This is a genomic window from Shewanella sp. MTB7, assembly GCF_027571385.1.
GTDB lineage: Bacteria > Pseudomonadota > Gammaproteobacteria > Enterobacterales > Shewanellaceae > Shewanella.
The window spans coordinates 6,055,001-6,285,686 of record NZ_CP085636.1; the positions used below are offsets into that span (position 1 = coordinate 6,055,001).

General features: G+C 43.3%; 226 protein-coding genes, 2 tRNA genes, 4 rRNA genes, 1 pseudogene and 2 riboswitches (1 of these 235 only partly in view). Of the genes and pseudogenes, 79 read left to right on the forward strand and 154 right to left on the reverse strand.

From position 1 onward, the window contains the following. Together HWQ47_RS26400 and HWQ47_RS26405 are read right to left on the reverse strand one after the other, a co-directional pair. Positions 1-58, reverse strand: a tRNA-Ile gene (locus tag HWQ47_RS26400); it reaches 19 nt to the left of the window's first position. Positions 59-250: 192 nt separating this feature from the next. Further along, positions 251-1,805: ribosomal RNA gene (locus tag HWQ47_RS26405) — 16S ribosomal RNA — on the reverse strand. Positions 1,806-2,567: 762 nt separating this feature from the next. Here HWQ47_RS26405 and HWQ47_RS26410 point away from each other — a divergent pair. Continuing rightward, entirely contained in the window at positions 2,568-3,038 is a 471-nt protein-coding gene (locus tag HWQ47_RS26410) for an RNA recognition motif domain-containing protein (RefSeq protein ID WP_269968899.1), read from the forward strand. Between the two features lie 27 nt (positions 3,039-3,065). Here the strand turns inward: HWQ47_RS26410 and murI are convergent, their stop codons facing one another. Beyond that, a complete protein-coding gene (gene murI, locus HWQ47_RS26415; RefSeq protein ID WP_269968900.1) occupies positions 3,066-3,854 on the reverse strand; it encodes a glutamate racemase in 789 nt (262 codons plus the stop codon). 227 nt (positions 3,855-4,081) lie between these two features. Between murI and trmA the strand changes: the two genes are divergently transcribed. Next, positions 4,082-5,179, forward strand: coding sequence for a tRNA (uridine(54)-C5)-methyltransferase TrmA (trmA, locus tag HWQ47_RS26420; RefSeq protein WP_269968901.1), 1,098 nt, complete (start codon positions 4,082-4,084; stop codon positions 5,177-5,179). Between the two features lie 113 nt (positions 5,180-5,292). Here the strand turns inward: trmA and fabR are convergent, their stop codons facing one another. Next, a complete protein-coding gene (gene fabR, locus HWQ47_RS26425) occupies positions 5,293-5,907 on the reverse strand; it encodes an HTH-type transcriptional repressor FabR (protein WP_269971867.1) in 615 nt (204 codons plus the stop codon). Between the two features lie 154 nt (positions 5,908-6,061). Between fabR and HWQ47_RS26430 the strand changes: the two genes are divergently transcribed. The 3 genes from HWQ47_RS26430 to mnmH all read left to right on the forward strand — a co-directional run bounded on the left by HWQ47_RS26430 (position 6,062) and on the right by mnmH (position 9,475). Continuing rightward, the gene (locus HWQ47_RS26430) at positions 6,062-7,168 is read left to right on the forward strand and encodes a fatty acid desaturase (protein ID WP_269968902.1); all 1,107 of its coding nucleotides are present in this window, start codon (positions 6,062-6,064) and stop codon (positions 7,166-7,168) included. A 163-nt stretch (positions 7,169-7,331) separates the two neighbouring features. Next, positions 7,332-8,372, forward strand: coding sequence for a selenide, water dikinase SelD (gene selD / locus HWQ47_RS26435; protein WP_269968903.1), 1,041 nt, complete (start codon positions 7,332-7,334; stop codon positions 8,370-8,372). Next, positions 8,372-9,475, forward strand: coding sequence for a tRNA 2-selenouridine(34) synthase MnmH (gene mnmH / locus HWQ47_RS26440; protein WP_269968904.1), 1,104 nt, complete (start codon positions 8,372-8,374; stop codon positions 9,473-9,475). Before selD ends, mnmH begins: the two co-directional genes overlap by 1 nt. 128 nt (positions 9,476-9,603) lie before the next feature. Here the strand turns inward: mnmH and HWQ47_RS26445 are convergent, their stop codons facing one another. Next, positions 9,604-10,572 (reverse strand): phage integrase, encoded by a 969-nt coding sequence (locus tag HWQ47_RS26445; RefSeq protein ID WP_269968905.1) that lies wholly within the window; start codon positions 10,570-10,572, stop codon positions 9,604-9,606. A gap of 42 nt (positions 10,573-10,614) precedes the next feature. After that, on the reverse strand, positions 10,615-10,911 hold the full coding sequence (locus tag HWQ47_RS26450) for a helix-turn-helix domain-containing protein (protein WP_269968906.1): 297 nt from the start codon (positions 10,909-10,911) through the stop codon (positions 10,615-10,617). Positions 10,912-11,009: 98 nt separating this feature from the next. Between HWQ47_RS26450 and HWQ47_RS26455 the strand changes: the two genes are divergently transcribed. The 17 genes from HWQ47_RS26455 to HWQ47_RS26535 all read left to right on the forward strand — a co-directional run bounded on the left by HWQ47_RS26455 (position 11,010) and on the right by HWQ47_RS26535 (position 18,279). Then, a complete protein-coding gene (locus HWQ47_RS26455) occupies positions 11,010-11,264 on the forward strand; it encodes a hypothetical protein (protein ID WP_269968907.1) in 255 nt (84 codons plus the stop codon). Continuing rightward, positions 11,261-11,578, forward strand: coding sequence for a hypothetical protein (locus HWQ47_RS26460; protein ID WP_269968908.1), 318 nt, complete (start codon positions 11,261-11,263; stop codon positions 11,576-11,578). Before HWQ47_RS26455 ends, HWQ47_RS26460 begins: the two co-directional genes overlap by 4 nt. 61 nt (positions 11,579-11,639) lie before the next feature. Beyond that, positions 11,640-11,951 carry a hypothetical protein gene (locus tag HWQ47_RS26465; RefSeq protein ID WP_269968909.1) on the forward strand — a complete coding sequence of 104 codons (312 nt, stop codon included), beginning with the start codon at positions 11,640-11,642 and terminating at the stop codon, positions 11,949-11,951. A 3-nt stretch (positions 11,952-11,954) separates the two neighbouring features. Then, positions 11,955-12,191: a hypothetical protein gene (locus HWQ47_RS26470; RefSeq protein WP_269968910.1), complete on the forward strand. Its 237-nt coding sequence runs from the start codon at positions 11,955-11,957 to the stop codon at positions 12,189-12,191. Then, on the forward strand, positions 12,188-12,361 hold the full coding sequence (locus tag HWQ47_RS26475) for a hypothetical protein (protein WP_269968911.1): 174 nt from the start codon (positions 12,188-12,190) through the stop codon (positions 12,359-12,361). Before HWQ47_RS26470 ends, HWQ47_RS26475 begins: the two co-directional genes overlap by 4 nt. Continuing rightward, positions 12,358-12,585 carry a hypothetical protein gene (locus HWQ47_RS26480; RefSeq protein ID WP_269968912.1) on the forward strand — a complete coding sequence of 76 codons (228 nt, stop codon included), beginning with the start codon at positions 12,358-12,360 and terminating at the stop codon, positions 12,583-12,585. The genes HWQ47_RS26475 and HWQ47_RS26480 overlap by 4 nt, the downstream gene beginning before the upstream one ends. Then, positions 12,582-12,833, forward strand: coding sequence for a hypothetical protein (locus HWQ47_RS26485; RefSeq protein WP_269968913.1), 252 nt, complete (start codon positions 12,582-12,584; stop codon positions 12,831-12,833). Before HWQ47_RS26480 ends, HWQ47_RS26485 begins: the two co-directional genes overlap by 4 nt. Next, positions 12,830-13,327, forward strand: a complete 498-nt coding sequence (locus HWQ47_RS26490; RefSeq protein ID WP_269968914.1) for a hypothetical protein — start codon at positions 12,830-12,832, stop codon at positions 13,325-13,327. The genes HWQ47_RS26485 and HWQ47_RS26490 overlap by 4 nt, the downstream gene beginning before the upstream one ends. Further along, the gene (locus HWQ47_RS26495) at positions 13,324-13,965 is read left to right on the forward strand and encodes a 3'-5' exonuclease (RefSeq protein WP_269968915.1); all 642 of its coding nucleotides are present in this window, start codon (positions 13,324-13,326) and stop codon (positions 13,963-13,965) included. Before HWQ47_RS26490 ends, HWQ47_RS26495 begins: the two co-directional genes overlap by 4 nt. Further along, on the forward strand, positions 13,965-14,225 hold the full coding sequence (locus HWQ47_RS26500) for a hypothetical protein (RefSeq protein ID WP_269968916.1): 261 nt from the start codon (positions 13,965-13,967) through the stop codon (positions 14,223-14,225). The genes HWQ47_RS26495 and HWQ47_RS26500 overlap by 1 nt, the downstream gene beginning before the upstream one ends. Beyond that, positions 14,222-14,473, forward strand: coding sequence for a hypothetical protein (locus tag HWQ47_RS26505; protein ID WP_269968917.1), 252 nt, complete (start codon positions 14,222-14,224; stop codon positions 14,471-14,473). The genes HWQ47_RS26500 and HWQ47_RS26505 overlap by 4 nt, the downstream gene beginning before the upstream one ends. Next, positions 14,470-14,715 (forward strand): hypothetical protein, encoded by a 246-nt coding sequence (locus tag HWQ47_RS26510; RefSeq protein ID WP_269968918.1) that lies wholly within the window; start codon positions 14,470-14,472, stop codon positions 14,713-14,715. The genes HWQ47_RS26505 and HWQ47_RS26510 overlap by 4 nt, the downstream gene beginning before the upstream one ends. Then, the gene (locus HWQ47_RS26515; RefSeq protein WP_269968919.1) at positions 14,715-15,029 is read left to right on the forward strand and encodes a hypothetical protein; all 315 of its coding nucleotides are present in this window, start codon (positions 14,715-14,717) and stop codon (positions 15,027-15,029) included. The genes HWQ47_RS26510 and HWQ47_RS26515 overlap by 1 nt, the downstream gene beginning before the upstream one ends. 296 nt (positions 15,030-15,325) lie before the next feature. After that, a complete protein-coding gene (locus HWQ47_RS26520) occupies positions 15,326-17,167 on the forward strand; it encodes a replication endonuclease (protein ID WP_269968920.1) in 1,842 nt (613 codons plus the stop codon). A gap of 18 nt (positions 17,168-17,185) precedes the next feature. Further along, on the forward strand, positions 17,186-17,473 hold the full coding sequence (locus tag HWQ47_RS26525) for a hypothetical protein (RefSeq protein ID WP_269968921.1): 288 nt from the start codon (positions 17,186-17,188) through the stop codon (positions 17,471-17,473). Between the two features lie 14 nt (positions 17,474-17,487). Next, positions 17,488-17,781, forward strand: coding sequence for a hypothetical protein (locus HWQ47_RS26530; protein WP_269968922.1), 294 nt, complete (start codon positions 17,488-17,490; stop codon positions 17,779-17,781). Between the two features lie 69 nt (positions 17,782-17,850). Beyond that, a complete protein-coding gene (locus HWQ47_RS26535; RefSeq protein ID WP_269968923.1) occupies positions 17,851-18,279 on the forward strand; it encodes a DUF7415 domain-containing protein in 429 nt (142 codons plus the stop codon). 622 nt (positions 18,280-18,901) lie between these two features. Here the strand turns inward: HWQ47_RS26535 and HWQ47_RS26540 are convergent. From HWQ47_RS26540 to HWQ47_RS26650, 23 genes are all read right to left on the reverse strand, one after another. Continuing rightward, positions 18,902-19,900, reverse strand: a complete 999-nt coding sequence (locus HWQ47_RS26540; RefSeq protein ID WP_269968924.1) for a hypothetical protein — start codon at positions 19,898-19,900, stop codon at positions 18,902-18,904. After that, positions 19,885-20,565, reverse strand: coding sequence for a hypothetical protein (locus tag HWQ47_RS26545; protein WP_269968925.1), 681 nt, complete (start codon positions 20,563-20,565; stop codon positions 19,885-19,887). Before HWQ47_RS26545 ends, HWQ47_RS26540 begins: the two co-directional genes overlap by 16 nt. Beyond that, complete coding sequence (locus tag HWQ47_RS26550) at positions 20,566-21,138, reverse strand: baseplate complex protein (protein WP_269968926.1); 573 nt, start codon at positions 21,136-21,138, stop codon at positions 20,566-20,568. Then, positions 21,135-21,989: a hypothetical protein gene (locus tag HWQ47_RS26555; protein ID WP_269968927.1), complete on the reverse strand. Its 855-nt coding sequence runs from the start codon at positions 21,987-21,989 to the stop codon at positions 21,135-21,137. The genes HWQ47_RS26550 and HWQ47_RS26555 overlap by 4 nt, the downstream gene beginning before the upstream one ends. A gap of 80 nt (positions 21,990-22,069) precedes the next feature. Next, a complete protein-coding gene (locus tag HWQ47_RS26560) occupies positions 22,070-23,722 on the reverse strand; it encodes a phage tail-collar fiber domain-containing protein (protein WP_269968928.1) in 1,653 nt (550 codons plus the stop codon). Between the two features lie 21 nt (positions 23,723-23,743). Then, a complete protein-coding gene (locus HWQ47_RS26565; protein WP_269968929.1) occupies positions 23,744-24,328 on the reverse strand; it encodes a hypothetical protein in 585 nt (194 codons plus the stop codon). Further along, the gene (locus HWQ47_RS26570) at positions 24,325-25,512 is read right to left on the reverse strand and encodes a baseplate J/gp47 family protein (protein WP_269968930.1); all 1,188 of its coding nucleotides are present in this window, start codon (positions 25,510-25,512) and stop codon (positions 24,325-24,327) included. The genes HWQ47_RS26565 and HWQ47_RS26570 overlap by 4 nt, the downstream gene beginning before the upstream one ends. Continuing rightward, a complete protein-coding gene (locus HWQ47_RS26575) occupies positions 25,503-25,823 on the reverse strand; it encodes a DUF2590 family protein (protein ID WP_269968931.1) in 321 nt (106 codons plus the stop codon). Before HWQ47_RS26575 ends, HWQ47_RS26570 begins: the two co-directional genes overlap by 10 nt. Further along, a complete protein-coding gene (locus HWQ47_RS26580) occupies positions 25,820-27,826 on the reverse strand; it encodes a phage tail tape measure protein (RefSeq protein WP_269968932.1) in 2,007 nt (668 codons plus the stop codon). Before HWQ47_RS26580 ends, HWQ47_RS26575 begins: the two co-directional genes overlap by 4 nt. Before the next feature lie 174 nt (positions 27,827-28,000). Then, a complete protein-coding gene (locus HWQ47_RS26585) occupies positions 28,001-28,177 on the reverse strand; it encodes a DUF6890 family protein (RefSeq protein ID WP_269968933.1) in 177 nt (58 codons plus the stop codon). A gap of 8 nt (positions 28,178-28,185) precedes the next feature. Then, positions 28,186-28,533, reverse strand: coding sequence for a putative phage tail assembly chaperone (locus tag HWQ47_RS26590; protein WP_269968934.1), 348 nt, complete (start codon positions 28,531-28,533; stop codon positions 28,186-28,188). Further along, positions 28,523-28,747, reverse strand: a complete 225-nt coding sequence (locus HWQ47_RS26595) for a hypothetical protein (RefSeq protein ID WP_269968935.1) — start codon at positions 28,745-28,747, stop codon at positions 28,523-28,525. Before HWQ47_RS26595 ends, HWQ47_RS26590 begins: the two co-directional genes overlap by 11 nt. Beyond that, positions 28,722-29,066, reverse strand: a complete 345-nt coding sequence (locus HWQ47_RS26600) for a hypothetical protein (RefSeq protein ID WP_269968936.1) — start codon at positions 29,064-29,066, stop codon at positions 28,722-28,724. The genes HWQ47_RS26595 and HWQ47_RS26600 overlap by 26 nt, the downstream gene beginning before the upstream one ends. After that, complete coding sequence (locus HWQ47_RS26605) at positions 29,063-29,488, reverse strand: M15 family metallopeptidase (protein WP_269968937.1); 426 nt, start codon at positions 29,486-29,488, stop codon at positions 29,063-29,065. Before HWQ47_RS26605 ends, HWQ47_RS26600 begins: the two co-directional genes overlap by 4 nt. 8 nt (positions 29,489-29,496) lie before the next feature. Beyond that, the gene (locus HWQ47_RS26610) at positions 29,497-29,820 is read right to left on the reverse strand and encodes a hypothetical protein (protein ID WP_269968938.1); all 324 of its coding nucleotides are present in this window, start codon (positions 29,818-29,820) and stop codon (positions 29,497-29,499) included. Positions 29,821-29,827: 7 nt separating this feature from the next. After that, positions 29,828-30,292 carry a phage protein gene (locus HWQ47_RS26615; RefSeq protein WP_269968939.1) on the reverse strand — a complete coding sequence of 155 codons (465 nt, stop codon included), beginning with the start codon at positions 30,290-30,292 and terminating at the stop codon, positions 29,828-29,830. A gap of 2 nt (positions 30,293-30,294) precedes the next feature. Beyond that, positions 30,295-31,452 (reverse strand): DUF2586 domain-containing protein, encoded by a 1,158-nt coding sequence (locus HWQ47_RS26620; protein ID WP_269968940.1) that lies wholly within the window; start codon positions 31,450-31,452, stop codon positions 30,295-30,297. A 3-nt stretch (positions 31,453-31,455) separates the two neighbouring features. Further along, positions 31,456-32,109, reverse strand: a complete 654-nt coding sequence (locus HWQ47_RS26625) for a hypothetical protein (RefSeq protein WP_269968941.1) — start codon at positions 32,107-32,109, stop codon at positions 31,456-31,458. Next, positions 32,099-32,599 (reverse strand): phage tail protein, encoded by a 501-nt coding sequence (locus tag HWQ47_RS26630; RefSeq protein WP_269968942.1) that lies wholly within the window; start codon positions 32,597-32,599, stop codon positions 32,099-32,101. Before HWQ47_RS26630 ends, HWQ47_RS26625 begins: the two co-directional genes overlap by 11 nt. Further along, positions 32,596-33,057 carry a head completion/stabilization protein gene (locus HWQ47_RS26635; protein ID WP_269968943.1) on the reverse strand — a complete coding sequence of 154 codons (462 nt, stop codon included), beginning with the start codon at positions 33,055-33,057 and terminating at the stop codon, positions 32,596-32,598. Before HWQ47_RS26635 ends, HWQ47_RS26630 begins: the two co-directional genes overlap by 4 nt. A gap of 90 nt (positions 33,058-33,147) precedes the next feature. Next, complete coding sequence (gene gpM, locus HWQ47_RS26640) at positions 33,148-33,873, reverse strand: phage terminase small subunit (RefSeq protein ID WP_269968944.1); 726 nt, start codon at positions 33,871-33,873, stop codon at positions 33,148-33,150. Between the two features lie 12 nt (positions 33,874-33,885). After that, positions 33,886-35,208, reverse strand: coding sequence for a phage major capsid protein, P2 family (locus HWQ47_RS26645; RefSeq protein WP_269968945.1), 1,323 nt, complete (start codon positions 35,206-35,208; stop codon positions 33,886-33,888). 47 nt (positions 35,209-35,255) lie between these two features. Further along, entirely contained in the window at positions 35,256-36,293 is a 1,038-nt protein-coding gene (locus HWQ47_RS26650; RefSeq protein WP_269968946.1) for a GPO family capsid scaffolding protein, read from the reverse strand. A 135-nt stretch (positions 36,294-36,428) separates the two neighbouring features. On the opposite strand from HWQ47_RS26650, the gene HWQ47_RS26655 reads away from it, so the two are divergent. Genes HWQ47_RS26655 through HWQ47_RS26680 form a run of 6 tightly spaced genes read left to right on the forward strand, consistent with a single transcriptional unit; the run spans position 36,429 to position 41,385 of the window. Continuing rightward, positions 36,429-38,213, forward strand: a complete 1,785-nt coding sequence (locus HWQ47_RS26655; protein WP_269968947.1) for a terminase large subunit domain-containing protein — start codon at positions 36,429-36,431, stop codon at positions 38,211-38,213. Next, a complete protein-coding gene (locus HWQ47_RS26660) occupies positions 38,213-39,235 on the forward strand; it encodes a phage portal protein (RefSeq protein WP_269968948.1) in 1,023 nt (340 codons plus the stop codon). Before HWQ47_RS26655 ends, HWQ47_RS26660 begins: the two co-directional genes overlap by 1 nt. Next, positions 39,235-39,495 (forward strand): hypothetical protein, encoded by a 261-nt coding sequence (locus HWQ47_RS26665; protein ID WP_269968949.1) that lies wholly within the window; start codon positions 39,235-39,237, stop codon positions 39,493-39,495. Before HWQ47_RS26660 ends, HWQ47_RS26665 begins: the two co-directional genes overlap by 1 nt. Further along, positions 39,492-39,935, forward strand: coding sequence for a hypothetical protein (locus HWQ47_RS26670; RefSeq protein ID WP_269968950.1), 444 nt, complete (start codon positions 39,492-39,494; stop codon positions 39,933-39,935). Before HWQ47_RS26665 ends, HWQ47_RS26670 begins: the two co-directional genes overlap by 4 nt. Before the next feature lie 3 nt (positions 39,936-39,938). Further along, positions 39,939-40,967, forward strand: coding sequence for a hypothetical protein (locus tag HWQ47_RS26675; protein ID WP_269968951.1), 1,029 nt, complete (start codon positions 39,939-39,941; stop codon positions 40,965-40,967). A 1-nt stretch (position 40,968) separates the two neighbouring features. Continuing rightward, a complete protein-coding gene (locus HWQ47_RS26680; protein WP_269968952.1) occupies positions 40,969-41,385 on the forward strand; it encodes a hypothetical protein in 417 nt (138 codons plus the stop codon). Here the strand turns inward: HWQ47_RS26680 and HWQ47_RS26685 are convergent. Continuing rightward, positions 41,382-41,612, reverse strand: coding sequence for a hypothetical protein (locus tag HWQ47_RS26685; protein WP_269968953.1), 231 nt, complete (start codon positions 41,610-41,612; stop codon positions 41,382-41,384). The genes HWQ47_RS26680 and HWQ47_RS26685 overlap by 4 nt on opposite strands. A 282-nt stretch (positions 41,613-41,894) precedes the next feature. Here HWQ47_RS26685 and HWQ47_RS26690 point away from each other — a divergent pair, with 282 nt between their 5' ends. Continuing rightward, the gene (locus HWQ47_RS26690) at positions 41,895-42,923 is read left to right on the forward strand and encodes a DNA-methyltransferase (protein ID WP_269968954.1); all 1,029 of its coding nucleotides are present in this window, start codon (positions 41,895-41,897) and stop codon (positions 42,921-42,923) included. A gap of 263 nt (positions 42,924-43,186) precedes the next feature. Here the strand turns inward: HWQ47_RS26690 and HWQ47_RS26695 are convergent, their stop codons facing one another. The 4 genes from HWQ47_RS26695 to nudE form a co-directional block, all read right to left on the reverse strand. Beyond that, positions 43,187-44,470 (reverse strand): MFS transporter, encoded by a 1,284-nt coding sequence (locus HWQ47_RS26695; RefSeq protein WP_269968955.1) that lies wholly within the window; start codon positions 44,468-44,470, stop codon positions 43,187-43,189. Next, a complete protein-coding gene (locus tag HWQ47_RS26700; RefSeq protein ID WP_269968956.1) occupies positions 44,460-44,936 on the reverse strand; it encodes a GNAT family N-acetyltransferase in 477 nt (158 codons plus the stop codon). Before HWQ47_RS26700 ends, HWQ47_RS26695 begins: the two co-directional genes overlap by 11 nt. Then, positions 44,929-45,741, reverse strand: a complete 813-nt coding sequence (gene cysQ, locus HWQ47_RS26705) for a 3'(2'),5'-bisphosphate nucleotidase CysQ (protein WP_269968957.1) — start codon at positions 45,739-45,741, stop codon at positions 44,929-44,931. Before cysQ ends, HWQ47_RS26700 begins: the two co-directional genes overlap by 8 nt. 61 nt (positions 45,742-45,802) lie before the next feature. Beyond that, on the reverse strand, positions 45,803-46,348 hold the full coding sequence (gene nudE / locus HWQ47_RS26710; protein ID WP_269968958.1) for an ADP compounds hydrolase NudE: 546 nt from the start codon (positions 46,346-46,348) through the stop codon (positions 45,803-45,805). A 76-nt stretch (positions 46,349-46,424) separates the two neighbouring features. Between nudE and yrfG the strand changes: the two genes are divergently transcribed. After that, the gene (gene yrfG / locus HWQ47_RS26715; protein WP_269968959.1) at positions 46,425-47,090 is read left to right on the forward strand and encodes a GMP/IMP nucleotidase; all 666 of its coding nucleotides are present in this window, start codon (positions 46,425-46,427) and stop codon (positions 47,088-47,090) included. Between the two features lie 531 nt (positions 47,091-47,621). Here yrfG and HWQ47_RS26720 read toward each other — a convergent pair. The 13 genes from HWQ47_RS26720 to gspC form a co-directional block, all read right to left on the reverse strand. Next, on the reverse strand, positions 47,622-48,341 hold the full coding sequence (locus HWQ47_RS26720) for a hypothetical protein (protein WP_269968960.1): 720 nt from the start codon (positions 48,339-48,341) through the stop codon (positions 47,622-47,624). Positions 48,342-48,649: 308 nt separating this feature from the next. Next, positions 48,650-49,408 (reverse strand): type II secretion system protein N, encoded by a 759-nt coding sequence (locus HWQ47_RS26725; protein ID WP_269968961.1) that lies wholly within the window; start codon positions 49,406-49,408, stop codon positions 48,650-48,652. Between the two features lie 30 nt (positions 49,409-49,438). Next, on the reverse strand, positions 49,439-49,915 hold the full coding sequence (locus HWQ47_RS26730; RefSeq protein WP_269968962.1) for a type II secretion system protein M: 477 nt from the start codon (positions 49,913-49,915) through the stop codon (positions 49,439-49,441). 1 nt (position 49,916) lies between these two features. Beyond that, a complete protein-coding gene (gspL, locus tag HWQ47_RS26735; RefSeq protein ID WP_269968963.1) occupies positions 49,917-51,110 on the reverse strand; it encodes a type II secretion system protein GspL in 1,194 nt (397 codons plus the stop codon). A 79-nt stretch (positions 51,111-51,189) separates the two neighbouring features. Beyond that, entirely contained in the window at positions 51,190-52,191 is a 1,002-nt protein-coding gene (gspK, locus tag HWQ47_RS26740) for a type II secretion system minor pseudopilin GspK (RefSeq protein ID WP_269968964.1), read from the reverse strand. Then, complete coding sequence (gene gspJ, locus HWQ47_RS26745) at positions 52,191-53,012, reverse strand: type II secretion system minor pseudopilin GspJ (protein ID WP_269968965.1); 822 nt, start codon at positions 53,010-53,012, stop codon at positions 52,191-52,193. The genes gspK and gspJ overlap by 1 nt, the downstream gene beginning before the upstream one ends. Next, positions 52,990-53,388 carry a type II secretion system minor pseudopilin GspI gene (gspI, locus tag HWQ47_RS26750; protein WP_269971868.1) on the reverse strand — a complete coding sequence of 133 codons (399 nt, stop codon included), beginning with the start codon at positions 53,386-53,388 and terminating at the stop codon, positions 52,990-52,992. Before gspI ends, gspJ begins: the two co-directional genes overlap by 23 nt. Then, positions 53,378-53,959 carry a type II secretion system minor pseudopilin GspH gene (gene gspH / locus HWQ47_RS26755; protein WP_269968966.1) on the reverse strand — a complete coding sequence of 194 codons (582 nt, stop codon included), beginning with the start codon at positions 53,957-53,959 and terminating at the stop codon, positions 53,378-53,380. The genes gspI and gspH overlap by 11 nt, the downstream gene beginning before the upstream one ends. A 55-nt stretch (positions 53,960-54,014) precedes the next feature. Then, positions 54,015-54,449 (reverse strand): type II secretion system major pseudopilin GspG, encoded by a 435-nt coding sequence (gene gspG, locus HWQ47_RS26760; protein WP_269968967.1) that lies wholly within the window; start codon positions 54,447-54,449, stop codon positions 54,015-54,017. A gap of 83 nt (positions 54,450-54,532) precedes the next feature. After that, entirely contained in the window at positions 54,533-55,756 is a 1,224-nt protein-coding gene (gspF, locus tag HWQ47_RS26765) for a type II secretion system inner membrane protein GspF (RefSeq protein ID WP_269968968.1), read from the reverse strand. 91 nt (positions 55,757-55,847) lie between these two features. Then, positions 55,848-57,416, reverse strand: a complete 1,569-nt coding sequence (gspE, locus tag HWQ47_RS26770) for a type II secretion system ATPase GspE (protein WP_269968969.1) — start codon at positions 57,414-57,416, stop codon at positions 55,848-55,850. Next, entirely contained in the window at positions 57,409-59,556 is a 2,148-nt protein-coding gene (gspD, locus tag HWQ47_RS26775) for a type II secretion system secretin GspD (protein WP_269968970.1), read from the reverse strand. Before gspD ends, gspE begins: the two co-directional genes overlap by 8 nt. A gap of 72 nt (positions 59,557-59,628) precedes the next feature. Beyond that, the gene (gene gspC / locus HWQ47_RS26780; RefSeq protein ID WP_269968971.1) at positions 59,629-60,537 is read right to left on the reverse strand and encodes a type II secretion system protein GspC; all 909 of its coding nucleotides are present in this window, start codon (positions 60,535-60,537) and stop codon (positions 59,629-59,631) included. Positions 60,538-60,794: 257 nt separating this feature from the next. Here gspC and hslR point away from each other — a divergent pair, with 257 nt between their 5' ends. Together hslR and hslO are read left to right on the forward strand one after the other, a co-directional pair. Continuing rightward, positions 60,795-61,193, forward strand: a complete 399-nt coding sequence (gene hslR / locus HWQ47_RS26785; RefSeq protein ID WP_269968972.1) for a ribosome-associated heat shock protein Hsp15 — start codon at positions 60,795-60,797, stop codon at positions 61,191-61,193. 112 nt (positions 61,194-61,305) lie between these two features. Beyond that, on the forward strand, positions 61,306-62,166 hold the full coding sequence (hslO, locus tag HWQ47_RS26790) for an Hsp33 family molecular chaperone HslO (protein ID WP_269968973.1): 861 nt from the start codon (positions 61,306-61,308) through the stop codon (positions 62,164-62,166). 272 nt (positions 62,167-62,438) lie between these two features. Here the strand turns inward: hslO and HWQ47_RS26795 are convergent, their stop codons facing one another. Beyond that, the gene (locus HWQ47_RS26795) at positions 62,439-64,316 is read right to left on the reverse strand and encodes an aspartate:alanine exchanger family transporter (protein ID WP_269968974.1); all 1,878 of its coding nucleotides are present in this window, start codon (positions 64,314-64,316) and stop codon (positions 62,439-62,441) included. A gap of 202 nt (positions 64,317-64,518) precedes the next feature. Then, positions 64,519-65,913 carry a glutamate decarboxylase gene (locus tag HWQ47_RS26800; protein ID WP_269968975.1) on the reverse strand — a complete coding sequence of 465 codons (1,395 nt, stop codon included), beginning with the start codon at positions 65,911-65,913 and terminating at the stop codon, positions 64,519-64,521. Between the two features lie 438 nt (positions 65,914-66,351). On the opposite strand from HWQ47_RS26800, the gene HWQ47_RS26805 reads away from it, so the two are divergent. Continuing rightward, complete coding sequence (locus HWQ47_RS26805; protein ID WP_269968976.1) at positions 66,352-67,893, forward strand: phosphoenolpyruvate carboxykinase; 1,542 nt, start codon at positions 66,352-66,354, stop codon at positions 67,891-67,893. A 692-nt stretch (positions 67,894-68,585) separates the two neighbouring features. Here HWQ47_RS26805 and HWQ47_RS28180 read toward each other — a convergent pair. Genes HWQ47_RS28180 through HWQ47_RS26810 form a run of 3 tightly spaced genes read right to left on the reverse strand, consistent with a single transcriptional unit; the run spans position 68,586 to position 69,306 of the window. Continuing rightward, positions 68,586-68,777: an antibiotic biosynthesis monooxygenase family protein gene (locus HWQ47_RS28180; protein ID WP_442802071.1), complete on the reverse strand. Its 192-nt coding sequence runs from the start codon at positions 68,775-68,777 to the stop codon at positions 68,586-68,588. Further along, the gene (locus tag HWQ47_RS28185) at positions 68,720-68,944 is read right to left on the reverse strand and encodes a DUF4937 domain-containing protein (RefSeq protein ID WP_442802068.1); all 225 of its coding nucleotides are present in this window, start codon (positions 68,942-68,944) and stop codon (positions 68,720-68,722) included. The genes HWQ47_RS28180 and HWQ47_RS28185 overlap by 58 nt, the downstream gene beginning before the upstream one ends. 23 nt (positions 68,945-68,967) lie before the next feature. Continuing rightward, the gene (locus tag HWQ47_RS26810) at positions 68,968-69,306 is read right to left on the reverse strand and encodes a hypothetical protein (RefSeq protein WP_269968977.1); all 339 of its coding nucleotides are present in this window, start codon (positions 69,304-69,306) and stop codon (positions 68,968-68,970) included. A gap of 780 nt (positions 69,307-70,086) precedes the next feature. Between HWQ47_RS26810 and HWQ47_RS26815 the strand changes: the two genes are divergently transcribed. The 5 genes from HWQ47_RS26815 to HWQ47_RS26835 all read left to right on the forward strand — a co-directional run bounded on the left by HWQ47_RS26815 (position 70,087) and on the right by HWQ47_RS26835 (position 79,040). Then, positions 70,087-70,764, forward strand: a complete 678-nt coding sequence (locus HWQ47_RS26815) for a hypothetical protein (RefSeq protein WP_269968978.1) — start codon at positions 70,087-70,089, stop codon at positions 70,762-70,764. Between the two features lie 1,082 nt (positions 70,765-71,846). Continuing rightward, the gene (locus tag HWQ47_RS26820; RefSeq protein WP_269968979.1) at positions 71,847-73,001 is read left to right on the forward strand and encodes a pyridoxal phosphate-dependent aminotransferase; all 1,155 of its coding nucleotides are present in this window, start codon (positions 71,847-71,849) and stop codon (positions 72,999-73,001) included. Between the two features lie 482 nt (positions 73,002-73,483). After that, the gene (locus tag HWQ47_RS26825) at positions 73,484-75,298 is read left to right on the forward strand and encodes a tectonin domain-containing protein (protein WP_269968980.1); all 1,815 of its coding nucleotides are present in this window, start codon (positions 73,484-73,486) and stop codon (positions 75,296-75,298) included. 375 nt (positions 75,299-75,673) lie between these two features. Next, the gene (locus tag HWQ47_RS26830; protein WP_269968981.1) at positions 75,674-76,873 is read left to right on the forward strand and encodes a beta-galactosidase; all 1,200 of its coding nucleotides are present in this window, start codon (positions 75,674-75,676) and stop codon (positions 76,871-76,873) included. Between the two features lie 274 nt (positions 76,874-77,147). Then, on the forward strand, positions 77,148-79,040 hold the full coding sequence (locus tag HWQ47_RS26835; protein WP_442802072.1) for a M14 family metallopeptidase: 1,893 nt from the start codon (positions 77,148-77,150) through the stop codon (positions 79,038-79,040). 34 nt (positions 79,041-79,074) lie between these two features. Here the strand turns inward: HWQ47_RS26835 and HWQ47_RS26840 are convergent, their stop codons facing one another. Both HWQ47_RS26840 and HWQ47_RS26845 read right to left on the reverse strand, forming a co-directional pair. After that, positions 79,075-79,953 carry a transporter substrate-binding domain-containing protein gene (locus tag HWQ47_RS26840; RefSeq protein WP_269968983.1) on the reverse strand — a complete coding sequence of 293 codons (879 nt, stop codon included), beginning with the start codon at positions 79,951-79,953 and terminating at the stop codon, positions 79,075-79,077. A gap of 140 nt (positions 79,954-80,093) precedes the next feature. Next, on the reverse strand, positions 80,094-80,882 hold the full coding sequence (locus tag HWQ47_RS26845; RefSeq protein ID WP_269968984.1) for a class I SAM-dependent methyltransferase: 789 nt from the start codon (positions 80,880-80,882) through the stop codon (positions 80,094-80,096). A gap of 268 nt (positions 80,883-81,150) precedes the next feature. Here HWQ47_RS26845 and HWQ47_RS26850 point away from each other — a divergent pair, with 268 nt between their 5' ends. Then, positions 81,151-81,906: a hypothetical protein gene (locus tag HWQ47_RS26850; RefSeq protein WP_269968985.1), complete on the forward strand. Its 756-nt coding sequence runs from the start codon at positions 81,151-81,153 to the stop codon at positions 81,904-81,906. Between the two features lie 62 nt (positions 81,907-81,968). Here the strand turns inward: HWQ47_RS26850 and HWQ47_RS26855 are convergent, their stop codons facing one another. From HWQ47_RS26855 to HWQ47_RS26875, 5 genes are all read right to left on the reverse strand, one after another. Beyond that, a complete protein-coding gene (locus HWQ47_RS26855) occupies positions 81,969-82,220 on the reverse strand; it encodes a GIY-YIG nuclease family protein (protein WP_269968986.1) in 252 nt (83 codons plus the stop codon). Then, on the reverse strand, positions 82,207-82,335 hold the full coding sequence (locus HWQ47_RS26860) for a hypothetical protein (protein ID WP_269968987.1): 129 nt from the start codon (positions 82,333-82,335) through the stop codon (positions 82,207-82,209). Before HWQ47_RS26860 ends, HWQ47_RS26855 begins: the two co-directional genes overlap by 14 nt. Beyond that, a complete protein-coding gene (locus tag HWQ47_RS26865; RefSeq protein WP_269968987.1) occupies positions 82,322-82,450 on the reverse strand; it encodes a hypothetical protein in 129 nt (42 codons plus the stop codon). Before HWQ47_RS26865 ends, HWQ47_RS26860 begins: the two co-directional genes overlap by 14 nt. Continuing rightward, positions 82,437-82,565 carry a hypothetical protein gene (locus HWQ47_RS26870; RefSeq protein ID WP_269968987.1) on the reverse strand — a complete coding sequence of 43 codons (129 nt, stop codon included), beginning with the start codon at positions 82,563-82,565 and terminating at the stop codon, positions 82,437-82,439. Before HWQ47_RS26870 ends, HWQ47_RS26865 begins: the two co-directional genes overlap by 14 nt. Before the next feature lie 118 nt (positions 82,566-82,683). After that, positions 82,684-84,813: a S9 family peptidase gene (locus HWQ47_RS26875; RefSeq protein WP_442802073.1), complete on the reverse strand. Its 2,130-nt coding sequence runs from the start codon at positions 84,811-84,813 to the stop codon at positions 82,684-82,686. Between the two features lie 179 nt (positions 84,814-84,992). Then, positions 84,993-85,244: riboswitch (FMN riboswitch) on the forward strand. Positions 85,245-85,403: 159 nt separating this feature from the next. Here HWQ47_RS26875 and ribB point away from each other — a divergent pair. Then, on the forward strand, positions 85,404-86,057 hold the full coding sequence (ribB, locus tag HWQ47_RS26880; RefSeq protein ID WP_269968988.1) for a 3,4-dihydroxy-2-butanone-4-phosphate synthase: 654 nt from the start codon (positions 85,404-85,406) through the stop codon (positions 86,055-86,057). 251 nt (positions 86,058-86,308) lie between these two features. Next, entirely contained in the window at positions 86,309-89,530 is a 3,222-nt protein-coding gene (locus tag HWQ47_RS26885) for an EAL domain-containing protein (RefSeq protein ID WP_269968989.1), read from the forward strand. A gap of 55 nt (positions 89,531-89,585) precedes the next feature. Here the strand turns inward: HWQ47_RS26885 and ftnA are convergent, their stop codons facing one another. Beyond that, on the reverse strand, positions 89,586-90,107 hold the full coding sequence (ftnA, locus tag HWQ47_RS26890; RefSeq protein ID WP_269968990.1) for a non-heme ferritin: 522 nt from the start codon (positions 90,105-90,107) through the stop codon (positions 89,586-89,588). Between the two features lie 318 nt (positions 90,108-90,425). On the opposite strand from ftnA, the gene HWQ47_RS26895 reads away from it, so the two are divergent. The 5 genes from HWQ47_RS26895 to HWQ47_RS26915 all read left to right on the forward strand — a co-directional run bounded on the left by HWQ47_RS26895 (position 90,426) and on the right by HWQ47_RS26915 (position 97,659). After that, on the forward strand, positions 90,426-93,539 hold the full coding sequence (locus HWQ47_RS26895) for an efflux RND transporter permease subunit (RefSeq protein WP_269968991.1): 3,114 nt from the start codon (positions 90,426-90,428) through the stop codon (positions 93,537-93,539). Next, positions 93,539-94,636 (forward strand): efflux RND transporter periplasmic adaptor subunit, encoded by a 1,098-nt coding sequence (locus HWQ47_RS26900; protein WP_269968992.1) that lies wholly within the window; start codon positions 93,539-93,541, stop codon positions 94,634-94,636. The genes HWQ47_RS26895 and HWQ47_RS26900 overlap by 1 nt, the downstream gene beginning before the upstream one ends. A 217-nt stretch (positions 94,637-94,853) precedes the next feature. Continuing rightward, positions 94,854-96,098 carry a molybdopterin molybdotransferase MoeA gene (moeA, locus tag HWQ47_RS26905; protein WP_269968993.1) on the forward strand — a complete coding sequence of 415 codons (1,245 nt, stop codon included), beginning with the start codon at positions 94,854-94,856 and terminating at the stop codon, positions 96,096-96,098. 37 nt (positions 96,099-96,135) lie between these two features. Further along, a complete protein-coding gene (gene moeB, locus HWQ47_RS26910) occupies positions 96,136-96,909 on the forward strand; it encodes a molybdopterin-synthase adenylyltransferase MoeB (RefSeq protein WP_269968994.1) in 774 nt (257 codons plus the stop codon). 207 nt (positions 96,910-97,116) lie between these two features. Beyond that, on the forward strand, positions 97,117-97,659 hold the full coding sequence (locus HWQ47_RS26915; RefSeq protein ID WP_269968995.1) for a putative hemolysin: 543 nt from the start codon (positions 97,117-97,119) through the stop codon (positions 97,657-97,659). A 121-nt stretch (positions 97,660-97,780) separates the two neighbouring features. Here HWQ47_RS26915 and HWQ47_RS26920 read toward each other — a convergent pair whose 3' ends face one another. From HWQ47_RS26920 to moaA, 22 genes are all read right to left on the reverse strand, one after another. After that, on the reverse strand, positions 97,781-98,425 hold the full coding sequence (locus tag HWQ47_RS26920) for a hypothetical protein (RefSeq protein WP_269968996.1): 645 nt from the start codon (positions 98,423-98,425) through the stop codon (positions 97,781-97,783). Continuing rightward, entirely contained in the window at positions 98,422-98,907 is a 486-nt protein-coding gene (locus HWQ47_RS26925; RefSeq protein ID WP_269968997.1) for an RNA polymerase sigma factor, read from the reverse strand. Before HWQ47_RS26925 ends, HWQ47_RS26920 begins: the two co-directional genes overlap by 4 nt. After that, positions 98,901-99,668: an HvfC/BufC N-terminal domain-containing protein gene (locus tag HWQ47_RS26930; RefSeq protein ID WP_269968998.1), complete on the reverse strand. Its 768-nt coding sequence runs from the start codon at positions 99,666-99,668 to the stop codon at positions 98,901-98,903. The genes HWQ47_RS26925 and HWQ47_RS26930 overlap by 7 nt, the downstream gene beginning before the upstream one ends. Beyond that, entirely contained in the window at positions 99,655-100,527 is an 873-nt protein-coding gene (locus HWQ47_RS26935; RefSeq protein WP_269968999.1) for a DUF692 domain-containing protein, read from the reverse strand. Before HWQ47_RS26935 ends, HWQ47_RS26930 begins: the two co-directional genes overlap by 14 nt. Then, entirely contained in the window at positions 100,527-100,811 is a 285-nt protein-coding gene (locus HWQ47_RS26940) for a BufA1 family periplasmic bufferin-type metallophore (RefSeq protein WP_269969000.1), read from the reverse strand. Before HWQ47_RS26940 ends, HWQ47_RS26935 begins: the two co-directional genes overlap by 1 nt. Positions 100,812-100,947: 136 nt before the next feature. Then, the gene (gltS, locus tag HWQ47_RS26945) at positions 100,948-102,171 is read right to left on the reverse strand and encodes a sodium/glutamate symporter (protein ID WP_269969001.1); all 1,224 of its coding nucleotides are present in this window, start codon (positions 102,169-102,171) and stop codon (positions 100,948-100,950) included. Between the two features lie 326 nt (positions 102,172-102,497). Next, positions 102,498-103,721, reverse strand: coding sequence for a sodium/glutamate symporter (gltS, locus tag HWQ47_RS26950; RefSeq protein WP_269969002.1), 1,224 nt, complete (start codon positions 103,719-103,721; stop codon positions 102,498-102,500). Positions 103,722-104,050: 329 nt separating this feature from the next. Then, positions 104,051-104,218 (reverse strand): DUF2986 domain-containing protein, encoded by a 168-nt coding sequence (locus HWQ47_RS26955; protein WP_269969003.1) that lies wholly within the window; start codon positions 104,216-104,218, stop codon positions 104,051-104,053. A gap of 504 nt (positions 104,219-104,722) precedes the next feature. Further along, positions 104,723-104,887 carry a YqaE/Pmp3 family membrane protein gene (locus tag HWQ47_RS26960; RefSeq protein WP_269969004.1) on the reverse strand — a complete coding sequence of 55 codons (165 nt, stop codon included), beginning with the start codon at positions 104,885-104,887 and terminating at the stop codon, positions 104,723-104,725. Positions 104,888-104,908: 21 nt separating this feature from the next. Continuing rightward, positions 104,909-105,583 (reverse strand): TIGR01621 family pseudouridine synthase, encoded by a 675-nt coding sequence (locus HWQ47_RS26965; protein ID WP_269969005.1) that lies wholly within the window; start codon positions 105,581-105,583, stop codon positions 104,909-104,911. 39 nt (positions 105,584-105,622) lie between these two features. Continuing rightward, the gene (locus HWQ47_RS26970; protein WP_269971870.1) at positions 105,623-106,846 is read right to left on the reverse strand and encodes a sensor histidine kinase; all 1,224 of its coding nucleotides are present in this window, start codon (positions 106,844-106,846) and stop codon (positions 105,623-105,625) included. Positions 106,847-106,928: 82 nt separating this feature from the next. Further along, a complete protein-coding gene (locus HWQ47_RS26975) occupies positions 106,929-107,606 on the reverse strand; it encodes a response regulator transcription factor (protein ID WP_269969006.1) in 678 nt (225 codons plus the stop codon). A gap of 8 nt (positions 107,607-107,614) precedes the next feature. After that, positions 107,615-108,151 carry a PepSY domain-containing protein gene (locus tag HWQ47_RS26980; RefSeq protein ID WP_269969007.1) on the reverse strand — a complete coding sequence of 179 codons (537 nt, stop codon included), beginning with the start codon at positions 108,149-108,151 and terminating at the stop codon, positions 107,615-107,617. A gap of 82 nt (positions 108,152-108,233) precedes the next feature. Continuing rightward, complete coding sequence (locus HWQ47_RS26985) at positions 108,234-108,584, reverse strand: NirD/YgiW/YdeI family stress tolerance protein (RefSeq protein ID WP_269969008.1); 351 nt, start codon at positions 108,582-108,584, stop codon at positions 108,234-108,236. A gap of 133 nt (positions 108,585-108,717) precedes the next feature. After that, positions 108,718-109,824 carry an ABC transporter ATP-binding protein gene (locus tag HWQ47_RS26990; RefSeq protein ID WP_269969009.1) on the reverse strand — a complete coding sequence of 369 codons (1,107 nt, stop codon included), beginning with the start codon at positions 109,822-109,824 and terminating at the stop codon, positions 108,718-108,720. Further along, the gene (modB, locus tag HWQ47_RS26995) at positions 109,805-110,485 is read right to left on the reverse strand and encodes a molybdate ABC transporter permease subunit (protein ID WP_269969010.1); all 681 of its coding nucleotides are present in this window, start codon (positions 110,483-110,485) and stop codon (positions 109,805-109,807) included. Before modB ends, HWQ47_RS26990 begins: the two co-directional genes overlap by 20 nt. A gap of 3 nt (positions 110,486-110,488) precedes the next feature. Further along, the gene (gene modA, locus HWQ47_RS27000; protein ID WP_269971871.1) at positions 110,489-111,265 is read right to left on the reverse strand and encodes a molybdate ABC transporter substrate-binding protein; all 777 of its coding nucleotides are present in this window, start codon (positions 111,263-111,265) and stop codon (positions 110,489-110,491) included. Between the two features lie 42 nt (positions 111,266-111,307). After that, a complete protein-coding gene (moaE, locus tag HWQ47_RS27005) occupies positions 111,308-111,775 on the reverse strand; it encodes a molybdopterin synthase catalytic subunit MoaE (protein WP_269969011.1) in 468 nt (155 codons plus the stop codon). 2 nt (positions 111,776-111,777) lie between these two features. Next, the gene (locus HWQ47_RS27010; RefSeq protein ID WP_269969012.1) at positions 111,778-111,912 is read right to left on the reverse strand and encodes a hypothetical protein; all 135 of its coding nucleotides are present in this window, start codon (positions 111,910-111,912) and stop codon (positions 111,778-111,780) included. 2 nt (positions 111,913-111,914) lie between these two features. Next, on the reverse strand, positions 111,915-112,166 hold the full coding sequence (moaD, locus tag HWQ47_RS27015) for a molybdopterin synthase sulfur carrier subunit (protein ID WP_269969013.1): 252 nt from the start codon (positions 112,164-112,166) through the stop codon (positions 111,915-111,917). Positions 112,167-112,170: 4 nt separating this feature from the next. After that, the gene (gene moaC / locus HWQ47_RS27020; protein WP_269969014.1) at positions 112,171-112,647 is read right to left on the reverse strand and encodes a cyclic pyranopterin monophosphate synthase MoaC; all 477 of its coding nucleotides are present in this window, start codon (positions 112,645-112,647) and stop codon (positions 112,171-112,173) included. 153 nt (positions 112,648-112,800) lie between these two features. Next, the gene (moaA, locus tag HWQ47_RS27025; RefSeq protein ID WP_269969015.1) at positions 112,801-113,781 is read right to left on the reverse strand and encodes a GTP 3',8-cyclase MoaA; all 981 of its coding nucleotides are present in this window, start codon (positions 113,779-113,781) and stop codon (positions 112,801-112,803) included. Then, positions 113,769-113,903, reverse strand: a riboswitch (molybdenum cofactor riboswitch). It overlaps the preceding gene by 13 nt. A 223-nt stretch (positions 113,904-114,126) precedes the next feature. Between moaA and HWQ47_RS27030 the strand changes: the two genes are divergently transcribed. Both HWQ47_RS27030 and HWQ47_RS27035 read left to right on the forward strand, forming a co-directional pair. Then, complete coding sequence (locus HWQ47_RS27030; protein ID WP_269969016.1) at positions 114,127-115,776, forward strand: electron transfer flavoprotein-ubiquinone oxidoreductase; 1,650 nt, start codon at positions 114,127-114,129, stop codon at positions 115,774-115,776. Between the two features lie 265 nt (positions 115,777-116,041). Next, positions 116,042-117,958, forward strand: a complete 1,917-nt coding sequence (locus HWQ47_RS27035; protein WP_269969017.1) for a methyl-accepting chemotaxis protein — start codon at positions 116,042-116,044, stop codon at positions 117,956-117,958. Positions 117,959-118,258: 300 nt separating this feature from the next. On the opposite strand, the gene HWQ47_RS27040 is transcribed toward HWQ47_RS27035, so the two are convergent. The 7 genes and pseudogenes from HWQ47_RS27040 to HWQ47_RS27070 all read right to left on the reverse strand — a co-directional run bounded on the left by HWQ47_RS27040 (position 118,259) and on the right by HWQ47_RS27070 (position 122,909). Beyond that, positions 118,259-118,585: a DUF4870 domain-containing protein gene (locus HWQ47_RS27040; RefSeq protein ID WP_269971872.1), complete on the reverse strand. Its 327-nt coding sequence runs from the start codon at positions 118,583-118,585 to the stop codon at positions 118,259-118,261. A 121-nt stretch (positions 118,586-118,706) separates the two neighbouring features. Then, the gene (locus tag HWQ47_RS27045) at positions 118,707-119,405 is read right to left on the reverse strand and encodes an MOSC domain-containing protein (RefSeq protein ID WP_269969018.1); all 699 of its coding nucleotides are present in this window, start codon (positions 119,403-119,405) and stop codon (positions 118,707-118,709) included. 112 nt (positions 119,406-119,517) lie between these two features. After that, positions 119,518-120,977: pseudogene (locus HWQ47_RS27050) on the reverse strand (sensor domain-containing diguanylate cyclase). Between the two features lie 58 nt (positions 120,978-121,035). Next, complete coding sequence (locus HWQ47_RS27055; RefSeq protein ID WP_269969019.1) at positions 121,036-121,878, reverse strand: PfkB family carbohydrate kinase; 843 nt, start codon at positions 121,876-121,878, stop codon at positions 121,036-121,038. A gap of 87 nt (positions 121,879-121,965) precedes the next feature. Then, positions 121,966-122,100, reverse strand: coding sequence for a hypothetical protein (locus tag HWQ47_RS27060; RefSeq protein ID WP_269969020.1), 135 nt, complete (start codon positions 122,098-122,100; stop codon positions 121,966-121,968). After that, positions 122,100-122,234: a hypothetical protein gene (locus HWQ47_RS27065; RefSeq protein ID WP_269969021.1), complete on the reverse strand. Its 135-nt coding sequence runs from the start codon at positions 122,232-122,234 to the stop codon at positions 122,100-122,102. Before HWQ47_RS27065 ends, HWQ47_RS27060 begins: the two co-directional genes overlap by 1 nt. Before the next feature lie 123 nt (positions 122,235-122,357). Continuing rightward, positions 122,358-122,909: a GNAT family N-acetyltransferase gene (locus tag HWQ47_RS27070; protein WP_269969022.1), complete on the reverse strand. Its 552-nt coding sequence runs from the start codon at positions 122,907-122,909 to the stop codon at positions 122,358-122,360. Positions 122,910-123,326: 417 nt separating this feature from the next. On the opposite strand from HWQ47_RS27070, the gene HWQ47_RS27075 reads away from it, so the two are divergent. Further along, positions 123,327-123,533, forward strand: coding sequence for a hypothetical protein (locus tag HWQ47_RS27075; RefSeq protein ID WP_269969023.1), 207 nt, complete (start codon positions 123,327-123,329; stop codon positions 123,531-123,533). Positions 123,534-123,596: 63 nt separating this feature from the next. Here the strand turns inward: HWQ47_RS27075 and HWQ47_RS27080 are convergent, their stop codons facing one another. Continuing rightward, positions 123,597-124,934, reverse strand: a complete 1,338-nt coding sequence (locus HWQ47_RS27080; protein WP_269969024.1) for a coproporphyrinogen III oxidase family protein — start codon at positions 124,932-124,934, stop codon at positions 123,597-123,599. A 434-nt stretch (positions 124,935-125,368) separates the two neighbouring features. Next, a complete protein-coding gene (locus HWQ47_RS28190) occupies positions 125,369-125,575 on the reverse strand; it encodes a diguanylate cyclase domain-containing protein (RefSeq protein WP_442802069.1) in 207 nt (68 codons plus the stop codon). A 416-nt stretch (positions 125,576-125,991) separates the two neighbouring features. Between HWQ47_RS28190 and HWQ47_RS27085 the strand changes: the two genes are divergently transcribed. The 3 genes from HWQ47_RS27085 (at position 125,992) to HWQ47_RS27095 (ending at position 129,571) form a co-directional block, all read left to right on the forward strand. Then, positions 125,992-127,638: a methyl-accepting chemotaxis protein gene (locus HWQ47_RS27085; RefSeq protein WP_269969025.1), complete on the forward strand. Its 1,647-nt coding sequence runs from the start codon at positions 125,992-125,994 to the stop codon at positions 127,636-127,638. Between the two features lie 89 nt (positions 127,639-127,727). Continuing rightward, the gene (locus tag HWQ47_RS27090; protein WP_269969026.1) at positions 127,728-128,939 is read left to right on the forward strand and encodes a phosphoadenosine phosphosulfate reductase; all 1,212 of its coding nucleotides are present in this window, start codon (positions 127,728-127,730) and stop codon (positions 128,937-128,939) included. Between the two features lie 2 nt (positions 128,940-128,941). After that, the gene (locus HWQ47_RS27095; protein WP_269969027.1) at positions 128,942-129,571 is read left to right on the forward strand and encodes an IbrB-like domain-containing protein; all 630 of its coding nucleotides are present in this window, start codon (positions 128,942-128,944) and stop codon (positions 129,569-129,571) included. Positions 129,572-129,707: 136 nt separating this feature from the next. On the opposite strand, the gene HWQ47_RS27100 is transcribed toward HWQ47_RS27095, so the two are convergent. The 12 genes from HWQ47_RS27100 to HWQ47_RS27155 form a co-directional block, all read right to left on the reverse strand. Next, a complete protein-coding gene (locus HWQ47_RS27100) occupies positions 129,708-130,694 on the reverse strand; it encodes a formate dehydrogenase subunit gamma (RefSeq protein ID WP_269969028.1) in 987 nt (328 codons plus the stop codon). A 67-nt stretch (positions 130,695-130,761) separates the two neighbouring features. After that, on the reverse strand, positions 130,762-131,331 hold the full coding sequence (fdh3B, locus tag HWQ47_RS27105) for a formate dehydrogenase FDH3 subunit beta (protein WP_269969029.1): 570 nt from the start codon (positions 131,329-131,331) through the stop codon (positions 130,762-130,764). Between the two features lie 14 nt (positions 131,332-131,345). Next, complete coding sequence (locus HWQ47_RS27110; RefSeq protein ID WP_269969030.1) at positions 131,346-134,201, reverse strand: molybdopterin-dependent oxidoreductase; 2,856 nt, start codon at positions 134,199-134,201, stop codon at positions 131,346-131,348. Positions 134,202-134,219: 18 nt separating this feature from the next. Beyond that, on the reverse strand, positions 134,220-134,417 hold the full coding sequence (locus HWQ47_RS27115) for a formate dehydrogenase (RefSeq protein ID WP_269969031.1): 198 nt from the start codon (positions 134,415-134,417) through the stop codon (positions 134,220-134,222). A gap of 319 nt (positions 134,418-134,736) precedes the next feature. Then, positions 134,737-135,816: a formate dehydrogenase subunit gamma gene (locus tag HWQ47_RS27120; RefSeq protein WP_269969032.1), complete on the reverse strand. Its 1,080-nt coding sequence runs from the start codon at positions 135,814-135,816 to the stop codon at positions 134,737-134,739. Between the two features lie 20 nt (positions 135,817-135,836). Then, on the reverse strand, positions 135,837-136,436 hold the full coding sequence (gene fdh3B, locus HWQ47_RS27125; protein ID WP_269969033.1) for a formate dehydrogenase FDH3 subunit beta: 600 nt from the start codon (positions 136,434-136,436) through the stop codon (positions 135,837-135,839). Between the two features lie 26 nt (positions 136,437-136,462). Next, positions 136,463-139,312 (reverse strand): formate dehydrogenase subunit alpha, encoded by a 2,850-nt coding sequence (locus HWQ47_RS27130; RefSeq protein ID WP_269969034.1) that lies wholly within the window; start codon positions 139,310-139,312, stop codon positions 136,463-136,465. Between the two features lie 88 nt (positions 139,313-139,400). Next, positions 139,401-139,589: a twin-arginine translocation signal domain-containing protein gene (locus HWQ47_RS27135; protein ID WP_269969035.1), complete on the reverse strand. Its 189-nt coding sequence runs from the start codon at positions 139,587-139,589 to the stop codon at positions 139,401-139,403. Positions 139,590-139,725: 136 nt separating this feature from the next. After that, positions 139,726-140,391 carry a TorD/DmsD family molecular chaperone gene (locus HWQ47_RS27140; RefSeq protein WP_269969036.1) on the reverse strand — a complete coding sequence of 222 codons (666 nt, stop codon included), beginning with the start codon at positions 140,389-140,391 and terminating at the stop codon, positions 139,726-139,728. 10 nt (positions 140,392-140,401) lie between these two features. Beyond that, positions 140,402-142,099 (reverse strand): 4Fe-4S binding protein, encoded by a 1,698-nt coding sequence (locus HWQ47_RS27145; RefSeq protein WP_442802070.1) that lies wholly within the window; start codon positions 142,097-142,099, stop codon positions 140,402-140,404. Between the two features lie 122 nt (positions 142,100-142,221). Continuing rightward, positions 142,222-142,812, reverse strand: coding sequence for a DUF3306 domain-containing protein (locus HWQ47_RS27150; RefSeq protein ID WP_269969037.1), 591 nt, complete (start codon positions 142,810-142,812; stop codon positions 142,222-142,224). Continuing rightward, complete coding sequence (locus HWQ47_RS27155) at positions 142,809-143,282, reverse strand: DUF3305 domain-containing protein (protein WP_269969038.1); 474 nt, start codon at positions 143,280-143,282, stop codon at positions 142,809-142,811. Before HWQ47_RS27155 ends, HWQ47_RS27150 begins: the two co-directional genes overlap by 4 nt. A gap of 583 nt (positions 143,283-143,865) precedes the next feature. On the opposite strand from HWQ47_RS27155, the gene HWQ47_RS27160 reads away from it, so the two are divergent. From HWQ47_RS27160 to HWQ47_RS27170, 3 genes are all read left to right on the forward strand, one after another. Next, a complete protein-coding gene (locus tag HWQ47_RS27160) occupies positions 143,866-144,726 on the forward strand; it encodes a formate dehydrogenase accessory sulfurtransferase FdhD (protein ID WP_269969039.1) in 861 nt (286 codons plus the stop codon). 40 nt (positions 144,727-144,766) lie between these two features. Then, positions 144,767-145,672 carry a helix-turn-helix transcriptional regulator gene (locus HWQ47_RS27165; RefSeq protein ID WP_269969040.1) on the forward strand — a complete coding sequence of 302 codons (906 nt, stop codon included), beginning with the start codon at positions 144,767-144,769 and terminating at the stop codon, positions 145,670-145,672. A gap of 368 nt (positions 145,673-146,040) precedes the next feature. Further along, a complete protein-coding gene (locus HWQ47_RS27170) occupies positions 146,041-147,678 on the forward strand; it encodes a KAP family P-loop NTPase fold protein (protein WP_269969041.1) in 1,638 nt (545 codons plus the stop codon). A gap of 511 nt (positions 147,679-148,189) precedes the next feature. On the opposite strand, the gene HWQ47_RS27175 is transcribed toward HWQ47_RS27170, so the two are convergent. From HWQ47_RS27175 to HWQ47_RS27190, 4 genes are all read right to left on the reverse strand, one after another. Further along, positions 148,190-148,873 carry a pirin family protein gene (locus HWQ47_RS27175; protein WP_269969042.1) on the reverse strand — a complete coding sequence of 228 codons (684 nt, stop codon included), beginning with the start codon at positions 148,871-148,873 and terminating at the stop codon, positions 148,190-148,192. Positions 148,874-149,190: 317 nt separating this feature from the next. After that, complete coding sequence (locus tag HWQ47_RS27180; RefSeq protein ID WP_269969043.1) at positions 149,191-149,622, reverse strand: GNAT family N-acetyltransferase; 432 nt, start codon at positions 149,620-149,622, stop codon at positions 149,191-149,193. 191 nt (positions 149,623-149,813) lie between these two features. After that, positions 149,814-150,977: a 23S rRNA (adenine(1618)-N(6))-methyltransferase RlmF gene (gene rlmF / locus HWQ47_RS27185; protein WP_269969044.1), complete on the reverse strand. Its 1,164-nt coding sequence runs from the start codon at positions 150,975-150,977 to the stop codon at positions 149,814-149,816. A gap of 91 nt (positions 150,978-151,068) precedes the next feature. Continuing rightward, complete coding sequence (locus tag HWQ47_RS27190; RefSeq protein WP_269971874.1) at positions 151,069-151,497, reverse strand: flagellar basal body-associated protein FliL; 429 nt, start codon at positions 151,495-151,497, stop codon at positions 151,069-151,071. 173 nt (positions 151,498-151,670) lie between these two features. Between HWQ47_RS27190 and HWQ47_RS27195 the strand changes: the two genes are divergently transcribed. Continuing rightward, positions 151,671-152,234, forward strand: a complete 564-nt coding sequence (locus tag HWQ47_RS27195; protein WP_269969045.1) for a chorismate--pyruvate lyase family protein — start codon at positions 151,671-151,673, stop codon at positions 152,232-152,234. Positions 152,235-152,303: 69 nt separating this feature from the next. Here HWQ47_RS27195 and HWQ47_RS27200 read toward each other — a convergent pair whose 3' ends face one another. From HWQ47_RS27200 to HWQ47_RS27210, 3 genes are all read right to left on the reverse strand, one after another. Further along, complete coding sequence (locus HWQ47_RS27200) at positions 152,304-155,216, reverse strand: immune inhibitor A domain-containing protein (RefSeq protein WP_269969046.1); 2,913 nt, start codon at positions 155,214-155,216, stop codon at positions 152,304-152,306. A gap of 408 nt (positions 155,217-155,624) precedes the next feature. Continuing rightward, positions 155,625-157,778 (reverse strand): MGH1-like glycoside hydrolase domain-containing protein, encoded by a 2,154-nt coding sequence (locus HWQ47_RS27205; RefSeq protein WP_269969047.1) that lies wholly within the window; start codon positions 157,776-157,778, stop codon positions 155,625-155,627. A 127-nt stretch (positions 157,779-157,905) separates the two neighbouring features. Then, entirely contained in the window at positions 157,906-158,511 is a 606-nt protein-coding gene (locus HWQ47_RS27210; RefSeq protein WP_269969048.1) for a YhgN family NAAT transporter, read from the reverse strand. A gap of 280 nt (positions 158,512-158,791) precedes the next feature. Here HWQ47_RS27210 and HWQ47_RS27215 point away from each other — a divergent pair, with 280 nt between their 5' ends. Then, positions 158,792-160,333: a metal transporter gene (locus HWQ47_RS27215; protein WP_269969049.1), complete on the forward strand. Its 1,542-nt coding sequence runs from the start codon at positions 158,792-158,794 to the stop codon at positions 160,331-160,333. A gap of 230 nt (positions 160,334-160,563) precedes the next feature. Continuing rightward, a complete protein-coding gene (locus HWQ47_RS27220; RefSeq protein ID WP_269969050.1) occupies positions 160,564-161,316 on the forward strand; it encodes an NRDE family protein in 753 nt (250 codons plus the stop codon). A gap of 33 nt (positions 161,317-161,349) precedes the next feature. Here HWQ47_RS27220 and HWQ47_RS27225 read toward each other — a convergent pair whose 3' ends face one another. Beyond that, complete coding sequence (locus HWQ47_RS27225; protein ID WP_269969051.1) at positions 161,350-161,772, reverse strand: YybH family protein; 423 nt, start codon at positions 161,770-161,772, stop codon at positions 161,350-161,352. A 113-nt stretch (positions 161,773-161,885) separates the two neighbouring features. Here HWQ47_RS27225 and HWQ47_RS27230 point away from each other — a divergent pair, with 113 nt between their 5' ends. After that, entirely contained in the window at positions 161,886-162,443 is a 558-nt protein-coding gene (locus HWQ47_RS27230; protein ID WP_269969052.1) for a lysophospholipid acyltransferase family protein, read from the forward strand. Positions 162,444-162,520: 77 nt separating this feature from the next. Continuing rightward, the gene (locus HWQ47_RS27235) at positions 162,521-163,147 is read left to right on the forward strand and encodes a LysE family translocator (protein ID WP_269969053.1); all 627 of its coding nucleotides are present in this window, start codon (positions 162,521-162,523) and stop codon (positions 163,145-163,147) included. Positions 163,148-163,303: 156 nt separating this feature from the next. On the opposite strand, the gene HWQ47_RS27240 is transcribed toward HWQ47_RS27235, so the two are convergent. Then, on the reverse strand, positions 163,304-164,563 hold the full coding sequence (locus tag HWQ47_RS27240) for a mechanosensitive ion channel family protein (protein ID WP_269969054.1): 1,260 nt from the start codon (positions 164,561-164,563) through the stop codon (positions 163,304-163,306). A gap of 283 nt (positions 164,564-164,846) precedes the next feature. Here HWQ47_RS27240 and HWQ47_RS27245 point away from each other — a divergent pair, with 283 nt between their 5' ends. Beyond that, positions 164,847-165,473: a DUF3157 family protein gene (locus HWQ47_RS27245; RefSeq protein WP_269971875.1), complete on the forward strand. Its 627-nt coding sequence runs from the start codon at positions 164,847-164,849 to the stop codon at positions 165,471-165,473. A gap of 287 nt (positions 165,474-165,760) precedes the next feature. Here HWQ47_RS27245 and hutH read toward each other — a convergent pair whose 3' ends face one another. The 4 genes from hutH to hutC form a co-directional block, all read right to left on the reverse strand. Next, positions 165,761-167,293, reverse strand: a complete 1,533-nt coding sequence (hutH, locus tag HWQ47_RS27250) for a histidine ammonia-lyase (protein WP_269969055.1) — start codon at positions 167,291-167,293, stop codon at positions 165,761-165,763. Positions 167,294-167,296: 3 nt separating this feature from the next. Then, positions 167,297-168,985 (reverse strand): urocanate hydratase, encoded by a 1,689-nt coding sequence (gene hutU, locus HWQ47_RS27255; RefSeq protein ID WP_269969056.1) that lies wholly within the window; start codon positions 168,983-168,985, stop codon positions 167,297-167,299. Between the two features lie 58 nt (positions 168,986-169,043). Continuing rightward, entirely contained in the window at positions 169,044-169,166 is a 123-nt protein-coding gene (locus HWQ47_RS27260) for a hypothetical protein (protein ID WP_269969057.1), read from the reverse strand. A 71-nt stretch (positions 169,167-169,237) separates the two neighbouring features. Continuing rightward, positions 169,238-169,939 carry a histidine utilization repressor gene (hutC, locus tag HWQ47_RS27265; RefSeq protein WP_269969058.1) on the reverse strand — a complete coding sequence of 234 codons (702 nt, stop codon included), beginning with the start codon at positions 169,937-169,939 and terminating at the stop codon, positions 169,238-169,240. 265 nt (positions 169,940-170,204) lie between these two features. Here hutC and hutI point away from each other — a divergent pair, with 265 nt between their 5' ends. Next, positions 170,205-171,431 carry an imidazolonepropionase gene (hutI, locus tag HWQ47_RS27270; RefSeq protein WP_269969059.1) on the forward strand — a complete coding sequence of 409 codons (1,227 nt, stop codon included), beginning with the start codon at positions 170,205-170,207 and terminating at the stop codon, positions 171,429-171,431. Between the two features lie 1,072 nt (positions 171,432-172,503). On the opposite strand, the gene HWQ47_RS27275 is transcribed toward hutI, so the two are convergent. The 5 genes from HWQ47_RS27275 to HWQ47_RS27300 form a co-directional block, all read right to left on the reverse strand. After that, positions 172,504-172,653, reverse strand: coding sequence for a hypothetical protein (locus HWQ47_RS27275; protein WP_269969060.1), 150 nt, complete (start codon positions 172,651-172,653; stop codon positions 172,504-172,506). 276 nt (positions 172,654-172,929) lie between these two features. Beyond that, positions 172,930-173,430 (reverse strand): hypothetical protein, encoded by a 501-nt coding sequence (locus HWQ47_RS27285; protein ID WP_269969061.1) that lies wholly within the window; start codon positions 173,428-173,430, stop codon positions 172,930-172,932. A gap of 37 nt (positions 173,431-173,467) precedes the next feature. After that, positions 173,468-174,232 carry an EAL domain-containing protein gene (locus HWQ47_RS27290; RefSeq protein ID WP_269969062.1) on the reverse strand — a complete coding sequence of 255 codons (765 nt, stop codon included), beginning with the start codon at positions 174,230-174,232 and terminating at the stop codon, positions 173,468-173,470. 148 nt (positions 174,233-174,380) lie between these two features. Continuing rightward, complete coding sequence (locus HWQ47_RS27295) at positions 174,381-175,226, reverse strand: LysR family transcriptional regulator (RefSeq protein WP_269969063.1); 846 nt, start codon at positions 175,224-175,226, stop codon at positions 174,381-174,383. A gap of 1,048 nt (positions 175,227-176,274) precedes the next feature. After that, positions 176,275-177,159 carry a LysR substrate-binding domain-containing protein gene (locus tag HWQ47_RS27300; protein WP_269969064.1) on the reverse strand — a complete coding sequence of 295 codons (885 nt, stop codon included), beginning with the start codon at positions 177,157-177,159 and terminating at the stop codon, positions 176,275-176,277. A gap of 142 nt (positions 177,160-177,301) precedes the next feature. Between HWQ47_RS27300 and HWQ47_RS27305 the strand changes: the two genes are divergently transcribed. Beyond that, entirely contained in the window at positions 177,302-178,201 is a 900-nt protein-coding gene (locus HWQ47_RS27305) for a DMT family transporter (RefSeq protein ID WP_269969065.1), read from the forward strand. Between the two features lie 86 nt (positions 178,202-178,287). On the opposite strand, the gene HWQ47_RS27310 is transcribed toward HWQ47_RS27305, so the two are convergent. From HWQ47_RS27310 to HWQ47_RS27355, 10 genes are all read right to left on the reverse strand, one after another. Continuing rightward, the gene (locus HWQ47_RS27310; protein ID WP_269969066.1) at positions 178,288-178,632 is read right to left on the reverse strand and encodes a TM2 domain-containing protein; all 345 of its coding nucleotides are present in this window, start codon (positions 178,630-178,632) and stop codon (positions 178,288-178,290) included. A gap of 155 nt (positions 178,633-178,787) precedes the next feature. Continuing rightward, entirely contained in the window at positions 178,788-179,528 is a 741-nt protein-coding gene (locus tag HWQ47_RS27315) for a LytR/AlgR family response regulator transcription factor (protein ID WP_269969067.1), read from the reverse strand. Next, a complete protein-coding gene (locus HWQ47_RS27320; RefSeq protein WP_269969068.1) occupies positions 179,506-180,654 on the reverse strand; it encodes a sensor histidine kinase in 1,149 nt (382 codons plus the stop codon). Before HWQ47_RS27320 ends, HWQ47_RS27315 begins: the two co-directional genes overlap by 23 nt. Continuing rightward, positions 180,635-181,876 (reverse strand): ABC transporter permease, encoded by a 1,242-nt coding sequence (locus HWQ47_RS27325; protein WP_269969069.1) that lies wholly within the window; start codon positions 181,874-181,876, stop codon positions 180,635-180,637. The genes HWQ47_RS27320 and HWQ47_RS27325 overlap by 20 nt, the downstream gene beginning before the upstream one ends. Continuing rightward, positions 181,870-182,589: an ABC transporter ATP-binding protein gene (locus HWQ47_RS27330; RefSeq protein ID WP_269969070.1), complete on the reverse strand. Its 720-nt coding sequence runs from the start codon at positions 182,587-182,589 to the stop codon at positions 181,870-181,872. Before HWQ47_RS27330 ends, HWQ47_RS27325 begins: the two co-directional genes overlap by 7 nt. Beyond that, positions 182,576-183,733, reverse strand: coding sequence for an efflux RND transporter periplasmic adaptor subunit (locus HWQ47_RS27335; protein ID WP_269969071.1), 1,158 nt, complete (start codon positions 183,731-183,733; stop codon positions 182,576-182,578). The genes HWQ47_RS27330 and HWQ47_RS27335 overlap by 14 nt, the downstream gene beginning before the upstream one ends. Positions 183,734-183,764: 31 nt before the next feature. After that, on the reverse strand, positions 183,765-184,472 hold the full coding sequence (locus tag HWQ47_RS27340) for a YIP1 family protein (protein WP_269969072.1): 708 nt from the start codon (positions 184,470-184,472) through the stop codon (positions 183,765-183,767). A gap of 277 nt (positions 184,473-184,749) precedes the next feature. Next, positions 184,750-184,962 carry a superinfection immunity protein gene (locus tag HWQ47_RS27345; protein WP_269969073.1) on the reverse strand — a complete coding sequence of 71 codons (213 nt, stop codon included), beginning with the start codon at positions 184,960-184,962 and terminating at the stop codon, positions 184,750-184,752. A gap of 30 nt (positions 184,963-184,992) precedes the next feature. Then, on the reverse strand, positions 184,993-185,913 hold the full coding sequence (locus HWQ47_RS27350; RefSeq protein ID WP_269969074.1) for a hypothetical protein: 921 nt from the start codon (positions 185,911-185,913) through the stop codon (positions 184,993-184,995). Between the two features lie 169 nt (positions 185,914-186,082). After that, positions 186,083-187,051, reverse strand: a complete 969-nt coding sequence (locus tag HWQ47_RS27355) for a hypothetical protein (protein WP_269969075.1) — start codon at positions 187,049-187,051, stop codon at positions 186,083-186,085. 755 nt (positions 187,052-187,806) lie between these two features. On the opposite strand from HWQ47_RS27355, the gene mtnC reads away from it, so the two are divergent. Then, positions 187,807-188,484, forward strand: coding sequence for an acireductone synthase (gene mtnC, locus HWQ47_RS27360; protein WP_269969076.1), 678 nt, complete (start codon positions 187,807-187,809; stop codon positions 188,482-188,484). Between the two features lie 158 nt (positions 188,485-188,642). Next, entirely contained in the window at positions 188,643-189,074 is a 432-nt protein-coding gene (locus HWQ47_RS27365) for an acyl-CoA thioesterase (protein WP_269969077.1), read from the forward strand. A gap of 63 nt (positions 189,075-189,137) precedes the next feature. Here the strand turns inward: HWQ47_RS27365 and HWQ47_RS27370 are convergent, their stop codons facing one another. The 7 genes from HWQ47_RS27370 to HWQ47_RS27400 form a co-directional block, all read right to left on the reverse strand. Then, the gene (locus tag HWQ47_RS27370) at positions 189,138-192,209 is read right to left on the reverse strand and encodes an efflux RND transporter permease subunit (protein WP_269969078.1); all 3,072 of its coding nucleotides are present in this window, start codon (positions 192,207-192,209) and stop codon (positions 189,138-189,140) included. Continuing rightward, the gene (locus HWQ47_RS27375) at positions 192,209-193,297 is read right to left on the reverse strand and encodes an efflux RND transporter periplasmic adaptor subunit (RefSeq protein WP_269969079.1); all 1,089 of its coding nucleotides are present in this window, start codon (positions 193,295-193,297) and stop codon (positions 192,209-192,211) included. Before HWQ47_RS27375 ends, HWQ47_RS27370 begins: the two co-directional genes overlap by 1 nt. Before the next feature lie 154 nt (positions 193,298-193,451). Then, entirely contained in the window at positions 193,452-193,856 is a 405-nt protein-coding gene (locus HWQ47_RS27380) for an acyl-CoA thioesterase (RefSeq protein ID WP_269969080.1), read from the reverse strand. 133 nt (positions 193,857-193,989) lie between these two features. After that, positions 193,990-195,786: an AMP-dependent synthetase/ligase gene (locus HWQ47_RS27385; protein ID WP_269969081.1), complete on the reverse strand. Its 1,797-nt coding sequence runs from the start codon at positions 195,784-195,786 to the stop codon at positions 193,990-193,992. Between the two features lie 124 nt (positions 195,787-195,910). Then, a complete protein-coding gene (locus tag HWQ47_RS27390) occupies positions 195,911-197,221 on the reverse strand; it encodes a hypothetical protein (RefSeq protein ID WP_269969082.1) in 1,311 nt (436 codons plus the stop codon). Next, complete coding sequence (locus HWQ47_RS27395; RefSeq protein WP_269969083.1) at positions 197,221-198,075, reverse strand: ABC transporter ATP-binding protein; 855 nt, start codon at positions 198,073-198,075, stop codon at positions 197,221-197,223. Before HWQ47_RS27395 ends, HWQ47_RS27390 begins: the two co-directional genes overlap by 1 nt. Positions 198,076-198,125: 50 nt before the next feature. Then, positions 198,126-198,497: a GntR family transcriptional regulator gene (locus HWQ47_RS27400; protein WP_269969084.1), complete on the reverse strand. Its 372-nt coding sequence runs from the start codon at positions 198,495-198,497 to the stop codon at positions 198,126-198,128. A gap of 90 nt (positions 198,498-198,587) precedes the next feature. Between HWQ47_RS27400 and HWQ47_RS27405 the strand changes: the two genes are divergently transcribed. From HWQ47_RS27405 to HWQ47_RS27425, 5 genes are all read left to right on the forward strand, one after another. Next, entirely contained in the window at positions 198,588-200,168 is a 1,581-nt protein-coding gene (locus tag HWQ47_RS27405; protein WP_442802074.1) for an alpha/beta hydrolase, read from the forward strand. Next, positions 200,161-200,895, forward strand: coding sequence for an ABC transporter ATP-binding protein (locus tag HWQ47_RS27410; protein ID WP_269969085.1), 735 nt, complete (start codon positions 200,161-200,163; stop codon positions 200,893-200,895). The genes HWQ47_RS27405 and HWQ47_RS27410 overlap by 8 nt, the downstream gene beginning before the upstream one ends. Beyond that, a complete protein-coding gene (locus HWQ47_RS27415) occupies positions 200,892-202,058 on the forward strand; it encodes an ABC transporter permease (protein ID WP_269969086.1) in 1,167 nt (388 codons plus the stop codon). The genes HWQ47_RS27410 and HWQ47_RS27415 overlap by 4 nt, the downstream gene beginning before the upstream one ends. 66 nt (positions 202,059-202,124) lie before the next feature. Continuing rightward, entirely contained in the window at positions 202,125-202,376 is a 252-nt protein-coding gene (locus HWQ47_RS27420; RefSeq protein WP_269969087.1) for a superinfection immunity protein, read from the forward strand. A 64-nt stretch (positions 202,377-202,440) separates the two neighbouring features. Next, entirely contained in the window at positions 202,441-202,677 is a 237-nt protein-coding gene (locus HWQ47_RS27425) for a hypothetical protein (RefSeq protein WP_269969088.1), read from the forward strand. Between the two features lie 19 nt (positions 202,678-202,696). On the opposite strand, the gene HWQ47_RS27430 is transcribed toward HWQ47_RS27425, so the two are convergent. Next, positions 202,697-203,710: a GlxA family transcriptional regulator gene (locus tag HWQ47_RS27430; RefSeq protein WP_269969089.1), complete on the reverse strand. Its 1,014-nt coding sequence runs from the start codon at positions 203,708-203,710 to the stop codon at positions 202,697-202,699. 144 nt (positions 203,711-203,854) lie between these two features. Here HWQ47_RS27430 and HWQ47_RS27435 point away from each other — a divergent pair, with 144 nt between their 5' ends. Continuing rightward, on the forward strand, positions 203,855-204,040 hold the full coding sequence (locus HWQ47_RS27435) for a hypothetical protein (RefSeq protein ID WP_269969090.1): 186 nt from the start codon (positions 203,855-203,857) through the stop codon (positions 204,038-204,040). Positions 204,041-204,126: 86 nt separating this feature from the next. On the opposite strand, the gene HWQ47_RS27440 is transcribed toward HWQ47_RS27435, so the two are convergent. From HWQ47_RS27440 to HWQ47_RS27450, 3 genes are all read right to left on the reverse strand, one after another. Continuing rightward, on the reverse strand, positions 204,127-205,785 hold the full coding sequence (locus HWQ47_RS27440) for a methyl-accepting chemotaxis protein (protein ID WP_269969091.1): 1,659 nt from the start codon (positions 205,783-205,785) through the stop codon (positions 204,127-204,129). 374 nt (positions 205,786-206,159) lie between these two features. Continuing rightward, positions 206,160-206,693, reverse strand: a complete 534-nt coding sequence (gene mog / locus HWQ47_RS27445) for a molybdopterin adenylyltransferase (protein WP_269969092.1) — start codon at positions 206,691-206,693, stop codon at positions 206,160-206,162. A gap of 173 nt (positions 206,694-206,866) precedes the next feature. Next, the gene (locus HWQ47_RS27450; RefSeq protein ID WP_442802075.1) at positions 206,867-207,304 is read right to left on the reverse strand and encodes a C40 family peptidase; all 438 of its coding nucleotides are present in this window, start codon (positions 207,302-207,304) and stop codon (positions 206,867-206,869) included. Positions 207,305-207,605: 301 nt separating this feature from the next. On the opposite strand from HWQ47_RS27450, the gene HWQ47_RS27455 reads away from it, so the two are divergent. Then, positions 207,606-208,118: a hypothetical protein gene (locus tag HWQ47_RS27455; protein ID WP_269969094.1), complete on the forward strand. Its 513-nt coding sequence runs from the start codon at positions 207,606-207,608 to the stop codon at positions 208,116-208,118. Positions 208,119-208,132: 14 nt separating this feature from the next. On the opposite strand, the gene HWQ47_RS27460 is transcribed toward HWQ47_RS27455, so the two are convergent. Both HWQ47_RS27460 and HWQ47_RS27465 read right to left on the reverse strand, forming a co-directional pair. Then, complete coding sequence (locus tag HWQ47_RS27460) at positions 208,133-210,652, reverse strand: serine/threonine-protein kinase (RefSeq protein ID WP_269969095.1); 2,520 nt, start codon at positions 210,650-210,652, stop codon at positions 208,133-208,135. Beyond that, complete coding sequence (locus tag HWQ47_RS27465) at positions 210,649-212,190, reverse strand: sigma-54-dependent transcriptional regulator (protein WP_269969096.1); 1,542 nt, start codon at positions 212,188-212,190, stop codon at positions 210,649-210,651. The genes HWQ47_RS27460 and HWQ47_RS27465 overlap by 4 nt, the downstream gene beginning before the upstream one ends. Positions 212,191-212,614: 424 nt before the next feature. Between HWQ47_RS27465 and HWQ47_RS27470 the strand changes: the two genes are divergently transcribed. The 3 genes from HWQ47_RS27470 (at position 212,615) to HWQ47_RS27480 (ending at position 214,767) form a co-directional block, all read left to right on the forward strand. After that, positions 212,615-213,541 (forward strand): hypothetical protein, encoded by a 927-nt coding sequence (locus tag HWQ47_RS27470; protein WP_269969097.1) that lies wholly within the window; start codon positions 212,615-212,617, stop codon positions 213,539-213,541. Between the two features lie 12 nt (positions 213,542-213,553). Then, entirely contained in the window at positions 213,554-214,462 is a 909-nt protein-coding gene (locus HWQ47_RS27475; RefSeq protein WP_269969098.1) for a hypothetical protein, read from the forward strand. Positions 214,463-214,551: 89 nt separating this feature from the next. Further along, positions 214,552-214,767 (forward strand): hypothetical protein, encoded by a 216-nt coding sequence (locus tag HWQ47_RS27480; RefSeq protein WP_269969099.1) that lies wholly within the window; start codon positions 214,552-214,554, stop codon positions 214,765-214,767. Between the two features lie 116 nt (positions 214,768-214,883). Here the strand turns inward: HWQ47_RS27480 and HWQ47_RS27485 are convergent, their stop codons facing one another. The 4 genes from HWQ47_RS27485 to HWQ47_RS27500 all read right to left on the reverse strand — a co-directional run bounded on the left by HWQ47_RS27485 (position 214,884) and on the right by HWQ47_RS27500 (position 218,632). Then, positions 214,884-216,068, reverse strand: a complete 1,185-nt coding sequence (locus HWQ47_RS27485) for an NAD(P)/FAD-dependent oxidoreductase (protein ID WP_269969100.1) — start codon at positions 216,066-216,068, stop codon at positions 214,884-214,886. A gap of 285 nt (positions 216,069-216,353) precedes the next feature. Next, positions 216,354-217,370 carry an NAD(P)H-dependent glycerol-3-phosphate dehydrogenase gene (gene gpsA / locus HWQ47_RS27490; RefSeq protein WP_269969101.1) on the reverse strand — a complete coding sequence of 339 codons (1,017 nt, stop codon included), beginning with the start codon at positions 217,368-217,370 and terminating at the stop codon, positions 216,354-216,356. A gap of 108 nt (positions 217,371-217,478) precedes the next feature. Then, positions 217,479-217,973 (reverse strand): protein-export chaperone SecB, encoded by a 495-nt coding sequence (gene secB / locus HWQ47_RS27495; RefSeq protein ID WP_269969102.1) that lies wholly within the window; start codon positions 217,971-217,973, stop codon positions 217,479-217,481. A 224-nt stretch (positions 217,974-218,197) separates the two neighbouring features. Continuing rightward, a complete protein-coding gene (locus HWQ47_RS27500; RefSeq protein WP_269969103.1) occupies positions 218,198-218,632 on the reverse strand; it encodes a rhodanese-like domain-containing protein in 435 nt (144 codons plus the stop codon). Positions 218,633-218,872: 240 nt separating this feature from the next. Between HWQ47_RS27500 and gpmM the strand changes: the two genes are divergently transcribed. Genes gpmM through HWQ47_RS27520 form a run of 4 tightly spaced genes read left to right on the forward strand, consistent with a single transcriptional unit; the run spans position 218,873 to position 223,589 of the window. Continuing rightward, positions 218,873-220,417, forward strand: coding sequence for a 2,3-bisphosphoglycerate-independent phosphoglycerate mutase (gene gpmM / locus HWQ47_RS27505; protein ID WP_269969104.1), 1,545 nt, complete (start codon positions 218,873-218,875; stop codon positions 220,415-220,417). Between the two features lie 58 nt (positions 220,418-220,475). Beyond that, positions 220,476-221,561: a murein hydrolase activator EnvC family protein gene (locus HWQ47_RS27510; RefSeq protein WP_269969105.1), complete on the forward strand. Its 1,086-nt coding sequence runs from the start codon at positions 220,476-220,478 to the stop codon at positions 221,559-221,561. A gap of 33 nt (positions 221,562-221,594) precedes the next feature. Continuing rightward, a complete protein-coding gene (locus HWQ47_RS27515; protein WP_269969106.1) occupies positions 221,595-222,800 on the forward strand; it encodes a S41 family peptidase in 1,206 nt (401 codons plus the stop codon). Positions 222,801-222,833: 33 nt separating this feature from the next. Next, positions 222,834-223,589, forward strand: a complete 756-nt coding sequence (locus tag HWQ47_RS27520; protein WP_269969107.1) for a divergent polysaccharide deacetylase family protein — start codon at positions 222,834-222,836, stop codon at positions 223,587-223,589. 51 nt (positions 223,590-223,640) lie between these two features. On the opposite strand, the gene HWQ47_RS27525 is transcribed toward HWQ47_RS27520, so the two are convergent. The 6 genes from HWQ47_RS27525 to HWQ47_RS27550 form a co-directional block, all read right to left on the reverse strand. After that, on the reverse strand, positions 223,641-224,099 hold the full coding sequence (locus HWQ47_RS27525) for an Rrf2 family transcriptional regulator (protein WP_269969108.1): 459 nt from the start codon (positions 224,097-224,099) through the stop codon (positions 223,641-223,643). Between the two features lie 20 nt (positions 224,100-224,119). Beyond that, on the reverse strand, positions 224,120-224,371 hold the full coding sequence (locus tag HWQ47_RS27530; RefSeq protein ID WP_269969109.1) for a YkgJ family cysteine cluster protein: 252 nt from the start codon (positions 224,369-224,371) through the stop codon (positions 224,120-224,122). Positions 224,372-225,101: 730 nt separating this feature from the next. Further along, a tRNA-Asp gene (locus tag HWQ47_RS27535) sits at positions 225,102-225,178 on the reverse strand. A 102-nt stretch (positions 225,179-225,280) separates the two neighbouring features. Beyond that, a 5S ribosomal RNA gene (gene rrf / locus HWQ47_RS27540) occupies positions 225,281-225,396 on the reverse strand. Between the two features lie 216 nt (positions 225,397-225,612). Then, a 23S ribosomal RNA gene (locus tag HWQ47_RS27545) occupies positions 225,613-228,532 on the reverse strand. A gap of 399 nt (positions 228,533-228,931) precedes the next feature. After that, a 16S ribosomal RNA gene (locus HWQ47_RS27550) occupies positions 228,932-230,486 on the reverse strand. The 16S, 23S and 5S rRNA genes sit together here with 1 tRNA gene alongside, the layout of an rRNA operon. Between the last annotated feature and the right edge of the window lie 200 nt (positions 230,487-230,686).

Here is a 230,686-nt window from a genome sequence, read left to right on the forward strand (position 1 = left end):
TGAACCACCGACCTCACCCTTATCAGGGGTGCGCTCTAACCAGCTGAGCTACAGACCCATTTATACTTGCAGCCTTATTTATCGCTTATCGCTTTAAACAAGAGTACGTCGTCTAAACAGACACGTATATTTCTGCTCTTTCTTTCTATCAAGTAATCTGTGTGAACACTCAAGCACACGGATGTGCTGTGTGCAATAAACGCACGGATGCAGTTTATTGCCAACTCAGGTATTGAGTTAGTCGTATAGGTAAGGAGGTGATCCAGCCCCAGGTTCCCCTAGGGCTACCTTGTTACGACTTCACCCCAGTCATGAACCACACCGTGGTAAACGCCCTCCCCGAAGGGTTAAGCTATCTACTTCTGGTGCAGCCCACTCCCATGGTGTGACGGGCGGTGTGTACAAGGCCCGGGAACGTATTCACCGTAGCATTCTGATCTACGATTACTAGCGATTCCGACTTCACGGAGTCGAGTTGCAGACTCCGATCCGGACTACGACCGGCTTTGTGGGATTAGCTTGACCTCGCGGCGTTGCGACCCTCTGTACCGACCATTGTAGCACGTGTGTAGCCCTACTCGTAAGGGCCATGATGACTTGACGTCGTCCCCACCTTCCTCCGGTTTATCACCGGCAGTCTCCCTAAAGTTCCCGACATAACTCGCTGGCAAATAAGGATAAGGGTTGCGCTCGTTGCGGGACTTAACCCAACATTTCACAACACGAGCTGACGACAGCCATGCAGCACCTGTCTCACAGTTCCCGAAGGCACCAAGCTATCTCTAGCGAGTTCTGTGGATGTCAAGAGTAGGTAAGGTTCTTCGCGTTGCATCGAATTAAACCACATGCTCCACCGCTTGTGCGGGCCCCCGTCAATTCATTTGAGTTTTAACCTTGCGGCCGTACTCCCCAGGCGGTCTACTTAATGCGTTAGCTTGGGAGCCCAGTAACTAAGTTACCAAACTCCGAGTAGACATCGTTTACGGCGTGGACTACCAGGGTATCTAATCCTGTTTGCTCCCCACGCTTTCGTACATGAGCGTCAGTCTTTGTCCAGGGGGCCGCCTTCGCCACCGGTATTCCTTCAGATCTCTACGCATTTCACCGCTACACCTGAAATTCTACCCCCCTCTACAAGACTCTAGTCTGTCAGTTCCAAATGCAATTCCCAGGTTGAGCCCGGGGCTTTCACATCTGGCTTAACAGACCGCCTGCGTACGCTTTACGCCCAGTAATTCCGATTAACGCTTGCACCCCTCGTATTACCGCGGCTGCTGGCACGAAGTTAGCCGGTGCTTCTTCTGCGAGTAACGTCACAGCTATCGTTTATTAAACGACAACCTTTCCTCCTCGCTGAAAGTGCTTTACAACCCGAAGGCCTTCTTCACACACGCGGCATGGCTGCATCAGGCTTTCGCCCATTGTGCAATATTCCCCACTGCTGCCTCCCGTAGGAGTCTGGACCGTGTCTCAGTTCCAGTGTGGCTGATCATCCTCTCAGACCAGCTAGGGATCGTCGCCTAGGTGAGCCATTACCTCACCTACTAGCTAATCCCACCTAGACTCATCTAATCGCGAAAGGCGCTCTCGAAAGTGCGTCCCCTCCTTTCCCCCGTAGGGCGTATGCGGTATTAGCAGTCGTTTCCAACTGTTATCCCCCACGACTAGGCAGATATCTAGGCATTACTCACCCGTCCGCCGCTCGACAGCGAAAGTAGCAAGCTACTCTCCTGTTTCCGCTCGACTTGCATGTGTTAGGCCTGCCGCCAGCGTTCAATCTGAGCCATGATCAAACTCTTCAATTAAAGTTTTTTGTTCTACTCCGTTAGAAGTAAAACGGCTCAACGAATTATACTGTTTTTCACAAACCCGAAGATTCATGAAGTTCACATATTATTGCTCCGTAACCTCATTTTCCCGAAAGAAGTTGAAGTCCGTTGCTATGGTCACTCAGTGGTTCATTGAGTAAATTTTTGATTGCCTCAAAAGAGACAATTTCGAATAACTCAACACCTGTGAGTGCCCACACAGATTACTTGATAAATTGTTAAAGAGCGTTGCACTTACTAGTGCAGCCGTGACGCTAGGTCGTTGGCTTGAGGAGGCGTATTCTACACTCTCCGTGGTTGGCGTCAAGCGCTTATTTTAAGAAGTTTTTCAAGCGATGCATTCTTATACAGAAGAGTTACACTCTCATATGTAAGGCACATCTACGAACCACTTAAATCGCTTTCAACCCGATGAATCATCATTAGATATTTCATCGTACTCTCACATTACATTAGACTATAAGCCTGCTGCGTTGTGTCAGTGGTTGCGCATTATAGGGATGCCAGCTCAGAGCGCAACCCCTTTTTTTACTTTTGCGTTTACTCGCTGAACTTTTATACACCCTTCTCTTATTTTGTCGAAATTACCCTCAGTTTAAGACTGCATCTTGCTATATTTATCCCTTTGATGAAGTATTAAGTTCATTTTTTCGGCAATAGACTAGTGTAATGGTAAATAATTCATTACCATATACCTGCTATTAACAGTTATTTATCAATTCTTCAGAGATCATATATATGCAAAAGCCATTTCTTATCGTTTTGATTATCGCCATAGTAGGCGCATTCGCGTTCACTCAGTTCGCAGACCTTGAGGCTGCAATCGCTTTCTTCACTGGTGCTATTATTGCAAGCGTTGTATTTGCACTTCAGGGCAAATCATCTCCAGCCGCTAACAATGCCGCAAGCGTTGAACAATACTCAGGTCCAACTATGACACTTTATGTTGGCAACTTGCCTTATCGTGTACATGAAGGGGAAGTAAAAGAACTTTTCGGAAAATATGGACCAGTCAACTCTGTACGCCTAGTACGAGATCGCAAGACTGGTCGACGTAAGGGTTTTGGATTTATTGAAATGTCAGAGGCTGGGGCGGAGAAAGCAATGAGCAAGCTCAATGAGTTTGACTTCCAAGAACGTACGCTTAAAGTCAGAGAAGCTAAATCACAAGATGCAGAAAAAAGTGAACGTCAAGAAGCAGATGCTTAATCCTGACTTCATTTAAAGATAAAATCATTAGTCAGTTTGGACTTTCGATATACTTGAAAAACCAAATTCGACTAATGACTTTTTAAGCCCTTCCTCTATATCCTGCGTATACAGTGCATTCATCTCTTTACTATTAATACTAATTTTACTTACACCTCTCCCGACTAAACTAGATACACGTGCCGCAACCGCTTTTCCTGAATCGAGCAGCAATACCTCATACCCTAAATATTCCTGTATCTCAGCTTTAAGAATTGGGAAATGAGTACAACCTAAAACTAACGTATCTAAAGCAGAAGCTTTAATAGGATACAAGAGTTGAGATATCTCCTCTTGCAGAATAGCTTTACCCGCCGCTTTTTTTTCCGCCAGCAAAACCAATTCTGATGAACCAAATAACTCAACCCGACAACTACTGGCAAACTGTTTAATTAAGCTATGTGTGTAACTTCTCTGAATTGTCCCCGGCGTCGCAAGTAGCCCTATATGTTTAGCCTGAGAATACAAAGCCGCGGGCTTTATTGCTGGGACGACACCAACAACAGGGATGGTTAACGTCTCCCTTAATACAGGTAAAACTAAAGTGCTTGCCGTATTACAGGCTATCACTACTAAAGAAGCACTAACTTGTTCGACAATTGCAACAATAAGCGACTTGCAACCATCCACCAACTCCTGTTCTTCGAGTTCACCATAGGGTAAACGAGCATTATCGAACAGATAGCAGTAGTCTTGATCAGGCAGTACTTTCCTAATTTCATCTAAGATAGATAACCCACCGACTCCTGAATCGAAAACAACTATAGGTCCCGACAATGCTTATCTCCGTTATTCGTTAATATTAGAATTTTCACACAAGAATCTGAAAATCGGAAGCGAGAAACTGGACTTCCTTGCCTGCTAGTATAATAATTCGGTCCCAAAATAAACTCGCTATTGAGTGTATGGATACTAAAACAGCGATAAGTAAGCACTAAATAACGCCACACAGTGGCATAAATAGACATGCGTAGCAGATCTATTAAACCAAGGGTGATCAATAAATGAATTTAGCAGCAATGGATCCTACTACCTATGATGCGCAACTCGAAGAAAAACGTATCAGATTGGAAAAGATATTCGCTGACTTTGATACACCGAATCTAGAGGTATTTAGTTCTGAGCCCGCTCATTACCGTATGCGTGCAGAATTCCGTATCTGGCATGAAGGCGAAGACATGTATTACTACATGTTTGATAAAGCACTTGATAGTAAAGTTCGTTGTGATCAATTTCTACCAGCCAGCCAATTGATCAATGACATGATGCCAGCGCTTATCGCAGAATTGAAACATAATACAGTACTTAGACATAGACTGTTTCAGATTGACTTTCTCTCAACTCTCAGCGGTGAGATCTTAGTCTCTTTACTTTATCACAAGCAACTTGATGAACTGTGGCAAACAGAAGCTAAAATCTTAAAAGAGAAACTAGCCAGCAAATTTAACGTCAATATTATTGGTCGAGCACGCAAACAAAAACTTATCTTCGATAAAGATTTTGTTATTGAGTCTCTGCTAGTTAAAGGCGAACAGCTACAGTATCATCAGATTGAAAATAGCTTTACTCAACCAAATGGCAAGGTTTCCGTTAAGATGCTCGAGTGGGCTATCGATGTAACCAAAAACAGTACCGGCGATCTACTGGAACTCTATTGTGGTAACGGTAACTTTTCAATCGCACTTGCGCAGAACTTCGATCGTGTTTTAGCCACTGAACTTGCTAAACCTTCAGTTGAGTCAGCACAATACAATATCAAGATAAATGCCATTGATAATCTGCAGATTATTCGTATGTCAGCTGAGGACTTTACCGATGCGATGGCAAAGAAGCGTAGTTTTAGACGTTTAGAAGGGATTGATTTAGACAGCTACAACTGCAATACCATCTTTGTCGATCCACCACGTGCGGGTATGGACCCAGACACCGTGAAATTAGTACAAGGCTATGAGCGTATTATTTACATCTCATGTAACCCTAATACCCTTATCGACAATTTAGGTGAATTAAGCAAAACTCATAACATTACTCGTTTTGCACTATTCGATCAATTCCCCTATACAGACCATATGGAATCAGGGGTTTTCTTAGAGAGAAAATAATACTGATTGATATAAATTTTACTTAGAAACACAAAAACCAGCGGCGAAAAGTCGCTGTTTTTTTGTGTTATTTATCAGAAGCTATTTATGGTTCAACCCACGACAGGACAGAATTACCGTTTATCCATCTTCAGTTGCAGCGCCTCTGATCCCATGGCTACCATGCGAAGTTGTATCACTAATCTATCAGCCAGAATTTTTCGATCAACACGTTTCATATCCAATGCAGCCGCGCCAGCATTAAAGACGAGTGTAACTAGCGCTTCAGCCTGCGCATGAGCCAGCTCAGGACTACGCTTTGCAGTTGCTTCGGTGTAATGAGCTAATTCAGAGATAAAATGTTCGATTTCACGAGCAACTGCAGCACGAAATGGTGCAGAGGTACCGGATCGTTCATGCAGCAAGATTCTGAAGACATTAGGGTTAGATTCCAACACTTCCATGAAGGTTTCAACCGAGATCCGTATAACACTCCCACCCGCTTCTGCACGCTGACGACCTTTACGCATCAATTGACGTAGCGTTAACCCTCCTTCATCGACCATGGTGAGTCCTAGCTCATTCATATCTTTGAAATGACGATAAAATGAGGTCGGTGCAATTTTAGCTTCGCGTGCAACCTCACGTAAACTCAGGCTAGAGAAGCTCCGCTCAGCATTTAATTGGTTAAACGCTGCATCGACTAATGCCCGACGCGTTTTCTCTTTCTGCTGTGCTCTAATGCCCATCATGGCTTATCCGCAAACTAAGTGTGATCACGAGATAATACATTTTTTGATACCAAAACGCAGCTCTTAGATCACCTTTCTAACTTGACCAATTAAGTTTCAGCAGCTAAATTAGCTTACAGATGTACGCTCAAAGTTTAACTGGATAATAATAATGACAAAACCCCCACTCATTTGGACAAATGTAGCACTTTTCACCATCACCTTTCTTGGCGCAGTAATACTCGTTCCTTGGTATGGATTAACCTATGATTATGGCTTATATGAATGGATTGCATTCATAGGTTTTGCCTTTGCCAGTGGTCTATCAATCACTGCGGGTTACCACAGACTCTGGTCTCACAGGACTTACAAAGCGAAAGCACCTGTTCGCTTTTTGTTTGCTCTAGGCGGTGCTCTCGCACTACAAAACAGTGCACTGCATTGGTCATCAGATCATAGAGTGCACCATAAACACGTCGATAATAATGACAAAGATCCCTATTCGGCGAAGATGGGGTTCTGGTATAGCCACATAGGTTGGATGCTTAGAGAGTACCAATCCCAACGTTATCACGATTATAAAAATGTCCGCGATCTACAAAATGATAAGATAGTGATGTGGCAGCACAAATATTATTTAACCTTAGCACTGCTAATGAATATTGCTCTGCCTGCATTTATCGGTTGGCTCAACGGCGATATTCTAGCCATGCTACTCATGGCTGGTTTATTAAGACTTGTCGTCGTGCATCACTGTACTTTCTTTATAAATTCCTTAGCCCATGTTTGGGGAAACCAGCCTTATACTGACAAGAATACCGCCAAAGATAATGGTTTTATCGCCCTTCTTACCTATGGTGAGGGTTATCATAACTTCCATCATATTTTTGAAAATGATTACCGAAACGGTATTCGTTGGTGGCAATACGATCCAACAAAGTGGTTAATCAACACCTTAAACTGGTGCGGATTGGCTAAAGATCTGCGGGTAACGCCTCAAGAGCGTATAGAGAGTGCTAAGTTACAGATGCAGCTTAAACAAACACAGAATCGCGTCGCCTTACTTCCCGATGGTGATGAGGTGCTGGAGATGCTTGAAACAGAATACGCACTGCTTAAGGCGCATCTTGCTGAATATTATTTAGCGAAAAAAGAGCTGCTTGAAGCTAAACGCAAGCAACTTGCCAACCAGCATCTCATGTTACAAGTTGATGAATTGAAAATGCGTTTCCAAACACAACAGAGAAACTGGCAACTGTTAATGGCCTCCTACGCTTAACCCATTAGAATGAGGGTATCTTTAACCAGATAGCCCTCATTTTTATATCCCGAATGACTTTACCTGCGACAGCTCTTACTCACTGAAACCCTCTCCTGATTGAAGTGGCTTAACGATAGGTCTATCATGGCCGATTAACCGAATCACTATGGACTTTGTGCCAATGTTACAATCAGACATCAAACTTACCGAATACAGTCATGGCGCAGGCTGTGGTTGTAAAATATCTCCACAAGTCCTCAGTACTATACTGGCATCTCAGCTACCTGTTTTTGAAGATCCTAATATTCTCGTTGGTAATCAAACCCGAGATGATGCCGCCGTATATAAGCTCAATGACGAAACAGGGATCATTAGCACTACCGATTTTTTCATGCCGATTGTCGATGACCCTTTTACCTTTGGCCGTATTGCAGCCACTAATGCCATTAGCGATATCTATGCCATGGGCGGCACCCCGATGATGGCCATTGCGATCTTAGGTTGGCCTATCAATATTCTTTCGGCAGAAATCGCACAGCAAGTTGTCGATGGCGGACGTCAAGCCTGTGCTGATGCGGGTATAATGTTAGCTGGCGGCCACAGTATCGACTCTCCAGAGCCCATCTTTGGCCTCGCGGTATCTGGGCAGATCCCACTGAGCGAGCTAAAGCAAAATGATACTGCGAAATCTGGCGATAAACTCTATCTGACTAAACCATTGGGCATTGGCATTTTAACTACCGCGCAAAAGCAGAAGAAGATTGCAGCTGAAGATACTCAAATTGCCGTAGATGCCATGTGTCAACTCAATAAAATTGGAACATTAGTAGCCAAGCTTCCAGGCGTGAACGCGATGACTGATGTCACCGGATTCGGCTTAGCCGGTCATCTAATTGAGATATGTCAGGGAGCGAAACTTAATGCTCAAATTTCAGTCCCTGCATTACCTTTACTTGCTAAAGTTGATAAATATTTAGAGCTAGGCTGTATTCCCGGTGGTACCCATAGAAATTTCGACAGTTATAGCGAGTTCTTACCTCTGCTAACCGACACTGAAAAGGCGATTATCTGTGATCCTCAAACCAGTGGCGGCTTACTTATCGCTGTATCTAGCAAAGCTGAAAGTGAATTAGTTGCGCTACTGGCGCAACATGATATCACCACCAACTGTATTGGCACGCTGACAGACAACGAGCAGTTAACTTTAGTGGAACTGATCTAATGAGCAGCCATATCATCCCTAACACCGCTTATAAAGAGATCATGCTCAGTGATCACCCTATGATCGATGTTAGGGCACCGATTGAGTTCGATAAGGGCGCATTCCCTTCAAGCACCAACCACCCTTTAATGCAAGATAGCGAACGCCAACGAGTGGGGACTTGCTATAAAGCACAAGGTCAAGATGCGGCTATTGCATTAGGACATACCTTGGTTAAAGGAGAAGTAAAGCAGCAAAGGGTAGACGCTTGGTTAACGTTTATTAAGCAAAACCCTAATGCCTACCTATGTTGCTTTCGTGGCGGTTTGAGATCTCAACTGTCACAGCAGTGGATAAAAGAGGCTGGAACCGATATCCCTTACGTCGAGGGAGGATATAAGGCGATGAGACAATACCTTATCGACACCATAGACAATACTCCAGCTAAACAACCGGTTTTGATCCTCAGTGGGATCACTGGTAGCGGCAAAACAGACTTCTTGCTCCAACGTTCTGAAGCGGTCGATCTAGAAGGTTTTGCACATCACAGAGGCTCCAGCTTTGGTCGCTATCATGAAGGGCAACCTTCGCAGATTAACTTTGAAAACCAACTGGCCGTAGCTCTGCTTAAGCATCAAGACAGAGGCGAGAAATGTCTGCTGCTAGAAGATGAAAGCTTTTTGATCGGGCGTTCCGCAATCCCTAAAGCTTTTTATGCCGGTATGCAAAGTGCTAACATTTTAGTGTTAGAGGAGCCTGAAGAAACCAGATTATCCCGTCTGTTAAATGAATACGTACACAAGATGCATTCAGGTTATGTCGAACGATTAGGTGAAGAAGCAGGCTTCAGCGCTTTTAGTGAATACCTGAGCCAAAGTATCACTAGCATAAAGAAGCGACTCGGTGGACAGCTCCATGATGAGTTTCAATCAATCATCTCCCACGCACTAAACGTTCAACTGCAGCAAAATACGACAGAAGCTCACCTAGCGTGGATCTCGCTGCTCTTAACTCGCTATTACGACCCGATGTACCAATATCAACTTGAGAAAAAGCAGGCTAGAGTCATATTCAAGGGCTCACACCAAGCGATGCATGAGTGGCTAGATGCCTATAAAAAATAACCGCTGAAATAATAAAGCCCTCTCTTGAGGACTTTATTGCACATTACAAAACAGTAACTTACTCTAAATATCAATCAGTTAAAGCAATTTGGTGACACTCAGTGTCACTAAATGTCACTGTATTTGGGTCACAATGTGGACAGCGGGTTAAGCTCCATTGCTTCATTTAAATAGTCTGGCGATAAGTGGGCGTAGCTCATCGTCTGTATTATTGTCGCGTGTCCTAATATTTTTTGTAGAGTTAAAATGTTTCCTCCACTCATAATGAAATGACTCGCAAATGTGTGTCTAAGCGCGTGCGCTGCTTGTCCTTTCGGGAGTTCAACGTCAATACCTTTTAAAGTGTGATAAAACTCTCTATAACAAGATTTGAACAGTGGACCGCTTTTCCCTGTATAGATCTCTGCTAATAGTTCGGGCCGAATGGGTACGGCTCGGTTTTTTCCATTTTTAGTGTCAATGAAGATAACTTTACCTGCTACCAAGTTCGCCCCTCTAAGGTTTGCGGCCTCACTCCATCGTGCACCAGTTGCAAGACAGAGTTTAGCGATTTTTAACGGATCACCGCTTAGCGCATCGAGCAGTAGCTTTATTTCATCTTTGCTCAGGAACCCCATTTGATGTGCTGGCTCTTTCAGTTTTGAGAGTCCTTTTAAGGGGTGCTCACAATTCAATTTACCTGCAGTGATCAGCGTAGTAAAAACCCCGCTTAATCTGTTGTGTATACGATTAATGGTTGATGCTTTGATACCACTTGCTAACTTTGTAGACCGATAATCCATAAATAGATTTTTGGTCACTTGATATGCCTTGGGTTGTCCAAGTTCTTTATCCAGCCGTTGCAAGTGTCTTAAGTCATTTGATCCACTTTTGAGTTGTTGTCCGTGATAATGGAACCACGAATCGATCAGCTCAGATAATGGGATTTTTGATTTTGGTTTATCAATCCAATCATGTTGATTTTTTTCAGCTATCAACCAACGTTCAAATTTAAGCGCCTCGCCCTTGGTCTTAAATTTTTTCCTGTATCTTTTTCCATTTCGTCCACTAGGACGGCAATCGACCTCGTAACCGTTAGGGGTTGGTTTAATAGACATTTAACTGCCCTCCCCATCGGTAAAATGTTACAGCTAATTTAGTTATGCCTTTTTCTGTATATTTTCTGTTCCAGAAATTAATCCGCACTTCTCTTGAGTTGAAAAAGCCGGGCTGATTTGTCCGGAGTTTGGTTCAACCTCACCAGAAAGTAGCCACATTGTGTATTTCCTGAATACTTTATGTTTTGTCATTGCCATAAATAATTCACCTGAAGGCTTATTTCGTTCTGCGATATATTCTTCAATTCGACCTCTTGTAACGTTCATTTCTTCCGCAAATTCACCTTGTGTGTATCGTTCTTCTTTAATTACTGACTTCAATCTTTTACCAAAAGACATTTGCTTTCCCCTAAAAAGCATGGAATAATCCATGAAATTCACATGAAAGACACCAAGCATCACTCGGTGTCACTAGGTAACTTTTCAGGATACAACAAATGAGAAAGGAAATAGAGAGTCGGCCTGTAATTAACCTGCAACCAGACATGCTTCCGTTGACAATTGAGGCTTACGCATCAAAGACGTCGCAATCAGTGAGAGCTGTCAGGGGGCAAGTTGCGCGAGGGCACTTACCTGTTATTCGTACAGATAGTTGTGCGAGTGTTTATATCAATCAAGCCCAGATGATTATGGCATCACTGGAATCTGCTGGGTGGGATGTGAAAGTCACAAGCAGGGCATATTCGCTATGACAAACATTCAAAACGACATACCAGAAACACCAAGCCCATTTGATACAGCTAGGGAAATAATAGGCCGGAGCCATGCAGCAAGTTTGTATGCCCGACTTACCGAACAGCAAAAAGCCATGATCTTGTTTGGCGCAAAGCTCAAACCAAGTTTGTATATCTCAAAATCAATAGACGAAATGACCTATGACGAACGCGAAGAAATAAGACTGTCGATCATCGCGCTAGGCGAAATTAATCACATTTTTGGCGGGGGTATGTTGAGTCGTGAACAGTTCAGCCACAAACCCAAGAGAAACACTAAAACACAGGCGTAAAAAAGCCACTTCAGCTGTAACTGAAATGGCGCATCAATTCATAACTTTAGGAACTATAAATATGACAAACGAGATCTTAGCAGTTGAACAACCTGCTTGCAATCATGCATTTGTTCCCGCTATCAAGTGGGAGTTCGACTTAACCAATCAACTGCATCTCGATATGCGTCGGTTAATGGCCGATATCTATCAACGTAACGTTGCATCGTTAAGCAATTGTAATAATCGCTCAAATTATTACGGTGGCATGGCATACGGCCTATCCCGTGTATCCAAGGATGTCCTCAAAGATAATATTTTACGTGTCTTATGCCTTGATTTGATAGAAACAATCAGTTTGCAAGATGCGCTGCATTACGAACTGAGGAGTTAAGCCATGGCTAAATTATTCTTAGTTACCCACGGCATTGTCACAGTATCCAGTCCACGCTGGAATGTTAACTTTCCCGTTAAACAAGTTTGTGTCACGTACACGCCTGATAATTACAACGGCTGGGCCATTGCTCAATATGTCGATTCAAGTGAGATTGGTGAATTCAATCAGGAACGCGCGAATACCTTTGCACTAGACGCCGAATCTAAGCTGCGTATCCCGCTAAGGGATCCAGCATGAATCTTCTGAACTCAGTCAGCAACTATCCTCCACGGCCAAAAGCAAAACTTAGAGATAAGCCAAATGAAGCTATTCGTCATCAATTGGCTTGCCGCCGAAGAATAGCACTCATCAAAGAAGCTAGAAGCCTTGGTATCAGCGTTTCAGAACTAATCGGAGAAAAGTCATGACAGAAAAAACAATTGTTGCCATCAAGTTTAAGACGAAGCGCAGTAAATATTTCATTAAATGGACGGCGCATGGTTGGGGATTCGCACACACATTGGTTGGCGCAAGCTTATATGTAAAAGACTCCATTCTATTTAATAACGTCTTAGTAGAGTTTAAAGAAAAAGGCGTGGAATTTTCAATCGTTGAAATTGGTGAAATAAATACCTCTAGAGAGCAATCATGAGCAATAAAAAGATTTCCTATTTTATTTCCCATCTGACTTGTATTAACACCTCAGTTAACGATTGCAAAGGCATACTTGAGTGTGAATTAAGGCTTGATCCGCAAAGCGCGCTGCTCGCCGCAACAAGTGCCCTCGAAGAGTTAAACAGTAGGGACCAACCAAGCCATACTTCTCGCAAGAAAGCACTGCAAACCATCATAAATAAAGCCAATAAATTACTGGCTGGCCGCAAGGAGCAGCGATCATGAAACTCGTCCCTATCAAAGTAACACAAATTAAAGCGGTCCCTGCTTTTATCATCACATGCTTAATTTGTGGAGGTGAATCTTATGTATTAGAGGTTGGAAATGTTGATCAAGTTATCAATAAAGCCACTGCGGAGGGTTGGTATGGGTTTGAATCGTCAGATGAAACTTGTTCAACAGCCTGCCCGTCATGCGTCAGCTCCAAGCATTTGAAGGCGACAGAAAAAGAACACGCCTTAATAAAGAAATTGAGAGAGTCTGACTGGGCATATTGCGTCATCACGCCGGGAACTAGAGTGGCTATCCAAATGTACGACCTTTACAACGGTTGCTATTTCAATGGTTGGCACCATGAAAAACCAGCTACCTCTATATCCGTAATTAAAACATTCTGTGCGGATGATAGTGATTTATTGATCCAAACCGCGGCCAAACTTAGAGATATGCACGTGTCATTCGCCATTGTTGAAGTTAGCAACTCTGGAGAGCCATCATGACTACCTGTGAAAGTAATATCGAAAGCACCTATGCCGTTGAAATAGCCAAAAAATGGATATCCTCAAACGCCATCATTCTTGATACAGAAACGACAGGTCTTGAATGGGGCTGTGAGGTTGTCGAGGTTGCCGCTATTGAGTTGGCCACTGGCAATATCCTCATGAACACGTTGGTTAGACCTACTCAACAAATTCCTGATGACATTATCGCTATTCATGGCATCACTAATGACATGGTTGAAAACGCACCTGAATTTAATCTTGTATTAATAGATCTTTTAGAGGCCACTCTCGGGCGTGAAATTGTTGCTTGGAATGCTTCATTCGATTTAAAGCTATTGCTATCAACACTGCATATCACCATGCCATTCACCGTTGAATGTCAATTAGTCCCATGCATACGGCAGCATTCAGATAACACGAATCGTTGGCACTGTGCCATGTTGAATTATGCCCAATTCGGGGGAGATTGGAACAACGCCTATGGTGAATACAAATGGCATTCACTCGACAATGCAGCTAAGCAAATGGGGATTGAACTCCCATCTACACGCCATCGTGCGCTTGAGGATTGTCAATTAACACGTGAAGTGATTCTCAAAATGGCCGCGGTCAATAACGGTAGGAGCCCATTCTGATGAGTAACTTAACTCAAGATACAGCTGAGCATATGTTAACAACGGGCAAAAAATACACTGCCGCAACACTTGCTATGGAGCTAGGAATATCAACACGTCAAGCATCTGCGAAACTATATAACATTAGAGAAAGTCGAAAATATACAACAAAGCAATCGTCTCTACCCCGTCGAACGGTAAAAGTAATCTCAATATCAGGTAGAAAGTTACCAGCATCACAGTTGTGGGCTTTAGCCATATTTGGGAAGTCAGCCTCATGAATAAGTCAAAGATAAGACTCGGCAACATGACGCAACTGCAAATGCGTCAATGGTTGGCACTGAATGACGCCATAGGGTTTAGCCATACATTCCTAAAGTTAAGCCTAAGCAAGCGAGGCTTAACTGAAGCTGTCGCGGTCGACCTAGAGGATTTTGGTTGTGCAAGGCAACATAGCAGTTTGGTTATTCACTGTGTGAATCATCATAAATGCACAGGTTGTAACGGTTACATGGGAGATAGCGTGTGATAAACAATCCTGAATTTAGGCACCTTATTAAACACTACCGTCACTATAAAATTCAATTGCGCTACGCAATAAGCATTTATCGAGGTGAACGTACTGTTGACTCTGCACTCGACATGGCAGTGGCACGCGGCGCCCTTGAGTGTCTTTATTCTCAAGCGCTTGGTAAAGGTCTATTAAACCTCGCCAAAGGCATTCAAAGAACCATTAAAGCCGCCACGCGCTATGTTGAGCACGAGTTGTAATGCAAGCAAGATTAGCGCTATCGCCTACTATATCGGGACCTAAATACCCCCCGTTGTTTTCAAACACTGAGCAATACCCACTTGAGGGTAAGGTGTGTCTGTTTAAACCAAACAGCACACCCGCTCACCCCGTCAGCGTGCTGTCAGATAACCAGTATCAAGAAGGACAATATGTCTATGGTTTTGGCACCGCAGACATTTCAGCTAATACCAATGTATACCAAGCACAAGCGGCTGTTATTGGCTCGCTAGATGAGCACGCTTCAAACCATGCGGTATTCAATCGCAATCGTGATTTGCGCTTGCGCGATTAAGGCACCTACCCAATAAAATTCGCATCAGCATTTCAGAAGAATATCAGCGCCGGCTAACCAATAAAGACGGCATTGCAAACATACGCGGCGCCAATATTTACCTTAGAACCACGACCGAGTTTATTAACAAGGTGTGGCTTAAATACCCGTTTCACAATGCAGGTAGCTTCTTTAAAAAAATCACATCAGAGCTTCGTGAAGATGTACCTAAAAATGTTGACTTGGATAAAGACGATTTTATACGAACGACTCACTTAGGCGGCTTTGAGTTAATTCGGTATCGCAAAAGCAAGCAAATGAAACAGGTTGCAAATCGTCTCGCTTTAATCGCGCTTGATGAAGTAAAAGACGCGGCCACTCACAACAATGGTGATATGGCGTTTCTGAAAGCCTACGATGCAGCGGCCGCGATTTGTCAGCAATGGGATATTCCCCCGCCCTATTATGCCGCGGTAAAGATCGACTTCATTATTCCAGCGGCCGAGTGTGCCATATTGCGCATGACGTGCCCTAAGTGGTGGTTAAAGAAACTATCAAACTTGCGCGACAGATGCACTGAACACATGAACATCGCCGCAGGACTTGTCAATGAGGGCAGCCCATACATAAGCCGTGACAGCTTCAATGAATGGTGTGAGCAGCAAAAAAGCGGCCTTGAATGGTTAGAAAGTACGATGATTGAATCTGAATCAGGTGTGATCATCCCTCTGATTGATGCTGCAATGTCAGGTACTGCCAATCCAAAAAACCGCTTTGTTGAAATGGTGGTTAGGGCGCGAGGTCTGGAGGAAGTCGCGGAAGACTTAGGCTACATAGGGTTTATGGCTAACATTACCGCGCCAAGTAAATATCACCGCAACTCGAAGAAATGGAATGCAGAAGATCCTCGCTATGCTCAACAGTTTTTAGTGAAGCAATGGGCGAAGGTCCGTACCGCCCTTACTAACCTCAAAATAAAATTCAAAGGGTTTCGTATTGTGGAGCCTCATAAAGATAGTACCCCTCACTGGCACATGATGATCTTTGTGCATCCAGATACCGCCGAAACAACACAAGAAATTATAACCAAGTACGCGTTTGAAGTGGATGGCGACGAGGACGGTGCAAAAGAGCATAGATTAGTCTTTGAGCCTATAGACAAAATCAAAGGCTCAGCTACGGGTTATCTCATCAAATACATAACCAAAGGTATCAGGGGCGAACATATGCAGGGAGAGCTAGATCTTGAGTCTGGACTCCCTATTGAGGAAGCCGCTAGAAATATCGCATCTTGGGCGAGTCGGCACAAATTACGTCAATTTCAGTTTTTTGGCATGAAGTCTGTCTCCGCCTGGCGAGAGTTTAGGCGGATAAAGGAATGCCCTCAACCTGTTGAGATAGAGCTAGCGAGAGCAGCTGCTGTCAATTCCAACTGGAAAGAGTTTGAGGCCGCGCTAGCCGTTAACCCAATCAAGCTAGATTACGAAAAAACAGAGTGCGGTAATGAATACGGTGAAGAAACCAAGCGAGTCATTGGCCTGTGGTATCCCAACAAAAAGCATGACGGCAAGCAAGACATACGTTCATTGATCACCCGTGGTGATAAATGGACTATTCGCGCCATGGATAGTGATGAAAAAATTAATTACAAGAAGCTAAAACAAGAGCGCTTAAAGGTCTTCAAAGAAAACGCACAACTTAAAGAAGCTTACGACGACACTAGAGAGCAATGTAAAAATAAATTGATTGGGCTAGCTAAAAAGAAAGAGGCTGCAAAAGGAAAAGAAAAGGAATTGTTCCAAGCACAAATAGAGAGCCTTAAAGCCACTGACACCGCCCTCATGAAGCCGACACTAAAGGCACTGCCTAAATGGAAGATGAGCCAAGGCTCTAGCTCTAAGAGCCGCGGCAGCGGTGAAACTAGGACTTGTAGGAATAACTGTACAGACTCCATTTCAAGCCGGCCAAAAATCGAAATGTCAGATACAACTCTGAGGTATTTAGCCTCTCACGGCGTCGAACATCCTCACTCACTGGAGCTATTAGCTAACGGTTTACGAGTTTTCACTGACGAGGGTAAGGTCTGGTGGTTCAGTGATGGCCAACTGCAGTTCGAACGACTGGTAGATGCTGAAAATAGCGAGTTTGAATTTTTTTAATACATAGGAAGCGAACAAATGACTACACCATTTGATAAATGTCCCACTTGTGGTGGTGACGCTATCGATAGATCTAACTTTTGGGAGTCTTCACCTCCTAATGGGCGAGAGCTTGAAGAACAGATGCACCGTGTTCGCAGGGCAATTAGAAAGTATTACCTTGCTTTGGATAATGGTCAACATGGTGGGGTGGCACAAGACAAGGCATTTGAAGAAATACAGGAAGTGTTAAATATGTACTTGGTGCGAGGCGAAGTCACCAGGCTTTTAGACACTCACCCGCAACTAAATCCATTTTATGAATAATAGGAAGCTTTAGTATGAGAATAAAACAGCAATTAAGAAATGCGCTCGCAATAATTGAACAAATGAAAAATAAAGAGTGGAAATTTATCACGATTCATATGAGTGGTGATGAATGGCCAGAATGTTTTGTAGCGAAAAGAGGAAAAGATAGTTTATGGGTGGCAAATGGAATGTTTTTTTGTGCAATCAGCGATAGGCCGTGGGAATTAGGTATTTTTAGGGTGCTGGTTTGGTTCTTCGGGGCTAGGCAAGGACGTCGAAAGGCCATTAAGGAAGGGAGAGGTCAGGTATCCAATCTACGAGAATAGTCATGTTTAGTGGGGTTTATTCTTGAATGTGAGCGATTAGTCATTTTATAAGTAACGGGAAGCCTTAATATGAAAAAAATCAACTGGAATGTCATGTCTGAATTAGGACTAGTTGAAAAAATAAATCGAGAAATTTTACACCCGCTAGGCTTAGCTGTGGCATATTGCCCACACACGGGGTTCTCTGAAAGTATACTTATCGCTGATGATGGTATCTGGGAATATGGAAACATAAAAAGCGTAATTGTAAGCGACGAAGAAATTAGAACATTCTTAGAGGAGATCGTGCATAAGGAGTCAGTTGAAGAGTCTAAGGCCATTGCTATAGAATGGCGGGATCCAGAACCCATTCAAAAAATTCAATTAGCAGCGTTTATTGTTGAGCAGTTGATTGCAAAAATTAGGATCGAAAATCTAATAGTCGATCCTACGCACATTTTAAAAATGGCCGTAATTGCATGTGAAGATGCAGAAACAGGCCTTCCCAGAAAAAACTAAAGCAGGCATTTTGAGTTTTTTTATTTTTCGCAAAAATCCCATATTCTAAAATTATTATCTTCAACATAAAAAATTCCTTAATTGCACTGATGGCAATTAAGGAACAGATAGATTTAGCATCTAACTTATTGATAATAATTAATTTAGTTGGTGCTCGTTGTTTTTATAAAAATCACCTTAAATTTCTCTGCAAATTTTCAGAGAATATTTTTAACATTTAAAATCAATCTGTTATCTTTTTGAAATACGTTAAAACGCACTGTAGTTAGCGCCACTAATTGCCATTTGTGCAATTAGTGGTGAAACCAATTTATCGAGAAAGCCCTTATACGGCGCATTCTGGCGGCCTGTTGGCAATGTTTGCTTAATGGCAAAAACAACGTACAAAGAGCCCCAAAGTGTGGTGGGGATGAGTGCTTTTTTATGAGAATTTATTTTCTCATAAATATTTTCTCAACAAGGGATATGTCGTGGTGAGTGGTAACGACTAAGGCTGCATTGGTAAACTTTTGACAGGAACTGGTCATGTTTGCGTTCATGTTGGTCACGTTGGAAAATTATTTACCAGTCAAAAAAAAGCGAGTCAGCAAATTGCTGGCTCGCTTTTTTTATGAGAATGATTCTAAGAAAGGATGTGTTTTAATTCGCCGGCTAATGCATCGGCCTGTGAGCCTTGACCTGAAATGACGGCCCCGTTAACTGGAAGACTTGTCTGCCCAAGCGGTGAGCTATGGTTGTGACTATGGCTATGAGATGCGACCGCGTTAGCTAACTGGCTCACACACTCAATCAGCTTGTGCAATGTCTCGACCACATCCACTGACTCGTTACCAATACGAACGCTTCCCTTCTTCACTAGAACATCAAAGCCGGACTTGTTTAAGGTTAGGTGCCCCGCCTTGTTAATCACGAACGATAAGAGCTCATCGATAACACTTTGACGTTTACCCGCTATATTCTCGTTTAAGTCTGTGCCAGTGGTTAAGGTGAGGCTTTCTAGTGCTGATAGTTCACCGTGGCCCAGCGTAAGCAGTAGTAAAGCGCCTAATGCTTCTAGGCTATAGGTTCCGCCTACCTCATGCTCTGAATGGGTCTGCGTCTTTGTTTTTCTCGATAGACGCTTAGTTATTGAATGCCCTGTCTTTTGATTATGCGCTCTCGATGACTCATTGATAGCGCTGTCAGTATTGAGGTTGATATTACCTGCATCATCTAGGCGAATACTGACACCTTGGCGGCTTTGCATAATGGCTTCGCCAGGCTTAATACCTGGCAGTGTTAACCCATACGGCATCACTTTATCAATGTACGGCTTATCTGGCATACCAAATGCAAAGCATACCGTCACAATGGCGCCTATCTCGGGCAAATGTAGAAAACCCCCATTCATGGACAAAGAGCCCGCTATCGCAATATTGTGCATCTCAGGAATTTTAGCCTCACGGCCTTGCTTGGTCAGCACCTTAACGCTTGCGCAATAACGTGGTCTAAAAGGATCGGATAAGTCTCCGTCGTTTGGGGACTCATTGATTTTAGTTAAGCGGCACCATATTGGGGTGTGCCAACCATTTGCGATCTCTGGATAATGTTTTTTTATTAGACGGGCTATTTTGTCATCCATGTGACCACCATCGTATCTTTGTTAAGTTGAATGTTTCTAATGCGCTGGCCATTGACTATCGCGCCTGGTCTTAATGCCGGAATAAGAGGGAGTGTAGCCAAATCCATTGAGGCGTTCTCTATCATCGATGTGGGCACCGGAAGGTTCTTATTCGCCCATAGTGAATCGTCCCAGCTACCAACAAAAACAGTGCCATTGCCTTGCTGTTGCCATACGTAGCGGTCAATATCAAAGACTGCGCCTAAACTGTCCATTAACGAATAGCCGTTGCCATGGTTTGTAATACAAGGCGCAGGCGTGACTCGATATGCCTTATCGGGGATAACAAAATCTAACCCTGTCTTTGCATTCAAACCATTCAGCACATCTTCAAGGGTGGCATGCTGTAAAAATACGGGCATATTATGTCGCATCATGGCACTGAGTTCTCTGCAGAAGATGGAATACGTTTGCTCATTGATTGCCCTGTAGGATTCAACATACCCAGTGAACCACCTTGTCAGCTCACCATTAAAACCGCACTCATAAGCCATTATTTGGCCTATTTTTGGCTCTATGTCAGTAATGATGCTTGCCGTACCAGGATTGCGAAAACTTAAGTAACAGGTTGCACTAATGCAGTCGCTTTCTGCATTGCCTATGTATAGGCGTTCATTGTGTTTCATTTATGCGACCACTTCCTCTGATGGGGTATCGATTACCTCACTAGATTTAAGCGCTTCATCAATGTATTTCAATACAGAAGCAAATCCCGTCAATTCAGTATTCGGTGGAATATCGTCACTGTTGACCGCAACAATACTATCGCCACCGCCTTGTTGTTTGGCTGCCTTAATGGGCTCTCTTTGGGCTTTTCGCTCAGGTACTGACAATTGCTCTCTCATGTTAAATGTCACCATCCAGCCTTGGGTGTCATCAAGCTCTGTAACATTGAGTTCCCCGACAAATTTAGCTTGATAGAGCTTTATGGCGCGAGCAGCATCATACCCAATTCGATAAACCTGACGAGTACCAGTCGTGGCGTCGGTGGATTCTGCAAGCGTCGTTATCCTAGTCAACCATTCAGCGTTCGCGAAGGGGACAACTAAGCTCACGGTAAGCTCTTTTGCTTTCGTCCCTGTTTCAGCACTTTCAGTGCCGCTACCTTGACCGCTTAAATCGCTATCGCCAAATGACATTTTGATAGCAACTTTTAGTTCTTCACCAGGTACGAGTTGATTGTTGAGTTGTAGTGTCATAGGCTTAGCATCTCATTTAAAAATACGATGGGATCACGACTCAGTACGACTAATATCGTGCTGTATGGTTGATTATCGGTATCAAAGCGTTGTAATTGTCCAGCCATATCATGCGGTGTTCCAGATAGCCGCTTAGCGTAAACCTCACCTTTAAACAGCTGTTGTAATTCACTTATACACACTTGCATTGCTTCAAGTTGCTTGGATTGCTTTGCTGCTAGGGCGTTAAGACGCTCAATGGGTGACATTGCATTACTGGCAATTGATTCTGCGAGTGATATCCCCTCAAGCAGTGTGTTATTGACGGCATAAAGTGGAGACACTAATCCTCCATTTAAATGGGTCCAATAAGGGCTAGGCTTGATGTTTGGGATTTTCATTTTTTCAACATTCAATATTGCTCTTTTGCTCGCTAGGTTGTGTAGTGCAACCCAATCAGGAAAAGGCAATACATCAACAACGCCTTTCAGCCTTGATGCAAATAGCGATTCATCCAACCCTGTGATAACCATTGCAACGCCGTGATGGTATCCATTAATTTCTAGGGCGTTAGTTAATCTATCCGCTAAAAGCCCTGTTCCCGCTTTAGCGGAAAGCATTCCATTTAGGCCAATTCCATATTGATAAGGGGTTAGGCATAAACTAACCCCTGAATATAGGAGTTCTTCTACGGTATTTCTTTGCTGTCCCAACGGCGCTGCAGTGTCACACAAGGTAGACTGGGTATGGAGAGGGTCTTCAAGGCCGAGCAACTTATTTGAGTTACGCTCTATTTGTGCTGATAGTTCAGTTATGAATGAAGATACCAACTTACCTGTGTTTATCATTGTTTCTGGGGGAGTAATATTCATTTAGATACCAAGTTGTTACTCTAAATAGTCAACGTCAACATGGATTTTATACGCCCATAGCCGTTGATTGAAATGAACCGTCAACCGAAGTCCATCTCAAACCATTTATTTTTATTCCCTTCGACTTTATAAGTCGCGTTTGGTTGTACCAAGAAGTAAATACCAACACTAACTCCTCCAGTGCCATCGTCACGACTATGAGCCACATGTACATCGTTAACGTATGCATTTAAGTAAGGATCACTACTCACTGGCCCACTGAACACAGATACGACTCGAACTCTATTGTCGTTGTTATATGTTACGCCCACATTCCTGGAAGTTGAAACATCATGGTAGCCAGTGGCGGTTATTTCCCCTGCCTTCTTATACGCCGCCACTGCTTTGTCATACGCTTTTTTTACGCCCTTGGTCGTTGCATATGTAGAGGTGCTTGCGTCATCAACCTCGCTCGATGCCCCCCAGTTGTGAACCCACCTGAGCCCTACTTGTGCCGGCGTATGAGCGTCGCTGCTTGCTTTGTGGTTATCGATGTTGTTTTCATTGCCGTCCACTCTCGTCGTCAATTGCGCTAGCTTGGTAAACACGGACTGTACAGCGCTCCCCGTTTGAGTCAGCGCATCAGCCACTTCTTTAATGGTATCGAGTGTGGCAGACGGCACTCCCCCATAAATATCCGCTTTAATTTTATCGGCATAAGCTCTTGCCGCAGCTAAAATACCGGGCTTATTAAGCGTTTTAGGCGTGACGGCTTTGCTGCTATTCATGGCAGCATCAACTTCCGCTTGAGAAGCAATGATAATCCCCCCTAACTCCCCCTCTGTTGCATCGTTAAGGTTGTACTGTGGGTGAGGATCTGAATTTTCGTCACCATGCACTTCTCGCCACGTTGCAGGCCTTAAATCCACAATATCAACCAACGTATTAACTCTTGCTATAGGGTGCGCGTAATACGTCACACCGTTAATCAATTCACTTTCAGGTAATGAATCGGCAAGCTGTAGCGCGGTTTTTACCCTCCATTCGCTATTAAGGCCCCCTTCAAAGCGTGCAACGAGGAAAAGCATTTTAGGGAGGGGCACACCGGCTAAATCGACGACCTGTTCAAGTTCGTTGCAACAACGCAACCCCTTTAGGTACCCAGTTCCAGGTTTAATCGTTAATGTGCCGCTATTGGGCTCGGCTTTCCAGCCGTCACCCATAAATGACGCATCACCATAAACGTCCATATTTTCAAGTCTTGGGCGTTCGTCCATGGCGATTAATCGACGAGTGAAGTCAAGCTGCCACACGTCAGCAGTAACATGAATTTGCGTTAACACTGACGCATTCGTATACGGCGTGATAATGTTGCGCGTTAGCGTGTCACCCTCGATACCATTTGATATGTCTGCGGCGGTTTTAGTTTGCTGATTAACATGTGAAATAGAACCTACAAAGTTCTTTTCACTGTTAACGAGCCCCACCCAGTTAAAATCCCACGTTCCTACATCCGTCCCAAGAATAATGGAATACACCACCGCATTAGGGTTAATCATCCCTTTTTGAGTAACGGGAAAGCGTCCCACGATTTGAGCGTCTGGTGGCAACTCTTCATTTAAATCAATTGGTGCATCTGGATCTTGTCCTGGCACCAGTGCAAAGATAAACTCATCCATGATGATAGGAACGCCGTATGCTTCACATTGCGCTTTATAGGCCGAAAAGGCGTTAGTTAAAATTGTCTGGCTCATAATTAATTCCGGTTTGATAAGTTAGCAGTAAAACCACAGCATGATGTCGTTGGTTGGCAGTGCGATATGTTCAGGGGCCGGTGGCGGTGGTGCGCTCACTAATGTGCTTTGGTTCCAGCGCATTTCCCCAATATGGACATACTGATTTATAGTTGTTCGAACACCATATTCATACCGCCTGCATGTTGCGCCATAGGTATCAATTAATAGGTTTATCAGTGCCTTTTGGTTTGAGAGCATGTCGTCCGTCATTTCGATGGTGACAATATCCCAATCGCGCCCAGGTTGACGTTCGTCAATGCCTAAGATGGGAATACCAAGGCGTTCAAAAATATTAAAAATACCTCGGTTCATCCCTGCATCTTGCGCATTCTCAAAGGCGTAATGCACTCGTTTGCGGTAAATGAGTTCGCCCTCACCATCAAGTCGAGTGATTTTTCGCTCCCACGCCACGCAATCAACAAAAACCAAGTCACATGTTAGTAAGTCAAATTTAGTCAGTGAGATAAGCATCCATTGATGTACTCGTTCCCAAAATGATTGGCTCGCTGCTCTTAGCTTGTCGAGTTCACCTTTTTGCATCCAAAACGGCAACGTGACTTTCATAATGCGGCTCTAACATTGGTGAGGGTCAAAGTTTCAAGCCTGGCAATATTCAGTCCCAACTTAAAATCTCGTTCTGCAAAATACAGCGACTCAATAAGCGGAAAGTGGTTGCGAAGCTCTTGGTTTAGCGTGGACATACTGAAAAGCGTTAAGGGCCATATCAGCATGGCGTTGGGGTATGCTTGGTTTTCTCGAAAGACGCCGCGAATGTACTGTTCGATATCGTGAAATAACTGCGAAAGTTCATCGTCAGTTAAGTTAATCACCGGCAAAACGTCACAAGTGATCGTGACGTTCAGTTCTGGTAGCGCCATTGCTAACATGTCGTCCCCAAGTCCATGGTATCCATCTAAACGTACTGATTTATTAATGGCATCAAGAAAAGGTTGAGTGGGTATGCCGCTATCGAGAAGCAGGTACGCATTGGCGCTGCCAGGACCGCGAGGGGCATTTTTTTCGATATAGATTTGGCTGGTTTTTACGCCGCCAAATAACGACATTAAGCCTTTGTATTTGTCATCTATATACCAGCCGGACACCGAGGCAAACTGTGAACGATATCGCTCCCTTGCGTCATCATTTGATTCGTCATCAGCCCCAGGAGTGGTTAACCACTCCTCAGGGGTATATACGCGAATTAAACCAGGCAATGGCGTTTGTGGGATTTGATAATAGCCACTGGCGAGGTTGTAATGGCTGCCTGGGAATTCAGCGCGGCAATCAACCTTCGTCATGCCGATGTTTGCAGCAAGCCTTGTGTCATTGATAACGATAAGGCGGTACGGAATGCCATTAATGCGATCGGTACTAATCGTAAAACCAGCGGGTAGCAAGAGCTCTGGTGCGCCCCGTTCTCTTTCAAAAATGACGTAGCCTAACGCATGGCTTTGGGTTTTACGTGTCAACTTGACCGATTGAAGATAGAGATCTAAAAAGAAGCCGGTGGCCGTCTTAACAAATGACTGAGGCAGTATCGTTTGAAGAAGAAAATCAATTAACCACAAATACGGTTTTGAGATAATCCCACGCACCAAGCGCCAAAACGGGGAATATTTACCATCGTTATTAATCAAGCCGCCTTGTGCAATAACCTCTTCATCAAATACGGCTCTAATCGCCTCCTCTGTAGTAGGGATATTGGCGTTTTTAAGTACCTTCTTAAAGTCTGGTTTATCTACAGCCATGTGGTCACGTCTCCAAATTCATAGGTTGATGCTGTCAGTAGGCGGCCATTATTTAGCGGGGCAATCGTGCAAGTACCAGGAATAATCCTCAGATCCATTTCTGCTAACATGATAATGCGGTATTCAAGATCCGATATTTCAGTTGTGCTGCGTTCTGCAACCAGCTCAACGGCCAAGCCACTTTCTAAAATTGCATGCTTAATGTCCTGGGCTATGCAGACCGCATCTGTAATGATGATCGGGTTGCGACCTGCATCTAAAACCACATCCCCGTCTTCGATTAACCAGTCGCGATAAATTGAATTCATCATGGCGTTACCAGTGAGAAATAGTTCTGCATTTCTGACGGTGTAGGCGCACGCTGCGTTGATACGTTCACGGCGCCAATACTCATGCTATTGGTTTTGTTGTTTTGGCTGTTTTGAGTGAGCCACGTTGGCACGATGCTGTGTTCATTGCTTCGCTCAATATCTTTACTGATTGGAATGCCGTTATTGACTAATTGGATCTGCTCCTCAATCGATGCGGACAGGGTGCTACCGATTAAAGGTGGTGTGCTGTAATTAGGTTGCGCTGTGGCTAATGTCGGCAACGACTGCATATGCTCTGGCTTCATACCCGCGCCCACATTGTCTGTACTTGATGCCGTTCCTGAGCCAATGGAGAGAAAATCAGACGCTGTTGTCCACAGTCCTTTCATCATTTCCCAGGCACTGCCTAAGTAGTCAATAACCGAACTCAGTGCCCCCGTAATGGCATCTGCCCACGCGGTATTACTGAGTGAAGAGATGAGTTCCCCCCAGCCTGAAAGCCACTGTTTAACGATTTCCCACACCATGGACAAGGTTCCCGATAAGGTGCCGAAAGCCTCGATAATGGCTTGCCCCCATGTTGTATTGCTGAACGATGCAACTAAATCGTCCCAATAATAAATGGCTAAGCCAATAGCAGCACCTACAGCAATAAATGCAAGAGGGATCCAACCTATCGCCACAAGCGCAGTAAGGCCAAACCGTAACATTAACGGAATAATTTTCAGTAACGGGCCAACACCCCATTTCAGTACGGCCCATCCAAACTTAGCGAAAAACACAGCCCCTTTGAGGATTGCGCCCATGGCGATAACCGCAGTAAGAACAAGCATCCACTTTGTGAATGTCGCAACGGCGAAAGTGATATTAGGGAATGCAATCATCCATTCCTGTAGCGTGGTAATAGCGCTTGTCATGTAGGTGATCATCGGCATGAGCGCGCGGTCAAAAGCTTGACCAAAAATAATGCGCACGTTACTGGCTGATTGCCCGAGCTTATCCCATGGATCGCTAATTTTTGCGGCCATGGCAACCGCTTGATCCATGTTGGTAATGTCGCCGAGACTCGCAATGTTTTTGCTTAAATCATCCGTCTTCGTCCATAACCCTTGAATTAACCCAGAGGCCACCGTACCAAATGCTGTGTTTAGTTGGCCGACAACATCAACGGTGAGTTCATTGCCTAACTTTCCTTTCAATTTGTTAATAATGGCTACCATGCCAAGCGCTTTGCCATCGTCACCGGAAAAACTCAATCCCAGATTTTTTTGTGCATTGGGCATCGCATCCATAAAGCCAGCGTAAGCCGTCCCCGCAACACTGCCGTCCATACTGGATTGCATCATACCTAAAACGGCAAATTGCTCCGCTGAACTAATGTTTTGATTAGATGCTCTGGCGCCAACGCTTGCAAACGCCTCGTTCATGGCCGAACCCGTGGTTTTAAACATTTTAACGGCTACAGCTGTTTGCCCTGCTATTTGTTCAACCCACTTAGATTTCCCCATCTTATCTGCGCTACTTTGGAAAATGCCGTACATGGTGCCCATATAGTTGGTAATAGTTGCAGTATCGGCTTTCGTTGCGGTTGCGAGCACAGCGGAGGCATTGGTGAACTTAGCTAGCGTACTGCCTGATAAGCCACTAATGGCGGATTGAATATCATAAGATGCCCTGACAAATTCCGTGGCGGATTTACCATAAGTACTGGCAAAGCGCATCGCTTCTGATTGCACTGCATCCAGTGTTTTAGTGCCATCACCATCAAGCAAGGAGTTAAGTTCACCGCGCGCGGCATTCATTTCACGTGCGGGGCCAACTAAGGCAGAGACGGTTTGACCAGCCGCCCACACACCTAGACCGCCGGCTCCGATCCCTTTCATCGCATTGCTGGTTTCGCGCCCCATTCGTTGCATGCTTCGCATGCGATTGGTGACAGCATTAAAGCCTGATTGCGTTCTATCCCTAAGCCAGACGGAAAAGTTAAGTGAATTACTGCTCATGGTAATAATCCTTTGAGGTCGTCTGGTAAGGTTTGATCAAGAATGGCCTGTGCACAGGGGTCGTTCCATAGCAACGAAAGTGTTTGCGCAAGGCTTGACCGACTGAAGGCGAACTTAATTTAAGTCCGCCATTGCCTTTAATGATGTCAAAAATATCAGTATTCATGCGCTTGCCTATTTAAACAGTAGACCAGCGCCTTTGTTGACTGCCATGGTCATAGCATGGGTAAAGTGTTCATCAAGCCAGATAGCCTTTGCTAAACTGTCCACACAATCGGTTTCATGCGGTAAAAAGTGCGCTCGTAATGCTTGCGCCTGGCTTAATGAATTTTTGCGGTACGTGCCCACCATGGCGTTAACTAGTCCAGTGTTGAAGATACTTCCGGCGCGACCGCTTTAATGACTTTACCCATTGCAAAGTCGAGCATGCCCGGTACCTTGAGCAATTCCTGTAAAAAGTCGCGATCCTTTTTGATTGCAGTGTGCATCAAAAAGTCTTTAGCAGAAGCGGTTGGCGAAATTTTGCCTGTTTGAGAGGCGTTAATGAACTTGTTGTAGTCGGCCAATGACACGTCGAACGTCACCCCGTCATGAACTTTTGTACCATCGATCACCACGGGGACCACTACGCTCTTTGTGCCTTGCAAGCCCTTTAGTAATTCAATCGCTTCGTTTTTGGGTAGTGCTTTTTTTTCTTCATCGTTCATGATTTTTATCCTGGTTAAATTCAGTAATAAGGTTTTGCAGTCCTATCAGTTTTTCACGTAACGTGAAGTAGGCTTTATAGTTCTGCGTGATAATCGGTAACGCTAAATCAATGCGGTTTTGAGCAATAGCTTCATCACTTATCACCGCAAGCTCATTAGCCGGCTTAAGCATCAGTGACGCATCAACATTAATAACTTCTCGCGGTGGCTGCACGATTGTGGAGCTGCATCCACTGAGTATGATCAGGCTGGCAGTCAGGGTTCGTTGCCGGCTTAATAGTTTCCACATATCGGATCACCTCTTTTTCAATAGGCACAAACTGCGTTTGCACCTCGATGACTTTCTCGGCCGTTCTGGCATTGGCGGCGCGAATAGCCTTATTCAGCTCCTCGCGCTCCAAATTCAGTAACCGAGTTTGTTCTGCTTGTTTGAGTGCATGTTCTTGCTCTGTCACGCTGACGCCTCTGTCATATGCAAAGACGCACAAAAGCATGACCAATAATGCCGCGCCCCACACTTTAAGAGGGATCATACTTCCCCTAAGTATTCAAAGTGTGGGCCGTCATAGCTTCCACGTTGATGTTCGTCGCGACTGTCACCGTTCTGGTTCCAGTCACCGCCCCATCGAATACGAATACCAATGGATTTAGCCGCAGCAAACATTGCAGTAGCAACAATAGGGCATGCTTCCCAATCTGCGCCACCACCGACTTTTAACGGCGTTAAATCGACAGCATGGCAATAACCATCTTTTTGAATAATGTGCTTACTGTTTAGCGTCCAAGTCTTTTTGGGCGTACCGTAATACAACGCTTCTTGACGCTCTTTTGTGCGTACTGTTTCGCCCACTGAAAAATCAGACGTCGTGAGCGTGACAGCGATAGAGACACATGCGACAAGCCTTGGGTGAACACGGTGCAACCTTTCTAGGCTACGTTTACCAAGAAAAAACATAAGACTCCTTACTTCTTCCAAATTCGTTTTAGTGATTCTAAAAACTGCTTAGGATCGTTAGTTAGTTGAGTCGCTAACTTGTCGAGCATATCGACGATGTAGCGGTTTAAGTACGCGGCGGCGCCAACAGTCACCACTCGAATGTTCTCGGATACACCATAATCAATTAACAGTAAATTGACGGCATAAGCGACAAAGCCCGCAAGCGCAACGCCGCTGCAAATTGACTTAAACGAGTGTTGACTGTCTTTTAGTAGGCCTGCTGCACAGGCCAAAACAAACATTAAAATAAGCGCGCTACTTTCTTGTAATCGATATGCAAAATGCTCCATAAATCACCTAGCGCTGTGAGAGATGTGCAATCTCTTCACTGTCAAGATATGGCGTGCCGTTGATTTTGATAAAATCTCGGCCCGTGACTTCATAATCCACTTTGTGCATCATGCCATCACCGCCTTCTTTACCATCCACATCAAGTAAATTGGTGATCTTTAACATGCAGCCAAACGCCTCTACCTTGAGCTCAAGATCCGTTTTGGCGTACATCATAAAATCGAAGGGAGGGAGTTTGCGCCACGAACCGGCTTTGCGCGCTTCTTCTGATAAGCGGTTAAAGTTTTCGGTATTGAGTTCTATTGAACCTTTTGCGCCGACACTGCCACGAAGCCAGCCACTAGTAACACCGCGAGATTTAGCCGCCTTACTGTTGTCTTCAATATCTAATGTGATCTTGTCAATCGTGATATCGGTGTTACCAATGGTGACATCGATATTTAAGCCACTTAAGCTTGAACCTATAGACATAATTACTCCTCCTGCTCATCTTTGGATAAATCAATACCTACACCAATCGTAATGTCCTTTTGGCAACCAATTGGGCGAACGGTGACGTAGATTTCAGTTTTGTTCATGGTTATCCAGTTGATTTCAACCGCACTATCATTCGGTGGTTCTATTTCGCCTGGAAACTTCACGTTATTAATTAATACAGGCGCGGCCATGATAAGCAGTGGCTTCATATACAAACGCTTGTTGTTAGCCACGCTGTTTGGTGAGCTGTTAAGGCTTCGGTCGGCAATCGTAGGAATGGCAATTTTGTATACGTTACGACTGGCTTTTAGTGCCACGCGCAAATGCTCAATGACCTTAAAATCACCCGTTTCTAAATCAAATGTATTTCCGTCCGCCCAATACCAGCCCGCTTCACCAGGATAGGTTTGAGGCACAGAAAAACGCGCCTTATCCAGTTCTGCAAAAATAGTGTCTGGCATTGCCTCACCATCTTTACCGACAGAGGGTTGGCCCATGCCAAGAAGCGGCCCTGTTTTGACGCGCATAGGCGAATCGGCAATGGTCACGGCACGAGAGCAAAGGCGACCGGCTAATATGCCTAAGTCATTGCCAAATAATGACGGGGTACACACGACGTGTGAGCCAGCAAAATCGGCTACTAGCGCTTTTGCTGCGGCAATATAATCCGCCCAAGATTGTGCAGGGGTAATGGGGGCGAGTGTGGTTAACGCAAACATCCATCGCGCCATTTTTGATTCCATGGCCGCGATGGTTGCACTCACTTTGTTGAAGTCATCGATTGATGTCATTGGGTCGCAAATAACAATCCCTTCAACGTCGTTAAACTTAATCGCTGACTCAATCACTTTGTCCCACGAGCTATCAGATGCAACGCCTGCGATCACCGCTTGCCAACCTGCACCCGCATTAAGCTGAGCGGCCGCAACTTGAAAGTAAAGCGTGTCTATTGCTGGTGCCGTTTTTGCCTTTGACTTTGCTTCTACTGGCGCTACGTGAAACAAGGTAGCTAAATCCGTTTGCGCATTCACAAACGTTGTGATCCCACACAGTGTTGAATTAGCGGTTTTGCCAATAAAAAGTAATTGACGTTCCACTTCGTTTACTAAATTTTGGTTTTGATTACGGTTTGATACCGTGACTTTGCCTAGCATGCCTTACTCCATAACCCGCAATACTTCGCGAGTGATAATGTGTTCTGATTGCGAGGGGGGAAGCCCTAAGAATGCACGAGGTGCATTATCTATTTCCCATGACGTGCTCGGTTCGTGCCCGGTCAACGCTCGCCAAATAGCAAATAACTGACCTTCTTTAAGGTTGTCTATCACCCATTTTTGCGAGGGTCGTTTCCAGCGTTTACCGTTTGCGCTTTTAATTTTGTAACCGGCTTTCAACAACATTCGAGCTTGCCGCCTTGATGGTGCGCGGTCATAGTTTCGGTAGCGCCCCCTGACTTTCGACATTCGCTCACCATTCCAAGATTCAGATGGTGTGCCGTGTTGCTGAGTGTGAGCGATCCGCCCAGTAAGTGAGTTGCTATACCCGATATTCACATTGTTGGCGTTATTTTTGCTTCTCAGTTTTTTGGCAATATTAGGCAACATTTTCCGCCGCCCCTTACGCTTTTTAAGTCTGGGGGCAAACGCTCGACCATTCACGTCTCGTTGCTCACGTACATTTTTTCGAGCCTGGCGAATAACCGCGTTACCTATTCGTCGTAATGCCGCTTGTTCTTTAGAAAACGTTAACCGTCCACGCTCAAGGGCTTTCATGGCCTTATCAATTTCAGCTTGTGAAAATTCAACTTCCACGGTTAATGACCTTTCCAGACTCCGCAACATGAATAATAAAAGGCGCGATCACCCACTGCTTACCGCGATAGGTGATGTCGCCTTTCTCATCGTCGGTTACTCGCATTGCGATAGGCTCTGAAAATACAATTTTAATGTCCATGTCACTCAATGACGTGCTGTCATCATCGGCGTACGCATCAACGGTAATGTCTGGTGTGTCCAGCTTTTGCCGTTCACGCTCAGTGTCGTTTTCAGCAAGCCAACACATTGTCATCGCCATTAAAATGCGCGGGTCAATTAATGCGGCGGGTAACGATTCGAACGAAAATACGCAGGTATAAACAAATCGCGCCGCGATCACGCCATCACCTAGATCTTTAAATGACGGCAATAATGAACCACCCTCAATAAAGCAATCAAACTTATCTTTACCGGTTGGGCCTAAGTGTTTGGTTAGCGCCGCTTTATAAACGGTAGCCAACGCGGCCATGTAAGTGACATTGCTCATAACAACTTAACCGTGGCGATAGTGCGCCCAAGAATGTTTCTCACAGCCATTTGTGATAGCGACATCAGCGCAGTGTGCGTATCGCGACTTTCTTTCGCTATTGAGGCGGCTTCATCCCTTCGCTCTAATGTAGCGAAGTGAACCAGCAAGGTTGCTTTAGCCCGCTGAAAAACAGCCTGGTAATATGACGCCACATGCACACTCTTACCGTCGATTTTCATGCCGACATCCGAAAGTTGTGTGTAACCATCATTAAAACAGCGCTCCCGAAACGCGTATAACTCAATGCCGATGCCAGCCATTGACGCGATTAACATGTTGCGTTGTTGTTCCATGCTGTATTCAGGTGGAATTCGGCATTCGCGCTGAAAGGCAGAGACTGATACATCAGGCCAGAAACCATCGTTTGTGATCACATCGTCAATCGGTGTATCAGGTACTTTTATATCTTGAAACATGCTCAATCCTTAGAGTGAGCCGGAACAGTATTCGCAACATTTGCCCCTTGGCGATTGTAAATACGTCCGGTCACAGTGGGTTGGGAGTCGTTACTCGGTTTCCGCTTCTAGCGGAAGCCCTAATTTCAATAGGCGCTTATCGATCTCATCAATTCGAACGGACACACCGACCTTGCTATAGCACTTCATCGCTTCTTGAAATAATGTTTTTGCGGCATATAAGCGTTCAGGCTCTGATACATGGATCACTTTTAACTTATGCGCCCCTAAAGCCATTAGCCCCGCCAGCTTTAAGTATTTAGCCGTGATTTGATCAAAGAGGTTCCAATCACCAGTGACACGAGTAAACATGTCCCTAAAGTAAGGCTCGGTGCCTTGGCCTAATCGCCATTGTGCTTCAGCCCAATCAAACAGGGTGTCTGCCATAAAGGTGGGGATATCAGGCTTAAACCCCTCCGGCATAGTGCCGCCATGCGTAATGCAATGAAGCCCTAATGTGATGGCTTTTTGAATGTCACCGCAATCAAACAGCCACACCATTAACGAGGCGGCAATATCAAGCGGCAGCGCTTCTCGTTCAAAAAGGTGCGCGTACTGATGAAGATTTCGTGCTTTGTATTCGTTCTTTTCAGCGATTTGTTTAATGTTTTTAAGGGCCGCGGCATCTTTTTTAATTGATGCGCGCACCACATCCCATTCACTTTTATTGCTTAACGGCGCAGCAACCACGTCAACATCACCACTGGCTGACAGCAAATGTTGAGTTGCATTAATCACAGCGATCCGCTGCCTACGTTTTTGTAGTGGTGACGTCATGGGGTTACTCGCTTATGCCGTGATAATTAACTTGGCTTTGCTGTATGCGTTGCCGTATGGGCCAATACATTCAACAGACACTTCGTATTCACCAGCGGCTAAGCCGGCTTCAATTACGGTGCGGTTTTCATCGGTCACTGCATGAGTTTGACCGTTGATGCGCCAGTGATAAGTTGATGTGTTTGTTGCCACAACAGAGAGCGTGATTTCCGTGTTAACGGCGACGGTTTTCTCAATCAATCCTGTGGTGATTTGCGGCTCGTCTGGTCTATTGGCGTAAGAGCCTATCACCACGATGCTTTCATCGAACGCTGCGTACTTAGTCGGCTCTTCAACCATGTTGCCTTCCATGCGCCATAGGAACGATTCAACACGACCTTTGTCATCGTTGTCTTTTAACTTGCGACGACGTGTGCCTTTTTGAGTGTAGATGGCCAAGTTTTTAAGCGTGGTAACGACCATTCGCTTACCAGGGAAGTACGGCACGACATACGCAACACGACCTGCAATAGACTTATCCAATTGCTGCGCAGCGTTATGCTCTGTCGGTTTATCAGCTTGACTGTAAAGGCGGTATTGCGCCGCAGCAATCAAGTCGCGACCAACTAGCACCACTAAATCGGGGGCATCTCGGAACTCAGGCGCTAAGGTGTTGTTGATTAGGTCTGACGCCATTGCATCTAGTGTATTGTAATCAGATTGCAGCACACCATTGGCATCGCGAGTGGCGTCGGGGTCAAAGTAAACTTCTGCGTCAGCATCATCTAACTGTGCGCCAACGATTTGAGCGGGGGCAACACGTTTAATACGTGCATGCCAACCTTCGTTAACATCTTCCCCGTTAGGGTACTTAATCGGATCGGTAATTTTTGCAGCGTGGAGGCCGTTCCAGGCTACGCGCAACATGTCATTACCAATTTGTTGAGTGAAATAAGCCCATAGCTTCTTCTCGAACTCTTTTTGACTGCCCACGTTTGCCCATTCGGCGAGGCGTGCCCAAGTGATATATACAACGCTATCAACAACGGATAGCTTGTATTCATAGGCATCAAGTTCTGGAGTTGTACCTGCAAAGCGATCTACGCCACGGCCAGTTGATAATTTATCGCTGCCAACAGTGACCGCTTGGCCTGCTATTTGGAGCACATCAACCATGCTGACACGTTTTAAGAAACTGTTCTCTTCCATGATGGCAGAGCGTAATTTCGTTTCTTTTGGTGCATCTACCGAAAAGTAAACACCTTGCTTACTCAAGCTATAAGTCGTTTGAGTGCGAGCAAGAAGTTGCGCGACTTTTTTCTCAGTATCTTGATCTTTAAATAATACGGTAGCCATTGTGGCCTCTTAAATTTGTAAGTGATTAGAAAGTGAAATAACTCGAATTACACGTATTCGTGGTCAGCGCCTCCACCGGTGTTATCACCACCTGCGGTGAAGTTAACGGCGTTGACCTTGGCATCTTTAAATTGTTGCGCAAACACTTCAAATTCGGCGCGAGTCACCACGGCCGCACCACCTTCGGGAACATTGTCACCCGTTGGCGTTTCTTTGCTAAAACTGAAACCCTGCGCTTTTAGTAATTCTTGAGCTGCGAGCAATTCAGCTTCACTGCTTACTTTGCTAACGCTGTAGCCGTTTGACTTAAGCAGTTCTTCGGCGGTTTTCAGTGCATCGGCGTCAGGCGCTTTACTTAGTGAAAAACCTTGCTTTTCAAGTAATGCTTTTGCGGCATCAAGCTCGCTTGGTGGCGGGGTTTTAGGGTTATGTTTTGAAAATAATGCCCCCATTTCTTTCGCTAGATCCGTTTTTAGCGAAGTAAAACGACCGTCCAATTTTGTGTCTAATTCACTTTCTGTCATCTCTAATTCCTGCTCTGTGTTTGGGGTGTGATGTTCACCACTAAATAATCGCTTAACGCGTGAAAGAAACTTGGCATCATCTTCAACGGCGTCCATATCAGCCTCACTAAATTGAAAATCAGTGCGTGAAAAATCACCCGTGATGAGCGTTCCATCTTTTGGTGTGCTTGCAAATTTGAGTTGTTCAGTGCCAACGGCCGCAGGCGTGGGGGTGACAGCTAACGCCTTTAAATAGCATTGCCCTTTGCCACGAAAATCCAAATCCAAACTCATTGAGGTGAATAGAATTTCCTCGCGACTCATGCCTATAAGGCTTTTACTAGGCTCGATATTGGCAAGCAATGTGGCAACGCCTTCTTTATCTTTACCAAGCTTAACTTCAAGCACTTTGCCGTAGGTGCCATACCAGCGCGGATCCCAGTGGTTAAGGTCAAGGACTGCGGTATAGACACTAGCGTCATAACCTTCAGCCGCCTCTTTTAGCCAAGACTCTTTAATTTCTCGACCATCGACAGTTGAACCGGCAGTACCGATGACAATAAAGCCACTTTGTAATGGCATAACTACACTCCTCTATTCTGATGCAATGATGATACGCCAGGATAAGAGCCGCAGGCAGAGTGAGAGGTTGTGACGGTGGGAGTTTACAACTTTAAAAACAAGAGGTTGCGTGTTTGCGCCTATACACTATGGCACATGAAAGAAAACCGTAAAAGTCGATATTCAGAAGACATTAAACAGCAGGCCAAAGACCTGTATTTGGCATGCCTGACCCCCAAGGAAATTGCTGAACATCTTTCAATCAATAGTGTTAGAACAGTATACAACTGGATCAATAGCGAATGCTGGAACACATTGTTATCGGCATTTAGCGTACAAAAACAACTAGAACAGCGTATTACGCAGCTCACCAACCGCGATCTAAAAAAGAAAACAGAACTTGATGAAATCGACCGTCTTGTTGCGAACCTCATTAAGTTGCAAGCTGCTAATGCAAAGCTGCGTGAGCACGATGTATCGCTTCGAGAACGAGAGGCTGCTATTGCGAACGGTGGCTATGGCGCAGCTGCTGGCGAAACGGGCAATAAGAAGAAAAAGAAAAAACGAAAGAATGATATTCCAGATATTGACGATCCACGTTGGCAAGACTGGATTAGTTGCCTCTACAGTTATCAGTTGGTGCATTTTCAGGCTCGCCACCTTAAAGAGCGCTGGACCATTAAGTCACGTCAAATCGGTTTCACGTTTGAGGCCGCAGGCGAAGCACTTCATGTGGCGGTGGAGACGGGCCGCAACCAAACCTTTTTATCTGCGTCAAAGGCGCAAGCTTATGTATTTAGATCTTACATTACCAATCTAGCAGAGAAGTATTTTGGCATAGAGCTTAAGGGCGATCCCATTCGCTTACCCAACGGGGCCGAATTGCGCTTTATTGGCACTAACCGAAATACCGCGCAATCCTATAGTTCAGATTTATACATCGATGAGGCGTGTTGGATAGGTAAATTCGAGGGGATTTACGAAACAGCCGGCGCAATGAGTACCTTAAAAGACCGCCGTATCACTGTTTTTTCAACGCCATCCACTCGTCAGCATGGCGCTTATCGAGTGTGGTCTGGTGCGTACTGGAAGAAAGGCGATGCCACTCGCGCCGATATTCCATTCCCCTCAAAAGACACGCTACGTAAACACCCTCAAGTGTGTCCCGATAAGCGCTGGCGTTACGTTGTTACAGCGCAAGATGCTGTAGATGGCGGCAACCCTAATATTGATATTGAGGACTTGCGGGAGAGATGCAGTAAAGATGCGTTTCAATATCTTTATTGCGGCGAGTTTATTGATGAAGCGGACAGTCTTTTTGCACTGAGTGCGCTCACTAAGTGCATTAGAGATAATGGCTGGTCAGATGTTGACTTATCGTCAACACGGCCGTATGGCGACAACCCTGTCGCTATTGGTTACGACCCCGCAAGAACGGGCGATTTAGCTAGGTGTTATGTACTCAGTATTCCGCAAACCAAAGCGGAGGCGTTCAGGGTACTTGAGTCGTTTGAATACAGGGGCTTTCATTGGTCTTATCAAGCCGAACAGATAAAAAAATTAACGGAACGCTACAACGTCCAACATATCGGTGTGGATTGCAGCGGTATTGGTAGCGGTGTGGCTGAAATGGTGCAAGCCTTTTTCCCAAGGGTGATGAAGATTGCATACACCCAGCAAAGCAAACAAACGTTAGTACTGAAAGTGATGGATTTGATTAGTACTAGCCGGCTTAAATGGCCAGCGACATTTGAAACCATCGCGCCCTCCTTTATGGCGATTAAGCGAAAACAAACAGGCCACGGAACAATGACATTCGCCGCTGACCGAACAGAAGAAACGGGGCATGCGGATGATTTTTTCGCAATTGCACATGCTGTTGCATGCGAGGGGTTAAATGCCAGCATGCAGCGACAATCAACGATACGAGTAAATTTATAATGGCCAAAAAGGGAAAGAAGCATTTCCATGCAAAAGAAACCGAATTACAGCAATCGTCGTCAACTGCATTCGAGTTTGGTGGGATTGAGCGAGTAGATACCACTAATCCTGCTGCATGTGCAGATGTTGAGTTTGATGAGGGTGAGCAGTTTTACACGCCACCGATAGAGCCTGATGCATTATCAAAACTCTTGACGGCGAACTCCTATCACGGGGCGATTGTTGAGGCACGTACTCGTATGCTGTCTAAAGATTATGTCGAAACGCTCGGTTTACCTTTTTTTGACATGATGAATTTGTGTAAAGATTTAGTCACCTTTGGCAATGGTTATCTACAGGTATTTAGAAACGCCTTTGGCACACCGGTTAAGCTTGGCCATGTGCTATCTCAGTACACTAGAAAAGGAAAAGCTGACCGCTTTTGTCGGCTCAATGATGATGACTCTCGCACATGGTATCGCCCTGGTGAGATATATCAAATCAAGCTCTATGACACGCGTCAAAATATTTATGGTTTACCTGATTACTTATCAGGGATTGAATCGGCACTCTTATCGCAAGATGCAACACAGTTTAGGCGCCGGTATTACAAGAACGGCATGCACATGGGCTTCATTTTATATATGACCGACCCATATCTAACGCCCGAAGCAGAAGATGCTTTAGAAGATGCACTCAAGAAATCGCGCGGGGTAGGCAACTTCTCATCGATGTTGATCAACATACCAGGCGGACAGGAAAAAGGGGTGCAGTTAATCCCTGTTGGCAATATTGGAACCAAGGATGAATTTGAAGGCATAAAAAAAATGTCTTCTCAAGAAGTGATTGTGGCGCATCGCTACCCGGCAGGTCTAAGCGGTATTTTACCGCCGGAGGGTTCAAGTCTTGGCAACCCTCTTCAGTATGGTGAAATGTATTTTGAAAATGAAGTGAGGCCGATGCATAAACTCATCGCGGGAATAAACATGCACCTACCATCAACAATGCACATCAAATTTGAACAACCAATAAGGGCGCAATAATGGCGACAAAACCAAAAATGGCACTGGATACTTCATGGCAAATTTGTCCAGGCTCAACGGGCCATCATGGCGCGGTGCAGAATCAATCTGAAAGTGGTGTGATGATTTATCTCTATGTCACTGAGGTGGGTAACACGCCTCCGGAGCAAGACGGCATTTTACTCGATGCGATGGTGCGCACCTTGCCCATTCGGGTGGGTGCCAATGAAGTGATGCATGCCCGCACCGCGGTAGGCGTTGGTTACGTGAGGTTGATATGAGTGGGAATATTGCGAGCTTAAGCAATGAATCGAGCGTGGTGGATTTAACTCATCTATCGGCACAAATCGCTGATTTAAACAATGAGGTGCATGCGCAGCTTAATGGCAAATGCACATTAACAACCAGCACAGGTGAATTAACGACGGTAAGCGATGGCGTAGGCCGTCCACTGTATGAACCCATTAATACAGTTACCTATCAACTGTTGTTCGAAACGGATATAGGTACTCATTATTTCAGTCAAAAATTCACTGTTATTGATTTAGACAGTCCAGCACAGCGCAGTAATTTTATATTTGTCAGAACGGGTAGAAGTTTTCAGGATGCGCTAACCATTGGCTGGTCGCCGCTGATTGGGCTCCCACGAGGTGATGTGTATGTTGACGGGTACGTTCGCGCAACTCATGACTTTGAAATAATTGATTATATAGAGGAATAAAACATGCTTAATCAAGAATTAGCCATTGGTTTTGATACCATGGGTGCCGGTGACAGTATCAACAATCAAATCTACCCGTTTAAAGTGACGTCACCGGATGCAGCGACCATCGTTGCGGGGCGAGGCTCAGGGCAAGCCCTGCAAATGACACCTGGCGCGACGTTGCAGTATTTGCCAGATGATAATCGTGTCGGTCCGTGGGGAGTCTCTGTGGGCTGTGCCATCAAGTATACCCAGCTTGCTCCTGCTGATGAGGCGTTAATTTGTGGCGCGTTCTATACCGATACAGCGATAACATTCACGGAGTTGTTAGCAACCGAGGACTATACCGCCCTTATCATCAAATCCGGCAGCGTGTGGTTATATGAAAAACACCAAGGCGTGCTGAAAACAACGGACATCACCTCATTTTCGCCAGCGAATTGGCTGTATTTCGAGTTTAGAACCACGACCAATGCAACCACATCGACAAGCTATTGGACTCGAGTGTATTTACATGGCGTTCAACTACTGGGTTTCTCCAGTAAAGCGCGCTCCAACATGCCGTTAAGGGTCGTGTATGCGGCCACACAATCGGGCGCTATCATGATTGATGATGTCTACACGCATGTTCAAGTATCAACCGCGAATCATGTGGTATTGGCATCAGCAAAAGTAAAGTGCTTGCCGTTAACGGAAGTGCTAGAAACATCCTGGTCTGTGGAAGGCGCAGAGCCTGAGCATACAGCCCTTAATGACTTAAACGACAGCACTGGCATACAAAGCGCGAATGCAGCCAAGGGCAAATATAGGATAAGCAATGATGTGCAATCGGTTCATCTGGTTAACTACCACATCAGGGCGCGCAGTGATAACAGCAGTGGTGTGATGCAGATTAACGCTGGAAAAGTAGGATCATCAAACGAGTCAGCGTTGACCACTATCGGCGCCACCGCAGAGTTAAGAACCAACATTATTCGCGGGGTCGCTCATCCTCAGTACAGCTGGGAGCGAGATTTGAATGACGGCGCTAGCTTGATTTTACGGACGTAACATGGACATTACGCAAGCAAACGTTGAAGTATTAACGACTGAAAAAGCGCCCATGGATGTGGCGCAAGTCAGTGTCGAGGTATTAACCACGTTCAGCGGCGTTGATATCACTCAAGCGAGTGTTGAAGCGTTAACGACTGAGCAATCGCCAATGGCCGTATCAGTTGCCAGTGTCGAGGTGCTAACCACATACAGCGGGGTTGATATTACTCAAGCAAATGTTGAAGTGTTAACCACAGAGCAATCACATTTCAATGTTTCACAAGTCAGTGTTGAAGTGTTGACCGTGGCCCCGCTGGTGATATCACTGCGAACGCTGGCGATAAAGCTCGGGGTTAAAAAGTCGCTGCGTGCAGTATGTGAGGCGACAAATACTCGTTCACTGCGTGCGGCATGGACTGTGGCTTATAAGGATTAAAGATTAAAGGACAATTGGCCATCATCTAGGGCAAACCCTGCTGCGTGATTGCCCCGCATGGTGTGAATAACGCCTGCAATGGTTGAATCGACTTTGAATCGAGTGAGACAGTTCTCATCTAAACAGTCGCAGTAAAGCACTTGGTAGCCAACGGCGATCCTCTTACTGGTACGAATAGTCGTTTTATTGCCGTCGCAAACAGGGCAGATCGCTTTAAAGACAGGCATCGGCATATTCAGCTTATAGAAGGGGAATTGAGAGCATTGTCGCAGTGAAAGTTAATTGTGGCAAGGGATGCTATTTTAATATAGGTGAGATTCATCATTATAATAAATGATATATACTGTATATTTAAACAGTGTGATGACATTAAATGAAACCAATACTCTGCATCAGATGTGGCAAAAAATTGTGTTATATCGAGCATGGACATATAACAATAAAGTGCCCACGTTGTAAATTTATTACTGAACAGAACACCCCGAGTGTCCACGCTGGAACACGCAGTAATGCAAAAGAAACTAACGCTCCTCAATTGTGATTGTTTAACCTCACTCAAGACGTTACCAGATAACAGTATTGACCTGATTGTCACCGACCCTCCGTATTACAAAGTAAAACGGGATGCTTGGGATAACCAATGGGCCACGCAAGAGGAGTTCTTATCCTGGCTTGATTGTGTCGCTTTGGAGTTATGGCGGGTATTAAAGCCTTCGGGCACGCTGTATTTGTTTTGCAGCTCTCGCCTTAGCGCTGAAACGGAGCTGCTACTTAAGCAGCGCTTTGATGTTCTGAATCATATCGTGTGGACCAAGCCAAGCGGCCCGTGGAATCGAGCATGCAAAGAAACGCTACGCTCATTTTTCCCCGCGACTGAGCGTATCATCATGTGTGGCCACTATGATTCGGAAGGCTTTGCCAAAGGGAGCTCGAATTATCACATCAAGTGCCAGGACTTAAAAGGTAAGGTGTTTGCGCCACTCATCAATTACTTTAAAGATGCTAAAGAACGACTGAATGTACCGGCTAAAGAGATCAACAAAGCCACCAGTACCCAAATGTCATCTCATTGGTTCAGCAGCTCACAATGGAAGTTACCGACCGCGAAACAATACGCACAACTGCAGGAGTTGTTCGCACGGTACGAGCATGATGCGCTTGAAGCTTCACATGAGGATTTAACCGGGCGATTTACTGCCTTAAATCATGACTACCTGATGCTAGTTCGTCAGTACGATGATTTAAAGGCGGAGTATCAATCTCTTAGGCGACCGTTTACGGTGATCAAAGAGGTGCCATTTACGGATGTATGGTCATTTGCATCAGTGCCATATTATCCTGGTAAGCATCCATGCGAAAAGCCGGCGCCACTGCTTGAGCATATTATCGCTGCGAGCAGTCGTGAGGATGAAGTAGTCCTGGACTGTTTTATGGGGAGCGGTTCGACAGGTAAAGCAGCATTGAAGCTAGGGCGACAGTTTATCGGTATAGAGATGGATGCAAAGATTTTTAATCAAACGATAAGCGGTTTTAAGTAGTGGCACGGTAATCAATAAAAACCGCCAATTAAGGCGGTTTTTTCATTCCTAACGGTTAGGTGTGGTCAGTGAATTGCCAGTTCCTTGCTGAGCAAGGCTTTCAAGGCGATATTTAAGCCCCTTGCGGTGCGTTTTTAACTTTCTAACGGTTACATGTGGTCAATATGTGGTAACGCATAAATAAAACTATAATTAAACCAATAGATTAAGCCCATATAGCAGACCTCTCTTGAGGGCTTTATTATTTATTGAGAATTAAAAAGTTAACTCTTTCTGCGTAAGAGATTGATTGCCGAGCGCCAAAAAACAACTTCTTTGACACAAAGAAAAATCAATACCAGCAGGTTACCAACAGCCAGCAAAATAAACAGCTCCGTTATCTGCCACCCTAGTACCTGTAGTACCAACATGGCTAATAGCGCTGATGTGATCATAAATAGGGCATTGAGAATGTTATTTGCCGCAATGACTTGCGCTCTCTCACTTGAGTTAGCCCTAGATTGGATAAAGCTATATAAGGGCACTATATAGATCCCCCCACTGACTCCTATCATAAAGAGATCAAACATAAGACGGAAATGGTTTGTGGTCATCATAAAATCGATCGCGTCATACACAAGCGCCACCGAACTTGGTATCGCAAATACAAAATCGATACCAAATAGAGCCAGTCCACACAAGCCTAGTGGTACAACTCCAAGCTCAACTATCCCTTTAGATAAACGTACCGAGATAAAGGAACCACTGGCGATACCCAATGAAAACAGGGCTAATAGCACTGAAACAACACTAGGATCAGAGAAAAGAAATAACCGGGTAAAGTTCGGAAATTGAGTCAGATAGGTAGCACCAAGAAACCAGAACCAACTAATACCTATGATTGCAGCCCAAATTTCATGATGTTGAGACACCCACTTAAGGATTTTCCAGCTTCCTTTTCGAGGCAGATGTTGTGCGCCATCATCCGCAGGCAAAGCGGGGATATTCCAACTAGCAATCACACCTATCGCCGCCAAAACAACCACCAGTACAGCCGCGATTGCTAAAGCATGCTCACTCGATACCAGTACTCCGGCACCAACAGTACCACACAAGATAGCAAGAAAAGTACTGACCTCAACCCAGGCATTACCACGAACTAACTCTTCAGGTTTTAGCGTTTGAGGTAGAAGTGCATATTTCACTGGTCCAAAATAGGCTGATTGAGTTCCCATTAAAAACAATAAAAATAGCATAGACAGATAGCTTTGGTTCACAATAGCAAACGCTGCACAACTCATAAGCACGAGCTCAACCAACTTAATTCGCCGAATAAGCCAAGCTTTATCTTTAGAATCGGCAAGACAACCAGCGTGGGCTGAAAACAGTAAGAAGGGGAGAATAAACACACCTGCAGCGACATTAACAAACAAGTTTATCGACATAGGTAATTGTTCAACACTGGCATAAGCCACCATCAAGAGCAGCACGTTTTTATACACATTGTCATTTAATGCACCTAGGCATTGAGTGACAAAATAGGGGAAAAAACGGCGACTAAAAAACATGCGACGAGATCTGCTCCGGTTTGAAGTAGCTCATTAATAACCTAGCTTCACCTTCACCAAAATAGTCACTTTCAAACCCCGTTTGTATAAATCCGAGCTTAAGATAGAGCGATTGGGCACCATTATCCGGTGCCACAGTCAGCTGGAGTTGAGTTACACCTGCAGGCAAATGAGCTAACAAATGTGATATCAATTTTCGACCAATCCCCTTACCGCGCTGCTTATCACAAACAGCTAGTGATAAAAGCCAACAAAGATGAGGCTCAGCCCCGGATGTAGCTAATAGATACCCAACAACATTAGCGCTATTATCTTTAGCCACTAAAAAACCAGCAGGCCAACAATCAAGGGCTTGTCTAAAGAAAAAGTCCGGATAACTATGGTCATGGAAACAACGCTGTTCGAGAGCATCTACGCCTTGAAGATCATTCTTTTCAGCAAGGCATACGTGTGTTAAATCACTCATTAATTAGGATCTGATCCCACTCCAATTGAGGTGAACCTACCACAATAAAATTAGGATTTCCTAAACTCTCTCTCTCGTTATAGGTGAGAGGCTGCAGGTTAATATCCATTATTTCCCCGCCTGCTTCTTCAACAATAATCTGAGCTGCACCGGTGTCCCACTCACCCGTTGGACCAATACGAACATAACAATCCGCCTTACCTTCGGCAATTAAGCAACTTTTCAGTGCTGCACCACCTAATACGATCAAATCACAATGCTTGGCATGACTAAACAGTTTAAGGACAGACTTAGGATCTTGACGACGACTCACCGCCAACGTTAAGGCAGGATCTTTGCTCTGGGGGAGCTGACGACTCATAATGCGGCACTCTGACTGATGATCACGCTTATAAGCACCTAAGCCCGCAATTGCATAATAGCAAACCTCGGTCATAGGCACATAGACGACACCCATTATGGGGCGATTGTGTTCAACTAAAGCGATAATGACAGAAAAATCACCACTTCCAGCTATAAATTCCCCCGTGCCATCTAAGGGATCAACTAACCAATATCGCTCCCAATGCTGCCGTATCGCAAAAGGGATATTGGCATCCTCTTCGGATAAAACGGGGATATTTGGTGTTAATACCTGTAATGCTACAGTGATAATATTGTGCGCAGCAATATCAGCTGAAGTCACAGGTGTATTATCTGACTTTGTCTCTTTTTCAAATGTTCCTTTCAGATAGATATCGCGGATCTCCTTACCCGCCACCATGGCAATCTCAATCACCTGTTCAACATAATCTTCTGGCTTCATAACGGCTCCAACAGCCTATAACTTTCTACTTAACAGATTTAAACGAGTACTAATTTTCTTACTATAGTTTTAGGTATTTCTGAGCTAAAAACAAGGCGCTTACACTTCTTGATTCCGAAAAATCTTCTTGTTCCAGTAATGCTTGCCACTGCTTAATCGGCCAAGGAACAAGCTCTATCGGCTCAGGTTCATCCCCTTCAAGCTTACTTTCATAAAGATCTTCGGCAATAAATATCTGCATCCTGCTGGCAAAATAACCCGGAGCTAAACTGAGTTCCATCAAATGAGTCAGTTTTCTAGCACCATAGCCAATCTCTTCCTGCAGTTCACGGTTTGCCGCCTCATGAGCCTCCTCTCCAGGATCGATTAATCCCTTAGGGAAACCTAGCTCGTAACTATGAGTGCCGGCTGCATATTCACGACCTAATAATAAAGTATCCCGATTAAGCACAGGTACTATCATCACAGCCCCACCATTATTACCCTTCATTCTTTCATAATGTCGTTCGACCTGATTCGAGAATTTTAGGTGCACCTGCTCAATTTTAAACAAACGACTCTGGGCAACGATTTCTGCTGCTAAAATCTCTGGCTTCTTGTCATTCATGAAAATCCCTGACTAAAATTGATATTTCAGTATAATCTTACTACATATACCCAAAATACTTCAAAGAACACAAACTATGTTTCCTTGGAATAAAATTGATACTGTATTACTTGATATGGACGGTACCCTACTCGATCTGCATTTCGACAATCATTTTTGGCTGCAAATCGTTCCCTATGAACTCAGTTGTCAGAAGGGAATTAGCACACAAGACGCCATGAAATTAGTTGAGTCGTCCTATGGCAAAGTATTTGGTACTTTGCAATGGTATTGCTTTGATTTTTGGCAGCAGGAGTTGGGATTAGATATTTTAGCTTTGCATAAAATATCGGCAGACAAGATTAAGCTAAGACAGGACAGCATGCCGTTTCTCAACGCACTTGAATCGCAGAATAAATCTCGTATCTTAGCCACCAATGCTCACCCCAAAAGCTTAGCATTAAAGCTTGAGCAAACAGAGTTAGGCCTAGGCTTAGATCAAGTGATTTCAAGTCATGAAACCGGTTACCCCAAGGAACATCCTCTTTTTTGGCGACACCTATTTAAGCAGTTCTCTTTGGAGCCGTCACGGTGCCTGTTTATCGACGACAGCGAAGCGATCTTACACGCATCTAAAAAAGCCGGAGTGGGTTATCAACTTGGCATCACCAACCCTGACAGCCAAAAACCAGACAAGGCTTTTAGCGATTTCCCTGCAATCGGGGATTTCCACATCCTACTGGATGACCTATTAGCAAAATGATTTGTCAGCCGTTCAAATGAACGCTAATGACATTTTCTACGGGTTAGTTGTAGCGTTAGCTAAATCACTACGACCCCTTTGTTCTTTCGCTCTACATTTTAGAGACAAAGATAAAAATCTCTCACCACGGAGCGCTGCACGGAGATCACGGAGAAGAGCTGGAGTTTTTGCTGTTGATTTTCTACGTGGCACTCTGTGTTCCAACAACATCTCTGTTTAATGGCCACTTCGGCTCCAGCCTCTCGCTCGAAGAGTTTCACTTTAAGATTACCGCAATTAGCTACGACCCATCTATTCTCGCTTTATTCTCGACCCCTTTGTTCTCAAGACCTGACCCTGAGCTTCATTTTTTACAGATCAAATTATTCTGATGGTCAAAAATATTACTAGTATTAACAGAATGAGTATCAATTTGTAGGTAGGAAGCTTAGCTAGAATAATCAATAGTTGAACCATAGTAATCACCATAAAGTAGACATGGTGTAAGTGTGAGGTTTTCTTAGTTTATAATCAGGGGTACAAAAAAGAACATCAGTAGCTTAGCCCTACAAATGGTCGCTCAGCTAGTTCCAAATGTAGCACCTCCGACGGGGTAAATTTAAGTTTTAGCGGTTTCTGAAGTCCTCTCTTAGCAAAATGAAAATCAAACAGTTCAGCTAATGAGTAATGCTTTAAGTGCTCTTCATAATAACCATGTATTAGGTGATACACAGGTCTACTTGACCTATGAATAATACGCTTGAGGTTTTCTAACCTTGATTTTGGATCTTGTAATTTAGAACGATCAGATTCATATGCACGAGCACTCCAAGATAGAAGCTCCTCAAAAGACTTGTCAGCACTATTCAAAATGGCATTGTTATATGCCGTGTATGCGTGGTAAGCCTGTAGTCGCTGTTCTAAGCGATGTGTTCCCTTCGATATTGTTTGATCTATTAGCTTCCAAGGCTGTTTGATCAACCATGCATTCTGAATATCTTCTGGCTGTTCTTTAAACATAGATACAAGCTTGCCATCATAGATTCGGCTATAAGCGCTGATCATCGAAGTAAAAAATCTAATTCTGTGTGAGATTTCTTTTGGCTTTTGTGAGGGGTACGCAAGTAAAGCTAAATACTGTGCACAACCAATTGTACCGTCCAGAATTAGGTATGTTTGAGCAAAGTTAGCTTGGTAGGAGATAAATATCTGATCTATTTCGTGATCAATCTCTTTCTTATTATTTTGATAAAACTCGTAAAATTCATCCACTCTTTACTCCTTGGATAAAGGGGGCCGAATCCATTAGCCAAAATCGAAGAGATAAACACTCGGGTGTAGATGCAGCAGTGAGCTTCGATGACATGGATGTCATCGTAGAGACTACAGGGAGCGTACTTGCGGCGTCTCACTGAGGTATCTGCACATAAGCATGCTGCAAGCAATAAACACCAATTCAGCTATGGTATTAGGCCGATAACCTAATACCGATACAGTTCAATGAATTAAACTTAATAAAGATATTTGAAACTTGTTATCAGACAAGTAAGCTAACCTGATTAAGCAACCCCTTTCTTAAGCTAAAGGGGGATTCGTCCTTGGTAACTAATTGGATAATAACCTTGGCTATCTTTTTTACCTAAAAAGCCTAGTGCTTTCTTAAGATCTTCTGGCTGAGAGGAGACTTCTTTAATTTTGGCCGAAACCTGCACCATCTTGTCCGCTTTCACTACAACGGTGCCATCGAGACCCAACTGATTCATCCCTTCATCGGATCTCACTTTAATATTACCATCTTCACAACTCAGTCCTAGCTCGATATCACCCAACGGGTAGTTACCGAATTGATTCGTCACCCGTACAGTATTCAGAAATAGCTTACCATTTAACTGTTCACACCAAGGCTGACCTTGTTGGAGTCTTTCGACAAACAAGCTGATTTCACCATTCACTTCGGTGCGAAAAGGCAGACGAGTATTGCCTAATAGAAAACTGCTCGGTGCTTCAAACCTTATCCCTTCAGCGTCGATACCGGACATAGACAGAGTCACGAGTCCTTTGCCGTTAACCGCAGAACCGCGATTACCGATCACAAGATCTAACTTAGCCTTACCCAAAAACAATCCCCAAGGGCTTAGCTGCCAGCGAACCTGTTCGAGCTGTCGTCGCTGTATTTTTAAGGTTTCAATTTTGCCGGACCAAATAGAGCCAGAAACACCAGCGACACTGATATTGTTTGGCAGCGGCGCCAGTTTAACAGCGACACTTGCCGGAAACAGTACGATCATAAAAACCAAATAAATCGCCACGCCCAAAATAATCTTTTTCGTTAAGTTCACTACAATACCTTAATTAAAACAATCGGCTCTTTACTGTGAAAGCTGGATACGACGAACCTTAACCAAACCAGGTAGATCGGATTCTGCAAGGTCGATACTATCCAGTGATAAGCCTTTGACCTGTACCAACTCATTTAAATAACCCAGTAATGCATCGAAAGGAACGTCATCCATCCAAATTTGAATCTTATTACCCTGGGGCTGCATACGAGTGATTTCGAGACCAAAGGAACCAGCAGTCTGATTCACCGCAGCACTTAAACTACCTTTAAAACTCGTCTCATTGCCTCTCAGTTTTAAACCCGCAATCTTGTTTGCTGTCTGTTTAACAAAATTCAGCGTGTTCTGTTGAGCCTTTAGGCCGCGTTCAGCGTCCGACTCAGCGTTGACCATGGGAGTCCAGATCCCCCAATATAAAATAGCTAATAACAAAAAACCGCCACAAGTTCCAACCAGTTGCTGCTCTCGTAGGATCAGTCCACTCCACCAAGCTTTCAAGTTATCCATCTTATCTACTCCTCAGTGTTAGTGTGCTAGTCACTGAGTCTTCGCCACTGTTCATAGCCCCAGAATCGAGCTGATAGGAAGCTGAGGCGATAGTTTTAAACTGCTCTATTTGAGCATAACTCTTCGCGATGACCTGCATTCTTAACTCACCGCGGGCACTATCAAAACGTAAGGTTACTGGCTTTAATGCTGGCACTTTAATAAAAGCAGGTTCTAGGCCTTGAAGCATGGTGAAAAACTCACTGCCACCGCCACTTCCCTGCATGCTACGCAACTGTTTGTCCATCTGAGATCTCAGATTTACAATTCTGGAACTGCCCGGTACAGCTTGTTTATAGATGGCTTCACTTTCTGCTTTCAATCTCACCTGTTCAGTGTTCATTTGGTGAATATTAAGGCCTTTACTTACTAGACCTAGCACCAAGGCAACCCCAATCACAATGGCTACATTGCGCCACAAAGATAGATTTTTACCATACTCACGTTTAGGGGTATAGACACCAGACAACAGGTTTAATGGCGCAGAAAGAATTCCCTTTGCCAACACTAGCATCGGCAACTCAAGAGCCTGAGGTTTGATATCTGTGCCTGCAAATGCCAACTCACTATGGCCAGCAACGGTAACTAGGGCCTCTTGCCCTTCTGGAAACATTTTTGGCAAGACTAAATCCAACCAATCCGCTGGTAGACTGACACCGGAAGCCTCACCTGTTCTGACTAAATATTCTTGGTTAAACTGAATCGCAGCCCATTGGCATCCATCAAGAGGCAGAGCTAAACAATCAGGCACTAGACTTTTAACCTTTAGTCCCGCTTCACTTAACCAACTCATCCAGTCTTGCATCTGTTGATGTGAAACTACTGCGACACTCAAGGTTCCATCAGTACGCGGACCCGGTACAAAGTGAAGCTTTTCAACATTTTCAGCTAGGGACTCTTCAAGCATAAATGGCAACGCCTGAATAGCTTGACGCTGCCCTTTCTCTGGCAGTTCAACAGAGGTTAACGTGATCGCTGAAGCTGGCACTAATACGTCCACTGGACGATTACCCGCGCGCTCAGTTAAACTTGCTAGTGCTGTCGCATCTTTTAGTTCACCCGAAGCAATAATCTCTTGCTCCTGTTCGGACCACACCAACCAAGAGCAAACTTGCTCTGAACTTGTCCCTAAGCGAATAAATAATCTTTCACTCACATTCATTCTCCACCTATCTCATGGCACTTTGCCGATAAGATGTCATTATTTTTATTCTGCCACTCACGCAACAGTATGGCTACTTCTGCCCACCAAACTGCCGAGTTAATATATCAAAATTCGAACCTTCAGCCTTCATCACACTCTCTAAACGAAAGGTTGCCGTATCCACCTTAGCACCGGCTTCAAGCAAAAAATATTTACTCTCAACCACAAAACTAGAACCTAAAGCCGCATTCGCTGACAACAAGCTGACTACTGATGAGTTATCTTTAAAATCTTCTATTGTTTCAAAACCATCGCCTGGACGTTGATTAATAATACTTTCAGCCTCACTGACTGACATCTTGTCATCAAACATGCCAGCTAACAGTGCAGCCTGCTCGACCTTGACTGTATTTACATTCAATAACTGCTGATCATTGCCTGGGATAGCGCAGATATAGGGTAACAACTTAAGATAAATATCCTGAGAGTATCCCATCACAGCTCTTAGCTCACTTCGATGATTCATCAAAGTATTCGCCGCGCGATAGGGCACATTACGAGACTCGTATTCAGCGTCTTCTGCACCAAATGGACTCGCCGTGGTATCTTCATCGAGATAGTCTTTCAAGGTATGAGTCAGACGCTCCGCAGAAAATTCATCCATACCTAAAGCAACCAGTAACCCCTTGTATTGGATAGCAGCGAGGGGCAACTTAGGCTGGCCGCTGCCATCTAATTCACCTTTAGTATCCACGGACAGAGCATTAAGGTTAAAACAAGCACGCATATCGCTTATTTTACCGCCAATCTCTCCATGTTCTGCAGGGAAGACCACATCAGCTTGAGCCCAATACTGTTGCAGATGGACCCGACCTTCAGAGTCATCTAAATCTTGTTTTAACACCTTTTTAGTCAACTCTTCCGCTGAGAGTGCATACCAATAGGCCTGATCATATTGGGCTAAATTTAAGGTACGGCGCATCGACAGTTGGTTGCGACTGTTGATATTAGTCGCAATAATCGCCACCATTGCCACAATAAGCAGCACCACAATCAGGGCTACACCCTTTTGTTGCTTTGGCAGCTTACCCACTAACCATTCCCCTTATCACGACCATTTTCGTCAGTATCACCGCCGTTGTTATCACCGCCGTTGTTATCACCGCCGTTGTTATCACCGCCGTTGTTATTACCGCCGTTGTTATTACCGCCGTTGTTATTGCCGCCGTTGTTATTGCCGCCGTTGTTATTGCCGCCGTTGTTACTGCCGCCGTTGTTATTACCGCTGCCTGAATCTGGTCTAGCACCGACGGGCAGTAGAAACTTACGCTGAATTTTTCCTAACCCTTCAAGTTCAATCTCCATAGCGATCGCTTTAGGTAAGTCAGTGGCCTCTACTTTTCGCTCCCACTTATCTTCCATAAAGAAGGAATACTCCACAGAGATGACATCTTTCATTACTATGGTTTTAATCGGATCACTACCAAATTCAGGCTCAGGATAAGGGTAATACCAACGCTCTAGATTATTATCTCTTACGACATAAGCAACGGATTGAATACTGCCACGAGGCAGAATGCCATCGGGATTTAGCCAGCCTAATCGGAAAAAGACGATGGCTTCAGATTCAGAATCTAAAATGTCCGAACCCGTTTGAAAAACCGTACTACCACGACCTCCTTCGAGCAAGCGTGGTGTCCGCGCGACCATTTGGCTGAAGTCCCGCTCTAAGGCACCGAAACCTTGTTGTATCGCCTTGAGTTTATTTGAAAACTCTTTGGTGACTTCATCGTTACGCATTACCGTTTGCAATACTGCATTTGAGGCAAGGCCTAACATGGCAAATATCGCGATAGCCACGAGCATCTCAATCAGAGTAAAACCTACGCTGCTATTTTTCTTGATTAAATACATAGCTACTTACCTGAGCGGCAATACGTTCAAAACGCTGATCATCACTCACGCTAACTCGGATCATGCGAAATTTATCATCTGTGGTCTTTACCACTTCCTTACGCCAGTACCAATCTTTACCCGCAAGTTCAGTTTGGTCCTCTTTTTTACCTAGCTCAGGAAACTTGGTCTCTAACCTAGCATCGACCATCACGTTATCAGCCACCCATTGGGCATAAGTACGTTGTTCTAAAATGGGCATATTCGCCATCTGCTCACCTAAGCTTTTGGTGATCGATACCGCTGCAATCGAAAAAACCGCCAGTGCAACGATAACCTCAAGCAAGGTCATCCCCTTGGCTTTACTGCTATTACCGCATTTAACGTTAGCGATCATCGAAGCCATCGTTTCTCCCTAGCGTTAACCGTCCCAATGCATCACCAACCACTAAAGCTTCAACCTCTTTACCTCTTTCATCTTCACTGACAAACATCAGCTCAAATGCACTCATCTCTCCACTTGGAAATAACAAGATTTGCGGTTCAGGAAACTTCTTCTTATCCTCTTCGGACTTTTCAATCAATGGCTCTTCAAACCAAGAGTCCTTCTCTTCATCGTCCTGCACTAAAGGCAGGCCGTCGAGTACGAGGTCAATACGCACTCCAGCTTCCATCTGTCTCTCGCCTAAAATTCTGTCGTTAGTCAGAGGTTTCCATTTACCCTCGTCATAGATGACATATTTATAGCTCTCCTTTTCGACGACGATACCGATGAAATGACCGCTAAGCACAGTTTCATCGAGCACCATCTCTGTCGCTGCCATAAACTGTTGAGCCGTTTTCTCTAGATCACGTTGCTTATCGGCACCACTCATGCTCATGGTCACAGCAGAAGCGGCCATTCCCATTAAGAGAATGACCAATAACACTTCCATTAAGGTAAAGCCCTTTTGATGGGAATATCTCATCAAATATCTGTCCTAAGCGTCATGATTATGTAGGTACTAACTAAAAGCTCAGTGTTTACTGATAATTCTGTAGATTCCAGTTACCGATATCATCTTCTGTGCCCGCTTGGCCATCAGGACCCGCACTGAATATATCAATCTTGCCATTTTCACCAGGGCTTAATAACAGATAATCATTGCGCCATGGATCTTGTGATATACGCTTCACATAACCATCTTCACGGTAGTTACGCGGCTCTGGTGAGCCTGTTGGTTTTTGGGTTAATGCTTCTAAACCTTGCTCTGTGGTTGGATAGATACTGTTATCCAACTTATACATGTCCAAAGAGTTTTCTAATGCCACAATATCTGAGATCGCCTTTTGAATATCCGCTTTATCTTTGTTACCCATAAGATTAGGTACCACCATCGAGGCCAAAATACCTAAAATAACGATCACGACCATCACTTCGAGTAGTGTAAAACCTTGCTGCTTATTTCTCACTTTCATCGATACTTCCTCTTGAAAAACAGTGTGCATCCTTCGCGGATGCACAAAAATAAAATAACTAATCCATCAGTGAATATCCGCAGTTAACCACTTATCATGTTATTCAACTCTAAGATTGGCTGTAGGATCGCCAGCACAATAAACAGTACCACAGCTGCCATACTCACCACTAATAGAGGCTCAAACACACCCAAAGCAATATTCACATTTGACTCGAACTCTCTGTCTTGGTTGTCTGCAGCCCGCTCCAACATCTGCTCTAACTGACCACTCTTTTCACCCGAAGTGATCATATAGAGCATCATAGGAGGAAAAAGTTTCGTATTGGTAAGCGCTGCACCCAAACTCGTGCCTTCACGTACTCGGGCGGTCGCTTCTTCAACCGCTGCGCGTACTTTAACATTAACTAAAACCTCACTGGCAATTCGCATCGCATCCAATAGAGGTACTGCGCTCGCCGTTAAGATACTTAAGGTACGAGCAAATCGCGCAGTATTGAGTCCCTTACTGACTCGCCCTATAACTGGTAAAACAAGCAAGGATTTGTCATACTTCATTCGATAGACAGGTTTAGTTAACATACGATTAAACAGTGCAAACAAACCGATCCCAGCACCTAAGACTAGAATGCCATAATCTCTGATAAAGTCTGATGAGGCGATCAGCAGCAAGGTCGTCCATGGCAGCTCTTGCCCCATGTGTTCAAACTGCCCCACCACTTCAGGAACTACCGCGGCGAGCAAAATAGCGATAACACTGATAGCAACAACGGTGAGCACAACCGGATAGATCATCGCCTGGGTCATCTTGCTTTTTAATTGCTGACGACGCTCGGTGTAGTCAGCCAAACGGTTAAGCACCACTTCCAGATGGCCAGACTTTTCACCCGATGCCACCATCGCGCGATACAGATCATCGAATATATGGGGGAATTCAGCCATAGAATCGGCCAGGCTATAGCCCTCAACTACGCGGGAACGAACAGCCATAATCATACTGGCTAATCTATCTTTCTCACATTGCTGACCAACAGCTTTTAACGCTTCCTCAACGGGAAGACCAGCAGCCACTAGTGTTGCGACTTGACGAGTGATAAGTGCCAATTCGGCAACTGAGATCCCACGTTGAAAAAAGCTCTTACCACTAGACTTAGTCTTGGTTTCTTTCTCGACAACCGGAATGATCTCCAGCGGCATCAAGCGCAGCTCTCTTAACTGACCTCGGGCGTGACGCGCCGTGTCGGCTTCCATCACCCCTTTTTGTTGTTTACCCTTAGTATCTAACGCCTTGTATTCAAATGCTGGCATGGTAGATCTCCGCATTTAGCCATATCAGTAAAACAGAGCAAACTGATTTGTCGCTAGTATCTAAAAGCTCGTATTCAAATGCTGGCATCCTTTACTCCTCACGGGTGACGCGCAACACTTCTTCTAAAGTCGTTTTGCCAGCCAATACTTTGCTCATACCATCATGTCTAATACTCGGCGTTGTTTTACGTATCAGTTTCTCAATAGCAAGTTCGCCTCGTCCAGTGTGGATAAGCTCGCGAACATCGTCATTAACAATCAGTAATTCGTGAATACCTGTACGTCCACGGTAACCGTTGTTACCACAGTTCTTACAACCTTCGGCGCGATAGATAATTCGAGTGTCGTCTGCAGCCATACCTAATAAAACACGTTCACTCTGATCTGGGACATGCTCAGACTTACATGCTGGACACAAGGTACGGATCAATCGTTGGGCTAGCACGCCCAAAAGACTTGATGAGACTAAAAATGGTTCTACACCCATATCCTGTAATCGAGTGATCGAACCTGATGCTGTATTGGTATGCAGTGTCGATAACACCATGTGACCAGTCAATGATGCTTGAACGGCAATTTGCGCCGTTTCTAAATCTCGGATCTCGCCTATCATCACCACATCAGGATCTTGACGTAGAATAGCGCGCAATCCTCGGGCAAAGGTCATATCGACTTTAGTATTGACCTGAGTTTGACCTATCCCTTCAAGTTCATACTCGATAGGATCTTCTACCGTTAGAATGTTGGTATCTCTAGAGTTCAGCTCAGTTAAGCCTGCATATAACGTCGTACTTTTACCAGAACCTGTCGGGCCGGTCACCAAAATAATACCGTGGGGTTTACGAATTAACTCTTCGAACTTAACTTGCACAGCGGGGGTCATGCCCAGTTGTACCAAATCTAAGTTTCCTGCATTTTTATCAAGCAGACGCAACACCACACGTTCACCATGACTCGATGGCATAGTCGACACACGCACGTCCACGGCTCGACCCGCAATACGCAATGAGATACGACCATCTTGCGGCACTCGTTTCTCGGCAATATCGAGACGCGCCATCACCTTAATACGAGAAACAAGCAGAGATGAAAGCTTACGGTTAGGCTTAAGCACCTCTTTAAGAACACCATCGACACGGAAGCGAACGATCAATTGCTTCTCATAGGTTTCGACATGGATATCCGATGCTTCCTCTTTAATCGCTTCCGATAGCAAGGCGTTGATCAACTTAATGATCGGTGCATCATCGTCACCCTCTAACAGATCCTCTGTTTGAGGTAACTCTTCAGCCAAGGTAAACAGATCCATCTCATTACCAATATTTTCCATCATCTGTTGTGCTTCAGAAGAGTTCGCTTGGTAAGTCATTGTCAGTTTAGACTCAAACTCTGAAGCTGCCAGTTCAACTAATGGCAGGTTTCTACCTGAATAACGGCGCGCTTCAAGTAGCGCCGTAATAGAAGATTCATTAGTATGATACAGGGTTAGTAATTCATTTTTCTTATCCAGCACGACCTTGTAACGGTGAGCAAACGCGAAAGGCAAACGCTCCTTACTGTTAGAGTGAAACACCTCATCGGTTTCACTCTCCAAGCCCAAACCAAGTTCATCACTCACCAGAGCCAACTCATCTATCGGGGAAATTTGAGACTCACTCATTGGCATTATCTTCGGTAGACACGACTTCGCTTACAGCTTTAACATTATTACTCTCGGAAATAGTCTTCAAAGCAGGATCCGTTTGACGCATCTTAGTCTCTAAACCTTTCCCCTCTTTATAACGCTCGAGAATCTCATTCACTTCTGGCGGTAGATACTCGGACTGATTCCATTCTTCGAGTACAGGCACATCACTATTTGGCATTAAATTAATCCCACGTTCCTGCTGCTCTAACTGTATCGCTCTGAAATAGTTATATTTACGACCTGCTATACCTTCCATTGTGATGCCATCACGTATAATGGTTGGCTTGATAAATACCATTAAGTTGGTTTTTTTCTTACCACTCGATGAAGACTTGAACAGGTGACCAATAAGTGGAAGATCACCGAGGAAAGGCACTTTCTGCACACTCTCCTGTACTTCTTCTTTGATCAAACCACCTAGAACTATAATTTGCCCCGAATCAGCCATCACTGTGGTAGTAAGGCGACGAGTCGCGAACGTCACATCGACGCCTGTTTTGCCGTTAATGCCTGACACTTCCTGTTCAATCGTCAGCTTAACAGAATTACCTTCGTTAATTTGAGGCACAACTTTAAGCTTAACGCCCACCTCTTTACGTTCAACCGTTTGAAACGGATTACTGTTACCGTTACTTGAGTTTTGGCTACCCGTAAGAATAGGCACTTCATCACCAACGATAAACGACGCTTCTTGGTTATCCAATGTGGTGATAGAAGGTGTTGCTAATACGTTTGATTTGGTATCACTCGACACTGCTTGGATAAGCGCACCGAAATCGCCCATGGCCACACCCCATGCCATGCCATTAACTTTACCGAGTGCCTGAGCAAGTAAGGTAATGTCGCCCGGCGTGTCTGGATTATCTGTACATTCTTTGTTATCACCAGCGCCACTACACGTCTGCGATGCTTTTTGATCCCTTGCGCTCCATACACCAGCACCTATCTCACCGATCGTCGGACCTAAATTATTAAACTGAGTACCACCACCGGCAGTCGTAGCCCACTGTATGCCAAAACCAACATCATCACCTTCGGCCACTTCCACAATAATCGCTTCGACTAAGACTTGTGCTCGGCGAATATCTAATTGATTAATAACACTTTCAATAGTACGCATCTGATCCGGCTCTGCACTGATCACCAATGCATTAGTGTCATTGTGAGCCATGATGTTGATCTCGTTACGGCGTTTCTTCCCTCCTTGAGCCCCACCATCTTTATCGCTCACTAATTGCTCAGCAAAACCGGTGAGCACTTCGACGAGATCTTCAGCGCTTGCATATCGTAAATAGCGAACTTTAGTATTACCTGTACTGGCCTGCTCAGCATCGAGCTTTTTAATCAAAGAGACGACGCGCAGGCGGCTCTTTTCATCACCGCTAACAATCACTGCGTTCATACGTTCATCAGCCACCACTTTCGGTGCTTGCCCCGGCATTTGAGACTTGTTGCCAGTCGAACGATATAGCGCATCGATGATGCGCACTATCTCGCCTGCTGACGCAAACTCAAGTGGCACAACCTGAACTTCGGTATCACCTTGTTTATCGACGCGGCGAACAATCTCAACTAACTTGTTCACTACCGCTGCACGGCCAGAGATCATCAGCACATTCGAGGGATCATAGTTAACAACATTGCCGCCACCGGCATTATCATTAAGTTGACGCAGCAAAGGTGCCAGCTGCTTAGCTTCGGTATTATAGAGGGCAACAATTCGAGTCACCATCTCATCACCTAAGCCTGGCGTCTCATCATCAGCCACACGAATAGCCGCGGTTTTAGCGTCTTTATCCTTGATAACCTTGATGATGTTGTTATCCATCTCGACGACAGCATAACCATAAACCTGAAGCACATTGAGGAAGAATTGATAATACTGCTCATCGTCAAGTAGATCATAACTGCGGACGTTGATTTTGCCGCGGACGGTCGGGTCGACAATGATGGTTCTGCTGAGATTTTTACCAACTATGTTGATAAACTCCTGAATGTCAGTTCCTTTAAAATTAGCCGCATATTGCTCTGACCAAGCCAAAGGAGGTACGAGTAACGACGCTCCCATCACAATCCCTGCGATTAATTTCCTGCGAATATTCTTCTTATTCATTTTAACTTCCCATAAAACCTAAGCTGTGTGGCGAATTCAATTATTATCAGTAATAACTTTCAAGGCGTAGTATTAATTTGGCAAACTAAACATTATCTCAACCAGTTGTCCATCTCGTTCGACCATCAAAGAGATCTCTGTTAATTCTGGCAACTGTGCCATCACCTCTAGCGCCTGAGTCATCTCGGTAAGATCATAACCATTGATCGATTTAGCCAGATCATTGGCCTTCAAACCCGCCTTTTCAAACAAACCTCTATCTTTACCAGCATTTAAACGGTAACCCTGTAACGTCCCCTCTCTCTGCACAGGCGAGATAGCTAAGTAATCGGTCAGTTTACTTGGATCGGCTAAGAGCTCATCTCTAGATGCCAATACTTCTTTAGCAAATTCACTGTTTTTACGCCTATCTACTTTGCGTATTGATTTCGCTTGCTGTAACTGCTTATTTGCAAAACCATTAGTGTCATAATCTAAACCGTCTAACATCAAGGTTTCATAGCGGCCACTATTAGTAATAATGATGCGATCGGCATACACCTCTTTCAATGATGCTGACGTGCCTTTAATTTTATCTCCCAAGCCATAGGTATCTTGACTGCCACTCGACGCAATCACCGCCAAGCCTTTCTGTTGAGAAGTCGAGGCTACAACGCCTGTCAATTGAATTGATAGAGAGGTTTTAGGTGCATCGGTAATTTGTTCTTCAACAGGGGCGATTTTTGGCTTACTTGAAGCCTCATCAGCCCGACCAAAGAGTGATAATGCCTGTAATTGAGAAACACTAACATGCTTACCCTTGCTGATACTCTCAGGGGTAGGATGCCAATTTGAGGCTAGCTCGGAGGTAGGAACTAACTTCCATGTAATTTGAGCTAAAAGGTAAAGGACAATAATCAAACCGACCCAAAAAACACTTGTGCTCAAAGGCTTATGCGGAATATCTGAAGCCTTATTTATAACTTTATCTAATAAATCCATATTAATGTGGACCCTCTACACAGGTCTCTGTTCTGATTAAGATAATTTAGCGAATACTGACCTATGCTAACCTACACTGTTAATGCCAACAAGCCCACAACATTAGCTTTATTGGCGAAAAGAGCCCTGATATACTAACTTTACACGCCGATGAGTGTGTGAAGCTAATCGCTATAATAGGCTATTGCCTTTATGATTAGCTATTTTATTACTCAGCTTGTGAGCTCAGCCATCTTTAATACCACTATGGAGACTCGATGACCAAGCCCCCCAAAGAAATAACCTCAGTTCGCCTAGATAAATGGCTTTGGGCTGCTCGTTTCTATAAGACGCGAGCTATCGCAAAAGAGATGATTAATGGTGGTAAAGTTCATTACAATGGACAACGTGCCAAATCCAGTAAGACCGCAGAACTGGATGCTGTCATAAAGTTAAGACAGGGACATGACGAAAAAGAGATCGTCATAAAAAAACTGTCGGAACAGAGACAAAAAGCAGCTGAGGCCCAAACTTTATACTATGAAACCCCCGAAAGTATAGTGAAACGTGAAACCTATGCCGAAGCAAGACGGTTAAATATACTGAACAATCCAGCGCCTGACCATAAACCGGATAAGAAACAACGTCGTCAGCTAATACGTTTCAAAGAAGGCTAAGGCTTAATACCTATTCAAGCTGAATCGACTGAGATAACTCTACAGACTCAGCTAAACTGATTTGGGCACACCTTGAGCCCCGATAAATACCGAATGTAATTGTGAGACAGATATGAGTAAAGATAATTTACACCGCTACCTATTTGAGAATGCCGACGTCCGTGGTGAGTTGGTGCAACTTGAGAAGAGTTACCAAGAGGTCATTTCGGCCCACGATTACCCACCTCAAATTCAGTGTTTACTGGGCCAATTGCTTGCTGCGACGTCCTTGTTAACCGCAACCCTAAAATTCAGCGGCGACATCAGCGTACAACTGCAAGGCGATGGTCCGGTATCATTAGCTGTGATTAACGGTGATAATCTACAGCAACTTCGTGGGGTAGCCCGTTTCAAAGACGAACTGATCGATGATAGTGATCTGCAGCAACTATTTGGTAAGGGTCATATGGTGATCACCTTAAGTCCGACTAAAGGGGAGCGTTATCAAGGTGTTGTTGCGCTAGACAAACCCACTTTAGCCGCTTGCCTTGAGGAGTACTTCGCTCAATCAGAGCAGCTACCAACCTCGATATACTTATTTGCTAACGGTAAGCAGGCCGCAGGTATGTTACTGCAAGTGTTGCCAAGTGAAGGCGATCATCACGCTCAATTTGAGCACTTGGAACAATTAACTGCCACCGTAAAAGCTGAAGAGTTATTTGAACTTGAAGCCGAAGAGGTGTTACACCGTCTCTATCATCAAGAAGAGGTTCGTCTATTCGATCCAGTAGCTGTAACCTTTTTATGCACCTGTACTCGTGAACGCAGTGCCTCTGCGATACGCACAGTACCTCGAGAAGAGATCGAATCTATCCTAGCTGAAATGGGTAAAATTGATATGGATTGTGAATACTGCAACACCAACTACAGCTTTGACTCAATTGATGTAGCAGCGATTTTCAACAACACACAAACACCTAAGACGAAACATTAATCTCAACATAAAATATTGATAACACAAAAAATTTATCACCTTGACCTACATGGACCTAGGAAATGCTAAATGATGAATGGAACATCATAGGCCCATGGTAAATCTTCATAAGTGTTCCAGACACAACGAAGATTTATGACCGTCCATGGTAAATCTTCATAAGTGTTCCAGACACAACGAAGATTTATGACCGTCCATGGTAAATCTTCATAAGTGTTCCTAACACAAAAAAGCAGCTCAATGAGCTGCTTTTTTGTCCGTTATTTCTATATTCAATAGAGCACCATCGTCAAATAACCTAGAACCAGTACTATCATGGAAGTTAACGCATAGGGCACCGGATAGCCTATAGCTGGCATATCCGTTTGACACACATCCTGAGCCCCTTTTAATGCCGGCGTACTATTACGACCACCGGCACACGCCCCCGCCAAAATAGCAGGGTTCATCTTGCGGAAATACAGACCATAAAGCCAACCAAGTAATGGAGGCACTAAGGCTGCTGTCAGCCCTAGAGCTGCAATTTTGATAACCACAATACCTTGGAATGAAGCTAAAATTTTAGGACCCACCGTTGCCGCTAATACCGCCACAAACAGACTCAAGCCTATATCTTGCAAGAAGCTACGAGCACCTTCACTCATGGGGCCACCAAAAGCCGGATTACGAGTTCGCAAAAATGAGAAAATGATCCCGGTTAACATACACCCCGCAGACGTCCCTAGTGCAAATGGAATGCCGCCTAAAGTGACACTTAAATGACCACAGATATAACCAATCAGTAGTGACAGTGCCAGATAGAAAGTCTCTGTCAACGTGCTCTCTACAATCGGGTTACTGTTGAGTTTCATCGCTGTCTGATTAACGCACCAATCTGAGCCAGCCACACGGAGTACATCCCCTACCTCAATCACAGTCAGAGGCAAAATGGGTAACTGATGACCTTGTCTAAACATTGCTTTAAGGTAGATACCAAAACCAATTTTTTTACTCATCTCTTCGATAGTTTGACCAATATATACCGACTTACCTAGATGAATATCCGCCACCTCAATATCTACATTACGAGCTCTAGGTTCATCAACCTCAACACCAACGATAGATTCACCACCTTGGATCAATACATGATAATCACCACGCACACCGATAATATCACCTAGTTCTAACTGTGGATGATCAGCAGCATCAAACACCTTATCCCCGCGAACCACCTTAAGGATTGCGGCATGGGGATAACGATGAAATAGCGCTTCGACACTCTGACCGACCAACTCTTGATGGTCGACCCTATAGGCTCGAATATCTAAGGGCAACACACCTAAATTAGAGAAACCACTGGTACTGGGTAGCGCCTCTGTATCACCACCACTACCAAATTCAGCCTCAGCATCTTTACCCGCCTTAACCGGATCGATGCCGAACATGGCAGGAAGATACTTGATAAATAAGATGATAAATACGCTCGAGAGAACATAACTAATGGCATAACCCGCAGCGATATTGGCACTAACCTGATCCAGTGTCATCCCCGCTGGCGCTTTAAATGCACCAGAATTAATAGCGGACTGAGCGACCCCCATCACAGCGGTGACCGTATAACTGCCAGAGATGATCCCTGCCGCATAACCAGGTGCTAAACCCAATAACTTTGAACCAAAGAAAACGATAAGAAAATTACTGAACACAACGATGATGCCGATCACAACAAAATCCAATCCACCTCTCGCTAAACCTGAGAAAAACTGCGGTCCCACTTTCATTCCAATAGCATACATAAACATCATCAGAAAAATATCAGAGACCAATCCAGGCGCATCAATTCTTAAGCCGTAAACAGAGAATGCTGTTAACGCGATCGAGACCCCAACTACAAGTGTTCCAGCGGTAGAGCCGAGGTTGATCCCTTTAATGGTGATTTTTCCCAAGGGATAACCAATTGCGATACTCAAGAAAAGAAACACGAAGGGATTGTCAGCAATATAACTAAACAAAAAACTAAATAATCCTGCGGTTTCAGCTATTGCTATCGTTTCAACTGTTTCAGCAGCCAAAAGATGAGGAGAGAATAGAGAGATTAATAATGTGAGTAATAACCTCCATTGTTGGGCCTTGACCCAGAAGGAGATTTTACTCAATTGATAGGTATTCATAATCATTCCCTATGTTGAAAAAGATGACGAAACATCTAACTCCATGACTTAACATGTCGCAAAATCGTTCAAATACTTTCAGCTTTATGGAAGATCATTTTGTAAAAGGGACAGAAAATAATGGATCCATTTTACAAAATGCAATAGCGCCACTCGGTTAAGTGGCGCTAAATCATTGAAACAGACAGGGTCTCACGGGGTATCAACCGTGGTTAAAACCTGAAGATTCCTCTTTATCACTATTGTGTGAAATAGGATGTTTCGCAAAAAACTCCACACAATGCTTCAGATCGCCAACCAATAGATCCGCTTGATCACGGCTAAAACCATGACGTACCAGAATACGCATAATCACTAGATCTTCTCTCTTAGGTGGCATGGCATAAGCTGCGATTTGCCACCCACGAGAGCGAATTCGATCGGAGAGATCATACAAATTGAACCCCGGATCAACGCCCTCTTTCAAAGACCAACTCATTGCAGGAATACCACCACGTCCATCATAGATAATTTCGAACATACCCATTTTTTCTATCTCAGAAGATAGATATACCGCGGTGTCATAACATGCTTGATGGATCTTGCGATACCCCTCTTTGCCTAAGCGCAGGAAGTTGTAATACTGTGCCACGATCTGTCCGCCAGGACGGGAAAAGTTCAATGCGAAAGTCGGCATATTACCGCCCAAATAATTCACATTGAAAATAAGATTTTCATCGAGTGCCGAAGCATCACGCCACACAACCCAACCAACGCCTAATGGACTTAGGCCAAACTTATGCCCGGAAGCATTGATTGATTTAACCCGTGGTAAGCGAAAATCCCATATTAGGTCAGGCTCACAAAATGGCGCTAAGAAACCACCGCTGGCAGCATCAACATGCATAGGAATATCTAATCCAGTATCCTTCTGCAATTGATCCAATGCATCATGCACGGCTTGAACAGGTTCATATTGACAGGTAAACGTGACGCCCAGTGTAGGAACAACACCAATGGTATTCTCATCACAACGCTTAATCACCTCTTCGGCGTTCATGATAAAGCGATCACCTTCCAATGGGATCTCACGTAGCTCGATATCCCAATAGCGAGCAAATTTATGCCAGCACACTTGCACGGGACCACAGATCATATTGGGTTTATCAGTGGGCTTGCCTAATGCCTTCATCTTCTTGCGCCAGGCCCATTTAAGTGCCATACCACCTAACATAGCGGCTTCACTCGAACCCGTTGTAGAACAACCTAAGGTATTCTCAGCATCAGGTGAATTCCACAAATCAGCCAGCATATGTACACAGCGAGCCTCTATCTCCGCCGTCTGAGGATATTCATCCTTATCGATCATGTTCTTATCAATACACTCATCCATCAATTGGTGTACTTCATCTTCTACCCAGGTCTGACAAAATGTAGCCAGATTCTGTCGTGAATTGCCGTCCATCATGAGTTCGTCATGGACAACCTGATAAGCATGGCGTGGAGCATGTTCTTGCTCAGGCATTTTGTACTTTGGCATAGATAGGGCCAGATCAGCTGACGAGTAGATGTCATCGAGAAGGTCGTCTCTAACCGAATCCTTTGAATGAAGAGGCATAAGGTTAACTCCGTTTAAATAACAAAAATATTAGTTTTGAACTAACGTTGAAGATGTCACAAAGGCAGTGCAAAAAACTACCTTACGTGCTAAAGCGATAGTATGCCTGCTAGTTAGTTGCGTCAACACAGTGAATTGTAAAGTTAGATTAATTATAAATAACCAGCTTAAACAAGTGTCTATAACTATTTCAGGCATGTTATATGCAGTGACTACCACTAAAAAACACAAGATTTCATCCTTTAGACTTATGTCATCACATTGGTTAACTGTAACCGCTAATCTTTTTTACCTATTTCACAAACTTCCTCACACATTCATTTGCGCTTACGTTACAATCAGCCCATAGCGCGAAAAGACGCACATTGATTAAAATTAATATAACAAGCTGGCAAAGACTGGCGCCCAATTCCGACCTCAATAATGGAGACCTTACCAATGGCGGATGGAACACCTCGTACTCACCACAACTCCTCGGCAGCACAGCTCATCGAACTCGCACTATTACGCGGAGAAGGTGAATTAACAGCAAATGGCGCACTTGTCGCTAAAACTGGTGAACGCACCGGTCGCTCACCTAACGATCGATTTATCGTTAAAGAACCTAGCTCTGAAGCTGATATAGAATGGGGGGCTGTCAACAAACCTTTCGACCAAGAAGCTTTTACCGCCCTATGGAACCGAGTAGAAGCTTATTTAGGTGACAAAGAGTTGTTTGTTTCTGAACTTGAAGTTGGCGCTGATAAAGACCATTACCAACCCATTCAAGTCACAACAGAAACAGCATGGCATCAACTGTTTGCTCGTAACTTGTTTATCGTTCCTGAAGAGTTTAACGCAGCCAACAAGCCTGTTTGGCAGATCATCAACGCACCGGGATTTGAATGTGTTCCCGAGCGCGATGGCACCCATTCCGATGCCGCTGTGATCCTTAATTTTGCCGAACGAAAAGTACTGCTTGCCGGTCTGAAATATGCTGGTGAAATGAAAAAGTCCATGTTTTCAGTGCAAAACTTCCTACTCCCAGCCAAAGGCGTGCTACCAATGCATTGCTCGGCAAACGTAGGAAAAGATGGTGACACAACATTATTTTTCGGTCTATCTGGTACAGGTAAAACCACCCTTTCAGCCGATCCTAAGCGTTTCTTAATCGGTGACGATGAACACGGTTGGGCGCCAGGCGGTGTCTTCAATATCGAAGGTGGCTGCTACGCTAAATGTATCAACCTTAGCCAAAAAAATGAGCCAGTGATCTGGAACGCAATCCGTTTCGGTACTGTACTTGAAAACGTGGTAATGGATGAAAATCGCATCCCTGATTACACCAACTCCACATTGACCGAAAACAGCCGAGCTGCGTATCCACTTGAACATATCGAGTTACGTATCGAGGAAAACCGTGGCGCTGAGCCGCATGCGGTTGTCTTCTTAACCTGTGATGTTTCTGGTGTATTACCACCAGTCTCTATCCTGACTAAAGAGCAAGCTGCATACCACTTCCTCTCAGGTTACACGGCAAAAGTCGGTTCAACTGAAATGGGATCTAGCTCTGCGATTCAGTCAACGTTCTCAACCTGTTTCGGCGCACCTTTCTTCCCTCGCCCAGCTGGTGTTTATGCCGAGCTACTGATGAAGCGTATCGAATCATTCGACAGCCAAGTTTACCTCGTTAACACAGGTTGGACTGGCGGTCCACACGGTGTCGGTAAGCGTTTCGATATCCCGACGACTCGCGCTATCGTCGATGCCATCGTCAGCGGTGAACTCAAAGGGGTTGAAACTCAGCACCTTGATAAGCTTAATCTGCATATTCCTGTTGCAGTGCCAGGCGTCGACACTCAGCTGCTTAACCCTGTGAACACTTGGGCAGACAAGGCGCAGTATGCCGAATATGCACAGCAGTTAGCAGAGAGCTTTACGGCTAACTTCGACAAATACCAAGTACCAGATTCGATCAAGCATGCCGGACCTAATGCTTAATAAGGTCTTTTTATTGGCTTAGTTTTAGGCTGATAGCTTTTTATTAATCCCAGTTTAACTTAGGTTGTGCTGGGATTTTTTATGTCTGTTGTTTGACTTTATTCATATGCAATATTGAGAATTAATGGTACTTGGTTAAGGTTTTGTAACTCGTCACTTCATGTTATTTATCGCTTCCCAGCGGGGTATGTGCAGGTACCTCTAAGGGACGCTGTGAAGCCATCCTTGGCCGCTCGACGAAAACATCCTGTTTTCAACGCCCTTAACTGCACCTACACTGGATTTTAAAAGCGGCATGCTTTCTTCGATTGAACATGTATAAATTAGAAGATTAGAACTATTTATCTATCTGACCATTACCTGCTCTAAAGGGGTTATTTGCCAGCTTGGTTCTATTTGGATCTTGTGGCCTGAGATGGCTTGTATGATATCGGTGGCGGCTTGTTGTTTTAGGGCTGGGAAGTATTGAGTGGTGTAGTTATACCAATCAGTATAAAGATTTGATCGCTCAGCGAGAGTTTAGCGGTCCTGAGGCAAGGCAACGAGTGAAGAGCATAGTGATTCTACGGTTAAGCTCGTTAACACAGTATCAGAACCGCTAAAACTCGCCTGTAAGGAGTGTTTTGGCTGCCTACTTCTGCGTTGAATGGACTCATAAGGGGTTAACCATTATGTCATCCATTCGCCTTGAATTAGTTTGCCAAAAAACGCTCTGAGTAGATCAACTTCTTATACTGATTGGTATTATTATGATGTGACTCGCTTTGCCAATAACTGATGACCAGATAATGGTTTTCGTCATCGCTGAATTGGCACAATTCACCGCCTAACATGCCCTTGGCTTGTTGTATGCAGGGATTCCAGAGCGTTTTCTGCTCCTGAATAAATGCATCAGTTTTATCGGGGACGACATCCCCTTAGAGAGTTCCCAGCCACCAAGTTGCGAGCGAAAGCCCTCGCTGTATGCCGTATCTTGCCAGAGACTCTGGCCTTTGGAAAAAGCAGCTTTGTTGACTATGGGTACTTCACAGCGGATATATTTAGTGATCATTTATCTCTCTCGTAGAGTTAGCTTTAAAACAGATAATCGATTCTTCGGTGAACGGCCATCCCTGTAAATCCCTCGGTTTCAGCATCATAGCTCTGTCCAGCTTCAATTCTGTCATAGATGCTTTGAGTCGTGATAAAGCTCTCTGCATCCGTCGCAATATAGTAAGTGGGACTACCAGAGCAACGCCCTTGAGAACACCCTCCACTCCATTCAACATGCTTATTCACTACGTTAATGTTAAGCATCTCATTGCTAAACTCGAACCAAGCTAAAACACTTATTATGATCACAATAAACACAGGCACCAGAAACTTAGCGATACGTGTCAGCTTGTTAAAGTTCTCATCATGATTTTGCTGCATGTTTCTCCCCCATGACTTAATCAAGCCAATATTCACCCTATGACTTATATCAGCTAAGACCCAGAAGTAACAGCGTAAACAGGAGTAAGTACTCCGCGCCGAGCGAGACTGGACACAAGTTTGCCGCTGGCCTTTAAGCTGACCAGAGTTTTTGATGCTTCGATCGAAGCTATTTTCGATGATGAGTTTGGTGTAGATTTAGAGTCATTAAGCTTAACTCCTTAAGCTTATGAGCGAGAAAGTGGGAGCCGAACAATCTGTTAAACGGGAACGTTTTAGTTAGAGGTTTGCAAAAGCTTTTAGTTGTTGCCTTTCTCCGTGGATCTCCGTGTCCTCCGTGGTCAAAAGCCTTTTAGGCAGCACCTAATCATTCTTGTCGGATAACAAATTCTAAGTATCTTTTTGATTGGGCTCATTGGGCTGAGTGGATGTTTGGTTAGTGTGTTGCAAGCCATAACTTAACTGTTATCTATAGCCTGCGGCTCGCTGAATGTGCAAACACTTCTGTAACACGCCGCAAGCACAATCCCTGTGGGCTCTACCGTGACATCCTTGTCACGGAAGGTCACAGCCGCGTTCACACCTGAGTGTTTAACTCTTCGATTTTAGCTAATTGACTACGACCCTTTGTTTAGTGTTTAGAGGCTGTAATGAGATCGAGATCAAGAGCAAAGAACAAAGTTTACACTGACCACATGTTGATAGATAACCCCAACGACAGTATGTATATTTGCAAATATCGGCATGGTCGTTCTTAACGTGAAAAAAAGAGTATGAGTAATGTTTAAATATACAAAGAAAGGTTCAGAATACATCGTCAAAGCAGGTGAAATTCGTATTCATGAGTGCCATAGCCTATCTGAAGTTTCTAATATTATTAACCGCCTTAATGAAGGACAACTCCTTCGAGATATTCTTGCAACAAACATACAGAACCTATCTAAAACCCAAAGGGTTAAGGAAGGTGATAAATTACTTCAAACTGTCCAACAAAAATCAAAAACAGCGAAATTAGAGGTGAAAAGAGTAAATAAACTCAATAAAAATTTACTAAATAAAATAGCCAAGCTAAGCGAAAATGTTGAATCTGAAATAACAAAAGAAGCTCACTACGATTTTAGAAAAGAAATAACTACAGAGTTATATAAAACAGTCGTAGGTAGTTATCAGGTTGGAGCAACTTTACACTTATGGGACTTAACCCCGAAAGAAATAGTGCAACTTACACGCTACATTGCAATTTTCAAACGTTGTAACTTTAAAGAGCACTGGCAAGTTAATGAGTTTATAAGTAACAAAAATGCATGGGGAGAATTTGATGCTCTACGTAGTAATAATCTTCATGCTAATGACTTTACTGCTAAGGGAATTTATCCAAACTATTACCGAATTGTATATGAAATACTTAACATTAGTGGTGATAGTGGAACACACTTAGTTAATGCTGATCGTTATTAAATTATTAGCTTAAAGCCTTAGCAATATAAATGAGCTCTAATTGTGGGTAACACCGAAGCATAACGTCTTAGTATTTATGCGTTGCGCTGCCCACAAGGCATAAATCGTTTGTGGAACTTAGCCGCTGCCATATCCAAGTTATTTACTTATTCTGCGCTGTTGGCACTCTTGATATGCTATAGGAGTTTGCTTTTCTATGGTAATCGTTTTTTTGAGCTTAAGTAAGATAATTACTTGATATCGTTTGATCTTTACCTCCTCAATATCATTGCTTTTGTCTTTAATTGAACAACCAAACAGAGGCTATTCACCACGGCGAAGCCATGTGCTAATAAGCGAGAGCTAGGGTGAGTATGCGACAGTCATATTTTACGAACGAGAGACATGGATTGTCGAACCGGCACTTGTATATGGACATATTTTCCGAACTGGCCGTTAAACAGAGACGTTGTTGGAACACAGAGTGCCACGGAGAAAACCAAAAGAACAAACTCCAGCTCTTCTCCGTGATCTCCGTGAAGCGCAGCACTCCGTGGTGAGAATGCTCTTTGACTTTATTACTCGCAGCGAAGCGCCCTAGCAGTGAGCTTGCGAACGACCTCGTAGGCACGCAGTGCCGTCCTAGCAGGGCGAAGCCCGCCCTTCTTAGCTTCAACCTCCAAGATAAATAACTTTTTACCACGGAGGACACAGAGACCACGGAGAAGTGCAAAGAAAGTAGATCATCACAAGCCAAACCGAAGCGATAGATAACGATGAAGCAAAAATATAACGCTCTTCAGAGTAGATTTACCTCCATCTTTACCTCCGTGAAGCAAAGCACTCCGTGGTGAGAATATCATTTGCTTTTCACTCGCAGCGAAGCGCCCTAGCAGTGAGCTTGCGAACGATCTCGTAGGCACGCAGTGCCGTCCTAGCAGGGCGAAGCCCGCCCTTCTTCCAAGATAAAAGCATCAATAGCATATTGAAAGAGATGATTTTTGTGACAGACAACTCAAAAAATCAAATTTAGACTGGTTCAAATGGATAATACACACCACTATAATTGAATTGATATTCGGTTATAGTAAATAAAAATGCAGATGAATCGTCGTAAATTTCTATGTGGTAGCTTAAGTGCTAGCCTGTTAACCCTTGGCTGTAGCAGTTCAGGCACTGCCACCAGCATACTTGCTAGCAGTACTAGTACTAACACTAGCAGCCATGGCTTAGTCGAAGGACAAGCGATTCCGCTTAACTTCAATGAAAACCCGCTAGGATTAGCGCCGAAAGCTCAGCAGGCTATCACTCAATCCTTGCCTCAAGTCTGGCGTTATCCTGATAAAGCCCGTAGCGACTTAATGGCTGCGTTAAGCCAATCGTTAACTCTAAAAGAGTCGCAACTTATTTACGGTAATGGCTCATCTGAAGTATTGAAGATGGCACTCGATGCGTTAGCACAAACTAATTGTCAGTTGGTTATGCCGGATCCAAGCTACGGGGTGATCATAGATTATGCTATGGCCCGTGGGATCCCAGTGGTCAAGGTCAAACTCGATGGCCAATGGCAGACGGACTTAGCTAAAATGCAAGCCAAAGTTGAAGCCCATAAAGGTCCATCGATTGTGTATCTGTGTAATCCCAATAACCCTACCGGGATACTGTTACCTCAAAGCCCTTTGGATCAATGGCTAAATAAAGCTTCATCTAAGCTGAGCTTTATCATTGATGAAGCCTATGTTGAATATGTTAACCAGCCAGAATTTGTCTCTGCTGTTGTGCGAGTGCAGCAAGGGCAATCCAATATTGTCGTGTGTCGCACCTTTTCAAAGGTCTATGCCCTAGCAGGTTTGCGTGTAGGCTATGGGGTAGCACACCCCACTCTAATTAAAGCCATGCAGGCACAGGCAAGTATCGATAACGCCAACCTGCTTGGCTGTGTTGCAGCCACAGCTTCCCTAGCAAGTCCAGATTGGCTCGAGTTGAGTCTTAAATCGAACCAGCAAGCCAAAGAGCAGGTCTACCAGCAGTTAAACGAGCTGGGGCTTGAGTACCTAGCCAGCGAAACCAACTTTATCTTCCATAAAGTGAAGGGAGACAGTCAGCTATATATGGAGCGCATGGAGCAGGCAGGCATTTTAGTGGGCCGCCCCTTCAACCATGGCGAAGGCTGGAACCGTTTATCCATCGGCACCCCGGCGCAGATGCAATATTTCTGTAAAACGTTGGCTAAGTTTCGCCAGCTCGGCTGGATCTAACCCGGCTAAATCTGGAACTGATTGAACGAGAATTCACGTCACGAGCCAGCCAAATCATTATCTGGCTCTTAATTTAATATTGTCTCGTTTACAAACAATTTAGACTGACTCAACAAGCATAAATCGAAGATAGAGTCTTTTTGTTAGTAAGACCTCGTTAGATAAATGTCCAAAACATAACACTTAATTCCAAGACCGTGATTCAAGTCAATAGTCCTTACCTACCTCTTTGTGTTCTTTGCCATTTCAATAAATACAATACTCACAAAACACACACAACCAAAATGAGATATTAGTCATCAAAGTAGAAAACTCTTTAAACTACTCACCTAAAGGGTAAATAGTCACTTACGTAAATTCTCTTTCATTTTTATACTATTTATATTATAGATAAATAGTCATCGGAGTTATAAGTTCGCAGTTGAGTCCGTTGTCACTAAAAAATAAGCTTGTCCGAAGGACAACACTCAAGGAGATACAATATGAATCTCAACACCAAAGCACTGCTTTCATTGCTACTGTTGGCAGGTTTAACTGCGTCAGTCCAAGCGGCGATAAAACCCTATCCGGCAGGGTTAATTATGCGCGGAAAATATGATGGCACAAAATGTGAACTGCCTCGAGGCAATATGGCTGCAGGTTACTGCCAAGTTTACTGGAAAGATATTGAGCCAACAAAGGGACAATTTAACTGGAGCGTGATTGATAACGCCATCACAGCAGCCCAAACTCATAACACTAACAATGGTGTCTCCAACAAAGACGGCTACAAGGTGATGATCCGTATCCGTACTGGAGTCTATGCACCAGATTGGGTAAAAAACGATCCCGACGTAGGCAAAATCACTTGGTACTTTAAAAACACTACCGCTAATCAAACTCACCAACTGCCATTATTCTGGAATGATGCATACCAAGATCACTATGAAAATCTGATGACTGAAGCAGCCAGTCGATACGATGACAATGACTCTTTAGGCGGCGTGGCAGCCTCCATGTGTATGACAGTACATAGCGAAATCATGTGGAACCGTACTGGCCGTAAGGAGGTGCGTTCCACTAATATGACCGCCATGCGGGGTTTAGGGCAACAAAAACGCTACACCAATAATCGAGATTACGCCTGCCTACAGCGTCAAATACAGATCCACGCTGATAACTGGCAAAATACGCCAACTCTGTTTGGCAGCCACCTATATCAGGTTTACGACTACAACACAGGCGGAAAAACAGCCAACTACAACAAGACCAAACAGCTATTTAATGAGTGCCGTTCAAACACAAAATTAGGTAAACGTTGCGTGCTGGGCAATAACAGCCTTCGTCATGATGAAGTCAACAACGATGGTTCTGTCAACCAATTGCTGTTTGAGGTTGCCCAGGCTGGTGATCCGGTCTATTTCCAAACCAATGTATTTAATGGTGATAGCAACAGCAAGGACTTCTTTGGCATCAACGAACTAGAAGGTGCCATGAACAATGCAGCTAACTGGGGCGCTATTGCAGTAGAGATGCCCATGTACTGGGATTGCAGCGATCATTTCAACAAAAGTGGCTGCACCGTAGAAACCATCAATCAACGTCAGAATGAGTTCCACAATTATCAAGCCAGATTGAAGAACAACTTCCGCCCAGCAGATGGCACTGATACCAATCGCTATGTTCGTACTCGCCACGATATTTCACACAACAGTTGGATGTATAACTCCGGCGCTTTGGATCAACTCTCCTCCACCAGCGATGGTGAAGTGTGGGGACTTTCTGGGCAAACCATTTGGTTCCGTCCTAGTCAACATAGCCCTTGGCAACAAATCAACGGCGGACTGAGCTATATTCAGGTTGCAGGGAAAGGCCGCGTTGTTGGAGTAAACAGTAACGGAGGTCTCTATCAAAGAAATCGTACCAACAACAGCTGGTCAGCTCTTGGCCCCCCACCTCTTAACAGTGGTGAAAAGCTGGTTACTGTGGATACTACAGATGACGGTGTGTTGTGGGCTACCACCTCAAATAACCGTATTTTCAAGCGCAGTGCATCTGGGAACTGGTCGAAAATTTCTGGCGGCCTAAAACAGGTGTCAGTAAATGATGGTGGCAGCGAAGTTTGGGGGATCAACCCCAATAATTACATCTACCGCTGGAATGGCTCAAACTGGACCAATATCGGTGGTACTCTAAAGCAGATCTCTGCTGGTACAAACGGCAATGTCTGGGGTGTGAACATTAACAACACAGTCTATCGCCGTGACGGCAACAGCTGGCAGTCTGTGGGCAGTATGAAGTCAGTGGCTGCTAGGTAACATCTGCTTAAGTTAATTTCACAAGCCAAGGCCAGCTTTCCTTAAGCTGGCCATTCTTATAATCCTACTTTGAATAACTTCAAAAGAGATCACCTATTATCCTTGAATTAGTTTGCCAAAAACTACTCTGAATAGATCACTTTCTTATACCAATTAGCATTATGAACCTCAAACCTCATCCCTAGGCCCAAATGCCAGTAACATCAAAGAAGTGTCTATTTATGTAAAGCAACTTCTCAATTTATAGTATTTATAGTACATATGAGTGAATAAATAATCATCGGAATTAGAAATAGGCAGTTAAGTTCGTTGCCGCTAACAATATGGGTGTGTCCGAGGATGAACAGTAAATAACCAAAACTCAAGGGAGCTAAGATGAATTTAAACACTAAAGCGCTGCTTTCACTACTGCTACTAGCAGGTTTGGGTGTTTCAGCTCAGGCTGCAATCAAGCCCTACCCAGCCGGGTTTATCATGCGGGGACATTATGATGGCACTAAGTGTGAAACACCAAGAGGCAATATGGCCGCTGGTTACTGCCAAGTTTATTGGAAAGATATTGAACCGGTTAAGGGTCAATTTAACTGGAGCGTGATTGATAATGCCATCACGGCAGCCCAAAACCACAACGCTAGTATAGGCGTGTCCAACAAAGATGGTTACAAAGTGATGATCCGTATCCGAACGGGAATTTCATCACCTGACTGGGTAAAGAACGACGCAAATGTTGGTAAGATTACTTGGTATTTTAAGAACACTAGTCGCAAACAAACTCACCAACTACCGCTGTTTTGGAACTCACCTTACCAAGATCATTACGAAGATCTGATGCAAGCAGCAGCCAGTCGATACGATAACAATGACTCAATCGGTGGTGTGGCAGCCTCCATGTGTATGACGGTTCACAGTGAAATTATGTGGAATCGTACTGGCCGAAAGGAAGTACGACCCGCCAATATGTCTACCATGCGGGGATTGGGGGATAAGCGCTACACCAATGAAAAGGACTATGCGTGTCTACAGCGCCAAATACAGATCCATGCAGACCATTGGCAGAGCACACCGAGCCTGTTTGGTAGTCATCTATATCAAGTTTACAACTACAAAAACGGTGGCAAAACCAGTGACTACAACAAGACTAAACAGCTTTTCAATGAATGTCGTTCAAGTACCAAGTTAGGTAAACGCTGTGTGCTAGGTAACAACAGTTTGCGTCACGATGAAGTTAATAATGACGGCTCTATCAATCAGTTACTATTTGAAGTTGCTCAAGAAGGGCATCCTGTCTATTTCCAAACCAATGTATTTAAGAGTGACCGCAAAAAACTCTTTGGTATCGAAGAGCTCAAGGGAGCCATGAACAATGCAGCTAACTGGGGCGCTATTGGGGTAGAGCTCCCTATGTACTGGGATTGCAGCGACTATTTTAATAAAAGCGGTTGTACTACAGCCATCACCGACCAACGCCAGAAAGAGTTCCACAATTACCAAGTTAGATTAAGGAACAACTACCGCCCAGTAAAAACTGAGGAAGAAGCTACAGAAGCCAGCAGTAAAGATAAAGCACGGCCATAAAAACGGGTTACAGCCTGCAAACAGTATAAAATCAACATCTGTCTAATAGTGAACGCTTTTAAGACCAGCTTTAATAAGCTGGTCATTTCTCCCTCCTGAAACTCAAGAAAATGCCCTATCCACACAAGACTCTAGAACGTAGAACGTAAAACCACTACCAATATAAAAGTGGCCTCTCCCTTGTGTTAACGAGCATTTTAATGAAATATATCAGCCTAATTTCATAGCAATATCTATAACAATCTCTATGACAATAATAAGACCTAAAAAGGCCATGAATATGCGTTTAACTCCCCGATCAATTATCACTCTACTTTCAATAACCGCGATAACTGCAAGTAGCTCCACTAGCACGTTTGCCAACACAAGTGATGCCACAACAGCGACAGATGACACACCTAAAATAGCTATTCCACAAATTGCGAGCACTTACATCAACGATGCCATATTGCCACCAGCTATCGAATGGCATGGCAAAAGTGAAACACTGCTCCTCAACGCAGATAACGAATGGGCTACCCCATTTGAAAAGAACGGCCTTAAGACAAGCCCAAGTTATGACGAAACCTTTATCTGGCTCGATAAACTCATCGCTCAAAGTGATAAGCTGAAAAAAGTCAGTTTAGGGAAAAGTCCTCAAGGGCGAGATATCTGGATGATCATCGCCTCAAAAGAGGGGGCTGGAACGCCGGAAGCTTTAGCTGAAAATGATAAACCCAGTGTACTGGTGCAGGCGGGGATCCATTCCGGTGAAATTGACGGTAAAGACGCAGGTATGATGTTACTGCGAGATATGGTTATTGGCGATAAAGGCGCACTACTGGACAAGGTAAACCTGTTATTTGTACCTATCTTCAGTGTCGATGGCCATGAACGATCGACACAATATAATCGTGTTAATCAACGAGGTCCGTTAAACATGGGCTGGCGCACTACGGCCAACAATCTCAACTTAAACCGAGATTACGCTAAAGCTGATACCTTAGAGATGCAGCACATGTTGACCGCCATTAACGCTTGGCAACCAGACCTGTATGTCGATGTGCATGTCACCGATGGCATCGATTATCAATATGATGTCACCTTTGGTTATAACTTGCCTCAGGGATTGAGTCCGGCCAGTTATGCTTGGCTCGAGAAGAGCTACCGCCCGGCAATCGAGTCGGCACTCACATCTCAAGGTCATATCCCCGGCCCTTTAGTATTTGCCATAGATAACACGGATATCACGCAGGGCATGTCACTTTGGAATGCCGGTCCACGTTTCTCAAACGGTTATGGTGATGCACGTCACCTGCCCACTGTCCTTATCGAAAACCACAGCTTAAAACCCTTTAAGCAGAGGGTATTGGGTACCTATGTGATGTTGGAGTCGACACTTAAAACCGTGGGGGAACAAGCCACTAAACTTAAATCCGCCATACGCAAGGACAAGTTCAGTTACTCTCCTATGGTGACCTTAACTTGGAAAGAGCATCAACAAGCCAAAGGGTGGGACTTTAAGGGAATAGATTATCAATTAGAAACAAGCAAAATAAGTGGCAATGAGATAGTACGTTGGACTGGCGAACCTAAGCTGTACCCTAATCTCCCTGTTATAGGTAACACAGTCGCTGATATCCGTGTAAAAAGACCTAGTGCCTATTACATCCCCTCTCAATGGACGCAAGTGTTAGAACGATTAGAGATCCATGGCATTCGTCTAACTCGTCTTGAACAACCCGTTGAACTCACTTTAGAGCAGTACCAATTTACTCAAGCAGAGTTTGGCGCTAAAGATTACGAAGGCCGTCAGCGTGTCGATGCTCAAGTCACTAAACAGCCGATAAAGACCACTCTGCCAACGGGTACCGTCAAACTTGATACTAAACAGCCATTAGGGGATCTGGCTATCTTACTACTGGAGCCACAATCACCTGACTCACTGTTTCAATGGGGACTATTTAACCCAATTTTCACCCGAACTGAGTATATCGAAAACTATGCAGTAGAACCTTTGGCAGCACAGATGCTTAAGGATAACCCAGCCCTACAGACCGAGTTTGATCTGGCACTTGAAGATCCGCTATTCGCCACGAATCCCAAAGCCAGATTACGTTGGTTTTATGAGCGCAGCCCATATTACGATAACCAATACATGAAGTATCCGGTGCTAAGACAGAACTAAGCCATAACGGGCAATAAAACTTAGTTAGGTGGAGTCAGAAGCAGATATCTTCTGACTTTATCTCTATCCACAACTTGGGATTATCTAACTGAGTCGTATCAGGCAGTAGATGGTTAGAGAGTTTTAAAAACTGTGCATCTACATATTTATTTAGGGGAAATACATCACGAGTCGAGGCGTGTTCGCAAATAAACTTAAATATCTCTCCCTTTTCAGCCATGGCACTGAGTCCTTGTTCCAACCGCTCAGTAAGTTGCTTATCGCTCTTGTTAACAAAGATATACATAGGCATAGGGTAGATGAATAATAGATTATCGAGAGCCATCATATCTTGGTTACTCCCATGGTTAAGTTCAGCGAAAACCTCTCCTATTCCACGGGGAAAGTAATCACATCGTCCCTGCCTTAACATAGAATACATAGACTCGAACTTGGTCACCCTCTCTACCCGATATCCATTCCCTTCAAGAATATCACTATCTGGCCAGTGAGTTCCCTGACATGCGGTCAGTAATTTGAGCTGTTCGGGACTCTCTATTTTTAGAAACTCTTGTAATTGTGATCCTCGAATAACTGGCACCCGAATTCCCAATAGCCCAGCCATTAAGGGGATATGAATAACACGATAATGGTTTTCTCTTTTTCTATTTGTCCCCGTCCAGAATACTGAGATGTGCCCCATTTCAAGCGCCTTAAGCGCTCGGTTCTGAGTATAGGAAAATCCCGTCTCAACTATTTCCGCCGCTCCATATTCAGCCTGAGTATTCTTTAGCACTTGGGTGATAAGATCGACATAGTACTGATGACTGGCATCATCTTCAGATTGAGGAGATTGTATCAATACACGAGTCGCCATCCCCGCCGATGCTAGATTGCAATAGAGCATGACGACTAAAACCAAGAAAAAGCGCATAAAGAGACATATCTTCAGGAAGAGTGATGTCACTAGCTTATAGCACACACCAACACAATAACCATAGAATCAGCGCAAAACCGAATTCATTCAACTTGAATTTACAACTTTTAGCTTAGATTGCACTTTTAAGATAAATATTACTTTATGGCCAATATTGAATAGACTAACGGCACTCGCTGCTCATTGTGCTGCAACACATAGCGTGAACGAGGCTTATCCTGTGGATCTATCACCACCTCTTTCTCCAGATTGGCAAAGGCATCATAGGGGCTAAAGTCAAACTCGTTATACCGTCTGATATCAAGCCCTGCACCAATAAGCGCATTAAGTACCTCTGAGATAGGATGCGGCCAAGTCACTAAGGTATCTTTATCTCCCGTGCAGTTCTCTGTATAGGTACCCTCTTCATCGATATCAGGCTCGTCCTGAGCAAAGTAACTATAGCCATCGAATAGGGCTTCTAATGGGTGAAACTCCACCATATAAAACTCACCGCCCGGCTTTAAACTGTCCTTGATAACTTGTGCCCAGAGAGTCAGATCTGGTAGCCAACAAATAGCGCCATATGAAGTAAACACAATATCAAACTGACGATTCAGCTTTTCAGCCACCCCATAGACATCACTACAGATAAACTCTGCCTCAAGCCCGCTACGCTGGGTTAACTCTTGTGCCTGCTCGATGGCAACGGATGAGAGATCGATACCGGTAACATTTGCACCTTCCCGCGCCCAAGACAAGGTATCTAACCCAAAATGACATTGCAGATGGAGCAAGCTTTTGCCTTTTACATCCAACTCATCGAGCTCAATCTCCATTAATGCACTATTTCCGGCAAGGAACCCATCGACATCATAAAATTTGGAACCTACATGAACTTGGGTACGCTTATCCCATGCGCTTTTATTGATTGCTAAGTAGTCCATTATCTCACCTCTTAATGTTTTGCTTCTCGTGTGGGAAAATCACCAACAAATTGTCCTATCCCCCATCTATTGGGCATACAAGTTATCACCTTCCCCCTCACAAATAAAATAACATCTATAAAACATGAAGATACAAAACTGGCACAAACTCTGCTTATTCAAACACAACAGAGAGAACTCACTCGAAAACTAAATCTGTGTAGTTGAAATTACGGATAAACAAAAAACCGCAATAGATTACCGGATATGTTAAAAAGGACTTAAGAAGATGATGTCACGACCCATTGCCCTTGCTAGCCTCACAGCTCTATTTTTAACTGGCTGTATTATTAACGTTAACGGAGCTGGAAGAGCTCCTTCCGAGCACTCTCATCAATCATTGCAATTAAACGCAAGCGGCCTTAATATCCTCATTGCAGAAACAGGGGCGGGAGCCTTAGAGATAAAGGGCGTTGTTGGCCTGACCCATATTACACTTGAAGCCGACATTTACACCTACGAAGGCATCGACCCAATCCTTACCCTTGAAAAGAGCGGCAATTCGGCGCGCCTAGTTACCGATTTTGACAGCTATAGCTTCTCAGGGAACTCACCCTACATTGACCTGATAGTCAAAGTACCTGCAGATATGAAAATGGATATCAACGATGGTTCAGGCAGTATCACAATTGAGGGAACCAGCGCAGATATAGTCCTTAAAGATGGTTCAGGAAGTCTGGAAATTGAAGGAGGTCGAAATCTAGATATTGAGGATGGTTCCGGCTCAATCACACTCTCAAACGTCAATGGTAATATTATGTTAGATGATGGTTCTGGTTCAATTGAGATAACTCGAGTTAACGGTGATGTCACTGTCAATGATGGATCCGGTAGCCTAGATATTGAGAAGATACAGGGGATGGTCACCATAGATGACGGTTCAGGCAGTATTGACGTCACTGACACTAAAGGATTAAGGATAATTGCAGCGGGCTCAGGGAGCCTCAGCTTCAATAACATCGATGGCAAAGTTAATATGCAGTAGCCCATCGATACAAACTTCCCGGCGCAGCGACTTAAAGGTTGTTCAAGTTGCTGCCCACCCTATTAGAGTAAAGCTAATTTCTTTTTTCTACTCCAAGACTTAATCTCGAGCTCACGCTTTAAAGCCCCTGAGCGATCACCAACCTCCTCTTGATAAACCAGCTTAAACGGCCCCTTACCACGAAGAAATTTAGCGGCCTTAGGGCCGCCACTTTCATGTTCTCTAAAACGACGCTCTATATCGATCGTCACCCCGGTGTAAAGATGACCATTAGCACACTCAATCATGTACAGAAACCATTTAGCATCGCTCATGAGATCCACCACTGTCATGCTTCCCAAAACGACGAACAATGTCGACAGTCACTTCAGTAAAAAGATGACCATTGGCACACTCGATCATGTACAGAAACCATTTAGCATCGCTCATGAGATCCACCACTGTCATGCTTCCCAAAACGACGAACAATGTCGACAGTCACTTCAGTAAAAAGATGACCATTGGCACACTCGATCATGTACAGAAACCATTTAGCATCGCTCATGAGATCCACCACTGTCATGCTTCCCAAAACGACGAACAATGTCGACAGTCACTTCAGTAAAAAGATGACCATTGGCACACTCAATCATGTACAGAAACCATTTAGCATCGCTCATGAGATCCACCACTGTCATGCTTCCCAAAACGACGAACAATGTCGACAGTCACTTCAGTAAAAAGATGACCATTGGCGCATTCAATCATACACAAGTACCACTTTGCATCACCCAATATTTACTTACCTAAGCCTAAAAGACCAAGAAAGAAAGCATACTCCTGAGCTGTATCTTGGTAGCGACGATAACGGCCACTTTTACCGCCATGCCCTGCTTCCATGTCGATATGGAACAGCAACTGGTTATTATCAGTTTTATAATCACGTAACTTGGCCACCCACTTCGCTGGCTCAAAATATTGCACTTGCGAATCATGCAAACCAGTAGTCACCAGTAAATGAGGGTAATCCTGACGGGTGATTTGATCATAAGGTGAGTAACTGAGCATATAATCGAAATAGGTTTTCTCATTCGGATTACCCCACTCATCATACTCATTGGTTGTTAAGGGGATCGACTCGTCCAGCATCGTCGTCACAATATCCACAAACGGCACATGAGCGGCGATAGCAAAATACAGCTCTGGAGCCTGATTTATCACTGAGCCCATCAACAGACCACCCGCACTGCCACCAGCAGCGACGACCCGTTTATTATCTGCGTAACCTTGCTCGGTTAATGCCTTAGTGACATCAACAAAATCATTAAAGCTATTTTGCTTATTCAGCATACGTCCATTGTCATACCAAGGACGCCCTAACATCTCCCCGCCTCGCACATGTGCGATGGCATATACCACGCCTCGGTCGAGTAGACTTAACGCTGAACTATCAAAATCAGGCTCAATAGTGTGTCCGTAAGCACCATAGCCATATTGGTAGAGCGGATTGGTTCCATCTTTATGGAATTTGTCTTTGCGATATACCAAGGTCACCGGCACTTTTGCACCATCTCTGGCATGAATAAACAGTCGTTCAGCTTGATAAAGCTCGCTATCGAACTGCCCTAGTACCTTTTCTTGCTTAAGCAGTACTCGAACCGATGGACTCCTTAAATCGTATTCGTAAATTGACTCAGGCGTTGTGGGGCTAGAATAATAGACTCGCAGCTTGTCACTAAGCTGGCTGGCGTTCACATCCAAGCCAACGACATAAGCTGGATCATTAAAAGCTAAGTGATAAGTGCTCTGTTCTCCAAACGGGCGAACTTCAATGTGGCTCAGACCATTGACTCGCGTCTGCACGATAAGGAAGTCTTGCAAGAGTAAGATATCTTCAATGCGCACATCATCATCGGCCGCGATCACTTGCTGCCATTGACTCTTATCTGCAAATTCACTTTCGCTGACCTTCATCAATCTGAAGTTTTCGGCCAACCAATTGGTCACGATATAATACTCGTTACCTAGCTTAGCGACAGAATACTCATGGCCCTCTTCACGGGCTAATAGCGGCACAAAATGACCTAGTGGTTTATCTGCATCAAGCACAGAGACTTCGCTGGTGATGGTACTTTCGTGATGAAGCACTATGCGTGTTTCATCTAAGCTCTGGCCTAGTGCGATATAGTAAGTGTCATCTAACTCTTCATAGACCAAAACATCTTGGGCTTGCTCTGTCCCTAATTGGTGGCGGAATACTTGATTGCCCAACAAGGTTTGCGGATCTTTCTTGATATAGAAAACATGTTGGTTGTCATTAGCCCAGACTAGACGACCGTCGGTGCCCTCTAGAATATCCTTAAGAAACTCACCACTCTCGATAGATTTGAAGTAGATTTTGTACATACGACGGCTCAACAGATCTTCACCAAAAGCCAACATAGATTCGTCCGGGCTGACGGTAACGCCACCGAGGCCATAAAAATCTTGCCCCTCTGCGCGAACGTTAACATCCAATAGTATTGTCTCTTCCTCTCCTAACACCTTACTTCTGGCAATAATAGGATACTCAAAGCCCTGCTGATAACGACGGGAATACCAGTGTGAGTGCCATAGATAAGGCACGCTGGACTCATCTTTATCTAGACGACCTACCAGCTCATCAAATAACGTCTGTTGCAAAGATTCATAGGGAGAAAATTGTGCTTTCTTGTAGCTATTTTCTGCTTCTAAATGAGCGATAATTTTAGGATCTTTACGATCATCATCTCGCATCCAGTAGTAATCATCATTACGTTGAACACCATGCTGGTTCATCTCATGGGGAATTTTTTCAGCAACAGGCGGCTGAACTGAGGTCACAGTTTTCATAGAGGTACATCCAACAGATAGGGTTAATAGCAAAAATACCGATAAGCAAGTTAGCATAGCGTATGCAGTGAACTTCATTACTCGTCCTTGGTAAATGATGAACTTCATTCGTTAATTAGTTCGAGTCTAAAGTCGAAAACCCAATAGGTAAAGCAAAGCTTTCATCACTTGTTATTCCCCTTAAATTAACGCACCATATCTGCGCTCACTATCCACCCAACATGGCGGATAGATGAGTAAATTCTCAGGGCGGGGTGAAACTCCCCACCGGCGGTGATAGCGTTTAGTCTTGTCTAAATCTTAAGCCCGCGAGCGCCCATACTCACTCCGACATTAAAAAATGTTATGTGGTTTGGGGTCAAGCAGATCTGGTGACTTCTACGTATCCCCATGTAGTACATTCCAGAGCCGACGGTAATGAACCGCATAAATCAGCTGATATCACTCACTGACAATGTTGTACTAAGTCCGGATGAAAGAGAATATAAGACAAATAGTTATTATCACTATCACTTAGTGAGGTTAAGCCTATTTGCTTCTTATCGTACGCGCACATAAACCGCTTATTTAAGCGCTAGCTATGTGTCGTCATTTTCTGCACGCCCTGATTCTGGAAAAACCAATGCAGTTTATTAAGGATTTTAACCATGAATCAGTCACTACTTACCCCTTTCGGTACCGCACTTGAACGTGTCAATGCCGCCCTCACTTCTCTTAGACAAGGCCGAGGTGTACTCGTAGTCGATGACGAAGACAGAGAGAATGAAGGTGATCTTATCTACTCAGCTGAATCACTAACCAATGAACAGATGGCTCTGCTTATTCGTGAGTGTAGTGGCATAGTCTGCCTCTGCTTAACTGACGAACGTATCAAGCAGTTAGAATTACCCCCTATGGTCGAAGACAACTCCAGCCAATACGGCACTGCATTTACGATCAGCATAGAAGCTAAAGTAGGCGTCACAACCGGCGTCTCCGCTGCCGACCGAGTAACCACAATTAAAGCCGCTATCGCCGATAATGCCAGCACTGATGATTTAGCAAAGCCTGGCCACGTCTATCCACTTCGTGCTCAACCTGGGGGAGTATTTACACGGCGAGGACATACTGAAGGAACGGTTGATCTTATGTTACTCGCCGGATTAAAGCCTGCAGGAGTATTGTGTGAAGTCACCAATCCCGATGGCACGATGGCTCGACTGCCTGAAATCATCGAATTTAGTAAACAGCACAATCTACCTGTGCTCACCATAGAAGATATCGTTAAATACCGCAAAGCCACAATGGTAAAAGCGAGTTAATCTATTCCTACCTCAAAAATGGTTATTTATATGGATAACAACTCCAATAATTAACCATTTTTACTAGAAGTCGAATGCCTATAATTGTCTTTTGTTTATATTTTATAGCCATATAGATAATATGGTTATAAGATTGTTCCTCTCACGTTGCCTACCAAAAGTCATCTTTTATAAAAATATATTCAACAAAAAATAGTTGATTAGACTTCGGTAAAATATCGATAAAACATAACACGCAGGGATCAAGTTGAATGCCATTAGTGATAAGCCGATTGAGTTTTAAAAATAAGTTAATCTTATTTGCAGCCATTCCCATGCTGTTACTTGCTCTGTTTGGATCAATCATAATGTCAAGCCTATGGCACAGCTATCAGGCAGCACAAAATAATACGCTTGTTATTGAATTTACCCAAGATATACAGAATCTGGTCTACGAGCTACAAAAAGAGCGAGGACTCACTGCTGGATTTATCAGTAGTGAAGGAAGTAGGTACCGTCAGCAGCTACACGACCAAGAGCAACATACAGACCGTCGGCTCTCTCTGCTCCAGAGCAAAATGACCTTAGATACACTGTTTGAAATTGACATTGATACTGAACAGATACGGCTACTGACTAAAACTGTTGAACGAATTAGGCATCTCAACCAAGAACTACTGCAAATACGCCAAGAAATTAGATCCAACGGTGGAGATACTTTTCAATTATTCACCGAAATGATTAACCATTTTCTCATTCTTATTACCCAAATTCAGATCCAAGATGAATCTCAAGCGAACTCTTACCATACCCTTATCCGTTTACTTGATATACAGGAGTTAGCAGGTCAAGAAAGAGGACTAGTAAATCGTTTACTCTCAGCAAAACTGATAACCCCCGATGCCTTTATCGCCATTCATACGATAGAAGATCATTTGGACAGTGCGGTAAATCAAACCCTATCAACAGCTGAAATGGTTTACAAACAGTATGTAAAGGAACTATTGTCCAGCGACACCAACCGAGCTTATCTGTTGATGCGAGAGCAGATAAAATCACAAATTAAACTTATAGGACATACACAGGAGCTGACCGCCTTATTGGGCTATGGTGGCTTGATTCATCATTTTAAAAATTATCTTCTAAGAGGACAACCTGAACACTTCGAGTTTTTTAATCATGATATTCAGCAGGTTGAGACTAAATTAGCCCAATTGAAGCAACATTCACTCAGCGCCGAACAAATATCAGCGATTGATCAAATTTCAGATACCCTTGACCAATACCGTGAAATTCTAACTCAGCTAATCCAGCTCAAACACCAGGGAGTTGCGTTCCAAGCTCTAGATTCTCAAGTCCGTATCAATGATGAGCCTATGCTGGCATCACTCACCTTACTCCAATCCCAAGCCCCTGCAGTAAACAGTGAAGAGTGGTGGAAAACGGCCAGTAAGCGAATCGAAAAACTACATCAAATAAGCTCTGTCATATCCTCTGATATAACCAAGTTGGGTGAACAACAGAAAAAGAGAGCCCTGATCTATCTAACCATAGGAATTACGGGCACCTTCATCAATATTTTACTGTTATTTATTCTAGGCCGTATCATGGTCAGAAATCTGGTCGGTAGTGTCTCTGCTATCGCTAGAGATATGCAGAAAATGGCCCAAGATCCACACCTTAATTTAACGGTTACCGTAGAGGGCAATGATGAAATAGCCCAAATGTCTCAAGCACTCAATCAGATGTTAATAGAGCGGGTCAAAGCTAATAGCCAGTTGAACTTAGCCGCAGCGGTATTCGATTATTCAGCCGAAGGAATCATGGTCACAGATAAAGATAATCGTATCGAATTAACCAACCCCGCTTTTACTCAAATCACAGGTTACAGCTTCGCGGAGGTTAAAGGGAAAAAGCCATCGATATTAAAATCAGCGATTCAGCCTGAGAGTTTTTATCAATCCATGTGGTCCTCATTGGAGAAAAATGATAAATGGGAGGGGGAAATTTGGAATAAACGTAAAAATGGGCAGGTTTACCCCGAGTACTTAGCTATCACAGTTGTACGTGATGAAGATGGTGAAATAATCCAACATATCGGCTTATTTCTCGACATTAGCAATCGTAAAAAGTATGAGCAAGATATCTGGTACAAGACCAACTATGATGCGCTGACAAACTTGCCTAACCGTCATCTTTATACAGTGACATTGCAACAGGAGATGCAGCTAAATAAACAGAGAGGTTCACAACTCGCAGTTTTGTTTATCGATCTGGATAAGTTCAAACATATCAATGATATTTATGGCCATACTATCGGCAATGAACTGCTTTGCCTCGTCGCAGCGAGATTAGAATGCTTACTGGATCAACACGACTTCATTGCCCGTTTAAACGGAGATGAATTTGTTATCATTAAGACCCAGCTAGAGACAAAAGCACAACTGAAACAATTCACAAAATCGGTACTCGAACATATCTCTTCTCCCTTCGAACTGAGTAATAACGAACTGATGATCTCAACGAGTATAGGTATCAGTCTTTACCCTGATAATGGAGATGATGCAGAACTATTAACCCGAAATGCCGAAACCGCCATGTATAAAGCGAAAGGAGATGGACGCAGTAACTACCGTTACTTCTCTCCGGAAATGAATGCTAATATGCTAGTGCGGATCCAACTGGAACAGCGTCTTAGACGTGCGGTAATTCAAAATGAATTTCGTCTTAATTATCAACCTATTGTAAGACTAAATGATCGAAGCATCATAGGTGTCGAAGCCTTAATACGTTGGCAAGATCCTAAGTTTGGCCTTATATCTCCTGAACAGTTCATCCCTTTAGCCGAAGAAACTGGACTCATAGAGCCTATTGGTGAATGGGTACTTGAACAGGCATTAATCGATCTACACTCATGGCATAGCATGGGCTATATGATCAATATGGCAGTCAATGTCTCAGGTAGACAGCTTATCAACAATAACCAGATAACGTTCAATCTACTTATATCTAAGTTGTTGAAAAAATATAATATACCTCCTAAATATCTACATATAGAGATTACTGAATCTATGCTTATGGATGATACTGAGCAGTGTTTACATGCGCTAGAAGCTATCCGTGACCAAGGTATGGATATCTATATTGATGATTTTGGCACTGGCTACTCTTCCCTCAGTTATCTCAAGAGTTTTCCTATCTCTGTCATTAAAATAGACAAAAGTTTTGTCGATAATATGCTGGAGTGTCAGTCAGATGCCAGCCTGATCAAAACCATTATCATGATGGGGAAAAATTTAGAATTAAAGCTAGTCGCTGAAGGAATAGAAACAGAATCCCAGTTGCAATTTTTAAAGGATTTGGGTTGCGATTTTGGTCAAGGTTATCTTATTTCTCACCCGTTACCGAGTCAGAAGTTGACCACTTTACTTGAAAATAGGTGTCAGTCTGAATCCCTACAGAATACAGATGAGGAAAAGTATCTGAATGTCTAAACAATCATACTGACTAAGAAGCGATGGTTCACTTCTTAGTCAGTCATTCTTTAGCTTAAACGCCTGTCATAACACTAGCTGATTCTTTAATAGCCATCTGCGCCAAATCTTTATCGACAAAGAACAGCGCCTTACCATCTTCACCAACCAAACGAATCTTATCGACAACCGACTTAAATAACTTCTCCTCTTCGTGCTGTTCAGAGACATACCATTGCAAAAAGTTAAACGTTGAATAATCTTGATTAGTAAATGCTGCATGGGCCAACGCATTTATCTTACTTGTGATCATCTGCTCATGCTCATAAGTATATTCGAACAATGCTAATAGAGATGAAAACTCAGCTTGAGGAGCTTGGATCACGCCTATCAGTGGCATCCCTCCAGTTTCACTCACATAAGTGAATAGACGATGCATATGCTGCATCTCTTCATCTGCGTGGACACGCATAAACTGAGCAGCACCTTCGAAACCTTTATCGTCGCACCATGCGCTCATCTGCAAGTAGAGGTTTGAAGAGAAAAACTCAACATTAATCTGAGCGTTCAATTGATCAATCATAGTTTGTGCAAGCATAGTTAATCCTATCTACATATATTTAAACAATTAAAACCTTATACCTGATCGATTAATCCGGTATTTAAGGTCATCTGGGAAATAAGATCTACATTGTTATGAAGGCAGATCCAAAAATCAATAAAATTTACTTAAACCACTGTTTTATAAATACAAATAATTCTCATTAATATTGAATTAACCAGGGATAACCAGACCTTGCAACATTTACTAACCATTTCACACAGACTCATTAACACTTAAATCCTAGTATTGATCTCCAAACAAGCTCGAAATGTAGGATTCAACATGACGAGAAGTGACTGATTTGGAAAGATAATGAATTTAACTCGTATAAGTACGCATAACCCCGCAGGCACCTTAGTCACCCTCCTGTTGATCGCCATTTTTGGCCTACTTGCTATCGCCAAACTCCCAATTCAGCTACTGCCAGATATTCAACGCCCACAAATATCAGTTTTCAACAATTGGCGATCTGCCGCTCCCCAAGAGATGGAGTCTAATATCATAGAGCCCCAGGAGAATGTCCTGAGGCAGGTGCCAGGTGTTATTGAGATGACTTCTAACATCTCCCAAGGCTTTGGAGGGGTGACACTCACCTTCGAGGTCGGCAGTAATATGCAAGAAGGGATGATTAATGTTATTAACGCGCTGAATCAAACACCACCTCGCCCACTCGATGCCAACGAGCCCTTTATCAATGTAGGCGGTGGCCGAGGAGCGCCTAACTTAGCCTCGCTACTTATCCGTATGGCACCAGATAATCCGGCTACCGATTTTGGCAAATACCAAAAGTTAATCGACGATGTTGTCGAGCCCAGGCTCAGACAGATCACAGGTGTGGGATCCGTGCAACTGCAGAGCCGTCAGCCCAAAGAGCTACATATTGAGTTCGATCCCTACCGTGCAGCTGCGTTGGGGATCACTTTAGATCAACTAAGGAACACCTTATCCCGTGCCGCCGATATCTCGGGAGGTACGGCCAATGTAGGTCGTCGCCAATATACGGTGCGGTTTATCGGTCAATATACCCCTGATAACTTAGGTCAGTTGATTGTCACTTATAATGAAGGACGTCCGATTTACCTCAATGAATTGGCCGATGTATCTATCTCTACCGCAGAGGTACAGGGGTTTACCAAACGAAATGGTTACACCGCCTACTATATGACACTGCAAGGCACCTTCGACGCTAACACGGTCACAGTGCTTGAAGGAGTCAATCAAGCCATAGCTGAATTGAATAGTGGTGCACTAAAAGATGCGGGTCTAGTGATGGATCTCTCTTTTGATGCGTCGGTTCATATTAAGCGAGCCATCCTGTTAGTGAAGGGAAATCTGGCCATTGGTGTAATGCTGGCACTAGTTATCTTATTCGCCTTCCTACGAAGTTTCCGCGCCACGTTAATGATCGCCTCCACTATCCCCGTAGCCCTATTGCTCGCCTTCTTCTCGCTTGAAGCAATGGGACGAACACTTAATGTGATCTCACTGGCCGGATTGGCATTTGCAGTGGGTCTAGTTCTCGATGCCGCGATTATAGTGCAAGAAAACATCGTCCGGCTGCTGCAACAAGGGCGAAGCATTAGGGAAGCTATTGAACAAGGGACAGATCAAGTAAAGGGGGCATTGATGGCCTCGACAGTCACCACTGTTGCCATTTTCCTGCCAATATTGTTTATGCCGGGAGTAGAAGGTCAGCTATTTTCCGATCTTGCTCTTACCCTCTCAGTGGCTGTTGTCTCCTCATTTATCAGTGCTATCACGTTAATTCCAGTCTTTAGTTTGCTATGGCTCAAACTACCAAAGCAAGCCAATAATGAACCACTTAAACCAAATCTCTGGAGTAAGCTAACGCAGTTGATAAAACTGCTAACAGGCAGTAAAAAGCGTTCGGCAGCTTGGTGTTCTCTGTTAATCATAGGCAGCGGCATAGTTACATTCTCCCTGATGCCACGGCCAGATTTCCTGCCTCAAGCAAGATCTGACGGCATATTTGCTTTCTTCTCCCTGCCACCCGGCTCTAATGTAAAAACCATAGAAAAAGAGGTTGGCGACATCATCATTGAGAGATTAAAACCCCATTACAATAAGGTAAAAGCTCCCTATATTAAAGGCTATAACTTCTCTATGTATTCTGCGTTTAACGTGCTTTTTATCTATCCAGAAGATCCATCTCAAGCCGACGAGATGATCGAACTGCTTAATGATGAGATTTTAATCGGCCTTCCAGACACCCAAGCCTTCACCAATCGAGGTTCTTTACTGCAGTTCGGTTTTAATGGTGGGCGAGCAATAAACATTGATCTTCAGGGATCGGATATGGAAGCCCTAATGGCCTCAGCAGCGACAGGCATGAAGCTGATCACAGATGCACTTCCAGGTGCTGTCGTTCGTCCTCAACCGGGCTTATCCATGGCACAACCTGAACTGCAGCTCATTCCAAATGAACGCCGATTAGCCCAAGCCGGTGTAGATAGAATCCAGATAGCCAATGCGATTCGCGCATACACCTCCGGCTTGTTCGTTGGCGAATACTTCGATGGTAATGAACGTATGGATATCTTACTTAAAGGCCCTAAATGGCAGTATCCAGAACAACTTGCTGCCACGCCGGTTTACACTCAGGCTGCGGGCATACAGACAATAGGAGAGCTGGCAACGATTAAGCGAACAGTAGGCCCGACTCAGCTTCAGCGGGTCAATGGCAAGCGTAGTGTCAGTCTACTTATCTTCCCACCAGCTGATATGTCTCTGGATGAGGCATTAGACATTATCAATGAGAGCGCGATACCAGAACTGAAAGCCAGTCTGCCAGATAACAGCTCCCTCAAGTTCCGCGGTAGCGCTGATAAACTCGACCAGACGATTAAAGATATGGGGGCTAACTTCCTTTTAGCTGTGGTGATCTTGTTTCTGCTAATGGCGGCGATGTTTAAGTCAGCCAAAGATAGCCTACTAGTATTACTTTCTATGCCACTCGCTATCTGCGGAGGTGTCGTTAGCCTGAGACTGCTCAACCTCTTTAGCTTTCAAAGCTTAGATCTTCTGACCATGATAGGTTTTATCATCTTGCTCGGTCTCGTGGTCAATAACGCCATATTATTGGTGGATCAAACCCGTCAAGGAACCCGAGAGGGATTAGATATCGATCAAGCGATCTATCAAGCGGTTAATACTCGTGCTCGTCCGGTTTATATGAGCACTTTAACCTCCATTTTTGGCATGCTTCCCCTGATGCTGATACCCGGTGTGGGGAGTGAAATCTACCGCGGATTAGCCGCAGTTATCGTCGGTGGTATGACTTTCAGTGCCCTCTTTACTCTTATCCTAATCCCCAGTTTATTGCGGTTAACTCATCAGGCGAAAACACAATTAACCTCAGACCCTTTTAACGCCTCAATGGCAACAACAAATACCGGAACCAAGTGATGAAGAACCTTATACCAAGTCTATTAATCCTATCACTTCTCGTCTCACACTCAACGATAGCCGAGGAGGATACATCACAAGAACAGGAGGCTCCGCCACGTATTGTCAGCGTAGCCCAAGTGGAAAACCGCGCTCTTTCACCAAAAATAATGGTGATAGGTTCAGTGCACTCACGCAGCAATGCCGAATTAACGTCTGGTATTGACGGTAAACTAGAATGGGTTCAAGAAGCAGGATCTTTAGTCAGAGTTGGCGAAGTTGTCGCCAGATTAGAACAGACTCGGCTCGTCTTGCAACAGGAACAGCAGCAAGCTCAAATCGAATATGAACAAGTGAGTCTCACTCGTTTAGATCGAGAGTACAGCAGACTTAAAAAGCTAATTAAGAGTAAGAATGCATCGGAAACTGAGGTAGACAAGGCTCAATCTGAGCGCGATCTTGCAGCGGCTAATCTCAAGCTGGAACAGATAAAACTCAAGATGATTTTAGACAATCTCGATCGCACCGAAGTTAAAGCAACCTTTGACGGTATTATCACTGAACGTAAACACCAAGCCGGAGAAGATATTAATCGTTCAGAATCCATTGTTGCCATGACAGACCCCAATAATCTAGAGATCCGCCTCCATGCACCTTTAAAGCATAGCCGCCGTGTAAAGGTGGGCGATGAACTTAACATCTACCATAGCCAAGGCGAGTTTTACGGTAATATTCGCAGCTTAATTCCGGTATCGGATATACGCTCACAAACTTTCGAAGCCCGTATCGATCTTCCAATTGAGATGCAGGATGCTTTCAGTGTGGGTGAACTCGTTTCTCTAGCACTACCTATCGCCCCAAAACAGTTCACGACCTTAGTTCCTCGCGATGCCATCATCTTGCGATCCACCGGAGCCTATGTATTTAAAATAGACAACAATAATAAGGCGATTAAAATTTCAGTTGAACTCGGCGACGGCGAAGATGAGTGGATAGCTGTTAATGGTGACCTAACAGACAGCGATACTGTCGTCATCCGTGGTGCTGAGACATTACAAGATGGTCAACTCGTCAAACTGCAAGCACTCTCAGGCGCAAAAATGGCCACAGCAGGCTAATAAACCTACATCGGAGTACTCGTTTCAGAGATCCAATAGAGGTGATTTGAGCATAAAATCAGCCTGCAATCATTGCGGGCTTTTTAATGCTAGGCGAAAACTGGCGTTAAGATCAAAACTGCAGTTAAGATCATAGTCTTCTGCTTTAGGCATGGCATAATGATGCTCACTTTCGATTTTCTTAACCCTGTTAGACTTCATTTTTAAAGGAAGCCAGATGCCAGCTAAAGCCGACCCCTGCTCTCAACCTAGTCTTATGCACCCAGATGAGGCGATAACACGACTTCTCGAACAAGTCACATCATTGGATGACTCAGAAGTAGTGCAACTTTCCCATTCCCTAGGCCGTGTTCTGGCTGAAGACTTAGCATCAAGTCTCGATCTACCTCCTTTTAATAACTCGGCGATGGACGGCTATGCTTTTCGATTCGAAGATCTCACCAACAATGATAGCCTTACTCTAATCGGTCAATCTTTCGCTGGACACCCTTTCGAGGGGAAGCCAACAGCTAACACGTGTATTCGAATTATGACAGGTGCACCAGTTCCTGATGGCTATGACACTGTGCAGATGCAGGAAAAAGTCGAAGCAAAAGAGAAAGACATCTTCATTGAAGTTCCTAACGCTAAAGGGGCAAATCTGCGTTACCAAGGTGAAGAAGTTAAGGTCGGTGGCAAGGTATTGTTTTCAGGTTCTCTAATTGGCGCTGCTGAGATGGGCGTTTTAGCCACCATAGGTGTCAGCCAACTCCGCGTGACTCGTCAGGTCAAAGTAGCCTTCTTCTCAACCGGAGATGAACTGCGCCCAGTCGGTAGTGAGCTCGCACCGGGCCAGATATATGACTCAAACCGATATACCATTCAAGGACTATTAAGCCGAGCGAATGTCGAGTGGATCGATCTCGGTGTGATTGCAGATGATCCTGAAGCCATTCGTCAAGCTTTTCGTCACGCGGCATCCTGTGCCGATATGGTACTCACCTCAGGTGGTGTCTCTGTTGGAGATGCCGATTATACCAAACAAATTTTAGACGAAGAGGGTGAAATAACGTTCTGGAAACTGGCTATCAAACCAGGCAAACCCTTCGCATTCGGCCGTTTAGGTAAGGCCGTATTCTGTGGCCTTCCCGGTAATCCTGTTTCATCTATGGTGACCTTTTACAAGTTAGTCTGGCCACTGCTGCAAAAAATGCAAGGCCTGCCTCAAACTAAGCCGTTAACACTGAAGGCGAAACTCAAAGGTGATCTGCGCAAATTCCCCGGACGTGTTGAATACCAAAGAGGCAACTTAAATTACAATGAACAAGGCGAAGCTGAAGTCACCATTACCGGTGGTCAAGGTTCAGGCATGTTGACCTCTATGAGCTTAGCAAACTGTTTCGTTATCTTAGCCCAAGATCAAGGCAACACCCCAAGTGGTAGCTTAGTCACGGTTGAACCATTTAATTCAGTACTTTGTTAATCTATAGCCAGATCACGTCAAGATGCAGGAAACAGATATGAGCTCGACCACAGATAACGATGAGATTTTATCCGACAGTGAAATTCTCAGATACAGCCGGCATATCTCCATCAAGGCGATGGATTTTGAGGGGCAGGAGAGATTAAAACTTGCCAAGATTTTGGTTGTCGGTGCGGGTGGGCTCGGATGTGCAGCAACTCAGTATATGGCGGTAGCTGGTGTAGGAATGATGACTTTAGTCGACTTCGACACCGTTGAACTCTCTAACCTTCAGCGTCAGGTCTTGCATCTAGATAAGAATATCGGTCAACCTAAAGTTGAATCTGCCAAACAAACCTTAAGCGAGCTCAATCCACACCTTGAGATAGCGGTTATCAATAGGGTACTCGACGATCATGAGTTCGATAGCTTAGTGGCAAAGCACACTCTAGTGATGGACTGCACCGACAATGTGGCCGTGCGTGAGCAACTCAATAAAAGCTGTTTCACCCACAAGGTGCCTTTGGTCTCAGCGGCAGCTATCCGTATGGAAGGCACTGTAACCGTATTTGATTATCAAAGGAACACCCCTTGTTACCATTGTTTCAGCCAACTCTTTGGCGAGCAACACCTCACCTGTGTTGAGTCTGGGATCTTAGCCCCTGTCGTTGGCATGATTGGCTGCTTACAAGCAGTTGAAGCAATCAAAGTTATCGCTAAAATGGGCAAGCCACTCATCGGCAGAATATTGATGATCGATGCCATGACCATGGAGTTTCGCGAGATGAAACTCAGTAGACAGATTAACTGCGACGTATGTAACAAAAACTAACGTCTTGATGCGATAAGCTGCTTATAATCAGAGGCAGCAACCGCTCCACTGCCTAGTCGTGATGAAACTAACTTTGTCACCTAGTCAACATCTGGTAAAGTCACCTTTTAAGATAAAAAACCTTTCTACTGCAACGGACATTAGTTATATATTGCATATACCCAATATATTAATTTAAAACACTCTTATTTCGGAGAATCGACGGATATGATTAAAGTTACCTTTCTATCACTCATTATCACAGCGACATTAGCACTAACTGGGTGTAACCCAAGCGAGCAAACGGCATCTGCTAATGCGAATAAGCAAGCGATGGCCGAAGCTGTCGATATGGATAATCAAGCCACAGATTACTGTAAATCACTACAAGGAAAGCTGACTCTAGACACTGGAGTTTGTACTTTGCCAAGCGGTGAAGCATTAGATCAGTGGGCACTATTCAGACGTGATCACAAGCAACCTGAGACTGCTATTGGTATGGCTAATCCAGCCGCTAAATATTGCGAATCCCTACAAGGAAAACTAACACTAGACACTGGCGTTTGTACTTTGCCAAGCGGTGAGGCATTAGACCAGTGGGATCTATTCAAACGTGATAATAAGCAGGCAACGGCGATCGGCTTAGCCAGTCCAGCGGCTAAATATTGTGAGTCTCTGCAGGGTAAATTAACACTAGATACTGGCATTTGTACCTTGCCAAATGGTGAAGCGCTAGATCAATGGGATCTACTCAGACGCGATCATCAGTAGAGTAAATCTGCTGTCGATGTTATGTCACCACTAACAAAATAGGGAGCTTTATGCTACGGCTAGGCTTCCTTAACGGTACGGTTAAGATAACCAGCTAAAGGAATGGCTGGCTTTAATTCTTTTAGCTATCTCTGGCTTCAGCCATCAGTAATCCTTTTTCCACCCAGAGCCTCACACTGATCCCCTTAACCTCGATAAACAAGGGTTGCTGACCTTTAGATAAGACGGGGAGTTTGCCATATATCTTAGGATCATAACCAACTTCGTACAAAGTAACTTTCTTACCTGCTGATGTTTGAAACCGGATCTGTGCCGCTGTCACTCCCTGAATTGAACAGTACCGCCCTCCCAACATGCGATTATTTTGTGGAGCCAAAAGTGCTGAGTTAACGATGGAAAAATCCAACTGCGTGAAGTAATGCTTCAGAGGTAAAATTGTTTCAGCTTTAAGTTCTAACGGCTTCATTTTAATATGGTTCATCGCCACTTCATTGGCAATCAAATCGATTTTTGTTGGCTGCGGCTGATAAAAATGCAAACTCACCATTAGCAACATCACCACACTGGCAGTCATCGCCATCAATACCCCGATTCTTCTGGGTTGCTTTGACTTTAATTCTTGTCGCTCAGGTTCGACGTGATCAGTAATCCCTCCCAGCAGATGTTCAAACTTATTCAGTTGTTCATCATCGAGTTTCTGTAGCTCAATTAAAGATCTAGCCGCGGCTTTAAAAGAGGAGTTTGTTGGCTCATGTTTCCTATTCATAATCTACCACCGAAACTCCTATTCCGTTTAGTCTCAGATACATCTGCGACTTTCTGCTTAATGCGATGTAATCGTGACAATATAGTTCCTCTGGGTTGCATCAACTCCGAAGAGATCTCTGATGCGGTATAACCATCGACAGCCCATAAGTAGAGGACTTCGCGTTCAGCTGTATTTAAGAGAGCAAACACATACTCAATCAAATTATGTTGTATCTCCAACTCCTCAACACTGGTTTCATCTAGCAAGATAGGCGCCCCATCCTCGATAGACTCAAAGGCAATAATTTGATTTCGACGACAATCATCAACAAATTGGTTGCGGATAATTTTACGAATATAAGCATTGGAATACTCAGCTGCTTTATCGCGGCGGAGCCATTTTTCCAATGACGTTTGCAGTAGATCTTCCGCATTTCGATGCTCAGAGGTGAGACAGTAACAGTAACGAAACAATCCCTGTAACAGTTCTCGAGTCAGCATTGTAGACCTTCACAATGAAAACCACATACCCACCCTTTACTAATAGCCCAGTTCAATGCTGCCATATCGGATCCTGACTCACTTATCTGATCTAAAGTGCGTGACAAGGTTATATCGACAAGTATCTGATACAGCTCAGGAGCAATGCGCTGAACCTTAGGTTTAAATGGATCTCGATAGACGCAAAAATGATAGATTTCAACTGGGTCGGAAATATCCACAGCCTCTTTACCCTCTTGATATTTTATCCATAACTCATAAAGAGGATAGCTGGAGCTAAGCAGTTTGATGTCAGGACGTAATAACATCACAGCATCAGCCTGCTGATCCTCACAAAGAAACTCAAGCTGCGAAAAAGGGGAGCACACCAGTCCATCACCTGCGTAATAACTCAGTTGCAGTAGCCACTCAAGTTGCGCAAGATCAGCAAGATAGTTAACCCCCTCAAACTCTGAATGTGTCGTGATAATCTCGGCGATCAAAAGAGGAAATGACTCACCGTATTGATTCAGATCACTCACTTTCAAGGGATAGTGTTGTTGATAATTTTGGGCTAGCTGCTCGAAACAAGTTTCACCCAAAATAGACTCGCTAATAGGAAAAGTCGCTCTCATAGCTGCCATTAAAGCTTGCTTACTGTTATTACGATATACAGATAAACGGTTTATCTCTCTCGCGTTAACCATAGCAAGCAATTGCTTATCATGCCCTTCTTCCCTAAGTGCATTGACAAAAGCATCTTGCCACTCAGCTAAACGCATCACTTTCCCTTAAGAGATCAGAACCAGAGACCACCTCTTGCGCTGCCTGCAAAATATCGGCAGCGATAGTTCTCTCTTGACGTAAACGTTGCAGTGAAGGTAGATCGCTATCCCACTCAATCATGCTGGGGATTGGTCCATTCTTAACCACAAAATGAGTAAAAGCTTGCCACACTTCTTTATCAACCGGGTGATTATGGGCATCGAGTAGAAAGTCGCCCTTATCATGAAAGCCAGCTAAATGTATCTGCTTAACTCGATCAACTGGAATCGCATCGATAAACGCCTGCATATCCTGATTAAGGTTATTCGCCGTAACGTAGGCATTATTAATATCCAGTAATAGATAACAGTCTGCTTGCTCGGCAACGGCGGCGATAAACTCCCCCTCAGTCATTTCATTAAATTGGCAACTTAGATAGGTAGACACGTTTTCCAGCAGAATTCTTTCACCCATAAAGTCCTGCACCTGGATGATACGTTGGCTTAAATGGCTCACAGCCTCTTGGGTATAAGGCATAGGCAATAGATCTGGTACCTTCAACGTGGCATTACCAGAGAAGCTGGCATGCTCTGAATACCAAAGAGCGCCAGTCTCCTTTTTCAACCTCTGAATTTGTTTAAGGTAGTCCAGATCCAATGCAGGTTGGCCGCCTAATGAAAGTCCGACACTATGGAGAACGATGGGATAACGCTCGCTTATCGCAAGCAGCATCTTCTTATTCAGCCCCCCGTTAACTAGCCAGTTATCCACTAGGACTTCAAACCAGGGAATATCGATCTCACCTGCAGCTAAGATCTCCTGCACATGAGGCAGACGCAAGCCAATGCCTGCGCCCGCTAAACTCGCTACTGACATTATGATTTCGCTGGCTTAACAGCTTTGACTTCCCCATCAGTGATCTTGTCACAAGTACCCGCAGGCACATAGACCCATTCATTAGGTAGGTTGTTCTCCTTAGCTTGACCAGCACAACCATGGCTAGCATCCAATGCACCACAGTCGTTGGATCCAGCTTTCGCGATACCCGCACATTTTTCCCACTGAGTTGGCTGATCAGGTACCGCATTAGCCCCCACGGATAAGCCTGCTGCCAAAATTCCCGCAACGGTCAAACCCAATGTTTTATTTAATGATGTCATCTCGTTTAATCCTTTATAAAAAGTGAAGTGTTCACTCCTATAACGAATTACACAGAAGTTTGATTGCATAGATTGAAAAAAAGGCGAAAAAAAACCAGCAATAAAACAAAGCTGGTTTTTAGATAACGTAAGTAGACTAACCAATAATGCTTAAATAGCCTTTCAGAATGATGGCGTTAACGATATCAATAAAGAAGGCTCCAACGATAGGCACCACCATAAAAGCTTGAGGAGAAGGCCCAGTTCTTGATACAAGCGCCCCCATATTCATCACCGCCGTTGGTGTTGCCCCCAAACCAAAACCACAATGACCACCAGCCATCACCGCGGCATCGTAATTACTGCCCATCAATCTAAAGGTGACAAAATAGGCAAATAGCGCTAATGCCACTGTTTGCACAAGTAAGATGGCCAGTAGAGGCAAGGCAAGATCGAATATCTCCCACAATTTAAGGTTCATCAAGGCCATAGCTAGAAACAAGGAGAGCGAAACCGTACCTAATACATCAACACTTTCGCTCTTGATCTTATAACCATGGGACAGCTCGGTAATATTTGCTATCACCACTCCAAGGAAAAGGGCATAGACGAATTCAGGCATTTTTAGCCAGCTTATCTCTAAGTAAATCACCAGAGTTGAGATCCACTTAGCTCCTGCGACACACAACAGCAGGATAAACAGAACTTCAAGAATACTCTTAGATGTAACTCTATCCTCCTCTAACTGATCATAAGTCACCAGCTCAGGATAATCTTTGTGGTGGTTACCACCAACCCCATATGAAGAGACGAGATTATTCTTATTAATCAGTCTCTGAGCCACCGGCCCACCGATAATACCGCCCATCACTAAACCAAATGTCGCCGCAGCCATAGCAAATTCAAGGGTATTGACACCATAATCCTCTAAGAAAGTTTGCGCCCAAGCGGCACCCGTTCCATGACCACCCGAAAGCGTAATAGAGCCAGCAATCAATCCCATGAAAGGTTCTAAGCCTAATGCGGTTGCCATGCTAACACCAACAGCATTTTGGACCACAATAAACACTGAAGTTATCCCTAAGAAAAGGAATACCTTAGAGCCTCCCTTAAGCAGTAATTTATAACTAGCGGCAAGGCCAACGGTACTAAAAAACATCAGCATTAAGGTGTTTTGCATCGACAGTGAAAACTGGATAGATACCCGATTAAAATGCAGTATGGTAATGACTGCAGCAACGATAAGACCACCGACAATAGGCTCAGGGATATTATACTTTTTGAATAGCGGGACATGACGATTGATGGTGTGCCCGACAAATAGTACAAAAATTGCCACTAGAAATGACTCTAGTTCGCCAATTGAATAAACTGTATTCATAAAACTCCTATTAAAAGATCCGTAGTTTTAATCTTTTCATTATGATCTAAGTTCTAGCTGAACTTAGATCATCGCTCTTCATCCGGAGCGACTCTATGTTGACAAGCTCAATGTATAAGGTGAGACAGCCGTACATCTTGCCACAAGAGTTCAATTTTTCTATGAATCCGAGCCAATAATAAATAACGACATTCAACGAACAAGAACGCGATCACACTTTGCGCAAACTCAAATGTGATCAATGCGATTTTTTTTAGGTTTTACAGGTGCAAAAGAACGATGTCGCAACACAACAAACTCAATTAAACAACCAGCAACAAACATGTTTAACCGATAACGCTGAGATAGCCTTGAAGAATAATGGCGTTAACGATATCGATAAAGAAGGCGCCTACGATTGGCACGACCATAAAGGCTTGAGGTGAAGGCCCAGTTCTCGATACAAGCGCCCCCATATTCATCACTGCAGTTGGCGTTGCCCCCATACCGAAACCGCAATGTCCTCCAGCCATGACAGCTGCATCATAGTTACTGCCCATCAACCTAAAAGTGACAAAATAAGCAAACAAAGCAAGAGTAATGGTTTGAACCAACAAGATGACCAGTAATGGCAGAGCCAGATCGAATATCTCCCATAACTTAAGGTTCATCAAAGCCATGGCTAAAAACAAAGATAACGAAACGGTACCTAACACATCGACACTTTCACTTTTAATCTTATAGCCATGAGAGAGTTCAGTGATATTGGTGATAATAACACCAATAAATAGGGCATATACAAACTCAGGCATTTTCAACCAGCTAATGTCCAGAGTAGTAATAAAAGCCGCAACCCACTTCGCGCCTGAAACACATAAAAGCAGAATAAACATCACCTCTAAAATACTCTTAGCTGTGACTCTGTCTTCTTCAAGCTGATCGTAAGTCACCAAATCTGGGTGATCTTTATGGTGGTTTCCTCCCACACCGTAGGAGGAAACCAGATTATTTTTATTGATTAACCTTTGAGCCACTGGCCCACCGATAATCCCTCCCATAACTAGACCAAAAGTAGCGGCAGCCATAGCAAACTCTAACGTGTTGATACCATAGCTTTCTTGAAAAGTATGTGCCCAAGCGACACCGGTTCCATGGCCTCCAGAAAGCGTAATAGAGCCAGCAATCAAGCCCATTAAAGGCTCTAACCCTAGCGCAGTAGCCATACTAACGCCTACCGCATTCTGGATCAGAATAAACACAGAGGCGATCCCGAGGAACAAAAAGACTTTCGACCCGCCTTTTAGTAACAACTTATAGTTAGCAGCTAAACCTACCGTACTGAAAAACATCAACATTAATGTTTTCTGCATCGATAGAGTAAACTCGAGAGTAACATTATTGAAGTGTAGAATAGTGATAATAGCAGCCACAATAAGACCACCAACGATGGGCTCCGGGATATTATACTTTCTAAAAAAAGCGACATGGCGGTTGATTGTGTGCCCTATAAACAGCACTAAAATTGCCACTAAAAACGACTCAAGTTCGCCAATTGAATAAACTGTATTCATGAAACTCCTATTTGAAGATCCGCAATTTTAACTTCAACATCCAGTACCGAATCACAAGTGAACCGATAAATAGACACTAAAACTACGTTCTCCATTCGGTCGTACTACGCCCACAAACAAAAAGCAGGCTCCGCACATGAGATGAGACAGTTGCACAAAGTGCCATAACTACTCGTGTTTACGATAACGCTCAAGTAGTGAAATATTCTCACTACTTATTAGATAAAAATCATACAATGTTAAGTGAGCATCTAAATCTATAGGTTTTAAGACAAACAGATAACTGACTACTACTTTCGTTATTGGATTTATTGATGCGAGGAGAGAGGTTAACCTTGGCTCATATTTGAAGTTGGTATGCCATCAATGCTGGCCTTCGAGATAAGTGCACGTTCAGCTTTAGAGATATATTTAGGCTTGTTACTCGAATGAAGTTTAGCATTGGCTTTTTTAGCCTTGCCTTTCAATGTTTCGTTGATTTTCTTCTTTCTATTCATCTCTAACCCACTCTATTTTGATTCTTACTCGATCCATCAGGATAGAGATAAAGGCCGCGCATTATAGCGCATTTCCCTCCCAGAATCGAAATTCAGACTGTTTTTAAGCACATCTCAGGTTGATTTAACACAATAAAGTAAGGAAGGACGGTAGATAGTTTTGAGTTAACTATCTAATATTAATTAAAAATAAACTATATACAGTATAAGAGTAGAACAATGTTTTAATTCGGATAAAAGCCAACTTAACCAAAGTACAAACCAGCACGCAACAAGACGCGACAAATAGATACAACCAACCCACTAACACAACAAACTAGCAGTGTGTATTTTATTCACTTAGTTACCTCAAACGCCATGCTTTCGCACTTACAGTGACTTAATAACAGTAGAACCTGCTGCAACGATTGGCTTCCCTCAACCCTTTAGATAAAAACAAAAAACACAGCCAAATGACTGTGTTTTTTGTCTATTTAAGCCGCTAAAGCTCATCAAATCTGAAAACTATTTTGTCACAACCCAAAGCGCATGCAGCAAACCAGGGATAAAGAATAATAGACAGAGAATAATATTGATCAAAAGATCTTTGCCCACACCACATTTCAAAAACACGGCCACGGGTGGCAACAAGATGGCGATCACTATGAGTAATAGCTTATTGGTGTCCATTTACTATTTCCTTTTAATTAATTATTTTTGTTTTGGCCAATCTAATCTCTCAGGCTCAGACCATATTTGCAACTGCTTTATTGTATCTTCTGCAGCAAAACATACTCCACTAACGGGTAAATTCACATATTTGTACGATTGGCCGCGAAAAATAAAGTGTAAACAGAATGCGTGTAAGTAACCTCTATCGGCCTCCTCTCCACCATAGAGTTGGTCACCTAAAATTGGCACTCCAATACTCGCTAACGCAACCCTAAGTTGATGTGTCTTACCACTTAATGGTTTTAGCAGATATAAACGAAGCCCTTCAGCTACTGACTGAGAGAAAAACTGCGTCTTCGCGGGGTTCTCCATAGTTCGCAATAACTTGTGCATACTGCGACGGGATTTAGCCATGTCACCAACAATCGAACCTTGTTTCTTTTTCGGTTTACCTTTAGCCAAGGCAAGATAGTATTTCTGCACGTTATGCTCGGTGAACAACTGAGTAAACTCAGCTGCCGCTTGGCTCGACTTAGCAAACAGTAAAAGTCCAGAAGTCAGCGTATCTAGACGGTGAACCGAATAAAGTTTAATGGCTAAGTCTTTCTCAATCCTTGCCATGACACCTGCGGTGCCGTCTTGACTATGAAAATGAACATTATGGGATTTAGCGATCACGATGAAATCGGTTTCATCGGCAATAATTTGGTACATCTCTATCTCACTATCTATTTGAGCTTAAGCATTAAAAAATCAAAAAGTGATGCTGACGATCAACCCTGGAGTATTATCCATCAACTTAACCTTAGCATTGTGCCTCGCTAAAATAGCCTTCACCAGCGATAAGCCCAAGCCTGTCCCCTGATAATGTCGACTAGGATCTAATCTCACCAGACGTTCGAATACTCGAGCTTTCTCCTCATCTGGGATCCCTGGGCCATTATCGCGGATCTGTATCTCGCTACCCAGCTGAACAATCTCAATTTTGGCGCCCTCGCCCGCGTACTTAATCGCATTATCGACCAGATTAAACAAAGCCTGAAATAACAGATACTTGTCCCCTGTCATCTGCACATCACCTGAGGTGGTTAAACTAAGTGTCTGCTCATTACTCTCTGCCATAACCTCGGCCATCTCATAGAGATCTTCACACAAGACTTTCAGATTAAAGTCCTGTAACTCTAATGTTTGCTGTCCCTCTTCGATACGAGTCAAAGACAACATGGCATCAAATGTCGCTAAGCAGTGATCTAACTTTTCCGTCAAGATTGCGCAAGCTTCTGGAAGCTCCTGAGAAGTTTTATCCGGTAGCTCCTCTAAACCAATTCTCAAGTGTGACAGAGGCGTTCTCAAATCGTGAGCAATATTGTCTGTCGCTCCTCTCACAGCAAGCAAATTATTTTCTAGAGTATCCAACACGCGATTAAACTTACCCGCCAGCATATCAAACTCATCCTGACGCCAACTCACAGGCAAGCGAGTAGAGTACTCTCCCTTCTCTATCAACCGACTGAGGCGATTATATTGGACAAGTCTGCGTAAAATGGCTTTAGAAAAGAGATAGCCTAAGGCCAGTGTCAGTAAAATAGTTAACATCAGAGCGGTAATTGCCGCATTCACGAAGCGGTCGATCAGTGTCGCAAGCTGATCGGTACGGGTTGCAATAAGTACAGGCCCGTAGCGAGTCATGACTAAGCCACCGGTCAAAATATGTAACTTATCAGGACCTGGAGTTAAAATAGGAAATTCGCGGGTTTTAGGCAACATGGGCATATCATCGGGGATTAAGCTTAATGCCCCAACAAGATCTAAGGAGCTGCGCCACACGACCAGAGCCGTTTCAGGATCGGCGGCTTTTACTTGAGCGGCAAAACTAGTCTTATCTAAGGTCAGCGCCATCTGTAGATAGCGCGCCCTTTCAGATGCTAGATGTTGATCTGTTTGTAGCTCTTGTTCATTCATCAACTGCCGATACATGCCAAGCAGTAAAGTACCAATAATGAGCGTAACCAGAGCTGAAAAAATAATCGTAATGCGCCAAGCACTACTCTGATAGGGCTTAATTCCCTTGACGGAGACGATAGCCAGCACCCCTGACGGTTTCAATCAGCTCGCCGAAACCAAGCTCTTCGAACTTACGTCTAAGCTTTGCAATATGTACATCGATCACGTTAGTGCGAGGATCAAAGTGGTAATCCCATACTGCTTCAAATAGCAGTGTACGGCTGATCACTTGATTCGGGTGTTCCATCAAATATTTTAACAGCTGAAACTCTTTAGGCTGCAACATCAACTCATTACCATCTAAGGTGACTTTACGAGTGAGTAGCTCCATCATCAGATTACCCACTGTTAACCCGGTTTCTGCTGGTTGAGATAAACCACGCTGCATCAGCTTTTCGGCTCTAACTAACAGCTCTGAAAAGGCAAACGGCTTAGTCATGTAGTCATCGCCACCGGCACGTAGACCTTTGACCCGCTCATCCACATGACTTAATGCCGACAAAATCAACACCGGAGTCTGACTCCCCGTGGCCCTCAATGCTGCTAGCAACTTAAGTCCATCGAGTTGAGGCAGCATACGATCCAGCAAAATCAGATCATACTTCATGCTTGTCGCAAGCAATAAGCCTTGATGACCGTCAGAGGCGGTTTCAATATTGTGACCTTGCTCGGTAAAACCTTTAACGACATATTCGATGGTCGTTGCATCATCTTCTACAAGTAATATTTTCATACGGTAACTTAATCCCAGGTTAGCAATGGCAGTGGACGCTGGTTTTTTATATCGAAAGCGAGTCTATGCTTGCCATCTTCGTCAATAAGCTCGATTTCTAAGTAACTGATCCCAAGATCATGATCGATTTGAGCCTCTAAAATATGACCATGGCGACCATTCATCGCCTTATGGACTAATGTGTAGAAGCTTTGATTTATATCTTCCATCAAAAGTACAGCCTGAAGACCATCTTTGTCGTCAGCTTCCAGAGTTTCCACTTTTTGGTGAATCAAATGACCATCTTTAGCTTTAAATTCAAATTCGGTGATCGTCTCTCTCTCAGTATCGATTATCGACACCTCATAAATCAATTCGCCATTCTTGACATCGATCTCGAATTCACATATCACACCAGAATATTGTTTTTCGATCTTGAGCATTAAGGCCTGAGGCGTTAGGTTCTGTTGATCAGACAACAGCTCTAAAACGGATTGTTCAGCCAAAGTCGAAGCTGAAAAACCTACACTTGAAAAAAGCGCTAAACCCAATAGCCAACGTGTCATGGCTCCACCCTTAATCATCACAATAACCTTCATCTTATATCAATCGAAAAAACTTTACTGCTAAGCTACTCTACTGAGGATTTTATTCAGCGACTAACATCATGCTATCAATTTCTATTTCAATACCTTGCCACTCATCATCGACTTCGCCTTTGAGCGTCACTTTAGTATCACTATTCACTTCAATGTTACGCCAGAGTGCATTGTCTATTTCTACTTCAACATCGCCAGTACTATCACGGAATAGATAATTCTCATCACCTAAGCTTTTTACTAAATAACCCGTCAACTCGACAGGGGTATTATTCTTAGCATGACTGGCATCTTTGGCGTTGTTGACTAAGGTCTCAACACCTGGACCATTATATGCTGCGAATGCTGGCAAGGTTAATACACATGATAAAATAATTGTACCGACTAATGCTTTAGACATCTTGTTTCTCCATTGATAAGTAATCCCAGATTTTACGGGATTGACCATATTGTGGAGATGGAAAAAAGATTAACCTTTGATCATTAATAACTAGGCGCACAATGCTTTAGGGGCAATGCGTGTCAGCTTGCAATCAAGACTCTAAAATATGAATTAACTCAGACTTCAGCGCGACCTCTGTGACCATACCAACAGCCAGCCCAATTTTATTGGAGTAATGCAGTGGTACCTCAGCGTGCAATTGATGCTTCACCCCTTTAACACTCGCAATTAGCCTGACGGTTTCTCCCATGGTTAACATGGAATCTATGATGACCTCGAGTTTATTAAAGCTGCGACAAAGACGTCCCTGCTTGATAGAGTTAAAACGTACACCTTGGTTCGGGATCACCCAGCGCACTTTTGCTCCCACCTCCAAGCTCTCAAAGTAAGTGCTGGCAATGAGATGTTCACCAAACTTGAGCCAAGTGATCTGTCGCTCCTCCTCTTGAGCAATAACATGGGCATCGAAAATATTTCTCAAGCCCATCTGTTTAGCAACAGCTTCACTGCGCGGTCGCGTCAAAACCTCGTGTGGCACACCTTGCTGAAGCATCTTACCTTGACTAATCAAGATCATATTATCGGCAAGTAATAGCGCTTCATTAAGATCATGAGTCACCATGACCACCGGAATAGACAGTTGTGATTTAAGACGAGCAAGTTCTAAATACAAACGCTCTCGTGTTTCTCTGTCTACCGCAGAAAAAGGTTCATCCAGTAATAATACCGATGGTTCACGAGCCAGTGCTCGTGCCAAGGCGACCCTTTGCCTCTGCCCGCCAGATAAATTAGCAGGTAGTCTGTCAGGCAGACCGTGAAGGTTCACCCGCTCCAACCACTCTTTCGCTCTGGGTATCCGTTCAGCTTTTGGAATATGATCTAACGCCGCCACCACGTTGCCTAATGCAGTCAGATTTGGGAATAGACCAAAGTGTTGTGGCACATAGCCTAAATGACGTTGTTGGGGACTAAGGTGGACCTTATCTGTATCGTTGAACCAATCCTTCTCACCATAACGGATCACGCCAGACTCGGGATGATTAAGCCCTGCAATCATTCGCAGCAGCGTCGACTTCCCCCCACCAGAGGGACCGACAACCGCAAGCACTTCGCCCGCTTTACACACAAATTCGGCATCCAACTTTATGTGTTTATCTTGTTTAATTCGACAATAGAGATCACCGACGTCTTGAGACATGTGCAGCCCCCATACGTCTGGATAGACTGGTCGTAAAGGCCAATACTGTGACCGCAAAAACCAATAAGACTAGAGACATCTGTCCGGCACTGGCAAAATCGAAAGCTTGCACACTATCATAGATAGAGATGGCGATAGTCTTGGTCTCTCCTGCAATATTACCGCCCATCATCAACACCACACCAAACTCGCCTAAAACATGTGAGAAACAGAGCACTAAAGCGGTTAATACACCAGGCCATACCATAGGTAATTCAATCTTAAACAGCACCTTTAATCGACTCATACCACAGCAGGCTGCCGCATCCCGAACATCTTCAGGCACAGCTTCAAACGCACGCTGAATAGGTTGAACAGCAAAGGGGATATTAACCACAATAGAAGCAACCACTAAACCAGAGAAACTGAACACCAATTGATGACCGAATAAGCGCTCTAACATCTGTCCAAGCCAAGATTGACTGCCTAGCCCCACAAGCAGGTAATAACCGATAACGGTTGGAGGCAATACCAAGGGAACCATGATCAGGGCTTCAACCCATGACTTACCTCTAAATTGGCGATAAGCAAGAAAGCGACTCACGATTATCGCAAAAGGAATTAAGATCAACACTGTGACACTACTGAGTTTGACCGATAACAGCAGAGCTTCCCAATCCATTAGTTAGTCACCTGTTATTACTTTAGTGGGTAGACCAAAGCCAAATTCACTGAATACCTGACGTGCGCTATCGGTTTGCAAAAACTGGTAAAACGCTCTCGCAGTGGGTCCCGCTTTATTGGTCAGCACCATACGCTGATAGATGGGAGCATGGAGCGACTCGGGTAGCGCCTGATAGTGCCCCATCTTCTGAAATTGCGGTGCGATGGCCAATGATAGTGCGATGATACCGCCCTGAGTCGAGCCACTGACGGCAAACTGTGCCGCTTGAGCGACATTCTCACCATAAATGAGCTTTGGCGTGATGGACTCCCATAAGCCAAATTGTTTTAGTAGGCCGCGAGCTCGCTCTCCATAAGGCGCATGATCTGGATTGGCAATAGCAAAACGCTTGAGTTCACCACTGTCGATTAATGCCTTTAATCCCGTTAATTCAGGATCCAACTTAAGCGACGAGTTATTAGGTGCAACAATGGCAAGCCGACCCACGGCATAGAGAACGCCATCATCGACCGTCACACCTGACTTGGCTAGCTGCTCAATGTATTTTTCATCAGCCGACATAAATATTTGAAAAGGAGCACCATGTTGAATCTGCGCCACAAAGTTTCCCGAAGAGCCATAGGAAAGTCGTACCTTCGACCCAGTATCTTGAGTAAATTGCTTAGCAAGTTCATCCAGCGCAAACTTAATATTTGATGCAGCAGCAATTACTGGCACATCCTGCCCCGCTAACACCCCTTTACTCAATACCAATAGTGGCAGCAGTATGGATAGCATGATCACTCTTAACTTCATTGAGCTATTCCCCTAGCAAACTAATTATTTTTTATCCCACATCTTAGCAGCTTGTTCATCGGCATCTTTAGCTTCAACCCAACTTTTGCCTGTTTCACCAGCTTCTAACTTCCAAAAAGGTGCTTTAGTTTTAAGGAAATCGATCAAAAATTCACAGGCAGCAAAAGCGGCTTTTCGATGGGCGCTGGTCACGCCAATAAACACAATCTGTTCACCTAAGGCCATAGTGCCAACACGGTGTATGATGGTCACCTTGTTTAACGGCCAACGCTCACGAGCCTCGATAGCTATCTGCTTTAGCACCGCTTCGGTCATTCCAGGGTAATGCTCTAAGGTCAGATCCGTCACCACACTGCCATCGTTAAAGTCTCTAACTTTACCGACAAAAGTCACCACTGCGCCGTCACTATTATCGTCGGCGATCAGAGCATACTCTTCAGGCACACTGAAGTCCTGAGTCTGAACCAGCACTTTATTCAAAATAGCCGACATAATTAGTCTCCTGTTACTGGAGGGAAAGAGACATCTAGACCATAACGATTGCGATCGGCAACAAATGCCCACCTATCAATAACATTAAAGTCCTGAGTCTGAAACTCCCTACTCGCCTTACTCAAATGTAATGGCATAACTAGCCTCCGGTAACCGGTGGGAAAAATGCTACCTCATCGCCATCTTGAACTTGTGTATCCCAACCGCTAATGGTTTGGTTTACGGCGACAAGCAGTTTATCTGATGCTAATATTTTGCCCCACTTGTCATCCGTTGATGCAAGTGCAGCACGCAATGACTCGGCAGTAGTGATCTCGGAAGTTGCTTCAACTTGTCTAGAACTTTCGCCTAAAAGCTCTCTCACCTGTGCAAAAAACAAAACATTAATCATGATTTTATACCTTAAAATGACCTGACTTACCGCCACGTTTCTCTAACAGACGAGTCTGCGAGATCACCATATCTTTCTGTACCGCTTTACACATGTCATAAATGGTTAACGCCGCAACAGAAGCCGCCATAAGTGCTTCCATTTCAACACCAGTTTTACCCGACAACTTACATAAGCTAGTGATACGAACTCGACTATGCTCAGGTTGAGCTTCAAGTTCAACTTCAACTTTAGTCAACATCAGCGGATGACAAAGAGGAATAAGATCTGAGGTTTTCTTCGCCGCTTGGATCCCTGCAATACGTGCAGTAGCGAAAACGTCACCTTTGTGATGGCTGCCACTCATGATCATCTCAAGCGTTGCTGGAGCCATCTCAATAAAGGCTTCAGCACGGGCTTCCCTTTCTGTTATTGCTTTGTCTGTCACATCAACCATGTGGGCATTACCATCGGCATTGATATGGGTAAATTTATTACTCATTTATTTAAACCTTATTTTTTAGCAAATACTTTTATAGATACAATATAAGATGGCAGGGATCACAGACCTATACATCGACTTAATGGTCCCCGAAAATTAACGACTTAATCAAGCTCAACTAAGTACTGAGCTATGCCTATGATACCGTCGTATTTAGCCTCCGATAGAGGCTAAATGTTGAGTCACGCCGGTAATACCGTCATGGAGGAAATGCGTTTCTTTCTTCTGGGCGAGTTGTCCATGAAGACGCTGAACTAACTCAGGTCTTTGGGATGCATCTTGCAGCAAATCTCTGAGATCGACACCATTTTCAGTAAACAAACATAGGTGTAGTTTACCGTTAGCAGACACACGTAATCGATTACAGCTGGCACAGAAATGCTTGTCATAGGGCATAATCAAGCCGATACGCCCCTTATGATCACTACGGCTAAAATTTTGTGCGGGGCCATCATCCACCGCAGATTGGTCAAGGCTCCAACCATCAGCAATAAGCTGAGATCTGATATCCGCTCCCGCTAAATGATGTGCCTGAAAATAGTCACGACCAAGCCCAGTTTCCATCAGTTCAATAAAACGTAGGTCTATCGGAGTATTTTTAATCCAGTGGAGAAAACGTGGCAGATCTTTATCGTTCAAACCTTTAAGCAGAACGGCATTGATCTTCACTCGCTCGAATCCAGCATCAAGAGCAGCATCGATGCCTCGCATCACCTCACCGAACTTATTTTCACCTGTGATTTGATAGAACATCTTAGGATCTAAGCTGTCGACAGAGACATTAATGCGCCTTAATCCTGCGTCGTACCACTCTCGCGCATGCTTCTCTAAACGATAGCCGTTTGTTGTTGTCGCGATAGTGGTGATTTTATCGTTATCGGCAACAGCACGAATAATATCGGTAAAGTCTTTGCGCAATGTAGGTTCGCCACCTGTGATACGGATCTTTTGAGTACCGACCTCAGCAAAGGCGGCAACCAAATTCTCTATTTCACTGAGCGCCATAAACTTAGAACGACCATTTGGCCGGTATCCATCTGGGAGGCAATAAGTGCATTTGAAGTTGCATACATCAGTCACTGACATACGCAAATAGTGAAATCTTCGACCAAAATTGTCTTGTAGTTGAGACATGATCACCTTTCCAAGTAAGGGGAGGTGAGAGAATTTCTTATCACACCCCGGTGGCGTTATTGCCACGGCTTAGCGTCCATATCTGTTGACGTAGGACAAAAAGCTCGGAGAACCGTCAGTGAGTAATTATAGGCCTATTTAATCCTCCAACCCTAGCTTTAAAGCCTAATTTCTTGCTTCCGATCAATTTTTCATTAACATTTTGCGACACAGCTCACCCTTGCCAAACGGATAGAGTAGACTCAAGTCACTGTATAAACTCTGTGCCATTGCCTGATTTTGTTGTAAGGTGGAAGCATGATTAAAACACCCGTTTAGCGGGGAGATGTATCTAGAGGAGAAGTGATGGAACGCGAATCAATGGAGTTTGATGTCGTTATTGTTGGAGCAGGCCCAGCAGGCTTAGCTACAGCGTGCCGACTGATGCAAGTATCAAAGGACAGTGGACTAGACATCACCGTCTGTGTAGTAGAAAAAGGTTCAGAAGTAGGTGCCCATATTCTTTCTGGTGCAGTGTTTGAACCGAAAGTACTCGGAGAGTTATTTCCCAATTGGCGCGACACTGGTGCTCCGCTCCATACAAGTGTGGTGAGTGATGAAATTCACATGCTAAGTTCCCCTACATCATCACGAATAATGCCCAACGCCCTACTCCCCAAAACCATGCACAATGAAGGCAACTACATCATCAGTGTCGGCAATCTAACCCGTTGGTTAGCTGAACGTGCCGAAGAGCTCGGTGTCGAAATTTTCCCAGGTTTTCCCGCCAGTGGTTTGCTCTTCAATGAAGATCAAAGCGTTAAAGGCATACTTATAGGCGACATGGGCGTTGGTGCTGACGGTAAAGAGAAAAGTAGCTATGAGCCAGGCGTGGAACTGCATGCTAAGTACACCATCTTCAGCGAAGGTTGTCGTGGTCACCTTGGAAAGCAATTAATTGAAAAATACCATCTCGATAATGGTAAGACCCCGCAACATTATGGCTTAGGTTTTAAAGAGATCTGGAAAGTTCCCAGTGAGCAGCATGAGCTAGGTAAAGTGGTACACACAGGTGGCTGGCCACTCAACGATGGCGCATCCGGTGGCGGTTTCCTCTACCACCTTGAGGATAATCAGATTGCCGTCGGCTTAATTGTCGATCTCAATTATCAAAATCCTCATCTCAGTCCCTTCGATGAGTTTCAACGTTATAAAACACACCCAGCAATCGCTAAATACCTCGTCGGTGGTGAGCGTTTAAGTTATGGCGCACGAGCCATCACTAAAGGTGGATTAAACTCTCTGCCTAAGATGACCTTCCCAGGTGGACTCATCATAGGTTGCAATGCTGGCACCCTGAACTTTGCCAAGATAAAAGGCACGCACACGGCAATGAAGAGTGGCATGATCGCAGCGGAGACCGTAGCACAAGCACTATTCGCTGGCGTGACAGGCGAAAAAGATCTCGATTGCTATGCTGAAAGATTCGAGAAAAGCTGGTTGCAAGATGAGCTTTATAAGTCGCGTAACTTCGGCCCTGCCATGCACAAATTTGGCACTTATCTCGGTGGTGCATTTAATTTTATCGACCAAAATTGGTTTGGTGGTAAGTTCCCCATCACCTTAAGGGATGAGAAGCCTGACTATGCTCAGATGGCTGAAACCGGTGCTTACAATAAGATTGATTATCCTAAGCCCGATGGTAAGTTAAGCTTCGATAAACTCTCATCTGTGTACTTATCTAACACCTTCCACGAAGAAGATCAGCTCTGTCATCTGAAACTCAAAGATGCTCGGATCCCTATCGACATCAACTTAGTTAAGTTCAATGAACCCGCTCAACGATACTGTCCGGCTGGTGTTTATGAGGTGATTGAAGAGGAAGGTGAAAACAAGTTTGTCATCAATAGCCAAAACTGTATTCACTGCAAGACCTGTGATATCAAAGATCCAAGCCAGAATATCACTTGGGTCACCCCAGAGGGCGGCGGCGGACCTAACTATCCCAATATGTAAAAAATAGGTCATAAACAGGCAAAGTACGCTCCTATACTCCTTAGTATAAGAGCGTACTTTTATTACAAATGTGAATAAGTCATTGCACTTTAGTCAAAAAATAACCATAATTCTAAACTCTAATAAAGCGTAAATTTCATATCAAGCGCTCAAAATCCTACAAAGCTTTCTCTTAATTACAATCAGAAATACAGCTCCAAGTTTTGATTGATCAATTCTGTCTATCACTTTCGCCATCTGACATAAATTTAGCAAGTAGCCAATAATGAAATTAAATATGCTTACCATCAAACAAAAGATCATTCTCACTGTCACCCTAGCCGTACTCCTGTCGACGATTTTAGTCGGTGTACTGAGCCAGCGTAGTGCAGAGCAAGTCATTGAACAACGAATGCTAACCTCTGAAATGCCCAACATGTTGCTGCAGATCCGCAACAAGATAGAACTAGATATTAATACCATGATGAATGCAGCCGAACAGCTTGCAAACTCACCTATGTTGATAAAATGGTTAGAGGATGGTCGTCCTGCAGAGAGTGAAGCGCTAGTTACCCAGCAACTGCAAGATATTAAGAAGCAGTATGGGCTTACTCAGTCCTCTTTTGCCGACAGAGAGACCGCTGCTTACTACACCCAAGATGGTTTTTTGCGACAATTAACTCCTACGCAAGATAATTGGTTCTTCGATTTTAAAAGTAGTGGCAAAGAGCGCATGCTCAATGTATTCACCGAAGCCAATGGTGAGGTCAAACTATTTATAAACTATCAGAATCCCTATGGTCGTGGACTGGTTGGTCTCGCTAAATCACTTGGCGATATGGTTGAATTATTAACCTCATTTAAAATTGAACAGACTGGCTTCGTCTACCTTGTGGACGCCCAAGGCTTGGTCAAACTTCACCCTGACACAAGCAAGATAGATCGCAGTACACTCAATGATGCTTACCATGATAGTCGCATCAACAAGCTGTTAAATCCAAATGAGTTCAACTTGATCAAAACCGAAATTGATGGCGAGCCTATGTTAGTGGCTAGCACGTACATTCCCTCTATGAATTGGTTTCTTGTCGCTCAAGTACCTGAATCAGAGATTTTTGCACTGCTGAAGGACTCAGCTTATCAGACCCTATTTTGGACTCTGTTGATTGCGGCTGCCTTCATTATATTGGCCATCGTTGTTGCTGGCTCTGTGAGTCGTCCTATCTCAGTTGTCGCCTCTATGTTACAAGACATCGGCGAAGGTGAAGGCGATCTACGTCAACGCCTCCCTGTTGAGGGAAATGATGAGCTCACTCAGCTTGCTAAAGGGTTTAACAGTTTTATCAGTAAGATTCAGAGCTCGATAATTGAAGTGACTGAAGCCAGCGAACAACTCAGCCTTTCGGCAAAAGATGTCGCGATTCAGGCAAAACAAACTCTCTCTGATAGCCAACTGCAAAAAGATCAGACTCTGATGGTGGTTGCTGCGATAAATGAGATGGGAGCAACGGTTAATGAGATTGCAGGAAATGCAGCTCAAGCTGCTGATACAGCAAGGGATGCCGACTCTGAATCTAACTCAGGACAAGTAGTCGTACTGCGTGCAAAAGATACAATCAACCAACTCTCAGACGACGTAGAATCTGTTGGTGAGGTCATCGAATCTTTAGCTGTTCACACTAAATCCATTGGCGGTATTTTAGATGTAATACGCGCAATATCGGAGCAGACAAATCTTTTAGCACTCAATGCTGCTATCGAAGCTGCACGTGCCGGTGAAGCTGGACGTGGCTTTGCTGTTGTTGCCGATGAAGTTAGAAATCTAGCTTCTCGTACAGCAACATCGACAAATGAAGTACAGTTAATGATAGATAAATTGCAAACAGAAGCGGGCAGAGCAGTCGATGCCATGACTCAAAGTCGCTCACGTTCCCAAGAAGGGGTGATTGCCGTTGATGAGGCGAGTCGGTCACTGTCAGGGATCAGCGACCAGATAGGTCAGATCACAGACATGAATATTCAAGTGGCGGCGGCGACCGAAGAGCAATCAACGGTTGTGGAAGATATTAATCGTAATGTCACCGAGATCAACGATATCACTCAGAGAACCGCAGACACAGCAGAAGCGGTAGCCCAAGCGAGTCAATCACTGAGCCATCTGGCCCATAGGTTGGATAATTTAGTGGCAGGCTTTAAGGTTTAATACCAAACAGTATAAAGATATGATCGCTCAGCGAGAATTTAGCGCTTCTGAGGCAAGGTCATTAATTGCTCCTACATTAACGACATTCAGAACATCCATGTTCTTTGCAACGAGTAAAGAACATAGTTGAACTAGGTTTAATACCAATTACATTAAGTATCTGTTCATTCAGCGGGATACGCTAAAGCTCACCTTTTAGGCGTGTTTTGGCTGCCGACTCCTACGTTGAATGAGCTCACAAGGGAATAACCATTCCATCATTCGCCTTGAATTAGTTTGCCAAAAAACACGCTGATTTGATTAGCTAGGTGGTTTTAAAAATTTGATCGACATGGGGTATCGATAACTTATCCCTTCACTTGCTTTTATCGATGCAATGATGGTAAATACGATATCAGCAATCGCCAGTAAACCAATCAGAATAAAACCTATCCCTACCAACATCAAAATCGCACTGATCAACATGTAGATCATTAAGCTTAACTTAAAATTTAAGCAGTTACGCCCACACTCATCGACAAACGGCATCTCATCACGCTTGGTCAACCACACTATCAGTGGACCCAATATGCTGCCGAAAGGGATAAAATAACCAGCAAAGCTTGAAACGCTCACAGCAATGCCCATGTTTCTCTCATCTTGGCTGAGCTCTTTTTCTTCTACCTGAGCTGCTTCTGTCACGCTTTCTCTCCTTGAGTTGAAAATCCTGAGTGGCCCTAAACTGATCACCTATTTAGTCGAGTTGGTATTATATTCCTTCGGGACCAAACAGGCGCATCTGCCAGTCCTCAATTTTCTGATTATCTAACCTTCTCTGTACGCTATTTACCCAAGCGTTAGCCAGACCCTCACAACTTGCGAGACGGTCATAAGCTTTAGCGTCAAACTCTGGAGAAAAATAGATCGCCATAGCATCTCGAACACTCATATCAGTGCGACGCTCAATTAGATATAGACTATCATTTTGTTGAATTACACCTGGTTTGATCACTCGATAAAACCATCCACATAAACCACGGGTTTGCATCGCTAACGCAAACTCTTTATGACCAAATTGTTGATTTAACTTGAAGCATGGCGATCTTGGCTGGGTCACCTGTAACTCAACCTCACCGATAGTTATGATGTCGCCAATGTTGACCAGAGTTTCATCCAATCCCACAGTGCTAATATTCTCGCCCATAGAGGGAGCATCCTTAAAACCATTCATCATATCCCAGCGACGATATTGGCCATAATGCTCACGGGGAAAGTGATGCAGCACTCTGTCTAATCCACCATGATGCTTAGGATCTGCCTGAGCATCGCCAGAGACGGTTTCAACATTTACGGTTAGTGTGGAAGAAGAGTACTTATTGGCAATAGCACTAATAATGCCTGAAGTTTGGCTGAGCTCTTCGCCCAGATATAAACCCGATAAATGTTTAACCAGTAATTGCCCCGACATCAACCCACTCCTTAAGTCACTTCTAAAAATAATAAACTAATACAAATCTTAGCTTGAGGCCATTGGCATTTAGATACTTTAACCTGAAAGAGAATTTAGATATAGCGCATCACTAATGGGACAACACGACCTGATCTCGACCTTTGTCTTTTGCTTGATAAAGCGCGACATCAACCCGGTTGATCAAATCGGTACTCAGCTCGTCAGACTTATATTGAGCGACACCCGAACTCACCGTTATGCCAATTTCATGTTCATTGACACTGATCTTACGTCGGGCAATAGACTCTCTAATCCGCTCAGCCGTGTCGGCAGCATGGCTAAGGTCGTTATTCGGCAGAAGCAGTAAAAACTCCTCACCACCCCAACGACACACGATATCTTCATCTCTTAATTGATGCTGGATCATAGTAGCCACGGTCTTAATCACTAAATCTCCGATGCTATGACCAAAGCTATCATTCACCCTCTTAAAATAATCAATGTCTAATAAAATGATGGCTACCGGAACAGTTTGGTTATCAGCACTTAACAGAGCTTGAGCAAACTGAACCTCGAACATCTGCCGGTTCATGGCCCCAGTGAGTTTATCCGTCGACGCCATCACCTCTAACCTTCTCTGATATCGCCCCAATGTCAGATTTGCAATCACTAAGATGACAATAATCACCAATAAACCAAGCAAAATATTGACCCAAAAGGTATTTAATATCTTCTGCTCTCCTTCCATTTCCTCCTGCTCAACCATCAAGTACCATTTAAACTCTGACACCATACGAGAATTTAGGTAAACCGTTTTATTGTCTCTAACATAGGAGAGAGAGAGGCGCTTGGGCTAGTAAGAATGCGGGTTGCAAGTCTCTTCAAACCCGGCGAGTTTTGTAACGTCTGACTGCCGGAGTATTGACCGCCATGTAATGTCACAACCCCCTCAGTATCGACAAAATAGACTCGACGATTATATCTCTTCTGATAAAGTTTTATCAGTTTCTTGACGCGTTCAACGGCAAGTCCAACCCCAGTAACCCCGATGAAATTTCCTTCAAAGTCATACACTTTATAATTAACATACACAACCGTACGCAGCTTATTCGCCGTATCAAGATCGATATTCACTTCATAGGACTCTGATGTAGGCAGGAAGCGAACGCGGAAATACCAAGCATCATCGGGATCCGTATCCAGCACCCGCTTTAAAACACCTGAAGAGTGGTAATAGTTTCTACTTTTCTCGGAGACAAAAAAGCTAGTCACTGTATCGTACTGACTCTGGATCTCTTTTAAGTAGCGGACCAGCTGTTTTGGATCTCGTTCATCATTAATGGTCCAATCCCTGACAAACGTGTCCTGAGCCATAAGCGAAGAGATAAAGATTGGCTGTAACAAATCTTGTTGAATTTCTGAGTAGATGTTGTCGCTAGTCAGGGGTAAGGTATTTTCTGAGATCTGTTCACTCAGAGAATCATGAGCCACTTTATAACTGATACCACTAGTAAAAATGAATGCCGTTAACAAAAGAACCGACAGGATCCAGATAAACCGCCTCTTATCACTCCAAACTGTATTTCCCATTCACCATCACCCGTTCTATCACTTCAATTTAATCTGAAAAAATTGCGATTGCCCTCAGTTAACACTCTGTTAAGTATTGCTTTAGTCCCTCACCGGGAATTGAGCTTTGAGTCGCAACGGCAAAACTGGCCCACACACCCGCTTCCTTCATCGACTCAACAATACCTAACTCAGTAGTGAGCCCATGTATTAGACCCGCAGCATAGGCATCTCCAGCTCCGGTAGTATCAACCACCTTAGACGGAATCGCTTCCACTTGCAGACAATCATCTTGGGTATAAAGATAGGCACCATCGGCACCATCGGTGACGATAAAATATTTAAGGGATTCTCCGGCAATCGTTAGTCCATACTCCCAGGGTGAGAGCTGACTGCGACCTTGCATATCTGTTTTAGACGCAATTAAGATATCACAAGGTCTGGGGCGTTCATCTTTAGCCAATTGAGCTAGTACCAGACAGTTTTTCAGTGCTGTTTTCGCCCAACTAACACTTCCCTCTGCCGATGAATTAAAATAAACCGCATCCCACTGAGTCCATATTGGAGGGGTGGCAAGTTCAAAAACTGGCCTTTCGGGACGAATAATAGTGCGCTCTCCATCTGGAGTCATCACCAGTAACATTTCACAGGTATTATCATTATGACGTTGGATTAGATGGCAATCTATGCCTTGAGTACTCGCTTCTGCCAGTAGCCAATCGCCCACTTTATCCCTACCCACTTGACTGACGAGTGCCACTCGGTGCTTGGCCCAAACCAGGCCTATTCCAGTATTGGCGCCCCCGCCACCCAGACGCTGACCGCCATCTTTATAATGAAATCGTCCTCCCATCTCTAATGGTTTATCAAGGTTAAGAATGCGATCACAGTTGAGATTAGCCACAAGAAGAATATTAGCCATAATAGCTCCAAAAAATAGGCGTCAGACTATGAATAGAAAAGGAATATTGATAAAAAACATATTCATAAATAGACGGTAAAATAAGATTCAATCTTTAACAATAAACATCCCTTCACTGGCGGGACGACTGAGCTTAAAACCAAATTTTTCATATAACTCAGGAACATCAGCCATTAGAGTAATATAAGCACCTTTGGGAGCTTCTCTATTCAGAGAATCCATTATCGATGGCTGATCTGTCTGCCATCGATTTTTCCCTGATAAGCAGGATAAACTGCAATATCGACAATTTCAAAATTCAGCGTCCCATCACCAACAACTCGCCCCATTCCAACTGCTTGTTGATGAACCTGCACTTAAACACCAAACAAGCTGCGTGGTAGACCGACTCTAGCAGCCTAGGTGTTAACCCAGAAACCAGCCTCAACCGAGTAAAGTCTTCTGCCGATACCAAGGTTTCAATCAGCTTTGCACCCAACTTAAACCTCGGTATTATCGGTTCGCCATTCGGAGGCTAGCATCGCATACTGAAACTCACTTCCCCAGGCACCTTTAAAAAATACGTTCTGAATAAAATGCGCTTCCCGACGAAAGCCCACCCTTTCCAGCAACAGCCACGAAGGCAGGTTGTCACAGTCAGTTGTCGCAACGACCCTATGTGGCTTCAGGTTAGAAAAAAGATAATTTAATAACCCTATCACAGCCTCAGACGCATAACCTTGCCCCTGAAAATCCGGTGCAAACGTAAAACCAATTTCAATCTGTGAATCATCGATAAAATGAACGGCTAGATCCCCCAGAAGCTGTTCGGATTCTTTCGTTAGAATAGCCAGTTGAAACCAGTTGCCTAACGTACCAAATTCAAACTTCTGCATCTCATCAAACAGCACTAATGCATCTTGATAACTGTATTCAACCCAGTTCTGATATTTTGCCACATCGGGCAGAGCCCGGTAATGAGCAAATGCTTGTAGATCGCCCGGTTCAAATTGACGACAGATAATACGTTCAGTCTGAAATAACAGCTCCATGCACGACTCCATTAAATCACTCAAGGTAATAACTTCCTTTCGGCGGCTTGAAATTCGTCAATTCGAACGTTCATCTGCCTAACCTCTGATGAATATGCTTAATTTATTTATCCAAAACTACCTTAAATGAAAATTTAAGCAAATTCCGATACAGAGAACTCAAGCTTAGTTTACAGACCAACATGCTGAGTTAACTCACTCTAAAGCCAATAAATATGTAAGAGATCTCTCAAGCATTTGTCAGACAAACGTTAACCTTAAATATACATACCGAATAATTACATGTAACAGCATGTTTTTAAACAGATAATACTATTACCAAAAATGAAGTGGTAAAATTTACCTAACTATCCCTTATTTAGGGCTATTCATACTTGATAAAATTGATCACACAGCAGGGAAAATAAGGATTATTGAATGGAATCAATAATTAGCATAGATGAATTATTGGGTAATATCGGGACGCCTGAATATAGGTTAAAGCGATATCAAGCATGTCTTAATGAGTTTGAAAAACTCAATTATGATGATCCCTTTATCAGGCAAATACGCGCTGAAGTGTCTCTTCTGGAAAAAATCATTAAGGAGACCAAAGCATCTAAGAGATGGCTTACCCTTAGGTAAAAGTCGAGCAAAAAAAAGGTTGAAGCTAATGCTTCAACCTTTTTGTATAAATATTTGAATAAACTACATATCGCAGGGCTTCAACGGCTTACGCAGCTGAGCTCGAACATTATCCATTCCCGAATAGAACTCTTTCATCATCAAGAGCCCCATCATCTTGCCGTTATCTGTAACGATGAGGTTATCCGGATCCGTCGGGTCATTTTTAATCGCGCCAATGACTTTCATCGAGGTCATCTCTTTAAACAGCGCAGTGTCTAAGTTCACCCCGAACGTTTCGCGGAAGTATTTCCGTGATAAACGTCCAGAGAACATGCCAAGTAAGAAGCGATATTGCATCACATCTTTCTTGCTGTAATTCTTCTGCTGCTCAACACTCATGCGGCCAGCATCGATATTTTCATGGTACTTTCGCAGTGAGAAGTTATTGACATACAAGGTGTCATTCAAAAAACTAAATGACCCAGATCCAATGCCAAGATACTCATCATAATCGATGACATATTCATCGAAACCCTCATTGTCTGTCTTACCAAAAGCCCATGCTGACAATTGATTATATTGCCCATTTAAACTATTCAGAATTTGACGATACTGACGAGCCATATCACCTGGAGATGCAGCTAACTTACCTTTCACACTCTTACGCGTCTGGTGAGTGGTCATCAAAGGATAGGTAGTGATCTGACGAGGGTCCAACTTAGAAGCCATGTCTAAGTCATACTGAATGATTTCGTCAGTTTGGCCCCGAAAACCAAAGATTAGATCTACGTTTATGATAGGAAACAGCTCCTTTGCTGCCATGATCTTATCAAACGTTTGTTGACCTGAACCAAACTTATCTAAGCGATCTGTCATTGCTAAGATATCATCATTGAAGCTCTGCACTCCAATAGACATGCGATCAACTAAGCCTTCCAGTTGCTTAAACTCAGGGCTATCAAGGTGTTGTGGATCAGACTCACAGGAGACTTCTTTAATATTTGGGAACAGTTTTTTTGCATGCTCAATCGTACGCGCTAGCTCATCTTCTAGCACTGTTGTAGTGCCACCGCCAATATACATAGACTCGAAGTCGTAACCCAGCGCCTTCACCATATCCATCTCTTTTCTCAACGAGATAAAGTAGGCACGAGCTTTATCTTCCTTAAATAGGAAGCGGTGGAAGGTACAAAAAGAGCAAAGTGTATGACAAAAAGGAACATGGGCATACAGCATGTATTTTTTACCCTCGACAGGGGCTGGCATCATGTCTGCCGACTGAGTATCTAGTCGTAAATTCTTATCAACATAGAACTGCATCACTCGCTCCATAGAGCTAAGCATCCAGTTTGGAACAGTGATATCAGCCTGATAAGGCTTAATGATGCCACTGCTAGTTGATTGAATAATTGACGACATAGAGATCCTTAATGAGCTGTTATAGGGTTTCGCAGCCGTTAATAAATAGTCATAGAGAGTATTGGCGGCTGAAGTATAGGAGACAAAATACCACTTTAGAGTTAATCAAAATGTGAACTGGTTATAAGTTAACGCCACCTAACAGGGAAAACTGGAGGATTTTGTTAAGCAAGTCATGGTTTAGCAAATGTGATTACTTGTCAGGCCTATCCAACACCTGATTCAAAATAGGTAAGCCTAAAGATAATAATATGGACAATACTACTAATCGAGATCGCAAATTTTACGGCAAAACTCTTTTTTATCAACTCTATATAAAAGTGACTCTGTTGTATCAACAGTATCGGCAGAAGCGACTTAATAACTAATTGAAAATGAGTACTCTAGGCTTAAGGTCATGATATTAAAGATTATTTTAAATAAAGTTTTCTCAGTTAATTTTTACTTTTATTCACTATAATACGAATACACTCATCATCACGATACCCATCCATTAACTCACTCACGACTAACTTAATGTAATTATCACCAACATGATGGCCAAACGGTTCATTAACACTCTTTAACTTATAAATCTCGATAAAACAAGCATTGAAACATTCAAATTTATCCCGTAAAACTGTTAATAGGTTATGCAACACTACTCATCGATAACTCCTCCATTTAGAATGGATATCTACGTGTCTGTATATTAAAATTACCCCTGTATTCTATATACGAGTATATGATAAAAATTTACAATTATAATTCTTGACGATGATCAGTTTTGTGATACCGATCACAGGTGATCAATTACCGATCAACTATGATAAAAACTAGTTCCCTACCTTTATAACTTTATTTGTATACTATTTGTTAGTTATGCGTATCAAATACTATTAATTCACATTGAATTATTAATGTTTTTTGTTATTATTTTATTATCCTAAATTTACGATATATCGCTCAAATACGTGCATCCAATACTATCTATTGCAACCAGAAGTGTTTCAAAATTCCATGTTCCTTTGCACTAATTTAAATTAATCAGACAGTTGATACAACAATAGGTACATATATGTTTATAAATAGTATAAAAACTAGACTGAAAATAATTATAGCTCTATCTATACTATCTTTATTAATAGTAGGAATGATCTCTGTATACAGCATGAAAAAATCAGCTGGTGATGTTGAAAACTTATATTCTGTAAAAATGAAAAATAATAATTACTCTAACAAAATAATTCAACTTGTTGGAATAGCAAGAAGTTCGTTATTACTGTCGTTTCAACATGACTCTAGGAGTGAGTTTTCATCTTTACATGATCACCCTACATCTAGCCACTTAGATTCTATTTCACAATCGTTATCAGAAGTTAATATTATTATTAGTGAGATAGTTTCTTCGGAACTAACCATTAACCAAAGAATTATGATTGAGGAGTTTATAGATAAATTCCATAATATAGAAACTCAAGGTTTTAAACTTGCTATAGAAAAAGTGAATAAAAATGATTTCTATGGTTCAAACGAATTATTGATTAAAGTCATAAATCCACAATTAGAAGAGATAATTACAATAGCTGCAGAATTTTCAAACCAGATGTTTATTGATTCAAGCATGGTATATGAAGCTACAAGTGATAATATATTAAAGAGCATTTACTTTATTATCAGCTTTATTTTTATAACTGTTGTGTTCATATTTGTATTGTCTATATTAATAATGAATCGCATCAGTGATGCTTTAACACAGATACAGACTGCAACAGGCAAGGTAACAAAAGGAATATTAACTCAACGAGTATTACTCGATGGAAATGACGAGTTTTCTGATATATCGAGGGACTTCAATAAAGTCATTGATAGTTTCCAACACATCATTATGGACATTAATGATAACTCAATTAGCTTAGCCAGTACTGCTGAAGAAAACTTATCTATAACTATGCAAACTAAACAAAACGTTATTGTTCAACAAGATCAAATTAAGATAGTTGTCACAGCCATGCATGAATTTACAAGTACGGTACAAGAGGTTGCGACCAGTACAAGCCTTGCTGCAGAATCTTCAGCTTTGGCAGGTATTTCCACAAAAGACGGTAAAAAGGTTGTTCAAGATACTATCAAATTGATCAATGAATTAAGTAACAGAATAGCTGAAACCAGTGAGATCATCATGAGCCTTTCAACACAAAGCAATAAGATCAGTTCTGTATTAGAGGTCATAGGTAGTATTTCGGAGCAAACCAACTTACTAGCACTTAATGCTGCAATTGAGGCCGCAAGGGCTGGCGAAGCTGGTAGAGGTTTTGCAGTTGTTGCTGATGAAGTCCGTTCATTGGCTAACCGAACAAAAGAGTCAACCGAGGTAATTAGAGTTATGATCACTGAGTTGCAATCATTTAGTGATCGTTCAGTAATCAAGATGGAAACGAGTTCAAACCTTGCGCACAAGACAGTAAAAATGGCTGAGTTAGCAGGTACTGCATTAGACAAAATCGATGAAAATGTTGAACACATCAATTTAATGAATACTCAGATAGCAACAGCAGCAGAGGAACAAACGGCTGTCACAAATGAGATTGATATCAACATTAATAAAATTAATGATATTTCGAGTGAAACAGCCTGCGGTGCAGAACAAAGTAGTGCGACAACACTTGAATTAGCCTGTCTTATTGAAAATATGAAAACCAATGTAGCGAAATTTAACTATTAATATGAGATACGAGTACACCACTCCAAACTACTTATTAGTTCTCTAGTTGGTAATAGCATCGGCAGTCTAATTTTAAGGCATTACATAGTATGAAAAATAGATTAAACCTTGATGTAAACATAGCAGCTCGAAAAAGGATCCAGCTAATTTTAGATTTTTTTCCTCATTTTTATATCTCTTTTTCGGGTGGAAAAGACTCGGGAGTATTACTCAACTTAGCCATAGAGGAAGCTAGACTCCGTGACAGACTTCCTATCGACGTCTTAATTATTGACTTAGAAGCTCAATACACACACACGATTGAGTATATCCATAGGATGGTAAAACGCCAAGAGATCACCCCCTATTGGATCTGCCTCCCTATTAGTCTACGCAACGCTACATCACAATTCCAACCTAAATGGATTTGTTGGAATCCTAGTGAAAAAGAACGTTGGCTTCGTCCTTTACCTCAACATTATTCAGTAATTAATGATATTCATTTTTTCCCTTTTTTCCAACATGGAATGGAGTTTGAAGAGTTTGTCATAGAATTTGGCGCTTGGTATCAGCATCAAAAACAAACGCGCTGTGCCTGTTTAGTTGCAATTCGTTCAGATGAATCCCTAAATCGTTACCGAACGATTAAAAATAAAAGAAAGGAAAAATTTGGTGGATTAGCATGGACAACGCTCATTACTAATAACCTGTATAACGCTTACCCTATTTATGATTGGCATGTACAGGATATTTGGACGGCTAATGGTAAATTTGGTTGGGATTATAATTCTATTTATGACTTGATGCACTTAGCCGGTGTTAGCTTGGCTCAGCAACGTCTATGTCAGCCATTTGGAGATGATCAGCGCAAAGGTTTATGGTTATATCAGATCTTGGAACCCCATACTTGGCAAAAGCTCGTAGAACGCGTTGAAGGATGTAACTTTGGGGCTAGATACAGTAAAGTTCAAGGACATATCTTAGGCTATTACAGATTTGAACTTCCTGATGGGTACACTTATAAACAATACAGTAAATATTTGCTAAACAGCATGCCCCCTCATTTAGCAGAACACTACCGCACCCGAATTTTTAAATTCCTTTTATGGTGGCGGAAAAATGCCAAAAATAATGGAATTTCTGCCATCCCTGATTTTGGTGACAAGAAACTTGAAGCACAGAAAAAAATCCCCAGCTGGCGTCGTATCTGCAAAGTGTTAATTAAAAATGATTACTGGTGCAGAGGACTCTCATTTGGACAAAACAAAAGCATTACACAGCATTATGTTGACCTGTATGGTCAATATATTACTAAGAAGTAAATATGAAAAATAAACTCGATATAGACTTATTAATAGAACAACTAAACGAACTGGATCTCACTGAACTATCAGTTCGAGACCGAGTAACTGTCTTTAATAAACTGTCAGATTTAGCTGCCAAAATTATTCAATTCAAGCACCCTGTACTCAATGTAAAGTTAATCAGTAGCTCCCAAGTTAAGGATAATGATTATAATCCGAATACTGTCGCTCCACCTGAATTCAAACTACTCAGACACTCTATAAAAAAAGATGGAGTCACAATGCCTATCATAGTTGGAAAACAGTCAGGATCTGATGACTATGTCATAATCGATGGTTATCATAGGAGTCGGATATTAAAACAAGATTTAAACATAAAACAGTCACTCTCAAGTTATATGCCTGTCGTCATCCTCACTAAGGAGATTGATGATCGCATGTCTTCATCAATTCGACACAATGTAGCACGGGGGACCCATCAAGTTGAGCTCACCTCACAGCTAGTAATTAAATTACGACAAATGGACTGGACTAATGAGGATATAGGTAGGGAGCTAGGAATGGATAAAGATGAGGTTTTGCGTATGCAGCAAATTACAGGATTAGCTGATGCTTTTCGTCATAATTCCTTCTCCAACGCCTGGAAATAAATATTCATGACAATAAACAACGCCTTATATCGCATCCATTTGAATTTAAAATCTTATAGATAAAAAAATACCTCGCCAGCATGACCAACGAGGTGTTTAACTTAAAGCTTAAGCTTTAATACCTAGAAACTCGATATTACTCTTTATACTTCAGCGTACCGTCAGCCTTGATTTCGTCAAACCAAAGGTTGTGGTGCTGGGTAGCCCAAGTTTCATCACAGTATCCTGATACCATACATTCCATACCACCTTCAGACATAACCGTAGCCATAAAAATATGCACGATTGAGAAAGCAGTGATAATGATGGCACTGACAGAGTGAAGTACTAAAGCAATTAGACTTAGGCTACGGCTAGGCTCGAACAAGTTCGGGAATAGCAGTAGCATGCCAGAGGCTGAAATCAATAGACCGAACACTGCAAACGCCCAGAACCATAGCTTTTCACCAGCATTAGCAAAACCAGCATCTGGATGCTTGCCTTTAAATGGACCGAAGTTGATGTAACCACCAACCACCATCATCCATTTAATGTCATACATCTTAGGCAGCTGATTCTTAGCCCAAAGTGCAACCATCAATGCCCAACCTAACATGAAAGGAATCGCCATAAAATCATGTATCTGTTTGGAAGCATACACAAAATTAGCCCATACACTTTCAGGTAAATAAGGTTGGAAGAAGAAGCGTCCAGCCAATAGCGTAAGGCCCGTCAGTATCAATAGCAGACATGGAATTGCGCCTAACCAATGGATCGAGACATCAAACTTAGACCAGCGATACACCAACTTACCTGAGAAACCACCGTGAAGTTTAGAGATACCATTCACTTTGATAAACACAATAAAGATGATAATCATACCAAATAGCGCAGCCATCAAGGCTGGGGCTAATATATCGCTACGCAGTTCTAAAACGCGAAGGTCATAGGTATTGATCGGCTGATTATGGAACTCACCGTGAGAGGTCGTCACGCCAGTGACGCCCGCTTTCAACTGAGACCAAATTTGACCATCTGTTACTACAGGTTGTTCTGCTTCATGTGAAGAGCCAGCTTGAGCCAGACCGATAGCACTAAACATCAGCACTAAAGTTAAGCCTATCTGTTTGAACCAATTGTTCATATTACATCCTTAATTTCCACCCCCTGAAAACAGGGGCTGGATTTTTGGGCTAAATACAGACTAGGGATTAACCCCAGATTGCATTTTTAGAGCCACGGTATGCAACACGCTCACGGAAGATTGAAGAGATAATCTCAGCATCACCCGCAAGTAACGACTTAGTCGCACATAGCTCAGCACACATAGGTAGCTTACCTTCAGCGATACGGTTAGAACCGTACTTCTGACGCTCTGCTTCGGAGAAGTTCTCTTCTGGGCCACCGGCACAGAAAGTACACTTGTCCATCTTGCCACGACTGCCGAATGCACCCTTCTTAGGGAACTGAGGCGCGCCGAATGGGCAAGCAAATAAGCAATAGCCACAACCGATACAAGTATCTTTATTGTGCAGAGTTAAGCCATCTTCAGTCTTATAGAAACAGTTAGCAGGACACACAGCCTGACAAGGTGCATCAGTACAGTGCATACATGCTACTGAGATCGAAGCTTCACCACGCACACCATCATTGATAGTCACTACGCGACGACGTTGGATGCCCCACTCTAGAGCAGAATCGTTTTCGTTCTTACATGCAGTGACACAACCATTACATTCGATGCAGCGCTTGGTATCACATAAAAATTTCATTGTTGCCATAACGGTAATTTTCCTTATGCCTTCACAATCTGACACAGTGTTGCTTTTGTTTCCTGCATCTGAGTCACAGGGTCATAACCATAAGTCATTGCGGTGTTACAAGACTCACCAATTACATAAGGTATAGTGCCTTCAGGATAATTAGGTGCAAGGCTTTCACCGCTCATAACACCAGCGAAGTGATACGGCATCCAAGTCACACCAGGTTTAACGCGAGGCGTCACCATAGCCTGAATCTTAATACGACCACCTTCAGCACCCTCTAACCACACTGTATCGCCGTTATTGATCCCACGGTCCGCAGCGTCGCTTGGGTTGATCTCAACAAACATCTCTTGTTGAAGCTCAGCCAACCAAGGGTTAGAACGAGACTCTTCACCACCACCCTCATACTCAACCAGACGACCAGAAGTCAAACCAAGTGGATACTTAGCTGTCATGTCTTTGTCTTGAATAGTCTTGTACAGAGTCGGTAGACGATGAACTTGCATGTCGTCATAAGTTGGATATTTAGCCACAAGATCACGACGAGGCGTATATAACGGCTCACGGTGAACAGGGGCTTGATCTGGGAAGTTCCACACGATACAACGCGCTTTAGCGTTACCATATGGAATACAGCCATGCTTAATTGCAACACGAACGATACCGCCCGATAGATCCGTCTTCCAGTTTTTACCTTCTGCTTGAGCTTTCTCATCAGCCGTTAGTTCATCCCACCAGCCAAGTTGCTTAAGCATGGTTGCTGAGAACTCAGGATAGCCATCTGTGAGCTCACTGCCTTTAGAGAAGCTGCCTTCCGCTAATAAATTGCTGCCCTTATATTCCACACCGTAACGTGCACGGAAATTACCACCACCATCTTTAACGTGTTTACTTGTGTTATACAGAATTTGAGTACCTGGATGCTTCTGCTCTGGAGTACCCCAACATGGCCAAGGTAGACCATAAGTTTCGCCTTTAGCTGGACCACCAGCAGCCTCAAGAGTCTTGTTGCTGAATGTGCCCCAGTTTTGAGTATGTAGCTTCAAACGCTCAGGGCTTTGACCTGACATACCAATCGTCCACATACCACGGTTTATTTCGCGAGTGATGTCTTCGATAACCAATAAGTCAGTCGCACTCTTGGCGATACGCTTAGTGTATTGCTCAGCAAAACCAAGCTTCTGAGATAGACGGTACATGATCTCAAGGTCAGTTTTTGATTCAAACAACGGCTCGATAACCTGCTCACGCCATTGTTGACTACGACCAGAGTTAGACACTGAACCTTCAGTTTCAAACTGAGTTGCAGCAGGTAACAGGTAAACACCATTTTTACGACGGTGCATAACACCCGCCATTGTTGGGAATGGATCCACAACAACCACAGTGTCCATCTTGTCTAGCGCATCACGCACATCATTTTGACGAGTCTCAGTGTTAACTGATTGTCCCCAGAAAAATGCCATTTTAATGTTATCTTGCTGAGCAAGCTTCTCTTTATCTTCTAGCACACCATCATGCCAACGAGAACAAGGGATGCCTGGGGTAGTCATAGGCTCACGGCCTAAGTAAGTACCTTGATCGAAGCGGCCTTTCATCCACTCCATGTCTAGATCCCAAACATTAGTCCAATGGTTCCAAGCTGCTGTTGTCAGACCGTAATAACCAGGTAAGTTATCGAACAGTAGACCTAAGTCAGTTGCGCCCTGTACGTTATCGTGACCACGGAAGATGTTAGTACCGCCACCAGATACACCCATGTTCCCTAGCGCAAGCTGAAGAATACAATAAGCGCGAGTGTTAGCATTACCGACGTGATGCTGAGTTCCACCCATACACCAAATCACAGTACCTGGACGGTTGTCTGCCATAAGCTTAGCCGCTTGGTAGACTTCCTCTTCGCTACAACCAGTAACGTGAGTAACCTCTTTTGGTGGGAACTTCTTCGCTTCTGCACGAATTGTTTCCATCTCAAATACACGTTCTTTGATAAAAGTCTTATCTTCCCAACCATTTTCGAAGATGTGCCAAAGCATACCGTAGATAAATGGAATATCAGTACCTGGACGCAGTGCACAGTGAAGATCTGAGTGCGCTGCAGTACGAGAGAAACGAGGATCAACAACAATAAGTTTAGCGTTGTTCTTCTCTTTCGCGATCAAAATATGCTGCATAGCAACAGGATGCGCTTCAGCCGGATTTGCCCCGATGAAGAAGATTGCATTAGCATTCTGAATATCGTTGAAAGAGTTAGTTTGCGCACCGTAGCCCCAAGTGTTAGCAACACCGGCTACCGTGGTAGAGTGACAAATACGTGCAGAGTGATCGACGTTGTTCGTGCCCCACATAGCCGCAAGTTTGCGGTACATGTAGCAGCCTTCGTTCGAGAACTTAGCACTACCCATAAAGTAAACAGAATCAGGACCTGACTCTTTACGGATATCTAGCATCTTGTCGCCAACTTCGTTGAAAGCTTGCTCCCAAGATAATTTCTTCCACTTGCCATCAACAAGCTTCATTGGGTATTTTAGACGCTTCTCACCGTGGCCATGTTCACGTAGTGCAGCACCTTTAGCACAGTGACCACCAGCGTTGAATGGATGATCGAAAGCTGGCTCTTGACCAGTCCAAACACCATTTTGCACTTCTGCATACAGACCACAACCGACCGCACACGCACTACATACAGTACGTTTGATCTCGATTGGTGCATCATGTGGGACATCTTTGGCCTGCGCTTTACGCATCATGCCTGTACCCAAAAATGAAACTGCGGCAATACCACCAGATGTGATACCAGCATGCTTCATAAACTGACGACGGCTAATACCTAAAGTTTTCTTCTCGACTTTAGGTGCCTCGTTGGATTTGCGAGTTAATTGCATCGCTCGAACTCTCCTAATTTAGCTGCGCAGGCTATTGTAGTAACTGCGGATATGATTCGTTTCGTGATAGCCATCTGCACTTTTAGCGCTAACATTGCTCTCGGTTGCTTGCGCGGCACTGATACCTGTAGCGGCAAGGGCGACTGTCGCCGTTCCACCTATGGTAAGTGCTTTCAGCAAAGATCTTCGACTCAGATCAGGCTGTTTCTTTTTCATTCTTGCTCCTGGTGTGAAAGGATGACTCATTATTGGTAATAGCCATAAATTACACGGCTAATATATGAGAAATTGGGAGAAAAAAAGTTGATCTGAATCCTGTTCAGTTCTCGAATAAAAACGACAGATCTTCAAAGCGTTAACTAGGTCACGCTTTAAAAATATCATGTGTAGATCGAAGTCAAAAAAAGCCCCAGCGATTTAAATCAACAGAGGCTTTTATACCGAGTGGTACTCGTGTTAAACGGACATAAAAAAAACCTAGCGAATGCTAGGGTTTTTGTTCTTTCTTTAAGACTTATAGCTCGTAGCTAGCAGCTTACTCTTTGTACTCTAACGTGCCATTAGCTTTGATCTCGTCATACCAAAGATTGTGGTGCTGCACAGCCCAGTTTTCATCACAATATCCCGATGACATACTCTCTAAACCGCCTTCGCTTAGCACTGTAGCCATCCAAATATGAACGATAGTAAAGCCAATCAATATGACTGAACTGCTGCCATGGATCAACAGACTTAACATCGATGTTTCTCGTGATAAATCTAAATCGGGTAATACCAACAAAATACCAGTAATACTGATCGACAGCCCAAATAGGACTAAGGTCCAGAACCACATTTTTTCGCCCGCATTGGCAAAACCACTATCTGGATGCTTACCTTTAAATGGTCCAAAATTGATGTAACCACCGACCAGTAAAAACCATTTCAAATCGTATGACTTAAAGGTTTGTACTGGCATCCACTTCAAGATGCAAATGGCCCAGAACAGGATAAATAATGGCCCAGTCCAATCATGAATCGTCTTACCGCCGTAGATAAGTGGTGCCCATATATCACTCGAAACCATAGGTTCCAGTACATAGCGTCCCAGCATAATGGTCAGGCCGGTAAACATCATGGCCAAGCAAGACACTGCCATCGCCCAATGTAACCACATATCGGCTCTTGTCCATCGCCTTACTAACTTACCGGAAAAACCATGACTCAACTTGGTAGAGCCATTTATCAAGTAAAATAGTAAAAACAAGCCAAACACACCGACAACAGCTATGGCCAATGCAGGCACAACATACTCATTACGCACTAGACGACCATCATTGCCAAAAGCATTGATTAACCGACCAGCCCCCGCATCTTGAGAATGAGTAAAGCCAGTCTCTCCCTCTCGTATTCCCCGCCATAAATCTGCAGTTGCTGTTTGTGGGTTAGCTTGCAGCAATTGTATCTGTAGCTGTTCAGCTGCGATAACCTGTTGCTGCTGTTGTAATAAGCTCTGCTCTATCTGAGCTTGATCCAATGGTTCTTCAACAGCAAATGCTACCGTTGAAGAGCCAAGCGCCCATATTAATACAGCAAAAAGAGCGAGTACTAATTGCTTACATTTGTGTGTAAACATAGTTATTCCTCCTGCTATGATTAATTAGAATCCGTTGCAGTTTCAGGTATATAACCCCAAATACTGTTTGGATTACTTCGAGCGGCAACCCTTGCTCGGAAAATATTGGAGATAACCGTGGCATCTCCCGCAAGCAGCGCTTTGGTTGAACACATCTCGGCGCATAAAGGTAACTTACCCTCCGCAATACGGTTCGCACCATAGAGCCTCTGCTCTTTTTCAGAAAAGTCAGGCTCAGGTCCTCCGGAACAATAAGTACACTTATCCATTTTCCCTCGTGTACCAAAACTGGTTTTCTGGGGAAACTGTGGGGCACCAAAAGGACATGCATAAAAGCAATAGCCACAACCTATGCAGGTCTCTTTATTGTGTAGCACAATGTCTTCGTCCGTACGATAGAAACAGTTCGCAGGACAAACTGCCATACAAGGTGCATCGCTACAGTGCATACAAGCTACTGATATGGATGCCTCACCGGGCTCCCCATCTTTCAGGGTTACAACACGTCGTCGTTGAAGACCCCACACAAGGGCTTCTGAATTAGCATTTGAACATGCAGTGACACAACCGTTACATTCGATGCAGCGCTTGGTGTCACATAGAAATTTCATGACTGCCATGATAGCTCTCTCCTCATCTAGTTAGGTTATGCCTTGCCAATTTGGCATAAGGTGGCTTTTGTTTCTTGCATCTGTGTCACCACATCATAGCCATAGGTCATAATAATATTGGCGGACTCACCAATAACATAAGGCTCCGTTCCCGCAGGATAACTATCAGCCAAACTCTTCATTTCAAATACACCAGCAAAATGAAACGGCATAAATGTTTCTCCAGGAATAACCCTTGGTGTGATCATCGCCGCGACCTTTATCTTGCTGCCCTCTGGACTCAATACAATGACCTTATCCCCATGAATGATGCCTCTGTCTGCAGCATCCTTAGGATTCATCTCTATGTACATTTCCAGTTGAAGTTGAGCCAACCAAGGATTAGAACGCGTCTCCTCGCCACCACCTTCAAATTCGACTAAACGACCTGACGTCAAAACTAACGGGAAGTTTTTAGCAAAATCCTGATCTTGAATGGTTTTATATAGGGTCGGTAGTCGAGCAACCATGCGATCATTATAGGTCGGATACTTAGCCACCAGATCTCGTCTTGGCGTGTAGAGAGGCTCACGGTGTATCGGTATTTCATCAGGGAAATTCCATACGATACAGCGCGCTTTAGCGTTTCCATAAGGGGAACAACCGTGGGCTATCGCCACGCGTTGAATACCACCGGATAGATCCGTTTTCCAATTACGTCCTTCAGCAGCAACCTGTTCTTCTGGCGTTAAATCATTCCACCAGCCCAACTGTTTAAGCATGACATCAGTAAACTCAGGATAGCCAGCCTTGATGTCACTGTTCTTAGACCAAGAGTTCTCAGCAAGAAGATCATCGCCATTTCGCTCAACACCAAAACGAGCACGGAAAGTTCCCCCACCATTACTGACTTCACGATCGTTACGGTATAAAATTTGAGTGCCGGGGTGCTTCATCTCTGGCGTCCCCCAACACGGCCAAGGCAAACCATAGGTTTCGCCTACACAGGGCCCTCCAGCGGCTTCCAAGCTATCAATATTAAAGCTTGACCAGTTTTCTTGATGCAATTTCAAACGCTCAGGACTTTGACCCGTATAACCAATCGTCCACATACCACGATTAAATTCACGCGTAATATCTTCAATTAAAGGTTCAGTACCATTAATTTTGATATTTTTGAACATCTGCTCTTCAATACCCCAACGTTTGGCTATCAAATACATGATCTCGTGATCTGGCTTACATTCGAACAGAGGCTCAATCACTTTTGAGCGCCACTGTATTGAACGGTTAGTCGCTGACACTGAGCCATAGGTTTCAAACTGTGTTGCTGCAGGGAGTAAATATACCCCGTCGGCACGTTCCGGCATTACCCCAGCCATTGTTGGATAGGGATCAACCACCACCACCATATCCATCTTATCTAAGGCATCACGTACCACAGCCCCTCGCGTTTCTGTGTTGACGGCTTGTCCCCAGAAAAAGGCCATGCGGATATTATCTCGTTGGGCAATGAGATCTTTATTTTCTAGTACACCATCTTGCCAACGTGAACATGGAATACCAGTAGAGTTCATCGGCACTTGTCCCAAGTAGGTCCCTTGATCAAAGCGGCTCTTCATCCACTCATAATCCAGTTCCCACACCCGGCACCAATGCTGCCATGCACCACTCGTCAGGCCGTAATAACCCGGCAGATTATCGAACAACAAGCCAAAATCAGTGGCCCCTTGCACATTGTCATGGCCACGGAAGATATTGGTACCACCGCCAGAAACCCCCATATTGCCCAATACCAACTGCAATATGCAGTAAGATCGAGTATTGGAATTACCAATATGGTGCTGAGTCCCTCCCATACACCAAACCACAGTACCAGGACGATGATCCGCCATCATTTTCGCCACTTTAAACATTTGTGCAGCGGGTACACCAGCAACATTTTCAACAACATCGGGTGGAAACTTTTTCGCCTCCTCCCTGATGCTTTCTACGCCATAGACACGCTCGTCTATAAAGGAATCATCTTGCCATCCATTCTCAAAAATATGCCACAACAGGCCATAGATAAAAGGGATGTCAGTGCCTGGACGAATATGCACATATTCATCACTTTTGGCTGCAGTATGGGTAAATCGAGGATCAACAACAATGACTTTGGCTCCCCGCTCCTTGCCCACTAGAATATGCTGCATAGCAACAGGATGAGCTTCACAAGGGTTAGAACCAATAAACATCATCAACTTAGCATTACGCATATCATTGATTGAGTTGGTTTGCGCACCATAGCCCCAGGTATTTGCAACCCCGGCTACCGTGGTAGAGTGACAAATTCGTGCAGAGTGGTCGACGTTATTAGTGCCCCACATAGCGGCCATTTTGCGGTATAGATAGGCTTGCTCGTTTGAAAATTTAGCACTACCCATAAAAAATACGGAGTCAGGACCTGATTCCTTTCGGATTTTAAGTGCTTGATCGCCCACTTCTTGAATCGCTTGCTCCCAGCTAATTCGCTTCCACTTACCTCCCTCTTTTTTCATTGGGTATTTCAGTCGCTTTTCACCCTGACCAACTTCACGCACTGCCGCGCCCTTAGCACAGTGACCTCCCGCATTAAACGGATGATCAAATGCAGGTTCTTGATCTGTCCAGACACCATTTTGCACATGGGCGTATATGCCGCAACCGACTGCACAATGGGAGCAAATGGTTTTCTTAATTTCGGTAGGGGTATCATGGGGTATAAATTTAGCTGAAGCTTTTCGCATAAATCCTGTGCCAAGCACAGTAACTGCTGCGATCCCGCCGCTGGTCAAACCCGCGTTTTTTAAAAACTGACGACGGTTAATACCCAGACTCGGTTTTTTAGGCGTGTCTACCTGATTTGATGTACGTTTTAGATGCATAATACATCCTCCATTTTGGAACATCTATTCCTTACGATAAGGAGATGTCTTCACTAACCCACTTTTCAAAACTATAAAAAGTTAACTTCTATAACGAAGCGTAATAGGCGCGAATATGTTCAGTTTCTCGGTAACCTTCACCTTTAACTACTTGGGTGACGTCTTCTGATTGGGCAAGTACCGGGCCGGTTAAGGTCGCCGCTACACTTGCTACACTACCCATCGCCAGTGTTTTTAACACTTCACGACGACTGATGTTGGAAGCTTGCTTCTTCATACTGTCTCCTAATTTATATAAGACCCTAAGGTCTGATTTATCGAGGGGAAATCCTTCCCCCTCAGTTTGCTATCGACGATCCTGATACCGCATCGGCGGCCGATAACCCCTATAATCGTGGGAATAATGCCACGTATTAATTCACTTTTACGACCTCTTCCGTCACAGGTTCTATATCACTGTTACCAGGGCAATTTACTGGAATATTGAGACTTAACTGCTCAAATTCATTGGCCTCAATAACAAAAAATGCTTTCGCGAGTTCAGCAAGAGTTGCGTAAAAAGCTGCGCTTGGCGCTTTAGCCAACTCACTGCAAAAGCGAGCAATCCAACTACTAAGGTGACGCTGATAAAATGCCAACTGACGATAACTTGGAGCTTCTAGAATCAAAGTCCCCATCACTTCACATAATGCAGCAACATGATCCTCTGGCTCCTTTACATTCTCTTCGCGCTCAAAGCCAAGTTGCATCAGATCTTGACGCAACAATGCCAGTGGCTTGTCCATCAATGACCCCGTCATAAACCAGCTACCATAAGGCAGTATTTCACCACGACCTACGCCGAGGAAAACGTTAAAGTATTCATCTTCTAGCTGCTCAACGCTAAACTGCTCGGCGGCTAACTTGATGGATACCCACGCTTTAGTCATCTCACTGTCATCGTTAGTATCGATCTCTAGGTTCGCTAAAAACTGCAATAATTCGATGCTTGGTGGACGACGCAATAGTGCAGCTAATAACTGATAAATATCGGCTCTTAGCTGGTCATTTTCTGATATTTCTCTTACTAATTCGGTCATAGCTAAACTCTTATCGAAGTTGCTTTTCAGGATCTTGAAGGATGTCTTCAAACATATCTTTTACGCGGCAGTCGCCACACATTTTTAATCGTTCGATGTTTGCACTAAAGGCACTATGACCTCCGACAACTTCCAACATCCGATCCACCATAGATTGAGTGGCAAAAGGTGTTCCACAACTAATACAATTAAATGGCGCTTCCTCTTTTAGAGTCTGATGCTGCTGACGTTCGAACTTATCAAAATTTATTTGTGAAGTGAGGCTAATTGCATTCTCAGGACAAGCTGACTCACATAAGCCACACTGTACACAGTCTTGCTCTACGAAATGCAAGGCGGGCTTATCACCACCATCGGTCAAAGCTTGAGTGGGGCAGGTAGACACACAGGAGAGACAAAGCGTGCAGCTTTCGGTATTAACACTGACTTCGCCGTAGGGAAGATTACTTTGACTCAGGCAAGTGTCAACCGACGCGGCTTGTTCGTTCAGATGATCGATAGCCGCGTACAAGGTATTACGCTTAGTCGTTGCTGCAAACTCGCCGGGGACAATCACTGGCCAGTTAGCACTGATCTCCAGCAATTCAGTCAGATCGCCAATACTAGTTTCATCGATAAGAGCAATACGTTGGGGTTGACCCATCTCATCGAGAATGTCGTTAGCCAGCTTATACTCACCTTGCAACATCTGCGTTAAAGTGGGTGCAGTAGCTTCAGTGTTTAGCACTAAAATCTGACGAGCACCCCAAGCTAAGGCCGACATCCAGTGATCCATACTCGCCACGGTGACCTCTTCCAAGACGACGGGAATAACACTACCGGGTAAGTCTTTACCTACCAAGGCAGCACCATTAGCCGCATCATGAAACAGAATAACTGGAGCCAATTGTGCTTGGTCGCGAAAACGAGTCACTAGTTTATGCAGGTAGGAATGCAGTGCTTGTGGTGTCGGCAAATCGTAACTGATCGCGCCCGTAGGACAAGCATTAGTACAGCTACCTGCACCGTGACAAAGATAGGGGTCGATCTCAATTAGCTTGTTAATGCTTTTTATGGCATCGGCAGGGCAAAAATTAAGGCAACGATTACAACCATCAATACCATTACGATTATGCGCACATATGGCGCTATTCACTTTAACGTAACGTGGCTTATCAAACTCACCAATCATATCTGGAAGTTGGGCAATGGCCTCTTCAAGTTTAGTTTCATCTTGGCCGACATAAAAATAGCCAGGCGGTAGCATTTCAAGATTAATACAGGGAGATTGACTCAAATCTAAGATTAGATCGAAATGAGCTTTACGTATCGCCACCGTACTTAAGTCAACAGAACGTGTGTCTGAAGCAGAAGGAGCGTCGGACTCATGCTCAACTTTTACTTGAAACTGCCCTAAGAAGCCCTTGATCTCAATAAGCTTGTTATAGAAAGTTTCAACATCTTCGGCGCTGGCCATCACTTTTTCCAGATGAGCTTCATCTTGGTTAGTAACTGACTCATTAGCTAATATGGCCAACTTGCCCATATTTGATAACTTGCCCGCTGTTAGACGAGCCAGATCTTCCGGCCCAATAATGAGCACGTTTCCTTCAGTGGTATAACTTACGGTTGGCGGGATCAGATTTTGAAGGATCTGAGTATTGACCAACACCTGTTGTCGAACCTCTTTGAGTTCAACTTGGCTATTATTATTCAAATGTTTGCTCACATTTTATTCCCGAACACTTTTGGCTGTTACTGTCAGCTCTTCTGAATCATTCTTTTTAGACGCTCAGAAAGACAGCAATTCACATACCAAAATTACGGTCATTAAACTTCTCTTAAGTGACGTTAAGAAACACTACTCTTTGGTTCGTCACCGGACTCTGGTTCATTTTGGGGCACTTCATCAATAGTACCGTCCAAAATGTCCTCTGTTGTATCACTTAATAAACGTGTATCTTTAGGCTCGGTTTGAGCCAGCTCCAGCGCTTCATTCTCAGCCGTTTCGTCATCACTTTTAGTCACATGGCGGAAAATTTTCTTGGCAAGTTCAGCTGAGTGTTCCGCGGTTAGTTTAGGTTGATTACTATAATCTAGGGCATATTCAAGCAAACCATCAATCTCACTGTATTGAGGTTGTTTCCATAGCGCCTTAAGCGCAGCAGCTTTAGCTAGCGGATCGACATTCGCCCCCATAAAGCTAGCGAAACTCCCCCCTATCTCAATTTTCTCTGGATCAGGCAGATCTTCAGCCGTGAGTATCTGTTTTTCAGTTTCCGGCACAGATTGTTGCTCAGCAGCCTGGTCAGAAAGAGGAGCTGTAACCGACGGCTCTTGAACTATCTCTGCTTGCTCAGCAACCAGCTCAGCATCTTCAGCCAATTTCTCCTCTTCAACCTTTTGGCGACGAAGATTCCAACGTGACAGCAATCCACTCATGAGCCAATCTTCCCAAAATCACTATTATTACTCGGCCCTTCATTCTTACGCCGGTTAACATGTTTACGACGATGGGCACTAATTTCCACTTCGCCATGACGAGTAATGAAAGCTTCGATCCAGCAAGCAATGGCTTCTGGCATCGGTAAATTCAATACAGGGGTATCACCTTCGAGACAACCGGCTGCGACATTTTGATCAGCAGATATCATAGCGGGTACCCAGTCACCATTCTCGAGTTCATCACAGACGATGAACAACATAGCGTTGTCCATATCGAGATTAATACGGTAGCTTCCACGCTCATCTTTATGCAGCTCGAGCATAATGAGTTCGGAGCCTTCTGGGGCTGCATGAGTTGCTGGTAGAAATTGATCGAGCTCCCAGCTGACAGAGATCCAGCGTCCAACTTGTTTCTCGATTCGATTTAAAGAAACGTGCATAGGCCATTGGCTTTCAGTATGTAGCATTCATCTCACCTTAACGTGTAGCTAGCAGATAATCACATAAGACTAGCCAGCTAAATAACGAGTATTTACGCACCTTGATTCACATATACCAAACCACTTCAAAATGCTCGTTTCAGAGTCCCTGTAGAATAGCTGAACAAGGCAGTGATTGAGAGAATGTTATTCCCTTGTTGATGTCACTAACACGATGCAGATATTTTACAGGAACTCCCGAAGGGCAAGGCGATAAGCAACATATTTCAGCATTATGAAATATTGAATTAGAATAACTAGTCCAGCAATTTCATCTATTGAACTCTGCCACTTCTCAACATGCTGAATCCTACATGTCGAGGTTGCTTGGGTAACTAGCAATATATGTGCCAGCCTTAATGTTGCAGTTATTTGAGCTGGATCATTCTTTTCACGCTATAAATAGGACATTTTGTCCAGCATATATTTCAGATTAGGACAGAAAAGGACGTTTCTCCCTCGATAAAAAACAGAAAATGAGAAAGATCACGCATTCAACTAAGGAATCGAAACCTAGGAACAAAAATTGCTATGCTATTATCGTCCATTGTCTAATCATGAGTCTCTAGCCTTGAGCCAGCATAAACCTAGCTTAATTAAAACTGATGCAGAAGTTCCTTTAACTATCGCTGTTAACGCCATTGATGAACATGGCGAACAAGTTGAAAAACACATTGCGTGTGAACGACCCCTAACGATTTATTTAAACTGGCGTCCTATTGTGACCCTAATGACCCTAGGGGCAAGAGCCGAAATGCTTGCTTTAGGCTACTTAAAAAATCAAGGATTTATCTCAGATCTTGAGCAGTTAGAATCTGTGATTATCGATTGGGATGTCAGCTCTGCGGCCGTCATTACCAAAGAAATTACGGCAGATTTAGAAGCCAAGCTTTCAGAAAAAACCGTCACAACAGGTTGCGGACAAGGTACTGTTTACGGTGGGTTTATGGATGGGCTTGATGAGATAAATCTCCCCCAGCCCCAACTAAAACAAAGTATGATCTACAGCTTACTCAACAATATTAATGCCTACAATGAAACCTACAAGAATGCCGGAGCCGTTCATGGTTGTGGTCTCTGCCAAGGTGACAATATTGTCGGTTTTGTCGAAGATGTAGGCCGTCATAATGCGGTCGATACCCTCGCAGGTGAAATGTGGTTAAAGCAAGATATTGGACACAACAAAATATTCTACACCACGGGACGTTTGACCTCTGAAATGGTGATAAAAATCGCCAAAATGGGCATCCCAGTGGTGCTGTCGAGAAGTGGTGCTACCCAGATGGGACTTGAGCTTGCTCAAAAACTTGGCATTACTATGATAGCTCGAGCGAAAGGCAAACACTTTCTCATCTACAACGGCGCCGAAAATATCGAATTCGATGCAATTCCTCCCAAACGTCCTAAAAACCAACAGAAAACGTTTAAATGAAACCAAAACTAAATCAGCGTGACCTTGCTAGGAAACAGAGATGATAGAGCCAAGCGAACTCATTTATATGAGCGCCAAACAGGTCGCCGAGTACCTAGACCTTAATGAAAAGAAGGTCTACTCCATGGCGAACGATCGAGTATTACCTGCGACAAAAATAACAGGTAAATGGTTGTTTCCTAAAATATTAATAGATCGTTGGATTATGGATTCCTGCCACAGTGGCATGTTATCAGATCGCATGCACATTACTGGCAGTGACGACCCCTTACTCTCCATGCTAGTGTCGCGCCTCATGACCCAAATCGGCAAAAGCGATCTGGTTAGTTACAGCTCCACAGGCTCGCGAATGGGGTTGGACTTATTGTCCAGAGGCTATGCCGATGTCTGCACTCTGCACTGGGGCAGTGTCGATGAACGTAATATACGTCACCCTGCACTACTGAAGAGCTACCCCAATCATCAGCAGTGGGTCATGGTCCACGGTTACACCAGAAAACAAGGCCTGATGGTACGTAGCGACATGCTACAACAGTGCCAAGAAGAGGATAAAATAGTCTCTCTCCCTTGGCGCTGGGTCGCCAGACAAGCTGGCGCAGGCAGCCAACAGCATCTAGAGCATTGGCTAATGAAGCAAGGCGCGGCTATGTCCCACTTGAATACTAACGTCATAGCTTACAGCGAGCGTGAACTGGCCGCCTATGTGGCTCGAGGCGATGCTGATATCGGTTTTGGTTGCCAATCAGTCGCTATGGAAAGTGGGCTTGCCTTTATTCCGTTAGTCACAGAATCATTTGACTTCGTGATGCCACAGGGAATCTACTTCCGTCGCCAATTACAGCACCTGTTTGATATGTTAGCCAGTACTCAAACAAGGCAGTTAGCAGCCACTTTGGGTGGCTATGATTTAACGGATTGTGGACAGTTACTCTGGAACCCTTCTTAGAGGTATTAGTTGAGGATTGTCGGTTAACAATCTGGCTAAATAACATTTATTGTTGAGTCTGGGTTTATTGGTACTTAGCAAGTTTGATTGATAACCATGGCCTTATGGTTATCAATTGCTTGAAGCAGTCTTATGCACAGATACTTTTACGAGACGCCGTAAATACGTTCCCTGTAGGCTCTACGGTTTCATCCCTGAAACCGAAGCTCGCAGCCGCACTTACACCCGGTTAGAAAAGCATTATCAATTCACCCATAGAGTTTTAAGTAAAACGTTGACTCAACAGGTATTTATTTTCAAATTAGATAATTGAATTTAAATAATTTTAGACTCAATATACTTCATCCCTCTCACCAAGAGCCATTTAAATGTCATCAGAAGTTAAGATTGATTGGTCAAACCCATTAGCATTAGAAAACAGTACCGATGGCTTTCCAGCCGATCAACTAGACCGAGAAAAGTATGCCAAGTTTCTTACGCATTTTTTAGCGTCTAAGGGGGTTAGTAGCTCAAGTGAAAAACATAACTATGTACTAAACCTCAATGCCGAATGGGGCTCAGGAAAGTCTTACTTTTTACGGCGCTGGGCAGAAGATTTAAAAGGTACTTATCCAGTTGTCTATGTCGACGCTTGGAAGCAAGATTATTCAGACGATCCCTTAATGACTGTTATCTCATCCATGATTAAGCAGTTAAGAGAGCAAGCAGACAAAGGTGCTGAAGATCCTCTATTCAAAACTCCACGCAAATTAATCGGCTTACTAAAAGCAGCCGCCCCCAGCATAGCTCGCGGGCTTGCAACAAAATACTTGGGTGTCGATCCAGTAAAAATTATCCAGCAAGCCGATGATGAAGATATTGGTGAAACCGTCAAAGACAGTGATGGCAAAGAAATGGATATGGGCTTGGCTGCATCCAAGATGGTTGAACATTTACTAAGTGAACACGATGCAAAATCATCGGCAATTAGCAGCTTAAAGGTTAATGTCGAGCAATGGGTAGAAGCTGTTGTCGGCCTAAAAGAAAAGCACCACCCTGCATTTATTTTTATTGATGAACTAGACCGTTGCAGACCAAGCTATGCAGTTGAGATGCTTGAAACGATTAAGCACATTTTTGACATTCCAGGAGTGGTATTTGTTGTCGCTACGGATACAGAGCAATTACAGCATACTGTTAAGGCTATTTATGGCGAAGGATTCGATGCTCGTACATATCTAGGTAGATTCTTTAACAGCCGATACACCCTAAAAGTGCCATCGTTTGAAAAGCTACTACCAGTGCACTGTGATATGGAAAAGCTTTCTCTGTCATACCTCCAAAGTAGAAAAATCAATAACTGGCCAGAGCTAGATGTAACTACTGATGAACCTTCAAGTTCTGAGCTTAAAAATCTAACAGCGATATATAACTCTTTTTCACTACCAGCTAGGCAAATTATTCAGATAACTGAACGATTAATTTCAATTGTTGAAAACTTAAAAGAAAATTCAAACATTAATCTACTTTACTTAGCTTTCCTTCTCTGCCTAAGAGAGAAAAATCAGGCCTTATATGACTTAGTATTAACAAAAGATATGGAGCATCAACTGGACAATAAAGAACAACTAGGCTACGAAGTAAGTGGAATAGTTTCAGGCAGTGACTCAAAAAAAATTAGCATAGGCTTAAGGCCTAGTAGTTTATTTACCGAAGGGGATGCCAGTTATTTAAATCCTATTGCTACTGCCAACAACATTATTGAGGACAGTCAATATGAGTTAGGTGTTTACTCATTTATTGTGGTTTCACACACCCTCATAAAATCAGGTCACCCAAGAAGCTCAAACCTCCGAGGGGAAGCTATTCGTTCTTTATCAAATCGGAACAACTGTTCAGATACTAAGAGTTGGTTTATCCTTTTAGCTGAAACAGAAAATAAAAAAAGTAACTATGGCATGACAGCATACAAAGATTTGGTCGAACTAGCTTCTGCGCTAGATATGCCTAAGCCGGAAGAAGCGTGAAACTACTAGGCCAATAACAACACTTCATTCAAAGGAAACACCGATTTCCCCATCGAAGTTGCCAAAATGCGTTGGAATAAATCGCGTGAATCCGACATGGATGTCGGCGTAGCTTTCGCGGGGCAGGATGCCCCATCGGAAGCGTTAGTGATTTATCCAAAAGCATGAGGATCGACAACTTCGCCGGGGCGTCATGTTACTTTGGTTTACAAAGAATCAAGGGCGAAGGTCATGACGATGACATCTCTGAGCGAGAGGTATTGGATATTAGACAGGGACGTCGTTGATAAGGCCGCTCTTTAACATCCATGTTATCGCGGCATTTGTGAATCCATTCACAGCAGACAGCAGTCCTCCTTGCCCGGGTGTGGGTTGGAGACCCACGACGTTTATCAAGTGAAGCTTGATTTCCTAACCCGAACCTTTAACAGAGAGTTAGCCAACCATTAGACCAGTTAACTATGAGAGTTCACGACATTAGTTGTTAGACCAAGTCTGACTTACATACCAACTAGCTATCTAACAGACTTATGACTATCACCTGCGATGTCTGCTCTGCAATTAACTGAGCTTCCAATTCACTTTCGTCAGTGCGAACTAACGTACCAGCAGCTATAACTTCATTCGCCAAAATGACGCTACCGTTACTGACGTAGACGAGAGCTGGTGTCGGCAGTGTGATCTCATCCCCAGGATTGAGGTTGGCAACACTTATCTGGGTGCGGCTATCGAAGGTTTGCCCAGCGCCGCCATAAACGGGAGTGAGCTCGCCATTGATTGGTGAGTACAACTGATAAGCTGCAGGCTCGCCTAGACGTTCCGGCATCACCCAAAGTTGAATCATCTGATTCTCAACACTATCAGGGTTTATCTCGTTATGGGAAAAACCTTCACCACCAGCGCGTTGTACCTGTACCTGCTTAGCACTTATAGACTGGCCATGCTCTAGAGAACCCTCGTGATTTATACGTCCTTTGACCATTACAGAGATCACATCGACCTCTTTGTGTCCATGCATCATGGTTTCGCCTTTAGGCATAAACCTTGCGTCTGCCAGATAGACAAAATGACCTACGCCATCCCAGGTATTCAGCTCTTTCCCGCGGCCAAAGACACGACTGTCCATCACAAATCTATGCTCTTTTAAGCCAGCAAAGCCACCCTCTCTAAGATCAAAGCTTGATAATTTTTTCATGACTTAACCCTCAATTTTCAATACAAAATATATCCAATAAAGCTAGATTAACTTGCTATGAAAGAGAGATAAACAGACTAAATTGCAAGATACAGTTGCTATAAAGAGAACAATAAACAAGGATCGCTACTCGAGCTGCTAATATTAAAAACTAAGTTGCGTTTGAGCCTTAATAGAAGACCAATACCAAATAGATAGAGGAGATTTAAAATCAAGTGTGCGACTGTGACCATCCATGACAGGGATCTCACGGCCAAACTTACAGGACTGAGCAGTATGTCATTAGAAATACCTGCACATAAGATCGTTCCTAAGCGTTATTCACTAACATTGTAGACATCTGGTTGCCACACCTGCATAAACACTTCGGGGTTCGGTACAGGTTTGAAACCAAACTTGGCATATAATCCATGAGCATCTCGAGTCGACAAAACCATACGTCGCAAACCTTGTAGATCTGGGTGTGAAACAATGTTTGTCATTAATGCCTTGCCCAGACCCAATCCTCGGTATTCATCGATAATAAACACATCCGCAAGATAGGCATAAGTTGCTCTATCAGTGATCAAACGACCGAACCCGATTTGCTGTTTGTCGTTAGTAAACACACCAAAACAAAGTGAATGCACCAGTGCTTTTTGCAGTACTGATTTAGGAATATCTTTAGCCCAGTAACTTTTTGAGATAAATGCATGAATAACATCAATATCCATCTCGTTTAACTCATTACTAATCCTATACCTCTGCATCAATCACTCCCAAAAATCACCAACACTCAAATTAAAACACAGCATAACCTGTTACACATTCATAACAATAGAAAGTTACAGAGATTAATTCAAAAGGTGAGACTTTCACTCTTCACAAGTGATTAAACAAGGTTAAATAATGAAGGAGTAACGTTAAGAGTCAACTTAATCCAGGCTCTTAACGCCAATGCTTAACTCCGATATTTAGCCCACAGATCTCTTTGTGAAGGCGTTAAAAAGCTCCAAGCCAACACACGAGTGAGCTTATTACCTTGGGCCATATCGATGGTCTTAACGGTAGCAGCCCCCACTTTTTGAAGGCTGGAATAAGCGGGTTGTAGATTCTCTTTCTTCGACACTAAACTGGTGAACCACAAACACTGAGTCGCAAAACCTTTGCTCTCACGGATCATGTTATCGAGAAACTGTTTCTCACCTCCGTCACACCAGAGCTCTGCTTTCTGGCCACCGAAATTAAGTTCAGCTACTTGAGCTGCCCCACTATTAACTGATTGTGTCCCAGGGGGTTTATGTCCTTTCGCTGCTCTGTTTGCCGCTAAGTTCTTCACCTTACGCTGAGTCCCTTCACTCGCCTCAGCCAGCGATGAATGAAAAGGTGGATTGCACAAGGTGATATCGAACCTGTCGTTGGCTTGAATAATTCCATTAAATACTTTTTGATGATCGGTTTGCAATCGGGTCTGTAACTTTCCTTGCAAACAGACATTGGCCGCTACGATCATATTGACGTTAGATAACGACAGAGGATCCACATCACTGGCCACAAAACGCCAACCATAAGCCTGAATGCCTAAGATAGGATAGATACCATTCGCCCCAGTACCAATATCTAATGCGTTAATTTTCATTTTATTAAGCTTAGACTGTAGGGTGTTTACAGGTGCGACATATTGTCCTTCACGCTTACTATCTTCTTTACTTTCAACGGTATCAGCCTCAACCAACAGGTCGGCAATATAGTGAAGATAATCGACTCTACCGGGTATTGGTGGACAGAGAAAACCTTGGGGTATATCCCAAGTACCTATCTGATAATGCAGTTTCAATAAGGCTGAATTAAGGGCTTTCACCGCTAGAGGATCCGCAAAGTCGATAGAGAGATTACCGTAGGGATTTGGTTTTACATAAGGAGTTAGTGCGGGACTTGCCTCGGTGAGCTTATCGAAGTCATAGCCGTCACGGTGTAAATTGCGCGGATGCAGACCGGGCTTTTGAAGATTAACCTGAGCCTTTCCTTTATTCCCGCCAGAGTTGGCTCTGTTAGTTCTCTTCTTAGGGTTTTTGTCTTGCTTAGCGTTTGGCTTTCGGCTTGATGTAGAATTTGGCTTTATCATGATGTCTAATGTAACTGGTATTATGCCGTTAGCCTAATGGTTAACGGCTGTAGTAGAGAGGAATTAACTGTGCTTATAAATTAGCTAGCGGCTAATCATAGAGGTACTTAGTAAATAGCATATTAACAATCAATTGCTGACCAGTTTCCTGTTCGATAAGGCGATTTAAGGCCTCATAACACTCTCGACGGATCTCTTCTCGTCCAGTGAGTGATTTTACTTTATCGGAGGTTTGGCTACCTAATATTTCGATAATGGCGGCACGTAACAGGGGATCGTGATGTTCAATAGCCACAAGATCTTCTGGTGATTTGACCATCAGTTCAACACTGATCCGAACAAAACCTAGCTTTCTGCCACTCGAAAGATAATTCGTCACGATTTCTGGCTCGAAACCATAGTAAGCATACTCAGCTAGGGTCTGATCCTCTTGCTCCTGAGGTTCCTCCTCTTCAGCGTTAGCACTCAAGCTAAAAATACTGATTGAAACAATGAACATTAATGAGACGAGCTTTTTCATAAGTAGTGCGTAGTTGTCACATTTTTTCATATCGAAATTTTCCATTTCAAGCGCTTTTATATTGAGCATTGAGTGCAATTTTTCAAATACCTGTGCTCGCGGATCTTTCAGAATTATACTAATAACATGTTAGACTGTACCAGTTTGCAAGTCAGTATTGTACCGAGAATCAAATGAGTGTAACTAAGCTAAGCTTCCCGTATGGTGAATCAATTCAATGGCTTTCGCCAGATAATATTGACCAACTTCCTAAGTCCCCCTTAACAGACTGGTTAATGTCTTATGAAAGTTTAACTCAAAAGTTACGTTCACACTGCGTTGAATTTGAGGTTGTAGTACTTGGTGAGGGTACTTTAACTCCTTTTAGCGGTGAGTTTCCTTCTCAAAATCAGGCCTGGGTACGCGAAGTTTTACTTTGTCTCGATGGGATCCCTTGGGTTTTTGCCCGCACACTCATCCCTGGCAACTTACTCCAGCAAAAAGAATCTGATTTTTTAACCTTAGGCACCAGACCATTAGGTGAGCTATTGTTTTCCAGTGATGAATTCTCACCCGGTAAGATAGAAATAGCTCATTTTACCCCTTGTCATAAATTAGCCAACTTAATGACATCACTTAAGCAAAATGCCGAACAAGAGTTATGGGGACGACGTCGCTACTTCTCCTATAACGGCGAGCAGCTTATCGTCAGTGAAACCTTTCTTCCCGCTGCCCGCAAATTAATAGAAGAGATGTGACCAGATCTAATCACCGCTAATTAAAAAACGCCCATTTAGGGCGTTTTTAATATTCAAGCCCAATCAAGTTTACGTTACTTCCCCCCTTCTAAACCCTAGTAATCCCAGCAGACATAGAGTCAACCAACCAAGACTACCACCTCCTGAGTCATTCGCTGCAGGAGTCTCCGGCGATGTTACAACCGCTGCAATCACAGTAAGGGAGTTACTCCTGCTATTCACCACATTCAAACTATCAGTGACGGTTAAAGTCACCGTGTAGGTTCCGGCTGCAGCGTAAGTATGACTTGGAGACGGTTCAGTGCTTGTTAACCCGTCACCAAAACGCCATAGGTAGGTCATCACACCTTCACCACCAGTGGTGGTATCAGTAAACGTCACACTGAGATCACTCGTGGTAAACGTAAAGCCAGCAATGGGAGCTACAGGTAGAGAAACCGTTACAGAGCCTGTTGTCTCAACACTTGCCCCTAAACCATCGGTCACCGTAAGGATTACAGGGTAAGTTCCTGACGCTTGATAGACATAGGTAGGCATTTTTTCAGCACTCGTTGCACCATTATCACCAAAGTCCCACAAGTATGCATAGTTACCATCACCTCCCGTCACTGTTGCAGTAAAGCTCACCGTTCCAGCCTCTTGCTGAGTAATACTGACACTGGATGTGAGATCTGATTGCGGAGGCGGTGTTGTCGGGCCGCCATAGTTAAACCTCAGCGTTGCAGTAGATGAATCATCACTCTGGGCCACCACTTCCATAGTCAAACCCAGTTCAGGCAAGATAATGCCTGATTGAGGCTGAGTCGGTGCACGGTAATCTTGGCTGTCATCAAACATTGAGATAGATGACAGGTGGCTGTCTCCGTTGTAGCTAGCTTGGTTAAACATGCTAAAGGCCGCATCACGAACTTGATGAGCTGTTTCACTTTCAAGACCACCTTCCTCACCGATAAAGTTTTGATCAGCATCAATGACACCTATCAAACCTGCACCAGCGTGAGTACTGGAATTATTATCAGCGTAGCCGAAGTTTTCAAGCCACATCAACACTCCAGGCTCATATGTATGACTATCTAGTCCTGCATCAACACCGTTATGACTTCTCAGTTGGATAATATAACGGCGATCAGCCCCTGGTCGCTCATCATTGATGCGTGAGAAACCATTAAGCATCATGGTATTTGGCGTTTCTGCATCATCACTATGAACGACGGTGTTATCACTGGTGATCTGCAGATTGTCGAGGACAAATCCATAGTTTCCTACGGCTTCATCCGTTTTATAAATAATGCTAATCTGAGCATTATCTCTTCCGGCATAAGCACTCAAGTTATATTCAAGATCAACCCAATTATTCGTGCCTTCAGAACCCGAAATAGTGCCCGAATTTCCAGTGATAATATCTCGAGCAGAGTTAGCGGTATTGCTAGCTTTGGTGTGATCCCCCGAGATCACCACACCATCAACCATAACTTGAGCATAATCGTAATCAATTTCGATATTCCAATGAGCCTTCATTATTAACGTTAACGGCGTCGTGCTTGGCAGATCAATTTCAAATGACAAGGCATTATTGAGCAGATTCCCTTGACCAGAATAGTATTGATACTCTCCGGCATAGGGCTGCTTAAAAGGAATGGTCGCCGAAGGTAATGGAATAGATACCTGATTAACCAGAGAATGATTAACCGCCTCATTAATAATCACATCCAAACCTGATGTGCCGATGCTTGTCAGTAACACCTCTTGCTCATTAATCCAACGCCCTTTGAATTTATCCTGCAGATAAGAGCGAGCATAGGGACTAAAGCCTGATGGCACAGTACCAGGTATCGCGCCTGTCCAACTACCTCCGGCCATGACAGACCAAGATGCCACAGGGGATCCCTCACCAGTATTGCTCGTATCATACTCATCAGGTAAACCTAAATCATGGCCAAACTCATGCACCACTACGCCTGCTGCAGCATCGATAGGCTGAACGGTATAACCAAAGACCTTCATTCCTGTTCCCGGAATGGTATATCCAGGATTATTACCTGTGTAGACGAAGAATCGATGTGACCAGATAGCATCTTTACCTTCGTTACCGAGTACTCCACCGCCAGCTTCTTCACCGATGCTGGAATGAAACAGCATCACATGGTCTATATCGCCATCAGGTTCATCAACATTGCCATCACCATCGACGTCGAAAGGATCTTCCACATCATAACTCGCCAATTCAGAGGCTGACATACCTGCCACCGCTTGAGTCACAGCTTCTTTCACTAGCTCAGGTACCGCTTTGTCATCGTTATTATTGCCAGCATCATTGCCACCGTAATAAGCAGCATTATTGGATGCGGTAAACCAGCCTTTTACATTACCAGTAAAGAAAAAACTTTCACCTGATACCGCTTGGTAATATTGATACCCGGTTAATAAGTTCTGCTGTTGAGGCCCGGTAAATCCAGAAGTTGAAAACATCATATTCTGGTAATGAGAAGTCGGATAATTTGGGTAGTACATAGGTGTATCGCTGGCTGAAAGGCGGTTGTTATTGTAGGGGAGATCAGGAAAGTCGATCAATACAGCTAACACTTTTACCGTTTTAGTCACTTCGCTATTGGCCTGAGCTTCAGCTTTAAGCGCTAAAAAACTCAAACTCGATGCATTCTTTTTACTCTGACGCTGACGAGTTGCTTTTAATCTTTTCTGCTCAAACTTAGCGCTAAGTAAGTCCCCTTTGCTCTGAACCCCGCTAACCCGATGCGAGAAGGCATTCACAGCCGCCAGCTTTTCTTCGGCGGTGGCGGAATCTGAAACCTCACCTCGTTTAATCAACCAATATAAAATCTGATCCTTGTTGATCACCCCGGCATCTGCCAATGTCGCTATTGATGCCTCTATCGGTTTAGCCACTAGAGCTGGACTCATAAAAGAGAGGATGATCGAGAGGCAGAGACTTGAAAGCACTCCTCTATTTTTATTTCGAGCCATAGCCACTATTTCCTTCCGATTGATCAGACTAAATGTCATTCAAAGTGAGGGGATGAACCCGACTCTCAGCCAATTGAGCTAGCCTCAAGGATATTAATGTTAAGTTTAGACCTAATTAACTTATCGATAGATTACCAAAATCGATACCAAATAAATTCAGCTGATAATGTAAGCAGTAATACTGAAAGTGATGAGCATAAAAAGTGACTTTAAGAAACGGAAAAATATCCTTCTAGCTACAATTTCACACCAAAACAATAGCAGTGTTTAAGGCTGAACCACAGCAGTAAATATCACTTTAAAACAACATTTACACTTAAGATACTAACAAATGAAAGATTAACCATGCATACCGTATGCACGGCTAATTGGAGAAAGGAACAACACAAATATCTTGGTTAGAAGGGGTTATTTATCCAACCAAGTCTTATAAATTATCAGCAAAGCAGAGGCTGACCAGCTGAAGTTGTTACAATGTAAGCCTTGGCCAGTAATGGGATCATAATTTTCCCGAATAGGCTCCCCCCCTAAAATACCTTCACCATTATTAACCAGTCTACTGGCAAGCAGCTCGGCCTCTGTATTAAAACCATAACGTTGCAGACCTTGCAGCCCGAATAAGGCCTGATCTAACCATACTGGACCGCGCCAATATCGTTGGGCCTGAAAATGCGGGCTGTCAACACTCACTGTAGGGAAGGGGATCTTAGTTGCAAATGTCTTCGAAGTAAGCTGATGCTCAACTAACATATTGGCTTGAGTTTGTGATGCGACTCCTGCCCATAAAGGGATCCAACCTTCAACACCTTTACCTGCATCAGTCATCATCTCACGGCTGTTGTGACTAAACCTGACATCATAAAAGAAACCACTCTTAGCATCGAACATCTCTGTCTGTATCTTAAGCTTGAGCTGTTCGGCCTGAATAGACCAACGCGTACTTTCTTCACTACGGCCAAGTAAAGCAGACATTTTAGCCAGCAAGACTTTCTCTGCAAACAGGTAAGCATTAAGATCGACTGATTCCTGAGAGAGGGAGTAGCCTAATAATATCCCTTCACTATCGCGATTTTCTAATACTAATACGGACCCCTCATCATCGAATCTGGGGGCATTATCCATACCAGACTCCCAAGCTGCAGCCTCGATGATAGCGGTACGATCAGGTTTACCCTCTTTAATATGTGCCGGATGCACGTTCGCACCATACTCAGCCAAACCATTGCCATTATGATCTCGGTTGCGGTACCACCAGTTATGGTAGGCAACTAACTTAGGATAGAGTTGCTCGACAAAATCGGTATCTTGGCTGTGCTGATAAATAGCCCACACCGCCCATGCAGCTAAGGGAGGCTTACCATTGCGCTCATTCCAGTTCCCCCCTTCTCCACCTCGCACACTATCCTTGTTATAGAAAATAGCATCGGGTAAGTTGCCCTCATCCTGAGGCCGAACACTATCATTGCCAGTAAATTGATAATCGAACATGGCAAGCACATTAGATTTAGCCAACTCTGTATCAAAATATGCAAGGGCTACCGCTTGCTTCCAACTGTCCCAAGCCCACACGCCGTTGAACCATTTATAGGTTACCGAAGGAGTCACCGCATCCCTCAGTAACGCACCAGCAGGACTGCGCCAGTTATGTATCAAAGTCAGCATGCTTTTAACTGCCATACGTCGATAATTCAAATCATCTGACGAAATCAGCCTATCCAACCGCTGCTGCCATACTTGTTGATTATTGGTTAGTCCTATTTCAACTTGAGACCAATTGACCGCTTTATGTTGAATACGCTCCTCATGGGTATGAAAATATCGCTGGGCACTCAACACGGAAAGCTCACTCATCGGCACCACAGTCAGTTTGGAAGTCGTCGCCCGATAACCATGAGCCTCAAGGGGTTCTATCTGCATATCTCGATCAAACCAAAGCTCAAACTCAGCATCCGCTAACTGCATCTGCCAAGTGTCCATAATGGGGTTTAGTTTCCACCTCACTCCCTGTTTCCACGTTTCAAACTCACGAATTAAAGCATGTTGAGCAAGATTCGGATGGTGAGCAAATGGCTTTCCCGACCAGATGAGGCGCCAATGTTGTGGAGTTTGCGTATGATTAACCAGTCGAGTGGTGACCACGGAGGTACGTTCATCACTGTAACTCAGCTTAAGTTCTAGGGAGTACTCAGCCCAATGAAATGTCTGCACCAATCCATCGGGACGACTGTATTGCTCAATGCGATCAGCAGCCGTTAGCAACAACATCTCACCACTGTCCAGGTTCTCGATAGTCAGTTTTTGCAGGCGGTCGCTGAAATCTAATGTGTACTCTTGTGCAATGATCATCGGGCCGGTAAAACCAGCATATTGCTCAACACTATCTGGCTGATAAAAGCCATGCCACGCCCCTTGATCAACATAAGTTGCAGGGATCTTTAAATTACCTCTTTTATCTCTCTCCTCCATCGAAGTCGGTGTTCCTTGGTAAGGGAGAAGATTACGGTAGTCGACAGAATCAAGCGATGACAGGCTAGATACACACAGGAGCAGACAAGATAGCATTGAAATCACACATTATTGAATACAATATCCAGAGTATGTCGGTAAGTCAGTTTTGATGCAAGAGTAGTAACTGCACTTAAATGCTGTTCCTAAGCTCTGGCACTGAAACCTAGAAACTCGAGCCTCTCTACGGAGTAGGCTGACTCATATGCGCCATGTAATTTGCAATACCATCGAGGAACATCTGCACAGAGATCATAACCAGTACCATCCCCATCAAACGCTCTACCGCTGTCAGGCCTTTTTCTCCCAACACCTTAGTAAAGACTTTATAGAAAAGCAGAATAACCGCGCTCACACCCCATGCAGCCAATAAAGCGATAGTCCAATCTAACATGCGTGAGCTGTCTGTATGGGCCAACAAGATAAGCGCCGCCAATACTGAAGGGCCAGCCATCAATGGAATAGCCATAGGGACAATAAAAGGCTCTTCACCCGCCGCAAGCCCAACAACGCCGCCAGGCTGAGGAAAGATCATTCTGATCGCGATTAAAAACAGAATGATACCACCAGCAATACTGACAGACTCTGTTCTCAGATTGAGAAAACTAAGAATGGCTTCACCAGCAAACAGAAATGACACCATAATGATCAAAGCAAACAACAACTCTCTGATCAACACTCTGCGTCTTTTCTTAGGTTCAATATGACGCAAGATAGATGAAAAAATCGGCAAATTACCAAGCGGATCCATAATAAGAAACAACATTACAGCGGCAGAGAAGGTATCCATAGCAAATTAAGCCTGTTTTTTGTGAATAAGAAATGCAACACATTCTATAACCATTTTGAAACAATTTGATAGAAAAAACATACAGTAGAAATAACTAAAAATCCAATTCCCCTCCTAAGCATTACTCAACTTAATCAATAAATGGCGCTTAATACGGTGTATAAAAACGGCTTAACAAGTAAATGTGGTCACACTTGGTGTAAATAATGCGACCTTAACTGCTAATTTTTCAGAAACTGCTATACTAGCTCGTCTTTTTTAAGCCCCAGCTAAGCAAATCATGCTCTATCTATTAGCCAGTTGTATTGCTCTATTATTAGGCCCTATTTTCTATCGATACCTTTCGACTGAAAACGGTCTACAAAAAGGTCTAGACGGATTTATATTCGTATCACTAGGCGGCTTAGTGCTGGTGCATATTTTGCCAGAGTTACTGGAGCACGGCGGATTTCTAGCCATCATTTTCGTGATCATTGGCCTTTGGGGACCCACAGCCAGTGAAAAACTGTTCCATCGCTACTCAGAAGTCACCCATAATCTGACTCTGACCTTAGGCATAGGCGGACTGCTACTCCATACCATTACTGATGGCAGTGCCATGGTATTAGCACAACAAAATGACAACTCTATCCTACTGGCTTTGGGGGTGATTCTGCATCGACTACCGGTTGGATTAGCTATCTGGTGGCTACTAAAACCTCAGCTAGGTGCACGTTGGGCCATGGTGGTATTAGTCGCAATGATGCTGTTGACTGGCTTTGGTTATTTCGCTGGTGAGCAACTGTTAACTCATTTAAGTTTAGATAACACTGTCTACTTACAGGCTTTTGTCACAGGTTCAATTCTGCACGTGGTGCTGCATCAACCCCATGGCCAAAGCCATGAAGATAAACAGGGTAAATATGAGTATCAAGCAGGTATCGGCAGCCTACTTGGCATAGGGTTACTCTGTCTACTGCTGATGATGGACTCAGGTGGACACGAAAGTCATAATCACAGTCACAGTACTGAACAACTCGCAGACTGGTTGCTGACTCTTGCTCCCGTTTTACTGCTTAGTTATGTCGCGGCCAGTCTGAGATATTGCTTGGGTTTATCGCCTAAAACCCCTTCGTTAGCACTGCGGTGGTTACAGCGTTTGGCTGGACCCGAAGCCTTGATTATCACATTCTTACTGCTCGGTCCTATGTTCGCTATGCTGCAACTAGTGGGACTATTGACGATAGGAGCCCTGTTGACATGGGCTAAAGTTGAACCAACAGATCCTCACGTTCACTTGCCTCAATCTGCTGTGCGTTTCGGATTTTCTTATTTAGTCGACCGTAGTGCTCCCTGGGTGGTGCTTAGCCTGATCTTAGCCAATTTGATTGGCCATCCTTCAGTACCTCTAGCTAGCCCAGTTACTCAGGTTGCGGTGCTATTATTAGTCTTCTTACCTATGCGGTTCTGTAACTTAGGTGGCGCTGTGTTAGCGTTATCTCTCGCCTATAGTGGCTGGAGTAATGAAGCCGTCTTACTTGCTTTACTGGCTGCGCCTATCTTTAACCTCGCTCAGCTAAAGCTGATGAACTGGACTCAACGTGGTCTGCTGTTTACCTTGATATTGGCAAGCCTAGTGGTGATCAATATGATCCAGCCACAATGGCACTCGATAATGACGATACCTAATAGCATAAATACCCTGTCTTTAACGGCGCTGGCCTGCCTATTTGCAGCCAGCCTGTTACGCTTAGGACCGAGAAAGTTTATGGCCAGAATCATGTATCCTAAACCTAAGACCCATGATCACAATCATAGCCATGAGCATGGCCATAAACATTAGTACTCTTTATGAGTACACTGTCTAGATCAAAAGCTAGATTCTGAAACCAGTTCAGTATACCCAAGCTTTTGATCTTACTTACTGCTAGCGCCTTTACCTTTGCTTGAACTCGTTACTCGTTACTAGAGACTCGCAACTTTTTACATTTCACTGATCCAAACTGAAAAGAAATAGCTTTGAATTTAAATCCAGTTTAAATTCAAAGTATCATTCTTTAATTTAAGCTGCCTATGTGCATCTTGTTTATCGCGTTGGAACAACATCCCAAATACCCGCTTATCATCTGCGCTAATCGTGATGAGTTTCATCACCGACCCACAGAGCAGGCTCATTTCTGGATGCCGGACAATCAAATACTCGCAGGTAAAGATCTTCAGGCTGGGGGAAGTTGGCTCGGCATAAATCGACGAGGTGACTTCGCCGCACTGACCAACTTTCGAGATCCTCAAGCCCAGCAAGATGGAATGAAAAGTCGCGGCGAGTTAGTCCTCAACGCCCTAAAATCTCAAGCACCACTCACCTCATCTTGGTTAAAGGAACACAGCCAAAACTACAACCCTTTCAATCTGGTATTTGGCAATAGAGATGAGATCTACTGTTATAAAAGTACAGACAAAACCCTCACCTCACTGACTCCAGGCTTTCACTCCATTAGTAATGGCAATTTAGATGACATATGGCCAAAAATGGCGCGAGGTACACAAGCTTTAGAAAAGGTGATATCAGAATCTGACGAACCTGATATCGATGCTTTACTGTCTATCATGAAAGATGAGACTCGAGCCGAAGAGAGTGAGCTTCCTCAAACAGGAATAGCACTAGAGTGGGAGCGTCTGCTCTCCTCCATCTATATACGCCATCTAGAATACGGCACCCGTTCCACCAGCATCATACTTGATGATCACCAAGGTCATACCCGCTTCATTGAGGTTAGATATGATGGCAAAGGACGCACTTTAGGACGTCAGGAATATAAACTATAAAGTGATGTGGCAAGTTGCGAGGTGGAACATGATTCAATCAGAAGTGTGATCGTGTGTTATAACCCAACGATCATCAATTTTTTCGACCAAAAGGGTAAATACACCGCCGGGCTGATCTTTGGCTCGAGTTAATTGCCAACGGCCAACCACCATTGCCGCATAATTACTTAGCATTTTGATCTCCTTGATGGTGAATTTCAAGGTGCCTAAGGTGGCCTTATCCGGATAGTTTTTTTTATAAGCCGCTAAGGTATCTTCCCAACCATAGCGAAACTTGTCTCCGGACACAAAACGCATCTTATCGTTATTCCAGTAACCTTGCATATACCCATCAAGATCACCACGATTCCAAGCAGATTCCTGCTCCTGTATCACTTGAGCAATATCATCACTGGGCACTGCCAATGCGCTAAAAGCCGTCAACATCAATAGAGCAACAAGTCCTTTTCTAATCATGATATATCCAGATATGAGTGAATGCCTATAGTGAGGTATACTACACTATTCCACGTCTAGTAATTATCATTTCTAGACCGATTTTTAATTTTCAAGACTTAGAGTTTTCTTATATGTTTCAACAGTTTTGCAAATTCGCGTTAAAATTAACCGGCTGGAAGATTTCGGGCCTACTGCCTAGGGATCATCAGTATGTGGCTATAGTTGGTCCCCATACCAGTAATTGGGATTTTATTATCGGTGTACTCGCCCGTGGTGCTTTAGGATCCAAAGTTAACTTTCTCGGTAAACATCAACTATTTATCCCGCCTTGGGGTTGGTTCTTCAAAGCAATCGGTGGCACGCCTGTCGATAGACGCAAGAGTAACAACTTAGTCGATGCAGTAGTGCTATTATTCAAGGAAAACCCTAAGTTTTCTCTCGCATTAGCTCCTGAAGGAACCCGAAGCCCAGTTAAGCGTTGGAAAACAGGTTTCTATCATATCGCCAGTAAGGCTAACGTTCCGATTGTCACAATAGGATTAGACTTTGACAATAAGAAAGTGCTTATCCCCGACGGGTTCGATACAACAGAGGATATGCAGCAGGACATGGATAGGATCACCAGCTTCTATCGTTCAATAAATGGACGCCACCCTAAGGCGATCCCAGATTTTACACCCCATGAGTAAAAGTAGATGCATTAGCTAGTCAATAGTCTAGCTGCTCGCTATAGTAGCTACACCCACTAGTGAATAAGATACAACCTATGCTCTTTGATACTTGGCTACTCTACTTCTTCGCTGTACTCCTAATCGCTGTTTCTCCAGGAACAATGGCTGTTCTCTCCATGAGCCACGGCATTCATTACGGTAAGAGTCGCTGTTTAGCAACAGCTTTGGGCAGTGTCGCCTCGGCGATGATTTTGATGGCGGCATCGGCTGCTGGACTCGGCGCCCTATTAAGCGCAACGGAGTATGGCTTTACTATTCTAAAATATTGTGGCGCGGCTTACCTGCTGTTTTTGGGGATTAAACTCTTGCTCACTAAGCCCAGTGCCAAGGGCTTAGATCTGCAACATATAAAAGGAAAAGGCAGCCCGAAACAGATGTTCAAACAGGCTTTTTTAGTCGGAATAAGCAACCCGAAAGATCTACTTTTCTTTGGTGCGCTATTCCCACAGTTCATCGACATCACAGCCCCACAAGGCCCGCAACTTGCGATTCTAGCTGTCACTTGGGCTATTGTAGATTTCAGCTTTGTAATGATCTACGCCAGTATGGCTAATGTATTAGCACCAACCTTAAAAACCAGCAATAAGCTGCATTGGTTCGACCGAACCAGCGGTGGTGTGTTTCTCACCCTCGCAGCGATCTTAGTTTCCAGAGAAGCATGATAAAACAAGATGGAGATCTGCTTCTCTTCGCCACACTATTCCACCAATAAATCATCGACATCACAGCCCAGACACAAAAAAGCCTCGGCGAACTAATTTTGCATAGGCTTCAATTTTATTGATTACTTATCGCTAATAACTTGCGACTCATAATGCTTAGCTTACCGCTTTCAAACTTCGAATATCTGAACCTGTGGGGGCTTGGAAAGCCCTCAATCCGAATGTAGGTAATATTGCAAAAACATGGTCAAATATGTCCCCTTGAATATCCTCATAATAATTCCAGCGAATGTCGGTGCTGAACACATAAACTTGAATTGGAATACCCTCTGAGGTGGACTCTAACTGGCGTACCAACAAGGTCATATCATTATGAATTAAGGGATGCCTAGTCACAAACTCAAACAGATAAGCTCTAAAGGTTCCTATATTAGTCAGATGACGACTATTCACGGGCATATCGGCATCTTCAATACTGGTATTAAACTCAGAAATCTCCTTATCCTTCTTAGCAAAATACTCTTTCAAATAGTTAATTTTACTTAACTTGGCATGCTCCTCTTCCGATAGAAAGTGTACACTCTCTATATCGATAGAAACCGCACGCATAATACGCCGCCCTCCCGATTCAGACATACCGCGCCAGTTCTTGAACGCATCAGAAACTAAGGCATAAGCTGGGATCATAGAGAGAGTATTATCCCAGTTCTGTACCTTAACAGTGGTTAGAGACACCTCAATGACAGAGCCATTGGCACCATATTTATCCATCTCGATCCAGTCACCCGTACTCACCATACGGTTAGCCGCTAACTGAATTCCAGCAACAAAACCTAGAATAGTATCCCTGAACACCAACATCACCAAACCGGTCATAACACCTAAACCGCTTAAGAAGTAGACAGGAGATTGATTAGCAAGAACAGAAATCGAAATAATGATGGCAACAAAAAAGAGAAAGAGTTTGAAAAGCTGGACAAAACTTTTAATAGGCAGACGTCGACTCACATGGTTAAAGTCAGCAATATCATTAGCAGCATCCAGTGCACTATAGATGGCGCGCACTAGCATCACGACAATAAAAACACTTAAGAGACGATCAATCAAAGAGCTTATTAGCACATGATCTTTCAGAACTACTGGGATCAACAGATTCATAACCAGCGCGGGCACAACGTAAGAGAACTTCTCCAGTACCTTACGCCTCATAAAAATGTCATCCCAACTCGCTTTTGAACGATGGATAACGATATTCATCGCGCGAACGACACCGCGCCTGACAAATAGATAAGAAACCATAGACAAAATGAGGCTAGCAAACACCAGAATTGCAGTTGAAATATCATCTGATGGCAGGCTGTTAATCCCCCAATCCGTAAATAACTGAGAGATCTTCAATCTTAGTTCTTGATCCACTATCAAGCCTCCTTAAAACATCAGCCCTATGGCATGAGTGTCTATTTCATGAAATCGGTATTATATACCCAAGCTACTTGGAAATGCAGGGGGCTGTGGGAATTTAATGACCTTGCCCCAGAAGCGCTACACTCAAGCAGAGCCATCACATCGTTATACTGATTGGTATAAGCACTATTCACGCAGAATCTGAAAAAATCTTACTACTGGCAATCTCCTAAGATTGTCGATGAAACTCTTTACGTTTATGCTAAGGCCAACTTATCTCATTTGGTTCAAACCTATGCGTAAAACATTCAAGACCCTAACCGGCCTCGCACTTCTCATGTTGGTGCTCCCAGCCATGGCAGCTGAACTCACTACAATCACATTAGACAACGGCGCTAAAGTTAGGCTCAGCGATGACTTTACTTGGGAGTATGTGATCTTAGAGACCGAACCTTCGGCTCCTGAAGCTGTTATCGCTGCAAGCCCAATCGTCAGCTCATCACAAGCAGCTCAAATAACCGCTCCCGCCACTGCGAGCACGAGCACGCCAACCTTAACCGCCAACGCCATGGCACAAGCAGCGCTACTTAAAGTGACAGCAAAAGATGGCGTAAAAGTCAGTTTTCTTAAGAGTCAGTGGGATGAAGATGGTCGCTTAGGCCTAACCTTTGATCTGGCCAGTACTAGCCCTGAGCATTACGTATTAATCGAACTCGACGTCACCTTATTCGACGACACTGGCAAGCTATTAAAGACTGAGACTATCAAGGTTTGGAAAGCTATTTTCAGAATGCCTGATACCTACCTGCGTAAAGGTCAGCAACGTGAAAGTAGAGTCTTCTGGATTGAGGGCATTGACCCTAACATCTGGACTAAAGAGTTGATGAGCCTGAAGATCGGCGAAATGGATTCGAGGATGTAGGCTTGCTTTAGGCCCGAGAGTCGAGGACGTTCGTAAACTCACTGCGAGAGCGCAGCAAGCTGCTTCTAGGCTTGAGTATTAGCTGGTTCTAGGTTCTACATATTATTAAACGAAAAAAGCCAGCAGAGTTAACCCTCTTCTGGCTTTTTCGTTTGAAGCCCCTAAAAACAGGCAACAAAAAGGGCCCTGAGGCCCTTCATATAATCATGGGTTAATCGATACCATTCACCCAACCAACTAAGCAACGAACTAACCAATTAATCCAAAAAAATTTCCAGCTAGTTTAATTAGAAACTAGCCAGCATTCCTTTTGGCAGATAAGCATTAAAGCTCGCAGTCAGCAGTAGATCATTTGACGCTTCGATATCCGGACCGAAGAATCTGTCCTTATCGTAATAAGCCACCACTTCACGTAACTCCGCTTTTGCTTTAGCAATTGCGACACTTGGCTGTAATGGCATACGGAAATCAAGTCCTTGCGCCGCAGCCAATAACTCTATCGCTAACACACCGCGAGTGTTTTCTGACATATCTCGCAAACGACGCGCCGCAAACGTGGCCATAGACACATGATCTTCTTGGTTAGCCGAAGTAGGCAAACTGTCTACCGATGCTGGATGAGCGTAAGTTTTGTTCTCTGAAGCCAATGCCGCAGCAGTAACCTGAGCAATCATAAAGCCAGAGTTCACACCGCCATTTTCAACAAGGAAAGGAGGCAACTTAGACAAGCTAGAGTCGATCAAGAGTGCGATTCGACGTTCAGCAATTGAGCCTAATTCAGCAAGAGCAATCGCTAAGTTGTCAGCTGCCATAGCCACCGGCTCAGCATGAAAATTACCCCCTGAGATGATATCGCCGGTATCTTGGAAAACCAGCGGGTTATCGGTCACACCGTTAGCTTCTGTTCCTAATACATCTGCCGCATGACGAATTTGAGTTAAACACGCCCCTAGTACTTGTGGCTGGCAACGCAGTGAATAGGGATCTTGTACCTTCTCACAGTTAACATGATCTAAGCTGATCTCAGACTCATCACCTAATAGATGACGGAAAATAGCCGCCGAATCGATCTGACCTTTCTGACCACGTGCAGCATGAATACGTGCATCGAACGGGCTACGACTGCCCATCGCAGCTTCAACACTCATGGCGCCGATAACGGAGCTCGCCGCAAACAGGTCTTCTGCGTTAAACAGGCCTTCGAGTGCAAGTGCTGTCGAAGCTTGCGTACCATTAAGCAGGGCTAAGCCCTCTTTAGCTGCAAGTTCAATAGGCTGTAAACCCGCAATTTCAAGTCCTTCAGCAGCCGTTAGGATCTGTCCCTTATAGCTCATCTCACCTTCGCCAAGTAACGGCAGGCACATATGCGCTAGTGGCGCTAAGTCACCAGACGCCCCCACTGAACCTTTTTCAGGTACACAGGGATACACTTCAGCATTGACGAGAGCGATAAGGAAATTGATCACTTCTAAACGAATACCAGAGAAACCACGACTCAACGAGTTGATTTTAAGCACCATCATCAAGCGCACAGTGGCATCTTGCATATATTGGCCGATACCAGCAGCGTGGGACAACACGATTGAGCGCTGTAACAGTTGCAGATCTTCAGCGACAATCTTGGTGTTTGCCAACAGGCCAAAACCGGTATTGATACCATAAACAGTGCGGTCTTCATCCAATACTCGCTGAACTAAACCAGCACTGGTATGGATATCCGCTATCGCACTTTGTGCAAGCTCTAAGCTTACTTTGCCACGGCTAATTTCGCGGATTTGAGATAGAGTAAGGGTACCTGGGTTTAATACTAAATGGCTCATTTTCTACTTGCCCTCTTTATTTTCAGTATTTAGCATCGGCAGGTCTAGACCCTGCTCTTTTGCACAATTTTTAGCGATATCATATCCAGCATCGGCGTGACGCATCACGCCCGTTGCTGGATCATTCCACAATACCCGGCCAAGACGCGCCGCAGCATCGTCACTGCCATCAGCCACAATCACCACACCAGAGTGTTGACTAAAGCCCATGCCCACACCACCACCGTGATGCAAAGACACCCAAGTCGCGCCACTGGCAGTATTGAGTAGCGCATTCATTAATGGCCAATCAGATACTGCATCAGAACCATCGAGCATAGACTCAGTTTCACGGTTAGGACTGGCAACAGAGCCTGAATCCAGGTGGTCACGCCCGATAACGATAGGGGCAGAAAGCTCACCATTTTTAACCATCTCGTTAAAGGCCAACGCCAAACGAGCACGGTCTTTTAAGCCGACCCAACAGATACGTGCAGGTAGACCTTGGAAGGCAATACGCTCACGAGCCATATCTAACCAGTTGTGCAGATGTGGATTATCAGGAATAAGCTCTTTCACTTTCGCGTCTGTTTTATAGATATCTTCTGGATCGCCTGAAAGCGCTACCCAACGAAATGGACCAATACCTTCACAGAAAAGAGGACGCACATAGGCAGGCACGAAACCAGGGAAGTCGAATGCATTCTCAACGCCCTCTTCCAGTGCCATTTGGCGAATATTATTGCCGTAATCGGTTGTTGCAGCGCCGGCAGCTTGAAGTGCTAGCATCGCCCTAACCTGAACCGCCATAGATTGTTTAGCCGCCTTTACAACTGCCGCTTCATCGGTTTTACGCATCTCGATAGCTTGCTCAAGCGTCCAACCCTGAGGCAGATAACCATTTAATGGGTCATGAGCCGAGGTTTGATCTGTCACTACATCCGGCGTGATACCACGCTCGACTAACTCAGCGAATACATCAGCTGCGTTACCGAGTAGGCCAACAGAAACAGGCTTACCACTCTTGTTAGCTTCATCAATCATCGCTAACGCTTCATCAAGAGATGTAGCTTTTTTATCGACATATTTAGTGCGCATGCGGAAATCGATACGAGTTTCATCTACTTCACAGGTCAGTACTGAGTAACCCGCCATCGTACCAGCTAGAGGCTGAGCGCCGCCCATGCCACCAAGGCCACCGGTTAAAATCCACTTACCAGCAGATGAACCACCAAAGTGTTGATTCGCCATGGCAACAAACGTCTCATAAGTGCCTTGGACAATACCTTGAGAGCCGATGTAAATCCAAGAACCTGCTGTCATCTGGCCGTACATGGCCAAACCTTTCTTGTCTAACTCGTTAAAGTGCTCCCAGTTAGCCCAATGTGGCACTAAGTTCGAGTTAGCAATAATCACCCTTGGTGCATTGTTGTGAGTCTTGAATACACCAACGGGCTTGCCCGATTGCACCATTAAGGTTTCATCCTCTTCAAGACGCTGCAGTACTTCAATAATCTTGTCGTAGCACTCCCAATCTCGGGCTGCTCGGCCAATGCCACCATAAACAACCAAGTCTTCAGGGCGCTCGGCGACATCAGGATGCAGGTTGTTCATCAACATACGCATCGGTGCTTCTGTCATCCAGCTCTTACAACTGAGTTGTGTGCCATGTGGTGCGATAATACGGCGACTAGGATCGTGTCTCTTATCCATCTTGCATACCTCATTTCAATTTGTTTGTTTCTGATATCGCTCTTTTAAAGAGCTTTAGTTATATTTGCTGTGCTTTATCTTTGTCTTTTACTTTAAATCTACTTGTATATACAACACTTAATCCTGCTTCTCGGCTCGCTAATTCTGTTGCTTTCACCACAGATTTAACGCTCTGACTCATGCTCTTCTCCACGACCACGCAGTGGTATTCATCGAAATGCGCAGCCGATCGATTTTTAGAACATCAAATGGCTAGAACGTCAGATGACCACCCAATCTAAAACGGCTTCCAGGGTGTATTAACTTGGCAAAACTCACCACACCTTGGCGAGACCAGGTACGGCGCAAGATCTGCAAGCAAGGTTCGGTCGCTTGGATATTCAGAGCTTGTTGATTATGTTTGTTGGCAATTACGGCCTCTAAGGTGTGGCGCGCTTCCGTCAGCGGCGCAACTTGTGACAGATACTCATGGGGGGTTTGTGAGGTAAAATCTTGCACTAAATATTCAGGGACTAGCTTAGGGTTAACAAAGCGTTCCTCCAGTTGTAAAGGCACGCCATCCTCGCTATGAACCAATACAGAATAGTAAACCCGACTGCCAGCCTCCAATCCAAGTGCTATCGCGATAGGAGCAATAGCCTCAATGCTAGTCAACTCAAGCTGCTTAACACTATAACCGTGGCCCCTATCTTTAATTTCATCGGCAATATTGCGGATAGCCATCATAGAAGATTGAGACTTAAGCTCAGCAACAAAAGTGCCCAAACCTTGAGTTCGCTCAAGGACCCCACTATCCACCAGTTCAGTTAAAGCACGTCGCGCCGTCATTCGGCTGCAATCAAACTGTTCTGCCAACTGATTCTCAGAAGGGACACGGGTATGCTCCTCCCACTCACCAGATTCAATACGGGCTAATATAGACTGCTTGATCTTAGCAAATTTGGGCGTGGCCACAGGCGCTCCTTAAACGTGAATATTGCACTAAGCTAATAAAAGCAGCTATCTCGCACTTAACCACTCAATCTAGGTTAACGATTTTGGTGGTTCTAGCTGGTTATGTCTCTCTGGTAGAGATAGCACTTTTCAAATGATTAACATTATCGCTATAATCCTAGCTTGTATATACAAGTAAATACAAGTTGGATCACACTTTTATTTTCTTTAGAATGAATTTATACCCAAGCCGTTTGGGTGTACCACATAAATAAGAGAGCACATCATGTCTTGGGATCAGGTCTGGATCGACGTCAACGTAGCAAGTATGGACCCTGCTGTATCAGCACCTTACGGCGCAATAGTCGATGCAGCAATGGCTGTAAAAGATGGCAAAATTGCTTGGGTCGGGCCAAGAGCTGAACTGCCAGAATTCGATGTAATGTCAACGCCACTTTACCGAGGTAAAGGTGGTTGGATCACCCCTGGCCTTATCGACGCTCATACCCATCTTATCTTTGCCGGTAATCGCGCTAACGAATTTGAGCAACGTCTGCAGGGCGCCACTTACGAAGAGATATCCCGTAGTGGTGGTGGTATTATTTCAACGGTTAACGCCTGTCGTGAAGCCAGTGAAGCCGATCTGTTCGAGCTGGGGCGCAAACGCCTTAACGCCTTAGCTAAAGAGGGCGTAACCACTGTCGAAATTAAATCTGGCTATGGTTTAGACACTGAAACAGAATTAAAAATACTGAGAGTCGCTCGCGAACTCGGAAAACATCACCACGTTGATGTAAAAACCACCTTCTTAGGTGCCCATGCCATTCCGCCAGAATACAAAGATGACACAGAGGGCTATGTAGATCTGGTGGTCAACGAGATGCTACCTGCTGTTATAGCCGAAGGGCTAGCCGATGCTGTCGATGTGTTCTGCGAAAATATCGCCTTTAACATTGAACAGACTGAACGAGTATTGACAGCAGCAAAAGATGCAGGACTCGATATCAAACTTCATGCTGAGCAACTGTCAAACTTAGGTGGCTCAGCCATGGCAGCCAAACTCGGCGCTAAGTCTGTGGATCATATCGAATACTTAGATGAAGCCGGCGTTATCGCACTGAGCAAAAGTGGTACCTGCGCCACCTTATTACCCGGTGCTTTCTACTTCCTACGTGAAACCCAGATGCCACCAATAGAGCTATTGCGTAAGTACAAGGTACCTATAGTACTAGCCAGCGACTACAACCCCGGTTCATCACCATTATGTTCTAGCCTACTGATGCTCAACTTGGGTTGTACCCTGTTTCGCTTAACACCAGAGGAAGCACTTGCTGGCATGACTCGCAATGCTGCTAAAGCGCTAGGCATTGAAGACAAGGTCGGCGTGTTAGCCGCCGGCATGCAAGCGGATTTTTGCTTATGGGATATCACTACACCAGCAGAACTTTCCTACTCCTATGGCGTTGGCACTTGCCTTGAAGTGGTGAAGAATGGACATCTAGTTCACCAATAATTTGGCAACCAGAGCGATGAGGCAGATTCATCGTTATTTATCGTAACCCTCAAGGGTGTTGATATTTAGCAGGCTTAATTGATAACCATAGCGTTATGGTTATCAATTGCTTGCAGCAATTAAATCTGTCCAGAATGATCAGGCTATTTATCATTTGATATAGTTTTATTTGGCGTTCTGGGTACTTGGTAGTTTTATGGTATCCATAATCTTGCTGTAATTTATAACCTGCGGTTAGCTGAATGTGCAGATACTTCTGTGACACGGCACGAGTATATCCCTATAGCCTCTACTACAGCCAATAACCTCCATGTTAAACAGCCAGTTCGATATCCCTATCTCCCGCTCGAAGAGTTTCACCTTGTGAAACCTCGCCTTGCTGTCGAAGGTCACAGCCGCATCTGCACTGGCTGATTTACAAGAAAGTAGTCTCTTCGATTTAAACACCATATAGTTACAGCTAATAAGTTGTGCAGCCTTCCAGCTATTGAGCCATCGTTTTTAAACCAGATGATCTGAGCAAACATGATTTAATCACCCCTCCCAAAATTTTCGAGTAGATCCGATAAGTCCCCGTTGGAAGGCGAATAATCACCGTAGGTGGTTGTACTTATAAGCGAGAGACATGGATACCGAGCTGGCCGTTACACAGGGATGTTATTGGTGAGAATATTCTCTCCTTGGTCGACTCTTTGCACCTTAGAGGGGTTGAAGACCCACGACTTTAATCCAAACAAATACCAGAGATTGCCCCCACAAGCCTACTATTAGCGAGTCAGCAAGCTTGATTTATTTAGACCCCTCGTTGCCTTATTAGCCTACTAAGGGCGTAAATTAACAATACTGATATTGATGCGATAACTGATGATATCGTAGATGCACTACTCGCAAGCGAGCTGAAATCAAATGAGGGCCGTAAGAGATAGAGGCATAGATAGGCTATGGGTAGCTGCATCAAGATTGCAGAAAACAGATCAACTGGCAGTGTTGATAGAATATTTCGATAGCCGAAATAAACGGAGCCTGAGAGGATAAATACCAAACTGACGTCATGCAATATTAGCCATAGATACTAGATGCTATTGGCATTGAGATCTACAACCGAGATTAAGTACTTCAACATATAGGTAGCCGTATAACTCAACATGATTAGACTTATTTCGGCTAATAAAATACCAACAGCAAGCGCTGGCAGATATCTAATTAATGCCCCTACTCTCATTCCTATGCTTCCCCAAAAACCATTGTCTGTAGATGGCTATTCTAAGCTTAAATCTCTAACAATAGAAAATCATCAGACTTTTTGTCCTCCTTCAACAGTGGTTAGATTCATGAATGCTACTGGAGCGTTTACGTTTGCGAGTCCCACCGATTGAGCATTGTTGTTTCCACTGAGCAATAAAAACAGAACAAAATACATCTACTAAAATATCCATATACCCTCTGCGAAATTGATTAATTTTGGTAGAAAAGCCTGATCACAAAGAGGACGATTAACTCAATTTTTTTCTTGAGCTAACAAATGAGGGGCAGTGAACTCAACCAATAAATACCCCTTTTTATTTATTCCACGGATCATTACCGTTACCATATTGCCTTGTTTTGATTTGGCATGTAAAACATTGCCATAACAGTCACCGTGCAAAATACACTGATATGTTGAGAAACTTCCTAATTGTAAGCTAACGTACTCATAATCATTAGAAGTCAAATACTCTTTGATCTCCTTCTCAATATCCTTAAGTTCTGTACTTTCTAATTTATATGTTTCTGAAGATATTCTAATTAAACTGAGTCCTGATTCAACACTTCCTTTGAGGAAGCATTTTAGGGCTTTAGTGTTATTTCCTGGTAAATTATTAGTTAATACAGTGACAGTGTTTCCATTTATATTGATATCCCCATACGCAGACAAATCCGCTCCCCATGTCAAACCAAATGGAGCTTTTGCTAAAGATATCGATGAATAAAAAATAAGTATTAAGATAATTATTCTCATTCTCACCCCCTGTTAAACATCTTATTTCAGTCTTAGTTTATTTATCAAAATAATATCCCTGAAAAAAATCAAAAGGTAAAAGTCTTACTAATAGATATTCATTTTCTGTCTCAATTTTTTCTGCGATAAGCTTCGCCCCATCTTGTTTGAGAGAGTACAAGCCATCTAAGAATTTATTATAATTTCTATCTAACCCAAGGAGTATCTCAGTCATATCAACCTTTACATACGTGTAGTCTTTGATATATTGATGGGTAACTTTTGAAAAACAATAATCGTCAGCAGCAAATATAATATCTTCAAGCAAAAGTCGAGTAAAAGTTTTCCTAATTAACTTATCTGAATACTCAAACCGCTCTGTTATTTCGAATACGACTTCAACCCCTAAAGACAACAGTTTGTTACGACATAATAGCAATTTCTCAACCATGTAGTTGTTAGTGAGTATGTAGCGCTCAACATTTACAAATATAGTATCAACAAACATACAGCTTGTGAGTGATTTGTTAATCAAGTTGGTTATCTGCTTTTCCAGTATTTTACTACCTTCAGTAAAGTTTAGTCTCAAAAAATACTCTTCAACAGTAAGTCCATTCAATCTGGTTGGTCGAGTTAGTAACTCATACGCAAATACAACTCCATCTCTATTCACAATACTCTGGACGACAAAATAATGTGAGCAAGAGTCAGAGTTATTACACTCACCTTGAAAAAAACAATCCTCTTTATATTTACAGCTCTTACGGTTCGAAATACCAAACATTGAATTGCCTTCTAACCCTAACATTACTCTAGCATCCATATTAATACCTGTGCACGCAAATAAATTCAACTACAATATATTTTCGTGACAATTGACAATTACAATAAAACAACTTTCAAATACAATTAATGAAAACCATAAAATAAACAAATATAAATGAGAGCAATCATCAAACTCTTACTATTATTTATTCACATGAATCCAACTGATACATTATATTCTCGATAAATGAACTTACATCAGGAGGAACATCATTATTCATATAGTTAAGATAAATAGATTGTTCCCATATCCCTGCTGCCAAAGATTGAACCAGCTGACCAGATGAAATTAGATTCTGTACACTTTTCAAGGGTAAATATGCTCCCCCTCTATTCTTTATCATATAATTTAGTGCAATATTACTTGAAGATGTTCTTAAACATGGTATCACCGGTCCCCCCAACAAACTTGATTGAGCGACAGCAAATTGTGGTCCCCAGTCTACATAAATGTATCGACATAAAGAATCCTCTTTCCAATTAACTGTATGTACTAATCCAATATTTATTTTTGATACTTTAGTACTCGAAACACCTGCCGCGATTACCGGTTCTAAAGTAAATGCCAAGTCCAAAGTATTATTTAACAAATTTTCTCTAATTTGGTCTCTACTCTGAAAATCAGCGATAAAGCTATGCTTCTCAAAATTTTTAGTTGCATAACTTAAAAAATCATTCAAGTAAGCATCCCAGACGTTTGGTGTTCCAGCTAACTTTATCTGAAGATCTACTCCGCTTGTAAGTGATAGTTCTAATTTAGATCTTATTGAAGTATTGGTTATTAATTCAGCATACCCAACCAATCGTTCCCCTGTGGATGTTAGACTTATGTTGTTCCTGTCGCGTGTCAATAATTTAGTGTCGTAATAACTCTCCAGTATTTTAATACGTGAACTCACCGTAGATTGACTTATATAGAGTTTCTCTCCAGCCCTTCCAAAGTGACGAGTTTTCACAACTTCAAGGAACGTTTGAAAAAATTTAATATCCATAAATAGCCCTTTCCCCTAATGATACTAATACAAGTACATACGCATAATATTTTCAATCATTAGAAAATGTCAGAACCTTGGCGAGATACAATTACACCAAACTCACTTTTTTGTTCAAAAACACCCCATGCAAATGTTATATGGTGACCTTATATAATACCTCTGCTTAATTGTAACCATTGTGTATTACTTTTATATAAACAAAAAACTATTGTAAAAACCAGTCACAACTCATTCTAAACTCAAATCATCAAAACTCAAAACATACATTGATGAGATTTTTCGTTCATTATCATTAGAGTTTTGCATTAAAGTACAGCTATCAGCACGGATACTAATTTTATTCAGTATGTTTAATAACTGACTATTAATTATTTCTCTTTCATAACGACAATAATATATCTGTCTGAAACCTCTCTTAAACATCACTCGATGAATGCCTCTGATTGTTATATCAAGAAGTACATTAGCAATAATTAGCCAACATATTCCACGGATGCATTTACAATGTTTAATGCATCTCAAGTTAATTATCATACACATGTTATTTCTATAAAATCTTAATTACTCTACATATATACATGAATAATTATACTGGACAATAATATTAATGAAATTCATCGATTGTATTACCATTCATTGCAGTCAATAGATTTTCTACTTGTACGAGTATGCCTATCATTCCTCTTAAATGAGACAAAGCTCTGAAGGAATATCAGAAACCCGCAGAGGATAAATCTGGACTTTACATATACAGAAGTAGCTTCGCTGGTCAGGCTTTGAAAACAATGTAGATATTCAAATTGAAGCTGGCGAAGGGTATTTTGTTGAACAGTATATAAAGCTGGGCGTATTTGTAGATGGAGTAGCACTAGAAAAAGTTGCTAGCCAAAAAAGGGATGAAGAACGTTTTGGCATCTAAATTAACCAAAGAGACAGATAAGGACATTTACCTTAAAAAAACTGAAACAAACTAGCCGACATTTGGAAGCAACGGCTTAAAAGTATCTCTTTTTCTTAATTTTCCGGATTATGCCGGCATTTTTAGTTAGTTTTGTGCCAACTGCCCTTGCAGCCAGCTGCGCACTTTGACGATGCCGGGCTCGGCTAATCGCTGGCGATGGCAACTAAAGAGGAATTCAAAGCCAGTGTGGATATCTGGCCAGGGTAAGGCTACGAGTCGCCCCTGTTCGATATCTTGTTCCACCATAAAGTCTGAGGCCAAGGTAATACCTAAACCAGCAATTGCCGCTTCAATCGCCAACAGCACATGGCTGACCACCTGGTGAGTAGCACCTTGATCAAAATCGATTTGATTGCGCTCACACCAGCGTGGCCAATCAAGCCCCAACGGCCCCTCATCGACAATAAGCAACATATATTGCTGAAAATTTGCCAGCTCCATTGGCGAGTGTTGTTCGGCATAACTTGGGCTACAAACAGGGATAAGACGCTCCTGTAGCAAACACTCCTGATGAAATCCTCGGGGTACCTTTTGGCCAGTAATTAAGATATCGCAATCGAGTCCTACGAGCTCCGGATCTTGGCTGACCATCTCTAAACGCAGTTTCACCTCTGGGTGGTGTCGTTTAAAGTCCCCAAGTCGTGGGATCAACCATTTAACGGCGAACGAACTATAAACCACTAAGGTCAAGTCCTGACTAGGTACACCTTGTGCCTGTTGACAGAGATTAGAAAGTTCATTGAACTCCAGCTCAAGGCCTTTGGCCAATTGCGCCCCCTTGGCAGTTAGCGTCAATTGACGACGACTACGATCAAACAGGTGAGTGCCAAAATATTGTTCAAGTAAGCGAACTTGATGGGATACCGCACTCTGGCTAATACATAGTTCAGCACCAGCTTGGGAGAAGTGTTGTAATCTAGCCGCGGCTTCAAATACTTGTAGCGCTCTAAGGGGAGGTAGCTTTCTCATCTAAACGTCATCTCATTATCAACTTAACCTCATCTAAGAGATACCTTATATGAATTTAACTCATGAGTTGACAAAAAACATCATTTTTAGCCTTAAGCTGTGCTCGGTATCATAGTGACCTAATCTTTGATGAGCGTTAACCATGAAAAACAAGGTACAGCTGGGTTTACTATTACTGATCGCAGGGAATCTATTCAGCGCTTTGTATGATGTCAGTATTAAGTGGCTACCAAGTGATACTAATGCCACCACATTTCTATTAGTGAGACAAATTACTTCGATCTTTATCCTCGCCCCTCTATGGTTCTGGGTAGGAAAGCCTCAGCCTGAGCGTTGGGGGATTCACTTTTGGCGAGCGAATATTGGAGCTGTAGGTGCACTAGGTCTAATCATAGGTTTAATGGCATTGCCACTGGCCAGTGTTAGCGCGCTATTTTATACCGCGCCTTTAATGATCATGGTGCTAGGTTATCTCTTTTTAAAAGAGCGAGTCACACCAGGACAATGGTTATGTGCAGTATTGGGAATGATGGGGGTACTATTAATTTTAAAACCAGGTTCCATGGCATTGGCAGGGGGAGCCGTGCTATTTAGCGCGTTAACCTTTGCGATCTGTCAGTTGAGCTTGCGTAAACTGTCTTTCAACGACCACCCGATTCTGCCTTTAATGCTCTATAACCTATTAGCTTTACCTCTAGCGATGATAATGGCTGGGATTCAAGGCGTAGTAGGATTAAGTTGGCAGCTATTGATCGTCGCCTTGATCAGCAATGTCTGTTTATTGGTGTATCACTGGTTTTGTGTTCTAGCTTATCGTCAAGCTCAAGCAGGAGAGATTGCCATTGCTGAATATTCAGGCTTACTGTTTATTGTCTTTATGGGCTGGTTACTCTTCGATGAGTGGTTAGATAACTTAGCCTGGATTGGCGCAGCCTTAGTCGTGTTACCTTCACTACTATTACCCCAAGTTAAAAAGCTACGACAGCACTTGAAAGGTAAGACAGTAAATGATGTGTGTAACGATATAAAAATTGCTGACTAAAATTTAGGACTCTGAGATACGACAAGTCACAGGCATTTTAAAATGCCTGTGACTTCAGATACATATTGTAAACGTGAAATATGGGGTTAAAGCCAGTGACGAGCTACTCTGCGACAGTAACGCTGCTCGAAACTAAATGGGCTCATCTTAAGGGTACGAACGGCATCAATCCAGCCAACAATCATGGGTACTAGCGTCCAGCTAAAGACTAAATATAAACAGCCCTTTACGTATTGACCTAAATAGAACTTATGCAAGCCTAAGCCACCAAATAAAAAGCCAAACCAAACCGTAAGGTTCTGATTTTTAATATGAACGTGTGGATCTACGCCAGCAAGTGCCTCTAAGCCTTGGGCCGCATGACATTGGGGGCAAGTGACGACATTAAGATCAATCGTATGGCTGCATTGTGGGCAATCTATGTTTTTCACTGTTAACTCCAAAGTCATTATTACTGATGACTTATTATGCGTACAAGTGTGCGCTGAAATATAGAGTTATAGTTCACATAATTAAAATAAACAGCAAAAGCATATCTCTTATCTTTGCTGGCACTAGCACCAAATTTAATCCACAAATAGTCCCATTAGAAATGGTCTATGCTAAATACCTTACGTAACAGTTGGACCTGTCTACGACTCACATCAATCTCTTGTCCATTACACATATGCACTTGTAGACTCCCAGATGCCATCCCCTCCTCAATTTTTTTGATTTGATCAACACGCACAATATCGCTACGACTGGCTTTAAAAAAAAGAGTCGGATCGAGTCTTTTCTCAACTTTAGACAAGGAGATATGAAGATAGGACTTTCCAGAGTCAGAATAAACAGCAACATGATTCCCCAAAGATTCAAAACGAAAAATCTCATTAATTCTGACAATTTTATAATCAGAGCCAAATTTAAGCAGCAGACCATGATTATCCGGTAAAAACTGAGAATGGTCAGACTCAGTTTCATCATGGGTCTCTTGTATAAGACGCACTTTATTCAGAACCGCTTCGAGTCGATCAGGCATTATAGGTTTAACAATGTAATCAAAAGCATTCAACTCAAAGGCATCAACTGCATGCTCACTAAAGGCAGTACAAAATACTAGTTGAAACTGCTGAGATTGGGCCTGTTTCGCAAACCCAAGTCCATCCATCTCTGGCATCTGTATATCAACAAAGACTAAATCAACCGCTGTTTTTTTTAATATTTCAAGCGCCTGATAACCCTCTTCAGCCTCACCAACAATCTCAATGTCAGCATGCTTACTTAGCAGTCGGGTGAGCTCAATGCGAGCTAAATATTCATCATCAACGATTAACACTTTTAGCATAGGGAAGCTCCATTGAAACCGTAAAAAGCTTATTATCTAACGCACTTGAAAACGTATATTGCCTAGCAAACATCAATTCAAGTCGCTTTTTGATGTTATGTAATCCAACTCGAGTACCTGGCTGGTTTTTGGGGGAGTGAACAGTATTCGTCACGGATAATCGCCACATATTGGCTGTCACAACCTGACTTTCTATACAGATAAAGCCAGGCTTACTACTGGTTGCAATACCATGTTTAATAGCATTCTCAGCTAACGTCAACAAGGTCAATGTCGGAATTGATTCTCGTAAAGTACTCTCATCAAGATCGACGATTAACTCTAATCTTTTATCAAAACGAACTTTTTCAATAGATAGATATTTAGAGGTCAGTAACCAGTCTTGTTCTAGCGTTGACTGAATTTTAATTTGTGATTGCATCTGACTTCGTAATAAATCAGATAAAAGAGTAAGTACTTCAGCAGCTTTTTCTTGATCTGCAAAAATTAATGCTCTAATACTATTTAACGTGTTAAACAGAAAATGTGGGCTTAATTGATTGGTCAACTGTTGAATTTGACTCTCATTAACCTGTACCTGCAACTCTTTCTTATTTTTATGGAAATGCCAGACTAGATAAGCAACACTCCATAAAAACAGAGTCGCAAATGATTCTAAAGTGCCAATAATAGCAATGGCTAACAAGGTCACTTCTCCACCTATCTTGCCCTTTTGGGTAACGACTTGGATCTGACTGATGTCAGTACCTTTTAAGAAGCTCATCTGTCCCATACTGTAAGAGAGTAGAAAATAGATAAAAGAGATAAAGGCGACATACAACAAGCCTTTCAATGTACTGCGTATATCTACACTTGAACCAATCAAGTTCATTCTTAGATAGGGTCGAATCAAACAGTGACATACCCCAACTAATAACGCTGCTTCTAAAAACGAGCGAAGAATAATATCATTATAATGACGCTCTGGAACCTCTATTAATGAGAGCATCACAGACCAAGTCAAAATAAAATGCAGCCAAAACATAATAAGCATGGCTGCACGGTAGCTTTTACTTGTATTACGGCTATTTAAATAGAAATTGAAGAGCCACGTCGACTCAACAGCACTACTCATAGCGTAAGGCATCAATAGGATCCAGTTTTGACGCTTTAATTGCAGGAGCAATACCAAAAACAACACCGATGGTTGCACTAAAACCAAGCGCAAGCCAAATCGCCCATGTCGGCACTGCTACAGAACCGATAACAGGCATAAACATAAAAACAACTCCCGCTAAAAGGTAACCTAATAAAATACCAATCACTCCACCGAAAAGCGCTAAGATACTGGCCTCAATTAAAAATTGAGTCAGAATAGTTCTGGAAGTAGCCCCTAAGGCCTTTGCTATCCCAATTTCTTTTGTTCTCTCTGTTACAGAGACAAGCATGATGTTCATAATCCCTATGCCACCAACAATTAAACTAATACCAACAACTCCAGCTGCAACATAGGTAATAGAGTCAGTAATATCACTAAACTGTTTACGTGTTTTTGCTGCAGTTTCAAATTCAAAAAAATCTTGTTCAGATTCGGTTAATCGATATTTCTTTCTTAATATGTTACGAATTCTGTCATTTAATAGCGTTAAGTCGACACCAGATTCTGGGCGAAAAATAATATCAATGTTATTGGTGCGATCGGTTCCATTTAATGAACGTATTGTACTGAAAGGCGCGATAATATAGTTATCTTGATCGAATCCGAATAAACTTCCTCGGGTCTCAGCAACACCGATAACTTTAAACCACTCTTCCCCCAATAATATAAACTCACCCACGGGGTGAAGTGGAAGGTTTAACTTTTTTAACACAGAACTACCTACAAATACAACACGCCGACGTTTTGCATCATCAATATTGGAAAGGAAACGACCTTCAACAGGAAATATATTAACCACATTTTGATAATCACTTTCAGTGCCTATCACTTGAGTATGAGTGCTATATTGACCAAAGCGAGCTTCAGAACCAAAACTAAATGCGCGCATTTTTGCCACAATATCTTTAATTCCCAATATCTTACTTTTAATTAATAGGTAATCATCATAAGTAAGTTGGTTAGTCACACCTAACATCTCCAACTCTGTATTGGTATGAGCTTTTATCGTAACCATGTCACTGCCTAAGTCTTTAAGCTGATTATCGACTCCTTGACTCAATCCCTCCATGATGGAAACCACGGTAATGACAGATGCAACACCAATAATAATACCTAGGGTCGTCAGGGCACTTCTAAAACTATGAGCAAAAATAGACTCTACCGCGGCAACAGAACCTTCATAGGCGCTATGGAATATTCGATTTAACATGCTAGCCCCCAATTGACTCTTTCCTTGGAAACATCGGACGCCAGCAACCCATCGACTAACCTAATCTCTCGTTGACAATGATCTGCAATATCTTGTTCATGTGTAACTAATACAACCGTCTGTCCCTGCTCATGCAGTTGGTCAAAAAGAGCCATGATCTCATGAGTTGTCTTACTATCTAAATTTCCAGTCGGTTCATCGCCTAATAATATCTCAGGCTCGGTGACCAATGCCCTGGCGATAGCAACTCTCTGTCTCTGACCTCCTGACAACTGACTAGGAAGAGAGTCGATTTTATCACCAAGCCCCACCTTTTCTAGCGAATTCAATGCCCGACGCTTTCGCTCAGCTGATGACATAGAGCGATATTTTAATGGGTGAATAACATTTTGTAGAACACTCTGGCGAGGTAACAAATTAAAACTTTGGAAAATGAACCCTATTGAATAATTTCTAACATGAGCCAATTGATCCTCATCATAATTAGCCACATCTTGGTTATTCAACTGATATGCGCCAGCTGTAGGGGTAGATAAGCAACCAAGAATATTCATCAAGGTTGACTTTCCCGACCCCGAAGGGCCTGTAATAGCAACAAACTCATTATTCGTGATGGTAAGATCAATCTCTTGCAATGCCATATATCCTTCATCACCGATTTGATAGGTTTTGCTTACGCCTCTTAGTTCTATTATGGGGTTAGATTGATGCATGATAGCTCTCCTTATGCTCCACCTCAGTACCATTCTTCAATGCTTTCACTTGACGACTAGGCCCAACAATGACCAACTCCTTATGAGCCAGACCAGACAAAACTATCTGCTCAGTGTCCGTAGACAAACCAAGCTGTATATCACGTTTGACAGCTTTATTGTCTTCAACAACCCAAACAAAATTGACCCCATCAAGCTGTTTTACTGCCGCTATTGGTATGATTAATTCAATACCGGAGCGAGCCAAAACAATCTCAGCACGACAGCTCATTCCGGGGTACACAAGTTGTCCCTTCTGAAGAGTCACCTCAACCTTGTAGTAGAGTCCTTTGTTGACGCTATCCTTTTTTGCCGAAGTGCTGATAGAGGATATTTGGCCCAAGGACGCTATTTGTGGTGTTGCAGCAGCAAAAATTTCAACTTCCTGACCAATCTCAATGTTGGAAACATCGGCTTCATCAACTCGGATCTGAGCAACATAAGAGTCGACATCTGCCAAGGTCATTAAAGGGCTACCAACAATGTTGGTTGTACCAACTATCACCGTTTCCCCCTCTTTTATATCAACCGTGGAAATCAACCCATCTATTGCAGCAAGAAAACGAGATTGATCTAAACGGTTCTGGCTTTGAGCTAAGATAGCTTTATATTGTTCTAGTCCCTGTATTGCGGCTTTCACATTAATCCTCGCCACTTTTAATTGACTCTGTAACTGTGCAGCAGTGTCCTGATCAGTTAGCCCTTGACCCAGCAACTTCAGGTACTGTCCTGCTCGACGAGCGGCTTCATTGGCTATTTCCTCTAATCGTTGAATCTCAATTAACTGAATTTCAACAGCGGCGTGAGATCTACGAACTTCAGCAATAAAGATCTTTGGATCCAGCTCCATAAGCAGTTCGCCTTTCTTTACAAGCTGCCCTTCCTTTACATAAACACGGTTAACAATCCCTGTAACTTCAGATCGTATTTGGATTTCACTAGCAAACCTTAAATTACCTGATGCCAAAATTGTTTCATTAATTTGATCTTCTGAAACAACATGGGTATCAACAGTAACGCCATCGGATATCGATTTCTCTTTACTAATAAAAATCAAAAGAGAGACGCTCAGTAAAACAAAAGTAAATGACAATATTTTTTTCATCTTAAACTCCAAGCTCCCATTAAGAAGCACACTATATAAACAACAGCCAAGTACCAAAAAAAACCACATATGGAAAAATAGAGATAAATGTCGCCATTGCCAATTTCATGTTAAAACACTTTCTAAGACCTAGAATCGAAATGACTATCGACCAAACCAAGAACAAGTTCAAAGATGTATACAATCCGTATGCAGTATCTGTCACACTCTGATTGGAAAATAACTGCTCAAAAGAGGCATAGTGAATTAACGAAAGAGGTAGATCCGATGCTGAAGAGCTCAAAAAAAGAAAGGAGAACCCGGCATAGTTGACGATCCAAGGTAATTGGCACCACGAGATAAAATAAAACCAATCTCTAAAGGTAAACCTGCTCATGCCAATACTGGAAATCTTACCTAAAAGAGTAAATAAAAGACTTAAGCCGATAACAGTGAAAAGGTGACCAACAATAGTCACACCGCCCATGAAGACCCAAGTATACGGTAACGTTTTCGCCATCATCTCAAGTGCAATCTCTCGTTCCTGAATACTCAAATCACCAACTTGAGCCAGCTGTTGTGCTAACAACCATTCATCTGACATACCACCAAAAAATAGATAGTAACTAGCCAAAATCAATGCAAACAGAATCACTAGAACAATACTGCTTTGCCGCTGGTTATATTCAAATCTTTCAAATAAAGCACTCGGAGCAACAAATGCGTCCAGTACTGTGTTCACTGCTGTAACGGTTGTCATAACAATTCTCTCTCAACTAAAAGGACATAAAGGCAAAATAACAACAATTAACTCACACTATCCCTGAAAAGTGATAAGCGGTGACTTAAAGTGATTTTCGGTAAATTTTTACTTGGCGGGGGATTCGAAGATAAACAAACAGAAGAGGAGTAATTTCAATGCGCATTAACTACATGCACTAATGATAAGAAAATGGATGACATGACTGGTGATGCAGGAAGTTAATAAGCGCCTAAATGGTATAAAATAAACTTAAACGCTTACTAAGAATATATAATCAAAATTTCACCTTATCTCGGCCTGAAATAGCCCACACTAAAATACCAAACCAAACAATCCAAGAGATGCCAGCTGGAATGTTGGCAGCCATAATCTTGCCTTTATGTTGACGGTTAAGCAGTACAGCTATAATTGATGGCAAAAAGTAGATAGCGAAAAGTAGTGGTAACAATAAAACCATTTTCCCTGAACCTAAATTTGAAATAAACATAATAGTATCCTCTTATAGTAATGATATTAATTAAACTAAACCTAACCTTGATTGATGTTGGCGACTAAGTTCAGAGACAAGTTTAGAGTTTGATTTAATGCCTAAAGACTCTAACAACTCTGACTTTTTATCTGCATATTGTTCAACGGACACTAATGCTTTTATAGCTCTAAACCTATCCTCTTCAATGCAAGTGCTTCTTGCATAACGTTCCATAAACTCACGGCTTCTATCATTCCTCATCTCAGCGATAAGGTGCAGAATAGGCTCAACAGACGAATTAGATGTAACTGTACTACTTGCTATTTTTGTACAGCTCTCATTAAACACATATTGCGGGCGCAAATGGGAGAACATTGTTGATGGCATAATATTTAAAGAAACAGACAACTCATCTGCTGGTAGTTGATTATGTACATCGGTATAAGCTCGATATAGCATCACCTCACCTTCCGTTAAATTCTTTCGTTCAATAAAACGTAAGTCTACTGGTTCACCAGGATAGCCAACGACATCATAAAAATCATATTCGTAATAATCACTGGCATAACCTGGTCCTGTGTAACCCGAAGTCAAAAAACTGAAATTATGATCATGTGGCACATTGTAGAAGAAGGACTTTTCACCCGATGTTGTGAGTAGCGGATCATGTTTTGCCAACCAGATGTTCGCTCTCATAAAGAAATTAACACCTTTACTCGCAGGCTTTAGCATAATGACCTGTGGAGTATATTTATTAGTTTGCTTCTGAACATCACAATGCTTCTCAAGCTCTGATATTAAAATTTCCGGTAAAAAGTTTTTGTTATTGTTCAATTTTTTTAAAAGTGGAGCCACTGTTTGAAAACTTTCGTTATCTGCAGAGTCAAACTTACTTTCAACGAGCTGTTCATAGCAGTCTTCTAACTCAATTGACTCTGTAATATCATTCAAATCAAATTTTAACGGCATGACAATATTCCTTATGTTTGTTGGTGTAGAGTAGAGAAACACGCTAATAAAATGTTTATCTGTCAAATTGGATTAACTAAAGACTATCAATCATTTCTGACATCGATTGTTGAAAAGTGAAAATCGGTCTATTTAAAGGATTTCCGGCAAACAATTTGATTAAAAATGATTATGATGCCTTTTTTAACAGTTGAGCCTGTACCAGCTCCCAGGTTTGTTCTGCTGCATAGCGAACTTCTTCATGAGCATCAAAATTAGCCATATACTCTAATTCATCTAAAACCATCAATGCATCAAGTCCGAGTAATTGCTGCATTGCATACCAACGAATGTAATGTTGCTCATGCGATAGGAACTTTTTAATTGTAGGAATCGCTTTAATACAGTTCATTGCTTTTAAAAGTGAAATATGTAATTGCACTCTTGAATCAACTTCATCTGAAGGGTTTTGAAATTTCAGTTGATAATCATAAGCTGAAAACATTAAACTTAATGGAGACTTGTTTTCCTTCAATTCCAAAGATATAGCAATTGCATTATCACTTGAAGATTCGAACATATAAGTTTCATTCCACTTCTTATAGATAAGGTCGCCATCATTAACTTTGGTTTCACCGGTAGATTTACACTTAGCCTCTTGCAAGTTTTCAATTGGAACTTCATGAGTCCAGTTTGATATACTCATATTGCCGGACTTTATAAAATAAGTTATTGTTTCTCTTCCATAGAACGAAATCCCTCTTTCTTTAAGATTTATTTTACTTTGAGATTTATATTTATTAAGCAAGCTACTGTTTATTATATCAATACTCAAATCAAAACAATCATTACTATCTAGGATTATTCTTTGAGCAAAAAAGGTGGAGTGACCAACTATTGGATATACATAAAAGTCATCAGCCTTCATGTTACTCATCCCTTCCAACAATATACTATTTATAACATCTTGAGCATTACCTTCTATAATACTTGATATCCTACCAATATCGATTACATCAACATCAAACATAGTTTCTTTTAACTTTTGTACAAGCTCAAATTTCAGGTTGGTTTTCCGACTCTCCTCCATACGACTAACCGTATTACTCCAGCTTGAAGGGTTACTTATAAAGCTCTCTATTTTCTGGTTAAACTTCATCTTATCTCTTCCTTGTAAGTAATATTAGGGAGGGGGGAGCCAACTTGCCTACACCGAATAAAGCAAGTCAGCGACCCATTTCGCCATTAATGTACGATCAATACAACCATAATACCGATACAAATTGGACCACCAACGACTTGTAGTTGAGATGTTCCAGCCACACCAAATTGTGATTTCAATTCTACTGTTTTTTCAATTTTCATTTTACACCTCTTAATTATTCTATTAGTGCATTATCAATACAACCATAATACCGATACAAATTGGACCACCGACTACTTGTAATTGAGATGTTCCCGCCACACCAAACTGTGATTTTAATTCTACTGTTTTTTCAATTTTCATTTTACACCTCTTAATTAATCTACGCTTGAATTAATATAACCATTACACCGATACAGATTGGGCCACCGACCACTTGCAGTTGAGATGTTCCAGCCACACCAAATTGTGATTTCAACTCTACTGTTTTTTCAATTTTCATTTTATAACTCCTTATATTAAAAAATTATTTATTTTCTATTATATTAAGCTTTCGCTTGAGTTACATAATATGAACTAACTAACTTTATTTAATTAAAATATGATAAACGGTAAAAAAAAGTGATTAACGGTTAAAGTAGCTTTTCAAAGAGCTTAACGTTGTCAGATATAGACATAATTCACTAGCAATGGCGGAGGTTTCAGCTTAGGATCTTAACAGTGCAAATGTGAGCACTTAACAGAAACAGATTGTGGAGTAAGCAAACATCATGGGTATCCGAGCCATAGTTGTAGACACAGCAGGTACAACAACCGACCTTAACTTTATTAAGGACACGCTTTTTGCTTATTCAGTTAAGGCTTTACCCGACTTTTTAAAAGAAAACCAGTCTAATGTTTTAGTCGACAACTGCATCTGTGATGTTAGAGATATCGCTCTGGAGCCTGACGCTGATTTGGATCGTGTGGTTGAGATCCTGCAACAGTGGGTAGAAGAGGATCGTAAAGCAACGCCATTAAAAACACTTCAAGGCTTAATCTGGAAACAAGGGTACGCCCGTGGCGAATTTACTGGCCATATCTTCCCTGACTTCATCGAAGCCATTGAGCGTATCAAACAAAGCAATATGCGCATCTATAGCTTCTCATCTGGTTCTGCAGAAGCGCAAAAATTACTGTTTAGCCACAGTGATGGTGGAGATTTAACCCCCTACTTTGACGGTCATTTCGATACTCGTACCGGCAATAAATTGTTTAAACAGGCTTACTGCAACATAATCAACACCATCAGCTTAGCACCTAAACAAGTGCTGTTTATCTCTGATGTAGTAGAAGAGCTAAAAGCCGCAGAAGAAGCTGGAATGCGTACTCTGCAAATGGTTAGAAGCCCAGAACAACGTACCGGTAACTATAAGCAGATAAGCAGCTTTGAAGAGTTGACGTTCTGACAGTGAAATGAATAACCATTGAAGTAATTTAAGGCATTCTAAATAGAGTGCCTTTTTTATGCCTGTTGTAACCCAACTTGTTGACACTAACTCATGCTGTTATGCTAAATTCAGTAAAACACATGTTTGAATACCGACGAAACAGGCGAGAAATTACCATGGAAAGCTTTATCAAGGAATACCCCATCTATACTGAGATACCTGTCGCTTGGGGAGAGATGGATGCCCTGCAGCACGTCAACAATGTGGTCTACTTCCGCTATTTCGAATCTGCGCGCATAGATTTCTTTACTCAGATAGGTCTTTTCAGTGAATTACAAACTGCCAATATAGGCCCAGTATTAGCCGATAATCACGCTCGCTATAAATGCCCAGTCACCTATCCTGATACCTTGCTCGTGGGTGTCACTATCAGCGACGTGCAAGCTGATCGCTTTATGATGCACTACACGGTTTTTAGCAAGACTCAGCAGGCCGTCACCACCTTGGGCAGCTCACTTGTGGTCATGTTTGATTTCAAAACAGGCAAGAAATCTAAGTTAAGTGGCCAGCTGTTAGACGCACTAAAAAGCCATGAGCAGCAAAACTAGGCTATTTAATCAACCAAATTTAATAGTCTAGTTTTATAAGTGTATAAACAATTCTGGCGCTATCTAGCTATGCCTAAAACTGCCAAGCACATCTTTATGTTTAAACTCTGCCATGGCGACATAAGCGACAGGTACCACAAATAGCGAGAAGAAGGTTCCTGTCAGTAAGCCGCCAACTAGAACTAGGCCTATGTTAATTAAACCTAATGAGCCAGGGCCACTAGCCAGGGCCAGCGGTACAGCACTTAAAATCATCGTCAGAGAAGTCATTAATATCGGTCTAAGACGAGATTCTCCACTGCTCTTCGCAGCCTGAATGGCATTCAAGCCTTTGGCTTGTTGCTTATTAGCAAAATCCACCAATAAGATGCCGTGTTTAGTCACCAATCCTACTAAGGTTAGTAATCCAATTTGGGAGTAAATATTGATACTTTGTCCGAAAATAGACAGGGTAAATAAAGCTCCTACAATACACAAAGGTACCGTAAACAAGATAATAACTGGGTCCACAAAACTCTCAAACTGTGCGGCTAAAATCAAATAAATAAACACCAGCGCCAACAAAAATAGTGACTGGCTACCAGCTTGAGAATCCATGAGCTCTTTAATTAAGCCGTTATACATTACCCCTTGTGAATCAGTCAGCAAATTAGCAACGTTGGCATCGAGATAGGCTTTAACCTCATCAGTCGAATAGCCAGGCATAAGATCGGCTCGTATTTCAGCACTATCTAAGCCCATAAATGTTTTAATATTTGATTCTGCTGTGGTCTCCTCTATTGAGACAAACTGAGACAAGGGTAAGGCTTGACCCGAAGCTGAGGGAACATAAAGCTTATTTAACACTTTAAAGTCACCCAACCGCTGTCGATTTGCTTGCACTTGAATGGGGTAAGTAAATCCATCTTTTGCATGTAAATCTGCGGCTTTAACCGAGCCTAAGAAGGTGGATAATGCGCTAGTAACGTCTGCATAGTTGGCGCCAGATAACGTTATCGCATTACGATCTATCGACAAGTCAAAACGCATTTGATCACGTATAACCGAATTACTCACATTTGTTAATCCGGAATAGTTTTCAAGTAGTTGCTGAACCTTCGCGGCGGTATCGCTGAGAGAGGTGGCATCTCTATCGAGTGCTGTCAATTCTAGAACGACGCTAGACGCAATGTTTAACCCGTCAGCCCTACGCACGCTAAAAGAGACGTTATAAGCCGACACATCTATCTTGGCCCGAGCGATCAAATCATCAATGACCGAATTAGCCGTTTCAGTACGCTCACCCCAAGGCTTTAATAACACATGGTTCGTCGGTCCCCCTTCGATATAAGAGAGATTAGCGGCAATGGACTCATTGGCGACCATAACATCATTAAGTTCAGCATTATGCTCTAAATGGTACTGACGCCCAACTCCCGTTGGGCCTGTCGCAGTCACATCGATAAAACCTGAGTCCTCAATCGGTAACAGTATTTTAGGTAACTGCCAGTAAGCAAGCCCAGCACCTGTCATCAATATTACAGCAAGCGCGAGCATCAAACGCTGACGACCAAACCACTTTTCCAGCTCTTTAATATACAATCCATTGAGCCGACTCAAGGCCACCTCAACTTTATTAAACCAACTAGGATGAGCTGTTACAGGCTTAATCAAGTACGCACTCATCATAGGAGAGAGAGTTAACGCGACTACGCCAGAGATAATAACGGCCGCGGCTAAAGTAAAGGAAAACTGCCTAAATAGATCCGCTGTCAGCCCCGACATTAAGCCAATTGGAATATAAACAGCGGTTAGGGTTAAGGTCATAGCAATGATCGGAAATATAATCTCTTCGCAGCCCTTAATTGCAGCATTAAATGGAGTCTCTCCCTGTTCAATATGACGGTAACAGTTTTCCACCACCACAATGGCATCATCCACCACTAAACCAATAGCAAGAATAATCGCCAATATCGTCAACACATTGATACTGAATCCCAATAGAGACATGACACTAAAGACGCCAATGATACACACTGGAATCGTAATAATCGGGATCGAAGCCACTCGAAAACTACCCAAAAACAACACAACAACTAACGTCACCAGCACTACCGCTTCGACTAAAGCTACCACTCCTTTAGTGATGGCAGTTTCAATAAAGTCCGCTTGGTTGTAAGCATTTTTCATCTCTATGCCTGCTGGCAAACTAGCCTGCATACGATCAATTTCGCTTTGAATGTTACTTGCCACTATGACAGGGTTAGCATTACTCAATGGCAATATCTGAATAGACATCGCCAAATTGCCCCCAATAGAAAGCAAGCTTGGGGTTAAACTTTCTTCCCCCATCACGACATCTGCCACATCATCAATACGAATAATATTGCCGTTATCAACCCGCAACACGAGATCCTTAACATCATCAAGGCTCTCGACTTGATTCAGCGGATTGATAGAAAAATCTCGAGATGCGCCAATAATGGCTCCAGAAGTAAAGCTCGCATTATAAGTCGCTAATGTGCCGACCACATCCGCAGCTTTAATATTAAGCTGCTTCATCGGTTCTGGGTTTAACCACACTCTAACTGCACGGCTAGAGCCACCATAGGGTCCCCAAACTGTACCAACACCTTGAATTTGCTTAAATTGTGGGGCAAGTTGCTGGCTAATGTAGTCATACATCACCTGCTTATTCATATTGCCGCTATTGGTAAAAGTGATAATATTACTGGCCGACCCCGTAGCAGACACGTCATCGGTCACTGTTGGCTTATCAATCATGCTGTCGGGAAAATCATTTATAGACTCAACACTACTGCGCAACTTATTCATTAAATTGGTGTATTCAATCTCATCGATCTCATCTGAAAACTGAATACTAAGAGTACAACCGCCCTCACTGCAGTTTGTTGACATGGTATCGACCATATCTAGCCCAGCTGCCACAGAAATAAGCTTGTCGGCCACATTCCTCGACATGAAGTCTGCGCTAGCCCCTGAAATAGAGGCGTTCACACTCGCTGAATGAGTGCTGTATTCTGGAAAATAACGAATATCTAACTTTTGAAAGGCTATCAAGCCAAATAGAATAATGATGATACTCAATACGGATGCAAATATCGGATGGCGAATACACACTTCAGGCAAACGCATTACTGATCTCCACCTGTAGGCGTTACCGCTTTATCAGATAGAATATTGACAGGGCTTCCTTCTGATAAATTTTGCATTCCCGTTTGTACTACACTGTCATCAGCACTGACTCCTGAGGTGATAACCACATAACCATCATTGGTATTATTGCCTAACGTCACAGCTTGCTTAACGGCTTTATTATCACGAATTAACCATACGAAACGTTGCTTATCACTTGCAATGACTGAGTTTTGTGGCACCAACAAACGTTTAACACTATGACTAAAAGACTGCTCTATATTGGCAAACATACCCGGCGCTAACAGGTAGTCGGGATTATCTAATTGTGCTCGAATTTCGACTCGGCCTGAGCTTTCATCTACAGCTGGGGCCACATAGCTTACAACACCTTTAAACAGCTGATTATGATACGCCTCAACAGTCACGTGTACCTCTTGGCCTTTGTTAGCCTTACCAAATTCACTTTGACTGATGGAATACTGTACTTCTACTGGATTCAAATTAAAAAGAGTCACCAATACCGTATTTGCACTGATTTGGCTGCCGATAGATTGAGAAAAATTAGTTAACTTCCCATTAAATGGTGAAATAATCTGGTAATCTTGCATGATTGCCTGCTTTTGACGCACATCAGCATCAGCAAGCTCTACACGCTCCTTTAGTTCATCAACATCTTGTTTAGATAACGAATCAGGCTCAATAGCAAGTAAGTTTTCGACACGTTCCAATTTAGTTTTAGCTAAGGCAAGGGAGCTTTTAGTTTTGTCAAAATCAGCTTGTGCTTTGGCACTATCAAGCTCAGCGATCAGATCCCCTTTTTTAACTTGATCTCCATCATTAGAATGAATCGCAGTAATGGCTTCACTGGCATTAAAGGTGAGTTGTGCAAAATCTATTGCATTAATTTTCCCCACCTCCTTAACGATATCAGCAAAAGACTTCTGCATGACAGGCTCAACCTTAACGGGTATCAATTCAACACCATGCACGCGGCCAAGAGAAACGGCTAGCAATATGCCTCCCAAAAGTAATTGGACAGCAAGTTTACTCACTTGAGCGTATTCAAAACTAAATAACTTGTGCATAAATGATTACCAATCTAGATAACATAATTATCAAAGGGTTAAAGATCTTAGAATTGCCGAGAAGCAGTTTCATTACGGCCTTAGCTAGGCCAAATCAGCCAACTTCAAGGTTGAAGCCAGTTGCAGGTAAGTTGTTATAACATTTTATGGTTAACTATGCCCCAGTAAGCTTTGCCAGTTGTGACTTAACTTCATCAGAGATAGCCTGACTCTTGTCGATAGCATAATCGTAATGCACTAGTGTGGTTTTAGCTTCGGCAGTTTGCTTACCCTCTTGCCAACTCTGCTGCGCCACTTCAAAGCTACTGTTGCCAACGCGGCTTATCCAAGTCTTCACCGATACAGGCTTACCATAGTGGGTTGGTGAGGTATAAGCGATGGTAAAACCTGCAACAATCAAATTCCATTTAGTCAGATCTAGGCTCGGATTAAAAATCTCAAATACAGGCTCTCGCGCCGCCTCGAACCATACTGGGATGACAGTGTTATTGATATGACCTAAGCCATCGGTTTCATTAAATCTAGGCTGGATCTCAAAGCTAAAAAAGGTCTCTGACACAGTAAACACCCTATTTCTATTAGTCTGGTTATTCTTGTACCGCAGACGTTAACGGAGTTTTCAAAGAGAAGCAATCAACAAAAAAGGATGCCTAAGCATCCTTCTGTTTACACGCTAACCTTGAAGTATGGGTTTATCTCGCATACATCTTATCGATTTCACGAGAGTACTTGTTGTAAATCACTTTACGTCTTAGCTTCATCGTCGGCGTGATAAGCCCCGCTTCCATAGTGAAGGCTTCCGGCAACAAGGTAAACTTCTTAATCTTCTCAAAACCAGCAAGATCACTCTGCAGTGTCTTAAGACGCTGCTCGAAAAGCTCAATCACACGACTATTACGCAGTAGCTCCATCGGTGATTCATAATGAATCCCCTTCTCTTTTGCCCAAGATTCCAAGGCTTCAAACGCGGGAACAATCAAGGCCGAAACATAGTTTTTCGCATCAGCAACGATGGCAACCTGCTCGATGAAGGGACAACAACCGACTTTGCCTTCAACACGTTGTGGCGCGATATACTTACCGTTAGACGTTTTCATCAACTCCTTGATACGGTCGGTAATAAACAGGTTACCCTGCTCATCAATACGACCCGCATCGCCAGTTTTCAACCAACCATCTTCAAAGGTTGCCGCAGTCTCTTCTGGACGATTATAGTAACCGCGCATCACTGTATCACCACGAACCAGAATTTCGTTATCTTTACCTAGCTTAATCTCAACTTCAGGTAAAGCTTGACCATTAGAACCCGGTACGCGATTAGACAGAGTATTACAGGTCGCTGTCGCTGTGGTTTCAGTCATGCCATAACCACAAAGCACGGGAACATCGATACTTTGGAAGAAAGCGCTGACGTTAGGATCTAAAGCTGCACCACCAACAGGCATAAACTTAAGACGACCACCTAAGACCTGCTTTAATTTACTGAATACCAGCTTATCAGCCAGTTTCCACTGTAAGCTTAAACCTAGCGATGCCTTATGTCGACCCTGCTCAACTTCTGACTGCTTATGGCCCACAGACATAGCCCAAGTGAACATTCTCTGTCTAAGTTCAGGCGCTTTAATCACTTTATCCTGTACTGCGCTATACACTTTTTCCAAGAATCTTGGCACCACACATAAAGTATGGGGACGAACTTCCACTATCGCCTCTTTTACAGCCATCGGATCTTGCAGATAAACGTTATGTCCGCCTCGACAAAGCACGTAAAAAGTCCAACCACGTTCAAAGACGTGACTCAAAGGCAAAAAGGCCAGTGATACATCACCTGGAGTGAAGGGCAGTAATTGATCGTGCTGACGCACCATCGACGCCACATTACGATGTTCTAACATCACACCTTTAGGATCGCCTGTAGTACCAGATGTATAGATAATGGTCAGTAAATCGTCTAGATTAGCATCATCTAGACGCTGATTTAGCTCAACCAAATCATCTGCAGAATAGGTCTTTTCAATAAGATCATCTAAATAGTAGTGATTAGGCTTATCTTGCAACTGAATGCTTTTATCAAAGGCCACGATCTGAGTAATGCTTTCACACTTATCAGCTAGTTCACAAGCCATCTGATAGTTGCTTTCGTCACCGACAAAAACTAACTTAGCACTGGCATCATTTACAATATACTGAGCTTGCTCAAAAGTACTGGTTGGATAGATGGGAACCACAATCACACGCGACTTTAAGCTCCCTATATCAGCACAGGTCCACTGGGGACAGTTCTGCGATAGGATCACGGCACGATCTTGTACTTCCAAACCAAAATGGATGATAGCCTGAGCAATTTGAGAGCTGATATGATCAAAATCATGCCAGCTAACCTGATGCCATGGAGCCGCCATTTCGAATCCTTCGAGCGCGATAGCATCACCCAGTTCGTGGCTTTGCTTTTTAATTAAACGTGTTACGTGATATTGCTCGAGTGACATAATTGGGGACCTTTTAAGCGTACAGGTGTACCTCTTTTTTCCATTTTACTTTAGAAATCAAAAAAAATAAGAGTATTTTCTCAAAGTTTGCCAATTAGATCACAGATATAACTGAAAACATTTACTATAAGACATCACCATTCCAGATCTTTTTACTTCCCCACCAGATAGTTATGATAGAAACAAGCACAAGAAGAACATCAATACCCAGTATCAGCCAAATACCTATTCCATCGCCAAAAACATCTAAAGAGATTGATATCCATACTGAATGACCAATAATAATCAACATGAGGGCAGAAAGCTGCATTGGCGTTTTACAGGCACTGCCAACACCTAAAATAACACCACAACCGAAAAAGGTACTTAACATAAGATGCAAACAAACCCATATCGTAATTTCAGGGTTAAATAAGCTAATCAGTCCCGAGGTTAATCCCATCAGGCCAACCAATATCATCAGCAGCTTAAACTGACTCCGATTAAACGCGTCTATCATTCCTTGTTTACCGTCAAATCCCGGTAACATATAAAGTGCTTCTACAGCTCGCCAACGATGAATACGACCCCAGTGCACCATAGAGCAGGTCACACAACTAAACTGAGTAAACAGAAACAGTGCTGGAATATCCAGCCCTATAACCTTAGAGATAATTGCGGAAAATAATGTCAGTAACGGCATCATTAAAATAATCATACTGAGCAAGGGACCCATAAAAAAGTTTACCGGGTGCAACCAGAGTTCCATTTTAGCCAGCAAGGGATTCGACTTAAAACTTGGAAACCACACCCCTCCCATCTCTTGTGCATTAAGATAAACAGCTCTGGCCTGCGGATGCCAAGGATTCGAACTCGCCCTTTGCCATAAAAGCCAAGCTAGCACTCCATTAGCCACAAACAGAGGTAAATTTATCTCTTGAGGAAGTTGGCTAGCTAGAGACGAAAGAAATATCAGAAAAAGATAGAGCACTACAGACCAATAGTAAGTTTGCGCTTTAACCAAACACAGATAGATAAAAACTAGCCCCGCAGCGGTGGCTAACTGCAATTGAAGAAGACTTCCCTCAATGCCTGAAACAAGGGATATTAGCGAGCACACAAGAAAGGAAAAAATAAGCAGACTTGCTGCCTGAAACAGCAAGTTATCTCGGTATTGGGGAATGAGTATCGACCACTCAGTTGCTGCTAATCGATTTAACTGCCAAGCAACAGAGATTGAAACAGACACTTGAAACATGCTCAGCATTAATGGGACAACTTCGAACTTTTCAAACCAGAAAACAGGGATTAACATCACCATCCCAAGAAGCGCGACGCCCATAAAGCTAGCACTGACCACGTCGTAAAACCAGATCCTCGTCATGCCATTGAATCGGCTAAGCACTCGTTCTAACTCAGTTTGCTTGTTATGCCGTTTGTCCGTAGCCACATTCATTATGGAGTCTCACAGCGATGCAATGCCATGAATAACTGTTCCAAGTTCAATGATTCAGCCAATATGTCGGGGCAACATTCTTCTGAATAGTTATCCACCAGCACCTTGTTACCTTGCCTATTTAGCACTCGTATCTCATCGGCAAGTGAATCTCCTTCCGCTAAAGTCAGTAATTTAACCTCCTCGCGAACACTATCCATCTCCTTAAAGAGCACCAGTTCCCCCTTTCTCATTAGGGCTAAATGACTCGCTACTCGCTCAAGATCTGAAGTGATATGGGATGAAAACAGTACAGCGGAGCCGGACTCTATGGCTAAATCAAACAGATCTGACATGAATTTTCGACGAGCTATGGGGTCTAAACTGGCAACGGGTTCATCAAGGATTAACAGTTTAGGTCTATATGCCATTGCCATCATTAAGGCCAAAGATTGACGCTGACCAACAGACATTCGCTGTACTTGCTGATCTTTTTCCAGATCAAAACGCAGCAACCAATCGGCTTCCAGCTCACTATCCCAGTTGGGGTAAAAACTACTGTGTAATGCTAAGGCTCTGGAAACCGTGAAACCTTCATAACCAAAGGGCTGCTGCGGAACATACCCAATTTGAGTCTTAGCCTCTGAACTGAGTTGATGCACAGGCTCACCTAAGGTGGTTACCACGCCGCTACTCGGCTCAATAATCCCAAGGGCACAGCGCATCAACGTTGATTTCCCTGCGCCATTTTGGCCAAGTAAACCGACCACCATGCCAGGATATAACTGGATACTCAGCTTACTAATCGCGGTTTTATCGACAAATTGTTTAGTCACATCACAAAATTCGAGAAGCGGCTTTAGCGGCATATCCATAGTTCAATCCTTTGTTTTTTCTTATTTATTCTACTTATTATGATTTAAACTCATAACCAACAAGCGTCTATCAATTTTTTTAGCTCATCCTGACTTATACCTAACTGCTTAGCCTGAGTAAGCAGTTCGGCTACTTGCGGCTTTAACAACTGCACACTAGATGTGCTTTCACTGATTTCGCGCTTAGCTACCCGAGTCGCTTGGCCACGCCTTCGCTCCAACCAGCCCTGCTCAACAAGCTGCTGCACCGCCCTTGATACCGTCATAGGGTTTACAGACAGATGTTCGGCCATCTGCCTTACCGAAGGTAATACCTGCTCAGCTTGAAGTTGGCCGCCCACAATCAAACGCACTATCTGTTCGCTTAATTGTCGATATATCGGTTCACCACTACTGGGGTTGACATTTATTTGTTCTAACATTAGCCTTTAAACACTGTATTGATACATTGATACACTACTGCAGTTAATTTAGCATAGATTAAATATATTTCAACAAAGGATATAAGCATGATGCATCACGGACAGCAAATGGGGGCTGACTCCCTCCTCTCCCATATTCGCCATAGAAGGGTTCCTGTCACTAGATTAATCAGTGCACTAGTGATCACAGGGCTTGTTATGAGCTTACCAGCACTTGCTGACGACACAGTTTCAGGTACTCCAAAAGAAAGTGACCAAAATAGCTGTTACTTAGATGGTCTATCCGAACAGCTCACTTGTGGCTATATCACAGTACCAGAGAATGCCACTAAACCTGACGGCAAGCAGATACAAATTCATTATGCCGTGCTGCCCGCCATCAAAAGCAGTGGCCACAGCGAAGCCCTGTTGGCGATTGCTGGCGGACCGGGTCAATCAGCCATGGACAATGCCGCGTTTTTTAATCGCACCTTTAGTAAAGTCAGACAGCAGAGAGATATTTTGCTTATCGATCAGCGTGGCACCGGGCGTTCAAACATTCTTAATTGTAAAGGAGAAGGCTTCGAAAATGCTCTGGCAATCAATGAGGCTGATTTAGATACCACGAAAGAAACTCAGGCCTGCTTAGACAACTTAGGTAATAGCGATATCACTCAATATGGCAGTCTCAATGCCCTAAAGGATTTCGAGGCGGTTCGACAACATCTTGACTATAAAAAACTGCATATTTACGGCATCTCCTATGGCACACGCATGGCCCAACTTTATATGCGCCATTACCCTCAAGTTCTCTCAACCGTCACCATCGATGGTGTCGTGCCTATGCAACAAAATGTGCTCGCTATCGGGCAAGCGATTAGCCGAGCCTTCGATCTTCTACTGCAAAATTGTGCCGACAACGCTTTATGCAATAACCAGTTCCCTCAACTTAGAGCAGAGTTGGAAGCGGTCGACGCTAAGCTGACAATTGCACCAATAGTCACTCAGGTGAGGGATCCACTTACCGGCGAAAGCACTCAACTCACCATGACTCGAGCCAAGTTTATGGGCGCTATTCGCATGGCATTGTACTCGTCAAGTATACGCGCGCTTCTTCCCCATGCAATCCACCAAGCAGCTAATGATAACTTCCAACCTATCATGGGCTTATACGCGCTTAACCTAGATAGCACAGGTATCGCCATGGGGATGCATGCTTCGGTGGTGTGTGGTGAGGATTGGCAAAGAATGACCCCAAGCGAACGCGAAGAGATCAATAGCACCTATTTTGGCCAAGAGATGATCAAAGGTTTTGAACAATCATGCTCTGTGTGGAATATGCCCGCTGTTGATGAAAGCTTCTCAGCGCCGATCAGCAGTGACATTCCCACTCTGGTTTTATCAGGTCAGGTCGACCCAGCAACACCACCAAGCTGGGGAGAACTGGCGATGGAAAAGCTCACTAACGCCAAACATTTCGTTGCCCCTTATGCCACCCACGGTGTTGCCGCTCAATCCTGTGGCAACGATCTTATCGCGCAACTTGTCGAGACTGGAGGAGTAAGCGACTTAGACGGTGAATGTTTAAATAAAGATGTCCGCCGTAACTTCTATCTTAATGCCAGCACAGTAGAAGCCATTCCCGTTAATAATTCAAAGCAAGCTGTTGAGCAAGGAGATAGCCATGATTAAGGTCTGCAATCTGTCGAAGAAGATCGGCGATGTTCAAGCACTCAATAATTTAAGTTTCGAGGCCAAAGATGGCCAAATCACTGGATTGCTCGGACCCAATGGCGCCGGTAAGACAAGCTGTTTACGCACGATATTTGGTTTACTGCAGGCTGATGAGGGCCACGCTGAAATTGATGGTATCGACGTAGCTAAATCGCCAATCGAAGCCAAGCAAAAATTGGGATTATTCCCGGATCCATTTGGTCTTTATGAGCGCCTGAGTCCGAGAGAATATATCAGCTACTTTGCCGAATTAAATGGCTTATCTCGCAAAGAAGCCAAAATAGCCACACAGAAAGTACTCACTCAACTGCATATGGATGATATCGCCGATCGCCGTTGTAAAGGATTCTCCCAAGGTCAGCGAATGAAAACCGCATTAGCCCAGGCGATAGTCCATCAGCCGACCAATATCATTCTCGATGAGCCAACACGAGGATTAGATGTGATGAGTACCCGAGTGCTGAGAGATCTCTTGAAGGAACTTAAAAATCAGGGACACTGCGTACTGTTCTCAAGCCATGTGATGCAAGAGGTCGCCGCATTATGTGATCAGGTGATTGTAATGGCAGAGGGTAAGGTTGTCGCGGTCGGCAGTCCGGACCAGCTTTGTCAGCAAACAGGAAAGGATTCATTAGAGGATGCCTTCATTCAACTAATTGGCACTGATGAAGGGATAGCAGCATGATCAATTCAAATATTATAACCATGGTCAGAAAAGAGCTAATAGATGCGGCCAGAGACAAGCGTTCAGTGATGGCTGGACTCTATTATGCTATCGGTACGCCCCTATTGATGTGTGCCATGTTTATGCTATTGATCGGACAGATGACCAGCCCCGAAGATCTGAATATCAAGATTGAAAATGGCAACAATGCGCCGGATCTAGTTAAGTACCTTTCCAGTAAAGGCATCACCGACGGTGACAACCATAATACCAATGACCAAGGTGAACAGCTGGATATTAAAGACATCCGTCTGGTGATCAGCGATGATTACGCCGCACAGATGGCTAAAGGGATGAGTGCCGAAGTCACTCTCATCTCTGACAACTCCAATGAAAAACTGCAAAATTCTATCAGACGCCTCGAACGAAACCTACAAACCTACAGCGCTGAGATGGGCAGTTTACGCTTAATTGCTAGAGGAATAGATCCCAGAGTCGTTCAGCCACTCAAAGTTAATGTTGAGGATGAAGCAACACCTGATTCCAAAGGAGGGGTGATATTGGGTGTGGCAACCATGACCATGATCTACGCAGTGTTTATCTCTGGAATGAATTTGGCCATAGACACCAGTGCCGGTGAACGAGAGCGAAATTCATTGGCACTTCTGCTCAGTCACCCTGTTTCGACCCGAAATATCGTGTTGGCGAAAGTCATAGCCGTGACTGTATTTGCCATGATTGGTTTGTTGTTAACCCTGATTATTTCCAAGATATCCTATGCCTTTGTCCCTTGGCATGAACTCGGATTTACCGTCTCGATCAGCACTGAATTCATCTTACTGATGCTGCTAGTTGGACTACCCATTGCGTTAATGGCCGCAAGTCTGCAACTCTTTGTCTCCTTTATGGCAAAAAGCTTTAAAGAGGCTCAGTCTTACCTCACCTTAGTGCTGATTGTCCCGATGATGTTGTCGATGGCTGCCAGCTATAACATTGCGCCAGATACCCTGCAGTGGCTACCCGTATCCGGCCAACAACAAGCATTAATCGCCTTCATCAAAGGACGTGAAATACCTATGCTACAGCTTTTATTGTCCTCATTAACCACCTTAATCATCGCTATTGGCCTGACCTTAGGCATGGAAAAATCACTTAAGAGTGAGAAGATCGTATTCGGCTTATAAATAGAAAACACACCCAAACCCCAGAGTGTTATTAACTCTGGGGTTACATATATAAGGAGAGATAAAATGGAATTTATAGATAAGATTTTAGCTCAAGAAAATTACGCATTTATGATGTTATTAGCCCTTGGAGTACTCATCATCTGGTTTCTTCCAGCAATGTTGGCACTCATATTTAACCGTAAGCATTTCAAATTGATTTTATTGGCTTGTATTCCCGCTGGACTTTCATTCATTGCTTGGGGCGGTGTGATGGTGTGGGCGACCACTGGAAAGGTTGTCGATAAGTACGCCAAGAAGAACAAATCGGAAGCTTAATGCTGCATTAGAACCCCCCTTAGCCATAACAGCTAGGGGCATTGCCAAAGTAAGGAGAGCAGATATGGACAAGGAACTGATTATCATGGTTGTCATGATCGCATTTATCGTCAGCGTGACGTTTACCGAAGGCCTTAAGCAGTACTTAAAACTTCGCAAGGTGAGTAAATCTGAAATTAATCAAGATGAATTGGAACAACTACGTAAGCAGAACCATCACCTCGAAGCGAGAGTACAAACATTAGAGAAGATAGTGACAGATAGCAGCTACGATCTAAAGCAGCAGATAAATGCACTTTAACCAAGCTGCGCCAACCAAACTAGCAGCAGGCATGAGTATTAAACTTTAGCCTATATTCGCGAGGGGAGAGGCTAGTCAGTTGGATAAACAGCTTACGAAACGAGCTCACATCTTCATAACCGACTCGCTCGACTATTTGTTCTAAGGCTAACTCTGTCGTTTCAAGCAGGCGCTTAGCTTCATCGACACGTAAGCGCTGCATATAGCTAGCAGGAGTCTCATTAACCGCCTGCTTAAAACGTCTGATCAAAGTACGTTTTCCCACAGCAAATTTATCGGCAATATCATCGAGCAGAAAACTCTGCTGTAGGTGCTGCTGCATCCAGTTTTGGATCTTAGTCACCAACTCATCCCTGTGATTATGGCCATCCACGGCTAGGGCCATGGTCATAAAGGGCTGTTGCGAGCTTCTATTGGGATCGATCAAGAGTATTTTAGCTATCTGATTTGCTATCTGCTCACCCGCCAACAAATTGATAATATGCAACGCTAAGCTCAAGTTTGAAGTGGTTGCTCCTGCCGTATGCAGATGGCCATCTGAAACCACCAGCCGATCCAGACTAAGCTTTACCTTAGGAAAATTACGTTCAAACATCTCACTGAGCCACCATACTGTAGTCGCTTGCCTACCATCGAGCAAACCAGATGCCGCTAACATCATAGTCCCAGAGCAGTAGGCAGCAAGGGGTTTTTCACTGGTGGCAAAAAGAGTTAAAGGCTTAAAGAGTGGAGTAAAATCTTCGAGGTAGTACTGAAACTCCTCTCTATTAGTCACAAGGGCTGAAGCCAAAATAACAGCATCTGCTTTTAAGATATCTTCCGCTTTATCTAAACCAATCGCAGGAATTTGTATCCCTTGATTAGTATTAACAGGTTGGCCATCAGCCGAGATAACATGGCAGTGAAATAGGTCTTCACTGGCCTCAGGGTTAATACGTCGCCAGTAAATATTACAGAAACTAAACACATCCAAAAAACTAACAATACCACCAGCAACAACATTGCCAGCCGCTAAGATATAAATTGTCTTCATCTTCAGTCCCCACATCAACTAGCAACAAAGTGTCACTTTTCACCTCTATTTTGTCAATAATGACACTTTTAAGGTTTTTGTCTAGTTTTTATACTAATATCAATTAAAGCGATGAGTTTTCTATTTATCTGAGTCGGAGGATGTATGAAGAAACCACAAAATTATCTATTGAGCCTAAGTTACTTAGCCTTAAGCTGGACACTACTTCTCTGGTTACACTTTAATACTGAGCCAAATGTGTTTGCTCACCTTATCGCCATCCCAAGTCTGTTAATGTTCACGGGGTTTAGCGCCTACCATTTAGCTCGAAAAAAAGGTCAATGTTGTTGATCCGTGATGGTGGGCTTACCGAATGGCGAATTCGACTATATCTAGGCTTTTACCAAGAGTATTAGATATAGCCGATAAATAAATCGTTAGATTTTAAACTGGCTAACCAATTCATCTAACTGAATCGCCATCTCAGCCAGTCGCTCACTCTCACTCTTGGTAGATTTAGCACCGGCGGCGGTCTGTTCGGCAGCATGATGAATATTGACAATATTGGTGTTTATCTCTTCCGATACAGCGCTTTGCTCCTCTGCCGCAGTGGCTATTTGCGTATTCATATCAGTGATCTTACTGATTGAAGCTGTCATGAGTTTTAACACATCACCTGCAGATTTTGCATGCTGCACACTGTCATCAGCATACTGGCGACTCTCTGACATCACTTTTACGGCTGTTTTCGTTCCTGATTGCAACTTTTCAATCATAGATTGGATCTCTTGAGTCGACTCCTGAGTTCGACTCGCGAGCGTTCTAACTTCATCAGCAACCACTGCAAACCCACGTCCTTGCTCACCCGCTCTCGCGGCTTCGATAGCGGCATTGAGTGCTAATAAGTTCGTTTGTTCGGCAATACTTTTTATCACATCTAAGATTGAGCCTATTTGATTACTGTCATTTTCTAAGTTTTGAATCACCACTCCCGCTCTTTCGATTTCTGTCGCTAAACCAACTATGGTCTCGATCGTACGATTAACGACTCGCATCCCCTCTTTAGTTTGGATATCTGCAAGGTCTGCAGCTTCTGCGGCATCATTGGCATTTCGAGCGACTTCAATAACGGTTTCGGTCATTTCATTCATTGCTGTGGCAACCATATCCAATTCGTGCTGTTGCTGTTGCACAGAATCAGCAGACTCAGAAGTCACTTTGGCCATGCCATTTGATGAAATAGCCAACTCTTTGGATGTTCCTGAAACGTTTTGCAGGCTGGATTGGAACTTATCTAGCATTAAATTGAATGATTGAGAGAGTTGCCCTAGCTCATCTTGAGAGCCACACTCAATTCGGCGGGTAAGATCTGAGTTCTGCTCTATTTCAGTAACTGACAGGTGCAGTGTTTTCACCGAATTTAAAATCATCCGCGTCACCAGCAATAGCATCAAACCAGCCAAGAAGAATGAACTAAGAACGATAATGATCAGCTGCTGTTTCATCTCTGTCATAGCGTCGATAGCAGCCTGCTTGATATCCCCCCTCATACTCACCTCAACCTTAACCAAGTCTTTAAAACTGGCTCTGGATTTTTCAGCAAACGGCGTAGCACCTTGACGATACGCTTTCCAGGCTTGCTGCAACACTTCAGGCGTTCGTTCGACAGATTTAAGCTGCAACATACGTTGACGCCCATCCTCCATAAAATCTTCAGTCGCCCGCTTAGATTCTTGGGCAAGCTGAGATATACGCATTCTGGTAGCAGGATCAGTGATCAGCTGAGTTGCAGATTCGAGTGCGTCGAAGTGTGAGTAGATACTGTCGATCCACACCTCTAATAAGCTAAAATTCTTATCATAATCATCACCCAGCATAATACTTCTCGATAGGCGTGAGACATAATTCATGTCTCTGCTAATCATTAAGATATATTTCTCACTCGTGACGCCCGCTTGATCGTATTCATTAAACCTTGTCTCAACGCCTTTGGTGTTAATCACCACGTTGGCAAGAATGACAACACCCGACAACACGAATACCAGCATGACTGACAATAGCTTAAGCTTAATGCTTATCGTCGATAGAAATCTCATCCTCTTCCCCAACTTATTTTTATATTTAAGATATATTTAGACAGCATGTGGCAAGAGGATATAGCAAGCTAGAATCTTTATCGTCACATAAGTCACACAAAAAAATATAATATAATTAAAAAGTTATAAAATATGGTTCAAACACATCAAAACTTATAAAACGACGATGCAGCGATAACCAACATGATATAAAGTTAGCCTGGATTCACATTAGTATTAGGACAACTCATCTTCTAAGATTTCGTATTTAGGGAATACATAGTGGAATGTCTGTGGTACTTGGAGAGTTTTCAGTTATAAAACTAAGCTTTCAAAAAACGAATTGTATGGGGAATTATAAAGCGTGCATCTAAACACGCTCTATTGACTAACTGTTATTTGACTTTCGGTCGAAATGGCTTAACCACTGACTCGTCGCACTCTAAAAAGGGGCCGTTCATAAGATCGATACAATAGGGAATAGCAGGGAACACAGCGTCCAAACATTCACGAATCGACTTTGGCTTACCCGGTAAGTTAACAATCAACGAATCGCCACGTAAACCAGCAGTTTGGCGTGAAAGAATAGCGGTAGGTACAAACTTCAAGGATTCTGCACGCATCAGCTCACCAAAACCAGGCATCATACGATCGCACACAGCTTCGGTCGCTTCTGGTGTCACGTCACGTTTTGCCGGACCTGTTCCACCCGTTGTCACGATTAGGCTACAGTTTTGCTCGTCAGCCATCTTAATCAAGGTCGCTTCAATGATATCCTGCTCATCTGGAATAACCTCATAAACAGGCTCCCATTCAGAAGTAAGGTACTCGTTTAATACATCGATAATCGCCTTACCCGAAAGATCCTCGTAAATACCTGCACTGGCTCTATCACTCACAGTCACAATACCGATCTTAGCTTTAGTCATCTTAAGTCCTACTCCTGATTATATCTTCGGAAAACCTTATCGATGGCACCGAAGCTGATGATATTAGTTGCATCTAAACTAGCATGGTTAGTGTTCATTATATCTGGCTTATCATCAAAAATGAGAGCTGTTTCGCCCTTTATTATCGATTAGAAAATTAGCTAGCTCAACAACTAATACCACAAACGTCTCGACTGCCAATACTTCTGTTTCCAGTAACTATTATCTAATCGAGAGATCATCACACCTTGGCTGGTAGAGGCATGTAAAAAACGATTATCACCCAGGTAAATTCCCACATGCTTTGTCGACCATCCGGTTTTAAAGAACACTAGATCACCTGCTTTGAGCTTACCTTTTGTCACCTCTTTACCCAAGTTACTCTGATCTTCCGTCATCCTAGGTAATTGCCTCCCAAGAATATCTTTATAGACCAAATAGACGAATGCAGAGCAATCTACGCCTTGCTTGCTCATCCCACCATAACGATAGGGCACGCCTTGCCACTCATGATGAAAAGCCATTAACTGCTTTTCTAAAGCGAGTTTACTGACCTCTACATTCGTCTTTTCACCAGTAGAATTTGGCGGAGAGCTAGAGCAAGCAGTCATCAGTAATATCAGTAGTAAGCTTAAGAGTGGCTTTAGCAAGAATATCCATCCAAGAGTAGAGCAACAGGGAAGATGATACAGTCCATGGTCAACATACGCATTTAACGACCAACTATTAATTGAAACTTTAGGATAAAATCACATCCATTCACTGGTGTCAAAAACAGATTTGACATGTTATTTTCAGTTTTTATTTAAATTATGTCTATAACTAACTGATTGTTAAGAACCATAATCTGGCACAAAACTTGATTAACTATAGTGACCCCAATAGACATGAAGCATAAATAAGGAAATTATAATGAACAAGTACCTAAAAACAAATTCAATAAAATTAACTTTAGATACACGCACATTAAAATCAGAAGAACCTACAGTATTGGAGCTTCACATTCCCAAAAAAGATGATCCTGATACATGGTTTATGTCTTGTGAAGATGTCGTAATAGACGATATAGAAGTCATATTAACAGTGAACAAACCCGCTGAAATCCTGATAGAGATCCATAGCCAACAAGAGCCACTCGAGTTTGCAAATGCAAATGAAGGTGCTGATAGACAGATCTTTGATGGCATATTATTCATGACCGGAAACCGAACAATTAAAAACCTCAAGGCATTTGGTTCTCGTTTAATTAAGCCCTATATGATGTTGTTTACTGTTACTTCATCTCGCTTCTGGCAACACTCCCCCTTGGGTGAGGTCCTTGAGAACCGAGGCAATAAGATTGGTTTTCGGTTTTCAATTAAAGATAAAAAAAATGTTCTCTACTTCTCCCATGATCCTATTTTAATTGGTCGAGATTGGTTATAGCATCTAGATCCGGTTTAATTTTTAGTGAAAGCTTTTCTATGCATCTCGGCAGCAGCAAGTAACTTTATAAATTGCTTGTCATCTTGCAAAGATGCAAGCCAGGGTGAAGCTAACCAAGATAATGGGATACCAAACTCTACTGATTTATTTAGGTAGACATAGCAAGTAGTTTTATCCCCTAAAAAAAGATAAACAAGTGCCACATTAAACATGAGTAAAGGATCACTTTTGTTTGCTTTAATAACTTGTAACAATGCACTTTCCGATGACTCTACTTGTTTTAATTGAGCATTGGCGAGTGCTAGTAATAGATAATCATCTATAGATTTTAATTCTAAAGATGAAACTAGATTTATGACTTTTTTGTAATTTTGTTGTGCCGTTTGTGTTTGCCCTAATAGATGTTGAGCATCGGCTAAGTTTAATAGTATTTGAGGATTATTAGACGCTTTTTGGGATGCGTTTAAAAAATACTCTATCGCTCTAGGTAACTTATCTTGCATCATATAGGCCAAACCTAAGTTACTTAAATTTGCAGGACTATCTCCCTCGACTCGAGCAATCAACTGCTCATAAGCAGGAATAGCCACGGCCCAACTTCCTAAATAAAATAAAATATCAGCCCTTAACTCTTGGGCGTTTTGATGTTCAGGTACTTTATCTAGCAATTGTTCTAACACTTCCACTGCTTGATAAAAGTCAGATAGTTTAAATAACATTAACGCGTAGTTAAAACGATTACGCGCAGAAGGACGTTGACGAACCAACTGGGCCATCATTGTACTTCCTTTGAGATTAAAACCTTGCTCGAAATACCACCTAGCTCTCAATCCAACCACTAAGTCATCTGTATAGAAATACCCTTCCATTGCCAATAACATCTTATCTGCAGCTGCAAAATTGTTCATTAGAATGGCAAGGGTGATCTGCTCTATACGTAAAAATTGCGGCGGATATATAAAGTTAGCACTTTGAATAAGTTCAACAATCTTATTAAGCCAAATCTCAGTTCGCTGTTGATGATACATCTTCTTATATGCTGTAATTAATTCTCGACAACTATATTGATAACGGCAACCATATTGAGTTAGCCCACTAATGTACTCATTAAGTGTCCGCTCACCATTCTCATACTCGTGACCTAGAACCAAAAGATGCCGATATTCTAGTGAAGATTCAGTATGTTTTTCTAGTCCTTCAATATCTTTAAATTTATATTGTCTACTCAGATAATCTTGAATGAAATCTCCAACAAACAGTAAGTCATCTGTAGGTATATGGATTGTTTCTCGCTTCAACAGTACGGAGTCATCCTTTAACCAACGGCTTAATGTCACCGCACATTTACCAGGTAAACAATTGAGCTCACTGAAGAGAAGCTCATCTACCGCCGTTAATTGAAATAGCGCCATGACATCCTTTTTCCCCAACGAGCGTAATGCAACATCATGGTTATCTATCAATCGTTTAGAAGGTTGTTGGCTTACTGATTCACTCATGCCTTGAAATATCGAAGCTTTGATTAAAGGCAAATCAGGTAGAGACTCACCCGATTGTACAACAGGCCGTAACACCAACACATATGAGGGAGGAGGCGGCCATAGCACCCAGCTCAGTATCAAAACACAAACAAGGCTAACTCCAAGAACCAAAAACTTATTTGATCTTCTTGGTTTGTCGGTCTCAATGGGATTAATCGCTATCTGTTTAGTCAAAAGCCGAGTCGGATTATCAATACTCTGATGTACAAATAAAATTTCTTCTAACTTACTCACTGCATGAGCCGCTGACTCACAACGCTCTTCCGGTAACTTAGCCAATAAGAGAGTTAGGAAGTCATATACGTTTGAGGACATAGGCTCAAAGTGACGAGGAGTATCTGTTTGAAGACGCTGTAGCATAGCTTCAACACCATCACCTTGTTCAAACGCATGATGACCGCTCAATAAACGGTATAAGAGTAATCCAAGAGCGAAAAGATCACTCTTTTTAGTCGCAAGTTCTCCACTAGCCTGCTCTGGACTAAGTGAATAATAGCTACCAAGTCCACTTCTTATTTGCTCTCCCTGACGTTGAGCAATCCCAAAATCGCCAATTTTTAGCTGCTTCTGTAAACCAAAAAATAGATTTTCTGCTTTCAAGTCCCCATGAATAATGGCGTGGTCGTGTGCGACTACCAAGCCTTTAGCAATATCTAAGCAATATGCTAAAGCCGTTTTTTCATCTACAGACGTAGAGTGCGCAATGCTATCAGCTAAGGTTCCATCGGGTAAAAACTCCATGATAAGCGCCGTCCAAGACTCAGTCTCAGACTGAAAAACATCAAAAACTGACACTATGTTAGGATGATTAAGCTCCGCAATTAACCGAGCCTCTTCCAATAGATCTCCCTGATTAAAATCATAGAGTAGCTTAATGGCAACCCAACGAGACAGACGTTGATCAAAGGCTTTCACAACCATTCCATAACTGCCCTTGCCTAAAATACTATCGACCTTATATGGTCCAATATATTTAGGAAGATCGTCAATCAATTGATAACTGCTCCTATCTCACTTAAGCGTCGCTTGAGTGCTTGACGTGACACTTTCAGTTCGGGCACCATTTGGTTTAAATCACCGTGGTATTTAATAAAGCTCCTATTCAGTTGCTGGTCAGTTAAATTATTAGCTCTGTGTAATTCAGAACAAGCATCGATACGTAAATAGAGAGCAGCGCGAGATATACCTAATTCATCAGCTGTTTGTTTAATTTGCCACTCATGTTTAGCTAAGACTGTTTTAATTTCATCATCTGTGATCTCCCTAGGTTTACGTTTATTCTCAATAACTTTAGAAGCAACTTGTTCATTAGATTCTGCTTGAATAGCAACCTCATTAGCTATCGATTTAACAAATCCATACCAATCGAAATCTGAAAAGTTATCATAACCTAGTAGTGCTACTGCCAATTGAGTTGTGACATTTTTTAACTGCCGTACATTACCGGGCCAGTTAAGTTGACAAAATTGAGCAAATAACCACGCCCAATAGAACTGCTTATCATCTTCTGCATTTACAAATTTATCTTGCTGACCAACTTCTTCTAGCACTTCTATTAAAAAATGACTAAATAAGATACCAAAATCATCAACACGTTTACGGAGAGGGGAAAGCTCGACAACTACACCAGATAAACGCTGTAGTAGTGGCATCTTAAAGGAATCAATACCTATTAACTTCTCAAGGTTTGCATCTGTCGCCGCAATAATTCGTACATTCAACTTTTCACACTTTTCACTACCAACTGCTTGTACTACTCCAGTTTCTAATGCGCGTAAAAGAGCAACCTGAACATCTGCGTGGGCTTCACCAATCTCATCAAGAAATAAACATCCGTTGTTTGCTCTTTGAAAATAACCATCTCTACATGCTGCGCCGGTAAAGGCACCTTTAACACTGCCAAATAGCTCACTGCTAACAAGATCTTTAGGGATAGAGGCCATATTAATGCTAATAAAAGCGGCCTTTTTTCGATTTCCCATTTTATGAATAGCGTTCGCAACCACCTCTTTCCCAGTACCAGATTCTCCTCGTATTAAAATAGGCAGCTTTAAACTTGCAACCTTACTGATTAAAGATCTCACTGATATGGTATTTTCACTTACCCCCAGTAATCCATACTCATCAAGCTGTTCTACATCTTTTTTTTCGATAGCTGAACTATAATGCAAAAGCAAAACGACTCTACCTGACAAAGAAACCACAACCCCTTTACGTAACATCTCATCACCAAAGCAATATTCATTGCTTTGCTTATGATTTAACACGTTAATTTCAGTACTACTTTCTCCTTGAGACAAATAACAGTTTGAACCTTTAGTCGTCAATATCAGTTCTTTACGACTGATAAATCCATCACTTAATGGTCGTGATTTTCTATCTCTAGTTAAAAACTGTGGTGAAGACCGGCATATACCCCATGTTGATAATGAGGATTGCAGTTGGTAGCGTGCACCAATCAAAGACAAATCAGGGTGATAAACAACTGTAAGCGTTAATAACTCCGCACCACTAATGGGTCTCACGGTCATAGGCCTGTACACTAAAGTCCTTGTGCTGACCATAATTCTGACTCCTTTTCGAATTAACTATAATGCTTCAATAAATCTGCATACTAGTCACGATATGCCTAAAAAACAGACAGGTAAAGATTTTATTAACTTAGCCCTCCCAATCCTTTTAAGCCGAAACATGCCATTTCCGAACTGAAATTTCGATGTTTGGCTCCCTCATTAATACTTACATTCTACCTGTTAACTCTGCCAAGAAAGATGTTACTGACATGTCACTAACATCAAGCAGCCATTACCAAAAAACATTAACCACTTGAAATAAATAAAAAAACAAAACTGGCATGAATTATTCAATAACGTTATTGCTTCACCACAAAAGACTACACACATCAAGAAAGTGAACACGGTGAATGCTGTTTGCATAACGAAAACGGAGGTTTCCATGCAAAATGATAACAATGTTCTTTTATCTAGCATTAAAAACATAAAAGATGACAACGAAGATAATCTATTAGCATTAAGTAATGTCAGCGGGGTAGGGATTGGTTTTAAGGAAAAAAAAGGTAAACAGAATGAAGAGCTCTGTATTCAGGTTTTTGTTCAGAAAAAACTTAAAGAGAAAGATCTAGATAGTGATCAAATTGTTCCTAAAACACTCAACGGAATTAATACTGATGTTTTTGAAGTGGGAAACGTTGAAGCTCAAGCTTTCACTGCCAAGATACGTCCAGCCAAACCAGGCTACAGTATCGGTCACTTTGGTATCACTGCTGGGACCTTTGGCGCAATAGCAAAAGACAGTGTCTGGCCAGGGCGCTATTACATACTCAGTAACAACCATGTTATGGCCAAAAGTAATACTGCCAATATAGGAGACCGAATTTTACAACCTGGTCCGTTTGACGGGGGAGTTAATTTTGCGAATACCATTGCTCGACTCTCTAAATTTGTTCCTATTAAATTCGGTTCAAATAGCTATAACTTGGTTGATGCAGCTGTAGCGGCCCCAATTAGTATGGATCTGGTTATTGGTGCCATCAAAAACCTTGGGATTCCTAAAGGTACCCAAGAAGCCACACTCAATATGCCCGTGATTAAAACAGGCCGAACAACAGAAACCACTACAGGCACAGTATTCAGTCTAGATGCCACCATAGCTGTTAACTATGGTGCTAGTGGCGTGGCTTATTTCCGCAATCAGTTCCTAACTAATGACATGTCGAATGGAGGTGACTCTGGATCATTACTTCTTAACAAAACCAACAATAAAGCGGTCGGACTACTATTTGCAGGTTCGAGCTCTGTAACTGTCTTTAACAACATTCATAACGTGTTAATGGCACTCAATATCGATCTACTTACTGAATAAGAGGAATTAAGGATGAATACTCAAACAGATTTAAAAATACTGCACGAACAGTTGATAGAAAAAATCAGATCAGAAACCAATACAAAAATGTCTGAAAATATTGCCCACATGCAGACGGAATCAGTAAAAGCTCAAGCTAATTGTGCCTGTGATATGGATTCATTAAAGTTCTCAGGTGCCAATATTTCTGAACTCCAAAAACTAGAACAACAAGAAGCCGAAGCTAACGATAAAGAGTTTCTTGAACAAGATCAGTTTATGGCACAAACCTCAACAAATCTAAACTTGCCCGATGAACTCGATATCGAATCAAATTTTCTACCTTCTGATGCGCATATCCTCACACCAAGTTGGTCTGAAACTTTCTCTGACACCATAGAAGACAACCCACTTGTGGATAGCAACGACCTATCTGCACAAGCTGTCGTGGGAGGAGGTAATTGTAAAAACATTTGGAACTGGGCAAAAGGTGCTGGCGGCGGGTGTATTGGAGGCACAGCTTCCAATACACAGGTAGCCACTTGGGTGTTTTGGTTTAAGCCAAGCGTTAGCCGCTTTTACGCCATTAAGCCTAAATTTGTATTCAATGGTTACTACATCTCTAAAGCGAATGACAGATGGTATAACTGTAAAAGGTCCAATGTGAAGATTTCTGCACAAACCAATGTTTACCAATATAATTGGAAAGGATTATCCAGTGTTAACCTAGTCAATATTAATAGTCAGAACATTAACCGCAATCGTCGTCTAGATGATACACGGTACACCAATTACTCTGCACTACTAGGTAAAAATGACTGGGCAGCAATTGTATGTTCTGTAAAAGTGTATGTGCGCGCACAAGGTAGTGGTTCATACTCAAAAACCGACTTTTCTACAGGGGCAAATAAGGTATGTGTTCCCCATGTAATCATCAGCTAAGAGTTGATGATTACTCTAACAAGTTGTGTATAAAAATGTAATACGAGTAAGCAGGGTCTAAGCTCTGCTTATTCGCTTTGGAGAAGAAGATGCAATCGAAAAATTTAACCCAGTTACGTGAAGAAATTGAAGCGCTCGTTTTAACCATACCCCATGTCGTCGGTGTTGCTGAAGGTTTAGACAATCAAAAGAACAAAGTAATCCAAATACTCATCAATTGCCCACTTAATCAATTTAATCCACCAGCAAGCCTTATCAATGACAAGATAATATTTAAATTTGTAGGTGATATTCAAGCGCGATAATATCAACTCCCTTTTGGCGGTGATCTATTGACAAATTAATCGATGCTTTTGGCAAAGTGTGAGGGGCGAGAAACACCACCTACATGACGCAGCTTAATGAGCAATTTCCACTAGGGTTAAACAGCTTGCCCTGCAGCAACGCCCGATGACCAGGCCCATTGAAAATTAAAGCCGCCTAGCCAACCACTTACATCTATTACTTCACCAATAAAGTACAAGCCAGCGACGGATTTGGCTTCCATGGTTTTTGATGATAGTTCGTCAGTATCGACACCACCTAAGGTCACTTCTGCGGTGCGATAACCTTCTGTACCATTCATCACAATTTCCCAAGACTCTAGCTCAACCGCTAATTGTTCAAGCTCGCTATGAATTAGTTGATTCATCGCCTTGTTAAGCAGTGTTTCATCAAATAGTGCTTCAACTAAACGCTTAGGTAACCAATGGCTGAGGGTATTTCTTAGGCTCTGTTTCGGGTGATTAGCTAACACTAACTCTATAGCCGCACGAGCATCTACACCGGGAAGCAAGTTGATACTGATTGGTTCTCCCGGTTTCCAGAAGTTTGAGATCTGCAAGATTGCAGGGCCTGATAAGCCGCGATGAGTAAACAACAGTGCTTCACTAAACTGAGTGCCATCTTTAGCGGTAATAGTACTCGGAACCGCAATGCCAGAAAGAGGTTCAAATTTTAGTTTTTGCTCGGTATGCCAAGTAAAAGGGACTAAGCCAGCTGAAGTGGGTAATAGCTTAAGGCCGAACTGCTTGGCAATATGATAGCCGTAGGGTGTAGCACCGAGTTTAGGCATAGAGAGCCCACCAGAGGCGATCACTAGAGAGTCACACGTGTAGGTATCTTTATCGGTAGTGAGCTCAAATAGGCCTGAGTCTAGCTTAACAATCCCACTAACCTCTGTTCTAAGCTGAACTTTGGCTCCAGCCCATTCACACTCGGTCATCAGCATAGTCACTATCTCTTTTGCCGAGTCGTTACAAAATAGCTGGCCATGATCACGCTCGTGATACTCAATGCCATGACGTTCGACAAGCTCAATAAAATCACTGCTGCGATATCTAGCGAGTGCTGATTTAACGAAGTGGCTATTACCACAAATAAAGTTATTCGCTTCAACTTTTTGGTTGGTGAAATTACAACGCCCACCACCACTGATCAGTATTTTACGACCTGCTTGCTTAGCATTATCGAGAACAAGCACATCACGGCCACGATAACCTGCGCTAGCAGCACACATAAGCCCTGCAGCACCAGCACCGATAATAATTACGTCATGATGTTTCACTGCTAACTCCGCTCACGGTTAATATCAATAATGATAAATTTGATAAATTTGATAAATTTGATAAATTTGATAAATTTGATAAATTTGATAAATTTGATAAATTTGATAAATTTGATAAATTTGATAAATTTGATAAATTTGATAAATTTGATAAATTTGATAAATTTGATAAATTTGATAAATTTGATAAATTTGATAAACATGACTCTCATCTGTATATGAAAATCATGCAATAAAAAAGGATGCTATTTTAGCATCCTTATTCTGGACCTTATACACAAAACACTAGTCAGCCAACGTTTCTGACTTCTGCTCTCTTCCAAGCAGAGCCTTAGCGGCGTCATGGGGAGTAGCCCCTTGATACAAGACTTTATAAACCTGTTCTGTGATTGGCATTTCGACCCCTAGTCGGTGAGCTAATGCGTAAACTTCCTTAGTGTTTCGATAACCTTCTACCACTTGGCCAATTTCAGCTTGCGCTTCTTCAACGCCTTGGCCTTTACCTAACGCTAAACCAAAACGACGATTACGTGATTGATTATCGGTACAAGTCAATACCAAATCACCAAGACCAGCCATCCCCATAAAGGTTGACGCTTTAGCGCCCATGGCTTCACCTAAACGCGTTAACTCAACTAAACCGCGAGTGATCAACGCGGTACGGGCATTGGCACCAAATCCGATACCGTCAGACATACCTGCGCTAATCGCGATAACATTCTTAACCGCACCACCGAGTTGTAAACCAATAAAATCATCATTTTCATAAACACGAAGACGTTTTGGACTATGGAGCAACTCAACAAGATCTTTAATGAACGTTACGTCGGTACCCGCAATAGAGATGGCAGTAGGTAACCCAGCAGCTAGCTCTTTAGCGAATGTAGGACCAGACAGTACGGCCAGTGGATATTTGTCACCGATAATATCCCGAGCAACCTCTTGCAACAAGCGCCCAGTCTCAGGCTCAAGACCCTTGGTCGCCCAGATAATACGAGCATCATCACGTAGTAACGGCTCAGCTTGTTCAAGCACTAAGCCAAAGACATGGCTAGGCACAACGACTAAGACATTATTAGAGGCAGCCAGAGCAGTAGCTAAGTCAGCTTCAGGAATAAGTAAATCAGGAAGTGCAATACCAGGTAAAAACGCTTCGTTAGCGCGATCACGTTTAAGGTTTGCTATATGTTCAGGATCATGACCCCAAAGTAAAGTTCGGTGTCCATTGCTGGCTAAAGAAATAGCAAGGGCGGTGCCATAAGACCCCGCCCCTAATACCGTAATATCGGCTGTGTTTTTCATTGTTAACTACTCACTTGTAGGCTAGTTCATCCGGTATCATTTATCGAATGAAATAGCCTCTATCTGAGCAGCAACAAAAAATGCTGAACAGATACTTTGAACTCGCAATTAAGCGCTTGCTTCTTCAGTCTTTTCAGCTGCGGCAGCCTCTGCACCAGCTTGACGCTGATTAACATACTGAGCAAATAGAGCGTCGAAGTTTACTGGCGCTAGGTTAAGTTGTGGGAACGTACCACGACCAACAAGGCTACCAACTGCTTCACGAGCATATGGGAATAGAATATTAGGGCAGTATGCACCTAAAGAGTGAGCGAGTTGCTGTTCAGTCAAACCATTAATCGCAAAGATACCAGCTTGTTGAACTTCACATAGGAATGCTGTCTCTTCGCCATTTTTAGCAGTAACAGTCAAAGATAAAACAACTTCAAATACGTTGTCAGCTAGCTTAGCGCTACGAGTATCAAGATCTAACTTAACTTCAGGCTTCCACTCTTTCTGGAATACAGCAGGGCTGTTTGGCGTTTCGAAAGAGATATCCTTGGTATAAATACGTTGAATATTAAATTGTGGATCTTGTTGTTCGTTGTTAACTACTTCAGCCATGATTTCCTACCTATCCAAGTTATTGGTTCCTAAATTGAAACCTATTCTTAAGGGCTTTTGTTACTTGAGGTTAATCATCCTCAATCACCATCCCGGTTTTTTAGTTATTTCATTCTAAAGATATAAAAGTAATATTTTCACAATACTTTTATATCTTGAGTGATTTTTTAAGAGATAACACTCTAATCAAAAACACCTTTAAAAAGCAATTATTGCCTCAGTATCTACTTCTTACTCTTAGATACAGGCAAGTTATTTGACTGCCAGTCACCCATGCCGCCTTTGAGATTATTAACAGATTCAAAACCTGCTTTAACCATCAATTGAGCCGCTTGAGATGAAACCATACCAGCATTGCATACCATTATAATGGGACTGGCTTTAAACTTTTCAAGGGCAGAAATTTGATTATTTTTAATTTCTGAAAGAGGAACATTGATCGCATCGATGATATGACCCTTCTTAAACTCCGCTTTTTCCCTTACATCTATCACTTTCGCATCTTGTTTGTTGATCAACAAAGTTGCCTGCTGGTGATCAACAGTGGTCACTTTTGAGATACTTGACTTGAAAACGCTAACGACAAGACCAACGAATAAACCTATCCAGGCTAGGCTTAGCATTGGGTTCGCTTTCAAAAATTCAATATATTCTTGCATGGTAAACTGCCTACTTCTAAGGGGCTGAAATTACAATAAGGGCACAGAGTATACCATCGCAGTGCTAGATTGCAGCAAGTTGTTCCCCTCAATAATATCTCTGTAAATACAGTCTCATTTAAGCAAAGCTAATTTCGATAAGCCCAATCGAGGTAAATAGCTTTTTCCACCTAGTGTTACGTAGTAATATTTAACCAATTTCTGATTTAAATTCTATCTTTCAAACTTAAAGGTACTAGTATGATGACACGCAAACGTCCCTTGGCATTGCTGATCCTCGATGGCTGGGGTTACCGTAAAGATACGCAGAAAAATGCGATATATCACGCGAATACTCCAGTCTTAGATCGACTCAATGCCCAATATCCACATAGTTTGATTTCTGGTTCTGGGCTCGATGTTGGTCTACCTGATGGACAAATGGGGAACTCCGAGGTTGGCCATATCAACATAGGCTCAGGTCGTATTGTTTATCAAGAACTCACCCGTATCGGTAAGGCAATTGAAGAGGGGGAATTTGATACCAATCCTGCACTTGTTGAAGCGGTAGACAAGGCGATAGCTAACAATGGTGCCGTCCATATTATGGGCCTACTTTCAGCAGGGGGAGTTCATAGCCATGAAAGCCATATTGAAGCAATGTGCCGCTTAGCAGTAAAGCGTGGAGCTAAACAAGTTTATCTACATGCATTCCTCGATGGACGTGATACGCCACCCCGTAGCGCAAAGTCCAGCTTAGTTCATTTTGATGATCTTTTTACTACATTAGGCACAGGTCGCGTGGCCTCGATTATTGGCCGTTACTACGCCATGGATCGTGACAACCGCTGGGATCGCGTTTCACAAGCCTATGATTTGATCACTCAAGGTAAATCTCTGCATAAGTATACTAATGCAGTTGATGCACTTGAAGCTGCCTATGCTCGTGACGAAAACGATGAGTTTGTTGGCAGCTCAGCTATTGTTGATGCTCAAGGCAATACCGCTAAGCTAAACGATAATGACTCTCTGATTTTCATGAACTTCCGCGCAGACAGAGCACGCCAAATCACTCGTAGCTTTATAAACAGTGATTTCGATGGATTCGAGCGTGAAGTCACGCCTAAAGCACATTTTGTCATGCTGACTCAGTACGCTGCCGATATTCCTGCAGCCATAGCCTATCCAGCAACAGAACTGACTAATACTTTAGGTGAGATGTTAGAAAAAAATGACATGACACAACTACGTATCTCAGAAACAGAGAAATACGCTCATGTCACTTTCTTCTTCAATGGGGGTAAAGAGGAGTCTTTCGATGGTGAAGACAGGATCCTTATTCAATCCCCTCAAGTGGCAACTTACGACCTGCAACCAGAAATGAGTTCAGAAGAGTTAACCGATAAGTTAGTCGAAGCAATTGAATCTACAAAATATGATGTGATTATCTGTAACTATCCAAATGGTGATATGGTAGGCCATACTGGTAGCTTTGAAGCCGCAGTAAAAGCGTGTGAAGCTGTTGATACATGTCTAGGCCGTGTTGTTGAAGCGTTAGCAAAAGTCGATGGTGAGTGCTTAATCACGGCTGACCACGGTAACGCTGAACAGATGATAGATGAATCGACGGGCCAAGCTCACACAGCTCACACAAGTGAATTGGTGCCATTGATCTATGTTGGACGCAAAGGCAGTATTCAAGACGGCGGTCGACTAAGTGATCTTGCCCCAACCATGTTAACCTTGATGGGACAAGATGTGCCATCTGAAATGACTGGCCATTCCATAATTAAACTCGACGAGTAAATAGTAATTGGTAAACTTTCGCTTTTTTTATAAAGCCAGCATTTTTGCTGGCTTTATCATGCTTTCAACGCAACTGCTGGCTTCAGATCTGCAGCAGCGTCAATCCGATCTGAAACAGCTTCAGTCACAAATAAATAAACAGCAATCGGATCTGCAGAACACCAGTAAGCAGAGAGAGAAACTAATAAGCCTACTTAAGAAAGATGAAAAAGCGATTGCTTCAGCAGCTAAAAAAGTGAATGGAACACAAACTTCGTTAGCCCAAACGGAAAAAGAACTCACCAAGTTACACCAGCGACAACAGACATTAAGCAAGCTAAAGAAAAGGCAACAAGAATCGCTGTCGAATCAATTGGCTAGCGCCTATTTAGCGGGGAATCATGACTACAGTAAAATGCTGTTAAATCAGCAAAACCCTGCAACCATTGAACGACTACTGACTTACTACCAATACCTGAATAATGCTCGAATGGCCTCGATTAACAAGCTTCAAGACACCATTAAAGAGCTAGACCAAATTACACAAGAACAAGTCAGCCAAAAGGATCGTCTCAATAAGCTAATCTTAGACCAGCAGCAGCAGGCACAACAGCTAACACTTGAGCAGGGACAACGCCAAAATACCTTAGTACTACTGCAAAAAACGTTAAATAGTCGCGGAGCTAAACTGGAACAACTCCAGATCGAACAAGCCAGTTTAAAGCGAGTCGTCGAACAAGCGATTGCAACAATGAAAAATAGCCCTAAAATGAATGGGTTATCGAGTAAATACAAACTCTCATGGCCCACTAAAGGTCGCATAGAATCAGGTTTTGGCAGCCAACGTTCAGGACAAGTCAAATGGAAAGGCGTCACAGTCGCTGCGCCCGAAGGTCAAGTAATTACCGCTATTGCACCAGGAAAAGTTATTTATGCCGACTGGCTACGTGGTTTTGGTATGGTATTAGTGGTAGACCATGGAAAGGGCTATATGAGCCTATATGGTCATGCTCAAACTCTACTTAAAGGCCCTGGAGATCTTGTTAGTAAAGGAGAATCGGTCGCTTTGGTTGGTCGTTCGGGTGGACAGACGGAGGCTGGCCTATACTTTGAAGTAAGACATAAAGGGCAAGCTGTCGATCCGGCGAGATATTGTAAACGCTAAATATGACAAGAGCCCATACATATAAGGGCTGTTATGTCACAACTTATCCGTTATCTATCATTTACTCTGTTAGGCCTAGCACTGGGCCTCTCGGTTACCCTCTCAAGTCAAGAAAATGCACCACCGTTTAATTCACGTCTGAATTACCCACTACTTCTCGATATCATAGACACAGTTGAAACTTACTACGTCACAGAGTTCACTCAAGATGAGTTGATTGCAGCCGCTATCGAAGGTATTTTTGCCAAACTCGATCCATATTCAAACTTTTTGGATCAACAGGCATTCTTCGATATCAGGGATGCCAATAAAGGCGAGTACTTTGGTTTTGGTGTTGAGATTGCAACCCAAGATGACAAAATCACGATAATAACTCCTTTTGCGGACTCACCAGCAGATCATGCAGGTATAAAACCAGGGGATCAGATACTGAAACTCAATAATAAAGCCGTCGATCCAAGAAAATTAGACCAGCTATTAAAAGAGATTAAACACCATAGCCAGAACAATCTCTCTATAGTACTGACCTTGAGCCACGCAAATATGAACAGCGAATTCAAGGTAACCCTTATTCCCAGTGTTATCTCAATTCAGTCAGTATCGGCAAAGATACTCGATGATGAGATTGGTTACATCAAGCTATCCAGCTTTCAAGATGATTCCACCAAAGAGATAATTAAGCAGCTAACCCAATGGAAGCAAAAGAAGCTGACCGGCATTATTCTTGATCTGAGAAATAATCCGGGAGGATTATTAGACCAAGCTATTAAGATTGCTGATATCTTCCTAGCTAAAGGCAGAATTGTATCTACGGAGGGGCGTTTTTTCGATGCAAACTCAGAATATTATGCCTCACCACAAACCATGTTATCCCACGTTCCGATGACAATTCTTATCAATCGAGGTTCGGCATCTGCCTCTGAAGTGCTTGCCGCAGCCCTGCAGGAAAACAATCGGGCTAAAATAATAGGAGAAACCAGCTTTGGTAAGGGGACCGTACAAAGTTTAATTCCAACGCTAATTGAAGGAAACGCCATTAAGTTAACAATTGCCAGATACACCACTCCCAATGGGCGAGATATCAACAGCAAGGGGATAGAACCAGATATAAAACTGGACTTAGATACTGTTACAAATGATAAAAGTATGCTTATAATCGACGAATTAGCGATTCAAGGTAAAAGCGCACAGGATAAAATCCTGAACTCAGCAATAACTTGGATTAAAACAAAACAATAAATACCTTTAAGGTATAAAAAGATAATAATTATTGTGCGCGTTATTTTATATTTTTTAGCGGTTTTTATCAGTAGTTTTACAGATGCAGCTCAAGTTGCGATCATCATTGACGATATCGGTTACCGTCAATCCGATGAAGCCGTATTGACGCTCCCAGAAAACATCACTCTTTCAGTGCTCCCTCACACCCCATTAGGTCATACTGTGGCTAGCGCAGCCTATGAAAAAGGCCATGAAATAATGGTTCATCTTCCCATGCAATCCTTAAATGGAAAAACATTGGGTCCAGGGGGATTAACCAACTCGATGAATGAAGCTGAACTAAAAAGGAATATTAAAGCGGCTTTTCTCAGCGTACCTTTTGCCAAGGGAGCCAATAATCATATGGGCAGTTTATTAACCCAACTAAAAGAGCCAATGATTTGGGTTATGGAGAGTCTAAAACAAAAAGACCTCTACTTTGTTGACAGCATGACAACCCGCTTTACCAAAGCTGGCAGTACTGCCGATCAATTGGGAATACCTCAGCTAAAGCGCGAACTCTTTTTAGATAATGACATATCAGCAGCAGCTTTAGAGATCCAATTTACAAAACTAATGACCTTAGCCCATAACCAAGGACAAATAGTTGCAATAGCTCACCCCTACCCAGAAACCATCAAATACTTAAAGCTTAATCTCCCAAGACTAGAGAAGGCTGGCATCAAACTGGTTAAGACTTCTGAGCTTTTGCCTTATAGATTAGCGAGCAAAGAGAATATGTCGGTGGAGTCAGGCTTAATACTCTAATAAGCCTCTGGATAAAATGAGAATCGCGAGAGCTCACTATTCTCGAATAAATCACACTGCAAGTTCTAAGACTGGAATATTAAGTTCAGGTAAGAGATTCAACAGTTCCTGACGATTACTCACAATATCTTCCAAACTGTATTTGTCTAATACCGCTAGGTAGGCAGAAACAGCTTCAGCTAATACTCCCCTCAACTGGCAACTAGGTGTAAAACGACAATAAGGTTTACTGCAATCGATAGGTGCCAGAGAGTTCTCTAAAACTCGGACTAACTGGCCGACGTTAATATCCCTAGCAGGCATACCTAAACGGAAACCACCACTCTTACCGCGGATAGTTTCAAGATAACCAAGCTTGCCAAGATGATGAACAATTTTAGATACGTGGTTGGGTGACAGTTCAAACACATCGGTGATCTCAGCGATGCGAAACAAAGTATCTCTATCAGGCTGAAGCGCTAGATACATTAGGGTACGAATGCCAAAATCTGTATAACGAGTTAACTGCATAATTCACCCACTCAATATTTTTAGCTAGTTTGAAGTTCTAGTGTTGAAATTAGATAAAGTGCTTCGGCATTACTCCTACCACACACGTCTAGTGTGGCAGAAAAAGAGCTACATACCTCCGGACGTTCCTGCGAACCAAATATCATACATAAATTCTCATCGGATAACTGCACACAACGCTCACCAGCCAATTTCCCCATAAGCATACCGGGAATAGAGCTAGTTATTGATGGAGCAATACAACATGCACCACATCCAAGACGACAATCCATGACGGACTCCATACAAATATTATACTTTTATAATCGTATAACTCGAAACAAGTCTAAGCACCTACAAAACAGAAGAAGATGAATAAACTAGCACTTTAAAAATGTCGAGGGAGTGTACACCAAAACAACACAAGCAACCTTATCTTCAGATAATAATTACCAACATACTAACCGATATATTTAAGTAAACACGCAAAATTGGATGGACGAGAACAAACACTCTCCCTCTATTCTCGTATATTCCAGACATGATAAGCCCTAACATTGCTGTTAGGGCTTATCATAATGTTTGTGGGTGAATATCGCGAAGCGATAAGCTCATGAACGCGAAGCTGGGGCTGACTATCTCATTTTAAAATAATCCGCGACGCCAAACGAAAAAAGCCTCTGCACTCTTTAAAGTAAAAAGTGCAGAGGCTTTCATCTTTATGTTGGCGGGTGAATATCACGCAGTGATGAGCTCATGAAGAGAGGCATGGATGCTGTTGGACGGGACTCGAACCCGTTTGCCTTTGGCACGCGTGGCAGGCCGCTCTCATTTTAACAAAGAGGCTAATGTCTCCATGGATGGAGTGTATGCCATAACAATGTCTGGAACATTGTTAGCACAACTGAACTACCGCCCCTTTAGTAAATTGTTCTTCAGTATTCTCAATGCTTTCCCGTCATTTTTACTCAAAAGGCAAGCACGAAAAAACCCTAGTATTTCTGCTAGGGCTTATCGTAATGTTGGCGGAGCGGACGGGACTCGAACCCGCGACCCCCGGCGTGACAGGCCGGTATTCTAACCAACTGAACTACCGCTCCTTTAGTAAAGTGCTTACGCAGATTACTAAATTCTTTTATCGTCGCTGATATGTCACTATCAGTAGACTTGCCTTTGCTCTTTCAAGCTCAGACTAAATAGGCGCCTGGAAATGACCTACTCTCACATGGGGAGACCCCACACTACCATCGGCGCGATTGCGTTTCACTTCTGAGTTCGGGATGGGATCAGGTGGGGCCACAATGCTATGGTTTCCAGACAAATTTGCTATTACTTTCAGCGTTTAAAAAGCTAAAGGTAAATAATTTCGAAAGCTGTTATCTCACATTCGCAAGATAATTCTAAATAATTGGGTTTTAGTACACGGAGGTACTGTATGTCATAAATGCAGAAGCATTTTATGACCAACTTAAATCAAGTTCGTATTCTTTTGTCGCTAAGTATCACCTAGCTACATAAAACCCATCTGGGTTGTATGGTTAAGCCTTACGAGTCATTAGTACAAGTTAGCTCAACGCCTCACAACGCTTACACACCTTGCCTATCAACGTCCTAGTCTCGAACGGCTCTTTAAAGAGATTTAATCTCTAGGGATGACTCATCTTAGGACTCGCTTCCCGCTTAGATGCTTTCAGCGGTTATCGATTCCGAACGTAGCTACCGGGCAATGCTATTGGCATAACAACCCGAACACCAGCGGTTCGTCCACTCCGGTCCTCTCGTACTAGGAGCAGCTTCCTTCAATCATCCAACGCCCACGGCAGATAGGGACCGAACTGTCTCACGACGTTCTGAACCCAGCTCGCGTACCACTTTAAATGGCGAACAGCCATACCCTTGGGACCGACTTCAGCCCCAGGATGTGATGAGCCGACATCGAGGTGCCAAACACCGCCGTCGATATGAACTCTTGGGCGGTATCAGCCTGTTATCCCCGGCGTACCTTTTATCCGTTGAGCGATGGCCCTTCCATTCAGAACCACCGGATCACTATGACCTACTTTCGTACCTGCTCGACGTGTATGTCTCGCAGTTAAGCTGGCTTATGCCATTGCACTAACCGTACGATGTCCGACCGTACTTAGCCAACCTTCGTGCTCCTCCGTTACTCTTTGGGAGGAGACCGCCCCAGTCAAACTACCCACCAGACACTGTCCTCAACCCCGATTCAGGGGCCTAAGTTAGAACATCAAAACTACAAGGGTGGTATTTCAAGATTGCCTCCACAAAGACTAGCGTCTCTGCTTCAAAGGCTCCCACCTATCCTACACATGTAGGTTCAATGTTCAGTGCCAAGCTATAGTAAAGGTGCACGGGGTCTTTCCGTCTAGCCGCGGGTATACGGCATCTTCACCGCAATTTCAACTTCACTGAGTCTCGGCTGGAGACAGCGTGGCCATCATTACGCCATTCGTGCAGGTCGGAACTTACCCGACAAGGAATTTCGCTACCTTAGGACCGTTATAGTTACGGCCGCCGTTTACCGGGGCTTCGATCATGAGCTTCTCCGAAGATAACCCAATCAATTAACCTTCCGGCACCGGGCAGGCGTCATACCGTATACTTCCTCTTGCGAGTTTGCACAGTACTGTGTTTTTGATAAACAGTTGCAGCCACCTGGTATCTGCGACTCCCGTCAGCTTAGAGAGCAAGTCTCATCACCAACAGGAGCGTACCTTCTCCCGAAGTTACGGTACCATTTTGCCTAGTTCCTTCAGCCGAGTTCTCTCAAGCGCCTTGGTATTCTCTACCCAACCACCTGTGTCGGTTTGGGGTACGATCCCTACTAACCTGAAGCTTAGAAGATTTTCCTGGAAGCATGGCATCAACTACTTCATCACCTTAGTGACTCGTCATCAGCTCTCAGCATTGCAACTTAATGCGTATTCCCGGATTTGCCTAAGAATACTGCCTACCACCTTAAACGCGGACTACCAACGCCGCGCTAGCCTAGCCTTCTCCGTCTCTCCATCGCAGTTAGTAGAGGTATGGGAATATTAACCCATTTCCCATCGACTACGCCTTTCGGCCTCGCCTTAGGGGTCGACTCACCCTGCCCTGATTAACATTGGACAGGAACCCTTGGTCTTTCGGCGAGGGAGTTTTTCACTCCCTTTATCGTTACTCATGTCAGCATTCGCACTTCTGATACCTCCAGCGTGGGTTACCCCTTCACCTTCAACGGCTTACAGAACGCTCCTCTACCGCGTACACAATAAAGTGCACACCCGTAGCTTCGGTGTATTGCTTAGCCCCGTTAAATCTTCCGCGCAGGCCGACTCGACTAGTGAGCTATTACGCTTTCTTTAAATGATGGCTGCTTCTAAGCCAACATCCTAGCTGTCTAAGCCTTCCCACATCGTTTCCCACTTAGCAATAACTTTGGGACCTTAGCTGACGGTCTGGGTTGTTTCCCTTTTCACGACGGACGTTAGCACCCGCCGTGTGTCTCCCGAGTAGTACTCATTGGTATTCGGAGTTTGCAAAGGGTTGGTAAGTCGGGATGACCCCCTAGCCTTAACAGTGCTCTACCCCCAATGGTATTCGCTCGAGGCGCTACCTAAATAGCTTTCGAGGAGAACCAGATATCTCCCGGTTTGATTGGCCTTTCACCCCCATCCACAAGTCATCCGCTCATTTTTCAACATAAGTCGGTTCGGTCCTCCAATTGATGTTACTCAATCTTCAACCTGCCCATGGATAGATCACCGGGTTTCGGGTCTACACCTTGCAACTAAACGCGCAGTTAACACTCGGTTTCCCTACGGCTCCGCTATTCGCTTAACCTCGCTACAAAATGTAAGTCGCTGACCCATTATACAAAAGGTACGCAGTCACGGCCTCTCGCTCTCGAAAGAGCTGAACCGCTCCCACTGCTTGTACGTATACGGTTTCAGGTTCTATTTCACTCCCCTCACAGGGGTTCTTTTCGCCTTTCCCTCACGGTACTGGTTCACTATCGGTCAGTCAGGAGTATTTAGCCTTGGAGGATGGTCCCCCCATGTTCAGACAAGATGTCACGTGTCCCGTCCTACTCGTTTTCACGTAAAGTTAGTTTTCATGTACGGGGCTATCACCCTGTGCCGCTGTGCTTTCCAACACATTCCACTAACACCCTCTACGCTTAAGGGCTAATCCCCGTTCGCTCGCCGCTACTAGGGGAATCTCGGTTGATTTCTTTTCCTCCGGGTACTTAGATGTTTCAGTTCCCCGGGTTTGCCTCACATACCTATGTATTCAGTATGTGATACTAGCTTATGCTAGTGGGTTTCCCCATTCGGACATCGTTAGCTCAAATGCTTGTTACTAGCTCGCCAACGCTTATCGCAAGTTACTACGTCCTTCATCGCCTCTGACTGCCAAGGCATCCACCGTATACGCTTAGTCACTTAACCATACAACCCAAATAAGTTTCATAAACTAATGTTTATAAGAACTAACTCTACCAAGCGGGTAGCTTGGTCGTCGTATCGCAACTAATGGTGTTTACTTTCGCCAAAAGAATACTCTTGACCCAATCATTAGAGACTTCTTATTACAAGAAGCTCTAAGAAAGAGTCGGCACTTGATTTAAGTGTTTGAGAACTCAATTATTTATTTTTCGCATTAATGCTACAAACCAAAGCAATCGTTATCTCTTTCGAAATATCATTCACAATAGTCCCTTTCACATTAACACTATCAGCTTTCCAAATTTTTAAAGAACAAGCATCATCGCTAGGATGTGCCACTCGCTCTAACAAGAACAAGTTATCTGTGTGAACACTCAACAAGCATTGAGTTAGTCGTATAGGTAAGGAGGTGATCCAGCCCCAGGTTCCCCTAGGGCTACCTTGTTACGACTTCACCCCAGTCATGAACCACACCGTGGTAAACGCCCTCCCCGAAGGGTTAAGCTATCTACTTCTGGTGCAGCCCACTCCCATGGTGTGACGGGCGGTGTGTACAAGGCCCGGGAACGTATTCACCGTAGCATTCTGATCTACGATTACTAGCGATTCCGACTTCACGGAGTCGAGTTGCAGACTCCGATCCGGACTACGACCGGCTTTGTGGGATTAGCTTGACCTCGCGGCGTTGCGACCCTCTGTACCGACCATTGTAGCACGTGTGTAGCCCTACTCGTAAGGGCCATGATGACTTGACGTCGTCCCCACCTTCCTCCGGTTTATCACCGGCAGTCTCCCTAAAGTTCCCGACATAACTCGCTGGCAAATAAGGATAAGGGTTGCGCTCGTTGCGGGACTTAACCCAACATTTCACAACACGAGCTGACGACAGCCATGCAGCACCTGTCTCACAGTTCCCGAAGGCACCAAGCTATCTCTAGCGAGTTCTGTGGATGTCAAGAGTAGGTAAGGTTCTTCGCGTTGCATCGAATTAAACCACATGCTCCACCGCTTGTGCGGGCCCCCGTCAATTCATTTGAGTTTTAACCTTGCGGCCGTACTCCCCAGGCGGTCTACTTAATGCGTTAGCTTGGGAGCCCAGTAACTAAGTTACCAAACTCCGAGTAGACATCGTTTACGGCGTGGACTACCAGGGTATCTAATCCTGTTTGCTCCCCACGCTTTCGTACATGAGCGTCAGTCTTTGTCCAGGGGGCCGCCTTCGCCACCGGTATTCCTTCAGATCTCTACGCATTTCACCGCTACACCTGAAATTCTACCCCCCTCTACAAGACTCTAGTCTGTCAGTTCCAAATGCAATTCCCAGGTTGAGCCCGGGGCTTTCACATCTGGCTTAACAGACCGCCTGCGTACGCTTTACGCCCAGTAATTCCGATTAACGCTTGCACCCCTCGTATTACCGCGGCTGCTGGCACGAAGTTAGCCGGTGCTTCTTCTGCGAGTAACGTCACAGCTGTCGTTTATTAAACGACAACCTTTCCTCCTCGCTGAAAGTGCTTTACAACCCGAAGGCCTTCTTCACACACGCGGCATGGCTGCATCAGGCTTTCGCCCATTGTGCAATATTCCCCACTGCTGCCTCCCGTAGGAGTCTGGACCGTGTCTCAGTTCCAGTGTGGCTGATCATCCTCTCAGACCAGCTAGGGATCGTCGCCTAGGTGAGCCATTACCTCACCTACTAGCTAATCCCACCTAGACTCATCTAATCGCGAAAGGCGCTCTCGAAAGTGCGTCCCCTCCTTTCCCCCGTAGGGCGTATGCGGTATTAGCAGTCGTTTCCAACTGTTATCCCCCACGACTAGGCAGATATCTAGGCATTACTCACCCGTCCGCCGCTCGACAGCAAAAGTAGCAAGCTACTCTCCTGTTTCCGCTCGACTTGCATGTGTTAGGCCTGCCGCCAGCGTTCAATCTGAGCCATGATCAAACTCTTCAATTAAAGTTTTTTTGCGTCATCCACCTTACAAGTAAGGCTAAATCAGCGGCTCAACGAATTATACTGTTTTTCACAAATCCGAAGATTCATGAAGTTCACATATTATTGCTCCGTAACCTCATTTTCCCGAAAGAAGTTGAAGTCCGTTGCTATGGTCACTCAGTGGTTCATTGAGTAAATTTTTGATTGCCTCAAAAGAGACA

Excerpts from the sequence above, each read along its gene's own strand:
- HWQ47_RS26410 (WP_269968899.1), top strand. The coding sequence starts at position 2,568 with ATGCAAAAGCCATTTCTTATCGTTTTGATTATCGCCATAGTAGGCGCA.
- trmA (WP_269968901.1), top strand. The coding sequence starts at position 4,082 with ATGAATTTAGCAGCAATGGATCCTACTACCTATGATGCGCAACTCGAA.
- fabR (WP_269971867.1), bottom strand. The coding sequence starts at position 5,907 with ATGGGCATTAGAGCACAGCAGAAAGAGAAAACGCGTCGGGCATTAGTC.
- HWQ47_RS26430 (WP_269968902.1), top strand. The coding sequence starts at position 6,062 with ATGACAAAACCCCCACTCATTTGGACAAATGTAGCACTTTTCACCATC.
- selD (WP_269968903.1), top strand. The coding sequence starts at position 7,332 with ATGTTACAATCAGACATCAAACTTACCGAATACAGTCATGGCGCAGGC.
- mnmH (WP_269968904.1), top strand. The coding sequence starts at position 8,372 with ATGAGCAGCCATATCATCCCTAACACCGCTTATAAAGAGATCATGCTC.
- HWQ47_RS26445 (WP_269968905.1), bottom strand. The coding sequence starts at position 10,572 with ATGTCTATTAAACCAACCCCTAACGGTTACGAGGTCGATTGCCGTCCT.
- HWQ47_RS26450 (WP_269968906.1), bottom strand. The coding sequence starts at position 10,911 with ATGTCTTTTGGTAAAAGATTGAAGTCAGTAATTAAAGAAGAACGATAC.
- HWQ47_RS26455 (WP_269968907.1), top strand. The coding sequence starts at position 11,010 with ATGAGAAAGGAAATAGAGAGTCGGCCTGTAATTAACCTGCAACCAGAC.
- HWQ47_RS26460 (WP_269968908.1), top strand. The coding sequence starts at position 11,261 with ATGACAAACATTCAAAACGACATACCAGAAACACCAAGCCCATTTGAT.
- HWQ47_RS26465 (WP_269968909.1), top strand. The coding sequence starts at position 11,640 with ATGACAAACGAGATCTTAGCAGTTGAACAACCTGCTTGCAATCATGCA.
- HWQ47_RS26470 (WP_269968910.1), top strand. The coding sequence starts at position 11,955 with ATGGCTAAATTATTCTTAGTTACCCACGGCATTGTCACAGTATCCAGT.
- HWQ47_RS26475 (WP_269968911.1), top strand. The coding sequence starts at position 12,188 with ATGAATCTTCTGAACTCAGTCAGCAACTATCCTCCACGGCCAAAAGCA.
- HWQ47_RS26480 (WP_269968912.1), top strand. The coding sequence starts at position 12,358 with ATGACAGAAAAAACAATTGTTGCCATCAAGTTTAAGACGAAGCGCAGT.
- HWQ47_RS26485 (WP_269968913.1), top strand. The coding sequence starts at position 12,582 with ATGAGCAATAAAAAGATTTCCTATTTTATTTCCCATCTGACTTGTATT.
- HWQ47_RS26490 (WP_269968914.1), top strand. The coding sequence starts at position 12,830 with ATGAAACTCGTCCCTATCAAAGTAACACAAATTAAAGCGGTCCCTGCT.
- HWQ47_RS26495 (WP_269968915.1), top strand. The coding sequence starts at position 13,324 with ATGACTACCTGTGAAAGTAATATCGAAAGCACCTATGCCGTTGAAATA.
- HWQ47_RS26500 (WP_269968916.1), top strand. The coding sequence starts at position 13,965 with ATGAGTAACTTAACTCAAGATACAGCTGAGCATATGTTAACAACGGGC.
- HWQ47_RS26505 (WP_269968917.1), top strand. The coding sequence starts at position 14,222 with ATGAATAAGTCAAAGATAAGACTCGGCAACATGACGCAACTGCAAATG.
- HWQ47_RS26515 (WP_269968919.1), top strand. The coding sequence starts at position 14,715 with ATGCAAGCAAGATTAGCGCTATCGCCTACTATATCGGGACCTAAATAC.
- HWQ47_RS26520 (WP_269968920.1), top strand. The coding sequence starts at position 15,326 with ATGAAACAGGTTGCAAATCGTCTCGCTTTAATCGCGCTTGATGAAGTA.
- HWQ47_RS26525 (WP_269968921.1), top strand. The coding sequence starts at position 17,186 with ATGACTACACCATTTGATAAATGTCCCACTTGTGGTGGTGACGCTATC.
- HWQ47_RS26530 (WP_269968922.1), top strand. The coding sequence starts at position 17,488 with ATGAGAATAAAACAGCAATTAAGAAATGCGCTCGCAATAATTGAACAA.
- HWQ47_RS26535 (WP_269968923.1), top strand. The coding sequence starts at position 17,851 with ATGAAAAAAATCAACTGGAATGTCATGTCTGAATTAGGACTAGTTGAA.
- HWQ47_RS26540 (WP_269968924.1), bottom strand. The coding sequence starts at position 19,900 with ATGGATGACAAAATAGCCCGTCTAATAAAAAAACATTATCCAGAGATC.
- HWQ47_RS26545 (WP_269968925.1), bottom strand. The coding sequence starts at position 20,565 with ATGAAACACAATGAACGCCTATACATAGGCAATGCAGAAAGCGACTGC.
- HWQ47_RS26550 (WP_269968926.1), bottom strand. The coding sequence starts at position 21,138 with ATGACACTACAACTCAACAATCAACTCGTACCTGGTGAAGAACTAAAA.
- HWQ47_RS26555 (WP_269968927.1), bottom strand. The coding sequence starts at position 21,989 with ATGAATATTACTCCCCCAGAAACAATGATAAACACAGGTAAGTTGGTA.
- HWQ47_RS26560 (WP_269968928.1), bottom strand. The coding sequence starts at position 23,722 with ATGAGCCAGACAATTTTAACTAACGCCTTTTCGGCCTATAAAGCGCAA.
- HWQ47_RS26565 (WP_269968929.1), bottom strand. The coding sequence starts at position 24,328 with ATGAAAGTCACGTTGCCGTTTTGGATGCAAAAAGGTGAACTCGACAAG.
- HWQ47_RS26570 (WP_269968930.1), bottom strand. The coding sequence starts at position 25,512 with ATGGCTGTAGATAAACCAGACTTTAAGAAGGTACTTAAAAACGCCAAT.
- HWQ47_RS26575 (WP_269968931.1), bottom strand. The coding sequence starts at position 25,823 with ATGATGAATTCAATTTATCGCGACTGGTTAATCGAAGACGGGGATGTG.
- HWQ47_RS26580 (WP_269968932.1), bottom strand. The coding sequence starts at position 27,826 with ATGAGCAGTAATTCACTTAACTTTTCCGTCTGGCTTAGGGATAGAACG.
- HWQ47_RS26585 (WP_269968933.1), bottom strand. The coding sequence starts at position 28,177 with ATGGTGGGCACGTACCGCAAAAATTCATTAAGCCAGGCGCAAGCATTA.
- HWQ47_RS26590 (WP_269968934.1), bottom strand. The coding sequence starts at position 28,533 with ATGAACGATGAAGAAAAAAAAGCACTACCCAAAAACGAAGCGATTGAA.
- HWQ47_RS26600 (WP_269968936.1), bottom strand. The coding sequence starts at position 29,066 with ATGATCCCTCTTAAAGTGTGGGGCGCGGCATTATTGGTCATGCTTTTG.
- HWQ47_RS26605 (WP_269968937.1), bottom strand. The coding sequence starts at position 29,488 with ATGTTTTTTCTTGGTAAACGTAGCCTAGAAAGGTTGCACCGTGTTCAC.
- HWQ47_RS26610 (WP_269968938.1), bottom strand. The coding sequence starts at position 29,820 with ATGGAGCATTTTGCATATCGATTACAAGAAAGTAGCGCGCTTATTTTA.
- HWQ47_RS26615 (WP_269968939.1), bottom strand. The coding sequence starts at position 30,292 with ATGTCTATAGGTTCAAGCTTAAGTGGCTTAAATATCGATGTCACCATT.
- HWQ47_RS26620 (WP_269968940.1), bottom strand. The coding sequence starts at position 31,452 with ATGCTAGGCAAAGTCACGGTATCAAACCGTAATCAAAACCAAAATTTA.
- HWQ47_RS26630 (WP_269968942.1), bottom strand. The coding sequence starts at position 32,599 with ATGAGCAATGTCACTTACATGGCCGCGTTGGCTACCGTTTATAAAGCG.
- HWQ47_RS26635 (WP_269968943.1), bottom strand. The coding sequence starts at position 33,057 with ATGTTTCAAGATATAAAAGTACCTGATACACCGATTGACGATGTGATC.
- gpM (WP_269968944.1), bottom strand. The coding sequence starts at position 33,873 with ATGACGTCACCACTACAAAAACGTAGGCAGCGGATCGCTGTGATTAAT.
- HWQ47_RS26645 (WP_269968945.1), bottom strand. The coding sequence starts at position 35,208 with ATGGCTACCGTATTATTTAAAGATCAAGATACTGAGAAAAAAGTCGCG.
- HWQ47_RS26650 (WP_269968946.1), bottom strand. The coding sequence starts at position 36,293 with ATGCCATTACAAAGTGGCTTTATTGTCATCGGTACTGCCGGTTCAACT.
- HWQ47_RS26655 (WP_269968947.1), top strand. The coding sequence starts at position 36,429 with ATGAAAGAAAACCGTAAAAGTCGATATTCAGAAGACATTAAACAGCAG.
- HWQ47_RS26660 (WP_269968948.1), top strand. The coding sequence starts at position 38,213 with ATGGCCAAAAAGGGAAAGAAGCATTTCCATGCAAAAGAAACCGAATTA.
- HWQ47_RS26665 (WP_269968949.1), top strand. The coding sequence starts at position 39,235 with ATGGCGACAAAACCAAAAATGGCACTGGATACTTCATGGCAAATTTGT.
- HWQ47_RS26670 (WP_269968950.1), top strand. The coding sequence starts at position 39,492 with ATGAGTGGGAATATTGCGAGCTTAAGCAATGAATCGAGCGTGGTGGAT.
- HWQ47_RS26675 (WP_269968951.1), top strand. The coding sequence starts at position 39,939 with ATGCTTAATCAAGAATTAGCCATTGGTTTTGATACCATGGGTGCCGGT.
- HWQ47_RS26680 (WP_269968952.1), top strand. The coding sequence starts at position 40,969 with ATGGACATTACGCAAGCAAACGTTGAAGTATTAACGACTGAAAAAGCG.
- HWQ47_RS26685 (WP_269968953.1), bottom strand. The coding sequence starts at position 41,612 with ATGCCTGTCTTTAAAGCGATCTGCCCTGTTTGCGACGGCAATAAAACG.
- HWQ47_RS26690 (WP_269968954.1), top strand. The coding sequence starts at position 41,895 with ATGCAAAAGAAACTAACGCTCCTCAATTGTGATTGTTTAACCTCACTC.
- HWQ47_RS26695 (WP_269968955.1), bottom strand. The coding sequence starts at position 44,470 with ATGTTTTTTAGTCGCCGTTTTTTCCCCTATTTTGTCACTCAATGCCTA.
- HWQ47_RS26700 (WP_269968956.1), bottom strand. The coding sequence starts at position 44,936 with ATGAGTGATTTAACACACGTATGCCTTGCTGAAAAGAATGATCTTCAA.
- cysQ (WP_269968957.1), bottom strand. The coding sequence starts at position 45,741 with ATGAAGCCAGAAGATTATGTTGAACAGGTGATTGAGATTGCCATGGTG.
- nudE (WP_269968958.1), bottom strand. The coding sequence starts at position 46,348 with ATGAATGACAAGAAGCCAGAGATTTTAGCAGCAGAAATCGTTGCCCAG.
- yrfG (WP_269968959.1), top strand. The coding sequence starts at position 46,425 with ATGTTTCCTTGGAATAAAATTGATACTGTATTACTTGATATGGACGGT.
- HWQ47_RS26730 (WP_269968962.1), bottom strand. The coding sequence starts at position 49,915 with ATGGATAACTTGAAAGCTTGGTGGAGTGGACTGATCCTACGAGAGCAG.
- gspJ (WP_269968965.1), bottom strand. The coding sequence starts at position 53,012 with ATGTATTTAATCAAGAAAAATAGCAGCGTAGGTTTTACTCTGATTGAG.
- gspI (WP_269971868.1), bottom strand. The coding sequence starts at position 53,388 with ATGATCGCTAACGTTAAATGCGGTAATAGCAGTAAAGCCAAGGGGATG.
- gspH (WP_269968966.1), bottom strand. The coding sequence starts at position 53,959 with ATGAGATATTCCCATCAAAAGGGCTTTACCTTAATGGAAGTGTTATTG.
- gspG (WP_269968967.1), bottom strand. The coding sequence starts at position 54,449 with ATGAAAGTGAGAAATAAGCAGCAAGGTTTTACACTACTCGAAGTGATG.
- gspF (WP_269968968.1), bottom strand. The coding sequence starts at position 55,756 with ATGCCAGCATTTGAATACAAGGCGTTAGATACTAAGGGTAAACAACAA.
- gspE (WP_269968969.1), bottom strand. The coding sequence starts at position 57,416 with ATGAGTGAGTCTCAAATTTCCCCGATAGATGAGTTGGCTCTGGTGAGT.
- gspD (WP_269968970.1), bottom strand. The coding sequence starts at position 59,556 with ATGAATAAGAAGAATATTCGCAGGAAATTAATCGCAGGGATTGTGATG.
- gspC (WP_269968971.1), bottom strand. The coding sequence starts at position 60,537 with ATGGATTTATTAGATAAAGTTATAAATAAGGCTTCAGATATTCCGCAT.
- hslR (WP_269968972.1), top strand. The coding sequence starts at position 60,795 with ATGACCAAGCCCCCCAAAGAAATAACCTCAGTTCGCCTAGATAAATGG.
- hslO (WP_269968973.1), top strand. The coding sequence starts at position 61,306 with ATGAGTAAAGATAATTTACACCGCTACCTATTTGAGAATGCCGACGTC.
- HWQ47_RS26795 (WP_269968974.1), bottom strand. The coding sequence starts at position 64,316 with ATGAATACCTATCAATTGAGTAAAATCTCCTTCTGGGTCAAGGCCCAA.
- HWQ47_RS26800 (WP_269968975.1), bottom strand. The coding sequence starts at position 65,913 with ATGCCTCTTCATTCAAAGGATTCGGTTAGAGACGACCTTCTCGATGAC.
- HWQ47_RS26805 (WP_269968976.1), top strand. The coding sequence starts at position 66,352 with ATGGCGGATGGAACACCTCGTACTCACCACAACTCCTCGGCAGCACAG.
- HWQ47_RS28185 (WP_442802068.1), bottom strand. The coding sequence starts at position 68,944 with ATGATCACTAAATATATCCGCTGTGAAGTACCCATAGTCAACAAAGCT.
- HWQ47_RS26810 (WP_269968977.1), bottom strand. The coding sequence starts at position 69,306 with ATGCAGCAAAATCATGATGAGAACTTTAACAAGCTGACACGTATCGCT.
- HWQ47_RS26815 (WP_269968978.1), top strand. The coding sequence starts at position 70,087 with ATGTTTAAATATACAAAGAAAGGTTCAGAATACATCGTCAAAGCAGGT.
- HWQ47_RS26820 (WP_269968979.1), top strand. The coding sequence starts at position 71,847 with ATGAATCGTCGTAAATTTCTATGTGGTAGCTTAAGTGCTAGCCTGTTA.
- HWQ47_RS26825 (WP_269968980.1), top strand. The coding sequence starts at position 73,484 with ATGAATCTCAACACCAAAGCACTGCTTTCATTGCTACTGTTGGCAGGT.
- HWQ47_RS26830 (WP_269968981.1), top strand. The coding sequence starts at position 75,674 with ATGAATTTAAACACTAAAGCGCTGCTTTCACTACTGCTACTAGCAGGT.
- HWQ47_RS26835 (WP_442802072.1), top strand. The coding sequence starts at position 77,148 with ATGAATATGCGTTTAACTCCCCGATCAATTATCACTCTACTTTCAATA.
- HWQ47_RS26840 (WP_269968983.1), bottom strand. The coding sequence starts at position 79,953 with ATGCGCTTTTTCTTGGTTTTAGTCGTCATGCTCTATTGCAATCTAGCA.
- HWQ47_RS26845 (WP_269968984.1), bottom strand. The coding sequence starts at position 80,882 with ATGGACTACTTAGCAATCAATAAAAGCGCATGGGATAAGCGTACCCAA.
- HWQ47_RS26850 (WP_269968985.1), top strand. The coding sequence starts at position 81,151 with ATGATGTCACGACCCATTGCCCTTGCTAGCCTCACAGCTCTATTTTTA.
- HWQ47_RS26855 (WP_269968986.1), bottom strand. The coding sequence starts at position 82,220 with ATGAGCGATGCTAAATGGTTTCTGTACATGATTGAGTGTGCTAATGGT.
- HWQ47_RS26860 (WP_269968987.1), bottom strand. The coding sequence starts at position 82,335 with ATGAGCGATGCTAAATGGTTTCTGTACATGATCGAGTGTGCCAATGGT.
- HWQ47_RS26865 (WP_269968987.1), bottom strand. The coding sequence starts at position 82,450 with ATGAGCGATGCTAAATGGTTTCTGTACATGATCGAGTGTGCCAATGGT.
- HWQ47_RS26870 (WP_269968987.1), bottom strand. The coding sequence starts at position 82,565 with ATGAGCGATGCTAAATGGTTTCTGTACATGATTGAGTGTGCCAATGGT.
- HWQ47_RS26875 (WP_442802073.1), bottom strand. The coding sequence starts at position 84,813 with ATGCTAACTTGCTTATCGGTATTTTTGCTATTAACCCTATCTGTTGGA.
- ribB (WP_269968988.1), top strand. The coding sequence starts at position 85,404 with ATGAATCAGTCACTACTTACCCCTTTCGGTACCGCACTTGAACGTGTC.
- HWQ47_RS26885 (WP_269968989.1), top strand. The coding sequence starts at position 86,309 with ATGCCATTAGTGATAAGCCGATTGAGTTTTAAAAATAAGTTAATCTTA.
- ftnA (WP_269968990.1), bottom strand. The coding sequence starts at position 90,107 with ATGCTTGCACAAACTATGATTGATCAATTGAACGCTCAGATTAATGTT.
- HWQ47_RS26895 (WP_269968991.1), top strand. The coding sequence starts at position 90,426 with ATGAATTTAACTCGTATAAGTACGCATAACCCCGCAGGCACCTTAGTC.
- HWQ47_RS26900 (WP_269968992.1), top strand. The coding sequence starts at position 93,539 with ATGAAGAACCTTATACCAAGTCTATTAATCCTATCACTTCTCGTCTCA.
- moeA (WP_269968993.1), top strand. The coding sequence starts at position 94,854 with ATGCCAGCTAAAGCCGACCCCTGCTCTCAACCTAGTCTTATGCACCCA.
- moeB (WP_269968994.1), top strand. The coding sequence starts at position 96,136 with ATGAGCTCGACCACAGATAACGATGAGATTTTATCCGACAGTGAAATT.
- HWQ47_RS26915 (WP_269968995.1), top strand. The coding sequence starts at position 97,117 with ATGATTAAAGTTACCTTTCTATCACTCATTATCACAGCGACATTAGCA.
- HWQ47_RS26920 (WP_269968996.1), bottom strand. The coding sequence starts at position 98,425 with ATGAATAGGAAACATGAGCCAACAAACTCCTCTTTTAAAGCCGCGGCT.
- HWQ47_RS26925 (WP_269968997.1), bottom strand. The coding sequence starts at position 98,907 with ATGCTGACTCGAGAACTGTTACAGGGATTGTTTCGTTACTGTTACTGT.
- HWQ47_RS26930 (WP_269968998.1), bottom strand. The coding sequence starts at position 99,668 with ATGCGTTTAGCTGAGTGGCAAGATGCTTTTGTCAATGCACTTAGGGAA.
- HWQ47_RS26935 (WP_269968999.1), bottom strand. The coding sequence starts at position 100,527 with ATGTCAGTAGCGAGTTTAGCGGGCGCAGGCATTGGCTTGCGTCTGCCT.
- HWQ47_RS26940 (WP_269969000.1), bottom strand. The coding sequence starts at position 100,811 with ATGACATCATTAAATAAAACATTGGGTTTGACCGTTGCGGGAATTTTG.
- gltS (WP_269969001.1), bottom strand. The coding sequence starts at position 102,171 with ATGAATACAGTTTATTCAATTGGCGAACTAGAGTCATTTCTAGTGGCA.
- gltS (WP_269969002.1), bottom strand. The coding sequence starts at position 103,721 with ATGAATACAGTTTATTCAATTGGCGAACTTGAGTCGTTTTTAGTGGCA.
- HWQ47_RS26955 (WP_269969003.1), bottom strand. The coding sequence starts at position 104,218 with ATGAATAGAAAGAAGAAAATCAACGAAACATTGAAAGGCAAGGCTAAA.
- HWQ47_RS26960 (WP_269969004.1), bottom strand. The coding sequence starts at position 104,887 with ATGGACACCAATAAGCTATTACTCATAGTGATCGCCATCTTGTTGCCA.
- HWQ47_RS26965 (WP_269969005.1), bottom strand. The coding sequence starts at position 105,583 with ATGTACCAAATTATTGCCGATGAAACCGATTTCATCGTGATCGCTAAA.
- HWQ47_RS26970 (WP_269971870.1), bottom strand. The coding sequence starts at position 106,846 with ATGTATCGGCAGTTGATGAATGAACAAGAGCTACAAACAGATCAACAT.
- HWQ47_RS26975 (WP_269969006.1), bottom strand. The coding sequence starts at position 107,606 with ATGAAAATATTACTTGTAGAAGATGATGCAACGACCATCGAATATGTC.
- HWQ47_RS26980 (WP_269969007.1), bottom strand. The coding sequence starts at position 108,151 with ATGACACGTTGGCTATTGGGTTTAGCGCTTTTTTCAAGTGTAGGTTTT.
- HWQ47_RS26985 (WP_269969008.1), bottom strand. The coding sequence starts at position 108,584 with ATGTCTAAAGCATTAGTCGGTACAATTATTTTATCATGTGTATTAACC.
- HWQ47_RS26990 (WP_269969009.1), bottom strand. The coding sequence starts at position 109,824 with ATGTCTCAAGACGTCGGTGATCTCTATTGTCGAATTAAACAAGATAAA.
- modB (WP_269969010.1), bottom strand. The coding sequence starts at position 110,485 with ATGGATTGGGAAGCTCTGCTGTTATCGGTCAAACTCAGTAGTGTCACA.
- modA (WP_269971871.1), bottom strand. The coding sequence starts at position 111,265 with ATGCTATCCATACTGCTGCCACTATTGGTATTGAGTAAAGGGGTGTTA.
- moaE (WP_269969011.1), bottom strand. The coding sequence starts at position 111,775 with ATGTCGGCTATTTTGAATAAAGTGCTGGTTCAGACTCAGGACTTCAGT.
- HWQ47_RS27010 (WP_269969012.1), bottom strand. The coding sequence starts at position 111,912 with ATGCCATTACATTTGAGTAAGGCGAGTAGGGAGTTTCAGACTCAGGAC.
- moaD (WP_269969013.1), bottom strand. The coding sequence starts at position 112,166 with ATGATTAATGTTTTGTTTTTTGCACAGGTGAGAGAGCTTTTAGGCGAA.
- moaC (WP_269969014.1), bottom strand. The coding sequence starts at position 112,647 with ATGAGTAATAAATTTACCCATATCAATGCCGATGGTAATGCCCACATG.
- moaA (WP_269969015.1), bottom strand. The coding sequence starts at position 113,781 with ATGTCTCAACTACAAGACAATTTTGGTCGAAGATTTCACTATTTGCGT.
- HWQ47_RS27030 (WP_269969016.1), top strand. The coding sequence starts at position 114,127 with ATGGAACGCGAATCAATGGAGTTTGATGTCGTTATTGTTGGAGCAGGC.
- HWQ47_RS27035 (WP_269969017.1), top strand. The coding sequence starts at position 116,042 with ATGAAATTAAATATGCTTACCATCAAACAAAAGATCATTCTCACTGTC.
- HWQ47_RS27040 (WP_269971872.1), bottom strand. The coding sequence starts at position 118,585 with ATGGGCATTGCTGTGAGCGTTTCAAGCTTTGCTGGTTATTTTATCCCT.
- HWQ47_RS27045 (WP_269969018.1), bottom strand. The coding sequence starts at position 119,405 with ATGTCGGGGCAATTACTGGTTAAACATTTATCGGGTTTATATCTGGGC.
- HWQ47_RS27055 (WP_269969019.1), bottom strand. The coding sequence starts at position 121,878 with ATGGCTAATATTCTTCTTGTGGCTAATCTCAACTGTGATCGCATTCTT.
- HWQ47_RS27060 (WP_269969020.1), bottom strand. The coding sequence starts at position 122,100 with ATGGATTCTCTGAATAGAGAAGCTCCCAAAGGTGCTTATATTACTCTA.
- HWQ47_RS27070 (WP_269969022.1), bottom strand. The coding sequence starts at position 122,909 with ATGGAGCTGTTATTTCAGACTGAACGTATTATCTGTCGTCAATTTGAA.
- HWQ47_RS27075 (WP_269969023.1), top strand. The coding sequence starts at position 123,327 with ATGGAATCAATAATTAGCATAGATGAATTATTGGGTAATATCGGGACG.
- HWQ47_RS27080 (WP_269969024.1), bottom strand. The coding sequence starts at position 124,934 with ATGTCGTCAATTATTCAATCAACTAGCAGTGGCATCATTAAGCCTTAT.
- HWQ47_RS27085 (WP_269969025.1), top strand. The coding sequence starts at position 125,992 with ATGTTTATAAATAGTATAAAAACTAGACTGAAAATAATTATAGCTCTA.
- HWQ47_RS27090 (WP_269969026.1), top strand. The coding sequence starts at position 127,728 with ATGAAAAATAGATTAAACCTTGATGTAAACATAGCAGCTCGAAAAAGG.
- HWQ47_RS27095 (WP_269969027.1), top strand. The coding sequence starts at position 128,942 with ATGAAAAATAAACTCGATATAGACTTATTAATAGAACAACTAAACGAA.
- HWQ47_RS27100 (WP_269969028.1), bottom strand. The coding sequence starts at position 130,694 with ATGAACAATTGGTTCAAACAGATAGGCTTAACTTTAGTGCTGATGTTT.
- fdh3B (WP_269969029.1), bottom strand. The coding sequence starts at position 131,331 with ATGGCAACAATGAAATTTTTATGTGATACCAAGCGCTGCATCGAATGT.
- HWQ47_RS27110 (WP_269969030.1), bottom strand. The coding sequence starts at position 134,201 with ATGCAATTAACTCGCAAATCCAACGAGGCACCTAAAGTCGAGAAGAAA.
- HWQ47_RS27115 (WP_269969031.1), bottom strand. The coding sequence starts at position 134,417 with ATGAAAAAGAAACAGCCTGATCTGAGTCGAAGATCTTTGCTGAAAGCA.
- HWQ47_RS27120 (WP_269969032.1), bottom strand. The coding sequence starts at position 135,816 with ATGTTTACACACAAATGTAAGCAATTAGTACTCGCTCTTTTTGCTGTA.
- fdh3B (WP_269969033.1), bottom strand. The coding sequence starts at position 136,436 with ATGGCAGTCATGAAATTTCTATGTGACACCAAGCGCTGCATCGAATGT.
- HWQ47_RS27130 (WP_269969034.1), bottom strand. The coding sequence starts at position 139,312 with ATGCATCTAAAACGTACATCAAATCAGGTAGACACGCCTAAAAAACCG.
- HWQ47_RS27135 (WP_269969035.1), bottom strand. The coding sequence starts at position 139,589 with ATGAAGAAGCAAGCTTCCAACATCAGTCGTCGTGAAGTGTTAAAAACA.
- HWQ47_RS27140 (WP_269969036.1), bottom strand. The coding sequence starts at position 140,391 with ATGACCGAATTAGTAAGAGAAATATCAGAAAATGACCAGCTAAGAGCC.
- HWQ47_RS27150 (WP_269969037.1), bottom strand. The coding sequence starts at position 142,812 with ATGAGTGGATTGCTGTCACGTTGGAATCTTCGTCGCCAAAAGGTTGAA.
- HWQ47_RS27155 (WP_269969038.1), bottom strand. The coding sequence starts at position 143,282 with ATGCTACATACTGAAAGCCAATGGCCTATGCACGTTTCTTTAAATCGA.
- HWQ47_RS27165 (WP_269969040.1), top strand. The coding sequence starts at position 144,767 with ATGATAGAGCCAAGCGAACTCATTTATATGAGCGCCAAACAGGTCGCC.
- HWQ47_RS27170 (WP_269969041.1), top strand. The coding sequence starts at position 146,041 with ATGTCATCAGAAGTTAAGATTGATTGGTCAAACCCATTAGCATTAGAA.
- HWQ47_RS27175 (WP_269969042.1), bottom strand. The coding sequence starts at position 148,873 with ATGAAAAAATTATCAAGCTTTGATCTTAGAGAGGGTGGCTTTGCTGGC.
- HWQ47_RS27180 (WP_269969043.1), bottom strand. The coding sequence starts at position 149,622 with ATGCAGAGGTATAGGATTAGTAATGAGTTAAACGAGATGGATATTGAT.
- rlmF (WP_269969044.1), bottom strand. The coding sequence starts at position 150,977 with ATGATAAAGCCAAATTCTACATCAAGCCGAAAGCCAAACGCTAAGCAA.
- HWQ47_RS27190 (WP_269971874.1), bottom strand. The coding sequence starts at position 151,497 with ATGAAAAAGCTCGTCTCATTAATGTTCATTGTTTCAATCAGTATTTTT.
- HWQ47_RS27195 (WP_269969045.1), top strand. The coding sequence starts at position 151,671 with ATGAGTGTAACTAAGCTAAGCTTCCCGTATGGTGAATCAATTCAATGG.
- HWQ47_RS27200 (WP_269969046.1), bottom strand. The coding sequence starts at position 155,216 with ATGGCTCGAAATAAAAATAGAGGAGTGCTTTCAAGTCTCTGCCTCTCG.
- HWQ47_RS27205 (WP_269969047.1), bottom strand. The coding sequence starts at position 157,778 with ATGCTATCTTGTCTGCTCCTGTGTGTATCTAGCCTGTCATCGCTTGAT.
- HWQ47_RS27210 (WP_269969048.1), bottom strand. The coding sequence starts at position 158,511 with ATGGATACCTTCTCTGCCGCTGTAATGTTGTTTCTTATTATGGATCCG.
- HWQ47_RS27215 (WP_269969049.1), top strand. The coding sequence starts at position 158,792 with ATGCTCTATCTATTAGCCAGTTGTATTGCTCTATTATTAGGCCCTATT.
- HWQ47_RS27220 (WP_269969050.1), top strand. The coding sequence starts at position 160,564 with ATGTGCATCTTGTTTATCGCGTTGGAACAACATCCCAAATACCCGCTT.
- HWQ47_RS27225 (WP_269969051.1), bottom strand. The coding sequence starts at position 161,772 with ATGATTAGAAAAGGACTTGTTGCTCTATTGATGTTGACGGCTTTTAGC.
- HWQ47_RS27230 (WP_269969052.1), top strand. The coding sequence starts at position 161,886 with ATGTTTCAACAGTTTTGCAAATTCGCGTTAAAATTAACCGGCTGGAAG.
- HWQ47_RS27235 (WP_269969053.1), top strand. The coding sequence starts at position 162,521 with ATGCTCTTTGATACTTGGCTACTCTACTTCTTCGCTGTACTCCTAATC.
- HWQ47_RS27245 (WP_269971875.1), top strand. The coding sequence starts at position 164,847 with ATGCGTAAAACATTCAAGACCCTAACCGGCCTCGCACTTCTCATGTTG.
- hutH (WP_269969055.1), bottom strand. The coding sequence starts at position 167,293 with ATGAGCCATTTAGTATTAAACCCAGGTACCCTTACTCTATCTCAAATC.
- hutU (WP_269969056.1), bottom strand. The coding sequence starts at position 168,985 with ATGGATAAGAGACACGATCCTAGTCGCCGTATTATCGCACCACATGGC.
- HWQ47_RS27260 (WP_269969057.1), bottom strand. The coding sequence starts at position 169,166 with ATGAGTCAGAGCGTTAAATCTGTGGTGAAAGCAACAGAATTAGCGAGC.
- hutI (WP_269969059.1), top strand. The coding sequence starts at position 170,205 with ATGTCTTGGGATCAGGTCTGGATCGACGTCAACGTAGCAAGTATGGAC.
- HWQ47_RS27275 (WP_269969060.1), bottom strand. The coding sequence starts at position 172,653 with ATGAGAGTAGGGGCATTAATTAGATATCTGCCAGCGCTTGCTGTTGGT.
- HWQ47_RS27285 (WP_269969061.1), bottom strand. The coding sequence starts at position 173,430 with ATGAGAATAATTATCTTAATACTTATTTTTTATTCATCGATATCTTTA.
- HWQ47_RS27290 (WP_269969062.1), bottom strand. The coding sequence starts at position 174,232 with ATGGATGCTAGAGTAATGTTAGGGTTAGAAGGCAATTCAATGTTTGGT.
- HWQ47_RS27295 (WP_269969063.1), bottom strand. The coding sequence starts at position 175,226 with ATGGATATTAAATTTTTTCAAACGTTCCTTGAAGTTGTGAAAACTCGT.
- HWQ47_RS27300 (WP_269969064.1), bottom strand. The coding sequence starts at position 177,159 with ATGAGAAAGCTACCTCCCCTTAGAGCGCTACAAGTATTTGAAGCCGCG.
- HWQ47_RS27305 (WP_269969065.1), top strand. The coding sequence starts at position 177,302 with ATGAAAAACAAGGTACAGCTGGGTTTACTATTACTGATCGCAGGGAAT.
- HWQ47_RS27315 (WP_269969067.1), bottom strand. The coding sequence starts at position 179,528 with ATGCTAAAAGTGTTAATCGTTGATGATGAATATTTAGCTCGCATTGAG.
- HWQ47_RS27320 (WP_269969068.1), bottom strand. The coding sequence starts at position 180,654 with ATGCCTTACGCTATGAGTAGTGCTGTTGAGTCGACGTGGCTCTTCAAT.
- HWQ47_RS27325 (WP_269969069.1), bottom strand. The coding sequence starts at position 181,876 with ATGTTAAATCGAATATTCCATAGCGCCTATGAAGGTTCTGTTGCCGCG.
- HWQ47_RS27330 (WP_269969070.1), bottom strand. The coding sequence starts at position 182,589 with ATGCATCAATCTAACCCCATAATAGAACTAAGAGGCGTAAGCAAAACC.
- HWQ47_RS27335 (WP_269969071.1), bottom strand. The coding sequence starts at position 183,733 with ATGAAAAAAATATTGTCATTTACTTTTGTTTTACTGAGCGTCTCTCTT.
- HWQ47_RS27340 (WP_269969072.1), bottom strand. The coding sequence starts at position 184,472 with ATGACAACCGTTACAGCAGTGAACACAGTACTGGACGCATTTGTTGCT.
- HWQ47_RS27345 (WP_269969073.1), bottom strand. The coding sequence starts at position 184,962 with ATGTTTATTTCAAATTTAGGTTCAGGGAAAATGGTTTTATTGTTACCA.
- HWQ47_RS27350 (WP_269969074.1), bottom strand. The coding sequence starts at position 185,913 with ATGCCGTTAAAATTTGATTTGAATGATATTACAGAGTCAATTGAGTTA.
- HWQ47_RS27355 (WP_269969075.1), bottom strand. The coding sequence starts at position 187,051 with ATGAAGTTTAACCAGAAAATAGAGAGCTTTATAAGTAACCCTTCAAGC.
- mtnC (WP_269969076.1), top strand. The coding sequence starts at position 187,807 with ATGGGTATCCGAGCCATAGTTGTAGACACAGCAGGTACAACAACCGAC.
- HWQ47_RS27365 (WP_269969077.1), top strand. The coding sequence starts at position 188,643 with ATGGAAAGCTTTATCAAGGAATACCCCATCTATACTGAGATACCTGTC.
- HWQ47_RS27370 (WP_269969078.1), bottom strand. The coding sequence starts at position 192,209 with ATGCGTTTGCCTGAAGTGTGTATTCGCCATCCGATATTTGCATCCGTA.
- HWQ47_RS27375 (WP_269969079.1), bottom strand. The coding sequence starts at position 193,297 with ATGCACAAGTTATTTAGTTTTGAATACGCTCAAGTGAGTAAACTTGCT.
- HWQ47_RS27385 (WP_269969081.1), bottom strand. The coding sequence starts at position 195,786 with ATGTCACTCGAGCAATATCACGTAACACGTTTAATTAAAAAGCAAAGC.
- HWQ47_RS27390 (WP_269969082.1), bottom strand. The coding sequence starts at position 197,221 with ATGAATGTGGCTACGGACAAACGGCATAACAAGCAAACTGAGTTAGAA.
- HWQ47_RS27395 (WP_269969083.1), bottom strand. The coding sequence starts at position 198,075 with ATGGATATGCCGCTAAAGCCGCTTCTCGAATTTTGTGATGTGACTAAA.
- HWQ47_RS27400 (WP_269969084.1), bottom strand. The coding sequence starts at position 198,497 with ATGTTAGAACAAATAAATGTCAACCCCAGTAGTGGTGAACCGATATAT.
- HWQ47_RS27405 (WP_442802074.1), top strand. The coding sequence starts at position 198,588 with ATGCATCACGGACAGCAAATGGGGGCTGACTCCCTCCTCTCCCATATT.
- HWQ47_RS27410 (WP_269969085.1), top strand. The coding sequence starts at position 200,161 with ATGATTAAGGTCTGCAATCTGTCGAAGAAGATCGGCGATGTTCAAGCA.
- HWQ47_RS27415 (WP_269969086.1), top strand. The coding sequence starts at position 200,892 with ATGATCAATTCAAATATTATAACCATGGTCAGAAAAGAGCTAATAGAT.
- HWQ47_RS27420 (WP_269969087.1), top strand. The coding sequence starts at position 202,125 with ATGGAATTTATAGATAAGATTTTAGCTCAAGAAAATTACGCATTTATG.
- HWQ47_RS27425 (WP_269969088.1), top strand. The coding sequence starts at position 202,441 with ATGGACAAGGAACTGATTATCATGGTTGTCATGATCGCATTTATCGTC.
- HWQ47_RS27430 (WP_269969089.1), bottom strand. The coding sequence starts at position 203,710 with ATGAAGACAATTTATATCTTAGCGGCTGGCAATGTTGTTGCTGGTGGT.
- HWQ47_RS27435 (WP_269969090.1), top strand. The coding sequence starts at position 203,855 with ATGAAGAAACCACAAAATTATCTATTGAGCCTAAGTTACTTAGCCTTA.
- HWQ47_RS27440 (WP_269969091.1), bottom strand. The coding sequence starts at position 205,785 with ATGAGATTTCTATCGACGATAAGCATTAAGCTTAAGCTATTGTCAGTC.
- mog (WP_269969092.1), bottom strand. The coding sequence starts at position 206,693 with ATGACTAAAGCTAAGATCGGTATTGTGACTGTGAGTGATAGAGCCAGT.
- HWQ47_RS27450 (WP_442802075.1), bottom strand. The coding sequence starts at position 207,304 with ATGACTGCTTGCTCTAGCTCTCCGCCAAATTCTACTGGTGAAAAGACG.
- HWQ47_RS27455 (WP_269969094.1), top strand. The coding sequence starts at position 207,606 with ATGAACAAGTACCTAAAAACAAATTCAATAAAATTAACTTTAGATACA.
- HWQ47_RS27465 (WP_269969096.1), bottom strand. The coding sequence starts at position 212,190 with ATGACCGTGAGACCCATTAGTGGTGCGGAGTTATTAACGCTTACAGTT.
- HWQ47_RS27470 (WP_269969097.1), top strand. The coding sequence starts at position 212,615 with ATGCAAAATGATAACAATGTTCTTTTATCTAGCATTAAAAACATAAAA.
- HWQ47_RS27475 (WP_269969098.1), top strand. The coding sequence starts at position 213,554 with ATGAATACTCAAACAGATTTAAAAATACTGCACGAACAGTTGATAGAA.
- HWQ47_RS27480 (WP_269969099.1), top strand. The coding sequence starts at position 214,552 with ATGCAATCGAAAAATTTAACCCAGTTACGTGAAGAAATTGAAGCGCTC.
- gpsA (WP_269969101.1), bottom strand. The coding sequence starts at position 217,370 with ATGAAAAACACAGCCGATATTACGGTATTAGGGGCGGGGTCTTATGGC.
- secB (WP_269969102.1), bottom strand. The coding sequence starts at position 217,973 with ATGGCTGAAGTAGTTAACAACGAACAACAAGATCCACAATTTAATATT.
- HWQ47_RS27500 (WP_269969103.1), bottom strand. The coding sequence starts at position 218,632 with ATGCAAGAATATATTGAATTTTTGAAAGCGAACCCAATGCTAAGCCTA.
- gpmM (WP_269969104.1), top strand. The coding sequence starts at position 218,873 with ATGATGACACGCAAACGTCCCTTGGCATTGCTGATCCTCGATGGCTGG.
- HWQ47_RS27510 (WP_269969105.1), top strand. The coding sequence starts at position 220,476 with ATGCTTTCAACGCAACTGCTGGCTTCAGATCTGCAGCAGCGTCAATCC.
- HWQ47_RS27515 (WP_269969106.1), top strand. The coding sequence starts at position 221,595 with ATGTCACAACTTATCCGTTATCTATCATTTACTCTGTTAGGCCTAGCA.
- HWQ47_RS27525 (WP_269969108.1), bottom strand. The coding sequence starts at position 224,099 with ATGCAGTTAACTCGTTATACAGATTTTGGCATTCGTACCCTAATGTAT.
- HWQ47_RS27530 (WP_269969109.1), bottom strand. The coding sequence starts at position 224,371 with ATGGATTGTCGTCTTGGATGTGGTGCATGTTGTATTGCTCCATCAATA.